Source organism: Pseudoclavibacter sp. RFBJ3, assembly GCF_002931375.1.
Lineage (GTDB): Bacteria > Actinomycetota > Actinomycetes > Actinomycetales > Microbacteriaceae > Pseudoclavibacter.
The window spans coordinates 55532-286217 of sequence record NZ_PSXZ01000004.1 but is presented as its reverse complement, the minus strand read 5'-3'; the positions used below and the strand labels follow the sequence as shown (position 1 = coordinate 286217).

Here is a 230686-nt window from a genome sequence, read left to right as displayed (position 1 = left end):
ATTTTGGGCCGAGAGGGCGGGGCGACGATTTCGCAGTGGGAACGCAGCGTCACCTGCTGTTCCCTCTGGACGGCCCGGAACTCAATCCTGAGCGCACTGGAGGCGCTGTTCCCACAGATACCCGAACGGCGAAACGCCGCCCAGCAGATCAGGGCCCCACGCGGGGTGAGGACGGCTGGGCCCGAGGCAAGCGCATGGTAGCTCGCTCGAATTTCGTTCCCCTAGACGCAGATGTTGAAGCTGATTCCGCTGATGGCTATGAACTGCCATCCACTCAATCCCCCGAAGCTTGTGTATCGCATACCGAGACCGTCGGTGCTGACCGATGCGAACTCGAAACGTTCTGCGAAGGGGCCGCCACTCGTGTCTGCGTTGCCGGATGCCCGCCGGAATGGGTCCTGATAGGTGCCGGCACCCGTCCCAGGATCACCGCTGATGGACGTTGTAAGGGTTGATGTCGCGCTCGGTGTGAGGCTAAATCCCACTGCATCGCGGTAGCTTGGTCGCCACGGCTGTGACCCGAGAGTTTCCAGGGCAGCGCTCACGTCATAAATAGTGATATTCATTTCGCTCACACTGATCGGAGCACCATTTCTCATCGCGGTGAAGCGAACATCCTGCCGTGGCGAGTTCCCTTGCGAGGTGCCTCGCTGATTGAGAACGATCGCTCCGAGAGGAGAAAAGTTATGGAAGACCACATCTAGGCCTTCCTGTTGGCCGTTCCATCCGGAACCACCAGTCGTGAAGTTGAAGTTCTGGCCCTGTTGTTCGGTGACGGTGTCCGGACCAGTCTCAGTCGCGACGCTCACCGTGACACCGGGCACGTTCGTCAGGAGAGTGACCGAATTTCCCGGCTGGTTGGACGGCACGAGAACCGCCTCGACTGCGCACGCCCCCTGCGAGGCCGATGACAGAGGCACCGCAACCGTTGCTGCGATCACCGGGACGCTCCACGCCGAAGCGGAGAGAACGCGTCGCCTAGTCGTGCCGAGTTCCCGACGTGTGTCCGAAGGTCGTACGGGAGTCATATGTGTTCCATTCTTTGTCGCGGTATTCTCGTGGCCGTCTCACTTCGTTGGCGAGTCCAGCCAGAAACAGGTTGCACTTTGACCTGGCCCCGAAGCGCGCTACTACGGGAGATTGCCGCATTTCGCGGCGAAGACGTCGCAATCCACGACCGTCCATGGCGTCAGGGCTCGACACATCAGTTCGATCGTTGATGACTGCGGGACGAATTGGCTCGCCAGGCGAAACGAGTGGAACTGCTCGCAGCGGCGTAAACTGAAGCTGCACACCCTCATCCACACGATTTGTCAACTGATCGGGTTCGTTGACGGCACGGCACTTCACGGCAAACTTGGCGACGGCTTAGAGGTTGGTTGGTTTTCTCGATCAAGAACAGATTTCGCAGAAGAAAGTTGCGCTTCGGAATCCCGCTACCACTCACGCAGATCTTCGAATCTGACTACCTCCGGAACGCATCGTGAGTTTGCGCTCACGACCGGAGCCGCGACGCTCGTGCTCCACCTTTCGAACGTAAGGGCGGAAGCGACGTCAATTTGAGGAAGTACCGAGACCCTTGGCAGGCACCAACGGTTCTTGCCTGTCGAAAAGGCGGCGGTCTCTCAGGAGGCACCTTTGTTCATGATCAATACGTCGCGAAGCTCGAAACGATAGCTCGTGCGGCCATCGACCCCTCCGAGGAGAGAACTGTCAGGCACCAACCGTGGTGCAGACCGACGTCAAGACTAGGTCTCGCAGCGTGCAGAAGGGCGGCGGGAATTGGAGCCGCTTCATGAACCCATCCCCTGGGGCAGAAGCGTTCGGGATCACGATCCGCCACCTCGAACCAGGAGTTGTCCGCAGCGGCTGTGGCCCGCGCGAGCCCCAGCGGAAGCCCACCAACGGTCGTGCGTTCACTGAGAATGGTCGCAAAGTTGCGCTTCTCCGCAGCCGAGGCCCCGTCCTTCCTGGTCGCCGAGTCCGGGGCTAACACCTCTGTGCCACACGTCAGATCTTCGATGGAGTACGGGCGGACGGCGGCGAGCGCGAAAAGAGCCCGGCACGACCTTCAGAACATCACTCGGCGACACGATCGGAGTGAGTCTGCCGAGTGTCCTGAGACGAGATGGCGTCGGGGCGCTTCTCTTCGCGACGCGCCTCCGTTGCGATAGCGCGCCTCATCGTGATTGCAGAAGCGAAGCCGCTGCGCAGCGCTACCTCTCGCGCCGAGAGACTCGGCTCTTCCCCCATCAAGGCCTCGGCGTTTTCGATCCTTCGTCGGCGCAGAACGCCGGCCACACTTGTCCCTCTGAGCCGCAGGCGCCGCTCCAGAACACGGCGTGTGAGTCCCGATTCACGGGCGATGCCGTCGACACCGAACCCCGCTACCTGGAACCGATTCTCGACGATGAGTTGAACGAGCGCCAACGTATCAGCGTCGCGAAGGTCTGCGACGTTCGTGGCCTCGACGATCAGCGCGTGTGCGGCCGCGCGCAGCAGAGCTCTCAGAGAATTAGCGGAGTGCGGATCTGGCGCCGGCGGCGCATTGACGGCAGTGTCGAGCAGGGTTCGAACGCTGTCCCGCACGATGCCACCATCAGAGTGGTACCAACGAGGGCGGAGGGGCTCGAGTTCTTTCACATCGAAGGAGAACATCACCCCGGCGATTTTGCGGTGGGTACTGAGAAAGACTGGTTCGCTTCCCGGCGGTACTATCGCGATCTGTGAGGGCTCGAGCCGCACGTGACGTTGCCCCGACCGAACGAGCAGCGTGCCTTGCTCCAGGAAGAGAATGAGGCTCCGCTCCCGAGCGGAAGCGCGCTCCCGCTTCCAAGTGACCTGTATCGGGGAGCTCTCCCCACTGATGACGAGATATCGATCAAACCGAAGGATCGAGGCATCAATCGCGACCGTGGGGGTTGAGGCAGTCAGATCGACCCCAGCCCTGAGCACGGTGTCGATCGACGGCGGCAGCGACCCGCTGACCTTGAACTGCTGCGTCAAGTAGCCCGGGAACGGACTCCAGCCGCCCTCATCATCGTACAAATCATGCGAGACGGACTTCACTGGCCCTCCAGACCGCCACAGGACACTACCTTTTGCCGAACGTCGCCGACGATGTAGTCGCCAGGGTACTTGCAGACATCGGTGAAGCGTACTGCCGATGCCGCGTGACCACCGTCAAGGGCCTCCAGGCCCTCGGAGAGCGGCCAACCCTCCAGGAATGCTCGCGCACTTCGCAGTGGTGAGGCCACCTGGACAACTCGGCCAGGAGGAGCTTCCCACAAGCGGAGAAGCCAGTGGAGACATTTGCATGGAAGTTGAGGGCGAGCGGATCGTGCGAATCCGACTCGGATGCCAACCGGCTGAAGATGTTTGAAGCTGCTTCATTCTCATGCCTGGCTGTCAACGGTATGCCATACCGTTCCTGCGTCGAGCAGAAAAACAACGCGAATGCCAGTGGTCGAGATTCACAGCGGGACCACCTTGGTGCACGACCGTGGGATTCGGACCGCACCGTGGCAGTCATCCGCGCAGGAGCCCGGCACTTCACAGCGCACTCCTTATCACCGGTTCTTCTCACTGCTCGCCCTCATCTCGGTTTTTCCCTAGCCTTTCCAGAGGAACGCGTCGCCCTTGGCGCTGGCCCGGGATGCACGCCCGACGCACCACCTCATCCCCGAACTACTGCGAGCAACTCTACGGAAATAGAAATTGCCACGGGACGTGTATCTCACGCTTCTCGGAGTGGCAGATCGAGCAATCCACGCGCGGGCAGAATCGCGTGGGCGCTGCTCCCGAAAGAAATAACAGCAAGGCCCTTGGCATTACCTTCGACAAAACCAAGTGCAATTCATACCTTCTGCGAGAGATTACCTGAGGTGCTCTGAACAGAGATACCGGGTGCAATGCGGCTATGAATGTGACGCCACCATGATATGTGCGTGGAAAACTCTAGATATGAAAGAACCAAATTGAGCACTCAGATCTCCAAAAACCCGACCAGAAGAACCGTCATTGCGGGGGCGGCCTGGGCGGCCCCAGTCATTAGCTTGGCGATCGCGACCCCACTCGCAGCTGCATCTCCTGGACGTTGTGGGAACTTGGCCTGGTCGTCCTCGTCATCAAGTTCGGCGAACACCAGAACTGCTACCGTCATCGCTGGTGGAAGTACGGCGGCAGTGACCATTACGCAGGCGACAATCGCGGGCTCTATGCAGGCCGGGAACTTCGCCCCATATACCGGCACCCCAGGACCAGTTGGTCCAATTGGCTCCTTGTTCCTCTACCAGGAGACGACAACTGCGAACGTTCCAGCCCGGCAGCGCCTGACCTTCACGAGCACGGTTCCGATTAAAAGCGTTGAGTTCGTTGTCAACGATCACACTCGATCCAACGCGTATCATGACGGCCTCATCCTCACCGGGTTCGGTTCCCAGTCAGCAACGTCCGTGGATACCAGAACTGGTGGCGTAACGATCGTCGGCAATGGAACCTCGGCAAACCCTTGGACGCTTTCTGGTGTCCAGACCGACAACGCGACCTCGCGGACAAGGGTTGCCGCCCAAAGCCCCACGGCATCGGTGAACACATTTACGTTCGAGTACATCAACGCTACGAACCCCGCCGTGGTTGGGGGAAGCGCGCAGTATATTTCGCTCTCCGACTTGCAAATATGCTTCTGAGCAGCTCATCATCTCTATCAACATCTGGCCTGCGGCTTTCTCTCTCTACGGATCGAGAAAGCCGCAGGCCAGTTTTGGCTTACGGGCTCTTCACCGAGGTGATCCCTTTTGCTGCCAGAACAACGAGAATCGGAGGGCAGGAGCTCCGACGCTGTCGCGTGTGTAGTTCGGCGTTTTGTCAGGTCGCTCCAATCAATGTTTGGACTCCTGAACCAAGGAATCCGCTCGGATCCTGCAAGCTCGGAGCCCCAGATCTCTTCCAGGTGTTCGGCTCGGCCTGAGTCCCTGCCCTATAGGCCTCCCATAAATCGCAGCTAGATGTATTGACCTGGGACGTTGTGAACGTTCGATGGTTTGAGGGAAGCGAAAACCTCCGTGGGGATGTGGGTTACCACACTCGCATCGCAACACGGAGGTTTTCGTGACCCACGCTAACGCACCCCTGACGCCGGAAGGGCGTCGCCGTCTCGTCGCCTTGGTCCTCGAGGAGGGATGGAGCATGCGCCGCGCCGCGGAACGAGTCCAGTGCTCCACCGCGACCGTCAAGAAATGGGTCGACCGGGCCTTAGCCGGCGAGGCGCTCGAGGATCGCTCCTCCCGCCCACGCAGCTCCCCGATCCAATGCCCGAAATGCACCGAGTCCTGCGCCGCCACCACATGCGTCTGCTGCGCCACCTCGATCAAGCAACGGGACTCCCCGCCCGGACATGCGCCCGGCCCGCTACGAGCGAGCCACTCGCGGCGAGCTGGTCCACGTCGACATCAAGAAGCTCGGCCGCATCCCGGCCGGCGGCGGGCATCGCAAACTCGGCCGACAAGCGGGAAACCGGAAGCGTCACCAATGCGTTGGATACGCCTACTTGCATCACGCCGTCGATGACTACTCGAGGCTCGCGTACTCAGAGATCCTCGAGATCGAACGCAAGGAAACCGCGGCCAGTTCCTGGACGCGCGCTCGGGCCTACTTCGCGGGCGTCGGGATCACTGTCACCGAGGTCATCACGGACAACGGATCCTGTTACCGATCCACCGCCTTTCGAGACACCCTGCAAGCCACGGACATCAAACATGGCCGGACTCGCGCTTACCGACCCACAACGAGCGGCAAAGTCGAGCCCTTCAACCGAACCCTCGCCAGCGAATGGGCCTACGCGCACACCTACGGCAGCGATGAAGCCAGAGCCGGGACCTACGACACCTGGCTCCATCACTACAACCACCACAGACCCCACACCGGAATCGGCGGCCAACGCCCCTCAGACCGCGTTCACAACCTCACGGGTCAATACAACCTAGAGCTCACCCTGGAGTGCTCTCCTCATGGTCGTCGGGGACGAGAAACCGCTCCGCTGAGCAACTTCGCCAGTCGGCATGTGCGGGTATTCCTGCGTGAGGGAACGTGCTCGCTCAGCTCGTCTGGCCCGCAGAATCATCGCCGGACTCGTGCCTACCGCGTGCAAGCGACGTTCCAGAACTCGCCGGGACAGTCCTGTCTCGCGGGCAATATCATCCACCGCGAAACCAACGACCTGATACCGGTTCTCCACGATGAGTTTGACCAGTTCAAGCGTGTCTGGTTCACGCAGCTGAGCCGTAGGTGTGGCTTCAACGACGAGAGCCTGCGCAGCGGCACGGAAAAGCGACCGCAAAGCGTTCGCTGAGTGAGGATTGGCTGAACTCGGGTACTGGACAGCTGCTTCGAGGAGACTCCGCACACTCTCCCACACGACACCACCGGAGGAGTGGTACCAGCGGACTCCCAACGGTTGCATCTCCGCTGCCGCAAACTGGAACATCAAGCCGGAGACCCTCTCGAGGGCCTGCACATGCACGGTCTCATCACCAGGGGGGATGATCACCACCTCGCCGCTTCCAACACGAATCCGCGTGCGCCCGGAGGAGACGAGGATCGTGCCCGTTTCGAGGAGGAATGCGAGCCCGCGGTTTTGGACGGAGTTGTGTTTTCGTCTCCACACAAGGTTGATCGCGGCACTTTCCCCTTGCACGACGAGATATTCGTCGAACCTGAGAGTTGACGCTGTGATCGTGACGACACTCGATGTGGTTGAGAGCTCGACACCAGCCCTGAGGACGCTATCTATCGTTGGTGGCAGGGGCCCTCGAACGCGAATCTTACGCGTGCGGTATCCCGGAAACAGGGGGCAGACACCGTCTTCTATCTTGTATGCACGAGCGACACGTTTCATCAGGATCCTATGCTCCTCGGTTCGTGAAATTGACAATCGGTCCGCGAATGTGACGTACCCAGCGCGTGGGCGCACGCCACGCCCGGAGGCCGCACGCGCGACCGCGCAGCCTACGATCTTGCGCGGGGCCAGGGACGCGAACACGAACCCGACTTCGAATCCCGCAAAGACGAGGAACCCACCCCAACCGAGCTCGCGACGACGAGCGCGTGCCTGGCCGACTCGAGCCAGTCGGGCAGTTTCGCCTGTGGGGCAAAAGAAGAACCCTCTTGCCCCACAGAGCTCGGACCAGTGGTCAGCGGACGGAGAACCTCCCCCGAGGTTTCCACCCAGGCACGTCTCCCCAGATCGTGCGCCAACCGGCCGGGTACTAGCCTGCCTTAGACGCACCGCCACGCGTGTTAACAACGTCGCATTGACGCCTAATGTCGAGAAATTGACGGAAAAACATGTCGTTCGTAACCCTATGTGGATCCACGCTCGCTTCGAGCCTTGTGCAATCAATGCAAGGAATCACTTTCTCTCACGATCTTGATCTCTGAGAGAAATTGACGCGTACCTCTGCGGCCTTGGCAGCCCAACGCTGATGCAGTCATTCAACACAGCGACCAAAACACCGCGAGCCGAGCCGACACGCATACTCAAGTCGTCCGAGAACCGCCCTCAGGCATCGTGCCGTGACCGCCGAGACATCCGTCGACAGAGCTGTGCTGCGTCAGCTCTCACGAACACTGTCATCCTGCGACTCGCACTCCTCGAGGAAGCGAGTGTCTGCCACTGTCCGATTATGCGCGAAAGCCTCCCGCGATGCGCCATGATACCTATCGTTCTGTCGGCACTTCGTAAGAGCGAATCGACGTGGACTATGGGCGGGGGCACGGAAGCACCAGAGCACCAGAGCGGTTGTATTGGGGTGGCAAGCGCCCAGATCGGCTTCGCCGGGCACGTTGACCGTTTCTTGGCGATGCGTGACTCGAAGAAGCCGTGTCGTCGAACGGTGAACGGGCCTGGGAACCGTGTGGGCGCCGGGACTTCGAGGCCGATAACTCTCTGAGGTGTCGAACGTGCGGCCTGGCTAGAAGGACCTGAACCTTTCACCCTCCTTCTGACTCTCGGCGGCGACTGCGCGCCTCATGGTTGCGGGGGATGCGAACCCGCTGCGGAGAGCAATTTCTCGAGCGGACAACCTCGGTCTCAATTGCATCAAGGCTTCTGCATTCTCGACGCGTCGAATGCGCAGAATCTTAGCGGCGCTCGTCCCGCCTGCCTGAAGTCGGCGTTCTAGGGCACGGCGAGAGATCCCGACATCGCTGGCGATCTCGTCAACAGAGAGTCCCGGAGTCTGAAAGCGGTTTCCACAATGAGCTTTACCACAGCGATCGTGTCCGCCTCGGCGGCACCGAAAACCTGTGTGGCGTCAGCAACCAGTGCCTGAGCGGAAGCCCGAAGAAGCGAGCGCAGAAGATTTGATGATTGTGGAGTCGGGAGCGGCGGAGCCTTCACAGCTGTATTCAGGAGGGCGAGGACACTCTGGCCGACGACGCCGCCATGGGAGAGGCCCCAACGCACGCGCAAGGGCTCGATCTCCATTGCTGCGAAGGAGAATATGACACCCGCTACAACCTGTTCTGACCGGAGAAAGACCGGGTCATCCCCCGGCGGCACGATTGCGACTTGTGAGGCTTGTACTCGGAAGCGCCGTTGGCTGGCTGAGACGGTGAGCGTTCCTTGCTCGAGCAAGAGAATCAGACCCCGCCCCTGCGCGGAGCCGCGCTCGCGCTTCCAGGTGAGATCGATGGGCGCACTCACGCCTCGAACCACGAGATACCGGTCGAAGCGCAGGATGGAAGCGTCGATCATCGCCGTGCGAGGGGCGACCGTGAGGGTGACACCGGCTGTGAGCACTGAATCGATAGACGGTGGAAGCGAGCCTCGAATGCGAAACCGCTGCGTTCGGTAGCCCGGAAAAGCACTCCAGCCGTCATTTTCATCGTAGTGGGCACGGGCAACGCGGTCCATGGGGCCTCCAGGTCGATTCGAATCACGGGTGCATCTGGCAGGTGACGTCACAGCCCGCGCGAGGTTGCGGACCGGATCGTGCACGGGCCTCTCGGTATGGAGCCGTGACTGGTTCGTATCTCGGCCCACACGACCGAAGGGGGACTCCTGCGGGCTTGCAGATGGGGGGCTGCTCTTCCGCCGGAGTCCGGGACGAGTGATTGGTTCATGGAACTCCCTCGAGCTCGGACCTAGGCGCAACTCCCCTGAGCACGCCACCAATCGGCTGGTGGCCACCAAGGTCTAGGCAACCGGTCGCGTTCGGAGCAACTGGTCCAGGTGACGCGGACGACGCGAAAACAGGCGGCAAGACGCCACCTTCTGCGCGCGACCCCCTCGGTACGCATACATCGGCCACTCGTTGGCTGCTCTCCGTACCGTCTCGCTTCATGGTCTCGGTCACCGTCGGTATCTGCGCGCGGACTTCAAACGCTCGAATCAGACTGTTCCAGAACTTGGCTTGGCCTGCTCGCTGTGCAATCGAAGACGAGCATGAGCACTCAGATCGAGTGTTCACGCGCCTGCCCTCGGAGCTGGCGTGAAGCAACGCGCCTCAGATCAGTCTGGCGTGGCTCGCTGGGACACTCGACCAGACGTGAGTGGCGGGATCGGGGGCGAAGAGGCCGGGCCAGCTTCATTGCGAACGACCTCGACTGAAGAGTCCACAACGAGTTCCGGAACTCGTTCGAGGGCGCGACGCATGGTGCTTACGGAACCGAATCCGGACGCCCGCGCGATGCGCTTCAGGTTCACGGTGTCGACGTCACCCGAGACCTCGAGTTCATCTAACGCCAACCGCGCTCGTCGAGCTCGAATGCGACGGAGCTGGGAAGCCGGGGTCAGGTTCGAGTTCTCATATGCCCGGTACAGGCTTGCCGGGGACACTCCAAGCTCACGAGAGAGCTTGGATACATCGAACGATACTTCGCTGGCGTGGGCCTCGATATGTTGCGACGCACGGCGAAGGAGCGACGTTGGTCGGCTGGTCTCAACCTCGTGACCGCGTGACCTTGACATACCCAGACGGAGGGCGCGCTCGGGTCGCATCGGGGCATCATCGGCCAGCACGCTGGCGAAGATGTCATGTATACCGGTGCGGAACCGGCTGAAGCCAGTCCCTTCAACGGTCGTCAGAGAGTTCAACGCGGAGTGTATGGCAGTTGTGAAGACTTCACGGTAAGCATTCGAGGCGCCGAAGAGCCCCGCGCGCGGTGACGGCGCCTGCCCATCTCGATCTCGAAGCTGACCCCATTGTGAGACGAAGAACAGAACGGCGACTGGTTCGCGCGCGGTGATCACCAGCGCATCGCCAAACAACTGAACGTACATCTGTCCCGGGCTCAGCTCGGCTAGTCCCCCTTTAGACCTCATCATCTGCGTGCCTTCGATGCCGTACACCGCGTGGAACATCCCCCCGTGGGCTTGGTCGCTGAAAGCCGACGTCAGCTGAACTGGCGTGTGCCAGATTCTCCCAATCGCGAAGGTGTCCGTCCTGATGAGATCGGCGACGATCTGCAGCCGTGGGCTGAGCGGCTCAGCTATCCAGCCGAGAGCTGAGAACCACTTGATCGCGGCATCTCCGTCGAGGACGACCTCCCGATTTACGGCATTCGCCGCTGGTACGAGACTGCTCGTGTCGTGCATGCTGCGCCTCCTATGACAGGTCATAGAGAGGCTATGCGCACAAGAACGAACGATCTGGGTCACGATGCGAGCATTGAAACGGAAAGCGACATCAGCAATGACATTTTGCGGCGGGCCCCGCTGTTCGGAACACAAAATGCCCGATCCAGCTGTCTGGGACAGGACTTCTCAACAACAGAACCAATCTCTCTCACCGACTCCATGCACTTGCGGCAAGGGCGCATCGGGAGCTTGACAACATGGGGTCGACCTCCTGTCAGCACGCTCTCGACCAAGATGCGCCTCCGGACGCTCTCGGCTTCCAGACCTCCGTCGCCTGTCGCTCAACAGGATGCGACGCGAGTTCAACCTTGAACGCAGAACTGCCACTGCAGCTCAATCTCCAGTTTGGTATTCCCCTCATCTGCGGTCGGGCGCGAGGTTGCGCTCAATGGCGAGCGGTCGTGCCAGCTGGTGCGCGACACGCGCTTCCATTGAGCTCGAGTGGTGGATAGCCGTCCTGAAACCGGTGCGGGCGCGTCTTCTTCGCGAGGAATCCTGAGCCCTTGTCTAGGACACCGGCATGTTCACGCGGCTTGGTCCTGGGCCGAGGTCGGCCGGCACTCAGATCCAGCTTGGTCGACCCGAAGTCGTTCGGATCAGCGCGGCCGAACGACGTGTTCCCTGATGCACGGACATTGCATCCGAGCACCGCGAGCCTCTTCAGCAAACACTCGCAACCCGCCAGTCGCACCAGGGCGCCGACGCGATGCGACCAGCGCAACCGTCTCCCTCGCCGATGAACGTGCATCCTCACACGATGAAGAGCTCACACCCTCCGAAGCTCGCTGGAGCTCTCCAAGATGCGCACCCCGGTCGTTGCCTCGGACACCACCGTCTCCCTGTCACCCGTTGTGTTCGGTCCGGCGACAGAAGGCCCAGTGGCTCACCAAGAAGCGCGACGCTCAACCAAGGGCTGGAACAGAAGGGGCTCGATGACTGGGTCCGCAGAGGTCTGCTGTACTCGAATGGCCTCGCGGCTGGCATCGACATCGACATCCGCACCACGTTGCGCGACCACCGAGGGATGAGCGAGGCCCATCTGAAACGCGCCGCGGAATGAGTTCCTCCTTGCGGGCAAGCTCATCCACACGTTTTGTCCGATAAGCCCCGAGAAAGGCCTCTGGAGCCGGACAGGCTGGGCCGGACGATCATGACACGCGCGAGCTCATCCACACGTTTTGTCCTATATGCCGCCGTAAGCCCCAGGACCACGAGTTGCCTGACAACGAAAGAACCCCAGCGCATGAAGCGCTGGGGTTCCGATTGCTCCCTGAGATGGACTCGAACCATCAACCTGCCGGTTAACAGCCGGCTGCTCTGCCAATTGAGCTATCAGGGATTGGCAACTCGAAGAGACTAGCAACACCTTCGCCCGAATGCGAAATCGAGCCGCTGGCGTGTCGCGCGCACCCCGAATCCGCCGTCCTCAGTAGCCCCGAACCGGATCCGCGATGCCCACGAACCGGCCAGTAGACACGAACGCCTCCACGTTGCGGCGCACACGCTCCTGGAGCAGCGGCTGCACCATCTCGGGCGTATCCGCCGCGTGCGGCGTGATGATGAGACGCGGCGTGGTCCACAGCGGGTGCCCGTCCGGCAGCGGCTCGGGCGAGGTGACGTCGAGACCGGCCCCAGCGATCCAGGACTCCTCGAGCGCCACCTGGAGCGCGTCAGGGTCGACCAGAGGCCCCCTGGCGATGTTCACGAGCACCGCGGTCTCCTTCATGGCACGCAGGCGCTGCTCGTTGATGAGGCCGCGCGTCTCATCGGTCGCAGCCGCGGCCACAATGACGACGTCAGCGTCAGGCAGCACCTCATCGAGCCTGTCTGCGGTCACGGTGCGAGTGGAACCCTCAACCGGCAGGTCGCGAGCCCGGACGATCGTCGTCGTCACGCGGAATGGCTCGAGCAGGTCGAGGAGCTCGAGCGCGATGCCGCCAGCACCGATGATGACGACGTGCCTGCCGTACAGCGAGGTGCCCGTCTTCTTCTCCCACGTGCGTGCGGAAAGGCGCCGAGGGAACTCGCGCAGCAGGCCGAGCGTCAGCGCAAGCGCATGCTCCGCGACGGGCTCGGCGTACGCACCCTTCGCCGAGGTGAAGAGCACCCCACGCTCGGCGTGCGGCTTCAGCTTGGCCGCGAAGTTGTCGATGCCAGCGAAGGGCAGCTGCACCCAGGTGACCTGCGGGTTCGCCTCGAGAGCGTCGATCAGCCCCTGCACCTTGGATGCGGACAGGTAGACGATCCCTCGCGTCTCCGGGCCGAGGTCCACGAGTCGTCCGCCGTTCGCGACGACCGCGTCAGTGAACGGGGCAGCATCGCCCTCGGGGAGCAGCGTCACTGCCCCGGATTCGGGGCGAGCATCCCCCTCGAGCAGGGTCGCCTCCTCAGCCAACCTCGCCGTGTGCTGAACCTGCGTGCTGCTCGCGCTCATCCGCTGCTACTCCTTCTCGGTGCCGTCTTCGTCAGTCTGAAAGCGGGCGAACTCCGCGCGCTGGGACACAAGCTGCTCGCGGGCGGTGCGCTGGGCATCCGCGCTCTGCTGCTCCACGTCGGGGTCGCCGAACAGGCCATCCGCAACGAGATCCATCGCGGCGAGCGTCTCGCGCTCGACGAGCCCTGGCAGGGGCGTCAGGGCGTACTCGCGCGCCTCCCGCATGCGCTTCAGGTAGGCGTGATGCGGATCGGCGAGGACCTCGTCGATGGTGCCGCGCGCAAGCACGAAGCCGCGGTCGAGCACCAGCACGTTCTTCGTCAGACGCTCGATCGCGCGGAGATCATGGCTGAGCAGGATCATCGTGCAGTTGCGGGCCACGTTGATGCGCTCGAGCAAGCTGAAGAGCGCCGGCCTCGCGATGATGTCGACGCCCTGCGCAGGCTCGTCGACGACAAGCACGCTCGGCTCCACGATGAGGGCCTGGGCGAACGCAACGCGCTGACGCTGGCCCCGCGACAGCTCGAACGGGAACTTGCCCAGCATGCCGAGCTCGAGGTCGACCGCGTCGATGAGCATGGCCGCAGCTCGCCCGAGACGCTTCCGGTCGAACGAGCGATCGCGCGACAGGATGGGCTCCGCGATGTTCTCGGCCACCGTCAGGTCGTTGCGCAGCTGGTCGCCGGAGTCCTGCGCGAGGTAGCCGATGTCCAGATCGATGCGCCGGCGGTCGAGCCGCGACGGGTGGCGCAGGTCCATGCCGACGACCTCGAGCGTGCCGCCCGTGATGAACGGCCACTCCCCCTTGCCGGGGCGGCGACGGCCGGACAGTATGCGCCCCAGGGCCGACTTGCCGGACCCGGCCGTGCCCACGACGCCCAGGATCTCACCGGGCTCGAGCTCGAACGAGATCCCGCTGACGGCTTCATGCTTTCGATTCGACCCGTGCTCGATGTAGGAGATCGACAGGTCGTCGGCGACGACGGCCCGTTGATGATCTGCGCTCGTTGCCATGCCTGGTCTCCCCTTTTGTTCTCCGAACCCGCCGGAACACCCGTCGCTCGGCCTTCGAGCAACGAGCCCACCGTGCGAGCCTAGCCTTCGCGCAGCTCGCGCTTCTGATTCTCGATCGACATGAGCTGCTCGTTCAGCGACCGGAAGCGCTCCGGCTCCGCACGCCCATCCGTTCGCTGCAGCGCCCCCAGCAGCTCCGCCTTCCTCCGCAGGAGGTCGCGCTCTACCAGCGATGCGCTCAGCGACCGGACATACAGGTCGATCTGCTCGTCCTTGCTCCCCGCGGGAATCGACGCCATGGCAAGCTCGGTCACGAGCGTCGTGAACGCCTGCGGCACTTCCTCCCCGATCCGCGTGATCCACTCCATCGAGCCCAGGGAGTCTCGGGTCGCGACGATGCCATCGCGCACCGTCGAGAGCGACGCGTTCGTGAAGCCCGCCGCCATGACCTGCTGGAAGCGCTCGTCGGAGAGCCGCCTCGGATGCTGCAGCACCGCCATCAGCGTGTCGCGCTCGAGGCGAGTGACGGGATCGTTCGGCAGGTCGCTCATGCGCACCGCGCGCACTGCACCGCCGCCGAAGTCGCTCGTGTCGGGCGGGAAGTCGTACCCCTCGCCGTCGGGGAACGGCGGCTCCTCCTCGAAGTGACCGGAGGACGGACCGCGTTGCCCGCCCGGTCGAGAACGCTGGTCGGGCACACGAGCCGGAGCCCGAGTCGCCGCCTGCCCGCGCGGCGCGTTCTTGCTGGCGCCCCTCGCCGCGCGCACGGCCTGCTCCACCTGCACGAGGTCGATCCCGAGCATTCCCGCAAGGCGCCTCGAGTAGCCGGGCCTCATCGCAGGGTCGCGGATGCCGGCGACCACCGGAGCCGCCTGCCGGAGGGCAGCGACCCTCCCCTCGACGGTGTCGAGATCGTGCCCGAGCAGCTGCTGCGAGATGACGAACTCGTACATCGGCATGGGATGGTCGATGAGCTCGCGCACGGCAGCATCACCCCGCGCGAGACGGAGATCGCAGGGGTCGAGCCCGTCGCGCGCCACGGCGACGAAGGTCTGTGCCACGAAGCGCTGCTCCTCCGCGAACGCCCGCATCGCGGCCTTCTTGCCGGCCTCGTCTGGGTCGAAGGTGAAGATCACCTGTCCGCCGGCGGATTCATCGTCCATGATCCTGCGCAGCACTTTGATGTGGTCGACGCCGAACGAGGTTCCGCACGTGGCGACCGCCGTCTGGACACCCGCGAGATGAGCGGCCATGACGTCGGTGTACCCCTCGACCACGACAACCCGGCGCTGCTTGGCGATCTCGCGCTTCGCGACGTCGAGCCCGTAGAGGACCTGCGCCTTGTGGTAGATCGGGGACTCGGGGGTGTTGAGGTACTTGGGCCCCTTGTCGTCGTCATAGAGCTTTCGCGCCCCGAACCCCACGGTCTGACCAGAGGTGTCGCGGATGGGCCACATGACCCGGCCGCGGAAGCGGTCGTAGCTCGAGCCGCGTTCGTTGGTCGAGAGCAGCCCCGACTCCTTCAGCTCCGGCGTCGTGAAGCCGAGGCCCGCGAGGTGCTTCGACAGGGAGTCCCACCCCTGCGGCGCGTACCCGACACCGAACATGGCCGCGGCACTCGGATCGAACCCCCGCCCGCCCAGGAACTCACGAGCGGCTTCCGCCCCGGGCGCCTGCAGCTGCTCGCGGTAGTAGGTCTCGGCGGCCGTGTGCGCCTGCAGCAGCCGGAGACGCTTCGAGTGGTCGGGTGCATGGCCGCCGTCCTCGTACGTGAGGGCGTACCCGAGGCGCCCCGCGAGGCGCTCGACGGCCTCGGAGAACGTGACGTGGTCCATCTTCTGCAGGAAGGTGAAGACGTCACCGGACTCCCCGCACCCGAAGCAGTGGTAGTAGCCGAGCTGCGGCCGCACGTGGAAGCTCGGCGTGCGCTCGTCGTGGAACGGGCAGAGCCCCTTCTTCGACCCGATCCCCGCGTTCTTGAGGGTGACATGGTCGCCGACGATCTCGGAGATGTCCGTGCGAGAGCGAACCTCCTCGATATCGCTCTTGCGGATCAGTGCCATGAAGCCACCCTAGACGGCACCTCCGACGCCGCAGCGAGCCGGTCGTGCCAGACGAGAGCGCCCTTGTCGGTGAGGTTCGCGACCTGGTCGACGACGACCCGCTTGCGTTCGGTGTCGTCACCGGCCGCCCGGAAATCGGCGGCGAACGCCGCGTCGAGGTGCTGGTCGCCGGTCTGCCAGAACATGTCCGACAGCTCGACCAGGATCTTCCGCTGGTGCTCGTAGATGGGCCGACGCGCATCCAGCGACATGACGAAGCCCGCGACGATGCCCTTGAGCAGCGCGATCTCGGCGCGGATCTCGCGTGGCACGACCAGCGAGGCGCGGTACCGGATGAGCGACTCCCCCGGTTGCGCGGCCCACGTGGCTGCCGTCGCGGCCTTCGCGAAGCGGCCGATGAGCTGCGACGTCAGGTTCTTGAGCCCCGCCTGCGCGACCCTCGACCCGTCGTACTCGCGCATCCAGTAGGGCTGCGCCTGCAGGCGAGTGAACGCCTCGTCGAGTTCCTCCTCGGAGAACTTCGACCCCGACCAGTCGGCGGCCGCGTACAGGATCGCCGGGCGGTTGGCGAGGTCGTCGAGTTCGGGAAGCGAGACGAACGACTCAACGATGGCGTCTTCGAGGTCGTGCACCGAGTAGGCGATGTCGTCGCTCAGGTCCATGACCTGTGCCTCGATGCTGGTTCGCCCCTCAGGCGCGCCCTGCCGCACCCAGTCGAAGACCGGGCGGTCGTCGGCGTACACGCCGAACTTTCCCGTGCCGCGCTCCGCCCCCGCCTCCCGAGTCCACGGGTACTTGCAGCTCGCATCGAGGCTCGCCCGAGTGAGGTTGAGTCCGTAGTGCCGACCGTCGGGGCCGAACACCTTCGGCTCGAGGCGGGCGACGATGCGGAGGGTCTGGGCGTTGCCCTCGAACCCGCCGATGTCCTGTGCCCACTCGTTGAGCGCCTTCTCGCCGTTGTGCCCGAACGGCGGATGCCCGAGGTCGTGGGCCAGGCACGCCGTGTCCACGATGTCGGGATCGAGTTCGAGCGTGCCGGCGATCTCGCGTCCCACCTGCGCGACCTCCAGGGAGTGCGTCAGCCGGTTGCGTGCAGCGTCGATACCGGCCGTCGGCGAGAGCACCTGCGTCTTGGCCGCCAGCCTGCGCAGCGCGCTCGAGTGGACGAGCCGCGCCCGGTCCCTGGCGAACGTCGAACGTCGACGATTCTCGTGGTGCTCGGGGAGGAAGCGCTCTCGATCGTGGTCACCGTAAGGACTCCGGTCGATCGGCTCAGGGGGAAGCGTCACCCTCAGCCTCCCGAGTGGGACAGCTCGGCGGCGGAGATATTCGCCTTCTGGTCCTCGTTGAGCTCGCGAGACTCGAGCCAGCGGTCCGGCAGCGACGGCCGCTTGGGCGTTCCCGCTCGCCCGCGAGGGCCCTCGGCGTCCTGTCCAGGGTAGGCCTGGTCGCGATCGAGCTGAGCCAGAAGGCCGTCGAGCTCCTCGAGCGTCGACATGAGCGCGAGACCGGAGCGCACATCGGAGCCCACCGGGTAGCCCTTCAGGTACCACGACATGTGCTTGCGCATCTCACGGCAGGCGCGGGCCTCTTCCTGGTGGAACTCCGCGAGGAGCTCGGTGTGTCGACGGATCGCGTCGCCCACCGCCCCGAGCGTCGGCTGGATGCGCGTCGAGTCGCCGCGGAAGGCAGCAGTGAGGTCGCCGAAGAGCCAGGGGCGCCCGAGGCAGCCGCGCCCGACCACGACGCCGTCGCATCCGGTCTGCTCCATCATCCGCAACGCGTCTTCGCCCGCCCAGATATCGCCGTTGCCCAGCACCGGGATGCTCGTGACGGTCTCCTTGAGCTTGCCGATGGCATCCCAGTCAGCCTGCCCCGAGTAGAACTGCGAGGCCGTGCGCCCGTGGAGTGCGACGGCTGCGACGCCAGCACCCTCCGCGATACGGCCGGCTTCCAGGTAGGTCAGGTGATCGTCGTCGATGCCCTTGCGCATCTTGATGGTGAGCGGGATGTCACCGGAGGCCTCCGCTGCCCCCTCGACGATGGCCCGGAAGAGGGAGGTCTTCCACGGCAGCGCGGCCCCGCCTCCACGCTTCGTGACCTTGGGAACCGGGCATCCGAAGTTGAGATCGATGTGGTCCGCTCGGTCCTCGGCCACGAGCATCGTGACGGCCTCGCGGACGGTCTTGGGGTCGACCCCGTAGAGCTGGATGCTCCTGACCTCTTCCGACTCGTGGTGCTCGATGAGGCGCATGGTCACCGGCGTCCGCTCGACGAGCGCGCGCGAGGTGATCATCTCGGAGACGTAGAGGCCCGCGCCGTACTCGCGGCAGAGGCGCCGGAAGGCGGAATTCGTGATGCCCGCCATGGGCGCGAGCACAACTGGGACGTCGAGAACCAGGGGGCCGATGCGCAGCGGCTTCGAGTCGAGTGCAGTCAAGGTCATAACCGATCAATTCTCGCAGGTCGAGGCGACTTTCGCACGCCAGCCCCGACACGCTCGAACAGGAGCCCCTCGTCGCCTCAGAAGACGATCCTCAGCTCGGGAGCAGGCTCAAACTTCAGCTCCATCGGACCGGCCGCCGTGGTCGAGACATCGAAGACCAGATGGACGCGGGTGGAGGCGGATGGGAGGAGCTGCTTCTCCTCCGCGGGACCGGCAGGCAGGTCCGTGCCGTAGGCGGTGGTCTCGTGGTCTGCGATCGACGTCTGCCCCGCAGCGTCTTCGAGTTCGAAGACGTCCGGCGCGAGGGAGATCGACTCGTCGCTCCCATTGCGGAGATCGACGTCGACGACGCAGAACTGGCCGGCGGCGCTCGCGCTGCCGCCCCGCCAATCGTGCCGCGGCAGGCCGCACTGGATCTCGGTTGCCGACAGCTGCACACCACCGACGCTCACCGTGCCGCGTGGGAGCAGCTCCGAGGCCTCGCCCCGCCACTCGGCGATCGCCGACGGTGCATACAGCGTGGCGGCTCCCCGGTCGGTAGCCCGGGCCGAGATGAACACGTAGCTGAGCACGGCGAGCAGGACAAGCCCAGCCGCGATGGTCAGGAGCGCAGGCCGCCGCGAGCGACCCGCCCGCGTTCTCGCGGACGGGCGCTCGCTGGTTCCCACGGCGTCCTGGTTCACTCGGGAGGCGCGATCAGGCTCCGAGCAGACGACCCGCGAGGTACGCCTCGAGCTGGTCCAGGGCGACTCGCTCCTGGGCCATCGAGTCGCGTTCGCGGACGGTCACGGCGTTGTCCTCGAGCGTGTCGAAGTCGACCGTCACGCAGAACGGCGTGCCGATCTCATCCTGGCGCCGGTACCGGCGGCCGATCTGGCCCGCGTCGTCGACGTCGATGTTCCAGTGCTTGCGGAGCTTGTCGCCCAGCTCGCGCGCGACGGGGCTGAGGCGTTCGTCACGGCTCAGCGGCAGCACCGCGACCTTGATGGGCGCGAGGCGAGGGTCGAGCCGCAGAACGGTGCGGATGTCGACGCCGCCCTTGGCATTCGGCGCCTCCTCCTCGACGTAGGAGTCGACGAGGAACGCCATCATGGATCGCGTCAGGCCGAAGCTCGGCTCGATCACGAATGGCGTGTAGCGCTCTCCCGAGGCCTGATCGAAGTAGTTGAGGCCGGTGCCGGACGCGGTCGAGTGCGACGTGAGGTCGTAGTCCGTGCGGTTCGCCACCCCCATGAGCTCACCCCAGCCGGTTCCCTTGAAGCCGAACTGGTACTCGAAGTCGATCGTTCCGGCCGAGTAGTGCGCGCGCTCCTCCTTGGGAACGTCGAAGCGCCGCATGTTGTCGGGGTTCAGCCCGAGGTCCGTGAACCAGTTCCAGCAGGCCTCGACCCAGTCCTCGAACCACTTCTGCGCCTCATCCGGGTGCACGAAGAACTCGATCTCCATCTGCTCGAACTCACGCGTGCGGAAGATGAAGTTCCCTGGCGTGATCTCGTTGCGGAACGCCTTTCCGACCTGGCCGATGCCGAAGGGAGGCTTCTTCCTCGACGTGGTGAGCACGTTGTTGAAGTTCACGAAGATGCCCTGGGCGGTCTCGGGACGCATGTAGTGCAGTCCCGCCTCGTTGTCGACGGGACCGAGGTAGGTCTTCACGAGGCCGGAGAACAGCTGGGGTTCGGTCCACTGCCCCTTGGTCCCGCAGTCAGGGCAGACGATGTCGGACATGCCTTCCGGCGCGCGGTTCTTCTTCGCCTCGAACGCCTCGATGAGGTGGTCCTGGCGGTGGCGCTTGTGGCAGCTCAGGCACTCGACCAGCGGGTCGGTGAAGGTCGCGACGTGGCCGGATGCCTCCCAGACCGCCTTGGGCAGGATGATCGAGGAGTCGAGTCCCACCATGTCAGCGCGGCCGCGGACGAACGTCTGCCACCACTGCTTCTTGATGTTCTCCTTGAGTTCGACGCCAAGGGGGCCGTAGTCCCAAGAGGCGCGAGTGCCTCCGTAGATCTCGCCCGCTTGGAAGACGAAGCCCCGCCGCTTCGCGAGAGCGATGACCTTGTCGAGCGTGGTTTGCGCCATTGAGAGAAACTCCTGCTGAGGTGTCGAAGGCGAACCCAGGGTCGTGTCCGCCGCAAGTCGTCAGTCTAGTCAAGCGCCAGGCTCGTCAGCGGCTCCATGCCGGAAGGCCGTCCACGAGGCGTTCTCCACAGATCCGCTTCTGCCGCGCTGCGCCCGCACGGTGGTCTGCAACGATGTCGCGAATCATCTGAACATTCGTATGGCGTTGTCCCCCAGGACGTCGCGCATCCGAAGGGCACCCTCTGTGACTCCCACATCATCGCCGACCAGCGCTGTCGACAAGAATCTGATCACCACCAGTGCTCTGCACGCCGGAGCCTGCGCCGTCGCCGCGCTCTTCAGCGGAGCCGGTCTGAGCTCCGCGCTGGCCCTCCTTCTCAGCGACCTCGCGCCGGGGAGTCAGCCGAGCGCCTCGAACGCGGCGTCGGGATTCGAGCTGCTCTGGCAATTCGTCCTCCTGCTCACGGCGCTCCCCTTCTCAGGCCAGCTCAGACTGGGCGTTGAGTCAGTCGGCGGCTTCGCCCTGACCGGCGACAGCGGCCTGACGCTCGGACTGTGGCCCCTCGCGTCGCTGGCGTTCGTCCTGGCAGTGAGCCTCGCGACTGCCTATGGCCTCGAGCGGCGCGGGGCGGATCGAGGCAGGCGCGGCAGACTCGGAGCAGCCGCAGTCTCAAGCGGCACGTTCGCGGTCCTCCTCCTCTGCGTCGCAGCACCCGGCCTGCGTCTCGACACGCCGGGCGCGGCTGCCACCGTCACCGCGCTGAGCCCGGCACTCGCGCCTGTGGCGTTCACGTCGATCTTCCTGAGCGGATGGCTCGGTCGTTCTCTTGCCGCACGAGGCCGTCCTGGTCGAGCACCTCAGACGCCGCTGCCCGGCTCGCGGTCCCGAGAGCTGGGGCTCCTCGGGGCGGAGCTCGGCATCTACACCGCGACGCTCGCAGTGGCCGGCTCGCTCCTCGGCATCATCGCGATGATCCTCGGCGTCGCACAGTCGGAGAGCCCGTTGACGTCGGTGCCGGTGCTCCTGGCCGCGGCACCGCACCTCGCCCTCACCACCCTGATCCTCGGGCACCTGGGTGCCATCGCCGTGAGCATCCCCTTCGGGCCGAGCACAGTCGCGTCGGTCTTCTCGCCTGAGCTCCCCTATGCGTGGCTCGCCCTCCTTCCGGTTGTCGCCGCGACGGTCGCGAGTGCCGTGCTCATCGGGGTCGGTCGGCCCGAGACACGCTTCCCGCAATGGTCGAGCCTCTGGCGCCTGCCTGCCGCAGCCCTGCTGGTCTGGACGATCCTCACGTCCATGCTCCTGCCGGTGGTGCTCACCGGATCGGCATCGGCACTCGGCTTCTCGCTCGGCGACCTCACGATCAGCGTCAGGCCCTCGTTCTGGACCCCCGCGCTCTTCGCGATCTGGGCGCTGGCAGTCGAGCTTCTCGCCTGGGCGCTGCCGCCTCGACTCAGGATCATCGCGCCGCGGCTCCATTCCCGTGCGGTCAGCCTGCTCGCGCGTCTCGACCGTGGGCGTGCGCCTGCTGCCGACGGATCGGAGACACGTCCGCCACTGATCGCCCAGCCCGCCGCATCCACCCCACCTGCGTGGACTGCTCGGCAGCTCGGGGCACCCGCGCGCCGGAGGCTGCGTCGCGCCGGCGCCGCCCTCGCCATCGCGGCGATCATCATCGCGGCAACCGCCACTGCGGTCACCGCAGTCAACGGCCACCGCGGCGCGATCGCGGAAGCCCGCCGCTACGTGCAGGCCATCGCCGACGGCAACGCGAGCCTGGCCGGCGAACTCGTCGACCCCAACATCGAGAGCGCTCAGCGACAGTATGTGAGCGACGAGATGCTCGCCGCCGCGACCGAGCGGATCACCGTCCTCGACATCGTCGAGCTCGAAGCCGCCACGACACCCGCCGCGGATGGCTGGCTGACTCCGTCGACGCCCGCAGCGGTGGGTTCAGGCCGCGAGACCAAGAACGTGCAGGTCACCTACAGGCTCGGCGGGACGACGGAGACGGCCGTGCTCGTCGCTGAACGCGTTGACAATGACTTCCTGGTGCTCGAGCACTGGCGGATCCTCACACCCTTGGTCTTCGCCTCGGCCGTCGGCACGAGTCATGCCATGGACCTCACGATCGGCGCCGTCACGGTGACCCCCGACCCCGTCGACTCTCGAACCTGGGAAGGCAGTCAGCCGGTGAGCTGGGTGCAGTTCGACGCTTACCCGGCGATCTACCCCGTCACGGGAACGATCTCCGAGTTCTACTCCACCTCGAACCAGCCGGTGCGTGTCGGCACCATCGCCGACGACCACGTCGCAAACCGCAACGTCGTCTACACGCCGACCGAGGCGTTGCAGTCCGCGGTGGAATCCGCGGTCACCGCCAAGATCGACGAGTGTGCCTCCTCGACGGCCGCGGCTCCCGTCGGATGCCCGTTCAGCACCTACGCCTCCGGCGCGAATCGAAGCGTGAACTGGAGCATCGCCACCTATCCGACCCTGACCGTCAGCGATACCTCCGACTCCTTCGAGATCGAGGGAGGTCTCGCCACGTACACCTCGGCAGGCGAGAGCGGGCGAACCACCAAGGGATCGGACACGATCTGGGAGCAGGGCACCTTCGCCATCGACGGGGAGAAGGTCACCGTCGAATTCCGCTGATCTCGCGGCGCGCCTGCCCTCGCCGTCTCAGCTGGCGTCGGTCGGGGCGGGGGCGTCGACGCGAGTCGGCGCATCCACGGCGCCACCGAACCTGCGCTCCCGGCCCGCGTAGCGCTCGATCGCCTCCCAGAGGTCGGTGCGAGAGAAATCCGGCCAGAGCGTGTTGAGGAAGCACATCTCCGCGTAGGCAGCCTGCCAGAGCAGGAAGTTGCTCGTCCGCTGCTCACCGCTCGATCGCACGAAGAGGTCGACATCCGGCATCTCCGGGTCGTAGAGGTACTTGGCGATGGTCTGCTCCGTGACGCGCTCTGGTCGCAGCCTCCCCTCGCGAACCTCTTCGGCGATGCGCTTCACGGCGTCGGCGATCTCGAGGCGCCCTCCGTAGTTCACGCACATCGTGAGCGTCATCCGAGTGTTGTCCTTCGTCAGGCGCTCGGCAAGCTGCAGGTCCTTGATGACCGACTTCCACAGGCGCGGCTCCCGCCCAGCCCAGCGGATGCGCACCCCCCACTCGTTCAGCTGGTCGCGCTGCCGATGGAGGACATCGCGGTTGAAGCCCATGAGGAAGCGCACCTCCTCGGGTGAGCGCTTCCAGTTCTCCGTGGAGAACGCGTAGGCGCTGAGGTGCTTCACCCCGACCTGGAGGGCGCCCGCGACGACGTCGAGGAGGGCAGCTTCCCCGGCTCGGTGGCCCTCGATCCGCGGCAGACCGCGCTGGTTGGCCCAGCGGCCGTTGCCGTCCATGACAATCGCCACGTGCGAGGGGACCTCGGACGCCTCGAACGCCGGCGGATAGACACCCGTCCAGTCGACCGGCTTGAACGTCTGCGCCTGCCTGCTCCGGCTCATGCCGTCTCCTCCGTGCCGGGCTCCGCGCCCGGGTCGTTGTCTGCGTTGATTGCCCCGCCGCCCGCGCTGCTCAGAGCGACCGCGGTCGCCGGCTCCAGGCGTCCGAGCAGGCGGTCGTGTTCGAGGACCTGCATCGATCTGAGCTTCTTGTCGAGATAGTGCTGCGAGTAGGCCGAGACGATTCCACTGGCACGTGCCCTGGCCGAGACCTCGATGCCGTCGAGCATCGCCCAATCGCCGGACAGCAGCGCGCGCACCGCCTGCACCGTGGCCTCGTCCACTCGCACGATCCCCGCTGGAGTGCATCGTTGGCACACGACTCCCCCGAGCTGCACGCTGAATCGCTCGTGCGGCCCCGGGGCCCCGCACCTCGCGCAGTCATCGAGCGCGGGGGCCCAGCCGGCGAGCGAGAGCGAGCGGAGCAGGTACGAGTCGAGGACGTCCTGGGACGCCCTCGCGCCGAGGGTGAGCGCCCGCAGGGCCCCGATGACCAGCGTGTACTGCTGGGGCGACGGCTCAGCCTCCGCCACTCGCTCGGCGGCCTCCACGATGACGGACGCGGCCGAATACCTGGAGTAGTCCTCGACCAGGTCCCGACCGTACGCGGCGAGCGTCACAGCCTGCGTGACGGTGTCCAGGTTGCGACCCGCGTAGCACTGCACGTCCACGACCATGAACGGCTCGAGCCGAGCGCCGAACTTCGACGACGTCCGACGAACCCCGCGGGCCACAGCCCGCACCTTTCCGCGTTCCTTGCCGAGCAGTGTGACGATGCGGTCGGCTTCGCCGAGGCGCTGGGTTCGAAGGACAACCGCCTCGTCACGATAGGTGGGCATCAACCCAGTATGGCCCTCCGAGCAGCGAGAGCCGGGAACCACGCGTGACTCGGCTCAGCACGGCGCTGTGGGAGCATTGAGACCATGGATTCGCCCGCCACGACGCTCCCCCTCTGGCTGGACCTCACGGCCATCGCCATCGGCGCGATCACCGCGGCCATGGTCGCGGAGCAGTTCCGCGACAAGAAGCTCGACTGGCTCGGCGTCGTCATCATCGGCATCACCGTGGGTCTCGGCGGCGGCATCATCCGCGATCTCCTCCTCGGCATCCGTCCGGTGAGCATGGAGACGGAGTGGTTCCTCTTCACAGCTGGGGCGGCGGCCCTCGGCGGGATGCTCCTGCAGCGACTGCTCAGACGCATGGACGGCCTGGTCTCGGTCCTCGACGCGGCGGCGCTCGGCTTCTTCTGCGCGGTCGGCACGCTCAAGGCCATGAACTTCGACCTCCCGATCCTGCCGACGCTGCTCGTGGGAACCGTGACCGCGGCCGGCGGAGGCGTGGTCCGCGACATGCTGCTCGGGATGCCGGTCGGCATCCTCTTCGTCGGCTCCCTCTACGCCGTGGCCGCGACGGCAGGCAGCGCAGCGTTCGTGCTGGCAGACGCGTTCGGCGTCTCCCAGATCATCGGCATCGTGATCTGCGTCGCGGTGACCTTCGCCGTGCGCATGGCCAGCGTCTGGTTCGGGCTCAGTCTGCCCGAGCAGATCGCGCTGAAGATGCCACGAATCCGGAGGTCGCCTCGGACGGGCAGGCCCGAGCGGGAGCTGCCCTTCACCGACCAGGAGATTCTCGAGGCGTCGGGCCTGCACGCCCCCGACACCCGACCGATCGACATCATCGAACAGAAACGGGCGAGCAACCCGAGCTCGGAGTGACCTCCGGCCGGGTGCCCGCCCGTTGAACGTGCCGGTCGCGCCTACGCGACCGTCGTCAGCTGAGCATCGAGCTCGGCTTCGGTCTCGCCGCGCAGCGCCCTGTTGACGCCGGACACGATGGCCTTGAGCGACGCCGTCGAGATGTCGCTGTCGATACCGACTCCCCAGAGGCGCACGCCCGCGACGTCCAGCTCGATGTAGGCCGCGGCGCGCGCGTCGCCACCCACGGACAGCGAGTGCTCGACGTAATCGAGCAGCTCGACCTGCAGGCCCTGTTGCCCGAGCAGCTTCATGAAGGCGTCGAGCGGCCCGTTGCCCTGCGAGGCGTGCTCGGCCACTCCCGACCCGTCGCGCAGCGAGACGCTCAGGTCGACGGCTCCGTCGAGCGCTGAGCTCGTCGCCGTGCGGAACAGCTCGAAACGACCCCACTTGTGCTGCTCGCTCTCCGCGGGCAGGTACTCGTCGTTGAAGATTCGCCAGATGGCGTCGGTCGAGACCTCGCCGCCCTCTGAGTCGGTCTTGTTCTGCACGACCCCGGAGAACTCGATCTGCAGACGTCGCGGCAGGTCGAGGTTGTGGTGCTCCTTGAGCAGGTAGGCGACTCCGCCCTTGCCGGACTGGGAGTTCACGCGGATGACGGCTTCGTAGCTCCGGCCGAGGTCGCGAGGGTCGACGGGCAGGTACGGGACTTCCCACGTGAGCTCGTCGACGGACACGCCGAGCGCGTCGGCCTTCGCGGCCATGGCCTCGAAGCCCTTCTTGATCGCGTCCTGGTGCGAGCCCGAGAAGGCCGTGTAGACAAGGTCGCCACCCCAGGGGGCGCGCTCCCCGACGGGCAGCTGCGTGCAGTACTCGACCGTGCGGCGGATGCCGTCGATGTCGGAGAAGTCGATCTGCGGGTCGATGCCCTGGGTGAACATGTTCACGCCGAGCGTGACCAGGTCGACGTTGCCCGTGCGCTCGCCGTTTCCGAAGAGGCAGCCCTCGATGCGGTCGGCGCCGGCGAGGTAGCCGAGTTCGGCGGCGGCCACACCCGTGCCGCGGTCGTTGTGGGGATGCAGGGAGAGCACGACGCTCTCTCGCCGCGTCAGGTTGCGATGCATCCACTCGATCGAGTCCGCGTAGATGTTCGGTGTGGACATCTCGACGGTCGCCGGCAGGTTGATGATGACGGGACGTTCGGGGCTCGCGTCGAAGCCCTCGATGACCTGGTTGCAGATGTCGACCGCGAAGTCGAGCTCCGTGCCCGTGTAGCTCTCTGGCGAGTACTCGTAGTAGATCTTCGTGTCGGGAACGATCGCCTCGGCTTCACGGCACAGACGGACACCCTCGAGGGCGATGTCGATGATGCCCTGGCGGTCCTTGCGGAACACGACCTCGCGCTGCAGGACGCTCGTCGAGTTGTACAGGTGCACGATCGCCTGCTTCGCGCCCTTCAGCGACTCGAAGGTGCGGGTGATCAGGTGGCCACGCGCCTGCGTGAGCACCTGGATCGTCACGTCGTCCGGGATGACGTTCTCTTCGATCAGCGAGCGGACGAAGTCGAAGTCGGTCTGGCTGGCCGAGGGGAACCCGACCTCGATCTCCTTGTACCCCATGCGGACCAGGAGGTCGAAGAGCGCGCGCTTGCGTTCCGGGGACATCGGGTCGATGAGCGCCTGGTTCCCGTCGCGCAGGTCGACGGCACACCAGCGCGGTGCGCGCTCGATGCGCTTGGAGGGCCAGGTGCGGTCGGGCAGATCGACGGCGATCTGCTCGTGGTGCGGGACGTAGCGGTGCGCTGGCATCGATGACGGCTGCTGCATGTTCTTCATTTTTAGCTCCGGATCACATCTTCTTGTCGTGCTAAGCCGACAGCAGACTCCGCGGCGAGGGGGCTTAGAGCGAAGCCTCGCCGCGGCAACGAAGAAGGAGGGTGCCGAACAGCATTGGCCCAGCGTAGCACCGAGGCGCGGAGTTCACCCGCGCGGTCAGTTGAGGCCGTGCTCGTAGGCGAAGACGACCAGCTGCACCCGGTCGCGGAGCCCGAGCTTCGCGAGCACCCGCGAGATGTGCGTCTTCACGGTGGCCTCGCTCAGGAACTCCTGTCGGGCGATCTCCCCGTTCGAGAGGCCGCGAGAGGCGAGCGCGAACATCTCTCGCTCGCGCTCGGTGAGCGTCGTGAACTGCTGCGGCACGGCGCGCGAAGCCGGAACGGCGGCCGAATAGCGCCTGATCAGGTCGGCGGTGGCCTGAGCGGCGAAGACCTCGGCACCTGTCGCCACGGTCCGGACCGCCGCGAGCAGGAACTCCGGATCGGCGTCCTTCAGCAGGAACCCGCTGGCGCCCGCCCCGACTGCCTTCGCGACCGCCTCGTCGAGGTCGAAGGTCGTGAGCACCAGGATGCGTGTTGACGACCCGCTCGCGACGATCTGCTTCGTCGACTCGAGGCCGTCCTGTCCCGGCATGCGCACATCCATGAGCATCACATCGGGCTTGAGCGCCTTCGCCAGCGAGACCGCCGCGACTCCGTCGCTCGCCTCGCCGATGAAGCGCATGTCCTCCTGGCTGTCGATGAGCATCCGGATTCCGCTGCGGAAGAGAGGCTGATCGTCGACGAGCGCGACGGTGATCTGGGAACTGGTCAAAATGTGTGCCTCTCGGTTGTGGAGCGAGTGCCGTCGCTGTCGAGCTCGGCCCCAGCGGCCCCCTGCGGCGAGGCTATGGGCAGCCAGGCGTGCACGCGAAACTGCGCACCAAGCCGTTCAGCCTGCACGTTACCGCCTGCGATGCCGACGCGCTCCGCCATGCCGACGAGTCCGTGCCCGCCCTCGCCTCTCGGGTGCGGGGGCTCCGCGACGGAGTTGAGGATCGTCGCCTCGAAGACCTGCCCCCAGCTCAGTCGCACGACGACGGGCCTCGCGGCATCGCCGTGCTTGAGCACGTTGGTCAACGACTCCTGCACCAAGCGGAACACAGCGCCCTGCGCCTGCGTGGTGAGGGTCCGAGGCTCGCCTCTCGTCTCCAGCTGCAGGTCGAGGCCGGCCGCGCGCATCCTGGAATACAGTGCGGGCAGTTCGTCGAGGCCAGGTTCCGGACCGGCCTCCTGGCTGTGCCGAAGCTGCCCGAGAAGGCCACGGACGTCGACGAGCGCGCTTCTGGCCGTCGAGGAGATCGTCCCGAGCGCCGCCTCCGCCGAATCGGGGTTGCTCTTCATCGCGTACCGCGCGCCGTCGGCCTGGGCGACGACCACGGCCAGGGAGTGCGCGACCACGTCGTGCATGTCTCTCGCGATCTGCGTTCGCTCCTGTTCAGCGGCCAGCTGCTCCTGCGCTCGGATGCGCTCGAGCTCCACGATCGCCGCCCGGTTCTTGACCTCCTGGGCCCGCAGATGCGCGCGGCGGAGGAGCCCTGCCAGCCAGGCCACGACTCCAGCCCCGACGAAGAGCAGCCAGATCAACGCCGCAGCGAACAGGAACGCGTCGCGGCTGCCCTCGACGTTCGTGGCGATGGACTCCCAGGTGAAGCTCGTCGGATTCCAGTGCGGGATGAGCGCCACGATGATCGTCGGTGCCACGACGCCGTAGACGGCGGAGCTGATGACAAGGGCACGGCTGCCATAGGCGACCGCGGCGTAGATGCTGAGGTAGATCGCGACATCCTGCGGATGCGGGCCGAACGCGAAGACCGACTTCAGCAGTGCCGCGAGCACGACGATCAGGAAGCTCGGCCATGGCGCGTAGCGCCGGATGATCATCGCGACCGTGAAGAGCACCCAGGAAGGCAGGAGCAGCCAGGTCAGCGTCGTGCCGTCCCCGGCGTCGTAGTCGAGGGGCAGGCCGAACGTGAGCGCGAAGAGGAGGCCGAGGATGATGTCGGTCACCCACTGCAGCCACGTCAGGCGGTAGGTGTGCGCCTTCCACAGCCCGCCGACTGCCGTGAAGAAGGACTCCCGCGGCTGTCCACCAGCCGCGAGAGCATCGACGGACCCCGGCTCAGAAGCCGAGGCGTCCGAGCTGCTTCGGGTCACGCTGCCACTCCTTCGCCACCTTCACGCGGATGGAGACGATGACACGCCCCTCGGTGATCTGCGAGATCTCACGCTGCGCCTGCTCGCGGATGCGCTTCAGCCGCTCGCCGCCGCGCCCGATGATGATGCCCTTCTGGCTGTCGCGCTCGACGACGATGTTGACGTACAGCTCGCGCGTGACGCCGTCGTCCCGCGTCACGATCTCCTCGACCGTGACCGCGATCGAGTGCGGGAGCTCGTCGTGCACACCCTCGAGCGCCGCCTCGCGAACGAGTTCCGCCGCACGCTGCTCGAACGACTCCTCGGTCTTCATGTCGCTCGGGTACAGGGGCTCGGACTCGGGGAGCAGCCCGAGGATGATGCCCGTGAGCGTGTCCAGCTGGATGTCCTCAGCTGCTGAGACGGGGATGATGTCATCCCATTCGCGGAGACCCTGGACGTCGACGAGGCGAGAGGCCAGGACGTCCCGGCTCACGGTCTCCGCCTTCGTCACGATGGCGATCTTGCGAGCCTTGGGGGCCTCATCCAGCTGCTCGTTGATGAAGCGATCGCCCGGGCCGACGGGCTCGTTGGCCGGCACGCAGAACCCGATGACATCCACTTCCGCGACCGTCGCGTGCACGACATCGTTGAGGCGCTCCCCCAGGAGCGTGCGCGGACGGTGCATGCCGGGGGTGTCGACGATGATGATCTGTCCGTCTTCGCGGTGGACGATGCCTCGCACGGCACGGCGAGTGGTCTGCGGCTTGTCGGAGATGATGGCGATCTTCTCGCCGACCAGCGCGTTCGTCAGAGTGGACTTGCCCACGTTCGGGCGACCGACGAAGGTCACGAATCCTGCTCGGTAGTTCGTCATGCTTCGATTCCTGACTCTTGAAGTGGTTCCAGGCGGCGCGCCAGGACAGTGAGAATGCGCTTGCGGGGTCCGACTCGCTCGGCGACGAGCTCGATGCCGTCGACCACCGCCCTGTCCCCTCGTTCGGGGATCTTGGACAGCGACTTCGCGAGCAGCCCGCCCACGGAGTCGACGTCGTCGAACTCGAGCTCGATGTCGAAGAGATCGCCGAGCTCCCCAGTCGCGAGGCGAGACGACACCCGGTATCGCCCATCGAGCAGCTTCCGCGGCTCGTCATTCGGTCGATCGTACTCGTCGCTGATCTCTCCCACGAGCTCCTCGATGAGATCCTCGAGGGTCACGAGGCCCGCTATGCCGCCGTACTCGTCGACAACCATGGCGAGGTGGGTCGCGGACGCCTGCATGCGGCGCAGCAGCAGGTCGGCGCGCAGCGACTCCGGGACGAAGTCGGCGGGCCGGGCGAGCTCGACCGCGGGGCTCGCCTCCGCCTCGTTCTGCAGCGAATGCCGCACCAGGTCCTTGAGGTAGAGGATCCCGAGGATGTCGTCGCTGTCCCGGCCGATGACCGGAGCACGGGAGATGCCGGTCTCGAGGAACTGCTCGAGCGCTTCCCGCACCCCGGCGTCGCCGTCGACCGTGACCATGTCCGTTCGGGCGACCATGACTTCCCGGACGAGCCGGTCGGAGAACTCGAAGACGGAGTGGATGAGCTCCCGGTCGCCGTGCTCGAGCACCTTGAGGTCTGCTGCCTCATCGACCATGTTGAGGAGCTCCTCCTCGCTCGAGACGGAGCCGAGGCGCTGCGGACGCCCAGGGGTCACGCGATCGCCGAGCACGACGAGCAGATCTGCGACCGGCCCGATCACGAGCCGGACTCCGCGCGCGATGGGGGCCGCGAAGGCCATCACCTGCTGGGGATGCGCCCGCGCGACGCTTCGCGGACTCGTGCCGGCGATGATGAACGAAACCAGGATCATGATGGCAACGGAGACGAGGAACGCCTGCCACCTGACGTCGAAAAGATCGGTCAGGATGAGCGTCACCAGGACGGCCGACATGCTCTCGAAGAGCACGCGTGCGAACGTCAGCGCGTTGCTGTGGGCACCGGGGTCGGCGGCGATCGCCTCGATCGAGCGCTTCGCGCGGCTCTCCGCGGCGAGGTGCTCGAGCTCCGGTTTGGAGAGACGCGCGATGACCGCTTCCGTCGCGGCGAGCAACCCGCTCATCGCTACCATCAGGACGATGGCGGCGACGAGCAGAGCCGCGGTCATCTGGCGCGCTTCCTCTCCTGAAGGTGGAAGCCGACGAGGAGATCGCGCTGGAGCCCGAACATCTGCTTCTCCTCCTCGGGCTCGGCATGGTCGAAGCCCAGCAGGTGCAGGACTCCGTGGGTCGTGAGCAGCAGGAGCTCGTCCATCATGCTGTGCCCGGCGGCCTTCGCCTGGTCGGTCGCGACCTGCGGGCAGAGCACGATGTCTCCGAGCAGTCCAGGAGGCGTCTGCCGATCGACGTTGCCTGGCCGAAGCTCGTCCATCGGGAAGCTGAGCACGTCGGTGGGGCCGGGTTCACCCATCCACTGCACGTGCAGCTCCTCCATGGGGCCGACCTCGACGAGCACGATCGCGAGCTCCGACTCGGCGTGCACGTGCAGCTGGTCGAGCGCGTACGCGGCGACGCGCTGCAGGGCGCCTTCGTCGACCTCGTAGCTGGCCTCGTTGTTGACCTCGATGCTCATCGGCTTGCGTTCCTGTCCTGGCGTCGGTGATCGTCCGCCTGCTTCTTCTGGTCGTACTCGGTGTAGGCGTCGACGATGCGGGCCACGAGGGTGTGCCTGACGACGTCGTCGCTCGTGAGGTGCGAGAAGTGCACCTCGTCGATGCCGCCGAGCACGTGGGTCACGAGCTTCAGTCCCGAGGCCCCCATGGGCAGGTCGAGCTGCGTGATGTCCCCCGTGACGACCATCTTCGATCCGAACCCGAGCCTCGTCAGGAACATCTTCATCTGCTCCGGCGTCGTGTTCTGCGCCTCGTCGAGCACCACGAAGGCGTCGTTGAGCGTGCGCCCGCGCATGTAGGCGAGCGGCGCGACCTCGATCGTCCCGCTCGCCATGAGCTTGACCACGACCTCAGGGTCGAGCATTTCGTTGAGCGCGTCGAAGAGCGGCCGCAGGTAGGGGTCGATCTTGTCGTTGAGGGTCCCTGGCAGGTAGCCGAGGCGCTCGCCGGCTTCGACGGCCGGGCGAGTCAGGATGATCCGCGTGACCTCCTTGCGCTGCAGGGCCTGCACGGCCTTCGCCATCGCGAGGTAGGTCTTGCCCGTTCCGGCGGGCCCGATGCCGAAGACGATCGTGTTGTCGTCGATCGCATCCACGTACTGCTTCTGGCCGAGTGTCTTCGGGCGGATGACCTTGCCACGGGACTGCACGATGGACTGGCCGAGCACGTCCGTTGGGGTCTCCTCGCCACGGTCGATGAGCCGCTGGGAGCGCTCGACCTGAGCTGGCTCGAGGTCGACGCCGCTGCGCGCCATCGCAGTGATCTCGCGCAGGAGCGCCTCGGCTGCGACGACGTCGTCTCGCTCGCCGCTGAAGGTGATCTCGTTCCCGCGCGCGAGCACGCGCACGCGGGGGTGCTCGCGCTCGACGGACTTGAGCAGCCGGTCGCCGGGCCCGAGGAGCCGCACCATGGCGACGCCTTCAACCGTGGTGGTCTGCTCCACGAAATCAGTCCAGGTGCCGGGCTCCCCGGGACCTTGGGACGGTGAATTGTCTTGACTAGGCAAGGGATCCTTCCGAGAGTCCTCCGCCGAGGACGTGGGCGTGTACGTGGAAGACGGTCTGACCTGCTGCCGCCCCCGAGTTGAAGATGAGCCGGAATTCGCTGTCGGTGTGCTGATCGGCGAGCCCCTGGGCGACCGCGATGACCTCGGCGAGCAGTGCCGGGTCGCCTGCCGCGAGCTGGGCGACGTTCGCGTACTCCTGGGTCTTGGGCACCACAAGAAGGTGCACGGGCGCCTTCGGGCTGATGTCCTTGAAGGCGATGACCCGCTCGGACTCGAACACGATGTCGGCTGGGATCTCGCGGTTGATGATGCGCGTGAAGATGGACGGCTCTGAACTCGACATGAGACCAGCCTACGACTCGGCACTCGCGCGGGACCGAGAGTCCCACGTGCCGCTCAGCGCCAGGATCGCCGCGATCGCGGCGGGAGCCGCACTCGAGGTTCGAAGAACGCCAGCGCCGAGGTGCACGCGCCTGGCGCCGGCAGCCTCGAAGGCCTCGAATTCGCTCTCGTCGATGCCGCCCTCTGGCCCGACGACGAGCGTCAGCCCGGAAGCGCCTGCCGGGACCTGCTCGACGAGGGCCTGGCGCAGCGAGGTGTCGCCGAGCGGGTCGAGGACCAGCATCGGCGCGTGACCGGCGAGCGTTGCGACCTCACCCGTCGAGTGCAGCGGGGCCACATCCGGGACCCACGCGGCGAGGCTCTGCTTGCTGGCCTCCCTGGCGATGGATGCCCACCGCTCACGGCCCTTCTCGGCCTTCTGGTCCCAGCGGCTCACGCTGCGCTTCGCCTGCCATGGCACGAACGCCGCGGCTCCGAGCTCCGTCGCGACCTGCACGGCGAGGTCGTCTCGCCCGCCCTTCGCGAGTGCCTGGACAACCGTGACACGCGGAGCCGACTGCGCCACTCGCCGCGCGGCGAGGACCGTGACGAGTGCGCGGTCGCGCTCACTCAGAGCGAGCTCGCCGTCGACCACGAAGCCGCGCCCGTCGCCGAGCTGCACACGTTCGCCCACTCGCATCCGCGCGACCGCCATGTGCTTGGCTTCCGCGCCGCGCACCTCGACGACGCCGCCGACGCGCAGCGCCTCGTCGAGGTCCTCGACGAGGTAGAGCCACGCCACGTCAGCGACCGAAACGGTCGCGGAGCTTCGAGAACATCCCCTGCTTCTCCCGCGCGAGGCGAGGGGCCTCGTGGCGATGACGGGCAGCGAACTCCTCGATCAGCTTGCGCGACCTGCCGTCGAGCTTCGCCGGGGTCACGACCTGGACGGCGATGTCGAGGTCGCCGCGATGCGTCGAGCGAAGCCGCGTGATGCCCCGACCTCGAACGGTCAGCACCTCACCCGACTGCACGCCCGCGGGGATCTGCAGGTCGACGTCGCCGTCGAGCGCACCGACCGTGGTCGAGGTGCCCAGGATCGCGTCGGCCATCGACACCTCGACGACGCACTGGAGGTCATCGCCGTCTCGCGAGAAGACCTCGTGCGGGCGCACGCGGATCTCGAGGTAGAGGTCGCCGTTCGCTCCCCCTGCTGGTCCGGCTTCGCCCCGACCGGGAAGGTGGATGCGCAGCCCGGAGTCCACACCGGACGGGATGTCGACCGGGATGCTCACGTTCGATCGGACGCGCCCCTGGCCGTGGCACGTGTCGCACGGGTGCTCGATGACTGTGCCGTAGCCGCGGCACTGCGCGCACGGCTGGTTCGTGACGACCATGCCGAGGATGGAGCGCACCTGTCGCTGCACGGACCCGGCCCCACCGCATGCCGAGCACGTCGTCGGCGAGGTCCCTGGCGCGCAGCAGGTGCCCTGGCAGTTCTCGCAGGCGATCGCCGTCGTGACCTCGAGGTCCCGGTGCGTGCCGAACATGACCTCGTCGAGGTCGAGTTCGACGCGCACGAGCGCGTCCTGGCCGCGTTCCGCGCGCGAGCGGGGTCCGCGGGAGCCCTGCTGGCCGAAGAAGGTCTCGAAGATGTCGCCGAAGCCGCCGAAGGACTGCCCATCTGGGCCGCCCTGGTCGTACTGCCGGCGCCGCTCGGGGTCGATGAGCGTGTCGTAGGCGTGCGTGACGGACTTGAAGCGCTCCGCGGCATCTTCGGACGGGTTGACGTCCGGGTGCAGCTGGCGTGCCAGCTTGCGGTAGGCCTTCTTGATCTCGTCCTGGGACGCCTCACGGCTCACGCCGAGCACGTCGTAGTGGTCTGCCAAGAGTGGCGACTCCTTCTTTGCATCTGTGTGTGTCACGCCTGCGTTGTCAGGCGCCGGGTGCATCCGCCGAGTGATCTGGCGGTGTGGGTCAGTCGTCCGAGTGCTGCTCGTCGAGCACCCGTGACAGGTAACTCGCAACCACTCGAACGGCCTGGATATTCCTCGGGTAGTCCATTCTCGTCGGCCCGACGACGCCGAGACGCGCGTCGCTCCCGGAGCTGCGGTAGCCGCTCGTCAAGATAGCCGTCTCGCCGAGGCCCAGGTCGACGTTCTCCTGGCCGATGCTGACCGAGTAGGCCTCGGGGCTGGAGTGGAGCTCGTCGAGCAGCCGCAGGAGGACCACCTGCTCCTCGATGGCCTCGAGGACGGGCAGGATGCTCGAGGGGAAGTCACGTTCGGTCCGGGCGAGGTTCGCGGTGCCCGCCATGACGAGGCGCTCCTGGCGGTGCGCCAGGACGAGCTCGAGCAGGTTGGCGATGACGGGCGCGAAGAGCTCCGCGTCTCGCTCCCCCATGATGCCGCTGACATCCCTGAGCTCCGTCGAAGCGCGCGCGACCGTCTTCCCGACGAGGCGGCCGGCCAGCCGGTCCCGGAGCACATGCAGCTGCTCGACGCTCACCTCGGCACGCAGATGCCCGATGCGCTGCTCGACGCGGCCCGAGTCGGTGATGAGGACCGTGAGGACGCGCATGCTCGACAGCAGGACGAACTCGACGTGCTGGATGGCGGCGTTCGCGAGCGAGGGGTACTGCGCGATCGCGACGGAGTTGGTGAGCTGCGCTAGCAGTCGCACCGACCGTCCGAGCACCTCGTCGACGTCGTCGCTGCCCTCGATGAACGTCTCGATCGCCCGACGCTGCGCCCCGGAGAGCGGCCTGAACTCGGCGAGCCGGTCGACGAAGAGTCGGTAGCCCTTGTCGGTCGGGATGCGCCCGGAGGACGTGTGCGGGGCGACGATGAGCTCGGCGTCTTCGAGCTGTGCCATGTCGTTGCGGATGGTGGCCGCGGAGACGCCGAAATCGTGACGGTCTGCGATCGACTTGGAGCCCACCGGCTCACGACTCGTGACGTAGTCGGTGACGATGACGCGGAGCACCTGCATGCTTCTGTCTGAAACCACGATGCTCCTCCCTCGACGAGCTGCTGCGAGTCGGACTGGCACTCCGAACCTGAGACTGCCAATCCTACCGCTTTCCGCTCGCGCCACCAGCAGGATGCCAGGCCCTCGGAGGGCACGCGCAGTAGCGTGGGCGAAACCGACGAGAGGAACCCCGTGTCAGATCAGAACGCACCGACCCCGCCGCCAGGACACCAGGATCAGCCTCGGCAGCCGCCATACGACCGGCCGGGACCCTACGGGCAGCAGCCACCGTACGGGCAGCAGGCTCCCCACGGTCAGCAGGTCCCGTACGGACAGCAGGCTCCCTACGGGCACCCGCAGGGCGGGCAGTACCAGCAGTCGGGCCCGCAGAATGGGACAGAACCGCCCCTGACCCGAGACGGCGACCGCCTCGTCGGAACCTTCGATCACCTGCTCAACATCGTCGCCCCGGCCGTCGGGCCGCTCATCCTCTGGCTCGTCACGCGGCGGAGGGGGCCTCTCGCCGACAGCGAGGGCCGGGAGGCGCTCAACTTCGGCATCACCGTTGCGATCGTGTACCTCGGCATCGGCGTCATCTCGCTGCTCTCGCTGATCGGCGGCCCGCTGGCGCTGATCGTCCCGCTCCTCTACCCGCTGCTCTGGGTTGCCGTCGTCGTCTACGCCATTCTCGGCGCGGTCCAGGCGAACAAGGGTCTCCCCTACCGGTACCCGGTCACCTTCCGGTTCGTGAGCTGAGCCGGCTCAGGCGGCGATTCGGCGCACGATCGCGTCTGCCATGAGCCGACCGCGGAGCGTCGGGACGAGCCTGCCCTTCAGCGCGGCCCTCCCGTCGACGAGCGACTCGGCGATGAGCTCGGCGACGACGCTGGAGTCGTCCAGCTCGGAGATCGCGAGGCCCTCCCGCAGACGCGAGCCGAGCATGATCCGCTCGAAGCGCTTCGTCTCCTCGTCGAGCACTTCGCGCCCCATGGCCGGGGTGATGCCCTCAGCAAGCCTCGATGCGTAGGCGCTCGGATGCTTGGCGTTCCACCAGCGCACGCCACCCACGTGGCTGTGCGCGCCTGGCCCGAATCCCCACCAGTCCGCATCTCGCCAGTAGGAGAGGTTGTGGCGAGACGCGTGCTTGCCGTCGAGCGACCAGTTGCTGACCTCGTACCACTCGAACCCGGCCGCTGAGAGTCGCTCATCTGCGAGCTCGTACATGTCGGCCTGCAGGTCGTCGTCCACAGCGGGCACCTCGCCGCGGCGGATCTGCCTGGCCAGCTTCGTGCCCTCCTCGATGATGAGCGCATACGCGCTCACGTGCAGCGGCTCCTGCGCCAGCGCCATGTCGAGCGATCGGCGCCAGTCGTCGATGGACTCGCCGGGAGTGCCGTAGATCAGGTCGAGGCTCGGCTCGAGCCCGACTCGCTTCGCTGCGGCGACCACGATAGGGATGCGTGCCGGATCGTGGGTGCGCTCGAGAACGCTGAGGACGTGCGGGACGGCGGACTGCATCCCGAAGCTGACTCGGGTCACTCCAGCAGCCCGGAGCTCGGCGAGCTCACGCTCGCCGACCGAGTCGGGGTTCGCCTCGACGGTGACCTCCGCGTCTGGGGCGAGGCCCCAGCGACTGCGCACTCCCTCGAGCATCGCCGCAAGGTCGCTGACGGGCAGGAGAGTCGGCGTTCCGCCACCGAAGAAGACGGTGGATACCTCGCGAGGGGCACCGCTCAGCACCCGCTCGGCGATCACCATCTCCTTCTCCACCTCGCCGGCATAGCTGGAACGCGAGACCCCTCCGAGCTCCTCCGCCGTGTAGGTGTTGAAGTCGCAGTAGCCGCACCGCACGCGGCAGAAGGGCACGTGGATGTAGACGCCGAAGTCTCGTGACTCGGCGCCGACCAGTGCCTGGCCGGGGAGCTCTCCGCTCGGCGGCACCGGCTCGCCGAGCGGCAGCGCGCTAGGCGCCAAGATGGCCGTTCGGCTGGGCCGTGTTCGGGGCGAGGTTCACGTGATGCACCCGCACAGCCTAGGCGCAATCAGGCGCGCGATCAGCCGAGCACGGCCCCGCGTTGCGCTCGCGCCCAACTGACACGACTACCTTCGAGGTCATGAGCACTCAGGCGACCTCCCCAAAGCACGTTCTCGTCTCCGGCGCATCCGGAATGATCGGCCACCGTCTCATCGAGGAACTGCACGCGCACGGCCACCGCGTCACGCGGCTCGTCAGGCGCGACCCGAAGGACGCCAGCGAGTTCCGGTGGAACCCCGCCCAGCGAACCCTGGACGCGAGGGTCCTCGACGGCGTGGATGCAGTCGTGAACCTCTCCGGGTCACCGCTCAGCAAGCTGCCGTGGACCTACAACGTGAAGAAGGAGATCCTTCGCTCCCGCGTCAACGCGACGCTCACGATCACCGGTGCCATGGCGGCCTCCTCCACGCCCCCGGCGCTCCTCATCAACGGTTCCGCGTCGGGCGCGTACGGCGACCGGCCGGGGCAGGTACTCGACGAGGACTCGGCACTGCCCGAGACCGACGAGTTCCTCCCGCGTGTCGTCGACCGCTGGGAGCGCGCGGCTCAGACAGCCCCGGACGGCACCAGGGTCGTCCTCGCCCGCACCGGTCTCGTCCTGGGGCGCGGCGGTGTCCTGACCGTCCTGAAGACCCTGGCAAGCGTCGGGTTGCTCTCGCAGCTGGGTGACGGCACGCAGCACTGGCCGTGGGTGAGCCTGCGCGACGAAGTGCGCGCGCTCCGCTTCCTGCTCGAGTCCGACGACGCGCAGGGGCCCTACAACCTGGTCGGCCCCACACCCGCGACCGCCGACGAGATCCAGCAGCAGCTGGCCGACGAGCTGGGGCGCCCCTACAAGCTCAAGGCGCCATCGACGCTCATCGATCTCACCCTCCAGAAGGCGGGCCGTGAGCTGTTCCTCGCCGACCAGCAGATCCGCCCGAAGCGCCTGCTCGACGCGGGCTTCACCTTCAAGGATCGCACCGCGGGTCAGGCCGTCGAGCTGGCCCTCAAGTCGCCGGAGTTCGAGCCAGAGCCTGGCGCCGGGGTCTGACCCTTCGAGCCGGGACGCTCACGCCCTGGCGCGAGCGGCCTTCTCGAGGCGGATGCCCTCGCGCAGAGAAGCCCTGGCTCGCTTTCGGTCCCCCGAGGCCGAGTACGCAAGACCGAGGCGCATCCACGTCCTCCAGTCTTCAGGAGCGGCCTCGACCTCGGACTTCCACCTCGGAAAGTCCTCGTCGGCCGCCTCACGGACGACGCGTCCGCTCGGTCGCTTGGGCAGGTCGTCCTCCGGCAGCTCGCCGGCGTCCGCCATACGTCCGAGCAGTCGTTCCGTCTGCATCCCGAAGAGCAGCTCACGGGCCACGAAGACGACCGCGAGGACCGGGAACACGATGAGTGCGGCACCCATCACCTTGGCGACGATATCGCCCGCGAACAGTGAGACCGCCATGCCCGAGACGAAGACGATGTAGAGCAGCAGCAGCAGGGTCACGGCGGCGACGCCGAGCTTCGTGGCCAGGTTGCTCTTCACGAGCGACCCGACAGTCCGTCGAGGCCGAGCACGCCGTCGAGCCCGACTGTCGTGCCCCGCGTCTCAACCGCATGCGTGATGGCGAGCTTGATGCCATGCACGTAGGCCTCCTGCGAGATCGTCTCGTGGCGAATCGTCAGCACTTCACCCTCTCCCCCGAAGATCACCTGCTGATCTGCCACGACTCCACGTAGCCGCAGACTGTGGATGGGCACGCCCGAGACGAGTTGCCCCCGAGCGTCCTGCTCGCTGTTCGCAGCGGCGAGTGGCCGTTCCCTCGAGGTCGCGATGCGCTCTGCGGTCCGCACAGCGGTCCCTGACGGCGAATCCACCTTCTTGTCATGGTGCGCTTCGACGATCTCGATCGATTCGAAGAAGCGCCCCGCGACACTCGCCAGCGCGGTGCCGAGCACCGAGCCCAGAGAGAAGTTCGGGACGAAGACGACGGCACGCTCCGGAGGCACGAGGCCAGAGATACCGGCGATCCGCTGCTCGTCCCAGCCGCTCGTGCCGACGACGACGTCGATGCCATGCTCGAGGGCGAAGGGAACCGCCGCCTCCGACGCCTCGAGCCGCGAGACGTCGATGAGCACGTCGGCGCCGAGCATCTCATCGAGTGAAGAAGAACTCGTCAGCCCCGCATGGAAGCGGAGCCCATCGGTCGTCTCGAGGATCCGTGTGATCAGTGTTCCCATGCGGCCAGAAGCGCCCAGCACGGCGACCTTTGTTTCCATGCCCACAAGCGTACGGCCATCGGCAGGCCGAGCAGACGACGCGGGAGGCTCCCGGCGGCAGGCCCGACGACCTCAGACGGCGATCGAGGTGCTGACTCCCGTGCGCAGTTCCGGCGTCAGGTGCGACAGGTCGTTGAAGAGCAGCAGCTCAGCCGGCTTCCTGGTCCGCACCCGGACCACCGTGAGACCGGTGTTCACGGAGTTGAGGCCGAGCCAGCGCCAGTCTGGGGCGTCGAGCACTCGGCGCACGAATTCGCCGATCACGAAGTTGTGGGTCACGAGCAGCGTGTGGCGGTCGTCGCGGCTCTTGCTGAAGAACGTGTCGTACGCGTCGTTCATCTGCGCCATGCCGGCGTCGACGACCTCGTCAGCGATGCCGCCGAAGAAGCTGTCGTACGTCGACGGCGCGCCGTCCTGTCCCGTGGGGATGCAGTCGAAGAGCAGCGTCGACTCGAGCGCGGCGGGACCGCTCGTGTACTGGTCGATCACCGCGCTCGTCTCGACAGCGCGATCCAGCGGCGACGTGTAGGACTCGCTGAGCGGGACGCCCGCGAGCCTGCGGCCGATCAGATGAGCCTGGGCCCGACCACGCTCCGACAGCGGGCCGTCGGTGATTCCGTGCTCGGCGTTCTCCTGCTCGCCATGCCTGACGAGGTAGAGGTAGTGCGACATCAGCGGCGCTCCAGTTCGGTCCTTGCTTCCGAGGAGAGCTTACCGACCGCAGACGCGACGAGCTCCCCACTGAACATGTCGGCCGCGACGGACTGCACCTCGTCGAGCGACACGGCTTCGACCCGCGAGAGCGCCGCCTCGAGGTCGTAGAAGCGACCCGTGTGGATCTCCGCGCGCCCGAGGCGAGACATGCGAGTGTCGGCGTCCTCGATCGCGAGAGCGGAGCCTCCGGCACTCGCGCTCTTCGCGTCGGCCAGCTCCGTCGCGGTGACCCCGTCCTGGACGAGCTTCTCCGCCTCCTGGCGCAGCACCCTGACCGTCTCCAGCACGTTGTCGGGAGCGCATCCCGCGTACATGCCCGTCACCCCCACATCGGAGTGGCTGCCGCCGAACGAGTACACGGAGTAGGCGAGCCCGCGCTTCTCGCGGATCTCCTGGAAGAGGCGGGACGACATGCCACCACCGAAGATCCGATGCATGAGGCCGAATGCCTCCCTGCGCGGGTCGAGCTGCGTGATTCCCTGGCCACCGATGACCAGGGCCAGCTGCTCGAGCGGGCGCTCGATGGCCGAGAGCGGTCCTGTCGGCACCGCGGAGCCCGGCTCGAGCGTCGTGGCCCTGCGGGAGACGGGGACGGCGCGTGCGTCGAGGTCCCACCCGCCGGCCCGGAGGTTGCGCTCGAGCTGCTCGCGGACGACGTCGTGGTTGACGGCCCCCGCGATGGTCACGACGAGCTCCTCCGGACGGTAGTGCTGGCGGTACGAGCTCCACACGGCGTCGCGGTCAGCGGCCCTGATCGAGGCCGGCGTGCCGCCGATGGGCCTCGCGAGCGGATGCGCACCGAGAAGCGTCTCGTAGAACCGCTCCCAGACCACGTCGTTCGGGTCGTCGTCCGCCATCGCGAGCTCCTCGATGATGACGCCGCGCTCGATCTCGAACTCCGCGGCGTCGATCACACTCGAGGTGATCATGTCGCTCAGGACTTCGACGGCCATCGGGAGGTCGGCATCGCGGACCTTCGCGTGGTAGAGCGTGTGCTCCTTCGCGGTCTGCGCGTTCACCTCTCCACCGACGCGCTCGAAGGCCGCAGATACCTCGAAGGCGGACCGTGTCGGCGTGCCCTTGAAGAGCAGATGCTCGAGGAAGTGCGTGGAACCGTACTCATGCGGGAGCTCGTCCCGGGAGCCGACCGGCACCCACAGGCCGATGCTGGTGCTCGCCGCGCCGACGACTTCCTCGGTCAGGAGGCGCACCCCGCTCGGCAGCACCGAACGTCGGAAGAGACCGCCGTTCGACACTCGTGCTTCGATCTCGGGAAGGTCAAGTGGCAGTTCAATGGCATCGCGCATAACCAGTCAAGCCTAGAGCGTGTTGACCGTCCCGGCGTCAGCCGCGAGACAACTCCCAGCGGCTCGAGACCTCGCGAGACGCCAAAGGGCCCCGCGCACGGATGCGCGGGGCCCTTCAGAGCAGAGGTGGGCTGAGCTACTCAGCGCCTGCCTCGAGAGCGACGCCCTCTTCAGCAGCTGCCTCCTCGAGCACGGGTGCGAGCGACAGCTTGCCGCGGTCGTCGACCTTCGTGATCTCGACGAGGATCTTCTGGCCGACGCCGAGCACGTCTTCGACGTTCTCGACGCGCTTGCCACCGGCGAGCTTGCGCACCTCGGAGATGTGCAGCAGGCCGTCCTTGCCCGGGAGCAGGGAGACGAAGGCACCGAAGGATGCGATCTTGACGACCGTTCCCAGGTACTGCTCGCCGACCTCAGGGTTCGTCGGGTTCGCGATGGCGTTGACCGCTGCACGAGCGGCCTCGGCGGACGGACCGTCGACAGCGCCGATGTACACGGTGCCGTCGTCCTCGATGGAGATGTCGGCTCCGGTGTCGTCCTGGATCTGGTTGATGACCTTGCCCTTTGGCCCGATCACCTCGCCGATCTTGTCGATCGGAACGCGGACCGAGATGATGCGCGGTGCCGTGGCAGCGAGCTCGTCCGGCGTGTCGATGACGGCATTGATGGCCTTGTCGAGGATCTGGATGCGAGCATCGCGAGCCTGCGTCAGGGCGCCATCGAGAACCGACGTCGGGATTCCGTCGAGCTTCGTGTCCAGCTGGATGGCCGTGACGAACTCCGCGGTACCGGCGACCTTGAAGTCCATGTCGCCGAGCGCGTCTTCTGCGCCGAGGATGTCGGTGAGCGCCGCGTAGCGCGTCTCGCCGTCGACCTCGTCGGACACGAGACCCATGGCGATGCCCGCGACAGGAGCGCGCAGCGGCACACCGGCGTTGAGCAGCGACAGGGTGGAGGCGCAGACGGAGCCCATCGACGTGGAGCCGTTGGAGCTGAGCGCTTCCGAGACCTGACGGATCGCGTAGGGGAACTCCTCGCGGCTCGGGAGAACCGGGACGATGGCGCGCTCGGCGAGGAAGCCGTGCCCGATCTCGCGACGCTTCGGCGAGCCGACGCGTCCGGTCTCACCCGTCGAGTACGGCGGGAAGTTGTAGTGGTGCAGGTAGCGCTTCGACGTGATCGGCGAGAGCGAGTCGATCTGCTGCTCGAGCTTGAGCATGTTCAGCGTGGTGACGCCGAGGATCTGCGTCTCGCCGCGCTGGAAGATCGCCGATCCGTGCACGCGTGGCACGACGTCGACCTCTGCATCGAGCTGACGGATGTCGGCGACGCCGCGACCGTCCATGCGCTTGCCCTCACGGAGGATGCGTCCGCGGACGACGTCCTTCGTGACGGTCTTGTAGGCGGCCGACACCTGACCGGCGACGGAGGCGTCGAGCTCTCCGCTTTCGATCTTCGCGGCGATCTGCTCCTTGACGCTGGCCTTGAGCGCGTCGTCAGCATCCTGGCGCTCGATCTTGCCGGCGATCTGGTACACGTCGACGAGTTCGTCGTGCGCGATGGCAGTGACCGCGTCGAGGGCCTCCTGCGTGTACGGGAGGAAGACCGGGTACTCGACGACGGGCTTCGCGGCCTGGTCTGCGAGCTCCTGCTGTGCCTTCACGAGCTGCGTGAGGAACGGCTTGGAAGCCTCGAGGCCCTGTGCGACGACAGCCTCGTCGGGCTTCTGCGCGCCGGCCTGGATGAGGCCCCACGCGTGCTCGGTGGCTTCGGCCTCGACCATCATGATGGCGATGTCCTCGGTGCCGTCGGCCTTCGTGACGAGACGGCCGGCGACCGTCAGGTCGAAGACGGCGTCGGCGAGCTGCTCGAACTTGGGGAACGCGACCCACTGGCCGTCGATGAGCGCGAGGCGGACACCGGCGATGGGGCCGGAGAACGGCACACCGCTGAGCTGCGAGGACAGCGAAGCCGCGTTGATCGCGAGGGCGTCGTAGAACTCACCAGGAGCGATCGAGAGCACCGTCACGACGACCTGGACCTCGTTGCGGAGGCCCTTGACGAACGAGGGGCGCAACGGCCGGTCGATGAGGCGGCAGACCAGGATGGCCTCCGTCGACGGGCGTCCCTCACGACGGAAGAACGATCCGGGGATCTTGCCGGCGGCGTAGCTGCGCTCTTCGACATCGATCGTGAGCGGGAAGAAGTCGAAGTTCTCCTTCGGGTTCTTCGAGATGCTCGTTGCCGACAGCAGCATCGTCTCGTCGTCGAGGTAGGCGACGGCAGAGCCCTGCGCCTGCTGGGCGAGACGCCCTGCTTCGAACCGGATCTTGCGCTGGCCGTGCTTGCCGTTGTCGAGAACGACTTCAGAGAACTTGATTTCGGGACCTTCCAAGAGGTCTCCTCCTTCTGCGTGTGTGCACGCGAAGGGCAAGCGCGACCGGGTCTTCCCGGGCTGATCGTCAGTAGAAGACCACCGCCGAATGAGCGCCTTGAGCGCATCGACAGGAACCCACCACCGAGGACCAGCTACTCGCCGCCCCGCGTGTCTTGAATGATTGCGCTGCTGACTCTACCAGCGGAGGGCGACGAGCAGCTGGAACCCGTGCGGCGAGTGCCGCACGGGCGCCCCTACTACTTGCGAGACGGGCGAGGGAGCTCCTTCACGAGAGGGAACTCCCCCGTCGGCTTCTCCCCCTCGTCGTAGAGCTTGCTCGGCGACCCGACGATCTTCTTGTCAGCAGCGTGCGCGATGCTCTCGTCCTTCGAGGGGTAGTCGAACCGGGAGAGGACGTAGCGCATGGCCTCGAGCCTCGCCCGCTTCTTGTCGTTCGACTTGACCACCGTCCACGGCGATTCGGCGGTGTCCGTGTAGAAGAACATCGCCTCCTTGGCTTCGCTGTACTCGTCCCACTTGTCGAGAGACGCGAGGTCGGTCGGGCTCAGCTTCCACTGGCGCACCGGGTCGTCGCGACGGGCCGCGAAGCGCGCGAGCTGCTCCGCCCGACCGACCGAGAACCAGAATTTGATGATGGTCGTGCCGGAGTTGACGAGCATGCGCTCGAACTCGGGAGCGGAACGCGTGAACTCGAGGTACTCGGTCGGGGTGCAGTACCCCATGACGCGCTCGACGCCCGCACGGTTGTACCAGGAGCGATCCAGCAGGACGATCTCGCCTCCAGAGGGCAGATGCTCGACGTATCGCTGGAAGTACCACTGCGTCTGCTCCTTCTCCGTCGGCTTCTCGAGCGCGACGGTGCGAGCACCGCGAGGGTTCAGGTGCTCCATGAAGCGCTTGATGGCGCCGCCCTTGCCTGCCGCGTCCCGGCCCTCGAAGATGATGACGACCTTCTGCCCCGTCTCCTTGATCCAGGTCTGGAGCTTCAGGAGCTCGATCTGCAGCGCGCGCTTCTGCTTCTCGTACTCCTTGCGCGGCAGCTTGGCGTCGTAGGGGTAGCCGTGGCGCCAGGCCTCGCCAAGCGGGTCCTCGTCGCGCAGCTCGGCGAGTTCGTCCACCTCCGGGGCCATGTCCGGAATGCCCGCCCGGTTGAGGCGGTACGCGGCCTGAGAGCCTGCGCCCTGCTTCCGAGCGCGACTCGTCGAGGTGGAGTCCGATGCGCCGGCCTCCACGCGGGCGTCATTGCCCGATTCCGAGGCCTTCGTCTGACCCTTGGCGTCTGCGTACGGCTTTGCTGGAGTTCGAGGGGCTGCCATGTCGCTCAGCCTAGCGCCGGGGCTTCCACGCCTGGGCCCCATGTGGACGACCAGGCGCCGCTGCACGCGAAAAGAGCCCCTGCCGATGGCAGGGGCTCTTCGCAGAAAGTGCTTAGCGGCGAAGGCCGAGTCGCTCGATGAGCGAACGGTAACGCGAGATGTCGACGTCGGCGAGGTAGCCGAGCAGACGACGACGCTGACCCACAAGCAGGAGGAGACCACGACGCGAGTGGTGGTCGTGCTTGTGCTCCTTGAGGTGCTCGGTGAGCTCCTTGATTCGCGTGGTGAGGATGGCAACCTGAACTTCAGGGGAACCAGTGTCACCCGGGTGCGTTGCGTACTCTTCGATGATGGCCTTCTTGCCCTCAGCGCTTAGTGCCATTGACAGACCCCCTTCTCTTTCGTTGCGCGGCGCTCGGCACACAATGTGCGAGCTCTCTTCATCCGCGGCCGTTTCACGGCAACCGAAAGAGCATAGCAGATCGGGAGGGGTCAGCTCACGCCCAGCAGGTCGATGATGAAGACCAGCGTCTTGCCGGAGAGCGGGTGCCCTCCGCCAGCGGCGCCGTAGGCGAGGTGCGGCGGGAGGACGAGCTTGCGGCGGCCGCCGACCTGCATGCCCGGGATGCCTTCCTGCCAGCCGCGCACAAGCGCCTTCAGCGGGAAGTTGACCGACTCGCCCCGGTTCCACGAGGAGTCGAACTCCTCGCCGGACTCGAACTCGACGCCGAGGTAGTGCACGTCGACCGTCGAGGACGGCTCCGCGACTGCCCCGTCGCCCACGATGATGTCCTCGATGACCAGCTCTGCTGGTGCCTCTCCACCCGGGAAGTCGACTTCTGGCTTGGTGCGATCAGTGTTTGTCATGCTCTACATCCAAGCGCCGGAGCCTGGACGAGTCCCGGATGACGCGCCGTGCGGCTGTGTCTGCGGCTGCATCTGCGGCTGCGCCTGTGCCTGGATCAGCTCGCCTCGGAGCTCCCCGAGATGCCGGAGCAGGAGCCGTTCGTCGAGCAGCTTGCTCGTGCGATTCGGGTCGAGGACGACCTGGTGCCGGACGCTCGCGAGACGCGTGGACTCGGTGATGAAGTCGCGCATGGCCTTGTCCGCGCGCTTCCCGGACCGGCGCGCCCAGGACCTCGCGCTCGATCGGCCGCGCATCGTGGAGAGCATCCTGATCTCGGCCTGCGAGTACCAGCCGACAGCCGCGTACTCGGACAGGCGCTCCACGATGATGCGGGCATCCTTCCGTCGCAGGAGGAGGATCGTCACGATCCAGGCGAGGAAGATCGGCACCATGACCAGCGCGAAGAACGCGATGAGCCCCAGGATGCCAGCAGACTGCTGCACGAGACCCGAGCCGACGTTCCAGAGCGCGTGAAGGGCCATTGCGGGGATGAGACCCAGTGCGAAGCCGCCGAGCGCCGAGCCCCAGCCACCGCGACGGGCGCCGATGCCCATTCCGATGCCGGTCAGCGAGACGCACATCGGGTGCAGCAGCGGCAGGGCGATACCGCGGATGAAGTACTGGGCGACGAAGCCCCCGACCCCTGCTTCCTGCCACATCGAGGAGAAGTAGAGGATGTTCTCCGTGAACGCGAAGCCCGCGCCGAGCAGAGCTCCGTAGACGAGGCCGTCCGTCGGTCCGTTGAAGTGACGACGCGCGACTGCGTAGATGACGACGAGGCCGAGGCCCTTCCAGATCTCCTCGCCGACGGGCGCCTCGACAGATGGGCCCCACCAGGCGGGCAGGGCTCCCGGAAGGAGGACCTCGCGGACCAGGCCCGTGAGCAGCGCGCCACCGACCGCGATGCCGCCTCCCCAGAACACGGCGCCGATGAGCAGGATGCGCGGCTCGGGCTCCCAGCGGTCGATGAGCCACACGACCATCCACACGACGAAGAGCGGGACGAGCGCGGCGAGCACGCTGCCGAGGAGCACGACGTCGCTGCTGCCGAGATACGCGAGGAACAGGACGACGGCGATGATGAGCGCGGCCAGGCACATGACGACGATCGTCGTGATGCGCATCGCCAGCTCACCCTTCGTGGGGGCCTGCGGGAGGACGAACTGGGGGTCGATCTGGCGCTGACCGGCTGGTGCGCCCCAACGCCCGTCCGCGTGCATGGGTCCGGTCACGAGGTGGCCACCCTGGGTCCGGCCGCGCCGAAGGCCGCGAGCTGCGAACGGTGCTCCTTGACGCGGTCGAGCATGCGCTTCTCCACGACTCTCCGATTCGGGTCTCGCTTGTTGACCCTGGCGTGCTCGCGGGCGAAGGCGAGCCTCGACGCGTCCTGGACGAAGCCGCGCATCGCGCGGTCGGCCTCGGGGCTCACGGACTTGGCCCACGCGAACGCCTGCTCGCGCGCGCTCCAGTCCCCGATCATCGCGACCTCCGATGTCGTGAACCATCCGGCATCCGCGTACTCGCCCAGACGGTCGACGATGATGAGGCGGTCACGGTCGTGCAGCTTGACGAGGAACCAGGCCAGCAGCAGGAAGATGGGCAGCTGCACGACGAGGTAGAAGATGAGCCAGCCGAACTGATTGCTCGGGTCGACTCCGAGCAGCGGGAGGATGAGCAGGCTTCCGCCGTTCCAGAAGGCATGAGCGAGGATCGCGATGACGAGCCCGCCGAGGCCCATGAGGATCGGCCGCCGCCAGCCGCCTCTGCGGGCTCCCCAGCCGATGGCCATGCCGGTGATGCCGGTGAAGAGTGCGTGCGCGAACGGCGAGAGGATGCCGCGCACGATGAACGTCGACGCGAAGCCCGAAGCCGATTCCGCGGCCTGGGAGAAGTAGATGATGTTCTCCGTGAAGGCGAAGCCTGCGCCGATGACGGCCGCGTAGCTGAAGCCGTCGAGCGGGCTGTCGAAGTGCCTCCGCGCGAAGATCAGGATGAGGAACAGGCCGACGGCCTTGATGGACTCCTCGGAGATCGGCGACTGGATCAGCACGGAGAACTTGCTCACGTCGCCCTCGGTTGCCAGGTACGAGCGGGCGACATCGAGCATCATGCCGCCGGTGACGAGGGTCCCGACGACCGAAGCCCCTGCACCCCAGAACAGTCCGAAGGCGAGCAGGATCCGCGGCTCGGGCTCCCAGCGGTCGAGCCACCAGACAGCCGTGAGGACGAGCCCGAGGGGCACGAGAGCGGGTATCGCCATCGTGAGCGCGGCGAAGCGCAGCTCGCTGAAGAGCCAGGCGACGACCCCGACGGAGAGCAGCACCGCGAAGCCCAGCAGAAGCAGCCAGGTGAGCCTGCCCCGAGTCAGCCTTCTGCGCCGCTTCGGCGCGACTGACGTGGCACTGCTCATCGATGGTCCTCCGTGCATTGGGGTGGCTGCCCGAAGCAGAGACATTCGGGCCTCGCGGCGCGCACGGGTCTCCCCGCCTCGTCGGCTCGCTGCGGTCAGCATAGCCAAGCGGACGCGGGTCAGGCGAACGACCAGTCGTCCGAGCTCAGCGCACGGTAGATTAGGAGCATGATGCGTCTCGGATTTCTTCTCGGTGCCACTGTCGGCTTCATCGCTGGGATCAGCACGAGTCGAGTGCACGCGGAAGAGGTCGCGAAAGACATCGGCGGCAGGTCGAAGGCCTTCGCGGAGCGGATGACGGTGTCCGCTGAAGACCTGCGCCGCCGCAGCGATACCCAGCTGGAGGACATGCGTCGGCGCGTCGACGAGCAGCTCGACGAGATGCGCAAGCGCGTCGACGATGGTTTCGACGACGTCAAGCGTCGGGTCGAGGAAGAAGTCGAGAAGAGCATCGAGTCACAGGTGCAGACGCTGGTGCGAGCCGGTCAGGCCCGCGAAGATGTCCTCGAGACGTTCGAGGACGACGACGCAGACGCCATGTTCTCCCCCGGTGACACGAGCTCGCCACGCCATGCTGCCGTCGAGGGCGAGTCGACGCCGGAGCAGGACCCCAAAGGCAAGCGCCCCGAGTAACCCGCTCTCGGTCATGCGCTGCGGCTCACGCGGCCCCGACCGACAGCGCAGGGAACGAAACGGCCCCTCCGGTGCACTGCACCGGAGGGGCCGTTCTGCTGTGGTGACGCCCGCTACGGGCGGACGCCGGCAGCGTTAGGAGAAGTCACGCAGATCGGCGCGGTCGAGGCTGTCCTCGAGAGCCGTGGCCTGCGCCTGCGTGATGATCGGGATGGCGCTCGTGACGGCCTGGATTCCGGAGAGCCGCTCGGGCGAGAGGATGCTCGTGACTTCCTCCCGGCTCAGGAGCCCGCGTTCGACGACCAGGTCGGCGATGGTCGACTTGGTGGTGAGGGCCTCCTTGGCGAGCTTCGACGCCTCCGAGTAGCCGATGTAGGGCGTGAGGGCCGTGACCACGCCGACGGAGCTGGAGACGCGGGACGCGAGCAGCTCCTCGTTGGCGGTGATGCCGTCGATGCAGTTCACGCGCAGGGTGCGCGCGGCGCGGCGGAGCCAGGCGGAGTTCTGCATGAGCGTGTGGAGCATGACGGGCTCGAACGCGTTGAGCTGCAGCTGCCCAGCCTCGGATGCCATGGAGACCGTGACATCCGCCCCCGCGATGACGAACGCGACCTGATTGACCGCCTCGGGGATGACCGGGTTGACCTTGCCGGGCATGATCGAGGAGCCAGCCTGCCGCGCCGGCAGGTTGATCTCGCCGAGGCCAGCCTGTGGGCCGGAGGACAGCAGCCGGAGGTCGTTGCAGATCTTCGACAGCTTCATCGCGGTGCGCTTGATGACGCTCGAGAGCGACATGAACACGCCGGTGTCGCTGGTGGCCTCGATGAGGTCGTGCGCCGTCTGCAGGTCGTTGTAGCCCGTGATCTTGCGGAGCTGGCGCATGACGGCGGACGCGTAGCTCGCCTCAGCCGTGATGCCGGTCCCGATCGCCGTCGCACCGAGGTTGAGCTCGAGCAGCAGCGGCAGCACGTCGCGGAGGCGCTGGATGTCCTCGCCGATGGTCGTGGAGAAGCCGCTGAACTCCTGGCCCAGCGTCATCGGCACGGCATCCTGGAGCTGCGTGCGGCCGATCTTCAGGATGTGCTTGAACTCGCTGCCCTTCACGCGGAACGCGTTCTGCAGCAGCGTGAACTCGTCGATGAGACGCTCGGTCGCGTGGACGAGCGCGACCTTGACCGCACTCGGGTACGTGTCGTTCGTGGACTGCGATCGGTTCACGTGGTCGTTCGGGGAGAGGAACTCGTAATCTCCGAACTCGCGACCGGCGAGCTCGAGCGCGCGGTTCGCGATGACCTCGTTGACATTCATGTTGGTGCTCGTCCCGGCACCGCCCTGGATGACGCCGACCACGAATTCCTCGTGCAGCTTGCCGTCGATGATGTCCTGGCACGCGCGATCGATGAGCCACGAGCGCTCCTGGTCGAGCACGCCGATCTCGAGGTTGGCGCGCGCTGCGGCCTGCTTGACCTGCGCGTAGGCGACGATGAAGTCCGGGTACACGCTGATCTGACGTCGACTGATCGAGAAGTTCTCCAGCGCGCGGGCGGTGTTCACACCCCAGTAGGCACCTGCGGGGATCCGCATCTCGCCGAGCGAGTCGCGTTCGACACGGAATTCCTGCGTTTCTGACATGACCTGATGGTCCTCCAACTTCGTCGTCTGAGTTTCCGCGCTGACCTCAGCCTACTGCCGACGCGCTCCTCGGATCGCCGCCTCGAGAAGACTCGCGAGCGCATCCACCTGGATGCTGTCAGCCGACAGCTCGCCAGCATCGATTCCCTCGAGGGCACGCAGGGCGAGGCCCTGCTTGTTGTCGATGAGCTCGGCGATGCGCGCGTCGATGGTCTGCGCCGCGACGATGCGCCATGCGGTGACCGGCTCTTCCTGGCCGATGCGGTGCACGCGGTCGATGGCCTGGGTCTGCTCCGCGGCAGTCCAGCTGAGCTCGGCGAGCACCACGTCGGACGCCGCCTGCAGGTTCAACCCGACTCCAGCGGCCAGGAGCGAGCAGACGACGACCTGCACGCTCGGGTCGTTCTGGAAGGCGTCGATCGCGGCCTGTCGCGCTGCCGGGGTCTGGTCGCCTCGGATGGAGACCGAGGAGATCTCGTTCTCCGCGAACGTCCGCTCCGCCGCATCCATGACCTCGATGTGCTTGGCGAAGAACACGACCTTGCCCGCAGAGCGAGCGATCTGGCCGGCGTACTCAGCCGCGAGCCGGGCCTTCGCCGCGCCGATGGTGCGGAGCATCGTGAAGATGCTGGCTCCCGTCGATGAGGCCTTCGACTCCTCGACCTCCTGGCGGGCGATCATGCGAACGCGATCCAGGTCGACGGCGCCGGGCTCGAGCCCGGCAGCGGCCGCCATCCGGCGGTACCGCTCGAGCAGACGCGAGACGAGCGCCGCCTCCGCTGCGCGAATGCTCCTGCCCTCATCCGAGTCGAGCTCGACGGGCATGTCCACGACGCGCTTCGCCGGAAGATCCGCGGCCACGTCGATCTTGCGCCTGCGGACGATCCCGAGATCGATGACCGCCTGCCGTGCCGCCGCCAGGAAGCCGGGATCGCTGGGCACGAGGCCCGTCTCGTCGAGACGGTCGAGCAAAAGCTGCGAGGGCCGGTCGCCTTCGAGCCAGCCGAGGAACTGCCAGATCGCCTTGAAGTCATCGACGTCGTTGATGAGCGGCGTTCCGGTGAGCGCCATGAGCAGCGGGTCGGCGCCGGGCACGCGAGCCCTGATGCTGTTCGCGAGCTGCATGACGAGCCGCGACCGCTGCGACTGCAGGTTCTTGATGAAGTGCGCCTCGTCGAGCACCATGCCCTTGAAGCCGAGCGACGTGAGCCAGCCGAGGTGGCGGTCGAGGATCTCGTAGTTGACGACGAAGACATCGGCGAAGGCGTCGATGCCCTGACCGTCTCCGGAGATGACCGTGACCCGACGGTTCGGGGTCCAGCGCTGGACCTCTCGCGCCCAGTTCGTCTTCACGACGTTCGGGACGACGCAGAGCAGCGGGTACGCCTCGGCGACCGACGCGGCGAGCAGCGCCTGCGCCGTCTTGCCGAGCCCGGGCTCGTCCGCGAGCAGGTAGGCCCGGTGCCCGTCGGCGACGCTCGCGAGCAGCCTCGCCTGGTGATCCATGAGCTCCTGGCCTGGAGGCGAGATGCGGTCCCAGCGGGGAGCAGGAGGCAGCTCCATCGATGCCGCGTTCCCGCCTGCGCCCGTCTCGAACGCGCGGAGGAGCGGGCCGAGGAGCTCCCAGTTGGACAGTCTCGAGTAGTGCGGAGCTGTGGAGTTGACGCTCGTGAGCACTGGCGCCAGGAACGGGTTCGATCGGGTCCGCGCCTTCACGGAGCCGGGAAGCACCTGTCGCTGCGCGATCTCCGGTGGCAGCTTCTCAGCCTGGGCCTCGGGCTCTGGCTGCTCGTCGACCACCATCTCGATGCCACCGGCAAAGAGCATCTGCTTGCGCAGCGCCTTCGCGGCTTCGCTGACCGGAGCGCCGGGCTCGAGGAGGCTGATGAGGGAGGTGTCGCGCGCAGCGGTCTTGGCGAGGATCGAGGCGAGGCCGTCGAGGCGCTTGAGCGCCTCTGCACGGTCGTGCTCGCTGAGCTCGCTGGTCTCCTTGGCCTTCGCGCGCTCCTCGCGCATCAGCAGCGCGATGACCTGGAACTTGGTGCGATTCGACGGCGAGACCTTGCCGCGCTGCGCCGAGGCCTCAACCTCCCGTGCCGCCTTCGCGAGCTGTGGGATGACGCCGGTGTTATCGACCGGCTTGCGGTTCCGCGGCGGCGTGTGAACGCCGGCGCGACCGCCGGCTTGGGCGCGTGTCCTACGAGACATGCCCCTCCTTATGCAACGTGGCAGGGATCGGGAAGTTGAGCCGGGCGGAGGTCGCAGCATCGGCGCCGAACGCGGCGACCGGCAGTGAGGCGGGCCTCGGCCCACTCGAGTGACGAGCTCCCGGATGTCATGCAGGTGACGAGGAGAGTTCAGATTCCCTCAGGCACCGGCGATCACAGTGTACGCCAGGCGACCCGCAGGTTTCGACTCGGGAACGACGTGTCGTTGCCCCGCATAGACTCCGCTCTGGTGCGATAATCGTCAGGTGCCTCAACGCCCCTTCCCAGATCCCGACCGGCCGTACTTCACGCCGTCGAAGCGGGTCGCAGGCGACTGGAGCGCTCACATCGCGACGACGCTCGACCGCACTGCAGCTCTCCTCGCCGGCCTGACCCCTGAGCAGTGGGACTCGCCGAGCAAGTGCGAGGGGTGGAGCGTCCGTGACGTCGCGGGGCACCTCACCTGGCGACTCGGCTCCCCCACCTCGACGCTCCTCCGCGACGCCTCCCGAGGCGTGCTGCGCAACGGGCTGCGCGTGGACTCCTACCTCGACGACGTCGCCAAGCGCGAGGGCGCGGCCCCGACCGACGAGCTCGTCGCTCGCATCCGTGCGATCGCCGCCGAGAAGGTGGTCTCGCCGAACCGCGCGGGAATCTCCGAGCTCACGGAAGCCGTCGTCCACACCTACGACATGACCGAGGCGCTTGGCCTGCGCATCCGTCTCAGCCCGCGGTCGACGAGCGCGGTCGCACTCGTCCGAACACGGGTTCCGCTGACCTCGGCGGCGTCGCTCGCCAAGCGCAACCGCCTCCGGGCCACGGACGCCCGCTGGCAGATCGGCGACAAGGGACCCGTGCTCGAGGCCACCGCCGCGCGCATCGTGCTGAGGCTCTTCGGTCGCGAGGTCACGCTCGACGAGCAGCCGAGTCAGACGACGTAGCTCCCGCCGAGCGTCTCGGCAGCTTCTTCGACGTCGAGGGCCATGCGGTCCTTCAGCGCTTCGATGCTGTCGAACTTCTCCATGCCTCGGATGCGTTCGACGAACTCGAGCTCTGCGACGAGTCCGTAGAGGTCGACGGTCTCGCCGATGAGGTGCGCCTCGACCTGCTTGCGAGGCACGCCGTCGAACGTGGGGTTGTTGCCGATGGAGATCGCGGCAGGGGCCTCGACGTCACCGCCGCGGAACCATCCCGCGTACACGCCGTCTGCGGGGATGAGCCCTTCGAGCTCCGGGGACAGGTTCGCCGTCGGGAACCCGAGCTCGCGGCCCCGCTTGGCGCCGTGTACGACTTCACCGACAAGCGAGTGATGGTGGCCGAGCACCTCGGCGGCCCCACGGACGTCACCGAGGGCGAGCAGTTCCCGAACCCAGGTCGATGAGGCACGTCGCTCGAGGTGCGAGCGCTCGTCCTCGGCCATCTCGTCGTCGGCGATGACGATCTCGAATCCGCTCGTCGCGGCCAGCTCACGCAGGAGATCGACGTCTCCTGCGCCCTTGGCGCCGAAGCGGAAGTCCTTGCCCACGACGATGAGGCGCATGTGCAGGGCGCCGACGAGCAGCTCTCGCACGAACGCCTCGGGGCTCATCCCGGCGAGCTCGTCGTCGAACGGCAGCACGAGGGTCGCGCTGAGGCCCGTCTTCTCGAGGAGCTCGATCTTCTGCGAGAGCGACGTGATCGGCTCGGGCTCGACGCCGGGCTTGATGAGCGAGAGCGGATGCCGGTCGAAGGTGACCGCGACCGGCTCGATTCCGCGCGCGGAGGCCTCTTCGACGAGCCGCGAGAGCAGCCATCTGTGGCCCCGGTGGACGCCGTCGAACTTGCCGACCGTCACAGCGCTCGGCGTCGGCTCCGCTGGCAGCTCGGCCAGGTCAGTGAACAGCCGCACGTTCCCTCTTTCGTCTCGATCGTCCCGTCTCGAGCCATGCGATGCCGAGGATCGGGAGCACAAGAGGAATATACGCGTAGCCGACCCCGAAGGCCGACCAGACGGTATCGGAGGGGAACAGTTCCGGGTGGAACTCGGTGAGCGAGCCGACCACGAGCACGCCGACGAGCTCGAACACGATCGTGCACCACGCGACGAGGTTCCACGCACGCCCGTGCCGCACGAGTGCGATGGTCGCGAGCAGGTAGACGAGGGCAGCCGCGGCTGACAGCGAGTAGGCGAGGGGCGCCTCGTCGAGCTTCGACAGCAGCTGGTAGGAGCTGCGTCCCATCGATGCGAGCGCCAGCACCGCGTAGACTACGACGAGCACACGACCAGGGCCGTGGGCGCCGCGATAGGCGTTCCCGGCAGCGTTCGATCCACGCGCGCGCATCACGACGCGACTCCGATGAACGGGCTGGCGCCGATCCAGATCTGGTGCATGCGGAACACCATGACGCCGATCGTGAGCGCCGCGACGCCCAGGATGATGGTCGACCACTTCGTGCGCTCCACCAGCCCCCAGAAGACGGCGGCCGGGGGGATGATCACGGCGACGACCCAGTACATCCAGAATTCGAGCGCGTCGCCGACTGGCTCGTTGCCGGTCGCAGGCGCGATGAGCGCCATCACGAACTGCACCACGAGCAGCAGCTCCACGAGTGCGACGGCGCCGACCGTGACGTCTCCCGGCTTGCGACCACTCGCGCCGGCGATGAGGCACAGGATGCCGGCCCCCGCGCTCACGAGGCAGAGGACCCACGTGAACCACTCGATCACGAGCCGGTTCCCGTCGGCATGTTGAACTCGGCCTTGAGCACGCCGGCGGATGCCCTGGCGATGCCGATGAGGCTGCCCTCCGGGTCGATGGCCGCCAGCAGGCCGTCTTCGGTGCCGTCCGCCGCTCGGAGCTTCTTGCCGTTGCGAAGATCCGCGGCCTGCTGACCGGTCGCCTCGAAGAGCGGGAAGCGCCGGAGGGCGGCCGACGCGGGACTCAGCAGTCGGAGCTCGAGGTCCTGGGCGTCCGGCGCGACCGCGTCGGCGATGCCGAAGTCGCCCACGCGAGAACGCCTGAGCGCGGTGAGATGCGCCCCCGTGCCGAGTGCGTCGCCGAGGTCCCGTGCGAGGGCGCGGATATAGGTGCCCGATGAGCAGGCGACCCGGACGTCGAGGTCGAGCACCGGCGTCTCTCCGGCAAGCCCGCTCCGCGAGGCCAGCAGCTCGAGCTCGGAGATCGTGACAGCTCGCGCGGCCAGCTTGACCTCCTCGCCGTCGCGCACCCGCTTGTACGCGCGGACCCCGTCGACCTTGATGGCACTGACAGATGACGGGATCTGACTGATCGGGCCTCGCAGGGCGGCCATGGCCGCCTCGATGCGCTCCGGCGTCACCGCTGCAACCGCACCTCCCGGTGCCGTCGCGGTGAGCTCGCCTTCGGCATCCTCGGTATTCGTCGACACGCCGAGACGAACCGTGGCGAAGTACTCTTTGTCGTCGCCGACGAAGTAGGTGAGCAGGCGGGTCGCTCCCCCGACGCCGAGGATCATGAGTCCGGATGCCATGGGATCGAGCGTGCCCGCGTGGCCGACCTTCCGCGTGCCGAGCGCCCGCCTGGTCATCGCGACGAGCGTGTGGCTGGTCGGGCCCTGCGGCTTGTCGAGGAGGAGGATGCCGTTCGGGCCAGGAGGTGGAGTCGTCATGTCCCCAACATTCTATGGTGCCCGTAGGCTCGTTCCCGGTCGTCGAGCGCGGTGACGACCGCAGGAAGCGACTGGTTCGGGACGGGCGAAGGAGAGAACGGGATGCGAGTGGCGGTCATCGGTGTCGGTGCTGTGGGCGGCGCACTGGCCCTCCTCCTGGACAGGGCGGGCCACGAGGTCGTCCTCACCTCGCGGCGGTCTCCGGTCGAGCCCGATTCTGCCGAGCAGGCGCATGCACGCCGTCTCGTGCTCCGGGGCGCCTTCGGGGAGCACAGCGCGACCTTCGAACAGGTCTCCGTTCTCCGCGGGGCATTCGACCTGGTGCTCGTCGCGGTCAAGGCGCAGGACACCAAGCACGCCGTCCAGCCCCACCTGTCGATGGTTGCGGCGACCACCACCGTGATCGTGCAGAACGGCCTCGACGGAGTGTCGACCCTCGAGCAGATGCTCTCCGTCGTGCCCGACGAACAGCGGTCGGGAATCGTCGTCGGGGGCCTCGCCACCTTCGCCGTCAACAGGCCGGCACCCGACGAGATCGAAGCCACCGCGACCGGACTGCTCATGCTCGGAGCGGCACCCCCCGAAGACACGCGAGAGCTGGCAGCGACCGCGCGATCGCTCGAGACCGCGGTCCACTGCGTCGTCACCGGAGACCTGCGCTCGGCGCAGTGGAGCAAGCTGCTCATCAACCAGGTCAACGCGGTCCCGGCCGTGACCGGCGCCAGCGTGCAGGAGACCGGCCTGGACGGCGATCTGTCGGCGGTCCTCGCCGCGAGCATCGGCGAGCTGCTCGCCGTGGCCGCAGCCGAGGGTGCGCACCTCGAGGCCCTCGGGCCGCTCGACGAGACGCTGGCGACGCTCGCTGCTTCAGTGCCGAAGGATGCCGAGGCCACCATCGCGCGCAACACCCGGCTCGCCGTGGAGCTCACCGCTGCGTTCGGCGCGACCCCCAACTACGCGTCGACGCTGCAGAGCATCCGACGCGGCGAGGCCACGGAGATCGACGCGCTCAACGGTGCCGTCGTCGCCCACGGGGTCGCGCAGGGCGTCCCCACCCCGGTGAACGCAGCGCTCACCTCGCTCGTCCACGGGAGAGAGCAGGGCCAACCGAGCCTCTCCCCCGCCGAGCTGCGGAGGACTGTCCTGACGTCGACGGTCAACGACTGGTTCGCCCGAGAACAGCGCGCCCTCGCGTGGCGGGCGCCGACGACCACCCCATGGGGAGTGCTCGTGAGTGAGACCATGCTGCAGCAGACGCAGGCCGCGCGCGTCGAACCCAAATGGCTCGACTTCATGGAGCGGTGGCCGACGCCGGGCGCGATGGCAGAGGCATCCGAGGCTGAGGTGCTGCGGTTCTGGGACCGGCTCGGCTACCCTCGGCGCGCGCTCTGGCTGCTCGCCTGCGCACGTGCCATCACGGCCGAGCACGCCGGCATGGTGCCGAGCACACGGGATGCGCTCCTCGCCCTGCCGGGGGTTGGCCCGTACACGGCTTCCGCCGTCATGTCCTTCGCCCACGGCGTTCCAGAACCGGTCGTCGACACGAACGTCCGACGAGTGCTGTCCCGCGCCTTCCTCGGCGAAGAGACCCCGTGGGGTCCGTCGGCCGTCCGAGACGCGGCGGAGATGTTGGCAGTCTCCCCGAGCGAGACGCAGGCCGCGAACCTCTGGAACGCCGCATCGATGGAACTCGGCGCCCTCGTCTGCACGGCCAAGCGCCCCAACTGCGAGGTGTGCCCGATCGTCGCCACCTGCGCTTGGTTCGCGGCCGGGCGGCCACCCTCCAGCGCAGTCAAGAAGCGGCAGGCGAAGTTCGCTGGCTCGGACCGCGAGATGCGCGGCCTCGTCCTCAGAGAACTCAGGGCCATCCCCGGCGGCGTGGAGATCGAGTTCCTCCGCAGCCACCTCGCCCCGGGAGGGCTCGATGAAGCCCGCTTCGAACGCGCCATCTCCTCACTGCAGAACGACGGTCTGATCGTGCGCAGAGCTGAGGCGCAGATAGCGCTCGCCGGCGACTGATCGTCCAGTCGCCGGCGAGCGCCCAAGCTGCGGAGCCGAGGCTCAGGACTCCTCTGGCTCGTCCTTCTTCTCGTAGGGGTCGGCGTCGCCGGCGTAGCTCGCTGTCTTCGCCTGCTGCGCCGACGCCACATCACGCTCGTGTGCCTCGCGGAGCAACGCGGCGATGGCGTCGGCGTTCTCGGGGATCGCGTCTGGAACGAACTCCAGGCTCGGCGTCAGGCGAGAGGTGATGTTCTTGCCCACCTCCGTGCGCAGCATGCCCGTCGCGCTCCGGAGCGCCGCCGCGGTGTCGCGGCGTTCCTTCAGGTCGCCGTAGACGGTGTAGAAGATGGTTGCGTGCTGGAGGTCCCCAGTGACGCGGACGTCGGTGATCGTGACGAACCCGAGTCTCGGGTCCTTCACGCCGCGCTCGAGCGTCTTCGCGACGATGACCTTGATGCGGTCTGCGAGTCGCAGTGCCCGTGAATGATCGACCATGATGGCTACTTTCTCGTGTGCTGGTGCAGAGCGTCAAATGCGTCTGCGGTGTCGATACTGCTCAGCAGCTGAAGACGGGGCCCCGGCCAATTGGCCAGGACCCCGCCCGCGAGTCCACGCTGAGACCAGCTCAGCGCAGCGACTCGGTCAAACAGCTAGACGCGAGGCTTCTCGACGAGCTCGGTCGTCTCGATCTCGTCACCGATCTGGATGTCGTTGTACTTGCCGAGGCCGATACCGCACTCGAAGTCCGTGCGGACCTCGGTGACGTCATCCTTGAATCGACGGAGCGAGTCGATCGCCAGGTTGTCCGCGATGACGATTCCGTCGCGGATGACGCGAGCCGTCGCGTTCCTGGTGATGGTTCCGCTGCGCACGATACATCCGGCGATGTTTCCGAACTTGGAGGAGCGGAACACCTCGCGGATCTCCGCGACACCCGACTGGACCTCTTCGAACTCGGGCTTGAGCATGCCCTTGAGCGAGTTCTCGATGTCCTCGAGTGCCCCGTAGATGACCGAGTAGAAGCGGACATCCACACCTTCACGAGCGGCGCGCTCGCGCGCCTTCGTGTCGGGGCGCACGTTGAAGCCGATGATGATGGCGTTGTCGACCGTGGCGAGGTTGACGTCGGACTCCGTGATGGCGCCGACACCGCGGTGGATGATGCGCAGCTGCACCGAGTCGTCCACATCGATCTTGAGCAGCGACTCCTCGAGTGCCTCGACGGCACCGGAGACGTCACCCTTGATGATGAGGTTGAGCGACTCGACCTTGCCCTCTTCGAGTGCACGGGTGAAGTCCTCGAGGCTGATGCGCTTGCGGGACTTCGCCAGGCTGGCGTTGCGCTCCACGGCTTCACGCTTCTCGGCGATCTGACGCGCGGTGCGGTCCTCTTCCGTGACGATGAAGGTATCGCCTGCACGAGGAACGCTCGAGAGGCCCTGCACCTGGACTGGGCGCGACGGCTCAGCTTCGGTGACGACCTGACCGTTCTCGTCGAGCATCGCCCGGACGCGACCGTAGGCCGTACCGGCCACGATCGGGTCTCCGACTCGGAGCGTTCCCGACTGGATGAGCACGGTCGCAACCGCACCGCGTCCCTTGTCGAGCTTCGCCTCGATCGCGATACCGCGCGCTTCCTTGTTGGGGTTGGCGCGCAGGTCGAGACCAGCATCTGCCGTCAGCAGAACGGCCTCGATGAGGCTGTCGATGTTGACGTTGTTGCGGGCCGAGACGTCGACGAACATCGTGTCGCCACCGAACTCCTCGGCGACGAGTCCGTACTCGGTCAGCTGTGCGCGGACCTTCGACGGGTTCGCGTCTTCCTTGTCGACCTTGTTCACTGCGACGACGATCGGCACGTTCGCGGCCTGGGCGTGGTTGAGCGCCTCGACCGTCTGCGGCATGATGCCGTCGTCAGCCGCGACCACGAGGATCGCGATGTCGGTGACCTGGGCACCACGGGCACGCATGGCCGTGAAGGCCTCGTGACCTGGCGTGTCGATGAACGTGATGGCGCGTTCGATGCCCTCATGCTCGTGCCAGACCTGGTAGGCACCGATGTGCTGCGTGATGCCGCCGGCTTCTCCGTCGACGACGTTCGCGTTGCGGATCGCGTCGAGGAGGCGCGTCTTTCCGTGGTCGACGTGACCCATGACGGTGACAACCGGCGGCCGGATCTCGAGGACGTCGTCGCCTTCGTCCTCGGCTTCCTGGTCGAGGTCGATCGAGAAGCCCTCGAGGAGCTCACGGTCTTCGTCTTCCGGGCTGACGATCTGGATGCGGTAGCCGAGTTCCTCACCGAGGACCTCGAACGTCGCCTCGTCGAGCGACTCCGTCGCCGTGGCCATCTCACCGAGGTGGAACAGCACGGTCACGAGGTCGCCGGGGCTGGCGTCGATCTTCTCAGCGAAGTCCGAGATGGAGGCGCCACGGCGCAGACGGATCGGCGTGCTGCCGTCTCCGCGACGGACCTTGACGCCGCCGACGCTCGGGGCTTCCCGCATCTCGAATTCTGCGCGCTTCGTCCGCTTGGACTTGCGTGCCTTCGACTTTCCGCCACCGCGACCGAACGCACCAGCGGTCGAGCCGCGACCGCGACCGCCACCTGGGCGACCGCCACCGCCACCTGGGCGTGGGGCGAAGCCGCCACCTGCACCGGGGGCGCCGCCTGGACGTCCACCGCCGGCGCCGCCGGCACCCGGACGGCCGCCTGGCCGACCTGCACCTGCTGGACGAGCTCCGGGGAGCACGCGGGGCTGGCCTGGGCGCGGAGCTGCCGGGCGGGGTCCGCCTGGGCTCGCCGGACGCGGTCCGCCTGCGCCACCGGGACGGGGTCCGCCGCCTGCTCCGCCACCTGGGCGCATGCCCTGGTTGGAAGCGAACGGGTTGTTGCCCGGACGCGATCGACCCATGCCCTGGCTCGAGGCGAAGGGGTTGTTGCCCGGACGCGGTCCGGGACGGGGACCACGGGGACGCGGGATCGAGGGGCTTGCGCCACCATCTGCCTGCGCCGGCTTCGCATCGCCGGGGGCAGCGGGACGCTGCGCGCTCGGCTTCGCCTCACCAGCGTCAGCCGCGGGTGCGGCCGGAGCCGCAGGAGCAGCTGCAGCGGCCGGCGCGGCGGGAGCCGCCGGTGCCGGTGCGGGAGCTGGCTCAGGCTTGCGCTTGGGCCCGGGGGTCGGTGCCGACGAGCCTGCGGGAGCGGCCTTCTTGGCCGGCTCGGCGGGGGCTGCCGGTGCCGAGGGAGCGGACGGTCCTGGCTTGCTGCCCGGACGAACGCTTGACGGGGTCGCTCCGCCGGGACGCGGAGCGCCCGGCTTCGAAGCCGCGGGAGCAGCAGCCTGAGGCTGCGCGCCGCCGGCGGCGTTGGACTTCAGTGCCTCGCGAAGGCGACGGGCCACGGGGGGCTCGACGCTCGACGAAGCGCTCTTAACGAACTCGCCCATGTCCTGAAGAGTCTTGAGGGCGGTCTTGGAATCGACGCCCATCTCGCTGGCGATTTCGTGTACGCGTGGTTTTGCCACTTTTCTCCTGTCTGGGGCCCGCCCAGATAGGAGCGGACCATTAAAAAAGTCGGATGTGCCTCATCGTGAGTCACTCATGAGTTGTCCATGGTCCGATCAGCCTTTTCTCGTGGTCGGAGCAGTGCGTTCGCCCTGCTCCAATGTGCTCGCGTGCCTGCTGAGCGCCTCGGTGTCCACCTTGCCTGTCTTGAAGGCCCGCAGGAATGCGCGCCGCTCAATCGCCAGCTTGGTGCACTCCGCGGTCGGATGGATCCAGGCTCCGCGCCCGGGGAGACTCGCCGAGATATCGACTTCGAGACTTCCCTGACGAAGCACAACCCTGAGGAGCTGACTTCGTTCTGAGCGCGAACGGCATCCAACGCACGTTCGTACAGACGACATACTACCCCTCTGCGCGCGCTTCGTCTCCGTCTTCGAGGATCGAGTCGGGCTGGATATCGATTCTCGCCCCCGTGAGCTTGGCAGCGAGGCGCGCATTCTGCCCCTCCTTGCCGATCGCGAGCGACAGCTGGAAGTCGGGAACGAGGGCACGAACTGCCTTCGTGGCGCGGTCGATCACGAACGCGCTCGACACCTTGGCCGGGCTGAGGGCACTCGCCACGAACGTCGGCAGGTCCTCGGAGTAGTCGACGATGTCGATCTTCTCCTCGCCGAGCTCGTTGGTCACGGCACGGACGCGGGCACCGAGCTCGCCGATGCAGGCCCCCTTGGGGTTGATCCCCTCCTGGGTGGCGCGCACGGCGATCTTCGTGCGGTGTCCGGCCTCGCGCGCCAGCGAGACGATCTCGACGACGCCGCTCGCGATCTCGGGCACCTCGAGCGCGAACAGCTTGCGCACGAGTGACGGGTGGGTTCGAGAAACCGTGATCTGCGGCCCCTTGCTGCCGCGCTCGACCTTGGTCACGAAGACGCGGAGGCGACGCCCGTGGGAGTAGTCCTCACCGGGCACCTGCTCCTCAGGCGGCAGGATGGCCTCGACCGTTCCCAGGTCGACGTGGATCATGCGGGGGTTCGGACCCTGCTGGATCACGCCAGCGACGATGTCGCCCTCACGCCCCCGGAACTCGCCGAGGACCTTGTCGTCGCCGATGTCGCGGATGCGCTGGTTGATGACCTGCTTGGCAGCGAACGCGGCCACTCGTCCGAAATCGTCGGCCGGAAGCTGCGCTTCTCCGATGATCTCGCCGTCGTCGTCCATCTCCGGCACGAAGACGTTGACCTCACCGCTCTTGCGGTCGAGGTGCACGCGGGTCGAGGCCGGCGGCACGTCCTGGCCGAGTTCCTGCGACACGTGCTTCTCGTACGCGGTCAGGATCGCCTGCTCGAGAATGCTGGCAAGCTCCTCGAATGGAATCTCACGCTCTCGCTCGAGAATCCTCAGGACAGCAAGGTCGATCTTCATGGCGCTCCCTCTATTCAGATGAAAGAACGAGTTTACCGCATGCTGGCGCACGGAGCTCCCCGTCGGGCACGCGGGATGGGGCGAGCGGAGGCCCCATCCCGCAGTGAGCTCAGTTGCCGCGCTTGGACAGCAGCAGTTCGAGCACGTCGTCCTTGGAGACCGCGTCGCGCTCGTTCGTCCGGCGGTTCCAGAGCTCGACCTGCCCGTCGACTGCGCCCTTGCCCGCGATGACGATCCACGGCACGCCGAGCAGCTCGGCGTCACCGAACTTCACGCCGGGCGAGACCTTCTTGCGATCGTCGTAGAGCACGTCGAGACCAGCGTCATCGAACGCGGCCGAGAGCTCCTCCGCCACGGCGAAGGGCTCCTCGTTGCGTCCCGTCGCGACGATCTGCACATCGAACGGAGCCACCTGCTCCGGCCAGATCAGGCCACGGTCGTCGTGGTTCGCCTCTGCGATGAGCGCGAGGTTGCGGGTCACTCCGATGCCATATGAGCCCATTGTCACGGTCGTGAGCTTGCCTTGCTCGTTGAGCACCTTGAGCCCGAGCGCCTCCGCGTACTTGCGGCCGAGCTGGAAGACGTGCCCGATCTCGGTGCCGCGTGCCGTCGTGATGGGGCCGCTGCCGTCGGGAGCCTGGTCGCCATCGCGCACCTCGGCTGCGCCGACCCGCGCATCGGCTGTGAAGTCGCGCCCGACGACCAGCGAGTGCACGTGCTTGCCCGCGATGTTCGCGCCGGTGATCCAGCTCGATCCCTCGGCGACCGTCTCGTCGAGGAAGTAGGCGAGGCCCGTGCTCGACTCCTCGCCGAGCACCGGCCCCTGGGCAGCCCACGGGCCGATGTAGCCGCGAACGAGACCGGGGTGCTTCGCGAAGTCCTCGGCTGTCGCGGCTTCCACCTCGGCCGGCTGCAGTGCGGTCTCGAGGCGCTTGAGGTCGAGCTCTCGATCACCGGGGATGCCGACGACGACGACGTCTCGGGTGCCATCCGTGTTCAGGCGCGCGATGACGACGTTCTTGAGCGTGTCCGCGGCGGTCCAGTCGCGGCCGTCGACCTTCGGCACGGTCTCGTTCGCATGCGCGACGAGCGTCGCGATGGTCGGCGTATCCGGCGAGTCGAAGACCGTGGCAGGGCCGGCGGAGCCCGCATCGATCGGCGCAGGGGTCGGCGCCGCGTAGGCCTCGACGTTGGCCGCGTAGCCGCCAGGCGAGCGCACGAAGGTGTCCTCCCCGACGGGTGTCGGGTGCAGGAACTCCTCGCTGCGCGAGCCGCCCATGGCGCCAGCGTTGGCCGCGACGATGACGTACTCGAGGCCGAGGCGGTCGAAGATGCGCTCGTAGGCATCCCGCTGCGCCTGGTAGCTCACGTCCAGCCCGGCATCGTCGATGTCGAACGAGTAGGCGTCCTTCATCGTGAACTCGCGGCCGCGCAGCAGGCCGGCGCGGGGCCGTGCCTCGTCGCGGTACTTGTCCTGGATCTGGTAGATCGCGAGGGGCAGATCCTTGTAGGACGAGTAGAGATCCTTGACCGCGAGGGTGAAGGCCTCCTCGTGGGTGGGCGCCAGCACGAGCGGTGCGCCCTTCCGGTCCTCGAGACGGAAGATGCCGTCGCCGAAGTCGTCGAGGCGCCCGGTGGCCTCGTAGAAGTCCGCGGGCAGGATCCCCGGGAAGTGGACCTCCTGGGCGCCGGCGGCTTCCATCTCCTCGCGGACGATCTGCTCGATGCGCCGCTTCACCTTCAGGCCGAGCGGCAGCCACGCGAAGACGCCAGGCGCCTGACGACGGATGTAGCCGGCGCGGACGAGGAGCCTGTGGCTTGCGACCTCGGCGTCGACGGGGTCTTCGCGGAGGGTGCGGACAAAGAGCTTGGAGAGGCGAGTAGTCACCCGGCCAATGCTAGTCGTGCGCGAGGCAGTGCGCTGTCTCGTGGATCGAGGCCATGGCCACGCCGAAAGCGGCGCGGCCATGCCTCACCACGGCTTGTCGTACGACGAGTCGCCTTCGGTCTCGCCACGCTCCTGGTCGAGCTCATCCTGCCGATCCTGCTGGTTCTGCTCCAGCTTCTCCTCGAGCTCGGTCATCTCGGGCGACTGCGTCGACTCCGGGGGCTCCTCCCCCTCGTTCGGCTCCTGCGCCTCGGACTGCTCCTGCAGCTTCTGCTGGATGCGCTCGGTCGACTCGGTCGTCGGAGGCTCGAACTCGGTGGAGGCGCAGCTCGGGTCACGCGCATCCACGACGGCAAGCGCCTCCTGCCAGAGGGCGACGGCGCCGGCCTTGTCGTCTGCCGCAAGCCGCGCGTCGCCCAGGCGTTCGATCGTGATCGCGAGGTTGGCGCGGATCGGGCACTGCTGAGGCGGCTCGGCCATCGGGAGCGCTGTCTCGAGCTCGCTCCGAGCCTCATCGAGCAGCCCCAGTTGCAGCATCGAGGTGCCCGTGTTGTATGGGGCCTTCCAGCCCTCGAGGATGTTGACGAACTTCTGCTGCTGCGCCGAGTTCATGCTGCCCTCGTAGTCGCCCTCCGAGTAGAGGGATACCGTCCGATCAGCGATCACCGACATGCTGATGAGCTTCGTCGCGAACGCGGCCGCGAGGAGCGCGAACGGGATGCTGAACACGATGAAGCGTCGACGGCGCTTCACGGCTCTGGCCGCGTCCGGAACCGCAGATCGCGGTGTCCTGGTGCGTCGACTCATGCGGAACCTCCCCTTGCCCTGCTCAGTTCGATGAAGTGGCGAATGGACTCCCAGACGTCCCGAAGCAGCAGGAGGAACGCCGCTGCCGCGAGCATCCAGTAGACCTCGAACGCCGTCTCCGCGCTCCCGCCCGTCTGCGTCACCCGGCTGCTGTCGATATCGGCGGCCACGACCTCGGTACCCGGTTCGCGGATCTCGAGCGGCACCACGAGATCGTCGGCGATGGTCTGCAGAGCTGCCGGGTCGATGACCGAGAGCGCCTGCTGGCCCTGCGCATCCACGATGTAGCTCGGCTCGCCGGTGTCCAGCGTGCCTGCGGTCTCCTTCATCGGACCACCCGCCTCCGTCCCGTAGCCGAGGACCGCGCCCCCGGCGAGATACCCGGCAAGCCCTCGGAAGGACTCCGGCTCGGTGTCGGCGGTCTGCTCGCCGTCGCCCAGGTAGTAGACGATGCGTGCCCGCTCGGGTTCAGCCTCAGCCGCGGCCTTGAGGACGTCCTCGACCAGCGGCTCCGCGATCGAGATGGAGCTGCCACGCGAGTACTGCGTCACCTCAGGACGAAGCGTCTGCACAAGCGAGTCGAGCGCCGTCGTATCCGCGGTGAACGGCAGTCGCTGCACGGCGGCGGCGTCGAAGGTGACCACCCCGAAGCGCGCGCCCTCGTGAGCCGCCGCGAGTGCCGAGATGTCCGCCTTCGCCCCGTCGAGCCTCGGCGCGCCGTCCCAGTCCTCAGCGACCATGCTCGCCGTCGTGTCGACGACGAACAGCACGTCCACGTCGCTCTCGAGGTTCGGCGCCGAGGCGCCCCCGATGCCCGGACGGAACGCCGCGAGCACGACGAGCGCGCACGCAGCGAGCCGGAGCGCCCAGTTGATTCGCCGACGTCGGTCTGCCGCCCGGACGAGCGCGAAGACGCAGAAGCCGAGCAGCGCCATACCGAGCAGGACCAGGACAAACGCGGGGAGGATCGGATTCCAGGTCATAGTCGGAGCCTCCAGGCGAGCACGACGTAGATGGACGCGAACACCAGCATGAGCATGAGCCACACATTCGGCCGGTCGGTGATGAGCAGCTGGGGCTGACCGACCATGAGCGAGGTCTGCTCGCTCGTGATCTGGTCGACGATGCCGGACACGCTCGCAGGATCGGTGAGCTTGAAATAGCTCCCGTCCGCCTGCAGGACCGTCGTCCGGAACTGGTCAGCGAACGCGTCCTCGAACTGGTTCGCGTCGAGCGCATAGATCGTGATGCCACGCGCCTCGGTGTACTCCGCCGCCTCTGGGAACGAGACGAGCGGATCCCCGTTGACGGCGTTGTCCGTCGCGAAGATGATCGACCGCGACCTGCCGTCATCGGCCGCCGGATCGAACTCGCCGAAGGTCATGGCACAGGACGCGAGTCCGTCTCCCACGAGCGACGCGCCGGCCGCACTCTGCGTGCCCTGGGCAAACGAGTACTCGGCGTTGGACCCGCCCGAGGCGGACTCCATCTCATCGCGGACCTGCTGCAGCTGCGTCTCGACGAAGGCATAGTCATCGGTCAGGGGGAAGAGCTGAACCGCGGTTGCATCCCACAGCATGAGCGACATCCGCTCCCCGTCGAAGCCGGGGAGCATCTCGAGGTACCGGTCGAGGACCTCGACGTCGTACTCCACCATCGAGCCCGAGATGTCGAGGCAGAGCACGATGTCCCTGTTGAACTTCTCCGGGGACTCGACGCGCTGGTAGACCCAGCGGCCCGCTGCGACGCTCGTGACCGCCAGGAGGATCGCGAGCACGACACCGACTGCGGTCATGAGGCTCGAGTACCGAGCCACCGCGCGACGATAGGCGGGGAGCCTCGTGAGACGCCGGGAGTTCGCGACCGGGATCGCGTTGGCCTGCCCTTTCCTCCGCATCCTCCACCAGGCGAGACCCGCGACGATCGCCGCGGCGGCGATCAGGGAGAGACTCAGCCACCACATCGCTACCGCCATGTCGCGATCACCTCCCGTGCCGCCGCCACGCCGGCCTCAGCACCGCTCGGATCGTGCGCCCCGAAGACCATCGGGTAATACTGGCCGACGGTGTGGGAGACACCGCGCAGCTCCGTGCGCCTGAGGTCGGTGAGCGTCATCTTGTCTGCCGGCACGGTCGAGACAGCTGCGACGAAGCCGCGGACCAGCACGCTCAGCTCGGCGTGGGCTCGGCGGGGCGTGAGTTCCCCCGCTGCCGCCCTCGAAGCCACCTCGTCCACACGCTCCAGGTACTCCTGCTGCAGCGCGCGCACGGGAGGCCTGGCCGGCGGGAGCACTGGCGCGGCCTTGGGCGGCCGAGGACGCGTCAGGTACACGACGAGGAAGTAGTAGGCGACGATGGCCGCGAGGATCAGGAACCCGAGCACCAGCCAGAACTGGGCGTAGTCGATGACGGGGATGACGGTCCCCTCTGGCGGTTGCACATCAGCGGCGAACATTCGCCCTCGCTTTCAGGAGAGCCAGGAGAACCGGAGCGACCTGCTGCTCGCTCGCGACCTCGGCGTAGGAGACCGCGTTCGCCTCGAACGTCTGCTCCATCTCGATGGTGCGCTTCTGCTCCGCGTACTCGAATTCTCGCTCGAGCAGCCGGTCGCCGCCGAAGAGACTCGGCATGGCCCAGTTGCCCTCGACGTCGAAGGCCAGCTCACCGCGCCTCCCTCGGAGGTGCGGCTCGGCATCCGTGATCTGCAGCCAGACGATCTCGTGCTGCGCAGCAAGGCGACGGACGAGGGCCGCTCGCTCGTCGTCCCAGTCGAACTCGTCGGCGATGACGACGAGGAGCGCCCGATGACGAACCGTGAGGCGGACCCGCTCGAGGATGGCGTTCATATCGCTCGTGGCCGTCCCGAGGCCCACGCCGTCGTAGACCGCGTGCAGCATCCGCTCGAGCGCCGACGACGTGCTGCGGAACGGCAGCTGCCTGATGCCGGCAGAGCTGCCCGTGACCAGCCCCACCTCGTCGCCGTGACGGATGGCGAGGTAGCCGAGGATGCCGAGGGCGGAGACGAGCACCTCGCGCTTCGGCTCGCCGCTCGCAGAGAGCGCGGCCATGTTGCGCCCGCCATCGACCGCGAAGAGCACCCGGTGCCGCCGCTCGGCGACGTAGCGCTTCACGAGCGGCTGACCGGTCCTCGCGCTCGCCTTCCAGTCGATGTCCTTGATCTCGTCACCCGGGACGTACTCCCGAAGATCATCGAAGTCCATGCTGCGGCCACACAAGTGCGACGAGTACTGACCGTCGAGCATGTGCAGCACGCGCCGTCGCGCGTGCAGGAACATCTTCGACTTGACCTTCGAGAGGAGGGGTCGCTCGCTTGCCATGGTCACGGAGTGCGGACAGCCCCGAGCACGGCGTCGATGATCTGCTCGACGCGCACACCCGTGGCATCCGCCTCGAAGCCCAGGATGATGCGGTGGCGGAGGATGCGGTGCGCAAGCCTGCGCACGTCTTCTGGGACCACATGGTCGCGCCCCTGCAGCAGCGCGACGGCTCGCGCGCCCTTGGCGAAGTTGATCGAAGCGCGTGGCGAGGCGCCGACCTCGACGAGGCGTGCGAGCTCCGGCGCGATGTACTCACCCGCGTGGCGCGTGACGTAGACGAGGCCGACGATGTACTCGGTGATCGCCTTGTCGACGTAGACGCGGGAAGTGAGGTCCTGCAGGCGAGTGACGTCCTGCAGATCGACAGCGGCGGGCTCGCCGTGCTCGAACACACCCTCAGCGATGCGCCTCAGGATCTCGGACTCCTCGGCGGGATTCGGGTACTCGAGCACATCCTTGAGCATGAACCGGTCGAGCTGCGCCTCTGGCAGGACGTAGGTTCCCTCCTGCTCGATCGGGTTCTGCGTCGCGATCACGAGGAACGGGTCTGGCAGCGGGTAGAGCGTGCCGCCGATGGTGGTCTGGCGTTCCTGCATGGCCTCGAGCATGGCCGACTGGGTCTTGGCGCTCGAGCGATTGATCTCGTCGAGGAGCACGAAGTTCGCGTGGACGGGCCCGAGCTGCGTCGAGAAGCGGTGCTCGGCCGCGTCGTAGATCTGGGTGCCGACGATGTCGGACGGGAGCAGGTCGGGGGTGCACTGGATGCGGCTGAAGGAACCGCGCACCGACTGCGCGAGCGTCTGCGCCGCCGTCGTCTTCGCGAGGCCGGGGACCGACTCCAGCAGCACGTGTCCGCCAGACATGAGCCCGACCAGCAGCGTCTCGCGGAGCTGCGTCTGGCCCACGACCTTGTGGGCGAAGGCCCGCGAGACGGCACCGATGGACCTGCCCGCTTCCTGGAGCTCCTGCTGGCTGAGCTTGAGCTGCTGACCGCCGACAATCGTCACGGATCCTTCTTCCTGCGGCGGGGTCTGCCTGCCGACTCTTGTGATCTCGCCTCGTGCACTTCAGTGTTTTCCAAGGGAAAGCGTAATGATCTCGCCCGGCCCCCGCGTTCAGCTCTCCGGAGGCTACTCGAACAGCCGGATCGGATTGACGATGTCAACGTAGATGAACAGCGCGCTCATCGCCATGAGGCACCCCGCGATGACCAAGGTCACCGGCAGGAGCTTTGCGGTGTCGAAGGGGCCGGGGTCTGGGCGTCCGAAGAGCTTCGCGAGGCGACGACGGATCCCGTCGATGAGCGCTGCGAGCACGTGACCGCCGTCGAGCGGCGGCAACGGAACCAGGTTGATGACGCCGAGCGCGATGTTGACGGATGCGACCAGCTGCACGATCGTCGCGACCCTGTCCACGACCGGGATGCTCGTCTCGGCGGCCACCTCGCCCGTGATGCGGCCGACTCCGACGACGCTCATGGGCCCGTTCGGGTCTCGTTCCGCGCCGCCGAATCCGGCGTTCCACATCTCGACGATGCGCTCCGGCATGGTGATGAGGAAGTTCCCGACGGCGCGCACGTTCGCCTCTGCCATCGTGAACGCGTAGAGCGGCGACTGACGAGTGCGCTCCTGCGTTGGAGTGATGCCGACGAACCCGACCTCCTCGGTCACGTAGGAGCCATCCGCGGCTTCGACGCGCGCGCCCGTCAGCTCGTCCAGCTCGTAGACGGTGTTCACTCGGGGAGTGAGCTCGAGCTGCAGCTGCTCGCCGGCTCGCTCGACGCCCAGCGAGATCGACGCGCCCGGACTCACTCGGATCGCGTCCTGCAGCACGTCCCAGCTGTCGGCAGGCACGCCGTCGACGCTCGTGATCGTGTCCCCGGGCATGAGCCCGGCCTCGAACGCTGGCGCGGGCGTCTCGCAGGGCTCGCCCTCGGCCGGCGCCACCGCACCGGCGGCGACGACGCACTCGTAGACCGAGCCGACCGTGGTCGACGGCTGGTAGAGACCGAACCCCGAGCACACGATCATGAACCCGAGGATCGCGATGACGAAGTTCATGGCGGGCCCGCCGACCATGATGACGATGCGCTTCCAGACGGGCAGAGACGCGTACGTGCGCCCCTCCTCCCCGGGTTCGACTCCCTCGGCGGAAGCCAGCCTGGCGTCGTCGATCATGCTCGACATGAACCCGGTGCCACCCGTGCGTGCGGCCTCGCCGGCCCTCGCTGGCGGGTACATGCCGATCATCGCGACGTAGCCGCCGAGCGGGATCGCCTTGACTCCATACTCCGTCTCGCCGCGTCGACGGGAGAACAGCGTCGGCCCGAAGCCGATCATGTACTGCGTGACCCGCACGCCGAAGCGCTTGGCTGGCACGAGATGGCCCACTTCGTGCAACGCGATCGACGCCGCGAGGCCGATGACTGCGGCCAGCACGCCGACGATGAAGAGCAAGACAGATTCCACGGAGGTCAAGCGTAGACCTGCTGAGCCGTCCTCTTGCTGTCGATCCGCCTTGGTCGCCGGGCCGGGGGCTGCCCTCGATGCGGGCCACGCACCCCGTAGGCTTGCCCGATCATGAGCCAAGCATCAACCCTGCCGGCTGAAGCCGCCGTCGAACTCGCCATCGTCACTCGGTCAGGCTTCGTGGAATCCAGGCACATCGGAGCCGCGGTGGTCACGAATGCGGATGCGACGCTCCGGGCCGAGCTCGGCGACGGGCACCAGCCTGTGTTCCCTCGATCGACCCTCAAGCTGTTCCAGGCGCAGACTGCCCTGGCGCTCGGCGCGCAGCTGACGGATGAGCAGACGGCGATCGCATGCGGGAGCCACTCGGGCTCCCCGGCTCACGTCGCGCACGTGCGCGAGATCCTCCATGCTTCGGGCCTCGACGACCGCGCGCTCGCCTGTCCGGCTTCTTGGCCGAGAGACCGCGCCTCGAGGGACGCCCTCGTTCGAGCGGGCGAGGCATCGGCGGCCGTGTACATGGAGTGCAGCGGCAAGCACGCCGCCATGCTGGCTGCCTGCGTGGCGCAGGGCTGGCCGGTCGAGGGCTACCTCGCCGCCGAGCATCCTCTGCAGCTCGCCATCAAGGACACGATCGAGCGGATGACCCGGGAACGCCCGAGCGCGGTGGGGATCGATGGCTGCGGCGCGCCGGTCTTCGCCGTGAGCCTCGTCGGGTTGGCGTCCGCCGCGAGCCGCCTCGCCACGTCGAGCGCAGCTTCTCCGTTCCCGCTGTTCAAGGCAGCCGCGTCGGTCTGGCGTTCGGTCCTCGCGAACGGCTGGCTCATCGAGGGTCACGAACGGCCGAACTCGATCGTCGTGTCGGAGTTGGGCGTCCTGGCGAAGTCCGGCGCCGAGGGTGTGCTCGTCATGGCCGCCCCCGACGGCACGGCAGTCGCCATGAAGATGCTCGACGGCTCAAACCGCGCCAGCACGCTCGTCGGCCTGCAGCTGCTCGTGGCGGCTGGGGCGGCCGATGTGACCCGTGTGCAGCAGCTGCTGCCGCGCCTCGGCCTCGAGGTCCTGGGTGGGGGCGTGCTCGTCGGCGAGATCATGGTGGGGTCGGCGGTCCCGACGAGTCTCTAGCCGGAGGGGCACTGGGCCCGTCCAGGCGTATATCTTCGTCAGTCCAGCGAATGCGGGTCATGTCACCGCTGCGACCTCGGAGGACGGCGCCCCGCCGGGCATCGAGGACCGGTGGCGGCAGCGGATCACCCCGCAGCAGCGTGCGATGCTCCCCCGTGCTCAGACCTGAGAGCAGGACCGGATGTTCCGCGGCCAGTCGCGACAGCAGCCCGAACTGCGCCTGCCACTCGTCGACGACGCCGAGCACGGCCCGCCTGTTCGCGGCATCCGCATTCGGCGCCTGCATCGGTCCGGCGCCAGGTGCGCGGTCACCCAGCCAGGCGTCGAGAGTCGTGCAGGCGAAGCCCCGTGCCTCGAGGATGCGGCGAAGGGGCTCGATACGGCGCGCAGCAACCAGCAGGTTCTCCGTGTCGGACAGCGCAAGGGCATCTCGAGGGTCTCCTGCGTGGTCGGAGTGCCCTCGAAGTGCGCGGAGGGGTCGAGTCGAACGCGCGACCTGGCAGGGAAGACCGTGCCAGTTCGCTCGCCCCGGTCCGGCATGGCTGCGGTGATCTGAGGGCTCTCCCCCTGCCATGACGTAGGCGGCGCGATCGCCGCCGACCAGACGCAGCGTCTGAGCTGCGGCAGCCACCAGCACCGAAGCATGACCCGTTGCTCTGCTCGCGGTGAACACGACGGCGGTGAACCCGGTGGCTGAGCGGCGAAGGAGCAGCGTCAATCGCTCGGCGAAGGCGGAGCGATACGGCTCGTCGACCTGCGACAGGAACAGGTCGACGTCATCGGCGAGGAGCAGCCCGTGGCGAGACGTGAGCTCGGGGCTCCAGAGCTGGTCCCAAGCCGTCTCGGGATCAACGCTGAGCACGACGACAGCCGGGGATTCGGCGCCGAGCTCGGTCCGTGCTGTCTCGGCGAGCATCGCAAGGCATCCGGTCTTGCCCGTGCGCGGCCCGCCGATGACCAGCATCGCCCCGAGCTCCGGAGAGAAGACGGCGGTCGGCTGACGTCGGAGCTCCGTGTCGTCCGCGATACCGAAAGCGAGGCCCCGTCCGCTGGGTTCATCGAGGATGCCGGACGCATCGAGGGTGCTGGGCTCCTCAAGTGCGCTGGCGGCGATCTCCGCCGGCAGGGCCGGGAGCCAGGGAGGCCGCGGGAGCGTCCCGCCGAGATGCGCCTCGCGCTCTGCGCAGGCTCGGATGCAGGCCGCGATCGTGTCCGGTGAGGATCGCTGCACCTGCACCCGTGCTGCCCCGTCTCCCGCCACGATGATCGCAACTCCAGGCGTCGATGCGGGGAGGTCGGCGGCGGCCCCGCTGCCGATGACGGCCGTGCTGTCGGCCTCGGCGATGACGCGCAGGCTGATGCGGATGCTGCAGTTCGCGAGCGTCGCGCCCCTGACCGCGGACGCTGGCTGCTGCGCGCAGAGGATGAGGTGGACGCCGAGGCTCCTCCCGCGCGCGGAGATGTCGGAGAACACCGCTTGGAGCTCGGCATCCGCGTCGACGAGCGCCTGGTACTCGTCGACGACGACGACGAGCCTGGCAAGGCTCGGCAGCTCGCCCACATGCTTCGCACCGGCAGCACGGAGAGCCCGCTCACGGAAGCGGATCTCGGCGCTCAGACTCGTTGCCGCCCGCCGCGCCTCGTGGTCGTCGAGGTCCGTGACCACGCCCACACAGTGCGGGAGGGCGGCGATCGGGTCGAAGGTCGCACCGCCCTTGAAATCGAAGCAGAGCACCTGCACGTCACGAGTGGACCTCGTGGCCGTCATCGCGAGGACCCAGGTGACCAGCAGCTCGCTCTTGCCGGACCCGGTCGTCCCGCCGACAACGGCGTGGGGTCCGGCCGCGACGAGGTCGACCTGGAACGCCACACCGTTGCGGGTGCCGATCTGCGCTGCCAGCGATGCGTGATGGGGCACCCTCCGGAGGCGAAGCGTCGAGGCTGCGGCGGCGGTATCACCGTCGGGGCCCTCGAAGAGCTGGCCGGACTCGCACGGCGCTCTTCGCTGGGCGAAGGCGCGCAGCTCCTCGACGGTGACCAGCTCCGGTCGCACCGTCAGAGACTGACCGTCAGCGAGCTCCACGCTCGCCCGAGTCGGGCTCAGCATCCGGATGCGGACCTCGCGGCGCGGTGTGCGCGGACGCGGTGAGGGGCCAGAGGCACTGGCGCGGGGGTCGAAGTCGGTGCCGAAGTCGAGGAGCATCCCGGGGCCGTGATCCGCCGCGAGGACAGGGCGCCAGTCCCCTCGGAGCCCTCTGATCTCGCCGTTCAATGCCTCCCCAACCGCGCCGGCGCCGATGGCGACGCGGCCGGCGGCACGCTGGAGCAGCAGCGCGCGACTGACCGCGAGCATCAGGTGCGGGTTGCCGGTGAGCCTGACCCTCTCGCTGTCGGCTAGGACGGGAGCGTCCTCGAGGACGAGGAACGGCTCGAGGCGCGCGTGCGCCTCGTCGGGCAGCTCGCGGAGCTCTCCCTGGATCTTGAACCGGGCGCGCACACACCCGAAGCCCAGGTTCAGCTGGGACTCCCGGGCAGCTGATCCACCCGAGATGAGCGCCCGAGCTCCAGGCGCGGAACGATGGAGTTCTCGGAGGTCGTGCCGAGCGAGCACCCGGGCCTCCCGCACGCAGACATCGAGTTCGCTCTCGAAGACCGCCTGAGCTCGCCCGTGCTCTGCTCGCGACTGACGTCTCGACTCCGCATAGCTGGCCACCGCCATCACTGGCCCGAGAAAAGCGAAGGCCAGCATCACGGGCGAGGACAGCAGCGCCCAGAGGACAAGCGCGACGACAACCGGTGCAAGAGCCATGAGCGCTGGAAAGACAACCGTGCGTTCACCGGGGACGATGGTGGGCAGGTGGACGACTCCGTCTGCCGGGGCGGATCGGTCGGCTGGTGCGAATCGGTCGGCTGGCGTGGTGCCGACCAGTCCGCTAGCCCTCACGCCAGGCCGCAGACCCGCCTTCGGTCTCGGTCTCGGTCTCGGTCTCGGTGAGCCAATCATGGACATCCGAGAGCCATGGTGGCAGCACGCAGCGCTCGACAAGCCAGACGACGCTCGCGGCCACACGGTCATCAGGGCGTCGACCAAGAGCACGCCGAGCAAAGGCCGCCCCGGCGCTCGCACGGCCCGAAGCCCATTCGAGCCAGGCGATCCCAGCGAGCAGACCCGGTTCATCGTCGAGGTCCACGAGTGCGCCGAGCTCGCGGAGGCAGGCGACAGCGGTGCGAACTCGTTCGCGCGAGAACGAAGGCAGCTGTGGCCCTGTGCTCTCCCCCGGCAGCAGGCTGGCCCAGATCGGCGCCAGCGACAGGAGCTCGTCTCGATCACCGAAGGCGACCGTCGTCAGCAGGAGCTCCGACGTCCGACGCCCGCGCAGCATGCAGAGCAGCCCTGCGAGCTGGGCGTCGCTCAGTCCGGAACGGCCGACCGCGGGCGTGAGCGCCGCGAGCCACCCCTGGCGCATCCCGGAGAAGTCGTCCTCGCCCTCGTGCACCTGGGCGTGCCGTTCGTCGGCCTCAGCGAACGCCCTCCTCCGTGCGGCGGGGGCTGATGCGATATCGGCGTGGATCGCCGGCTCTGCCGCCTCACGCCACGCATCCTGAGCGCCGAGCGCCCTCGGCCCGACATCACAGCAATCAGGATCATCGCAGCCGTACACGCCCCAGGCGTCCAACGCTCTGCAGAGGCAGAGGACGACCTCGATGCCAGCCCGGTCCCCGAACTCGACAAGCGCCTCTGCCAGCTCCGAGTGCGGCGGCGTCGGACCGCTGCCGAACGGGAGGTTCGGGCTGAAGACGAAGACCACGCGCTCGATGTTGCTGAGATATGCCAGGTGCCCGATCACGGCACTCGCGTACGGTGCTGCGTTGACCGCACGCGAGTTCGACAGACCGGGCAGGTCGAATCGCAGAACCACACCCCCTCGTCGGCCGCTGAGCGGGATGGCGACGAGCGATCCGATGGGCGAGTATCCCAGGAGCTTGGGGACCGCGTCGAGGATCTGCTTGGGCGTGCTGAGTCGAATCCGTTCCATAGGCAGAAGCTAGGCGCACGCCAGTCTGCCGCGATCTCCGAGACATCAGGCTGTGGAGAACGTCCCAAGTCGAGGCGCGGGGACACCGGAGTGACAAGAGCACGCCACGTGGAACCGAATCCACGTGGCGTGCTCGCTCAGACGACTGCGTGCGTATCAGTGCTGGGGCGGGTTCTGCTGTCCGTACGGCTGCTGGTTGCCCGGGTTCTGGCCGAGGGGCGGCTGCTGGGTCGGGGCCTGACCGTAGGGCTGCTGCGCGGGCGGCTGACCGTACCCCTGCTGGGTCGGAGCCTGACCATACGGCTGCTGGGCGGGCGGCTGACCGTACCCCTGCTGGGTCGGAGCCTGCCCATACGGCTGCTGGGCAGGAGCCTGACCGTACCCCTGCTGAGCAGGAGCCTGACCGTATGGCTGCTGGACGGGAGCGCCCTGCTGCGGGTAGCCGACGGCACCCTGAGGCTGGCCGTAGGCCTGCGAGCCGAGGTTCATGAGCGCGGGGTTCCAGCGGGAGCTGTCGAACCCGACGATGGCGAACCAGACGATGGGCAGGAAGATGTAGAGGACGACCCACGCGCCGCCCTTGCCGAAGCCCTGTCCGATTCGGTACGCCGCGATGGCGAGCAGCACCACCAGGGCGATGTTCACACCGGGAATGAAACCGACGAGCACCCACCATCCGGGGAAGCCCGCTGCTTCGACGAAGGTCCACTGGTTGTAGACGGGGACCCAGGCCTTCCAAGCCTCGATGCCCATCTTCGTGAACACCTTCGACATCAGCCACGAGGAGAGGGCGTAGGCGCCGAGGAGAATGACGAAGTAGAGCAGGATTCCTAGCGCGCCGATTCCTGCTGCGGTCTGATCGCCGTAGGAGAAGATTTCCATGGAGGAGTCACTTTCTGATATTCAGTCGACGTCTGCGTCGCGTGCTCGATGTGCACGCGAGTCAGCGTAGGCAGACTTGGTACAAAGTAGCGGCGTTTCGAGCCCCTTGTCGATGGGGAGACCTCCCCGGGGCCCGCAACCGCTCGCCTTGGCGAGCGAGGCGTGTCACCGTCAGAGGCCCTCGGGCACGATCAGGCGAGCGCATCCGGGCTCGGTGGGTTCAAGATCCCAGCCGGCATCACGACAGAAGTCAGCGAGTTCGTGGGCATCCCGAATCGTGTCGGCTCGTTTCGCCTGCTCGGCGGCGAGCATGATGAGACCGCGCGTGAAGAGGCCCTTGCCGCGTTTGTTGAAGTGGTTCAGCGAGCGAACCTCGCCGTCCGGAGTCTGGGAGACGACGTCGATGGTGACGTGTCGCTCGGCAGACTCCACCGGTCCGAGCGCTGAGTAGGCCTTCGAGCGCAGATCGATCACGAGCCCCTCGTGCTCGGCCAGCGCCCGAGCTGTCGCCTGAGCCCAGCGATTCGCTGGGGCGACCCCTCCGAGGCGCGACCCTGCGGACAGACGGTAGGCGGGGATGCCCTCTCCCCCGCCGACGAGCCCGAAGAGGGCCGAGTGAACGGCGACGTGGTGCGCGGCCCAGCCGAGCTGATGGTCACTCAGCGAGGAGACGTCGAGGGCGTCGTACAGGACGCCCGTGTAGCGCAGCAGCGCCGCCATACGGGGGCTGGAGCGCAGGCTTCTGTTGCGTTCCAGCTCCACCGCGGCCTGCTTCTCCGAGATCTTCAACACCCTGCGGGCGGCATCCGCGTCGTGGGAGAGCTGCTGCAGCTCGCTGGCGGCGGCCTCTCGCACGTTCGAGAAGGTCGCGGCCCAGCTCAGTCCGCCTGCTTCCGGTGTCTGCACCAGATCGTCGCCGAACGCAGCGTTGCCGCCGTCCCGTTTGGTTTCGGACGGCGGCAACAGCAGCAGGAGACGTTCGGTCACTCCCCGGAGACGAGTTCAGCCTCGCCGGCGACGACCGTGACGACGTCGCTGTTCACCGAGAGGAACCCGCCCTCAGCGTTGGCGACGATCTTCGATCCGTCGGTGGTCGTGATGCGAACCTGGCCGGACCCCAGGGACGCGAGCATGGGCTCGTGGCCGGAGAGGATTCCGATCTCGCCTTCGGAGGTGCGAGCAACGACCATGGTCGCGCCGCCTTCCCAGACGAGCTTGGTTGCTTCGACGACCTTGACGGTCAGTTCGCCTTTGCCTGCCATGACTATGCGTTGTCCTTCTGCATCTGCGCCCACTTCTCCTCGACGTCGTTGATACCACCGACGTTGAAGAAGGCCTGCTCGGCGACGTGGTCGAAGTCACCCTTGGCGATGGCGTCGAACGACTCGATGGTCTCCTTGAGGGGAACAGTGGAGCCCTCGACACCGGTGAACTTCTTCGCCATGTAGGTGTTCTGCGAGAGGAACTGCTGGATGCGACGGGCGCGGGAGACGGTGATCTTGTCTTCCTCGGAGAGCTCGTCGACACCGAGGATCGCGATGATCTCCTGCAGTTCCTTGTTCTTCTGGAGGATCTGCTTGACCTCGGTCGCGACCCGGTAGTGGTCGGCGCCCAGGTAGCGCGGGTCGAGAATGCGGCTCGTCGAGGTGAGCGGGTCGATGGCCGGGTAGAGGCCCTTCGACGCGATCTCTCGCGAGAGCTCCGTCGTCGCGTCGAGGTGGGCGAACGTCGTCGCGGGAGCCGGGTCGGTGTAGTCGTCGGCAGGCACGTAGATCGCCTGCAGGGACGTGATCGAGTGGCCACGCGTCGACGTGATGCGCTCCTGGAGCACACCCATCTCGTCGGCGAGGTTCGGCTGGTAGCCGACGGCGGACGGCATGCGGCCGAGCAGCGTCGAGACCTCGGAACCCGCCTGCGTGAAGCGGAAGATGTTGTCGATGAAGAGGAGCACGTCCTGCTTCTGCACGTCACGGAAGTACTCAGCCATGGTGAGGGCCGAGAGGGCGACGCGGAGTCGCGTTCCCGGCGGCTCGTCCATCTGGCCGAACACAAGCGCGGTCTTGTCGAAGACGCCTGCTTCTTCCATCTCGTAGATGAGGTCGTTGCCCTCACGGGTGCGCTCGCCGACACCGGCGAAGACCGAGACGCCGCCGTGGTCCTGCGCGACTCGCTGGATCATCTCCTGGATGAGGACGGTCTTGCCGACGCCGGCTCCACCGAAGAGACCGATCTTTCCACCCTGGACGTACGGGGTGAGGAGGTCGATGCTCTTGATGCCGGTCTCGAAGAGCTCGGTCTTGGACTCGAGCTGGTCGAAGGCCGGGGGCTCGCGGTGGATGGGCCAGCGCTCGGTGATCTCGTAGGGCTCTGAGAGCATCGTCTCGTTGAGCACTTCACCGGTGACGCTGAAGACCTTGCCCTTGGTGACGTCGCCGACGGGCACCGAGATCGGAGCTCCGGTGTCGCGAACTTCCTGGCCGCGGACGAGTCCGTCGGTGGGCTTGAGCGCGATGGCGCGGACGAGGTCGTCGCCCAGGTGCTGTGCGACCTCGAGCGTGAGCTTGAGCGACTGGTCGCCAAGGCTCACCTCGGTCTCGAGGGCGTGGTAGATGCCGGGGATGGCGTCATGCGGGAACTCGATGTCGACAACGGGACCCGTGACACGGGCGATCCGGCCGACACCGGCCGGAGCCGTCGTGTCTTCCCTGTCGGAGACGATGTGCGTCGTCATGTCTTGTCCTTTTCTTGCGTGTTCGCGCGGTTATGCGGTTGCGAGCGCGTCCGCGCCGCCCACGATCTCGGAAATCTGCTGCGTGATCTCTGCCTGGCGCGCGTTGTTCGCGAGCCTGGTGTAGTCGCGCACCAGGGTGTCTGCGTTGTCGGAAGCCGCGCTCATGGCGCGCTGGCGGGCAGCGTGCTCGGATGCGGCGGAGTGCAGCATGGCGTTGAAGAGGCGCGCCTGGATGTAGTCCGGAAGCAGTGCGTGAAGCACGGTCTCCGCATCCGGCTCGAACTCGTACAGCGGGAGCAGCGGGGCCTCGTCAGCTTCGGCGACGTCTTCGCTGTCGACGACCTCGAGCGGCAGGAGCCGGACGACGGTCGGCGTCTGCGTGACCATCGACTGGAACCGGTTGTAGACGTAGTGGATCTCCTCCACGCCACCCTCTTCGAACGGAATCGTGAACCGTTCGACGAGGGCTTCGCCCAGTTCCTTCGCGGTCTGGAAGACCGGAAGGTCGGTGGCACCCGTCCACTGCTTCTCGCTTGCACGCTTGCGGAAGGCGAAGTAGCCGACCGCCTTGCGCCCGACGAGGTAGTGGACAACTTCCTTGCCCTCGGCCTCGAGCGTGTTGGTGAGGCCCTCGGCCTCGCGCAGAACGCTCGAGGAGAAGGCTCCGTTGAGGCCTCGGTCGCTCGTGAAGACGACAACCGCGACGCGGCGGACCTCTTCGCGCTCGGTGACGAGGATGTGATCGATGTCCGTGTAGCTGGCGACTGCCGAGACTGCCTCGGTGATCGCCTGCGCGTACGGGTTCGACTCGGCCATGCGTTTCCGCGCCTTGGTGATGCGCGAAGTGGCGATCAGCTCCATGGCGCGGGTGACCTTCTTCATCGTCTGGGCAGACTTGATCTTCTGCCGGTAGACCCGAAGTTGTGCTCCCATGCTTCTCCTGTGCTCGTCGTCGAAGTCGTCGAGGGCGCCTAGCGGCGCTTCTTGACGATCTTCTCCTGCTCGATCTCGTCAGCGGCGACCTGTTCGGCGCTAGCGACGAGCGGAGTTCCGTCGTTCTTGAGGTACGTCTTCGAGAAGCCGTCGACGCCTTCGGCCATGGCCTTCAGCGTGTCGTCCTCGAGCTTTCCGCTGTCGCGGAGGCGGGCGAGGACGTCGGTGTTGCGCTCGAGGTACTCGAGGAGCTCGTTCTCGAAGCGCAGGATCTCGTCGACCGGCACGAGATCGAGCTTGCCGTTCGTTCCAGCCCAGATCGCGACGACCTGCTGCTCGACGGGGTACGGCGAGTACTGCGGCTGCTTGAGGAGCTCCGTGAGGCGCGCTCCACGTTCGAGCTGACGGCGCGTCGTCGCGTCGAGGTCCGACGCGAACATCGCGAAGGCCTGCTGCGAGCGGTACTGCGCGAGCTCGAGCTTGAGCGTTCCCGAGACCTTCTTGATGTGCTTCTGCTGGGCGTCGCCACCGACTCGCGAGACCGAGATTCCGACGTCGACCGCTGGACGCTGGTTCGCGTTGAAGAGGTCGGACTGGAGGAAGATCTGGCCGTCCGTGATCGAGATCACGTTGGTCGGGATGTACGCCGAGACGTCGTTCGCCTTGGTCTCGATGATCGGAAGCCCGGTCATGGAGCCGGCACCCATCGCATCGGAGAGCTTGGCGCAACGCTCGAGGAGGCGGGAGTGCAGGTAGAACACGTCACCTGGGTAGGCCTCGCGTCCCGGCGGGCGGCGCAGGAGGAGCGACACGGCGCGGTAGGCCTCGGCCTGCTTCGACAGGTCATCGAAGACGATCAGGACGTGCTTGCCCTCGTACATCCAGTGCTGGCCGATGGCCGAGCCCGTGTACGGGGCGAGGTACTTGAAGCCGGCGGGGTCCGAGGCGGGGGACGCCACGATCGTCGTGTACTCCATCGCGCCGGCGTCTTCCAGGGCGCCCTTGACGGAGGCGATGGTCGAGCCCTTCTGGCCGACGGCAACGTAGATGCAGCGAACCTGCTTGTTGACGTCTCCGGACTCCCAGTTGGCCTTCTGGTTGATGATCGCGTCGATCGCGATCGCCGTCTTGCCGGTCTGGCGGTCGCCGATGATGAGCTGACGCTGGCCACGGCCAACGGGGATCATCGCGTCGATGGCCTTGATGCCGGTCTCGAGCGGCTCGTGAACCGACTTGCGGTCCATGACGCCAGGCGCCTGGAGCTCCAGGGCGCGACGTCCGGACGTGGCGATCTCGCCGAGTCCGTCGATCGCGTTGCCGAGTGGGTCGACCACGCGGCCGAGGTAGCCCTCGCCGACGGGGACGGAGAGGACTTCGCCGGTGCGGCGGACTTCCATGCCTTCGACGATGCCCTGGAACTCGCCGAGGACGATGACGCCGATGCTGCTCTCGTCGAGGTTCTGTGCGAGACCGAGCGTTCCGTCTGCGAAGGTGATGAGCTCGTTGGCCATGACGCCAGGAAGACCCTCGACGTGCGCAATGCCGTCCGAGGCGTCAACCACGGTGCCGACCTCGGTCGCCGTGGCGCCTTCCGGACGGTATGAGGAAGCGAACTGCTGGAGAGCGTCGCGGATCTCATCCGGATTGATTGTGAGTTCTGACATGTTCTTCCCTTGTCGTCCGGGGCCTCGCCCCGAGAGTTTCAGTGCGTGAGGCTCAGGCGAGCTGCAGGCGGAGGTTGTTGAGTCGAGCGGCGACGCTGTCGTCGATCACGTCATCGCCAAGCTGCACGCGCAGGCCGCCGATGATCTTCGGGTCGATGATCGTCGTGACGGAGACGCGTCGGTTGAATCGACGTGTCAGACCGGCCTCGAGCTTCGCGAGCTGCTCGGGGGCGAGCGGACTTGCGACGGTGACCGTTGCGACGGAGCGACCTGCCTGGTCGGCGACCACTTCGCCTGCCCAGGTGAGGAGGCGACGAGTGCGGCGGCCGAGCGGGTTTCCCACGAGCTCTCGGAGGATCAGCAGGCTTGGCGCGCTGATCTTGCCCGCGAAGAGACGCTCGATGAGCTTCGCCTTCACGGCCGAGTCGCCGAGACGAGAGCCGAGGGTGAGCTCGAGCTCCGGGTTGGCGCTGATCGTGTCGGCGACCGTGGTGAGCTCGGCGGCGATAGCCGACTGCTCCCCTGCGGTCTGCGCCGTCGCACGGACTGCGAGTTCCTGCAGGCCGAGCGCGAACTCATGGTTGCTCGACCAGGTCTGGCTGACAGCGTCCTGAAGGAGCTGCAGCGCGCGCGGGCTCAGGTGAGAGCCGAAGACCCTCACCGCGAGCTCGCGCCTGGCGCTGACGTCGGCGGCCGGGTTCGACAGTGCAACGAGGAGGTGCTGGTTGGCACCCGCAGCGTTGACCGCGGCGAACACCTGCTCAGCATCCTGCAGCTCTGCCTGGCCCCAGCCGTCGACGCTGTTCTTGAGGGCTGCCAGTGCGTGTCTGGTCGCGCTTCCCATCAGCTGTGCGTTCCTGCCTTCTGGTCGTTGTCGAGCTCGCTCAGGAACCGGTCGACGTAGGCCGTCGAGCGGTTGTCCTCGCGCAGGCTCTCCCCGACGACGCCGGAGGCGAGGTCGAGTGCAAGCGTGCCGACCTCGGCGCGGAGCGAGACGATCGCCGTCTGGCGCTCCGCCTCGATCTGAGCCTTGGCGGAGGCGGTCATGCGGTCGAGCTCAGCCTGCGTCTCGGCCTTCTTCTGGACCTTGATCTGATCTGCGTCGACTCGAGCCTGCTCGCGGATCTCCGCAGCTTCGGTTCGTGCCGCAGCGAGAAGCTTCTCGTTCTCGTCACGCTTGGCAGCAGCCTCGGCCTGAGCGATCTCCGCCTTGCGGATGCCGCCCTCGATCTGCGCTTCGCGCTCGTCGAGAACCTTGCGGAGCGCCGGGATGGCGAACTTCCAGAAGAAGAATCCGAGCACAACGAAGACGACCGCCGACCAGACGATGTCATACGTAGCGGGAAGGAGGACGTTGCCCTCTTCCGCTGCGAGAGTCGACGTAACCGCCGACAGTGCGAAAGTGCTCATGTGCGGACCCGCTTACTGGAAGATGAAGAACGTTGCGACGCCGATGAAGGCGAGCAGCTCGGTGAAGGCGATACCGAGGAACATGGTGACCTGGAGGCGGCCAGCCATCTCGGGCTGACGTGCCATGGCCTCGACGGTCTTGCCGGCGACGATACCGATGCCGATGCCGGGGCCGATTGCAGAGAGGCCGTAGCCGACGGTAGCGATGTTGCCGGAGATCTCGGCGAGCGTGGTGGTTTCCACAGGGGTTTCCTTCCGTATGGGTGGTGAAGCAGGATGCTTCGCGTGAGTCAGGTGGGTCTTAGTGGCTCTTGGCAGCGGCCTGCTGGATGAAGACCGCGGTGAGGAGCGTGAACACGAAGGCCTGGAGGACCGCCGCGAGGATCTCGACGAGCGTCATCACGAAGCCGCCGAGGAGCGTGGGGATGCCGAACAGCATGTCGAGCGGGCCGCCTGGGCCCTGCATCGAGTAGGTGATGACGAAGAAGTTCGTCGCGCTGAACGTGAGGACGAGCAGCAGGTGGCCGACCATCATGTTGAGGAAGAGTCGCAGAGCGAGCGAGACCGGGCGCACGATGAAGATGTTGATGAACTCGATCGGCGTCAGCAGGATGTACATGGGCCACGGCACACCGCTCGGGAAGAGGGCGTTCTTGAAGAACGTGCCGGGGCCGGCTTCGCGGAAGCCCGCGTAGATGAAGGCGATGTACGAGACGACCGCCAGCACGAGCGGCATGCCGATGAGCGCGGTTCCGGCGATGTTCAGTCCGGGGATGATGCCCGTGATGTTCATCGCGAAGATGCCGAAGAACATCGCCGACAGCAGCGGCAGGTACTTGTGGCCGAGCTTCTCGCCGAGGATGCCGTCGGCGATCTGCGACTTGACGAAGCCGATGGCCATCTCGGCGAGGGACTGGCCCTTGCCCGGGATGACCTTCGGGCTGCGGAGGGCAAGCCAGAAGAGCAGCAGCAAGACGGCGATCGCGAGGAGTCGGACCAGGATGATGCGGTTCAGTTCGAACGGCGTGCCGGCGAACGCCACTGCCTCGAGGAAGAACTCGTGGTCAAGCGACGGCGGGTGGAAGATGCTGTTGTCCTCCGCGGCAGCGATGAAAACTGGCAGATTCAGGGCTGAGGCGAACAGAGCACTCTCCTGTCTCGGGGCGCAGCTGTCGTTGCTGCGCTTCGATGAGTTCGGGCGGGTGCACACACGGGAAGGACCCCTTCTCGGCGCACCTGGATCAGCCTATCAAGAAATCCCCAGGCAGGAGTGCACTTCTGGCCTCCAGGCGGAACTTTTCTACTATTTGTCGTCGCCGGGCAGTCGAACGTCGCTGACGTTCCCCATGCGGCCGCGCACGACGCAGACGACATCGACGACCACGGTCGCGATGACGGCGACGACCAGGCACAACCAGAGGGTGAAGAGGTGCACGATCGGCAGGTCCCTGATGAGGAACAGCGCGCCGAGGAAGACGATGAACTTGAGGATCCAGGCGCCGAGGATCGTCGCCATGAAGAAGATCTGATCGAGGTGCGAGGCGAGGATCACGGAGACGACCGTGATGCCGGTGAAGAGGAGCGTGATGGCAGCGGCGAAGAGCGCGCTCCAGAGTCCGTTGATGCCGACCGCGAGGAAGCCGATGGCGCCGCCGAGGACCGCGACGGCGATCGCGACGACGACGGACCACTTCAGGATGCTCTTGAAGATCGGCACAGAGGTGGGGGTCGTGGAGGAGTTCATGCGTCCATTCCGGATTCGGGTGCTGCTTTGAGCAGCGAGGCGTTTGCTTCAGCCAGCTCGTCGTGGGGACTCTCTCCCGGCGCTTTCTGCGCCCGACGCTCGAGAGCCTTCCGTCGGCTGATCGGTGCCATGGTGGCGAGTGTGCAGGCGACGAAGCCGACGACGACGAAGCCGATGACGACGCCGATGGGGATCGAGATGAGATCGGCCGCGAATGCCATGAGCGCGCCAACGGACACGACCGCGGTCCAGGAGTAGAACACGACGACCGCCCATCGCTGGGAGTGGCCCATGTCGAGCAGCCTGTGGTGGAGATGCTTGCGGTCGGCCGTGAAGGGAGACTTGCCCGCCCTCATCCGCCGGAAGACGGCGAGAGAGAAGTCGAGCAGCGGGACGATCAGAACGGCGAACGGGATGATCATGGGCAGGAAGGCCGGCCAGAGCTCCGTCCGGCTGATGGTCTGCGGGTCAACCTCGCCGGTCACGGCAACCGCGCTGGCAGCCATGAGGAGGCCGACGAGGAGCGCACCCCCGTCCCCCATGAACATCTTGGAGGGGTACCAGTTCAGCACGAGGAAGCCGAGGCAGATGCCGATGACGATGGCGGAGAGCAGCGCCCCCATCGTGAAGCGGCCGGTCTGGCCCGCGAACTCGCTGAGCACGTAGCTGTAGACGAGGAAGACGCCGTTGGCGATGATCGCCACACCTGCCACGAGGCCATCGAGGCCATCGATGAAGTTCACCGCGTTCATGACGAGGACGACGGCGAGCACGGTGATGGCGATCGACATCCACTGCGAGCCGACCGTGATGCCGCCGATCGGCAGCGATGTGATGGCGACTCCCTGCCAGGCGAGGAGGATGGCTGCGAGGATCTGCCCCGCGAGCTTCGTCATCCAGTCCAGATCGATGAAGTCGTCGATGACCCCGATGAGGACGATGAGGGATGCGGCCCCGACGAGTGCCCAGATGCGCCCCGGCTGCTCGAAGACGAGGGAGAAGAAGGGGATCTGGGATGCCGCCGCCAGTGCGAGCAGCATGCCGACGAACATCGCGACACCGCCGAGGCGCGGCTTCGGGGTCGTGTGGACGTCGCGCTCGCGCACCGGCGGATACCACTCGAAGCGCATGGCGAGTCGCCAGACCACGTAGACGAGCACGAGCGTGACCAGCGCTGTGCCGACGACGAGGGCGAGATAGATCCGCACGCTAGGACTCGTGCCCCGCTGCCGGCTCTGCTCGCGAGCGGCTCTCCTCGGCAGACTCGGAGTCGGGCGAGCTGAGCGCGACGGTCTCCCCGCTCGGGTCGCCGGCGGGTTCGACGGCGTCGACCGGTGCCAGCTTGTCGCCGAGCACCTCCTCGATGAGTGCCCGGGAGAGAGACCCCTGCCGAACGATGCGCGCTGGCTCGCCCCGCGTGAGCGGCGTCGCATCCACGATCGTCGATGCCTCTCCCCCGGCAGGGCCGCCGTCGAGGAAGACTCCAACGGCATCCCCGAGCGCTGCCAGCGCTTCCTCTGCTGTCGTGGCCGCCGGCTCACCGTGCTTGTTCGCGCTCGAGACCGCGAGCGGCCCCGTCTCCTTCAGGAGTTCGCGAGCGAGCCTGCTGTCGGGGATGCGCAGGGCGACGGTGCCGTTCGTGTCGCCGAGGTCCCACTGCAGCGATCCGCGGGCCTGCAGGATGACGGTCAACGGCCCTGGCGCGAAGCGCTCGAAGAGCTGACGGGCGAGGGGATGCACGTTCTCAGCGAGCGCGTCGAGCGTCTCGTGGTTCGCGACGAGCACCGGCGGCGGCGTCGCCCTGGTGCGCCCCTTGGCGTCGAGGAGACGCTGGACCGCTTGCGCCGAGAAGGCGTCTGCGGCTATGCCGTAGACCGTGTCGGTCGGCATGACGATGACCTCGCCGCTCGCGATGGCCGTGCGTGCCGCACGGACCGCTGCCAGGAGGTCGAGTGAGTCTGTGGTGGCGTAGATCTGTCCCATTCTTCGTCACATGATAGCCGGGCGGCCGGAGTCATCCTCGTTCGACGCGGAGCGGACGGCAGATGTGATGCGGTCGCGGCCGGTGAGGTCTCTGGCGGTCGCTGCGCTGCGGAAGCCCGCGCTGCCGAAGATCTCGCGAATCTCTGCACCATGGGTGTCCTCGTGCTCGACGACGAGGACGCCCTCTGGTCGGAGGGCACTGGCAGACCAGGTCGCGAGCTTCCGGATGAAGTCGAGGCCGTCCCGGCCCGAGTAGAGCGCCACCTCGGGGTCGTGGTGCCAGACCTCCCTGCTCTCCGGGCGGTTCGCCGCCGGTACGTAAGGAGGGTTGGAGACCACGAGGTCGAGCGACCCCGACGGTAGCGCCGCGAACATGCGGGCGGCGTCCCCGAAGAACGTGGCCACCGCCCCCTCGCCATAGCTCGCGACGTTGGACCGCAGCCAGGGCCAGGCGGCACTGGATCGCTCGATCGCCGTCATCCTGATGCCTCCGTGGAGGCGAGCCACGCCGAGCGCGACGGCCCCGGTGCCGGACCCGACGTCGACGCCCGTGAGCCCCGCCGGTGTCGGCCCTGCGCGGCCGAGGAGTTCGACCGCAGCCGTGACCAGCGATTCCGTCTCCGGGCGCGGGACGAACGCCCCGGGTCCCACCGCCAGCTCCATGTCGATGAACGGAGCCCGTCCGGTGACATGCTGGAGCGGTTCGCGACGCGCACGACGCGACGCCGCCTTCGTCACGGCCTGAGCGTCCCCCTCGGACACCTCGCGACCGAGAAGCGAACGCATCTGCACCTCGCCGCGGGGAACGCGCAGCACCGCTGCGAGGAGGATGTCCGTCTCGGTGCGTTCGTCCGCGATACCGGCCGCCTTCAGCTGTTCGCGAACCCGCTTCCGCAGCTCGTCCATGTGCAAGATCATGGGTAGAGTCTTCCGCACATCGACTCGCGGCGTCATCCACAGCATTCGCGAGGGAGATGATTGGGACGATTGCCGCGGGCGGACGCAGCCAGCGACTCCCACGAAGTTCACACAGCATCCCAGAAGGGCACGAAGTGACTGGAAAGATCTACAACGACATCACCGAGGTCGTCGGCCGCACCCCGCTCGTCAAGCTCGGCCGCATCAACGACACCGGCGCGAACATCCTCGCCAAGCTCGAGTTCTTCGGTCCTGGCTCCTCCGTCAAGGACCGCCTGGGCCTTGGCATCATCCGCGCAGCTGAGCAGAGTGGCGAGCTGCAGCCCGGTGGGACGATCGTCGAGGGCACGTCGGGCAACACGGGTATCGCGCTCGCCATGCTCGGCGCCTCCCGTGGCTACCGCGTCATCCTGGCGATGCCCGAGACCATGTCCATCGAGCGCCGCCAGCTCCTGAAGGCCTTCGGCGCGGAGCTCGTGCTCACGCCAGGCCCAGAGGGCATGCGCGGAGCCGTCGCACGCGCCAAGGAGATCGTCGCCGAGACGCCTGGCGCGATCCTAGCCCGACAGTTCGAGAACGAAGCCAACGTGCAGATCCACCGCGAGACGACGGCGGAGGAGATCTGGGCGGACACCGACGGCGAGGTCGACATCTTCGTCGCCGGTGTCGGCACGGGCGGCACCATCTCCGGTGTCGGGCAGGTGCTCAAGGAGCGCAAGCCCGACGTCAAGATCGTGGCCGTCGAGCCCAAGGACTCGCCGCTCCTCACGGAGGGCAAGGCCGGGCCGCACAAGATCCAGGGCCTCGGCGCGAACTTCGTTCCCGATGTGCTCGACCGTGACGTCATCGACGAGGTGCTCGACGCAACACTCGAGGACAGCATCCGCGTCTCCCGCGCACTGACCTCGACCGAGGGCATCTTCAGCGGCATCTCGAGCGGAGCGAACCTCTGGGCCGCTCTCGAGATCGGAAGGCGTCCGGAGAACGCTGGGAAGAACATCGTCGTCATCATCTGCGACACCGGCGAGCGCTACCTCTCGACGGTGCTCTTCGACGACCTGCGCGACTAGCGAGTGGCAACGGCAGCACCTCGTCGAACGCCGGCACCGCATGGTGTCGGCGTTTGGCGTCGGGTCAGGGAGGACATCGCGGCGACGCGGAAGAACGACCCGGCGGCCCGCTCGAAGCTCGAGATCGTCGTCAACTACTCGGGACTCCACGCCCTGTGGCTGCACCGCGCGGCCCACACGCTCTGGATGCGCCCTGGCACGAAACTGCTCGCGCGCACGCTCTCGCAGTTCAATCGCTTCGCGACCGGTGTCGAGATCCATCCCGGTGCCCGGATCGGCCGCAGAGTCGTGATCGACCACGGCATGGGCATCGTCATCGGCGAGACGGCGATCGTGGGGGACGATGTCCTCATCTACCACGGCGTCACGCTCGGAGGCACGTCGGGTCATCGCGTCAAGCGGCACCCAACGGTCGGAAGCCGCGTCCTGATCGGAGCCGGGGCGAAGCTCCTCGGCAACATCACGGTGGGCGACGACTCGCGAGTGGGTGCGAACGCGGTCGTCACGCGCGACGCACCGCCCAACTCCGTGCTGACGGGCGTTCCGGCGCGCATCCGCCAGCGGACCTCCGCCGAACAGGATCTGGTCGGATACTACGAGATCTAAAAGATCTCAAAGGTCTGACCAGCAACCACGGGTGAAGCGGGCCGCGGAGGCCCTCGCAAAAAAGAAGGCTCCGCGCTGCAGACGACGGGACAGAAAGACAGAAAGAAAGACCGCGAGACGGCGACCAGCAGATCTGCTGGTCGCCGTCTCGCGTTGCGGTGGTGCGTCTAGTCGTCGTTGCCGGAGAGCGCCGCGAGCCGGGCTTCCTCGTCGGCAGCGATGGCCGACTGGATGACCGGGCCGAGGGCCCCGTTCATCACGTGGTCGAGGTTGTACGACTTGTACCCCGTCCGGTGATCCGCGATGCGATTCTCCGGGAAGTTGTACGTGCGGATGCGCTCGGAGCGATCCATGGTGCGGATCTGGCCGGAGCGGGCTTCCGACTCAGCCGCGGCGATCTGCTCCTGCTGGTGAGCGAGCAGCCTCGCGAGCAGCACTCGCATGCCGGCGGCGCGGTTCTGGATCTGGCTCTTCTCGTTCTGCATCGACACGACGATGCCGGTCGGGATGTGCGTGATGCGCACCGCCGAGTCCGTCGTGTTCACCGACTGGCCGCCAGGGCCTGAGGAGCGGAAGACGTCGATCTTGAGGTCGTTCGGGCTGACCTCGATCTCCTCGGGCTCATCGACCTCGGGGAAGACGAGCACGCCCGTCGTCGAGGTGTGGATGCGGCCCTGCGACTCGGTCGCCGGCACCCGCTGGACGCGGTGCACGCCACCCTCGTACTTGAGGCTGGCCCACACACCGAGTGCCGGGTCGTTCGCATTGCCCTTGATGGCGACCTGGACGTCCTTGAAGCCGCCGAGGTCGCTCTCCGTCGAGGAGATGATCTCGGTCTTCCAGCCGCGCTGCTCCGCGTAGTGCGAGTACATGCGGAGGAGGTCGGCGGCGAAGAGCGCCGATTCCTCGCCGCCCTCACCGCCCTTGATCTCCATGATGACGTCGCGTCCATCGTCGGGGTCACGCGGGATGAGGAGGCGGCGGAGCTTCTCCTGCGCGACGCGCAGGTTCTCCTCCAGCACGGGAACCTCTTCCGCGAACGACTCGTCTTCCTTCGCGAGCTCTCGCGCCGCCTCGAGGTCGTCCTCGAGCTCGGCCCTCGAGGCGTCCGCCGCGAGGATCTGCGCGAGCTGAGCGTAGCGCCTGTTGACCTTCTTGGCGCGCGCCGGGTTGGCGTGCAGCTCGGGGTCGGCGAGCTGCTCCTGCAGGTCTTCGTGCTCGGCGCGAAGCTGCCGAACGGAGTCGGCCATCTCGTGTCTGGCCACGACTACGCCTTGGCTGCGCGGATGGGCTGCTTCGCGACGGAAGCGAGGAACTCTGCGTTGGTGGTCGTGCTGGCGACTCGTGCCAGGACGGCTTCGAGCGACAGGAGCGCGTTGCCTCCCGTGAGCCCACGGCGGATGCTCCAGGTCGCTTCGACTTCCTGCGGCGTGAGCAGCTGCTCCTCGCGGAGCGTCTGCGAGTGCGAGATGTCGATGGCCGGGAAGACGCGCTTGTCGGCGATGTCGCGCGAGAGGCGAAGCTCCATGTTCCCGGTTCCCGCGAACGACTCGAGGATGGTGTCCTCGGTCTTGGAGCCGGTGCCGATCATCGCCGTGGCGAGGATCGTGAGCGATCCACCGTTCTCGACGTTCTTGGCGGAGCCGAAGAAGCGTCGAACGGGGGTGAGCGCGGATGCGTCGACGCCGCCGGGCAGGATGCGTCCGGATGCGGGTGCCGCGAGGTTGTAGGCGCGGCACAGCTGGGTGACGCCGTCGAGCAGCACGACGACGTCGTGGCCGAGCTCGACGAGGCGCTTGGCTCGCTCGATGGCGAGTTCCGCGACGGTCGTCTGGTCGTCGGCCGGGAGGTCGAAGGTGGCCGCGACGACCTCGCCCTGGATGGTGCGCTGCATGTGCGTCACCTCTTCGGGACGCTCGTCGATGAGGACGACCATGAGGTGCACGTCTGGGCTGTTCTTCGCGACGGCAGCTGCGACCTGCTCGAGGACGATCGATTTGCCCGACTTGGGCGGGGCGACGATGAGGCCGCGTGTGCCCTTGCCGATGGGCGCGAAGAGGTCCATGAGTCGAGTCGCGACGCGATCTTCGCTCGTCTCGAGACGGAGACGCTCCTGCGGGTAGAGCGCGGTCAGCGAGTCGAAGTCGGGACGCTGGCGCGGCTCCTCCGGCGACTGGCCGTTGATGGCGTCGAACCGGACGATCGCGTTGAACTTCTGGCGGCCGTGCTGGTTCTCGCCCTCGCGCGGCTGGCGGATGGCGCCGACGACGGCGTCGCCCTTGCGGAGCTGGTACTTCTTGACCTGCGCGAGCGACACGTAGACGTCGTTGGGTCCCGGGAGGTAGCCGCTGGTGCGGACGAAGGCGTAGTTGTCGAGGACGTCGAGGATGCCGGCGATGGGCAGGAGGACGTCGTCGGCTGCGATCTCCGGCTCGGTGTCCTCAGCGCCTCCGCGTCCGCGCTTGCGGTCGCGGTAGCGTCCGCCGCGGCTGCGGCGCTGCTCGTCGGTCTCGTCGTCGGACGGAGCGTCCTGGGCTTGCGGGGTCTCGGGACGGCCCTGTGCCTGCTCGCCGCCGCGTCCGCGAGAGCGTCCGCGCTGGCGGCGTCCGCCCTGCTGCTCGTCGTCCTGCGCGTCGCCGCTCTGCTCTGCTGGCGCCTCATCCTGCTTGGCGGCCGGCTCAGCGTTGTCCGTGCCCTGCTCGTTGTCGGCTCCGCGACCACGGCGTCCACGACCGCGACCGCGCTTGCGCTGGCCGGCGCGGCCCTGGTCCTCGTCGCGTGCGTCGTCCTGCTCTGAGGCTTCGCCGCGGGCGGGCGGGAGGACGAGGTCGTCGAGGGACAGCTCGGGGACGCTCGGGGCCGAGGACTGCTCGGCCTCGGAGACCTCGGATGCCGGCGCCTCGGTGCGGTCGTTCGCCGTGCGGTCGTCCTCGGTGACGGCCGGTGTCTCGTCGACGACGAAGGTCGGCGCTTCGGCCTCGGGGGCGGAAGGCTCGACGGGTGCCGAGTGCTCCTCAACCGCTTCGGCCGGAGCCTCTGCGGCGACCGTCTCGGGCTCGGCGCTCGAGCGTGCGGCCTCGATGGCCTCGATGAGTGCTCCCTTCCGCAGGCTGCGTGCGCCGCGGATCTGGAGTCCGGCGGCAAGCGCCTGGAGGTCGGCGACCTTCATCGAGGTGAGCGGGGCTTCCTGCCCCGCAGTTGGTGTTGTGTCAGTCATCTGCTGTGAGTCCTTACCTCTACCGCGTTCTGCGGTGTTCAGATCGAGCGAGCGGGACTTCTCACACACTCTGAACCACATCGACAGAAATCGAGGGGGGTGCGTACTCCGCTGCTCGGAGAGTTGAAGCTGTCGCGCTGTGCCTACACCGAGAGTGTGGCCGCGTCGCCCGACAGCACCTCAACTGTAGCACCGAGGAAATCAACGGCGGGCATGATGGCGTTCCACTTCGTCTGCGTGTTGGCCTCGGCGACGGCGGCCGCCTGCAGGCGCTGCTCGGGGCTGGAGCACAGCACGAGGACGCTCGGGCCCGCACCGGAGACCACGGCGGGCAGCCCCGCGGCGCGCAGCTCGGCGACGAGGCCGCTCGTGAAGGGCATCGCGGATGCGCGGTAGCTCTGGTGGAGCCGGTCCTCCGTCGCCTCGAAGAGCAGCTCCGGGCTCTGCACGAGTGCGGCGACGAGCAGCGCCGAGCGGGAGAGGTTGAAGATCGCGTCGGCATGGGGGACGCTCTCCGGCTGGAGGCTCCTGGCGAGCTTCGTCGACATCGTCTCCGTCGGGATGAGCACGATGGGCGAGACGCCGCGGTGCACGAGCAGCTGCTTGGAGCGCGGGCCGTTCTCGCCCACCCAGGCGATCGTGAGGCTGCCGAAGAGGCAGGGCGCGACGTTGTCGGGGTGTCCCTCGAGCTCGGTGGCGAAGCGCAGCAGCGTGTCCGCGTCGACATCGACGTCGTTCGACACGAGCGCGGCAGCCGCCATGACGCCGGAGACGATGGCGGCGCCGGATGAGCCCATGCCTCGCCCGTGCGGGATCGTGTTGACGGCGCTGATGCGCAGCCCGGGCAGCTCGTAGCCCAGTCCGTTCAGCGTGTGCTCGATGGACTGCACCACGAGGTGCGAGGCGTCGCGGGGCACGCTGTCCGCTCCCACTCCCTGGACCTCGATCTCGAGCACGCCGCTCGGCGCGCTCTCGACGACAAGCGTGTCGTACACGGCAAGCGCGAGTCCGAGGGTATCGAAGCCCGGACCGAGATTGGCGCTCGTCGCGGGGACCTTGACTTCGACGCGACGCGCCTGTTCGACCTGCTTCATGCTGCGACTCCTAGGCAGAGGACTGTTGCGATTGGATTGATATCGATGGGCATGACGGCCGACGGGGTGCCGTCGGCGGCGTCGAACCGCCCTGCGTTAGAGCGCGCCCTCGACACGGAGCACCCCGGAGACCCGCCGTGATGCCTCGTGCTCGGCGAGCGCCTGCGCAAGCGCTGAGAGCGCTCGCTCGGTCGCCGAGTGCGTGCCGATGACGAGCGTGGCGCCCCGCTCGGCCTCGCCGGTCGATGGTGCGCCGGAACCAGCCGTCGCATCGCCCGAGTCGGCGCTGCGCTGCTCGAGCGTCGAGACGGAAACGCCGAAGTCGCTGAAGACCTTCGCGATCTCGGCGAGCACGCCTGGACGGTCGTGCACCTCGAGGATGATCTGGTAGCGCGTGGTGATCTCGCCGACGTCGAGGACGGGCAGGTCGGCGTGCGTCGACTCGCCGAGGCCAGGGCCACCGTTGACGCGTCGACGGGCGGAGGAGACGAGGTCGCCGAGCACGGCGGACGCGGTCTCCACTCCCCCGGCGCCGGCGCCGTAGAACATGAGGTCGCCGGCTGCCTGCGCCTGCACGAAGACGGCGTTGTTGCCGCCGTGCACCGACGCGAGCGGGTGCTGCGCGTCGACGAGCGCGGGGTACACGCGCGCTGAGATGCCCTCGACTCCGTCGGCGGTCGTGACGCGCTCGCAGATCGCGAGGAGCTTCACGACGAAGCCCGCCGCCTTGGCGCGCTCGATCTGCTCGATCGTGATCTCGGTGATGCCCTCGCGGTGCACGAGCTCGACGGGGACCTCGGTGTGGAAGGCGATGGAGGCGAGGATCGCCGCCTTCTGCTGGGCGTCGTAGCCGCCGATGTCGGCCGTCGGGTCGGCTTCCGCGTAACCGAGGTCGGTGGCGATGCGCAGCGCTTCCTCGAGCGAGTCGCCGCGTGTGTGCATCCGGTCGAGGATGAAGTTCGTCGTGCCGTTCACGATGCCGAGGATGCGCTCGACCCGGTCGCCCGCGAGGCTGTCGCGCAGGGGGCGGATGATCGGGATGGCGCCGGCGACGGCGGCCTCGTAGGTGAGCTGAGCGCCGACGCGCCTTGCCTGGTCGAAGAGCTCGGGGCCATGCGCCGCGACGAGCGCCTTGTTCGCCGTCACGACGTCGGCACCCGTCGACAGCGCCAGGGAGATGAGGCCCTTCGCCGGGTCGATACCGCCCATGAGCTCGATGACGATGTCGGAGCCGAGGATGAGCCGCTCCGCGTCGTCGGTGAAGAGCTCCTTCGGCAGATCCACGTCGCGCTTCGCATCGACGTTGCGGACGGCGATACCGGTCAGCAGCAGCGGAGCGCCGACACGAGCGGCGAGCTCGTCGGCGTTCTCGATCAGGATGCGGGCGACCTGCGACCCGACGGATCCCGCGCCGAGCAGGGCGACTCGGATGGGTCGGTTCTGGTTCATCGGTTCTCCTCGGTTACGGGCGCTCATCGGTCACGGCAGCTGGGAGTCCCGCGTCTCTGGCAAGCAGATCGGCCACGGACTCCGCACGGATCAGCGTGCGCGCCTCGCCGTCGCGAACCGCGACGACGGCCGGTCGGCCGATCATGTTGTAGTTGCTCGAGAGCGACCAGCAGTATGCGCCGGTCGCTGGCACGGCGACGAGGTCGCCAGGGGCGACATCGCTCGGAAGATAGTCTGCCAGAACGACGATGTCGCCGGACTCGCAGTGTTTTCCAACGACACGAACGAGCGCTGCGTCGGCCGCGGAGGCCCGCGAAGCCAGGCGAACGCTGTACTCGGCCTCGTAGAGGGCCGCCCTGACGTTGTCGCTCATGCCGCCGTCGACGGAGACGTAGAGGCGCTCGGCATTGCCGCCCTCGTCGAGCGGGACTCGAACGGTCTTCGTCGTCCCGACCTCGTACAAGGCGGTCCCGGCGGGGCCGATGATGGTCCGCCCCGGTTCGAAGGCCATGTTCGGCACTGCGACGCCGAGCCTCGAGCAGGCCGCGGCCACGTGGGAGGCGATGTGGGAGGCCATCGTGCGAATGTCGGTGGGCGTCTCGCGCGGCAGGTAGGCGATGCCGTAGCCGCCCCCGAGGTTCAGCTCTGGAACCGGTCCCCCTTCGAGGAGGCGAGCGTGGACTTCGACGAGGCGGTCGGCGGCCTCGCCGAACCCATCGGCGTCGAAGATCTGCGAGCCGATGTGCGAGTGCAGGCCGAGGAACTCCAGGGACTCGTGCTCGCGGATGCGCGCGACGAACGCATCCACCTCGTCGAGGGGGATGCCGAACTTCTGGTCCTCGCGGCTCGTGGCGAGGAACTCGTGTGTCGAGGCGTGCACACCGGAGTTGACGCGCAGCCTCACGGGCTGCCGAACGCCCGCGGCCAGGGCGGCCACCGCGACGCGGTCGAGCTCCTGGGCGCTGTCGAGCACGATCGCCCCGATACCGGCGCCGACGGCGATGCCGATCTCGCGCGTCGACTTGTTGTTGCCGTGGAAGCCGATGCGTGCGGGTGGTGCGCCCGCGGCGATCGCGAGGGCGAGCTCGCCTTCGCTGCAGACGTCGATGGCGCAGCCCGCCTCGAGCATCCAGCGGACGACGTCGGCGCTCAGGAACGCCTTGCCCGCGTAGTAGACCTTGGCGGTGACGCCGAGGGGCTCGAAGGCGTCGGCGAAGGCGGCGACGGTCTCCGCTGCACGCGCGCGGGCGTCGACCTCGTCGACGACGTAGAGCGGCGTCGCGAACCGCTCCGCAAGCGCTCGGACGTCCATGCCCGCGATCTCGATCGCGCCGTCAACTGCTCGGGCGGCGTTCCTCGACCAGACGTGGGAGTCGAGCTCGTTGAGATCCGACGGAACATCGAGGTCGGCAGGCGCCAGGGGGCTGGCAGCCGTCTGGCGGGCGGCGTGGGGTTCGTGGAGAGCTTCAGGCACCAGAGCATGCTATCTGCTGGCCCCTCGCCGGAACAGGCGAGAGGCCCAAGCGCGCACGCAGCCGGACTACAGGCAGTCGGCCACCGCGGGCAGCTCGCTCAGCTGCGCGCCGTCGACCTTCCACGAGAACGAGATCGCGTCGCTGGAGACGGTCGCCTCGGTGACCTGCGCCTCGAGCTCCGAGTCCGCACAGGTCGGCACCTCGACCTTCTCGTTCGAGCCGAACGGGATGCTGGTCCCGAAGAGCGTCATGCTGCTGTCGCTCGTCACGAAGAGCTTGCCGTCCGTCGCCTCGTAGCCGAGCTCGGACTCGACCTTCACCTGCCACTCGCCGGTGCCGCTGATGGCCTCGATGTTGATCACGTTGTCGCCGTAGCTGATGGTCGTGTCGTAGGAGTCGGTGTTGATCTCGCTCTCCTCGCCCTGGAGCGCGGCAGGAACGCCGTCGAGGACGTCGGTCGAGACGACGAGATCGACCGTGGTCGAGTCCACGGGACCTTCGAGCGACGCGTCGATGCCCGTGAGGTCGATGCCCACGGTGATGTCGCCGTCGCCCTGCGACGTCATGGTGGCGTGCTCGATCTTGCCGGTGAGGAGCTGCGCGAGGACGCTGAAGCCATCCACCGTGACGGCGTACTCGCTCGGGGCCGCCGCCTCGCCGTAGTTGTCGATGACGATCTTCCCCGCCTGCTCCTCGAGTGCGCTCGTGACGTTCCCCCGGGCCACGGCCTCGCCCACGACGAGACCACCGGCGATCACGACGACACCGACGCCCGTCCAGAGCCACCATTGCGCGTACCAGGGCCGAGGCCTCTTGCCCTGCGGGGGCTGGCCGCCCTGCCACGGACCCGGCTGCTGACCGTGCGGCGGCTGACCGCCCGACTGCGCGTACTGCTGTGGCGCGCCGCCGTGCTGCGGCTGGCCGAACTGCAGCGGCCGCTGCTGCTGGCCGTAGCCCGGTCCTTGCGGCTGCTGTCCGTAGCCAGGCTGCTGCGAGGGCTGCGGGTACCCGGAGCCCTGGCCGTACGGGGGCTGCTGCTGGGGTGCTTGGCCGTGTCCGGGCTGGTGCGGCTGGCCGGGCTGCTGTCCGTACCCGGGCTGCGACGCCTGCTCACCGTATCCGGGATGCTGGCCCTGCCCCGGCTGCTGACCGAAGCCCTGTCCGTTCGGCGGCATGCTCATCTCAGTTCTCCAGTTCTTCGGCGGCCGGCCGACGTCGCGCGGAGTGCGATCCGTCGAGCGCGTCGGGGCGGCCTCGTCGGCACGGACCCCATCGTCGCAGCTCGAAACTAGTCGCGACAGGTGGAGAACTCCCCGGAATCCGGGATCTCGGCGGAGAGTGCGATGTTCCTCGCCTCGACGCCGACCGTGAGCATCCCCTCCGCGATGCGCAGCTCGGACACGTGCAGACCGGCGGGGAGGTAGTCGGCGGTGCAGATCGGCACCGCGAACTCCGCGATGTCAGGGAGCGCCTGCGTGAGGGCCTGGCCGAACGCCGTCCCTGACACCTCGACGTCCGTCGGATCGATGATCACCTCGCCATCGACGAGGCGCAGCTGCGCGTCGACGGTGAGCGTGCCCGTGAGGCCCAGGATGGAGACCGTCGAGCGGTAGGACAGCTCGTCGTCGCCGAGCTCCAGCGACGCATCGGTTCCGGGGAGCGCGGCAACGCCCTCGAGGGTCGCCTCCGGCACGTTGAGCGTGCCCGTGAGCATCTCGGTCCGCATCCCGTCGAAGATGTGCACGCCGTACGCGTCCACGGTCGCCGCCAGGTTCAGGCCGTAGGCGGTGAGCTCATCCGCTGACACCGTGACGTGGCTCGCCCGACCGGTGGCGAGCTGCCACAGCGTCGAGAAGCCGTGCACGTGCGCGCTGACCTCGCCGTCCACCCCGGGCGGGAGCGTGTCCTGCACCTGCTGGGCGATGCGATCCTGCGCGACGAGGCGAACCCCGACGTCGAGGCCGACCAGCAGCAGCAGGGCGCCGAGCAGCCAGAGCGAGGCCTTGACCCAGCTGCGTGCACGCGACGTCCGCAGGAGCTGGATGCGCTCCTCCGGCGGACCGAGCGCGGTCACGTCCGACTACATCCGCTCGGGAGCCGAGACGCCGAGCATGGTGAGTGCCGAGCGCAGGACCGTGCTCGTGGCGTCGTTCAGCCACAGGCGGGTGCGGTGGAGGTCGGTGATCTCGTCGTCCCCACGCGGGATGACACGGCAGCTGTCGTACCAGCGGTGGTAGAGGCCAGCGAGCTCCTCCGCGAAGCGCGCGACGCGGTGCGGCTCGCGCAGCTCGGCGGCGGCCGCGACGACGCGCGGGAAGTCCTGCAGCGCCCCGAGGAGCGCCGACTCGGACTCGTGGTCGAGCAGCGACGGCTCGAAGACCGAGCGGTCGACGCCGGACTCGGCGGCGTTGCGTCCGACCGCGCAGGTCCGGGCGTGCGCGTACTGCACGTAGTAGACGGGGTTGTCGTTGGTGCGCTGCGCGAGGACGTCGAGGTCGATGTCGAGCGTCGAGTTCGCCGAGGAGCGCACGAGCGCGTAGCGGCCCGCGTCGACGCCGACGGCGTCGACGAGGTCGTCGAGCGTCACGATCGTGCCGGCGCGCTTCGACATGCGCACGGGCTCGCCGTCCTTCACGAGATTCACCATCTGGCCGATGAGGATCTGCAGGTTGACGCCCGGCTGGTCGCCGAACGCCGCGACCATCGCCATCATGCGCGCGACGTAGCCGTGGTGGTCGGCGCCGAGCATGATGATGCACTGGTCGAAGCCACGCTCGCGCTTGTCGAGGTAGTAGCCGATATCGCCGGCCATGTAGGTCGGGCTGCCGTTGGATCGAACGACGACGCGGTCCTTGTCGTCGCCGAACTCGGTGGTGCGCAGCCACTGCGCACCGTCCTGCTCGAAGATCTGGCCCTGTTCGCGGAGGCGCTCGATGGCCCGCGAGACCGCACCGGACTCGTGCACCGAATCCTCGTGGAAGAACACGTCGAAGTCGACGCCGAAGTCGTGCAGCTTCTGCTTGATCTCGCCGAACATCTGCTCGACGCCCTTGGAGCGGAAGACCTCCTGCTGGGCCTCCCGGTCGAGCTCGGCGATGCCGTCACCGTAGGCCGCGGCAACCTGCCCGGCGATGTCGCTGATGTAGGCACCGCCGTAGCCGTCCTCCGGAGTGCCCTCGCCGAGGTACGCCGCGAGGAGCGACCGCGCGAAGCGGTCGATCTGCGCCCCGTGGTCGTTGAAGTAGTACTCGCGCGTCACGTCGGCACCTGCCGCCGTGAGGACGCGGGCCAGGGAGTCGCCGACGGCCGCCCAGCGGACACCGCCCATGTGGATGGGGCCCGTCGGGTTGGCGGAGACGAACTCGAGGTTGAGCTTGACGCCGGCGAGCGAGTCGCCATTGCCGTAGGCCGATCCGGCGTCGACGATCACCTTGGCGAGCGCGCCCGCCGTGGCCGTGTCGAGGGTGATGTTGATGAAGCCGGGTCCCGCGACATCTGCACTCGCCACCTGCGGGTCGAGGATCAGCTGCTCGACGATGCCGGTGGCCAGCTCACGCGGGTTGGTGCCGACGCGCTTCGCGAGGCGCATCGCGATGTTCGATGCCCAGTCGCCGTGGTCGCGGTTGCGCGGCCGTTCGAGAACGATGTCCGTCTCGGGGACGGTGATGCCCTCAGCGCCCTCGAGGGGCGCGAGCGCGGCGTTGACAGCGGTGGTGAGTGCCGTGACGAGAGCTGGAGAAGTCATAGGCCTCCCATCCTAGAGCCGCTCGAGGGCCGTCGGCGGCGCTTGCCCGCGCCACCGTCAGCCCAGCTGCACCCGCTCGGTCCAGTCCTCGAGGATGACCTCGCTCGAGGTCGCGTCGACGTGCAGCTTGGACAGGCGGAGGTTCGCGATCGTGTTGCTCAGGAACGCCGTGTCTGCGGCATCCCGACCGCTCGCGATGCGCTGCATGAGGCGGCGCGGCGCGAGGTGCGTCGAGTCGACGACGTACCAGGCTCCGTCGACCAGCACCTCGACGACGGCGTGGAAGTCCATGGGCACGAGCCCCGGCGCGTACACGGAGACGAGGCGCGCCGGGAGGTCGTTGGCGCGCAGGAACGCGATCGTCAGGTGAGCGAAGTCGCGGCAGACGCCCTGGCGCTTCAGGAAGGTGTCGCGCGCGCCGTCGGTCGGGGCGCTCGAGCCAGGCACGTAGCTGATGTTCCTGGAGACCCAGTCGACGACCGCGTCGACGAGCTCGAAGCCCTGCTTGCCGCGGAACATCGACCGTGCGGTCGGTCCGAGGAGGTCCGACTCCGCGTAGCGGGACGGACGGCGGAACTGGATGAGGTCCAGCTCCTCCGGCTCGTTCGGCTGCGCGCGGTCGAGCACCGTCGCGGAGTAGCGCATCTCGATGTGCTTCGCGGAGGTCGTCACGCGGTGCAGCCGGCACTCGGAGCGGTCGATGGATTCGATGACGTCGAGGGGCACGCCGTCACCCGTGATCGTGAACGACTCGCTCTCGAGGTTCGCCAGAGTGTGGGCAGCGATCGAGAACACGAGGTCGGCTTCCCCGTCGAGTTCGAGGTCAATGGCAGATTCGATCTTTCGCATCACCAGCGGATTGTGTCACGCTCCCGTGGCCATCCCCCACAGCCGCGCGCGGCGGCGAGCAGTGGCGTTCGGGCACCCTCGCGCCCTGTTAGTATTGGCTCCGCGTTGCTGAAAGCTCAGTTCCGCATCCGCCTCCGTAGCTCAGTGGATAGAGCACCGGTTTCCGGTACCGAAGGTCGCAGGTTCGACTCCTGTCGGGGGCACATCTCGATGTCTGGTGACATCGCAAGGGCCCGGCGCTGCTCAGCAGCACCGGGCCCTTCCGCGTCCGCAGCGTGCGGACGCTCCTGCTCACACGCTGGGATCCGCCCGCCGACGCGCAGCACACGTGTCCGAGAGGACATTGACACTCTCGGCGCCCCACCGCTACGGTCGGCAGTACCTCGACGAGGGGAGGCAAGGATGCCCACCTACACGTATCGGTGCGAGAGCGCGCACCGCTTCGACGAGGTGCACACCATGCACTCGGTACCGGAGAGATCCGTGTGCCCAGAGTGCGGGCAAGACGCGAGGCGCCGCCCGGCTGCCCCGCATCTCTCCGTCGCAGGCTCTTCCGCCTACGGCCTCATCGATGCCGCCTCGAGATCCGCGCATGAGCCGGACGTCGTGACCTCGCTCCCCGGAGCTCCTCGGAGACCCGGCGGCGGCATCACTCGCAACCCACTCCACGCGAAGCTGCCGCGACACTGACGTCGCGGGGCTCGCACCGACCGAGGCTGCCGCCACGCAAGAGACGGCGAATCGGTCACAGACGAAAGGACCGAGCCATGCCAGACGTGCTGTTTCCACTCGACTCGACGAAGAAGTTCGAGGACCAGGAGAAGATCGGCCACAACAGGTGGCATCCGGAGATTCCGCCGGTCGCGACGGTGAAGCCCGGCGACGAGTTCCGCGTCGACTGCCGGGAGTGGTTCGACGGGGCGATCGTCAACGACGACTCCGCAGAGGACATCCTGAACGCGCCGCTGCTGACGGTGCACAAGCTGAGCGGGCCGTTCCGGATCGAGGGTGCGAAACCTGGCGACCTCCTCATCGTCGACATCCTCGACGTCGGCCCGATTCCTCAGGAGAAGGGTCCGCTCGCAGGCCAGGGGTGGGGCTACACGGGAATTTTCGCGAAGGAGAACGGCGGAGGGTTCCTCACCGATCAGTTCCCGGACGCCTACAAGGCGATCTGGGATTTCAGCGGCCAGACGGCGACGTCCCGTCACGTGCCCGGGGTGTCCTTCACGGGCCTCATCCACCCGGGCCTCATGGGGACGGCTCCGTCGGCGGAGCTGCTGGCGAAGTGGAACGCGCGTGAGGGAAAGCTCATCGCGACCGACCCAGGCAGGGTGCCGCCACTCGCGCTGCCGCCGGAGCCGCAGTTCGCCGTGCTCGGCTCGCTCCCGGATTCCGAGTTCGATCGTGTCGCCGGCGAGGCCGCCAGGACGGCTCCCCCGCGCGAGAACGGCGGCAACCAGGACATCAAGAACCTCTCGAAGGGCACCCGCATCTTCTACCCCGTCTTCGTCGACGGCGCGAACCTGTCGATGGGCGACCTGCACTTCTCCCAGGGCGATGGGGAGATCACCTTCTGCGGCGCCATCGAGATGGGCGGCTTCATGGATGTGCGCGTCGACCTGATCAAGGGAGGCATGGAGACGTACGGCGTCTCGGAGAACGCCATCTTCATGCCGGGCAATGTGGAGCCCAACTACAGCGAGTGGATCGCGTTCTCCGGCACGTCGGTCACGCTCGACGGGGAGCAGCGCTACCTCGACTCCCATCTGTCTTACCAGCGGGCGTGCCTGCACGCGATCGACTACCTCACGAAGTTCGGCTACGCACCGGAGCAGGCCTACCTGCTCCTTGGCTCGGCCCCCATCGAGGGTCGACTCTCCGGCGTCGTCGACATCCCGAACTCGTGCTCCACCGTCTACCTCCCCACGGCGATCTTCGATTTCGACGTGCGCCCGTCGGCGAACGGCCCGCACCAGATCGACCCCGGCATGGGGGCGCCGAGGGCGGTCGCCTCCTAGTCGAGGGGTGAGGCCCGCGAGGCCGGCGGGTGGGCGCGTGTGGCGCGCCTGCCCGCTGGCCTCTACAATCTCGTGTGCCTTCCGAGACCCCAGACGAGACGCCCACGGCGACGCCAGAAGAGACCGACGGCGCGGAATTCGCGCCAGAGCGCATCGCCGAGGCCGACCTCGCGACGACCCTGCGCGTGCTCGAGCAGCTCTCCGCCTACGACCGCGAGGACCCGGACTTCATCACGGTCCGTCGGGCGACGGCGCAGTTCTTCAAGGACGTGAAGCGCGTCGGGCGCGCCGCGAAGCGCCAGCGCATCGCCGACGCCGACAAGGCCGTCGTCGCCGCGACCGCCACGGGCGCACCGGACCGCATCGACGACGAGACCCGCGGCATCCCGATCTCGACGTCGACGACCGCCCCGACGGCCGGCGAGCTGCTCAAGCCACGCGCCTGCTACATCTGCAAGCAGCCGTACACGGTGGTCGACGCCTTCTACCACCAGCTCTGCCCAGAATGCGCCGCCTTCAGCCACTCGAAGCGCGATGCGCGCGCCGACCTGACCGGCAAGCGGGCCCTGCTCACGGGCGGTCGAGCGAAGATCGGGATGTACATCGCGCTGCGGCTGCTCCGCGACGGCGCCCACACGACGATCACGACGCGCTTCCCGCGCGACGCCGTCCGCCGGTTCTCGGCCCTGCCTGACTCGCCGGAGTGGATCGACCGGCTCAAGATCGTCGGCATCGACCTCCGTGATCCCGCACAGGTCATGGGCCTCGCCGACTCCGTCACGGCCGCTGGCCCGCTGGACATCCTCATCAACAATGCCGCCCAGACGGTGCGCCGCTCCCCCGGCTCCTACGCGCCGCTCGTCGAGGCGGAGCTCGCGCCGCTGCCGGACGGGCCGCTTCCCGAGCTCGTGACCTTCGGGCACACGAACGACGCGCACCCGCTCGCCCTGGCGGAGTCGGTCGCCGCGCACCCGATCCTGTCCTCGGCGGCGGGACGCACGGCCGAGGAGCTGACCGCAGACGCCATGACTGCCGGCTCCTCGTCGCTCGAGCGGCTCGCGGCTGGCACCGCCATCGACGCGGGCGGCCTGCTCCCGGACGAGCTGCACATCAACTCGTGGACGCAGCACGTCGACGAGGTCGAGCCCCTCGAGATGCTCGAAGTGCAGCTCGCGAACATGACGGCACCGTTCCTGCTCGTGAGCAGGCTCCGTGGCGCGCTCAAGGCGTCCTCGGCGCGCCGCACCTACATCGTCAACGTCTCCGCGATGGAGGGGGTCTTCGGACGCGGCTACAAGGGCCCGGGCCACCCCCACACGAACATGGCGAAGGCGGCCCTGAACATGCTCACGCGCACCAGCGCTCGGGAGATGTTCGAGAGCGACCGCATCCTCATGACCGCCGTCGACACCGGCTGGATCACGGATGAGCGGCCCCATTTCACGAAGATCCGCCTCGCCGAGGAGGGATTCCACGCCCCCCTCGACCTCGTCGACGGTGCGGCCCGCGTCTACGACCCGATCGTGCGCGGCGAGTCGGGCGAGGATCTCTTCGGAGTGTTCCTCAAGGACTACAAGCCCGGCTCCTGGTAGTGGGAGCGCGAGCTCGCCGGATCAGAAGATCTGGCCGACGGGCTCGCGCTTCTCGCTCTGGAAGGCGTCTTCCGTGCGTCCTGCGGCCCAGTAGCCGGAGAGGGAGAGCTGCGAGCGCTCGACGCCACGGGCGGAGAAGATCTTCCTGAGTCGCTTCATCTGCTCGCGCTCGCCGTGTGCGAAGACCTGCACGAGCCCATCAGGGAACGCCAGGTCCTCGACGGCTGCCGCGATCAGCTGCTGGTCGAACCCGCCATGCTCGCCTCGGTGGAGCCACTGGACGCTGACCCCCGTCGGGGCCGCGAGCTCGATGTGGTCCTCCTCCCCGGCTACCTCCACGAGGACCGCGCCCTTCGCGTCCTCGGGGAGCGCTTCGAGGGTTCGGGCGATCGCCGGGAGTGCGGACTCGTCACCGCAGATGAGATGCCAGTCGCTCTCGGGGAGCGGCGAGTAGGCACCGTGCGGTGTCGTGGCCACGATGACGTCGCCCGGCTTCGCGTCGCGAGCCCACGGGCCGGCGACACCTGCGTCGCCATGGACGACGAAGTCGACGGAGACCGTGCCGCTCGCGCGGTCGATCCCGCGAACCGTGTAGGTGCGCCGGACGGGGACCTGCTCGGTGGGAAGCGTCGCGCGGAGCTCTTGGAGATCGAACGGCAGCTCGAGCTGGCCGACGCCTCCGCCGAAGTGCAGCTTCAGGTAGGTGTCGGCGTGCTCGAGGTCGAAGTCGTCGAGGTCTGCCCCGAGGAAGTGGACCCGGACCAGCGAGCGACTGAGCCGCTCGGTGCGCGCCACACTCAGGCGGACGGTGGGTCCCCGCTTGCGGGGCTTCTGGGTAACGACGTCTGTCACGGTTATGGGCTCCTCGTTCGGGGTGAGTTAGGCCAGCCTAACAAGCCCTCCTGAGGCGCGCCTGTCGCTCAGCGCTGCGCGAGCCCCTCGGCGCCGGACTCTGTCTCGTAGCTGCCGAGCGCCTCCGCGAGCTGCTCGAGGAAGACATCCACCTCCTGAGCGGAGTAGCCGCGCTCGTAGACGCGGGACGTGAACTTGACGGCCTCGACCTCGTGGGACCTGACGATCTGCGCCTGCTCCCGCAGGCCCCTCTCGTACGCCTCGAGCGCGGCGGCGGCTTGGTCGAGGAACTGGTCGACCTCTCGGACGTCGTAGCATCCGTCGAACTTCAGCGCGTTGAAACGCTTGGTGCGTACATCTTCACTTCGCACGTTGAACCTCCGGTGTCTCATGTGAAAACCGGACAAGGAGTGCTTGTCCGGTGCGCGACAATTCTACGGAACTCCATGTGGAATCACACATCGACGCCGGATCGTCACCAAGCGCTCACCTGCGACAGACGCTGTTCGCCGCCTGTTCACTCGTGGCGTCACCACGCGCACAACAATCACGTTCTTCACGGCTACACCCCGCTAGCGTTACGGAGAAGGCCGATGACCGGCCAGAAAGGGGTCTCCGTGCGTCGTGCGCTCGCTCTGCTCGGCATCGCTGCCGCAGCACTCCTCGGAACGAGTGCGCCAGCATCCGCCGAGGTCTCTCCGATCACTTCCTCCGGCTCCTCCACCGCCATAGCCCCGGCCGAGAGCCCCGGCTCGCCGCAGGGCCACATCTTCGACCCGAATGGGCTCGTCACCGGCGACACCGCGGACATCGAGCAGGCGATCTCGACACTCGAGGCCGAGACCGACTACACGATGTACTTCGCGATCGTCGATCGCTTCTCCACCCCGAGCTCTGGGTTCGACTGGGCCAGCGAGTTCGCTTCGGCCAACGACCTCGGCTCCGAGGCCGTCATCCTGTACGTCGGTGTCGACCAGCTCGACTTCGGACTCAACACCGACAGCGCGTTCCCCCTGGGCGACGGTGCGCTGCGCGACATCGAGACGCAGTCGATCGCCCCGAACCTCGACTCCGGGCAGTACGGTCAGGCCGCTATCTCGGCGGCGGACTCGATCCGCCAGGAGCTCACCGGTGCTGGCACGACCAGCGGCGGCGCGGGTGGCGGCGAACTCGTGACGGGTGCCGCCGTCGGCACGATCTTCCTCTTCGTTGGCGGGTTCATCGTCGTGGTCGCCCTCATCATCCTCTTCGTCGTGCTCAGCGCTCGTCGCAAGAAGAAGAAGGGACAGCAGGCGACGGAGGCCGAGCAGAAGGCGCAACTCCAGCAGCTCGCGCAGCGCGCGGCCGGCGAGCTCGTCAGGGTCGACAACCTGGTGAACTCCGCCGACCAGGAGGTCAGCTTCGCCGAGGCGCAGTTCGGACCCGAGCCGGTTGCCGAGTACCGGGCAGCGGTGGCGGATGCCCGCGAGCAGCTGCGTCGTGCGTTCGGCGTCCAGGGCCAGTACCTCGACACCGAACCAGAGCCGCTGCCAGCCCAGATGCAGATGAACGAGGCCATCCTCGGTTTCGTGAACCTGGCAGAGCAGCGCGTCGCCGAACAGGCAGCGCGCTTCGAGAAGCTCCGGGACATGGAGCGCAACGCGCCAGAGCTACTTAGGCAGGTCCGCGGCGAACTCGATCGACTCGAAGGACAGATGCAGGGCGCCGAGTCCCAGCTGACGGCGCTCCGCGCCCGCTACAGCCCGCAGGCGCTCTCCACGGTCGACGACTCGACCAGCCACGCTCGCGAGCTGCTTGCGCTCGCGCGCACCGAGACGCAGAACGCAGATAGCGGTCTCCGCGAAGGACGGACGGGGCCAGCCGCCGTCGATATCGGCGACGCGCAGCTCGCGCTCTCGCAGGTGACCTCGGTTCTGGGCTCCATCGGCGCCGCCGCCAGCGACCTCGAGAACGCGGAGCAGCTCATCCGCCAGGAGATCGGCGAGCTGGAGGCCGGTCTCGCGCGCAGCACCCAGCTCGTCCAGCAGGCGTCGCTGCAGCCGGATGTCGCCGCCGCCGCCGCTGCCGCGCAGGCCACCGCCCAGGAGGCGATCGCCAGGGCCCGCTCCGGCAGCGCCTCGGCCGCAGATCCGCTCAGGACGCTCGGAGGCCTCAGGGAGGCGGACGAGGCCCTCGACGCAGCGATCGCGTCGCTCCTCCAGGAGCACGAGCGCCTGGCGGGGCTGCGCAGACAGCTCGACGTCGCCCTCGCCCAGGCTCGCTCCGCCGTCACGGGCGGACTCCAGTTCATCGACGCACGTCGAGGTGCAGTAGAGAGCGAGCCGCGCGCGCGAATCCAGCAGGCGGAGACCGAGCTCCGCACGGCGGAGCAGCTCGCGGCCACCCAGCCTGAAGAGGCGATGCAGCGCGCCAAGAGCGCCATCAGCCTCGCCGAGCGGGCCACAGAGCAGGCGAGAAGCCAGGTGCAGATGCAGCGCAGCGGCTACGAGCAGAGCTGGGGTGTGTCCTCGGGTTCGAACTCCAACAGCAGCTTCAACTCCGGCCTCCTTGGCGGCATCCTCGGCGGTCTCATCAGCAACAGCGGCTCCTCCAGCCGAAGCTCCTGGGGCGGCGGCAGCTCGTGGGGCGGCGGCTCTGGCCGCCGATCGAGCGGCGGCTCGTCGGGCTTCCGCTCATCTGGCGGCTTCCGCTCCTCGGGAGGGGGCTTCCGCTCCTCGGGCGGCGGCAGAAGGCGCTGACGCGCACCCAGCGCGGAGACAGCGCTCCACGATCACTCCGACACATCACGGCCATTCATCACGGATCACCAGCGAAAAGGAAGCACTCGATGTCCAACAAGCAGTCCATCTTCGGACGAATCAGCCAGCTCGTCCGCGCCAACATCAACTCGCTCATCGACAACGCGGAAGACCCGCAGCTCATGATCGACCAGCTCATCCGCGACTTCAGCTCGAACATCAAGGAGGCGGAGGCGGCGATCGCGCAGACCATCGGCCAGCTTCGCATGCTCGAGGACGACTACCGGGAAGACGTCCAGGCCGCGTCCGAATGGGGCAACAAGGCCCTCGCCGCCAGCCGCAAGGCCGACGAGCTGCGCGCGGCGAACGACGAGGTCGACGCGCAGAAGTTCGACAACCTCGCGAAGGTGGCCCTGTCGCGCCAGATCGAGTCCGAGACGGAAGCTCGCACGGCCGAGCCGCAGATCCGCACCCAGACGCAGGTCGTCGAGCAGCTCAAGGGCGGCCTCGACGGCATGCGCGAGAAGCTCCGCCAGCTCGGCACGAAGCGCGACCAGCTCGCGGCCCGCGCCAAGACGGCCGAGGCGCAGCAGAAGGTCAACGAGGCCCTCGGCAGCATCAACGTGATGGACCCGACCAGCGACCTGGGTCGCTTCGAGGAGAAGGTCCGCCGGCAGGAGGCGCTCGTGCGCGGCCAGCAGGAGCTGCAGACCTCGAGCCTCGACTCGCAGTTCAACCAGCTCGAGGACCTCGGCAAGCTGACCGAGGTCGAGGCCCGGCTCGCCGCGCTCAAGCAGGGCCAGCGCGCACCTGCCGCCATCGACGCGCCGGAGCAGAGCTTCTAAGCCTCCCAGCGCAAGCGTTCGCCGCTGGGACCCGTCTCACACGGTCGGGTCTCAGCGGCGTCCTCCTTTCCAGCCGCCAACGCACCAGCGAACGTAGGTCCTCACCCATGAACCTCTTGAAGAGCGTGTTCCTCGATTCGCCGCTGTCACGGCTCGGCTACCACGCGGCGACGGCCGTCGGACTCGCGGTCGGCGTGCCGCTCTCCACGGGCCGCGTCGAGAACCACGACGGGCTCATCGTCTGCAGTGGCCTGCCCAAGTGGGCGTTCCGCCGGGGCGGGACGTGCGTCGGCCGGGTGTACCTCACTCGCGACACCGTCGGCGAACGGGTGTTCCGCCACGAGCGCGTGCACGTCGAGCAGTGGAAGCGCTACGGCTTCCTGTTCCCGCCGCTCTACTGGCTCGCCGGCTTCGACCCGCTCAAGAACCGCTTCGAGATCGAGGCGGGACTCGAGGACGGCAACTACATCCCGGCCCGCCGACGCCCCGCATCGAAGAGCTGAGCAGCCTCAGGGACGCGCCGCGCCATCCCAGGCGGGCGGGTACCTGCTCGGCCAGTCGATCTCACGCTCGAGCTGCAGCGACAGCCGAAGGAGCGTCGCCTCGTCGCCCGGCCGACCGATGGCCTGCACCCCCGCCGGCAGGCCGCTCGCGAACCCGACGGGCATGGTGATGGCAGGCAGCCCGGTGACGTTCACGTAGGACGTGTACGGCGTGTACTGGCACTGCTGCTCGAAATTCCGCTCCCCGTCCCCCGCGTCGAACCAGCCGAGCGGCCGAGGCGTCATCGCGAGCGTCGGGGTCAGGACGACGTCGACGTCCGAGTACTGGCGGATGATCGAGCGCTCGAACTCGGCGAGCGACGCGAGCGAGGCAGCCAGCTCCGCGGCACCCTTCGTCCGTCCGACGCCGACGAGCCACCGCGTGAGGGGCTCCAGCGCCTCCAGTGCGGCACCCTCTAGTGGGATCGTCGACGCGCCGGCCTGCCACACCGTTCGGAACGCGTCGAAGTACTCGGGCGCGTCCGTCGGCGTGACCGGAACGAGCTCGTGTCCGAGTCGCGAGAGCTGCTCCTTGGCGACCTCGAAGACCGTGGCAACCTCGTCGTCGAGCGCGATCTCGTACTCCGTGGACCACGGCGACCAGCAGTTGACGCCGATCCGCAGCTTCTGAAGGGGTGCGTCCAGGGCGTCGAGGTAGGAACGCTCCCCCGCCGGTGCCGTGAGGGCGCTCCGGTCGGCCTGGCTGCCGTCCCCGCGCCGGGCGATCATCCCGTCGAGCAGGAGCGCGGCATCCGCCGTGCTCCTCGCGATGGGGCCCGAGACGGGGAGCCCCGCAAGGGAGCCGACGCCCGACCCATCCGGTACTCGGCCCCGGCTCGGCTTGAGACCGACCAGACCGCAGGCGGAAGCCGGGATGCGGATGGACCCGCCACCGTCCGACCCCGGCGCGAACGGAATGAGGCCGGCTGCGACAGCCGCCGCCGCGCCTCCCGAGGAGCCGCCGGCCCCGAGCCCGGCACCCCACGGGGTGACCGCCGGCGGGGCCACGGCGTTCTCGGTGTAGGCGGGGAGACCGAACTCGGGCGTGTTCGTCTTCCCCAGGCTGATGCCGCCGGCGGCGTCCATGGTCTCGACCAGTGGCGAGCTCTCCTCCGGCACGTACCCGGCGAAGGCACGCGAGCCGAAGGAGGTCGGCACGTCGGCGCGCGGTTCGAGGTCCTTGTCGGCGAAGGGCATCCCCCAGAGCGGAGCCTTATGCCGGTCTCCGCGGCGAAATGCGGACGAGGGGTCCCGCTCGAGCGCTCGAGCTCGCTCCAATGCGCGGTCCGCGGTGACCGTGATGAAGGCTCCGGATGCACCCCCGTCCGCGTCCAGACGTGCCAGGTAGGCGCTCGTGAGCGCCACCGGCGAGAGCTCGCCGCTCGCGAGCAGCTGCCTCTGCCTGACGGCGCCGAGGGTGTGCAGCTCTTGACTCATGATGTGCCTCTCTGATGCTCGTGTCGGTGGCGCTCGGTCTGGCGCACCTAGAACAGGGGTGGCTGCGTGGCGCCCTGGGGCGTCTCGACGACCCGCCAGTCAACCGGATCCGCACCCTGCTGCCGCAGCAGCTCGTTGGTCCGCGAGAACGGACGGGAGCCGAAGAAGCCGCGGGAGGCGGAGAGCGGGCTCGGGTGGGCGCTCACGAGGGTCGGGGTCTCGCCGAGCAGCGGGGCGAGGGCCTGCGCGTCCTTGCCCCAGAGGATGGCAACGAGCGGACGCTGGCGGGCCACCAGGGCCTCGATCGCCAGATCCGTGACCGACTGCCAGCCGAACGCGCGGTGCGAGCCCGCCGTGCCGGCGCCGACCGTCAGGACACGGTTCAGGAGCAGGACTCCCTGCTCGCTCCACCGCGAGAGATCGCCGGTGGTGGCCGCTTCGATGCCCAGGTCGTCGTGCAGCTCCCGGTAGATGTTCGCGAGGCTTCGAGGGAGCGGCCGGACGTGGCGATCGGTCGCGAAGGACAGGCCGATGGGATGCCCGGGAGTCGGATACGGGTCCTGGCCCACGATCAGGACCCGGACGTCGTCGAGTGGGGCCTCGAATGCCCTGAGGATGTGCTCAGGAGCAGGCAGGAAGCCGCGGCCGGCATCCTCCTCCAGCTTCAGCCGCTCCGCGATCTCGTCCAGGCGGCCGGCAGCAGGCTCGAGCGCCCGAGCCCACCCCGGGTCGAGCCGATGCAGATCGCTGAGCCCGCGCAACTCCGTCATTCCGAGGCTCGGCTGGAGGAGACCGTGACGCCGCCCTCCCCCGCGGTCAGCTGCCAGACGCTCCCAGACCCGAGGATCTCCAGCGCGCCCTCTCCGACCTTGAGGACGGTGTCCTCGTCGACGGCGAGGATGCGCTCCGCGAGTCCCGCTTCGATGCTCGCAGCGCACAGCGCGACGAGACCCCACTGAGCGGCGTGCGCCTCGATGGTCAGATCGACCAGCCCGAGGCCGGCCTCGAACGTCACCTCGTCGAGTCCCTCGCCGGATTCCTCCGGGGCGACGGGCACGCCGCCGATGCGCCACCCGCCGATGATGGCCTCGTCCGCGGCGATGGCGGCGCCGGCCGAGTAGCCGAGGTAGGAGACGCCCTCCGCCACCAGGCGGCGGATGTCGGTCGCGAGCGGCGCCAGGGCGGCGAGGTACGCGGGGGTGTGGCCCCCGCAGACCAGGATGCCGTGGGCCGTCGAGAAGCTGGCGAGATCGATCTCGTCGAGCGGTTCACCGCTCGCCGTGCTCCGGGCGAGCACGGGAGTCGCCAGGACGCCAGGGTCGACCGATCGGAGTCGGTCCGCGAACCAGTCCGCGACGGGCTCGGGGTTCTCCCCGACCGCGATGACCGCGATGACGGGCGTCGCTCCGGCGGCGCGGCTTCGAGCCTCGCCCGCGAGCTGGGCGAGCGCGAGCTCGACCCCTGAACCGTCTCCGCCGCCTACCAGGAAGATGCTCACTCGCCGGCCTCCTTCGTGGCGCCCTTCATGACGAGGGGGCCGCGGTGCAGCTGGAACTGCTCCCGCTGCGCCACCGGACGCACGACGAGCTCGTCGACGTTGACGTGACCGGGAAGCTGGAGCGCCAGCTGGATCGTCGCCGCGATGTCCTCCGCGGTGAGCGGATGATCGACGCCCTCGTAGAGCTTGTCGGCCGAGGCCCCGTCGCCCCGCATCCGCTTGAGCGTGAACTCCTCCGTGTGCACCATCCCAGGCGCGATGTCGATGACCCGGATGGGCTCACCGCCGAGCTCGAGGCGCAGCACCCCGATCATCGCCGCCTCCGCGGCCTTCGTCGCGACGTAGCCGCCACCGCCCTGGTAGATGACGCGCCCGGCCGTGGAGGTGACCGTGACGATGTCCGCGTGTGGGAACTCGTCCGTGCTGCTCGCGGCGGATGCACGCAGCAGCGGCAGGAACGCCGTGATGACGCGCTTCGTGCCGAGGACGTTGAGCTCGAACATCAGCTGCCAGTCGGCGATGCTGCTCTCCTCGACGCTCTCGGTGCCGAACGCTCCCCCGGCGACGTTGACCAGGGCCTCGACCTCTCCGAGCCGGCTCGCGGTGTCTCGGAGCTCGGCCACGAAGGCGTCATCGGTGATGTCCCCCGCCAGCACCTCCGCGCCGGTCTCGGCGGCGAGCTCCTCGAGCCGGTCGGCACGGCGGGCAGTCGCGAGCACCACTCTGCCCTCTGCGCGCAACGACCTGACCGTCGACCGGCCAATCCCGCTGCTCGCTCCCGTCACTACGACAACACGCGTTCTCTGTTCTTCAGGCATGCCTCCATCGTGGCATGCGGCCGCGCGCCGCGCCTGGCACGCGTGACGATTTGTGTCCCGCGCCGTTGCCCGCGCCAGCGCCCACTGCCACACTCGGTGCCACCCGACTGTCCAGTCGGGTCGCGGCCGACACGGAGGCTACCCATGACCCAGAGCTTCGAGACCAGGCAGATCCACGCAGGCTCTGCCCCCGACCCCACGACCAACGCGGTCGTCACCCCGATCTACCAGACGACCTCGTACGTGTTCGACGACGCACAGCACGCGGCCGATCTCTTCTCCCTCGCGCGCGCCGGGAACATCTACACGCGCATCACGAACCCCACGACCGCGGTGCTCGAGGCGCGCATCGCCGACCTCGAAGGCGGCAGCGGGGCGCTCGCGCTCGCATCCGGCCAGGCGGCGGAGACGTTCGCGATCCTGAACATCGCGGGAGCCGGCGACCACATCGTGTCCTCGACGTCCATCTACGGCGGCACGTTCAACCTCTTCAAGTACACGTTCGCGAAGCTCGGCATCGACGTCACCTTCGTCGAGGACCAGAACAACCCAGACGCCTGGCGGGCAGCGGCGAAGGACAACACGAAGCTGTTCTTCGGCGAGACGATCGGCAACCCTGCCGTCAACATCCTCGACATCGAGACGGTCGCCACGGTCGCCCACGAGGTCGGCGTGCCCCTCATCGTCGACAACACCATCGCCACCCCCTTCCTCATCCGGCCCTTCGAGCACGGGGCCGACATCGTCGTCCACTCCGCGACGAAGTTCCTCGGCGGCCACGGCGCCGTGATCGGCGGCGTCATCGTCGACGGCGGCACCTTCCCCTGGGATGAGCACAAGGACCGCTTCCCTGGCCTGTCCGAGCCCGACCCGAGCTACGACGGCCTCAGCTACACGGGTGCCCTCGGCAACGCCAACGCGTTCCACACCAAGGCCCGCGTGCAGCTGCTGCGCGACATCGGTGCGTCCATCGCACCCGCTTCGTCCTGGCAGATCCTGCAGGGCGTCGAGACGCTGAGCCTCCGCATGGAGCGCCACGTCTCCAACGCGACCGCGATCGCGTCGTGGCTCCAGGGCCACGCCGAGGTGCAGAACGTCAACTACGCGGGCCTCGAGACGAGCCCCTGGAATGCCCTGGCGAAGCGCTACGCACCGAACGGCGCAGGTGCCATCCTGTCGTTCGAGCTCCGCGGCGGCGTCGAAGCTGGCCGCAAGCTCGTCGAGCGCGTGCAGCTCTTCAGCCACCTCGCGAACATCGGCGACGTGCGCAGCCTCATCGTCCACCCGCCGTCGACGACGCACTCGCAGCTCACCCCAGAGCAGCTCCTCGCATCCGGCATCAACCCCGGACTCGTGCGCCTCTCGGTCGGCCTCGAGAACGTCGACGACCTCATCGCGGACCTCTCGCAGGCCCTCGACTCGCTTCGCGCCTAGGCGCGGGGTAGCCGCTAGCCTGGCGCTGATGGACTGGACAGATCACGGCATCTCGCCGCCGAGCGGCAGAATTCCGAACGACGAATTGCGGGCGGTCTCGCTGAGGCCGCCCGCCTCGGGCGCGTGGCGCGACGGCGACGACGTCGGCCACCGCCAGTTCGCCTGGCTCGGGGCGTTCAGCCCCGAGCACGGCGGCGAGCTCCCGCTCATCCGGATCGCCTACGAGACGTGGGGCACGCTCAACGCCGACCGCTCGAACGCGATCCTCGTGCTCCACGCGCTCACCGGCGACTCGCACGTGGAGGGGCCGCTCGGGCCCGGGCATCCGACCGCAGGCTGGTGGCCGGGCATCGTCGGTCCCGGGGCCCCTCTCGACACGGACCGCTACTTCGTGATCGCCCCCAACATGCTCGGCGGCTGCCAGGGCTCGACGGGACCCGCGAGCCTCGATGCTCGCGGGAACGCGTACGGATCCTCCTTCCCGGTGCTCACGATCCGCGACCAGGTGCGAGCGCAGGCGCTGCTCGCGGACGAACTCGGCATCGCCTCGTTCGCCGCCGTCATCGGCGGCTCCATGGGCGGCATGCACGCGCTCGAGTGGGGCATCATGTACCCCGACCGCACGCAGCGGCTCGTCGTGATGAGCGCACCTGCGGCGTCCGACGCGCAGACCATCGCGCAGAACACCCTGCAGATCGACGCCATCAGGCTCGATCCGAACTTCAACGGCGGCGACTACGCGGACGAGCCCGCCGGCTTCGGACCGCACCGCGGCCTCGCCCTCGCGCGGCGCCTCGCCATGCTCAACTACCGGTCGGGCACCGAGCTCGACGACCGCTTCGGACGCAGCTGGCAGTCCAACCTCAGCCCGGAGCAGGACGAAGGGCGCTACGCCGTCGAGTCCTACCTCGACTTCCACGGCAACCGCTTCACGCGTCGCTTCGACGCCAACAGCTACATCACGCTGCTGACGGCCATGAGCTCGCACAACGTCGGCCGCGACCGCGGAGGCCTCGATGCCGCGCTCGCGCGCGTCACCGCATCCACCATGGTCATCGGCATCTCGACGGACGTGCTCTTCCCGCCCGAGACGCAGCACCGCATCGCCGCGGGCGTGCAGAACAGCTACTCAGGCGACAGAGCCGTCACGATCAGGTCGAACTTCGGCCACGACGGGTTCCTGCTCGAGATCCACCACGTCGGCGACGCCATCCGCTCCATGCTCGCGAACGGCTGAGCTGGCGGGGGTGCGAGCCGCCGAGCTGCCGCTCGGAGCCCGGCGCACAGCTCGCCTGCTGCGCGGCCACATCGCCCAGAGCGCCCAGACGAGCAGCACGACCAGCAGCCCGTTGCGACCCGCGAGGAGCGCGACGCCGGCGGAGTGGGCATCGGTCACGAAGTTGTAGTTGCCTGGATAGATGATCTGCGTGAGCCAGGCGATGCAGAGGGCGATGCCGGCGGGCAGCGCGAAGCGCCTGACGTCGACGATGAGCCCGAACACGATGACCGGCGCGAGCCACGTGATGAACTGCGGCGAGCCGACCTTGTTGAAGACGATGAACGAGAGCACGAGCGCGAGCGACAAGGCCGGGAACAGGCGCGTGAACGGCATGCCACGACGCTTGGAGACAAGTGCGAGCAGCACCACGCCGAGCACGGCCACGCCAAGCACCGGCGTGAGCAGAGCGCTCACGAACTCCGTGCCGGGACCGTCGACCTGGAAGGTCAGGATCTCCATCGAGTAGTAGGCGTCGTAGCCAGGCACCTGCATCGACGCGAGCCACATCGGCACGGTCGCGGCGACCGCCTCGACCTGCAGCCCCCGCCCCGTCTGCTCGGTCACGAAGGAGAATACGTTCGACCCGCCACCGAGCGCGAGGGCCGGGATGAGCACGGCAGCGCACACGACGACGGCACCAGCAACGAGCCAGAGTCGGTGGCGCAGCACGATGAAGGCCGCCGCGAACACGGCAGCTGGCCAGATCTTGAGCCATGCGCCGAACGTGAGCAGGGCACCCGCGATCTCGGGACGACGCCGAAGCGCCAGCAGCGCGAGGATCGCGATCGGCACGCTCACCGCATCGATGCGGCCGAGCGCCACCGGTCCGAGCAGGGCCATGAGCACGAGCCACCACCAGGCGGCGATCTGCCGGAGCCTGGCGTCGCGAGACGAGGGGCGCCACAGCGTCAGCGCCGCGAACGCCACGGCGTTGCCGGCCGCGACCACCAGCAGCCAGCCCAGGCCGTAGTTCGCCTGCCCTCCGACCGCGTCTGCCACCAGCATCGGCAGGAGCGAGGGCAGCGGGTACACGAACGTCGTATCGATACCGGGCACCTGCCCGAGCTGGGCTTGGTCGACCCACCCGCGGTAGACCTGGAACACGTCGCCCATGGGGTTCGAGAGCGAGTAGAGGTTCACGAGGATCAGCACGTAGTGGACGCCCGCGAAGGCAAGCCAGAGCGTCACGATCGAGAGAGGGCCCGGCCAGTGACGGGCGATCCACGACGAAGTCATGCGGGACAAGCTACCCCAGGTCAGGCGCGCAGCTTGGACGCCACGAGCGCTCCGACGAGGCGCGGCAACGCAGCAGTCGCGTCGCTCGCCCTGATCGGCGCACCAGGACCGAACCTCGTGAGCTCGTCGATGGGGGCAAGCAGCGCGGAAGCCGCCTCCGGGTTTCCCGCGTTCAGCTGCGACGCGAGCCAGCCAGCTCGCGCATGCAGCCATACGGCCGCTGCCGCGAGGTGCTGGGGCTCCGGCTGCTCGGCCACGTCGCGCTTCGAGGCGACGGCGCTCAGCGCACCCATAGCACCGGCCAGCACATCACCGGTCCCCGCCGTGGCGAGCCAGGCTCCAGGAGCATCCACGACGATCGTCGGACCGTCCCCCGCGATGTAGGTGCGGTGCCCCTTGAGCACGAGCGTGCAGCCGAGACGATCCGTCACGAGGCGGACCGCCTGTTCCGGCTCCTTGATGACGTCGGTGGCATGCACCTCGGTGTCCTCGAGCTTCGTGATCAGGGCGGCGAGCTCGGCCGCATGGGGCGTCAGGATGCATCGGCGCACGTGGTGGCCTCCCAGCACGCGCTTGGCGATCTGCCCGAGCGCGCCGGAATCGGCGATGACCGTGGCGTCGAGCTCCCGAGCACGATCGAGCGCTTCCCGCGCCTCGCTGGTGCGCCGCACGTCCTTCGGATCCACTCCGGACCCGACGACAAGCGCATCGAACGACGCAAGATCGGCGACGACCTCCGGACTCTGCCACAGCACCGCCTTGGTCTCCGCCTCGCCCCCGGCGTAGCGCACCATCCCGATCCCGGTCGCGAGGGCGGCCCTCGTCCCCAGGACGGCGGCGCCCGGGTAGTGCGTGGAGCCCGTCACGAACGCCGTGACACCCCGGCGGTACTTGTGGTCGTCCTCGCGCGGCGCGAAGACGCTGGCCGCGGCATCCTGAGCATCGAATTCCCTCACCCGGCCATACTGGTCGCTCTTCGACGACACGCCAAGTCGCCACCGCGCTCCGGCGAGGAGACCGGCGATCAGTGGCGAGCAGTCGCGTCCCGGATCTCGCCGACGAGCTCCTCGATGATGTCCTCGAGGAACAGCACGCCGAGCGTGTTGCCCTCTCGATCGAGGACCCGCGCCAGGTGGCTCCCAGTGCGCCGCATCGTGGCGAGCGCGTCCTCGAGGTCGGCCTCGTCGTGCATCGAGTCGAGCGAGCGGATGCGCTTGACCGGGATGGGCTGGTCGAACTCGTCCGGCTTGTCGAGGTCGAGCACGTCCTTCAGGTGCACGTAGCCGGAGAATTCACCTTCCTCGTCCAGGATGATGTAGCGCGAGTAACCGTGCTCGGAGACCGCGCGCTGCAGCATCTCCGGCGTCGCCTCCGGCGGCAGCACCACGAGCTGCTCGCCCGGGATCGCAACCGCCGCGACCTTCTTCGCCGTGAACTCGAAGGTGTTCGAGAGCGTGCCGGCACGATCCATGAGCACACCCTCGCGCTTGGACTGCTCGACGATGCCCGCGACCTCGTCGAAGGTGAAGGCACTCGTCGTCTCGGCCTTCGGCTCGACGCCGAACAGGCGCAGCGTCGTGTTGGCGATGCCGTTCAGCGCCCAGATGACCGGTGCGAAGAGCCGCGAGAAGAACACGAGCGGCGGGGCGAGCAGGAGCGCCGCGCGGTCCGGGACCGAGAAGGAGATGTTCTTCGGAACCATCTCGCCGAGCACGACGTGCAGGTACGAGACGACGATGAGCGCGATGACGAAGGCGATCGTCGAGATCATCTCCTCGCTGAGCCCCGTCGCGGAGAGCGGGATCTCGAGCAGGTGATGCAGCGCCGGCTCCGAGACGTTGAGGATCAGCAGCGAGCAGACGGTGATGCCGAGCTGGCTCGTCGCGAGCATGCCGGTCGCGTGCTCCATCGCGTAGAGCGTCTGCTGGGCGGCCTTGCTGCCGCGTTCGGCTCTGGGCTCGATCTGCGATCGCTTCGCCGAGATGACCGCGAACTCCGCGCCGACGAAGAAGGCGTTCGCGGCGAGGAGCACCACGAGCCAGGCGAGTCCAGACCAGTACTCAGTCACGGTTCTCCTTCTCGGCGTGCTTGTCGGCGAGGCGCTGCATGAGCGCCTCCCTCGACTCGTACGACTCGTTCGGCGTGAACGCGACGCGATCGACCCGCCGACCCTCCATCCGCTCGACGCGGAACGTGCCGACGGGAACCTGCACCTCGTCGCCGACCGCGGGGATGCGCTCGAGCGCGTTCATCATGAAGCCAGCGACGGTCTCGAAGGGCCCGTCGTCGTCGAGCTCGATGTTCAGGCGGTCCCGTACCTCGTCCGGCCGGAGCATCCCGTCGAATGTGGTGCGGCCCTTGGCTCGCACGACGTCGAGATGCGCTCGGTCGTGCTCGTCGACGAGCTCGCCGACGATCTCCTCCACGAGATCCTCGAGAGTGACGACCCCGTTCGTGCCGCCGTACTCGTCGAGGACGACGGCGAGCTGGAAGCCGCCGGAGCGGAGCTCGGCGAGCAGAGCGTCGAGCCCCAGCGTCTCCGGCACGAGCAGCGCATCCGTCTTGATCGCGCCGACCGGCACGGAACGGCGGCGATCGAGCGGCAGCGAGACGGCATTCTTCAGGTGGGCCACGCCGACGATCTCGTCGATGTCCTCACCGGTCACCGGGAATCGGGAATGGCCCGTCGACTTCGCGAGGTCGATGAGGTCCTGGACCGGCGCGTCGACCGCGATGGACTGCACACGCGGCCTGGGCGTCATGACGTCCGCCGCGATGTGGTCGGAGAACCGCAGCGTGCGGCTCAAGAGCACCGCCCGCTCGCCCTCGAGCAGTCCGACGAGCGCGGAGCGGCGGACGAGGCTCGAGAGCTCCTCCGCCGTGCGGGCGCCGGAGAGCTCCTCCTTGGGCTCGATGCCGAGGGCCCGGATGAGGCCATTGGCGCTTCCGTTGAGCACCGCGACGGCGGGGCGGAAGACGGTTGTGAACGCGACCTGCAGCGGGATGAGGAACTTCGCCGTCGCACGCGGCACGGCCAGCGCGAAGTTCTTCGGGATCAGCTCCCCCATGACCATCGAGAGCCCCGTGGCGATCACGATCGCGAGCACGGCGCCGACGGGGCGCACGGCGTCCTCCGGCAGCCCAACGGCGCCGAGCGGCGACGAGAGCAGCGACGAGATGGCCGGCTCCATCGTGTAGCCGGTGAGGAGGGTCGTCAGCGTGATCCCGAGCTGCGCGCTCGAGAGGTGCGTCGACGTGTGCTTGAGCGCGTTGATGGTCGGGGTGAGGCGCTTCTCCCCGCGTTCCCGACGCTTCTCGAGGTCGTTGCGGTCGAGGTTGACGAGCGCGAACTCCGACCCGACGAAGACGCCGGTCCCCACCGTCAGGAGGACGCCGATGCCGAGCATGACCCACTCGTTCACGAACCCTCATCCCTCGATACGGGGATGCTTCGGGGATGCCGAGCCGGAGAGGAGGAGGCGCTCAACGCAGGCAGAGCTGCGGCGCGTGAGGGTGCGGATCGCGGAGGATGGTCATCGTCCATAGTTGCCACGAAGTATAGCGAAGACCACCCTCACGCGACCGCGACTACCAGGACACCGGGAGGGCCTTGCCCTCTTCGTAGCCGGCGGCCGACTGGATGCCGACCTTCGCGCGCTGGCGGAACTCGGGCAGCGAGTCGGCGCCCGCGTAGGTGAAGGACGAGCGAACGCCCGTCGTGATCATGTCGATCAGGTCATCGAGACCTGGACGCTTCGGGTCGAGCATGATCTTCGAGGACGAGATCCCTTCCGCGAAGAGCAGCTTGCGGGCGCGCTCGTAGGGCTCGAGGTCACCGAACCGAGCCTCGACGGCCTTGGTCGACGCCATGCCGAACGACTCCTTGAACCAGTTGCCCGACTCGTCCGTCCGCACCGTGCCAGGCGCTTCGACGGTGCCGGCGAACCACGAGCCGATCATGACGGCGGAGCCTCCCGCGGCGAGCGCGAGCGCGACGTCGCGCGGGTAGCGCACTCCGCCATCCGCCCACACGCGTGCCCCGAGCGCGTGCGCCGTCTCCGAGGTCTCCAGCACGGCCGAGAACTGCGGACGACCCACGGCCGTCATCATGCGGGTCGTGCACATCGCACCCGGTCCGACGCCGACCTTGATAATGCTCGCCCCGGCCGACACGAGGTCGTGGACTCCGCTTCCGCTCACCACGTTCCCGGCGACGATGGGAACACCGAGCTCCGCGCCGCGGACCGCCTCGATGGCACGCAGCATGCTCCCCTGGTGGCCGTGTGCCGTGTCGAGCACGAGGACGTCGGCACCGGCTTCCACGAGCGCCCGAGCACGCTCGAGCGCGTTGCGCGACACGCCGACGGCGACCGCGACACGCAGGCGTCCCTGCGAATCGAGCGCAGGGCGGTAGATCGTGCTGCGGAGGGCACCGCCCGAGGTGACCGTCGCGATCTCGCCGGCCTCGGTCCGGACGGGGGCGAAGTTCGACCCGGTCTCGGCGAACGAGTTGAAGACCGCGCGCGAGTCGCGCGCGAGCGAGACGGGGATCTCATCGACGAAGTGGTGGCTGAGGTCGGCGAGCACGGCGTCGCTCGGGACACGCGCGAGGGTCGAGGCCTGCAGGACTCCCAGCACATCTCCGGTGGGCCCAAGCACCGAGACGCCGAAGCCGGCCACCGGAGGCACGAGCTCGAGCACGTCGCCGACCGTCGCCTCGCCCTTCGCCGTGAACGGAGTGTCCAGCACCGGATCCTGCGACTTCACCCAGCGGATGGCGGCTTGCAGCTCCTCGAGCGACATGTCCTGGGGAAGGACTCCGAGCCCGCCGCGGCGCGCGATTGCGGCTGCCATGCGGGGCCCGGTGACCGCGTTCATGTTCGAGGCGACCAGCGGGATCGTCATGCCGGTCCCGTCGTCCGGAGCGAGCGAGACGTTGAGTCTCGAGCCCACGTCGGAACGACTCGGGATGAGGAACACATCGGAGTAGGTGAGCTCGTGGTGAGGGGCAGGACCAGAGAAGTGCATGGCCTCCAGATTACGTTGCGGAGCCCCCTCCTCACCCCACTTTCGCGCAGAGCGCTCGCCAAGGGCGTTAGGCTTGTCACTCGATGGGGTCGCCGCCCAGATTCGGCGCGTCCCGCATCACTAGACGAACGCGAGACGAACTCAGGTGGCGAGTCATTTGACCAGTGCGGGTACAGACGAAGCAAAGTCCGATTTCGGAGCCAATGACTGGCTCGTCGAGGAGATGTACGAGAAGTACGTCAAGGACCCGAAGAGCGTAGACGAGGCCTGGTGGCCCACGCTCGAGCAGTACGCGAAGCAGCAGGGCGCTGCTCCCGCGAAGACGGCGCCCGCGGCTCAGCCCGCCAAGGCAGCTCCGGCTCCTGCGGCCGAGGCGAAGAAGCCAGCCGCCGACGGTGAGGCTCGCAAGCAGGCGAAGACGACTGCCGCAGCCCCTCAGGAGAAGCTCATCCCAGCGGATGCACCCGCCGCTGACAAGGAGAAGGCGCCGTCGCGCGAGAACATCGTGTCGCCGCTCAAGGGCATGGCGAAGGCCATCGCCAAGAACATGGACATCTCCCTGCAGGTGCCGACGGCCACGAGCTACCGCGAGATCCCCGCGAAGCTCATGATCGACAACCGCATCGTGATCAACAACCACCTCCGGCGAACCCGCGGTGGCAAGGTCTCGTTCACGCACCTCATCGGCTGGGCGCTCGTGAAGGCGCTCATCAAGTTCCCCAGCATGAACGTCTACTACGACGAGATCGACGGCAAGCCATCCGCCATCGAGCCAGCGCACGTCAACCTCGGCATCGCGATCGACGTGCCGAAGCCGGACGGAACCCGCGCCCTGGTCGTGCCGAGCATCAAGCAGGCCGAGACCCTCAACTTCCGCGAGTTCCTCGGAGCGTACGAGGAGCTCATCAAGCGCGGACGCCAGAACAAGCTCAGCGGAGACGACTACGCGGGCACCACCATCTCGCTCACGAACCCGGGCGGCATGGGAACCCTCCAGTCCGTCCCGAGGCTCATGAAGGGGCAGGGCGCCATCATCGGTGCCGGCGCCCTCGACTACCCGGCCCCCTACCAGGGCATGGCGCAGCACGTCCTCGACGACCTCGCCATCTCGAAGCGCCTCACCATCTCGAGCACCTACGACCACCGCGTCATCCAGGGCGCCGGCTCCGGCGAGTTCCTCAAGATCGTGCACGAGCACCTCACGGGCAAGCACAACTTCTACGAGGAGATCTTCGCCTCCCTGCGCATCCCGTACAAGCCCGTCGTGTGGTCGCAGGACGTGCACGTCGACCTCGCCGCGTCCATCAACAAGACGGCGCGCGTGCAGCAGCTCATCAACATGTACCGCGTCCGCGGCCACATGATGGCGGACATCGACCCGCTGCAGTACGTGCAGCGCACGCATCCCGACCTCGAGATCGAGAATCACGGACTCACGTTCTGGGACCTCGAGCGCGAGTTCGTCGCGGACGGCTTCGGCGGCAGCCAGCGGATGCTCAAGCTCCGCGACATCCTCGGCATCCTGCGCGACTCCTACTGCCGCACGATCGGCATCGAGTACATGCACATCCAGGACCCGGAGCAGCGCGCCTGGTTCCAGGACGAGCTTGAGCACCCGTACACGAAGCCCACGCACGAAGAGCAGATGCGCATCCTCAACAAGCTCAACGAGGCTGAGGCGTTCGAGACCTTCCTGCAGACGAAGTACGTCGGCCAGAAGCGCTTCTCCCTCGAGGGATCCGAGTCGGTCATCTCCCTGCTCGACACGATCATCCAGGGTGCAGCGGAGGAGGACCTCGACGAGGTCGCCATCGGCATGGCCCACCGCGGTCGCCTCAACGTCCTCACGAACATCGCGGGGAAGACCTACGGGCAGATCTTCCGCGAGTTCGAGGGCGTGCAGTCCAGCTCCGGACGCGGCAACTCCGGCGACGTGAAGTACCACCTCGGCATCGAGGGAACCTTCACGGCGGCATCCGGCGCGACCATCCCCGTCTACCTCGCCGCCAACCCCTCGCACCTCGAGGCGGTGAACGGCGTGCTCGAGGGCATCGTGCGCGGCAAGATCGACCGCAAGTCCGACGGCCGAGACGCCGTGCTGCCGATCCTCATCCACGGTGACGCGGCGATGGCCGGCCAGGGTGTCGTCTACGAGACGATGCAGATGTCGCAGCTCCGCGCCTACCGCACGGGCGGCACGATCCACGTGAACATCAACAACCAGGTCGGCTTCACGACCACCCCGCGCGACGCCCGTTCGTCGATGTACTCGACCGACGTCGCGAAGGCCATCTCGGCTCCCGTCTTCCACGTGAACGGCGACGACCCCGAATCGGTGGCTCGCGTCGCCGAGCTCGCGTTCGCCTACCGCCAGCGCTTCAAGCGCGATGTCGTCATCGACCTCATCTCGTACCGTCGCCGTGGCCACAACGAGGGCGACGACCCGTCGATGACGCAGCCCCTCATGTACAACCTCATCGAGGCGAAGCGCTCGGTCCGCAAGCTCTACGCGGAAGCCCTCGTCGGCCGTGGCGACATCACGCAGGACGAGTTCGACGCGGCGCAGAAGGACTTCCACGACCGCCTCGAGCGCGCCTTCGCGGAGACCCACCAGGCGCAGACGCAGTCGACGCCCATCTCCGCGGCCGAGCTCTCGGCCGTCGGCTCTCGCGAGGAGAACCACCGCTCCGAGCCGGACTCGACCGCCGTCGCACGCGAGGTCGTCGAGATCATCGGCGACGCGCACGGGAACCCGCCAGAGGGCTTCTCGGTGCACACGAAGCTCAAGGCGGTGCTCTCCAAGCGGGAGCAGATGAGCCGAGACGGTGGCATCGACTGGGCATTCGGCGAGCTCCTCGCGCTCGGCTCGCTCCTCATGGAGGGCACGCCGGTGCGCATGTCGGGCCAGGACTCGCGCCGCGGCACGTTCGTGCAGCGCCACGCGCTCTTCCACGATCGCCTCAACGGCCAGAACTGGCTGCCGCTGTCGAACCTCAGCGACAACCAGGCACCGATCTCCATCTACGACTCGTTCCTCAGCGAGTACGCGGTGCTGGGTTTCGAGTACGGCTACTCGGTCGAGCGACCTGACGCGCTCGTGCTCTGGGAAGCGCAGTTCGGTGACTTCGTCAACGGCGCGCAGACCATCATCGACGAGTTCATCTCGGCGTCCGAGCAGAAGTGGAACCAGCGCTCGAGCGTCGTGCTGCTGCTCCCACACGGCTACGAGGGCCAGGGCCCCGACCACTCGTCGGCGCGCATCGAGCGCTTCCTGACGCTCGCCGCGGAAGAGAACATGACGGTCGCGATGCCGTCCACGCCGGCGTCGCACTTCCACCTGCTGCGCCGCCAGGCGTACGCGCGTCCCCGCAAGCCACTCGTGATCTTCACGCCGAAGTCGATGCTGCGTCTCCGCAGCGCCGTCTCGCCGGTCGAGGACTTCACGAACGGCTCGTTCCGCCCCGTCCTCGATGACGAGCGGATCACGGACAAGGCGGCTGTGCGCCGCGTCGTGCTGCACGCGGGCAAGCTGCACTACGACCTGCGTGCGGAGCTCGACAAGCGCGAGGACACGAGCGTCGCGCTCGTGCGTCTCGAGCAGTTCTACCCGATGCCAGGTGAAGAGATCAACCGCCTCCTCGCCGAGTACCCGAACGCGGAGATCGTCTACGCGCAGGACGAGCCGGAGAACCAGGGAGCGTGGCCGTTCATCCGCACGCACCTCGCCCCCATGCTCGAAGGACGCACGATCCGAGCCGTCACACGACCGGAGTCCTCTGCACCTTCCGTGGGCACCATGAAGGCTCACCAGCGCCAGCAGGCTGAGCTCATCGAGGGCGTTCTCGCCGACTAGGCTTCGCGCCTCGTCTGCACGACGAAGACGCCCGCTCCGAGCAATCGGGCGGGCGTCTTCGTCGTGTGCGTGCGCGTGTGCGGCTAACGACCGGTCAGGAGCGCCACGGCGTCGTCGAGGTACGCGGCGAGCGCGCTCGAGCTGCCGGCGCCGAGACCCGCCTGGGCGCCGGGCACGGCACCCCAGTGCAGCACGACCTCGCCGCCGACGACCTCCAGCCCAGGGTGCACGTCGACACCCAGGCCGTCGGAGAGCTGGATCGGCGTCGCCCCGTAGTTGACGGTCTCGCCCACCTCGAAACCCGAGCGCAGCGCGGCCAGCTGGACGCGTCGACGCTCGGCGGCGAGGGCTGACTGCTCGCTGTAGTGGTCGGGCTGCTTGGCGACGCGAATGACCGAACCGACCCGGTACAGCCCGCCTTGGTCGTCCAGCAGCAGCTCGCGCAGCCGCCACACGCTGGAGACACGTCGCATGACGGGCCCGCGACGGATCCCGAGCACCGGACGGCGCTCGACGAGCTCGCCGAGCGTCTCACGCCTGGCAGCCCGCGCGCCCAGTTCGGCTGCCACTTCGCCGACGCGCTGCGACAGAGCGCGCCAGGCGTGATGGTTCGGGTCTGCAGTCATCGGCCGCGCGGGCGTCTCGGTGCTGCCCGGCTCAGTTCGCGACGGGCGTGCCGTGCGAGCGCTGGATGCTGCGGAGCTGGTCGAGCACGTGCATCCGCAGTTCCTCCGGGGCGCGCTCCTTGCAGGCTCGCTGTACGACCTCCATGAGCGAACGATTCACGTGCAGCTCGCTCTCGCAGTCCTTGCAGTGCTCGAGGTGCTCGCGAATGTCGCTCGCATCCGTACTGGCGAGCTCGTTGCGCAGGTACTCCTCGAGGGCGTCCTTCGCTTTCTCGCAGCCGCAATCGGTCATTTCTTGCTCCCTGTTTCCTGCTCGTCCCCGTCCAAGGGCGGAATGATGCCGTTCTCCCTCGCGTAGCCGGTGAGGCGATCGCGAAGCAGACGCCTGCCGCGGTGGAGCCGCGACATGACGGTGCCGACGGGGGTCTTCATGATGTCTGCGATCTCCTTGTAGGAGAAGCCCTCCACATCCGCGAGGAAGACCGCGAGGCGGAAGTCCTCCGGGATCGCCTGGAGGGCGTCCTTCACCGTCGAATCGGGAAGGTGGTCGATCGCCTCGGCCTCAGCCGACCGCGACGACGTCTGCGCGGTCGCCGACTCGGCGCCGCCCAACTGCCAGTCCTCGAGGTCTTCCAACGCATTCGCGTACGGTTCCCGCTGCTTCTTGCGGTACGAGTTGATGAAGAGGTTCGTGAGGATTCGGTACAGCCACGCCTTGAGGTTCGTGCCCTGCTCGAAGCGAGCGAACGCGACGAAGGCCTTCACGAAGGTCTCCTGCACGAGATCCTGCGCATCCGCGGGGTTCCGAGTCATGCGCATGGCCGCCGCGTACAACTGGTCGATGTACTGCAGCGCCTGCTCCTCGAACAGCTGTCGGAGTTCGTCCTGGTCTGGGGTCGCCTGAGGCGACTTCTGCTCACTCATTACGCGTGAGTGTACTGCCGTGCGCCGCTCAGCGGCTTGACGCCTCGGCGGCGCGAGCGTTGTCGGCAAGGGCTGCCCTCCTCTTCGATGTCAGGTGGAAACGCATTTCCGGGTGGTGCGCGCGTGTGTGGCGGTATCGTTGTCAACCAATGGAGATCTTTGGCTATTCCGGACCACGCTTCGACCTGTACCGAGATGACGAGGGCAGCGAGCCGCTGACCCTCGGCGACGGTCCGTGGGAGGCTCCGACGGCGACTTCGCCGATCGACGCGCGCCTGCAGATCCCCGGGTCGAAGAGCCTCACGAATCGCGAGCTCGTGCTCTCGGCGCTTGCGGAGGGGCCCTCGAAGCTCCGGCACCCGCTCTGGGCCAGAGACACGGAGCTCATGATCGACGCGCTTCGGCAGCTCGGCACCCAGATCACCGAGGTGCCCGGCGACGGGCGGTTCGGGAACGATCTCGAGATCACGCCCGGTGAGCTCGAAGGCGGCGTCTCGATCGACTGCGGTCTCGCGGGCACGGTCATGCGGTTCGTTCCCCCGCTCGCATCCCTCGCGCTCGGCCCGGTGGCCTTCGACGGCGACGAGGCCGCACGCCGACGCCCGATGAAGGGCACGGTCGATGCGCTCAAGGCGCTCGGCGTGGAAGTGCGCGACGACGGCCGGGGCGGCCTGCCCTTCTCGCTGTACGGCACCGGCGAGGTCGCCGGCGGCGAGATCACGATCGACGCGGGAGCCTCCAGCCAGTTCGTCTCCGGGCTGCTCATGGCTGGCGCGCGCTTCACGGACGGGCTCACGCTCATCCACTCCGGCGATCGGGTTCCGAGCCAGCCGCATATCGACATGACGCTGGCGGCGCTGCGCGAGCGCGGCGTCGACATCGACGACTCGACCCCCGGCACCTGGCGGGCCGAGCCCGGCGCCATCGACGGACGCGAGCTGACGATCGAGCCGGACCTCTCCAACGCGGAGCCGTTCCTGATCGCCGCGATCGTCGCGGGCGGCAGCGTCTCGATCGAGGACTGGCCGGAGTCGACCACGCAGGTCGGTTCGCACCTCCAGCATCTCCTCCCCCTGTTCGGCGCGAACATCTCGGTCGAGGACGGCGTGCTCACCTGCACGGTCGAGCGCGGCATCGCCGAGGGAGCCGAGGTGCCAGGTGTCGACCTGGATCTCTCCGAGGCCGGTGAGCTCGCCCCGAACCTGGCAGCGCTGTGCGGGCTGTGCACGACCACGAGCCGCATCACGGGAATCGCGCACCTCCGCGGTCACGAGACCGACCGCGTCGCGGCCATCGCGGCGGAGCTGCGCGGCATCGGCTGCGAGGTCACAGAGCTCGAAGACGGACTCGAGATCGTTCCCGGAGCGCGCACGGCGCACGAATGGCGAAGCTACGAGGACCACCGCATGGCCACGTCGGGTGCCATCGTCGGTCTCGCCATCGTGGGAGTCACGGTCGACGACATCCACGCGACGAACAAGACCCTGCCCCAATTCGTGCAGCTCTGGCAGGACATGCTCGACCAGGGCACGCACGGCGACCCGGATGAGGGCGAGGACGACGGCAGCGTCGACCTCGCGGCCTTCGCCATCTGACCGTGTCCCGCTCACTCGGCGACGCGTTCGACGCCTACGGCGACTGGGACGAGGAGGACATCCGTGTCCGCCCGAACCCCAAGGCGAACAAGCCCAGGTCCAAGCAGCGCCCGAAGCACAGCGATGCGGTGACGGGGCGCGTCGTCACCGTCGACCGTGGCCGCTACACGGTGCTCCTCGACGAGGGGACACCAGAGGAACGCACGGTCACCGCCGCGAAGGCGCGAGAGATCGGCCGCACGGCGATCGTGACGGGCGACCTCGTCGACCTCGTCGGCGACACGACCGGTGACACCGGCAGCCTCTCCCGCATCGTCCGCATCTGCGAGCGCAAGACGCTGCTCCGACGCAGCGCCGACGACACCGATCAGGTCGAGCGCGTCATCGTCGCGAACGCCGATCAGATGCTCATCGTCGCCGCGACGGCCCAGCCCGAGCCGCGGCCTCGACTCATCGACCGCTACCTCGTCGCTGCGCTCGACGCCGGCATCCAACCGCTCCTCGTGCTGACGAAGACCGACGTGGCGCCTGCGGATGAGCTCCGTGCGCTCGTCGAGCCCCTCGGCGTGAAGGTCTTCGAGTCTCGCCCCGGCGGTGAGCCCATCGAGGAGCTCCGCGCCGCCCTCAGCGGGCACACGACCGTGGCCGTCGGCCACTCGGGCGTCGGCAAGTCGACCCTCGTCAACGCGCTCGTCCCCGGCACCCTTCGCGAGACGGGTGTCGTGAACGCGGTCACCGGTCGTGGTCGTCACACGTCCTCCTCCACGCTCGCCGTCCGCGTCGAGGACTCGGACGGCCGCACCGGCTGGATCATCGACACCCCGGGCGTCCGCTCCTTCGGCCTCGGACACGTGAACCGCGACAACGTGCTGCAGGGCTTCACCGAGCTCTCCGCGATCGCCGAGGAATGCCCTCGAGGCTGCACGCACCGGGCCGACGCCCCGGACTGCGCGCTCGACGACGCCGTGCGCGACGGGGAGCTCGACGAGGCGGGAATCGCCAGGCTCGACTCCTTGCGACGCCTGTTCCTCTCCCTCGATCAGGCAGCGGACACCGCCTACTGATCACCGGGCTGGCCTAGGCTGAGCTGGTGGCCACCGAACTCCTGCACCCGCTCTCCTCCGACCTTCGCCTCGCGAGAGAGCTCGCCGACATCGCCGACGCGATCTCGATGAAGCACTTCAACTCGCGCTCGCTCGGGGTGTACGAGAAAGAGGACCGCACGCCGGTGACAGATGCGGACCGCGCTGTCGAGCAGGCGCTGCGCTCGCGTCTCGCGGAGACGCGTCCAAGCGACGCCATCCTAGGCGAGGAGTACGGCTCGCACGGCACCTCCCGCCGACAGTGGATCATCGACCCGATCGACGGCACGGCGAACTTCATGCGCGGCATCCCGATCTGGGCGACGCTCATCTCCCTCGTCATCGATGGCGTCCCCGAGGTGGGCGTCGTCTCGGCACCTGGCCTCAACCGCCGGTGGTGGGGCGCGACAGGCCAGGGCGCGTATCTCGATGACGACCTCAGCGACAGCGACGTCGCGACGGACCGGCGCATCCAGGTGAGCGCCGTCGACGAGCTCGAACGCGCCTCGATCAGCTACAACAGCCTCAAGGGCTGGGACGAAGCGGGGCGTTCAGCGCAGCTGCTGGAGTTCAGCCGTGCCGTGTGGCGCACGCGCGCGGTCGGCGAGGTCTGGTCGTACATGCTGGTCGCCGAAGGCGCGATGGAGGTCGCCGGCGAGTTCGATCTCCAGCCGTACGACATGGCCGCGATCGTGCCGATCGTCGTGGAAGCCGGCGGCACGTTCACGAGCATGGATGGCGAGGAGGGGCCGTGGCATGGGAGCGCCCTCGCCACGAACGGGCTCCTGCACGAGCAGGCGCTCAAGGCGCTCGCCGCGCGCTGACCTCAGCCCGGGTCCTGGCCCGCGCGGGTCACTCCCCCGCTGGCTGGGCGCGCTGGCGTCTGCGGTGGCCGGCGAGGTCGACGATGGCGACCACGAGCGTGATGCAGGACAGCCCGATGACGACGATGAGCCCGCCCGCGACGGACGCCTTGTACGCCTCCTGCACCACGGGCGAGCTCGTGTCCGGGCCCGTTCCCGCGACCTGCAGTGCCGCGACGCCAGCGAAGAAGACGGAGCTGCCGATCGCGAGCCCCATCGCGTTCCCGAGGCGCTGACCGACCTGCGCGAACGAGCCTGCGATGCCGGCCTGCTCGACGGGAACGTGCAGCAGCATCCGCATCTGGTTCGCCCCCATGACGAGCCCCGCCCCCGCTCCGGAGATGATGAGGGCGGCGCTCACCAGGTACGGCGAGAGCTCCGGCTCCGCCAGTTGGGTGACGACGAGCACCACCGCGTAGCCCACCGCGAAGAGGGCGACGCCGACAGCGACGAGCGTCGCGCCGTGGTGGAACGTCCACTTGCCCGACACCGCGGCGACCACGGCGGACGTGAGGGCGTATGGCACCGAGACTGCTCCGACCAGCACGGCCGGATGTCCGAGTCCCTGCTGGAGGAACAGCGTCACGAGCAGGAAGCCGACCGGCATGGCCGCGAAGAAGAGCGTCGTGATGAGCACCCCGTACCGGTACGAGGGCGTACGGAAGAGCGCGAAGTCGACGACGGGGGTCTTGCCGAGACGGAGATAGCGCCGTTCCCAGAGGATGAAGCCGACGAAGAGGGCGACCGCCGGTGCGATCAGCCACCACCGAGCGGGGTTGTCGGTGTCGCGTCCCGAGGTGAGGACGAAGGGCAGCATCGTCGTAAGCACGGCCAGGCCCAGAAGAGCGACGCCGAAGAGGTCGAGAGTCTGGCCTCGAGCCACCTCCTGCTTCGAGGGCAGGAGACGCCAGGCGAAAGGGAGCACGATGAGAGCGAGTGGGACGTTCATCGCGAAGGTCCAGCGCCAGCCCGCCTCTTCCCCGAGGAGGCCGATGAGCAGCCCGCCGATGGTCGGCCCGAACGCCGTGCCGAGGCCCACGATGGCGCCGAAGATGCCGAAGGCCCTGCCGCGCTCCTGCCCTGTGAAGAGCTGCTGGATGAGTCCGAGCACCTGGGGCATGAGGATGCCGGCCGCGAATCCCTGCAGGATGCGCCCGCCGATGAGCATCTCCGTCGTGACGCTCAGCGCGCACACGAGCGAGGCGAGTCCGAAGGCGACGAGGCCGATGAGGAACAGGCGCTTGCGGTTCCAGAGGTCGCCGAGCCTGCCCGAGGGGACGAGGAGGATGCCGAACGCGAGGACGTAGCCGGCCACGATGAGCTGCACGTCGGACGAGGCTGCCCCGAGGGTGTGCTCGATCGGCCCGAGGGTCACGTTGACCTTGGCGAGGTCCAGGATCGTGAGGACCGCGACCGCCGCGCACACGGCGAAGGCTGGCCAGCGCGATGCTTCCTGCGTGGATGGCGACGACGCGGACGACGGTGAGGTCGCGCCGAGCTGTTCGTCTGACCGCTGCTTGGGGGAAGTCGCGTCTCGTGGCATATGGAGCACATGCTACGCCGCTCTCCGGAACCGCACGGGCCGCTTCGCCTGGCCTGGGCCTCAGTGGTGATCTTCGGGAATGCGGCAATAGACTGGTCCAGTCGCGACTCCGGGAGCGGCATGGAGCTCTGGACCACGTACACCCCCACGAGGAGCAACGATGCGAACCGCCGCCGTACGAAGCGCCGCAGGCGCGTCCCTTGGGCTCAGCGCCCTCCTCCTGCTCAGCGGATGCACGCTGGTCACGACCCTCGCGGGTGGCGGCTCGGACCCGGTGGTGACGACGTCGTCCACCACAAAGGCGACGGAGTCGTCGACGACCACGCCGACGGAGAGCGAGACCGCCACGCCAACGCCGACGGCGGTCGCAGGGACGATGACCGGCATCGAAGATCTTCAGGTGGGCGACTGCTTCGACCTCGAGTCCGGCGCCGACGACGCCGAGCTGTTCCCGAACTGCGACTCGCTGCACACCTTCGAGGCGTACCACACGGAAGACATGCAGGGTGGTGCTGACTTCCCGGGCGATGCCGCGGTGGATACGGCGCTCCAGGACATCTGTTCGGCCGCCTTCACCGGCTTCATCGGCGCCGAGCCCTTCCTGACGAGCTGGAACTACACGGGCATAGTGCCGAGCGCGGAGTCGTGGGGTGGCGGCGACCGCGAGGTCCTCTGCATCGTGACTCCCGTGGACGGCCGGCCGACGGCTGGCACGGCAGCGGGCTCAGCCAGCTAGCCTGGGAGCGTGGCTCACCGACTCCCTGCAACGCTCCTGACCGCGCTCCTCGCGGGAGCCGCGCTGACGGCCTGCACGGCTTCGCCAGATGCTCCCCGGATGGTACCGATCACGGAGCTGTCTGCCGGTGACTGCTTCTCGTCGAATGCGGAGCAGACGGTCGCCACGATCGCTGGGTCCTGCGACACCCCGCATCTCTACCAGGTGCTGTCCATCGCGCCCTCGGAGCTGGGCGAGGGCTTCCCCGGTGAGGAGGCTCTGACCGCCGAGGCCGACGCGCAGTGCGCCGCAGATTTTGCTGGACTCGGCTCCAATGCCACGGCGGGGCTAACCGCCCTGCACCTCGTCCCGAGCGAGGCGAGCTGGGCCGAGGGAGACCGCGACCTCGCCTGTCTGGTCGCGAGCAGCGATGGCGCAGAGCTGACCGGCTCGCAGGTGCCAGCGGGGAGCTAGCTCCTCCGCTCGGTTGGCTGTGGACAAGCGCGGCTGGGTGTCGGAGGCTCCGGGTACCGTTCTCGACACAGCAGGTTCTCGATCAGTGCCGTTCGCGTCCGTCCCGGTTCGCGGAGATTGCAGGATTCCGCGTCCGGAGAGGAAAGACCCATGCCAGCATCCACCCAGCCGACCGCAGCGCTCCCCTCGGCGAGTGCCTCGACAGAGCTCGTGATCGGCGAAGATGGGCTGGCCCGCCCGCCCTGGGCGAGCCAGGATCAGCTGCTGATGGACTACTACGACACGGAGTGGGGCATGCCCATCGCCGACGAGCGAGGCGTGTTCGAACGGCTGTGCCTGGAGATCTTCCAATCCGGGCTCTCGTGGCGGCTCATCCTGCAGCGTCGTCCACTTCTCCGCGCCGCATTCAGCGGCTTCGACGTCGATGCCGTCGCCGAGTTCGGTGACGACGACCTCGAGCGGCTGATGCTCGACGCGGGTGTCATCCGCAACCGCCTGAAGATCTCGCCGATCATCAAGAACGCGCGGGCGACGATCGCCCTTCGCGAGAGCGAACCGCTGCACGAGCTGATCTGGAGCGCGAAGCCGCAGGCCACGCCGAGGCCCACGACCGTTGCCGAGGTCCCGAGCAGCAGCGAGGAGTCGAAGTGGCTGACGAAGCAGCTCAAAGCGCGCGGCTTCAGCTTCGTCGGACCGACCAACCTCTTCGCGCTCATGGAAGCCATCGGCGTCGTGGACACGCACCTGGTCGGCAGCCACAGGCGCGGCAGCTCCGGGGTGTGGCCGGAGAGCTGAGCGGCGTCACCCGCAGAGACAACAGTGCCCCGGCTGCCGAGTCGATGACCTGGCAGTCGGGGCGTTGCTCATGACGTGGGTTTCGTGGAGATGGGGGGAATCGAACCCCCGTCCACAACTACGAAACCGCGGCTTCTCCGGGTGCAGTCTGTCTACTGTTCTACTTGGCTCCGATCATGGGGACAGACACCTTGATCGACGAGCCCAGTTCCAGTGCAAGTCCCGTGGTGCCCTGAAACACAACACCACAGCAAGTTCCCTTAATGACGCCAGCTACCGGAGCGGGAACTCCCCCGGGCTGACGGACTATCGGACTCGCTTAAGCAGCGAGGGCGAAGTCGGTGCGCTTAGCGTTAGCACCTATGTTTTGCGAGGGGCGTTTACGAGATAACCCCGCATCCTCGACCCGCTTCACGCCGATTCACCAGTCATGTCGAAACCGATCATCCCCGTGAGCCGAGTCTCCTCGGCGGCGTTCCACGTCATGAGCACTGTTGAGTTGCAGCTGCCAGAAGAACTGGCAGCTCCTAAACATACGTCAAGTCGGCCGAGAAATCCACGTCTTCGGCTGCTCAGGGCAAGCCTGAAGGCGATTCCCGGGAGGACCAGTAACCTGAACCCCATGAGCGGCAATGACTTTGAAGGATTCGGGCGCCCGAATTGGCAGAAGCCCGAGAATGGCGACGAACACGCCCCGGAGTCTGGGGGCGAGTCTCAGGAGACGCAGGCGGGTGAACCACCGCAGCAGGACCTGCCAGAGGTGACCGAGCAGTCCGGGAACGCCGACGCGGTGTCCGGGCACGAGGGTTTCGGCGCGCACTTCGGCCGTCCCGCTGAGCAGCAGCCCGACGCGCCTGCTCCGGATGCGACCGGGTACGAGGCCCCCGCTGCCCCAACCTGGCCGCAGTCCCCAGAGCAGGACGTGCCGTCTGCACCCGTGACCCCTGTCGCGGATTCCTCGCACGAAGAGACGTCCCCGCCCGAGCAGAACAGCACCGAGGTCCTCGGCTTCGGCGAGGGGAACCAGACGGCGGTTCTCGGACGCGGCGACAGCAACCAGACGGAGATCCTCGACTCTGGAGCGCCTGCCGCACCGAGCTGGGACCAGTCCCCCGCCCAGGACCAGGGTGCTTGGAACGACCAGGGCGCAGCGGCTCCCGGCGCAGCGTGGGACCAGCAGGCGTCAGCTCCTGCCTGGGGGCAGTCTGCCCCAGAGGCGCAGGACGCACCGACAACGCAGACACCAGCCTGGAACGCCCCCGCCGGCCAGGACGGCCAGGGGCAGGGCCCGGGTCAGGGCGGCTTCGACGCCCCGGCGTACGGCGACCAGAACCTCCCGCCCGCCTACGGTGGCGGGAATGAGGCACCGGCCTACGGCTCCACCGCGTCGGCCGCGGCAGCGCCCGCCTTCGGCGCGGCCTACGGCGCACAGCAGCAGGCCGGCGCGTGGAACGGCACGCCGGACAACCAGACCCCAGCCCCCTACGCGCCGGGTCAAGCACCCGGCCAGGCTGTCGGCGCGCCAGCGTTCGGCGACAACGGAGGCGGCGGCTTCCAGGGCGGCGGCCCCGGTGGCCCGAACGACTTCGGCAACGGCGCTCAGCGGAAGAAGCCCTGGTTCCGGAAGCCAGCCATCCTCATTCCGGCGATCATCGGAGTCGTCGTCCTCGTGGGCGCGGCCGTGGCGATCCCCGTCACCATTCACAACAACAACGTGAACCGCGGCGACGAGCTGGCGGCGGCGTTCCAGACCGATCTCGACGCGCACTACGCCGACTGGACGACCGAGAACCTCGACCTCGCCTCGAACGTCACGATCTCCGCATCGCTCGGCGAGAACACCGACTTCTTCTCGCAGTCCGCGGCGCAGATGTCCGACTTCTCGACCCGCTGCGGAAACGTGGCGACAGCCGAGACGACCATCACCGACCTCGCGAGCTCGACCGTGCCCGCGCTCACGGTCGAAGAGGGCGCAGACGCCTCCGAGGCGTACAAGGAGGCGCAGACCGAGAGCGATGGGCTGAGCGAGCGACGCGACATCGTCGCGAACTTCGCCGACACGGCCAGTGCCGACGTCGCCGCCCTGCAGCAGTTCTGCGAGGCGTTCCCGAAGTACAACTCGATCTACAACACGTTCGGAACGCAGCTCGCGGCGCTGTCCAGCACCGTCTTCACGATCCCGGACGGCCAGAACATCGACCTCGGGAACAACCTGTACTACCCGTGCAACGTGTCGACGGGCTGCCCCGACTACAGCGACCCGAACATCGGCACCAAGATCGCCGATTCCATCAAGTCGACCTACGTCGACTTCTACCGCGGCATCGCCGACCTAGCCGCGTCCGACTGCTTCCTCGACGAGCTCAGCGACGTGTGCACGAGCTACAGCACGGAATTCGGCAAGGCAGCGGATGCGGCGCAGGCGGCTTCCGACTCGTACCGCTCGGAGACGCTCAGCCTCACCGTCGGCGCAGTTCCCTTCGCGAACTCCGCACCGCTGTTCACGGCGATGTTCGACTCGTTCGATGCGGCGGATGCGGCCGTGCAGACGGCGTGGTGGAGCGCTGATCCCTCCTCCAACGGGCAGAGCGATCGGGGCTGGCAGTCGCGCAGCCTGAAGACGCTCCTCTCGGCGCACGAGAGCTCGATCGCGACGCTCGTCGAGAGCGTGCGCTGACCTCCTGAAGCGCGGACAGCGATGCGGCCCCCGATCCACTGGATCGGGGGCCGCATCGCTGTTGCCGCTCCTCGTTCGAGGAGCGTCAGGGGTCACTCCCCCATGTACTTGCGGGAGGCCACTGCCCTGTCGGCCTCGCGCTTGTCCTGACGCTCGCGGAGGGCGTGGCGCTTGTCGAACTCGCGCTTGCCCTTGGCGACGGCGAGTTCGACCTTGGCCCGGCCGTTCAGGAAGTACAGCGTGAGCGGGACGAGCGTGTACCCGCCCTCCTTGGTCTTCATCGCGAGCTTGCGGATCTGCTCCTTGTGCAGCAGGAGCTTGCGCTTGCGGCGCGGGGCGTGGTTGTTCCAGGTGCCCTCGAGGTACTCGGGGATGTGCACGGCGTCGAGCCACGCCTCACCGCGATCGATGTACGCGTATCCATCGACGAGGGAAGCGCGCCCCTGACGCAGCGACTTCACCTCGGTCCCGTTGAGCACGATGCCCGCTTCGAGGGTGTCCTCGATCAGATAGTCGTGCCTGGCTCGACGGTTCGTCGCGACAGGCTTTGTCCCTTGCTCCTTTGGCATGGCCTCTTCCTCTCTCGACGGCAGACGATGGACAGCCCGCTATCTTACGACACGGGCTGTCCATCGGTCTACTCTGCGGGTTTCGTGCGGGTCAGACCTTGAGGTACTTGTTGATCGCGATGCGCGCCGACGCCCAGGCGAGCAGCACGCTCACCACGAGCAGCACGGGGAGCGCAAGCAGCGCCTCCGGGACTCCGATGAGCGAGACGAAGGGCAGCTGGCGTCCAAGGTAGCCCTGCACGAAGAAGTGGGCGATGGCGAGCGTCGCCCCCGACGCGAGGACCGCGCCGATGAGGGCGGCCACGATTCCCTCGAGGATGAACGGCGCCTGGATGTAGCGGTTCGAGGCGCCGACGAGACGCATGATGCCGATCTCGCGGCGGCGACTGATGGCGGAGAGGCGGATCGTGGTCGCGATGAGCAGGGCGGCCGCGACGAGCATGACGACGGCGATGCCGATGGCGGAGAGGCTCGCGACGTTGAGCAGCTCGAAGATGCTCTCGAGGTACTGCCGCTGGTCGGTGACCGCTTCGACTCCGTCGTAGCCCTCGAGCTGCTGGATGATGATGTCGGCCTGGTCGGGGTCGGTCAGCGTGATGAGGAAGCTCTCGGAGAGGTACTCGGGCTCGACGAAGGAGACGATCGGGTCACCGGCGAACTGCTGCTGGAAGTTCGCGTAGGCCTGGTCCTGGTCCTCGAAGACGTACTCGTTGATGTACGGCGTGAGCACGGCACCCTGGAGGGCCGCTTCGACGGCCTCGCGCTGCGACTCGCTGGCCTGCCCACCGGCGCAGTTGGGGGCGCTCGAGACGGAGGAGCACAGGTCGACCGAGACCTGGGCGCGGTCGTACCAGAACGACTTCATGCTGCTGATCTGCTGCTGCATGAGGATTCCGGCGCCGACGAACGTCAGGGAGACGAAGGTGACGAGCACGACGGAGATGACCATGCTCGAGTTGCGGCGCAGTCCCTGCCACATCTCGGCGAATACGCGGCCGATCATTTGACGTCTCCAGTGTTCTTCGTGGTCGATTGGCCGGCGACGCGCGAGGCAATCGAGTCGGCGATGGATGTGGGTGCCTGAGATTCGACTGCGGCTTCGTCGTCCTGCTCAAGCTGGTTGGCGGCTGCCGTCTCGGCTTCGGTGAGGGGGACGATCCCGGGCTGGTAGACGCCGTCTGACTCGTCGCGCATGATGATGCCGCCGTCGAGCTCGATGACGCGTCGGCGTTCCTCGTCGACGATGGACACGTCGTGGGTGGCCATGACGACGGTCGTGCCGTTGGCGTTGATGCGCGCGAGGAGGCGCATGATGCCGCGGCTCGTGACGGGGTCGAGGTTTCCGGTCGGCTCGTCCGCGAGGAGGATGTCCGGCTTGTTGACGACGGCGCGCGCGATCGCGACTCGCTGCTGTTCCCCGCCGGAGAGCTCGTGCGGGAACCGGTTGGCCTTGTCGCCGAGGCCGACGGTCTTGAGGACGTCGGGGACCGCCTTCGCGACGTGCCCACGCGACTTGCCGAGCGCTTCGAGCGCGTAGGCGACGTTCTCGAAGACGGTCTTCCCTGCGAGGAGGCGGAAGTCCTGGAACACCATGCCGATGCTGCGCCGGTAGTACGGCACCTTGCGGTTGGAGATGCGGCGCAGGTCCTGGCCGAGCACGTGCACCTGGCCTCGGCTGGGTGCGTCTTCTCGGAGGATGAGGCGGAGGACGCTGGACTTGCCGGAGCCCGAGGGGCCGACGAGGAACACGAACTCGCCGCGCAGCACCTCGAAGGTGATGTCGTCGAGTGCGGGGGCGGCGGTGCCAGGGTAGACCTTGGCGACGTTATCGAATCTGATCATGGCGCTAACAGGGTAGGCACCGGACTGGCGTCAGCCCGGCGCGACATGCAGAAGTGGTCAGACGCGATGGTCAGCTACCCGAGCTAGGCGGCGTCGGCCTCTCCGCGCTTGCGCCAGCGGATGCCGGCGGCGATGAAGGCGTCGATGTCGCCGTCGAAGACCTTATCGGTGTTGCCGGTCTCATGCTGGCTGCGGAGGTCCTTCACCATCTTGTAGGGGGCGAGGACGTAGGACCGCATCTGGTCTCCCCAGCTGGCGGTGATGTTGCCAGCGAGCTCCTTCTTCTGTGCGTTCTCCTCCTCGCGGCGGAGCAGGAGGAGGCGCGACTGGAGGACGCGGAGCGCGGCGGCGCGGTTCTGGATCTGGCTCTTCTCGTTCTGGCAGCTCACGACGATGCCGGTCGGCAGGTGCGTGATGCGGACGGCGGAGTCGGTCGTGTTGACGGACTGGCCACCGGGGCCGGACGAGCGGAACACATCCACGCGCATGTCGTTGTCTGGGATCTCGATCGACTCGGTCTGCTCGATGAGCGGCACCACCTCGACGGCGGCGAAGCTCGTCTCGCGGCTGCCTGCGGAGTTGAAGGGGCTCATGCGCACGAGGCGATGCGTGCCGGCCTCGACGGAGAGCGTGCCGAAGGCGTACGGGCTGTCGATCTCGATGGTGGCCGACTTGATGCCCGCCTGCTCTGCGTAGCTCGTGTCGAGGACGGAGACCTTGTAGCTGTGCTGCTCCGCCCAGCGCAGGTACATGCGAAGCAGCATCTCTGCGAAGTCGGAGGCGTCGACGCCGCCGGCGCCGGCGCGGATGGTGATGACGGCCGGGCGGGGGTCGAACTCGCCGTCAAGGAGGGTCTGCACTTCGAGGTTGCCGATGACCTTGGTGATCGACTTGAGCTCGGCTCGAGCTTCCTCGGCCGTGTCCTCGTCTTCCATCTCGACGGCCATCTGCGCGAGCACTTCGAGGTCGTCGAGGCGCTGCTCGATCTCGTCGAGACGCTTGAGGTCCGACTGGGCGTGGCTGAGGGCGGAGGTGACCTTCTGCGCGTTGTCCGTGTCGTTCCAAAGGTCGGGGACGGACGCTTCGGCCTCGAGCTCCACCACCTTCGCGCGGAGCTTGTCGGGGTTGAGCACGGCGCTGATGTCTCCGAAGGTGCTGCGCAGGGCAGTGATCTCCGAGGCGAGGTCAAGGTTGATCATGATCCCCCAAGACTAGCCGTCGGGGCTGGGCGGTGCTGGCCGGCGCGCATCGTGTCAGCTCAGCACGACTCTTGCGTCGCTGGAGACGGTGATCCGAAGTCCTGTCGGGAGGAGCGCGTGGGCGAGGGGTGGCGACCATGCGCCGGTGATGACGATGTGCGCGGTGACACCGTCGGGTGCAGTCGCGGAGTCCAGCGTGATGCTGTCGGCGCGCGCCGCGGAGAGGTCCTCGAGGGTCGCGAGGGCGCGGTCTTCCACGCGGGTCTGGCTGAGGACCGGTTGGAGTTCCCCGTCGCTGAAGACCACGTCGGCGGCGGAGAAGCTCTCGGAGGCGGAGAGCGCGACGGCGTCGGCGATCGTGAGGAGGCGCTTGCGCTCGATGGACAGCGAAGTGGCCGCGACGAGCACGTAGGCCGCGGTGAGCCCGATCATGAGGAAGACGAGGATGAGCGGGAGCACGCTGCCGCGCTCCCCGCGCGTCCATCGCAGGCCCGCTCGTGCTCGCGCGCGCATCCCGCTCACGTGGACAGGCCGAAGCGCGTGACGGCGAACGAGGAGGTCGCGCTCGTGGGGACCGAGATCGGCGTCGCCGAGTCGGTGAGGCTGGATGCGAACGGCAGCGGCACGGCGATCGTGACGGTGACCGCGAGCACCGAGCCGGTGGCGGTGCAGCTGGGGTCCGGGCCGCGGCACTCCACCGTCTGCTCGACGAGCTTCGCGTCGAATCCGTGGTCGGCGGTCGCAAGTGCGATCGTGGCCTCGGCAAGGGCCTGGGTGTCGGCTGCGGCGGGGTCCGCTGCGAGCAGTCTCGCCGCGTTGCGTGCCGCAGACTCGGCGGCGATGCTCGCACCCTGGAGCGAGGACAGCGTCAGCATGAGGTAGGCGAGCGGCACGATGAGCAGCGTGCCGAGCGTCAGGAATTCGAGGGAGGCCGAGCCCCGATCGTCACTCAGTCTCGAGCGTCTCGGTCGGCGCATGTCCGGTCACCTCCAGCGCGTCGGGGAGGCCGATCAGGCCGATCAGCGGCAGTGGTGAGCGCACGGTGACCGCGATGGTCGGTGATCCGTCGGTCTCGGTTGCCGTGGCCGTCACGTCCTGGGCGTAGCCGGCACCGATGGCGACCGTGATGAGGTCTGCCGCTCGGGTCTCCCCCGCTTCCAGGCCGCCTCCGAAGAGCCCGGCGTGCCTCGCGCCTTCCCCCGCGGCGTCCAGGAGCGTCGTGCGAACGTGCAGGGCGAAGCCCACCTGCAGGACGGTGAGCGTGAGGAGGAGGAGCATCGCCGACACCATGACCCATTCGGCGACTGCCGAACCGGTCTCGTCGCGCATCACGCCGCGCGGGTGGGGGCGGCTAGTTGAAGTCACTGACGCGGGTGATGGCGTTCTGGAAGACGTCGACGAGGAGGTCGCCGGCGACGGTCCAGAGGAGGATCACCAAACCCGCAGACATGATCGTGATGAGGACCCAACCGGGGACGTCGCCGCGTTCGGAGCTGGCTCGGTTTCGGAGTGCGTGCAGGAACTGCATGGTGTGCCTTTCGGGTGGCGGTCAGAAGCTCGTGCGGAGCACGAAGACGGCGGGGTAGAGGGCGAACAGGATGGTCGTGGGGAGGATGAGGAAGATGAGCGGAACGAGCATCTGCACTTCCTTCCGGCCAGCGGATTCCAGGAGGTCGCGTTTGCCGAGTTCCCGTGCGTCGCTCGCTTGCGCGCGGAGCACTTCGACGAGCGGCGCCCCACGTTCGAGTGCGGAGATCATGTGCTCGACGCAGCGGTCGAGCGGCAGGTAGCGGACGCCCCTGGTCATCTCGTGGAGCGCATCGGACAGCGAGACGCCGGTGTTGACGTGGTGGACGACTCGCGCGAACTCCTTCGCGAGCTCGCCGGTGCTCACGCTGGCGACGCGCTTCAGGCTGTCGAAGATGCCCTCACCTGCCGAGAGGCTGAGGGAGAGGAACTCGACGACGGTGGGGAACTCGCTGGCGATGCGTCGGTGACGGCGCTGCGCGGCGCGGCCGAGGGCCCGGTCTCGGAGGAAGATGCCGACACAGCCGAGGAGGAGAGGCAGGAGGATCTGGGCGAGGACCGGGATTCCGCGGGTCGCGCCGAGCAAGAGGCCGACACTCAGGCCCAGGCCAGCCGCAACGAGTCCCCAGGTGAGCTGTTCGGCTCGGAACCGTTCGAGCTGCGTCGTGGAGCCCGATTGGCGCAGCTGCGCAGTGATGCGGTCGCTGCCGCCGAGCACTTCATCGAGGAGGGCTCTGCCTCTCGCGGCGAATGGAGCGGCGAGTGTTCCGAGGATAGGGAGCGGGTCGCTCGCGGTCTTCTGCACGTCGGCTCGCGCCGCCGCCGAGATGTCCAAGAGGTGCGGGGCGAGACGCTCCGCGAGGTTCGGCTTGGAGAGACGCGGGACGGCGGCGAGCAGTGTCCAGAGGCCGATTCCGAGGCCGAGGCCGCAGAGCACGGCCCAGCCGAGAGTCTCGTTCATGCGAACCACCTGCGGTCGTCTTTGAGCTTCGCGATGCGGAGCATGAGCAGGTAGGCGGCCACGGTCACGCCCAGGCCGATGAGGATCACGATCGCGCCCTCGAAGCTGTTGAAGGCGCTCGCCGCCTCGGGCCTGGTTCCCAGCATGAGCAGGACGATCCAGGGTGCGGCCGAGCCGAGCTTGGCGGCGTTCATGACCCAGGACTGCTTGGCCTCGACTTCGTGGCGCACGGCCTGCTCTTCTCGCAGGTAGCTGCCGAGGCTCTTGAGCACCGTGGGGAGTTCTGATCCGCCGACGTCTCTGGACATGCGAAGCGTCTCGAGGATGCGGTCTGCGGTCGGGTCGGCGAGTCGCTCCTTCAGCTCGTCGAGAGCCACCCGGAAGCTGCCCGTCAGGCGGTACTGGCGGGTATAGGCGGCGAAGTCCTCTCGCAGCACCGCCGGCCCCGATTCGGCCAGCCCCGCGACCCCCTCGGGCAGGGCCACCCCGGAACGGATGGACGCCACCAGGTGATCGACCACGTCCGGCCACACGAGCCGGTTCCGGTTCCGCCGCTGCACGGACCGCACCCGCACGATCGTGACCGGGGCCGCCGAGCCACCGACAAGAGCGATGAGGGCAACAGCAACCACCCCCGTGAGAGCGAGCGCCACGGCACCCAACGCGAGCCCGAGCGCGAAGGCAGCACCCGCGAACACGCCGATGGGCACCCGCTCGAACCCGGCCCGCCTGAGATCCGCCTCGAAGTCGGCAACCTTGGACAGGCGTCGGTCGCGTCGCTCGCTGCTCTGCGGCCACAGCCTCGCGCTCACGACGCTCGAGACTCCCGCCCCCATCACCAGCGCCAGCAGAACGGTCACAGGGACCGCCGGAGGACACGCGCCGCATCCAAGCCGTGCGCCTCGAACTTCGCGGTTCGCGGCGGAGGGGATCCGGTCGATTCGAGTTGCGCGCGTCCACGGTTGAAGAGGGTGGCCGCCTCGATGACCTGACCGGTCACCGTACCGGTCGGGGCGAGGATCTCCCCCACGTGTCGTGTTCCCGATGCGGTCATCTCGAGGTGCACGACGAGGTCGATGCAGCTGGCCACGGTGGGCACCACGAACGCGCTGTCGATGTTGCGTCCCGCAAGGAGCGGCAAGGTGGAGAGCTTGACGAGCGCATCCCTCGCGGTGTTCGCGTGGATGCTGGAGATTCCGGGCATTCCGCTGTTGAGGGCGATCAGGAGGTCGAGGCTCTCCGCTTCCCGCACTTCGCCGACCACGAGCCAGTCGGGTCTCATGCGCAGGGCTTCCTTGATGAGGCGGCGCAACGTGATCTCACCGGTGCCCTCGAGGCTCGCCTGTCGGCATTGCAGCGCGACGACGTCGCGGGCGACGAGATCGAGTTCGAAGGTCTCCTCGACGGTGACGATGCGTTCTTCGCTGCGCACCGAGGAGAGGAGCGCGTTGATCATGGTGGTCTTGCCGGTGTGGGTCGCGCCCGAGACGAGGATGTTGCAGCCGGCGAGGACCGCGAGCTGCAAGAACTCCGCCGCCTGCGCGGTCAGCGCCTCCCGCTCGACGAGGTGGGAGAGGTCTCGGATGCGGCGCGAGAACTTGCGGATATTCACGGACGGATAGCGCCTGGTCACCTCGGGCACGGCCACGTGCAGCCGCTCGCCGTTCGGGAGCGAGGCATCCACGAATGGCGAGGACAGGTCGACTCGCCTGCCGCTCGACTGGAGCATCCGCTCGATGAGATCGCGCAGGTCAGTCTCCGGGACGACCGTCGACGTGAGCTCGGGCACCCCGCCTCGAGCGATGAAGACCCGGCTGGGTGCGTTGATCCAGATCTCCTCGATCTCCGGATCGTCGAGGTAGGGCTGAAGCGCACCGAAGCCGGTCACCCGGGCCAGCACCTCACGTGTCGTGGACTCCTCATCGTGGACCAACGGCAGCGACGAGCCCAGCGCTTCCTCCGCGTACCCCCGCACCTCCTCGCGCGCGATGTCGGCTGCCCGCGCGCGATCGCCCCCAAGGTCGATGCCCTCCAACAGGACACGACGACGGATTCGGTCAGTGATAGTGCTTACCGCGATGCTCACGGCGACAGCATGCCCAAGACTCGAAAACGCCGCAGGAGTTATCCACAGGCCTTGCGCGTCGCGGCTTCTCGGCGCTGCAGCGCCGCCATAGACTGGCCTCAGCACACGGGTTCGCTCGTGCTTGCGGGAGTGGTGAAATTGGCAGACACGCAGGATTTAGGTTCCTGTGCTTTCGAGCGTGCGGGTTCAAGTCCCGCCTTCCGCACTGTCCTTGATCTCGGTTCCCTGCGTCCAGCTGCCCGCCTGCGTGCGAGCGCGACTCAGGCGCTTGAAGCTCCTCCGACTCGACAGTCTGTCTGTTCCGGCGCTCCCGACCAACGGGTACGGTTCCAGTATCAGCACTGAGAAGGAGCATCGACGATGACCGAATTCAACGAAGCAGACCTGCAGCAGAAAGCCAAAGATCACCTCTGGATGCACTTCTCGCGCCAGTCCGTGATGGAAGACGGCGCCGGGGTGCCGATCATCGTCAAGGGCGACGGGCACCACATCTGGGATTCGAAGGGCAACAAGTACTTCGACGGCCTCTCCGGCCTCTTCGTCGTCAACGCTGGCCACGGCCGCCAGCGCCTCGCCGAGACCGCCGCCAAGCAGGCCGCGGAGCTCGCGTTCTTCCCCATCTGGTCGTACGCCCACCCGAACGCCATCGAACTCGCCGACCGCCTCGCCGACTACGCGCCAGGCGACCTCAACCGCGTCTTCTTCTCCACGGGCGGCGGCGAAGCCGTCGAGACCGCCTTCAAGCTCGCCAAGTACTACTGGAAGCTGCAGGGACAGCCCACCAAGCACAAGGTCATCTCCCGCTCGGTGGCCTACCACGGCACGCCGCAGGGCGCCCTCGCCATCACGGGCATCCCCGCGATGAAGGCGATGTTCGAACCGCTCACCCCCGGCGGCTTCCGCGTGCCGAACACGAACTTCTACCGCGCTCCCGAGCACGGCGACAACCTCGTCGAGTTCGGCCAGTGGGCCGCGAACCGCATCGAGGAGATGATCCTCTTCGAAGGACCAGAGACCGTCGCGGCGGTGTTCCTCGAGCCTGTCCAGAACTCCGGCGGCTGCTTCACGCCTCCCCCCGGCTACTTCCAGCGCGTGCGCGAGATCTGCACGAAGTACGACGTGCTGCTCGTCGCCGACGAGGTGATCACCGGATTCGGCCGCATCGGCGACATGTTCGCATCCACCACGTACGACATCCAGCCCGACATGATCACCTGCGCCAAGGGCATGACCAGCGGCTACTCCCCGATCGGCGCCACCATCGTGAGCGACCGCATCTACGAGCCTTTCAAGCACGGCCAGACGTCGTTCTCGCACGGCTACACCTTCGGCGGGCACCCCGTCTCCGCCGCCGTCGCCCTCGAGAACCTGAACATCTTCGAGGAGGAACGCCTCACGCAGAACGTCAAGGAGAACTCGCCGCACTTCCGCGCGGCTCTCGAGAAGCTCCTCGACATCCCCATCGTCGGCGACGTCCGCGGCGACGGGTACTTCTTCGGCATCGAGCTCGTCAAGGACAAGGACACCCGCGAGACCTTCAACGACGAGGAATCCGAGCGCCTCCTGCGCGGCTTCCTCTCCAAGGCACTCTTCGACGCGGGCCTCTACTGCCGCGCCGACGACCGAGGCGACCCCGTCATCCAGCTCGCCCCGCCCCTCACCATCGGGCAGGCAGAATTCGACGAGATCGAGCAGACACTGCGCGGCGTGCTCACCGAGGCCAGCTCACTCCTCTAACGCGGTCGGCTCGAGGCTCCGCACGCCAAGTCTCGCCCCGCTCCTCAACCTCGGGATGGCTTTCACGCTTCCGGATGGGTTGCTTTCCATCCGGAAGCGAGGAACCCATCCCGAAGCCGTTCGCTGGGCGGAAAGACCACGGTCGTCGGCGGGGAGCTCAGGGCGTGATGCACGTGCGAGTCCGGCACGCGGACGCGGTCGCGTGATGGACCCGGGACGCGAAAAACTCAGCCTCGCGGGATGGCTTTCGCGCTTCCGGATGGGTTGCTTTCCATCCGGAAACGAGGAACCCATCCCGAAGCGGTTCGCGGGGCTACAGGCCGAGGGCCGCGCGCAGCTTCGGCGCGAGCGCGTCGAACGCGCGGCGGCGGTGGCTCGAGGCGTCCTTCTCGGCGTCCGTGAGGTCAGCGGCTGAGCCTTCGGCGCCGTCGGGCTGGAAGATGGGGTCGTAGCCGAACCCGTGGTCCCCGCTCCGCTGCTCGAGGATGCGGCCGGGCCACACGCCGAGCACGGCCTCGCTCAGCTCCTCGCCCGTCGCCGAGGCAGACGCCGGCACGACCAGCGCGGCTGCCGCGACGAACTGCGCCGCGCGGTTCGGATGCGACACGTCGCTCAGCTGCCACAGCAGCAGCTCGAGGTTCTCCTTCGCGTCCTTCGCGGGCCCCGACCAGCGGGCGGAGAAGATGCCGGGCGAGCCGCCGAGCACGTCCACCGAGATGCCCGAATCGTCGGCCAGCGCCGGGAGCCCCGTGTGCTCTGCCGCGGCGCGTGCCTTGAGGAGCGCGTTGCTCTCGAAGCTGAGACCGGTCTCGCGCGGCTCGGGGCCGTCGTAGGCGACGAGCTCGATGCCGTCGAGCTGCGCGCCCAGGATGCGTCGCAGCTCGATCAGCTTGTGCGCGTTGTGGGAGGCGAGGACAACCCGGACCGGCTCGCTCATGCCTTGAGCGCCTCGTTCTGCAGCTCCGTGAGCGTCGCCGTGCCCGCGAGGGCGATATCGAGGAGACGGTCGAGCTCCTCGCGGTCGAACGGCGCGCCCTCGGCGGTGCCCTGCACCTCGATGAGCTTGCCGTCGCCCGTCGCGACGACGTTCATGTCCGTGCCGGCGCGGACGTCCTCGACGTAGGCCAGGTCGAGCAGCGGGACGCCGTCGACAATGCCCACCGAGATCGCGGCAACCGAGCGCGTCAGCACGTTCGCCTTCGCCGGCACGTGCTTGTTGGCCTTCGCCCACTCGATCGACTGGGCCAGCGCCACGTAGGCGCCCGTGATCGCGGCGGTGCGCGTGCCGCCGTCGGCCTGCAGCACGTCGCAGTCGATGACGATCGTGTTCTCGCCGAGCGCCGACATGTCGACGGCCGCGCGCAGCGAGCGGCCGACGAGGCGGGAGATCTCGTGCGTGCGGCCGCCGATCTTGCCCTTCACGGACTCACGGCTGTTGCGGTCGTTCGTGGCGCGCGGGAGCATCGCGTACTCGGCCGTGACCCATCCCTTGCCCTGCCCCTTGAGCCAGCGTGGCACGCCGGGCGTGAACGAGGCGGTGCACAGCACCTTCGTCTTCCCGAACGAGATGAGGGCAGAGCCCTCGGCTTGCTCGCTCCAGCCCTTCTCGATCGTCACGGGGCGAAGCTGGTCGTGGGTGCGGCCGTCTGCGCGTGCTTCGGTCATTGGTCCCTCCAAGGGGTCGGATGCGGTGCTGGAAATCGGGGCGCGGCTCGTCAGGTGCGGCGCATCGACGGCGGCAGGTTGATGGCCTCCGTCATGAGTCGCTCCACGTGGCGCACGTCGGGGCCGAGGAAGCGACCGGCGAGGTTCACGAACGCCTCCGTGTTCTCGCCCGTCGCCCGGTAGGAGTACTGCGGGGCTCGCCCGCTGGCGTTGAGGAGGCCGTTCGAGGCGAGCACGCGGTACACGTCCTGCGCCGTCTCCACGTCGCTCGAGACGAGGCGGACGTCCGGGCCGAGCACGTAGCCGAGCACGCCCTTCAGGAACGGATAGTGCGTGCAGCCGAGGACGACGGTGTCGACGCCGGCCGCCTTGATGGGCGCCAGATACTCCTCGGCGTGCTGCACCAGCTCTGGGCTCGTCGTGTCGCCTCGCTCCACGTACTCCACGAACAGCGGGCAGGCCTGCGAGAAGATCTCGAGGTGGGGGGCCGCCGCGAAAGCGTCGTCGTACGCACGTGACGACAGGGTCGCCTCGGTGCAGAGCACCCCGATGCGGTTGTTGTGCGTCGCGCTCACGGCAGCTCGCACGGCCGGCGCGATGACCTCCACGACCGGCACGTCGTAGCGTTCACGCGCATCCCGCAGCACCGCGGCAGACGCGGTGTTGCAGGCGATGACGAGCATCTTGACGTCCTGCTCGACGAGCTCGTCGAGGACCGCGAGCGACAGACGCCTGACGTCGGCGATCGGCTTCGGGCCATACGGCGTGTGCTCGGTGTCTCCGACGTAGAGAAGCGACTCCCCCGGCAGCTGCGCCCGGATCTCCCTCGCGACCGTCAGCCCGCCGACACCAGAGTCAAATACGCCGATCGGTGCCTCGCTCATGAGTGCCGAGTCTACTCCCAGGCATCAGTTGGGGCGGATGCGCACGCCGAGCACCCTTGCGCGCCCCGCGGCTGCGCCTAGGCTGGGGCGGTGACTTCCGAACGGCCGTCTACCGGCTTCCTCACCGACCAGTACGAGTTCACGATGATCGATGCCGCGGTCAACGCCGGCACCGCCGATCGTGACAGCGTCTTCGAGCTCTTCGGGAGGCGCCTGCCGAGCGGGCGCCGCTACGGAGTCGTGGCGGGAGTCGGGCGCGCGCTCGAGCTGCTGCGCGAATTCCGCTTCGGGGACGCCGAGCTGGCGCACCTCCGCGAGCACTCGATCGTCTCCCCCAAGACCCTCGACTGGCTCGCGGACTACCGCTTCTCTGGCACCATCCGCGGCTACCGCGAGGGCGAGATCTACTTCCCCGGCTCCCCCATCCTCGAGGTTCGCTCGACCTTCGCCGAGGGCGTCATCCTCGAGACGCTCCTGCTGAGCATCTACAACTACGACTGCGCGGTCGCCTCCGCCGCCGCGCGCATGGTCTCCGTCGCCCGAGGCCGACCGCTTGCCGAGATGGGCTCGCGCCGCACCGGTGAGCGCTCGGCGGTCGCGGCGGCCCGCGCCGCCTACATCGCCGGATTCAAGGCCACGAGCAACCTGGAGGCCGGACGCAGCTGGGGTGTGCCGACGATGGGAACCGCCGCGCACTCGTTCACCCTGCTGCACGACTCCGAGCGCGAGGCGTTCGCCTCGCAGGTCGCCACCCTCGGTGCCGGCACGACGCTGCTCGTCGACACGTACGACGTTCGCGAGGGCGTGCGCCTCGCGGTCGAGGTCGCCGGCCGAGAGCTGGGCGGCGTGCGCCTCGACTCCGGCGACCTGCCGACGCTCGTCGCGGAGGTGCGCGCGCAGCTCGACGAGCTCGGCAACACCGCGACCAGCATCACGGTCACGAACGACCTCGACGAGTTCGCCATCGCGGGACTCGGTGCGAGCCCCGTCGACTCGTTCGGCGTCGGCACGAGCGTCGTCACTGGCTCGGGCTCCGTCGCCTCCGGCATGGTCTACAAGCTCGTCGCCCGCCGCGGCGAGGACGGCGAGTGGGTGTCGGTCGCCAAGCGTTCCACGGGCAAGGTCAGCGTGGGCGGCGAGAAGTTCCCCGTCCGCCGCCGCGACGAGCACGGGATCGCCGAGGCCGAGGTCGTCGGCATCGGCGCTCCCCCCGTCTCCGACAAGAGCGACCGCTCGCTGCTCGTCGACCTCGTCGTCGACGGTGTCATCAACGAGGAGTACACGGGCCAGGCTGGCGTGCAGAGCGCCCGAGAGCACCACCGCACCGCCATCGACGAGCTGCCGATCGGCGCGCTCCGCCTCCACGCGGGCGAGGCCGCCCTCCCGACGGTCTTCGTCGAGCAGGACGGCCGCGAGACCGTCTGGGTCTGACAGCCCCACCCGGCGCCTCGACGCCGGACAGCACAACGGCCGCGAACCCATCTCGGGTTCGCGGCCGTCGCGCGTGCGGGTGAGCCTCGTGCATCCGGTGGATGCGCGGCTCAGCCCTTCATCTTGTCGTACACCGCCTTGCAGTTCGGGCAGACGGGGAAGCGGTCGGGGTTGCTGTTCGGCAGCCACTTCTTGCCGCATAGCGCGCGCACCGGCTTGCCCGTCACCGCCGACTCGAGGATCTTCTCCTTGCGCACGTAGTGCGAGAACTTGTCGTGGTCGCCCGGGTCGTCGGTCTGCTCCTCGTTGAGGAGCTGCTCGAGCTCGCGATCGAGGATCGCCGTGCCGCCGCCGGTCTCGTCTGGCCCGCCGGGGCCCGTTGGGGTGCTGGAGAACGTCATGCCGATCATCTTAGAACGCAAACCGCGGGCCCTACCGGATGGCTACGCGCTCTGCGCGAACGCCATGATCTCGCTGGAGCGGCGCTCGAACTGCCTGGCGCCCGCGTTTAAGCCCACGATGAGGACGATGAGCCCCACCACGACACCCCAGCCGAGGGCGACGAAGTTCCACCAGGACTCGCCGCCGTTGAGGGCGACGAGGCCCGCGTAGACGGACGGGCCCATGAGGAGGATCGCGATGAAGCCGGTCGTGGGGTGCCAGAACACGCCGGATCCCCAAGACCGCACGGGCTGGCTGAACGGCGAGTCGCCCGGTCGCGCCACCGGATACGGGTGCAGCACGCTGCCGATGCTCGAGAAGCCCGTCGCCGCGAAGAGCAAGCCGAGCGACAGGCCGACGAGGGCGAGGATCGTGCCCCACTCGCCCACGATGAGCCAGGTCACGAGTGCGCCGAGAACGACGACCACCGTGCCGAAGACGAGCGTCGGGAGGGCGCGACCGAAGCGGTCGGAGAGCCCGGACATGCCGCTCGTCACGTGCATCCACACCGCAGAGCCGTCGAAGGCGAGGTCGTTGTGGAGGGTCCACCCGATGAAGAACGCCAGCAGCGGCAAGGGAAGGAGCGCCAGGTGCCGCGGCTCTACGCCGACGACCGCCAGCGGGATCAGGGCGAGCAGCGGGATGAGGATGATCGACACGTTGACGACGACGTACCGCGGGTCGCGCATCCAGTACGTGACCGTCCGCGCCGCAACGACAAGCGCAGGCGAGCGGCCGAAGGCGCCGAACGCGCCGAGATCGACGAGCTCGGTCTCGTCGCCGCCGAGCGCAGCGGAGGCGACTCGGCCGGCGACGACCTGCCAGAGCACGAGCAGCACGACGAGCGTGACCGCACCGATGCCGAGCTGCCCGAAGGCGAGCTGCAGGTCTCCGCCTGTCGCACTCGCCGCTGCCGCCCACGGGGCCGCGATGGGAGAGAGCGAGAGCACCTCGAGCGCGGCGCTGACGGCTTCGTGCTCACCCAGCTGCCAGTCGACGGACACCGCGACGAACACGATGGGCGACGCGAGGAGCAGGAGCACGAGGACAAGCGCTGCGCGGGCGTCGCTCACGAGCCGCCTGGCCCGCAGGTCCTCACCGACGAGGCCAGCGAGGCGCGACAGCACGACGAGCGTCGCGAGGACCAGCGCGGCGCCGACGATGGCGACGAGCAGGCCTGTCGAGTCGCCGGTCCAGAGCAGGAGCCCTGCCAGCAGGACGATCGTGATCGCGAACGACGGCACGCTGACGAACGCCGTGCCGAGCGCCAGCCAGGCCGACCGCCGGGGCGAGAAGCCCATGACGGCGAGCGAGCGCGGATCGATCGCGGCGATCGGCGTCACGAACACGCTCACGAGCCCGGTCGCGATGGTCACGAGCGAGCCAGCGATGATGGCCCCCTCGCGTTTCGCCTCGATGTCGGAGTCGAGCAGCGACAGGACCGCGAACAGGGCGAAGACGGCGGCGAGGATCGACAGCAGGAGCGTGCCGATCCATGCCCCCCGATGCTGCGAGTCGCGCCGAGCGCCGTTGCGGATCGACTGCAGCTTCAGTTGAAGGAGATGTCCAGCCAATCGAGCCCCTCCATCTGTGGCGTGCCGCGCACGAGGTCGCGGAAGCGTTCTTCGAGTGTGATGCTGCCGCGCACTTCGCTCACCGTGCCGGAAGCGAGGAGCTCGCCACGAACGATGACGGCGACGTGGTCGCAGACGCGCTGCACGAGGTCCATGCTGTGGCTCGAGAGCAGCACCGTTCCCCCGCGCTGCACGTACTCGAGCAGGATGTCGATGAGCTGCCCCGCCGACACCGGGTCGATCGTGTCGAACGGCTCGTCGAGCACCAGCAGCTCCGGCGAGTGGATGAGGGCTGCGGCGAGCGAGATCTTCTTCGTCATGCCCGCCGAGTAGTCGACGACGAGGCGGTTGGCGGCCGATTCGAGCTCGAAGGCGTGCACCAGCGATTCAGTTCGCGACCGCGAGTCCGTGGGCGAGAGGCCGCGCAGGAGTCCCGAGTAGTAGAGGAGCTGTCCGCCCGTGAGCTGGTCGAAGAGACGCAGCCGGTCCGGGAGGATGCCGATGTGGGGATGCGCGGCCTTCGGGTTCTTCCACACGTCGAGGCCGAGCACCTCGACGGTGCCGCTCGTCGGCTTGAGCAGCCCCGTCGCCATCGACAGGGTCGTCGTCTTGCCGGCACCGTTCGGTCCGACGATGCCCGTGAAGGAGCCACGACGGACTTCGAAGGTGACGTCGTTAACGGCGACGTCCGCACCGAAGCGCTTCGTGAGGCCGGTGACGGACAGCACGGTGTCGCCGAGTTCACGGTCGGGTGCCTCGGTGACACGCGTGACGGGCGTCATCGTCGAGAGGCCCTCTGCCGTCGCGGCACCCAGCACCGGGTTCCTGACGGCAGCGGGAAGGCCGGACTCCTGCGCCGCGGCCTCCTCCTCTGCAAGCGATGAAGCGGTCACGCTGTCGTCGACGACGATCGCCTCGACCATGATCGCCTGGGGTCGACTCGCGTCGCCCTCCGGTACGTCTGGGCTGGCAGCACTCTCGTTCACATCGTCGGCGGCGCCATCGCCGACGTCTGAGCTCTTCGAAGACATCGCTCAACCGTACCAACGATCCGGCGTGCCACGCCGCCCCTGCGACTCCAAGCTCCCCCCAGGCGTGTCCTCATACACTGCTCGCGTCGCCATGCGCTCCGCGCTCGGCCGTGCCATCACGAGGAGGTCCAGTGTCAGATTCCAGCACTCCGCGCGTCAACGAAGGTGCCGACGCGGCGAGCTACGCCCCGTTGCCCCCGCGCGACGAGCAGCAGGCTGCGGCAGCCGGAGAGCAGGACAAGATCTGGCTCGACCGGCTCATGGCCATCCAGCGCCCGATCGTGCTGCGACAGATCCGCATCCTCCGCGGAAAGTACCCGGATGCGACCCCGAGCGAGCTCATCAAGAAGATCGAGCAGCAGTACCTCAACGCGACGACCGTGAGCGGGGGCGCAGCTGGCGCCGCCGCGATGGTGCCGGGCGTCGGCACGGCGGCGTCCCTCGCCGTGACGGGCGTCGAGACCGCCGGCTTCCTCGAGATGACCTCCCTCTTCGGTCAGGCGGTCGCCGAGATCCACGGACTCCCCATCTCCGACCCCGTGCGCGCGCGGACCCTCATCCAGTCCCTCATGCTCGGCAAGGCCAGCAAGAACCTCATCCAGCAGTTCGCAGGTCAGGCCTTCGGCAAGGGCCCGGCGAAGCAGGTGTTCTGGGGCGAGATCGTGACGAAGCGGCTCCCGCGCGCGATGGTCGGCGAGCTGTCCGGGCGCATCCAGTCGATGTTCCTCAAGCGCTTCGTCGTTCGCCAGTCGGCGAGCACGGTCGGGCGGCTCGTGCCGTTCGGCATCGGCGCCGTCATCGGGGGTGCCGGCAACCGGATACTCAGCAACGAGGTCGTGCGCACGTCCCGCGAGGCGTTCGGTGTGGCCCCCGCGAGCTTCCCCATCGAGCTGCACCCGCAGTTCGCCAGCTCCAAGCCGGACGACGGCGACGACCACAAGGCGCTGACGCGCGGGCCGTTCAGCTTCTTCCGGGTGCCGCTCGCGCTCACGCGTGGCAAGGGCAAGGAGACCGACGGGGTCTCCTAGGGAGTCCGCCTAGGCCGCCGCGTCGAGGGACACCTCGACCTCGATCACCTCGCCCTGGCGGACGACGGTGAGCGTGGCCACCTCACCCGCTTCGTAGACGCGGACGTGCGCGATGAGGTCGTTGGCGTTCGACACGGGGACCGTGCCGATGTACGTGACGATGTCTCCCCTGCTGAGGCCCGCGATCGAGGCGGCGCCGTTCTCCACGACGCTGTCGACGTAGGCGCCCACGATGCTCTGGCTGCTCGTCGCGACGGTCGCCGCGTTGCGCACCGTCGCCCCCAGCGCGCCGTGCGACGGCGTCTGCCCGGCCGCGAGCTGCGCGGCGATCTGGACGGCGTAGTTCGCGGGCAGCGCGAAGCCGAGGCCGATGCTGCCGCTCGAGGCGGCCTGCCCCTGGCCACCGGACTTGGTGCCCGCGATCGCCACGTTGATGCCGATGACCTCGCCGTTCGCGTTCAGCATGGCACCGCCCGAGTTGCCCGGGTTGATGGCGGCGTCCGTCTGGATGACGGGAAGCTGGACGATGCTCTTGCCCGGATCGGTGGTGGAGCTGAGGGGCGAATCGGTGGCGGCGTTCTCGTCGACCGTCGGCGGCACCGCGGCCGACGCGATCTCGATGCTGCGGTTGACCGCGGACACCACACCCGTCGTCGCGGTGCCGGCGAGCCCGAGCGGAGCCCCGAGCACGATCGTGGACTGGCCGACCACGATCTGGTCGGAGTCGGCGAAGGAGGCGGGCTGGAGTCCGCTGGCGTCGGTCAGCCGCAGCACGGCGACGTCGGCGAGCACGTCCAAGCCGACCCGAGTGGTCGTGAAGACACGGCCGTCGCTGGTGGTCGCCGTGATCTGCGCATCCGAGACCGTGCCGTCGAGCGTCACGACGTGGGCGTTGGTGATGACCAGGCCGTCGCCCGAGTAGATGACGCCAGACCCCGTCTCGGTGCGGGTGGGCGTGGAGACCGTGAGCGTGACCACGCTCGGGGCCGCCCCGACGATCGCCGCGCTGGCCTCTCCCGGCAGCGGGGCGGTCGGCTCGCTCGGGGAGCCGAGCGGCTGCGTGAGACGCTGGGCGTCCTGGTTGGGCTGGTTGAGCACATTCGCCGTGATGAGTGCCCCGCTCAGCCCGCCGACGACCGCCGCGACCACCGCGATGCCCGCGACGACGAGGAGGCCGGTGCGCCGGCTGACCACGGGCGCATCGTCGTGGATGGAGTGCAGGTGGGCCCCGGCTCGGTGGCGGCCGTGCTCCTCGGCCCGCGCAGCGCTCGACTGGGTCTGCGCGCTGTTCGCGTCGGCGCCCGCAGCGGGTGATGAGTCGAGCATGAGGATCCTGACGTTCTCGATGCGTCGGGGCGCATCCGTGGCGCAAGTCTAGGGAGCGGACGGAGCGATCGCTCTGGTTTCGGCGGCACGTCGCGGTTCGAGATTCGATCGTGACTCGGCCGGTGACAGACTGGATGCATGCGCAGAGACGGACCATGGCTCCGGGCGGCCCAGGGGGCTGGCCTCCTCTCCCCGAGTGGCGAACTGCAGGGCACGGTCTTCGGCGAGATGACCGAGCTCGCCCGCACCACGGGATCGGTGAATCTAGGGCAGGGCTTCCCGGACTACGCCGGACCGCGGGAGCTGCTGGATGCGGCGATCGAGGCGATCGCGCGCGGCGAGAACCAGTACCCGCCGCCCCGGGGGACTGCAGATCTGCGCGCCGCGATCGCCGAGCACCAGCAGCGGTTCCGCGGCGTCGCGCTCGACCCCGACCGGGAAGTCCTCGTCACGGTCGGCGCCACCGAGGCACTCGCCGCGACGGTGCTCGGGCTCGTCGAGCCTGGCGAGGACATCGTGGTCCTCGAACCCCACTACGACGCGTATGGGGCGCTCGCTCGGCTCGCCGATGCCCGCCTCGTGACCGTCCCGCTCAGGTGGCCCGCGTTCCGGCCAGATCACGATGAGCTGCGGCGCGCGGTCTCCGACCGGACCCGCCTCATCATCGTCAACACGCCGCACAACCCGACGGGTGCCGTGCTCCCCCGCGAGACGCTCCAGCTCATCGTGGACCTCGCCGCGCGCCACGACGCGATCATCGTCACCGACGAGGTCTACGAGCACCTCGTCTTCGACGGGGCGCATGTCGCCATCGCCAGCCTCCCGGGGGCGGCGTCGCGCACGCTCAGCATCGGCTCGGCAGGCAAGACCTTCAGCGTGACCGGCTGGAAAGTCGGCTGGGTCACCGGGCCCGCCGCCCTCATCGAGGCCGTGCTCGCGGTGAAGCAGTACCTCAGCTACGTCGGCAGCGGGCCGTTCCAGCCAGCCGTCGCTGTCGGGCTGAGACTCCCGGAGCGTCGTTTCGACGAGGAACGCCAGCGCCTCCGGGCCAAGCGCGACCTGCTCGTGACCGCGCTGCGCAGCCGCGGCCTGGAGACGGCGACTCCGGCATCCGGCTACTTCGCGATCGCCGACGCGGCGAGCATCGGGTACACGGATGCGACCGAGCTGTGCCGGCGGCTGCCGCGCGAGATCGGGGTGGTCGGCATCCCCGTCGCCGCGCTGTGCACCCCGGAGCGGCAGGGCGACTACCGCTCGCTGGTCCGCTTCGCGTTCTGCAAGAGCGACGAGGTGCTCGATGAGGGCATGCGCAGGCTCGACCGGCTGGGCGAGCTCAGCCGGTAGCGGCTCAGTCCGTCGGCGCTGCCTCGACCGGCACGACCCGGTACCTCCGGAGCTCGAGCGCCGGGTTCTGCTCGCGAACCGAGTCGAGCACCTCGAGCGACACCCAGCCGATGGAGAGCCCAGCCTCGATGCCCCCGCCCGCGATCGTCGCACCCCTGGGGTCGATGACGGCGCTGTGACCGACGCCGATGGGGGCTGGATGGTCGGCCGCGGCGAAGTAGACCGTGTTCTCGATGGCGCGGGCCGCGAGCAGGGTCGTCCAGTGATGCTCTTTCAACGGTCCGCGCACCCATTCCGCGGGGATCGCGATGAGCTCGGCCCCCGCATCCACGAGGGTCCTCGAGACCTCGGGGAACCGAAGGTCGTAGCAGGTCTGCAACCCGACCCGGACGCCGCCGACCAGGAATGTCTGCGGCGCGGCCGTGTCACCGGCCACGACCCAGTCGCTCTCCTTCGCCCCGAACGCGTCGTAGAGGTGCACCTTGCGGTACTGGGCGACGACCTCGCCCGTGGCGTCGACGGCGACCAGCGTGTTGGCGAAGCGCTGCGGGTCCTCCGACGTCGCCACGAGCCCCGCGACGATCGTCACGCCGTGCTCTGCCGCAAGCGAGCGCATGAGCGAGACGAAGGGCCCATCGAGGTCCTGCGCGTTCCGCACGAGCTCCGGCCCGAGCTCCGGCAGGAAGAAGCTCGCGTACTCGGGCACGACGACCAGCTGGGCCCCGCGGTCCGCCGCGAGAGCGACGTTCTCGCGCAGCAGCCGCTCGTTCTCCGCGAGATCCGAGCCCGGGGCGTACTGGGCGACGGCGACGGCGAGCGGAGACCGCTTGGCCGCGCCGCCGCGTGCACTGGCGGTCGCATCGAGGGGGGCAGGCGCGTCGAGTGGCATGACGCGAGCCTACGTCGAGCGCCGGGACGCGGGAAACTCTTCACCAAGGTGTCATCCGCGACGCACCGGCCTCAGCTTGTCTGGGCGCTCGGTCACGAGTACCTTCATTCTGCGAGCGGTGCGCTCGCAGTCACGAGGAGTCGCCCCATGCCTACCTACGCCGTGCTCTTGAAATACGAGGTCGTCTCGGCGCTCGTCATCGAAGCCGAATCCGAAGACGAAGCGGCGAAGATCGCCAACGAGTTCGAGTCGGAGGCACACGACGCCGTCGAGGACACCGACGACGTCCGCGTCTCCTCCCGCCTGTGGGGCGACGGCACCCTCGAGGTGCAGTCCGCCTCCGACGACGAAGCCGCAGAAGACCTCCTCGACGAGTGGATCGACGAGATCGAGAGCGAGCTCGAGGACTCCGACGAGGACGACGACCTCGACGAGGTCGAAGCAGAGCTCGACCCGGCCGGCGATGACGAGGTCGACGACTTCGACATCACCTCCGACGACGAAGACAGCGCAGCCAAGAAGGCCTAGCCTCAGCTGCACGGAAGAGGGGCCGGATGCATCGCATCCGGCCCCTCTTCTTCGCTTGAACGCGCGGTCCGCGGCCGGCCGCTGTCCAACTTCGGTGCGATATTCGGCCGATGGCGCCGGAACCGCGGCCTTCGACGCCGTTCTGCACTGATGTTGGACAGCCGCGCCCCGCTACACGCGGGCGATCGCCGAGATGTCCTCCTCGAACTCGCGCTCGACCTCACTCGACACGGTCGTGCGCGTCGAGGAGATGGCGGCGAGGAAGTCGTCCGTGGTGGGGCCGAGCGGCACCACGTCGCCGGAGTTGCGCGCGGCGACGGCACGCTCGAGCGCGACCTGCGAAGCACGGCGCGCGGCGAACTCGATGTCGGCGGGCGAGTATCCGCTCGTCTGCTCGACCAGCGCGGGCACGTCGACGGAGTCGCTCACCGACTCGGGCACGTACCGCTCCCAGATCGCACGACGCGCGGCGGCATCCGGCAGCCCGATGGGGATGACGTAGTCGAAGCGGCCGTGACGCAGGAACGCCTGGTCCAGGGCGCGGATGAAGTTGGTGGCGCAGATGAGGAGTCGCCCTGGCTTCTCCCGGAAGGCTGGGATGATCTTCAGGAGCTCGTTGGTGACGCCCTGCGTGGGCGACGGCGGCTCCCCGCCTCGGTGCGACGCGATCTCCTCGACCTCGTCGATGAAGACGACGGCATGCTCGAGCGACTCGACCTGCTCGAACGTCTCGCGCAGCTCGCCGGCGAGGCCACGCGGCGACGCCGACAGGCGGGACGGGAAGACCTCGACGAACGGCCAGCCGAGACGGGAGGCGATGCCCTTCGCGAAGGTCGTCTTGCCCGTGCCCGGAGGGCCGAAGAGCACGATCGCGCGAGGCGGCACGACGCCGTACTCCTCGGCGAGGTCGGGGTCGCTGAGCGGCAGCACGAGTCGTCGCTCGAGCACGTCCTTCTCGTGCTGCATGCCGCCGATCGCGTCCCAGCGGTCGGAGGGCAGGATGCGGCCGCCGAGCTCGCGAAGGGCCACCATCTCCTGCTGCTTGACGCGGATCTCCCGTTCGAAGTAGCGCAGGTGGCGTTTGTCGGCGAACCCTGCCTTCGTGAGCGCCCCCACCTGCGTCTGCTCGTCAGGAACGAGGATCGTGAGCTTCTGCAGCCCGTGCTGCGCCATCCGCTGCTCGAGGGAGGCGAGCAGGGCCCCGCCGATTCCGCGGCGGCGCCATTCGTCGTCGGTCCCGAAGAACACGATCCAGCCCTGGTCGTGGGCCGCACGCGCAACCGCGACGCCGACGATCTTCTCGCCCGCGACCGCGACGACGGCGGTGTCCTTGCGGGTCGAGGCGATGACCTCGCTGAGGCCGTACACGGGCTCCGTGCCGGAGCGGCGGTGCTGCTCCCAGAGACGGAGCAGCGCGTCCATGTCCGTCGGCTGGAAATCGCGGATGCGCCAGGTGCTCATCGTGTCGCCTCCTGTCTGACTCCCGCGAGCGCGGCGAGTGCGCGGCGGTTGGCTTCCGGCGAGCCGATGGTGATGCGGATGCCTTCGCCGGGGAAGGCTCGGGCGAGCACGCCGGAGCGGGTGAGTGCGGCGTCGATGTGCTCGGTGTCGTCGCCGAGCCTGAGCCAGACGAAGTTCGCCTGGGATTCGCCCACGTTCCAGCCCTGGGCCCGGAGCTCGTCGGTGACGCGGGCGCGTTCGCTGACGATGTCGTCGATTCGCTCGCCGAGCTCGGCTTCGGCGTCGAGGGAGGCGAGGGCGGCGGTCTGGGCGAGGGCGGAGACCGCGAAGGGCACGGAGACCTTGCGGAGGTTGGCTGCGACGTCTGCCTGGGCGACGGCGTAGCCGATGCGGAGTCCTGCGAGGCCGTAGGCCTTGGAGAAGGTGTGCAGGACGGCGACGTTGGGGAACTCCCGGTAGAGGTCGATGCCGATGGCGGTCTCCGCGTCGCGGTTGAAGTGCTCGTAGGCCTCGTCGATGACGACGAGCACGTCGCTGGGGACGCGCGTGATGAATGCACGGACCTCGGCGTGGGTGAGGGTCGCTCCCGTGGGGTTGTTGGGGTTGCAGACGAAGATGATCGCGGTGCGGTCGGTGATGGCGTCGACCATGGCGTCGAGGTCGTGGCGCTCGTCGGCGGTGAGGGGCACCTGCACCGGCGTCGCTCCTGCGCCGATCGCGATGATCGGGTACGCCTCGAAGCTGCGCCAGGCGAACATGACCTCGTCGCCTTGTCCCGCGCTGGCTTGGACGAGCTGTGTGGCCACCTCGACGGAGCCTGCTCCGAAGACGATGTTCTCGGGTTCGACGCCCTGGAGCGTCGCGACGCGCGAGGTGAGTTCCGGTGCCGCCATGGACGGGTAGAGGTGGATGCGCTCGAGCTCTTCGGCAACGGCCGCGCGCACGGAGGCGAGCGGCGGGAACGGGTTCTCGTTGGAGGAGAGCTTGACGACGTCGCTGGTGCTCGGCATGGCACCCTGCTTGTAGGCGGGGATGCTGTCGAGGGCGCTGCGCTGCTTGACCATGCACTGAGCGTACAGAGAATCCGAAGCTTGCAGCGCGCCGTGGGCTGCGCTGTCGTAGCGTTGGGCCATGTGCGGTCGCTATGTCACCCCAGCAGTCGAGCACGTCGAGGCGCTCTTCGATATCGAGGCCCTCGGCGCTGATCTGCCGGAGCCGTCGTTCAACACTCCCCCGACCGACCCGGTCCCCGTGGTGGTGGAGCCCGAGCCCAAGGGCGGTGGGGCCGCGGTTCGCCGCGTCGAGCGTGCGAGGTGGGGGCTGCTGCCGCCGTTCGCGAAGGATCCGAGCTTCTCGTCGAAGGCGTTCAATGCGCGCATCGAGACGGTGCTGGAGAAGCCGACGTTCCGTGGGCCGGTGAAGCAGCGGCGAGCGATCGTGCCTGCTGTCGGCTACTACGAGTGGCGCAAGAAGGCAGACGGCACGAAGTCCGGGTCGAAGACACCGTTCTTCATCCACCCGGAGCACGACGACGAGCTCATCGCGTTCGCTGGCCTGTACTCCTGGTGGGCGGACCCCACGAAGCCCGGCGATGATCCGTCCAGGTGGCTGCTGACGACGACGATCCTGACGCGGGGGTCGACGGGTGAGCTGGCGAGCATCCACGACCGCATGCCGCTCATGCTGCCGCGCGCGCTCTGGGATGCGTGGCTCGACCAGTCGGTGGTGGGCACGCAGGGGCTGCTCGACGAGGCGAGCCAGGCGGGTGTCGAGCTGGCGTCGACGCTCGCCATGCACGAGGTCGGCCCCGAGGTGGGTCGGGTGTCGAGCACGGGGCCGCAGCTGATGGCCCCCGTCAGCACGCCGGGGTAGTCAGCGAGGAGTCAGGAGCCGGTGCCGCGGGCGGCTCGGCGCGCGGTGGACGCCGCGAGGTGGGTGCGCACTGCCGCTGCGGCAGCGACGGGGTCGGCGAGGCGGATGGCGTCGGCGATAGCCCGGTGCTCGGCGAGGACTGCGGCAGCCTCGGCCGCGTTGCGGTCCACGTCGGAGATGCGCGCTGGAGGCAGGATGATGGCGCGCGCGCCCATCCGGTCGAGGGCTGTCAGGAAGTAGCGGTTGCCGGACGCGGCGGCGATCGCACGGTGGAAGGCGAAGTCCGCGTCGACGGTCTCGCTCGGCAGGCTCGCCTTCGCGAGGGAGGCGAGGGCCGCGTCGATCTCGGCGATCTCCTGCGCTGACGGGGAGCGGGCCGCGAGCGCGGCGGCCTCGACCTCCACGGCGATTCGGAAGGCATGGAGCTCTGCGCGCTCCGCTTCGGAGTGCGCGCCCAGCCAGTCGTCGCCCGTCGTCGCGACGGGAGGGGTGAGGGCGTAGCTTCCCGATCCCACACGCGTGCGCACGAGGCCGCGCGACTGCAGGCGGTGCAGCGCTTCGCGGACGACGCTCCGGCTCGCCCCGAACTCCTCGACGAGGCCGCCCTCGCTCGGCAGCCGGTCGCCGGGGGCGATGCTTCCCTCGACGATGCGGTCGGCCAGGACCTTGGCGATCTCCTCGGCGCGCGTCATGCTCATGCACACATCGTGCCATCCCTCGCCCGGGCGTCGCGCGGGGCGGGCGGGGGCCTCGGGGAGGAAGCTCCTTGGGGCGCAGTCTGCGACGGTGCGCGTCCGACGCGCGTCAGTCAGCGCTGAGCCGCAGGGTCGGCACCCGGAGGATGCCGGAGCGCACCCCGTCCCGCCTTCGGCTCGCATCCTGCACTCGGAACCTGACGCCGTTCGCGGCTCGCGCCGCGGGGCTCGTCCCATCGATCGCCCGCGCCGCGGCCCCTCGAACCCCGAGCGAGGAGACCGTCACCGTGATCGTGTGGCGCCCCTCGGCGAGCCGTCCGAGCTGGACGGAGTAGGGCGCCCGCCAGACGCTCCCCACGGGCAGGCCGTCCACCTCGACGCTTGCAGCCGCGCCGACAGGCGGGTCAGCCGGGAGCGCGAAGGAGTTCTCCCGACGCTCGGCCCTGACCTCGGGCACGCTGGCGTCGCCGAAGTCGAGGGCAGCGGAGGCGGGGCGCTCGAGCTCCACCGTCATCTCGTACACCAGCTGCTCGTCGTCGTGGGCGACTTCCGGGTCGTCCTCCCACGTGTGGGGCAGCGTGACGGGCCGACGTCCGCTGGATGTGCGCACGAACCAGCCTGCCGCGAGGGGCTCCTCGTGGCCGTGGCCCAGCACCGGGTCGGTCGTCTCCAGCTCGTCGACGCCCACCGGCCCCTCTCCCTGAGTCTGACCGACGAGCACGGCCTCGTAGGACCCGAGGCGCACGGTACGGCTGGCGTCGTCCCGCACCACCGCTCGTCTCCGCCCGGAGACGGCGTCCCACACGGTGAGCGTGCTGTCGTCGCAGGCTCTCAGCACGACGTCGGCCGAACGCTCCCCGGTGTTCACCAGCAGGGAGATGCGCGAGCCCTCGAGCTGGCGGGTCGTGACCCCGACGGTGTCCGGTGCGCTCGTCGCGAGCGGCGGGACCGTCCCGTGCACGGCGGCGCGGATCTCTGCCCGCCGCTCCTGGCCGCGGGACGCCGAGAGGTGGACCACGCGAACACCCGCCGACGACAGGAGCTGCGCCGCGGCGGCGGAGAGCGCGCAGCCCGCCGGCACGAGCAGCACCTCGAAGCGGTCTGCGCCGCCGACCTCGAGGAGCGCGTCGTCGACGAGGTCGTAGTCGAGGCCGGTGGTGCGCACCGCCGAGACGAACTCGTCGTCCACGTAGCGACGAGTCTGCCGCCACAGGTCGAACGGACGCTCCCCCTTGGCGCTCGCCAGCAGCTCGGCCACCGGATGGTAGATGGCGACCTGCGCGATCCGCTCGCCCAGCTGGAGGACGGCGCTCACGCGAGCGAGCCCAGAGAACAGCTCACGCGCGACCGGCCACCACGGGTTCCTCGAGTCGAGAGCACCGGACGCGTAGAACACCGGCTGTCCGTGACCGAGCGCTCCCCCGAGCGGCCAGCCGTGGCCGACGAGGAGGTTGACGCCACTCAGCAGATGCTCGTAGGCCTCCCCCAGCAGGTCGGCCGGCCCCGCCCGGAACGACGGGGAATGCACCCAGGTCCACGTCTCCGAGGACACGGGCGACCTGCCGTAGGCGCCGGCCGCGGAGACCGCCCACGCGTTCTTCGTCCATCGCCGCCATCCCCACCCCTCGCCCTCGATGAGATCCACGTCGCGATAGCTGCTCATGAGCATGGGCGGCTCCCCGTAGCACTGCGCGCGGAAGAGCAGGCCGTGTCCGTGCGCCCAGTCTCCGAACGCCTGCACGAAGTGCTCCTCGAACAGCTCCCTGAGCGTCGTCATGACGTCGGTGCGCACCCGAGCCGTGCCGTCGCCGTCGATCTCCAGCCGCCAGAGCTCCGGGAGCAGGTCGTAGCCCCGTCGAGCGAGGAACTCCCGAGGAAGCTCCGTCGTCCAATCGGACTCGTACACCTCGAAGCTGTCGCAGAACCCCGCGTGCACACGCGTGGCCCCCGCCGCGGCCAGGAGCGGCGTCGCGACCGCCTCCAGGTGCGCCTGCACGGCGACCGCCGAGTAGTGGTCGAGCACCAGCCCCTCAGCACCTCGGGGCGCGCGCTTCACGTTCTGGCCGGTGAGGCGAGAGACCGCGACCAGGAGAACTCTCGGCCCGCCGCCCAGGGCCGGAATGTGGATGCGCTCCCCGCATTCGGCGAGCACCCACTCGGCGGGCAGCTCCTGGATGGAGCCGGCGCCCACATAGGCACTCACCAGCGCATCGCCGTCGAACGAGGGCCGGAAGACGAGCTCGGTCGCGCCGGGTGCGAGCTCGATTCGCTCCCAGTGGAGCCCCCGAGCTGCCGTCGACGCGTCGATGTGCGGCCCACCGAACGGCCATCCCGCGCCGAGCGTGAGATCGAAGCGCAGCCCTCGCCGCCGCGCCCCTCGCGCGGCGAAGCCCACGAGCGCGAGGAACTCCGGATCGCCGAAACGCAACCCGCCCTCATCCACCGGGTACACGAATGCGAGCTCGACCCCGCCGATCCCAGCGGCCAGCATGGCGTCCAGGTCGGCGTCGATCGCCGCCTCGCTCACGTGCGTCGAGAACCACCACCAGCGCATGAGCGGTGCCGCGTGACCGGTCTCGCCCCGGAGCACCTGCACGACCTCCTGCATCGTGCCGCTCATCCCCGCACCTCGAGGCGCGCCCGGTCCGCGGATGCGCTCTGCTCGGCGGCGGCGTCCGCCTCCTCCTGGTCGATGACGGTCGTGCGCTGGCGCGCGAACACCACGAAGGCGAGGACCACCGCGACGAGGCAGGAGCCAGCGAGGAACCCGAAGAGCGCCCCAGGGCCGGTCGCCAGGACGACCGGAGTGACGAGCACGAGCGCTGACGAGCCGAATCGCGCGATGGCGATGATCGCGCCCTGCGCTGAGGAACGCAGCAGCGTCGGGAACGACTCCTGGGTCCAGATCTTCATGATGCCCTCCCCAGCGAACACGGTGCCGATGAGCCACAGGAACATCATGATGTTCAGCGTCGACTCGGTCACGCCGAAGACGAGCGGAACGCACATGGCCGTGATCGTGCAGATCGCGCCTCCCACGAACCAGCTCATGCGCCACCGTGTCCCGACGACCCGCATGAACAGGAGGACGAGGATCGCGCCGAGGAACATGGTGATGAGCTTCACCGTCGAGTAGACCTGGACCGTGGAGTCGGCCACCTCCGTGTACATGTAGGCCCCGTACTGGCTCACCGTGTTCGAACCGAGGTTCATGAGCGTGTAGAAGACGGCGAGCACGATGAAGTACTTCGCGAAAGGCGCCCTGAGGAGCGTCTTCAGCGTGCTCCACCCGAGCGCCGCATCCGAGCGGCTCGTTGCACCCGCCTTCTCCGCCTCGCGCTGCTCGAGCCACAGCGTCGACTCCGGAACCGCGAACCTCGCGACGAGCGTCAGCAGGGTGACCACGAGGATGTGCCCGAACAGGATCTGCGCCCCGAGCTGGCCCATGCTGCCGACGATGGTCGCGAGCCCGAGCGCGACCATGCTGCCGATCTTCCAGAGGAAGTGGGTGAAGCCGATCATGCTGCTGCGCAGTCCGGACTTGGCCATCTCCGAGATCGTCGCGAGGGAGACCGGCAGGTCAGCGCCCGCGCCGAGCCCGACGAGGATCATGCCGGCGAGCAGCCCTGGGAACACCTCGACGAACACCAGCAGCGCCGAACCCGCGGCGATCATGACCATGGTCGCGATGAAGACCGCCTTGCGTCCGAGCAGATCGCCGAGGCGCCCGCCGAAGAGGGCGCCGATGGCAACCGAGAACGTGAGCGCCGAGGACAGCACCCCGATGATCTCCGGGGTCAGGGCCAGGGTGTCCTTGAGGAGCACCAGGGCCGTCCCGCTCGAGGTCATCGCGGCGGCGTCGATATAGGACGCCATTCCCGAGATGAGTGCGATCCACCACATCTTGCGGGTGGACATTGGCTTCTTGGACATGTTCGAGGACCTCTCTGTCAGTATCGCCGACGACATCGTCGGCAAGCGCGCGGCTCAGGCCGCGCAGTCGAACTCATGGCCTCGACGACGCGCGCCGAGGAAGTGGTGGTGGTGTCCGCTCAGGCGGTCAGGCGGTCAGGCGGTCAGGCGGTCAGGCGGTCAGCGTGACGCTCTCGGTCGTCCAGGCGCGGGCCTGCTCGCTGAAGGTGAAGCCGAGCCCTGGGCGGTCGGGGACGAGCATCCGTCCGTCGCACGTCTCGAGGCGCTCCTCGAAGAGGGGGTCGAGCCAGTCGAAGTGCTCGACCCACGGCTCACGCGGGTAGCACGCGGCGAGGTGCAGGTGGATCTCCATCGCGAAGTGCGGGGCGAGGTCGAGGCCCGCCTCGTCGGCGAGGGTCATGAGGCGCAGGAAGTTCGTGATCCCGCCGATGCGGGGCGCATCCGGCTGGATGATGTCGCAGGCCCTCGCGGCGATGAGCTGCCGGTGCTCGGCGACCGACGCGAGCATCTCCCCCGTCGCGATCGGGGTGTCGAGCGCGCGTGCGAGGTCGGCGTGCCCTTCGGCGTCGTAGGCGTCGAGTGGCTCCTCGATCCAGGCGAGGTCGAGCTCCTCGAAGCGCCGCCCCATGCGCAGCGCGGTCGCGCGGTCCCACTGCTGGTTCGCGTCGACCATGAGCGGCACGCTCGCGCCGATGTGCTCGCGGACGGCGCGGACTCGGCGGAGGTCCTCGGCGGTGTCCGGCAGCCCGACCTTGACCTTGATCCCGCCGATGCCCTCCGCGATCGACTGCGTCGCACGCTCGCGGACCTCGTCGAGGGACGCGTTCAGGAACCCGCCTGACGTGTTGTACGTCCGGACCGAGTCCCGGTGCGCGCCGAGCAGCTTCGAGAGGGGCAGGCCGGCTCGCTTCGCCTTGAGGTCGTAGAGCGCGATATCGAGTGCCGCGAGCGCCTGGGTCGCGACGCCGGAGCGGCCGACGGATGCTCCGGCCCAGAGCAGCTTCGAGTACAGCTTCTGGATGTCGTTCGGGTCCTCGCCGAGCGCGGCCTCGGCGACCTCGCGGGCGTGGGCGTACTGGGCGGCGCCGCCGGCGCGCTTCGAGTAGCTGAAGCCGTGGCCGGAGAAGCCCTGCGCTGTCTGGATCTCGGCGATGAGGAAGACGACCTCCGTCATGGGCTTCTGCCTCCCCGTGAAGACCTTCGCGTCGGAGATCGGAGTGGCCAGCGGGAGGCGGAGCGTGGACAGCTCGATCGAGCGGATGGAGTCTGCCGAGCGGGTGGCGTCTGGGGTGTGAGTCATAGTCCTTCGTCCTTGAGGGTGACGTTCTTCGCGAAAGCTATCAGACAGATTTGGAATCTGTCTAGCTTGAACTCCCGCACCTTCATCCTGTGACTGAGGCTTGCGGTTGCCACTGTCGGTGGTGCGATTTACGCTGGATGCACGTTCGAATACAGATTCGAAGGAGCGAAGGGGGAGCCCATGCCGACCGTCATCGACGACACCATCGAGGTCGCCATCAGCGGCGACGGGCAGCCGACCTCCTTCGTGTGGCAGCGCTTCCTCTACACCGTCACCGGCCAGCCGCAGGCCTACTTCCGCAGACTCCCGCCGTGGTGGCACGGAGACTCCTCCCCCACGCGCATCGACCAGGAGCTGTGGCGCGTCACCGCCGTTCGAGACAGCCCCCGTGAGCAGCACGGGGAGCACCTGTACGACCTCTGTCGCGCCCCAGGCGGCTGGCGACTCGCCCTGAGCTGGGAGTGACGACGCGATGAGCTTCCCGCACCTGCACGTCTCGTCGGGCTTCAGCGCGCACTATGCGGTCTCCCCTCCCGAGGTGCTGGCCCAGGCCGCCGCCGAGCGAGACCTCGACACGCTCGCACTCACCGACCGCGACGGCATCTCCGGTGCGGTCAAGCACCTCCTCGCATGCCGGACCGCGAACCTTCGGGCTGTCCTCGGCAGCGAGCTCGCCGTGCACGACGAGCGAGGCGAGCCCCTCGGCCGGGTCGTCGTGCTCGCAGCCGGCGGTGACGGCGGTTCCGGGTACGCGGCGCTCTGCCGGGCCGTCTCAGCCGCCCACGAGACCACCGCGAGCGCCGCCACGCGCATCCACGAGCCGAGCATCCCCCTCGCCCGCCTGGCCGAGCTCGCCTGCACCGACGAGGGGGCGACGAGACTCACCGTCCTGCTCGGCCCGACGAGCGACGTCGGCACGGCGGCCTCAGCTACCCAGCTGGGTCTGGCCAGAGAGCGTCTGCGTGCTTGGCGGCACGGGCTCCCGCGCGCCTCGCTCGTCGTCGAGATCGTCTGCCATCTCGCCGAGCCTGGCACCCCGGGGTCGGTCACGGCCGCGACGCGGATGCTGGGCCTCGCAACAGAGTTCGGGCTGCGGGCAGTGCTCACCAACGCCGTGCGCTACGCCTCCCCCGAGGAGGCGGCGACGGTCGACATCGCCGATGCCGTGCGGGCGAGGCGTGCGCTCGACGACATCGAGCTGGCGCCGACGGCGCAGGCCTGGCTCAAGCCGGCGAACCTCATGCGGCAGGTCGCGCGCATGGTGGCGGATGCCGGCGGGCACGCAGCCTCGGCCGCCGATGACCTCCTCGCCCAGACGAGGCTGCTCGCCGAGAGCTGCGTCATCGACCCGGAGCGAGATGCGGGTATCGGCACCCCGCGCATGCCGGAGGTCACCCGCTTCGGCATCCACGGCGACCCATTCGAGGTGCTCAGGGCGAAGGCGGAAGCCGCAATCCCCGCGCGCTACCCGGGTGCATCCGCCGCCCACGAGCGGGAGCTGCAGGACCGTCTCGCCCACGAGCTCAGGACGGTGCGGAAGCTGGGCTTCGCCCCCTACTTCCTCACCGTCTCGCACGTCGTCGAGCTCATCAAGGAGATGGGGGTCCGCGTGCAGGCCAGAGGCTCAGGTGTCGGATCGCTGCTCAACTACCTCCTGTACACGAGCCACGTCGAGCCCGTCTCCCTCGGGCTCATCTGGGAGCGCTTCCTCTCCGATGAGCGACGCACGCTCCCCGACATCGACCTCGATGTGGAGAGCGCAGAGCGCCACCGCGTCTACCACCGCATCTTCGACGAGTTCGGCGGGCAGCGGGTCACCCTCATGTCGATGGTCAACACCTACGGGTCGAGGGGTGCAGTCCGCGACGCTGGCCTCGCCCTCGGGCTCGCCGACGGCGAAGTCGACCGCATCGCCAAGGAGCTGTGGCGCTTCTCCGCGAAGCGCTTCAGGCAGGCCCTCGCCGAGAAGCCCGAGCTTCGCGAGTTCGCGGAGGAGGTGCGTCGCTCACGGCAGCTCGAGGTGCTCGTCGAGGCGACGGAGCGGCTCGACTCCCTGCCGAGGCACATCTCCGTGCACCCGTGCGGGGTCATCCTCTCCGACGTCTCGCTCCTCGACCGCACTCCCGTGCAGCTGTCGGGGATCGGCCTGCCCATGAGCCAGTTCGACAAGCACGACATGGACCCGATGGGGCTCATCAAGCTCGACATCCTCGGGGTGCGCATGCAGAGCGCCATGGCCCACGCCGTGAAGGAGCTGAAGCGCACCCGCGGTGAGGAACTCGACCTCGATGCGCTTCCCCTCGACGACGAGGCGACCTACGAGACCATCCGCTCGACGAAGACCCTCGGCATCTTCCAGGTCGAGAGCCCGGGACAGATGGAGCTCGTCGGCAAGCTGCAGCCAGAGGTGTTCAACGACCTCGTCATCGACATCTCCCTGTTCCGCCCTGGCCCCATGCAGAACAACATGCCCCTCCACTTCCTCAGGGCCCGCCACGGGGAGGTGATGCCCGACTACATCCATCCGAGGCTCAAGCCGATCCTGCTCGAGACGAAAGGCGTCGTCGTCTTCCACGAGCAGGTCATGCGCATCTTCGACGAGCTCACGGGGTGCGGCCTCGAGCTCGCCGACGTGTACCGACGCTGGCTCGCGAAGCCCGAGCTCGTGCCGCGCATCGAGGAGCTCGTGCGCGGCAGGGCCGCAGAGCGTGGGTTCCCGCCAGAGATCATCGACCGGTCATGGAAGGTGCTCGCCGGCTTCGGCAGCTTCGGCTTCGCGAAAGCCCACGGCGCTGCGTTCGCCCTGCCCACCTTCCAGAGCGCCTGGCTCAAGACCCATCGAGCCGCGCACTTCTGGGCGGGCCTCCTCACCCACGACCCCGGCATGTGGGGCAAGGACCTCATCATCGCCGAGGCGAGGCATCTGGGCATCCCGCTCCTCCCGATCGACGTGCAGCGCTCAGGCCTCGAGTACACGGTCGAGCCGCTCCCGGATGGACGCGACGGGGTTCGCATGTCCCTCGCGGATGTGCGCGGCATGTCATCGGCGGAACGCGACAGGGTCGCCGAGCACCAGCCGTTCGACTCGCTCGCCGACTTCCGCGCTCGTGTCCGACCACGCCGGAGCACGCTCGACTCCCTCGCCAGAGTGGGGGCACTCGACGTGTTCATCGACTACGAGCCGCGCAGGCGGCACGAGCTGCTCGCGTTCATCCGCTCGCTCACGAGCACGCCGACGCGAGTACCGGAGCACCAGCAGGCGTTCGCGTTCCCCCTGCCCATCCCGGAGCTTCGCGGGGTGACCACCATGGACCTGCACGGGAAGACGCAGACCGACCTGGAGCTGCAGGAGCTCGGCCTCGGCGTGAGCCGGCACCAGATGGAGCGCTTCTTCCCGCTCTTCCGTCAGCTCGGAGTCACTCCAGCGAGCTCGCTCATGGACCTGCCAGGCGGCACCGACGTGCTCATCGCGGGGGTGCGGCGTGCCACGAACACCCCGCCCATGCGTGGCGGGCGGCGCACGGTGTTCGTCTCCCTCGACGACAGCACCGGACTCTCGCAGATCGTGTTCTTCCACGACGCGCAGGAGCGTGCAGGCAACCGGGTGTTCCGCACGCACTACATGCTGGCGCGGGGGAAGACTCGCCGATCGGGCGCCAAGGGCATCTCCGTGACGGGCGACATGGCGTGGGACCTCCTCGAGGTCGCACAGCTCATGTCCGCATCCGGTGCCGCGGGAACCGCTCAGACGAGGTCGAGCGCCGTGGTCCTCGAGTCGTCCGAACGGGATATCTCCGCCAGCCCGAGGCGCCTCGCGAGCGCGTAGGACGCCTCGTTCTCCAGGTCCATGACCGCGAGCACGCGCTTCACGCCGACATAGTCGCGCAGGTACTCGACCAGCGCATCCGCCGCCTCGGTGGCGAAGCCCTGCCCCGCGCATCCCGGATGCATGATCCAGCCGAGCTCCGCAGAGCGGTGCTCGGGCTCGACGTCGCGCAGGTGCACCGACACGTCCCCGATGAGCTTGCCGTCGTGCTCGACGGCCAGGGCCATGAAGTCGCCCGTCTGCCAGAGACGCGTGTGCGTCGTGCGGCGGCTCAGGTGCTCGGTCGCCTCCGTCAGGTCGCGCTGCTTCCAGTGCAGGTAGCGGACGACCTCGGCGTCGGACACGATCTCGTGCCAGGCCTCCGCGTCACGCACGTCGTGGGGGCGGAGCACCAGACGCTCCGTGAACAGCTGGGGCGCGTCGAACGGACGCTCGGTGCGGGGGCCGCGGAGGAAACGGGGCCGATGGAAGAGGCCACCCTGCAAGTCCTTCTTGACTCCCGGCGCACGGCTCCCGAGGTCGGGCTGCTGGATTCGCTGGAGTGTCATGCGTCGCAGGTTACGAACTCCTCTCATGCCCCGCGTGAGAGAAGATTTGAGCTTTCTATGAGGAGCAGCGAACACCCCGCCACGACGCCGTTCCCATGACACGATGATGGAATGCCCGATTCCGCCGCCGCTGACCCGATCATCGAGCCCGGTCGCCGTCGGGCGGTCCTCGCGCAGCTCCCCCGACTCCACCGCCCAGATGGCACCCCCATCCGCGTGCTGCTCGTCGACGACGAAGAGACCCTGACGAACCTCGTCAGCCTCGCCCTCTCCTACGAGGGGTGGCAGGTCGACGTCGCCAACAACGGCCGGGATGCGCTCGCGAAGTTCACCGCCGAGCGGCCGGACGTCGTCGTGCTCGACATCATGCTCCCGGACATCGACGGCCTCAGCATTCTCAGGAACCTCCGAGGTCAGGGACACGCCACACCGGTGCTCTTCCTCACCGCGAAGGACTCCATCGACGACCGCATCATCGGGCTCACCGCTGGCGGCGACGACTACATGACGAAGCCCTTCAGCCTCGAGGAGCTCGTCGCCAGACTGCGCGGCCTCATCCAGCGCGCCGGTGAGGCGGTCGCCGACGACGCCTCCCAGCTGCGGGTCGGCGACCTCTTCCTCGACGAGAGCAGCTACGAGGTGCGCCGCGGCAGCGACCCCGTCGCGCTCACTACCACCGAGTTCGAGCTGCTGCGCTACTTCATGCGCAACCCGAAGCGGGTCCTCAGCAGGGCCCAGATCCTCGACCGCGTCTGGAACTACGACTTCGCCGGCAAGGCGAGCATCGTCGACCTGTACGTGTCCTACCTGCGCAAGAAGATCGACGCCGGCCGCACCCCCATGATCCACACGGTGCGCGGTGTCGGCTACGTCATCAGGCCAGCAGAATGAGGCCGTGGACGCTGCGCGCGCGCATCATCGTCGGCGTCACCCTCGTCGTCGCCTTCGTGATGAGCGCGATCGGCATCATGAACGTCGTCGCCCTCAACTCCGCCATCACGAGCGTCGTCAACACGCAGCTCGCCGCCTCCATGTCGGTGCTGGAGAACTCCGTCGACAAGTACCGCGTCGACGTCCCGGGCACGCATCCGCACCCCTCGAAGATGGGCGACTCGGCGGCGCCGAAGGTCAAGCCCCTCATCAACTTCGTCGGCCACGCGCCGGGCACCATCATCGCCCTCGCCCACGACGGCGAGATCATCGACTCCGCATCGTTCAGCGAGACCTCCGCGGTCGAATGCGACCAGACCATCAAGAACGAGCTCACGGCACTGGTCCAGTCGCCCGGCTTCGCGACCCAGCACTCGCTGCTCGAGACGATCAAGCTCGATGACGCCGCCGGCGACTTCCGCGTCATGATCCACGAGTGGGACGGCGACCCGAGCTACGCCCTCATCTCCGCCGTCTCCCTCGACACCGCCCGTGACGCGACCTTCAACCAGACCGTCCTCACGCTCGTGCTCTCCTCGCTCGGGATCGGCCTCATCGTCCTCCTCGTCGCGCTCGTCATGCGAGTCGCCATGCGTCCCCTGTCGCGCGTGGTCACGGCCGCCGAGAACGTCGCGCAGATGCCCCTCGCCTCTGGCGAGGTCGGCCTCCGCAAGGCCGTGAAGCTCGACGACATCGACCCTCGCACCGAGGTCGGCAAGGTGAGCGAGGCCCTCGACAAGCTCCTCGCGCACGTCGACGAGGCCTTCGCCGTGCGCACCGCGGCGGACCAGCGGATGCGTCGCTTCGTCACGGACGCGAGCCACGAGCTGCGGACGCCGCTCGCCGCGATCCAGGGGTACGCGGAGCTCACCCGGCAGGATTCGGCGTCGCTGCCCGACACCACCGAGCGGTCTCTCGCACGCATCGAGTCCGAGGCGACTCGCATGAGCTCGCTGGTCAACGACCTCCTCCTGCTCGCCCGCCTCGACGAGGGGCAGGACCTGCAGTTCGACACCGTCGACCTGTCCGAGCTCGTCATCAACGCCGTCAGCGACGCGCAGGCGAGCGACGCCGACCGCCACTGGAGCGCGACCGTGCCGCCCAGCGAGGTCTCGGTGCTCGGCGACTGGGAGCGCCTCCACCAGATCGTCGTGAACCTGCTCTCGAATGCCAGCCTGCACACCCCGAAGGGCACGCACGTCAACGTCTCCGTGCGCTACGAGCTCGCAGCCGCGTCGGCGACGGGACGTGAGGCGGTCCTCATCGTTCGCGACGACGGGCCGGGCATCCCCCAGACGCTCCGCCAGGATCTCTTCTCGCGGTTCGCCCGCGGCGACTCCGCCAGGACCCGCGCGTCCGGCAGCACTGGCCTCGGACTCGCGATCGTGAAGTCCATCGTCGAGGCGCACGGCGGACAGATCGCCGCCGAGTCCGAGGACGGCGCCGCCTTCATCGTGCGGATCCCCGCGGCCAAGGCCTGGGACTAGCCCGCCACCTCACGAGACACGGGAACTGCGCCCTCTCCGCTGCCTGGCGGCCTCGGCGGGTACGCGAGCGTGACCATCACCACGGAGATGATCATGAGCAGGAACCACGAGAGGAGCTTCGTGATCGACACGAGCTCCCAGCCGTGCTCCTGATTCGGGTACACCCACGCACCGACGAAGGTGCCGATGTTCTCGGCGAACCAGATGAACAGGGCGACGAGCAGGAACGCCACGAGCAACGGCATCCGGAGCGTCCTCCGGAACACGCGGAAGTGCATCCACGTGCGGCCCCACAGCACGGCCACGAACACCAGGAGCACGTACCGGAAGTCGTAGGCGTAGTGGTGCGTGAAGAAGTTCACGTAGATGGCGACGGCCGCGACCACGGTGAGCCAGATGCGCGGGTACCTGGAGAACCGCAGGTCGAAGAGCCGGTAGACGCGGCACATGTACGAGCCGACCGCCGCGTACATGAAGCCCGTGTAGAGCGGCACGGGGCCGATGTGCAGCACTCCCCCGGACGCGTAGCTCCACGAGCCGACGCTCGTCTTGAACAGCTCCATTCCCGTGCCGACGATGTGGAAGGCGAGGATGACCAGCAGCTCGCGGCCGGTCTCGAGCCTGGCCACGACCATGAAGATCTGGATTGCGACGGCGGCGATGACGAGGGCATCGTTGCGTGCCAGCAGCGCATCGTCCGGATACCAGAGTCTCGCGGCGATGATCACGACGAGCATGAGCGCCCCGAAGATGCACGCCCAGGCCTGCTTGAGCCCGAAGACCAGGAACTCGACGAGGCCGGCCCTGAGGCCGTGTGCGGGGGCACGCTCGAGGAGGCGCCCCGCGACGTCGTCGATGCGCTGCTCGAGGCTCGTGAATCTGGCCACCTGGAACCGCCGCTCTCCTCCAGCGCCAACGATCGGCGCACGTCGAATGGCCGACACTAGCGGCACCTGTCCGCGAGGCCCCTGAGGCTGGCCCTGGCGCCCGGGAACCCCCGCGTCGACGGGGACGGGGACGGGGACGGGGAAGAGATCGATCCGCAGAGACCGGGATCCCGGGCCGATCACTGGACGCCTCCTCGCGCGGTGGCGCGGAATGCGAAAGGCCCGCTTCCTCGAAAGGAAGCGGGCCTCGTGCCGCAGTTACATTTTGCTCTTTCGAGCAATCCCAACTTATGCGGATCTGGTTGCGGGGGCAGGATTTGAACCTACGACCTCCGGGTTATGAGCCCGGCGAGCTACCGAACTGCTCCACCCCGCGGCACAAGAGAAAACATTACCAGCGGTCATAGCGTCGTGCAACTCAGGCCCCCACTTCCCCGGAAAACCCGGCGTGTCGGGGGCATGAGGCACCTGCCGCAGGCTCCTCCCCGGGCCGGCATCAGGGCCAAATCTCCTCGATTTCGCGCGAATTCCCGCTGCGGAGTCCGCCATGAGACGCATCCCGGGCGCGTCGCGCCCCGAGCGAGGACCACGCGCTCGCGACGCAGCCCAACCCCGCATCCCAGCCCCGCGACCAACTCGCCGGGCACAAGGTTGTGGCATGAGGCCGTCAGCGGCCGCCCGAACAGCACTTACCCACAACTCCAGCCTCGGGACGCCGGGGAGCGCGGGCACGAGGGCACGCGAGCACGCGGGCACGCAGGCACGCGAGCACGCGGGCACGCAGGCACGAGAGCACGCGGGCACGCGGGCACGTGAGCACGCGGGAGCACCAGCACGCGGGAGCGGGAGCGTGCGCAGGCGCGGACGTCCGGGCACGCAGACGCCGACGGGCGCCACCCTCGAAAGGGTGACGCCCGTCGGCGTGTGCAGCTCGGCGCCTACGTGGTCGGCGTCGGCTCCGGGGAATCACTCGGCGTCACCGACGTGCCGGACACCTGGCTGTCCGCATCACGGGCACGGTTCAGCGCCTCGGTGAGCCGCTGGTCGGCCTCGGCGGCCGCAACGAGGTCGTTGTTCGCGTACGCGGCCGTCCGATCCTCAAGGGCCTTCTCGGCGTCCGCCAGCGCGGTCGAGAGCTGCTCCTGAGGAGTTCCCGTGCCGCCGCCCGAGGGCGGAGTCGTCGCGGTCGGTGCCGGCGTCGCGGTCGTGTCGTCAGGGACCGAGTCGACGGGCAGGTCGTCGGTAACCTCGACGCCGCCGTCACCTGCATCAGCACCGGCGTCGCCGCCGAAGAGCTCATCGAGCGCCTCGTCGAGCGTCGGCTGGAACGCGATCTTGTCGCCGAATGCGACGAGCACGCGCCTCAGCAGCGGGTAGCTGGTCTCACCGGTCGACTCGACGTAGACAGGCTGCACGTACAGGAACCCTTCGCCGACCGGCACCGTGAGGAGGTTTCCTCGCAGCACCTGCGTCTGACCGCCTCGCTCAAGCAGGTTCAGCTGGTTGGCGACCGTCTCGTTCGAGTTGAAGATGTTCTGCACCTGGCCAGGGCCATTGACGTTGTCGTTCTCGACTCGCAGCAGAGTTATCTTCCCGTACGTATCCGCGACGGTTCCGTCCGTGGATCCCGCGTTGGAGTTGGCGGCGAGATACCCCCTCAGCACGTTCCTCGACTGCGCGTTCGCGTTTGTCAACGGGATGTAGGTGGAGTAGATCGAGAACGCCGACTCCTGACCCGGGAGCTGCATCGTCAGGTAGTACGGAGGCTGTGACGCTTCTCCCCCGGTGGGGTTCTGCGGCAGCTGCCAGGCGTTCGTCTGGTTGTAGAACGTGCTCGCGTCGGTCACGTGGTACCTGGCGAACATCTCGCGCTGCACCTTGAACATGTCCGTGGGGTACCGGATGTGGCTGAGCAGCTCACCCGACATCTCCGACACGTTCTTGAGCGTCGACGGGAAGACCTTCTGCCACGTCTGCAGGATCGGGTCGGTCTCGTCGAACGCGTAGAGCGTGACGCTTCCGTCGTACGCGTCCACGGTCGCCTTCACCGAGTTGCGCATGTAGTTGATGACCTCTGGCGGCAGCGACGACGCTGGGGTGTCCGCGTCCTCGAGCAGGTTCTGCAGGCCGGCGAGCTCGGAGTATGGGTACTTGTTGCTCGTCGTGTAGCCGTCAACGATCCAGGTGAGGCGTCCGTCCACGACCGAAGGGTACGGATCGGAGTCGATCGTCAGGTACGGGGCAGCGGCCTGCACGCGCTCGGCAGGGTCGCGGTCGTAGAGGATCTGCGACTCGTCGTTGACGTACTCGGAGAGCAGGATCTGCTCGGACTGGAACTTGATCGCGTACACGAGGCGGTTGAAGAAGTTCCCGAGGTCGGGGCCGCCCTCACCGGTGAACGTGTTGTACGTCTGCGTTGCGCCGTCGGCGCCGGAGACGTGGTCGAACTCGGCGGGCTGGGAGCCTTCCGGGGCGCCGACGATGGAGTACTCGGGCGAGGACTGCCCGAAGTACACGCGCGGCTCGAAATCGCCGAGTGCGCCTTCGCTGGGCATGCCGCCCTCGATGAAGAGGGGCTGACCGTCGGGTCCACGCTGGTTGCCGTACGCCGTGACGAGGCCGTAGCCGTGCGTGTAGACGATGGTGTTGTTGACCCAGGACTGCGCGTCAGCGCCAAGACCGGCGATGTTGATGTCGCGGACGGAGCCGACGGCGTCCTGAACCTGGCCGTCGATCTCGTAGCGGTCGACGTGGAGGCGGTCAGGGAACTGGTAGTACGCACGCTCCTGCTCGAACTGCGCGAAGGTCGGCGAGACGAGCGATGGGTCGAGGATACGGATGTTCGCCGTGGTGTCGGCGTCGTTCCGGAGCTGCCCCTGGCTGACCGTCGTCTCTGCGGCGTAGTTGATCTCCTCGATCTGATCGAGCCCATAGGCACTTCGAGTCGCATCGATGTTGTTCTGGATGTACGGGGTCTCGAGTGCCTGCTCGCTCGGTCCGACCTGGAACTGCTGGACGATCCACGGGTACACCATGCCGACGACGAGGCCGACGATGACGAGCAGGGCCGTGCCGACGAGCGGCAGACGCCAGCGACCGATGGCCGCGGCGATGAAGAAGAGGACGGCCACGACGATCGCGGCTCCGGCCAGGATGCCCTGGCCGGGGATGGTCGCGTTCGCCTCGGTGTAGAGCACACCCGTCCAGCGACCGGAGAGCGTGTTGAGCGCGGCGTATCGGTCGAGCCAGAAGCTGACCGCCTGCACGAGCATGTAGAGACCCGCGAGGATCGCGATGTGCGTGCGGGCGCTCTTGGAGATGACGACCTCGCGACCGGTCACGCGGATTCCGCCGTACAGGTACAGCGTTGCCGCGGTCAGGATCAGCGAGAGGAGCACGACGGCGCTCACGAACGCGACGACGCCTCGGAAGAACGGCAGCTGGAAGATGTAGAACGAGACGTCCAGGTTGAAGACCGGGTCGGTCTCGCCGAACGGAGTGGAGTTCATCCACATCAGCACGGTCTGCCAGGAGGCGATGAGCGCGACGCCGGCGAAGAGGCCGAAGATAGCGGGGACGAAGATCATCGCACCGCGACGGATCGGCTCGATGACCTGCTGGTAGCGGTCGAGCTGCTCGTTGAGCTTGGCGTAGACCGGACGCGCACGGTAGGCGATCTGCAGGTTGGCGTAGAGGGGAACGCCCATGCCGACGAGTCCGATGGCGAACATGATCGCCCCGGCACCCCACTCGGTGAGGAGGACCTCGAGGACGCCGAGCTGGTCGTACCAGAGCACGTCCGCGTATCGGCCAGCGAACCAGAAGAAGACGACGAGGAGCGCCACGACGATCAGCAGTGTGATCGTGAGCGGTCCCATCCGACGTCGGCTGGCGGGTTTCGGACTCTGGGGCTGTTGAGCTGCAGTGCTTGTCACGTCGTACCTGTCATTGCCTGGAGGGGCCGTTTGTTTTCCGAGAAAGGGGAACTAGAGGAGTTTATCTGGCAACTGCCTGGCAAAACTGAGACTGGCGTGGGTCATGAGCCGAGAACCGATTCGCAGGTGCGCAGCGCGCCGGTGTCTCCGCCGTCCCCGACCGTCTGGATGACCTGCTCCGCCTCGTTCAGCGAGGACACGGCGTAGACCGGGATGTCACCGGGGATGCCCCCGTCCAGGACGTCCTGGCAGTTGTCCGCTGGCGCGAGGAAGAGGTCAGCGCCGACCTCCACGGCGGCGTAGAGCTTCTGCGTGATGCCGCCGATGCTGCCGACCGTGCCATCGGGCGACATCGTGCCGGTGCCCGCGATGTGCAGGCCCTGTGTGAGGTCGCCGTCGACGAGCTTGTCGGATACGGCGAGCGCGAAGATGAGCCCCGCGCTCGGTCCGCCGACGTTGCCGAGTTCGATGTCGACATCGATCGGGAACTCGTGCTGGGTGGCGACCGTGACTCCGAGCAGCGGCCGCTCCTCCCCCTCGACGAGTCCCGGGCGTGGCGTGATCGAGAACGTCTTGCTCTCGCCGGCCCGATCCACGACGACGTCGACCGGTCCGAGACTGTCGAGGTCGCCCCCGGATGCCTCGGCCACGGCCGCTGGCAGGCCCTCCGTCGAGTCGACCGGGATCCCACTGACGGATTTCACGATGTCCCCGGGCTCGAGCATGCCCGCCGCAGCCCCGTCCTCCCCGACCGAGACGACCGCCAGCGCAGTTCCGACGTCGTACCCCTCGTTGATGAGCGCTGCGGCGATCGCATCGGCCTCAGAACCCTGCATGAGCGCGGCGTTCTGCGCATCGCGCTGCTCGCCGGTCTCCGCGTCGGCGTAGTACGCCTCGACGGGGAGGACGTCGTTGGATGGCGTCACAAGAGCGATGAAGACCTCGAACCAGTTGGGCAGGTTCTCCGGCCGGCCCCCGACGTTCACGGTCATGACGTCGAGCTGCCCGTCAGACGGCTCGAACGTGTCGGCCCCGCCGATCGTGATGACCTCGACCTGCGTCGTGTCCTCCTGCGAGGCCTGCACCGTGCCGAGCGCGTCGAAGACGGGGCCGGGAGAGCGCACGACGTACGGCGCCGGACTGAAGCCGAGGGCGACGAGCAGGAGCATCCCGATGGAGAGGAAGACGAGTCCGACGCGCGCCCGCCTCGAGCCCTCCTCGCTGCGGCGGCGGTTCGCCTCGTGCGCCCTGGCAAACGCCTCTGACTGCTCGCGAACTCGGGCATCCCCCTCTGAGGAGGGTTCGGAGAAGAAGGTCACTGCGCTCGTTTCGATGTCCTGCGGCTATTGTTCGCCCGTGGCGCAAGGCACTCGGCGCATACGCAGTCACGGCGACCCTTCCTTGGAGGGGCCACGAGCTAGCGTAGATCCAAGCGCTGGGAGGTGCGGAATGAGTGATGCACAGGGACCGATTCCCGACGACGGATCCGAAGACGAGCTGCGCAAGCTGCTCCGCGAGCTGCTGAGCGGGCAGGGTGGCTTCGACCCCGCCAAGCTGGCGGGAGTCGCTGGGCTCCCGAACGACCCTGCCGCGGTGCAGGCGCTGCTGGCGCAGCTGCAGGCGGCCGTCGCGAACCCGGGCAACGGACTGGACTGGCAGGTCGCACGCGACCAGGCCCGTCGGGTCGCGCAGCCCAAGAACCGCGAGATCAGCTCCGAGGAGGCCGCCCGATTCGACCAGGCCTTCCGCGTCGCGCAGCTGTGGCTCAGCGAGGCGACCCAGCTCGGGGAGCTCAGCGAGTCGCCAGCGACGCTCACCCGACTCGAGTGGATCACCGGCTCCATCCAGTTCTGGACCTCGCTCTCCGAGCCCGTTGCGACGAGCATCGCCGACGCCCTCATGAACGTGCTCACCGAGCAGACCCCGCCGGAGATGGCGCAGCTGCTCGGCCAGTCGTCCTCGATGATGCGCGGCATCGGCGGCGCGATGTTCGCCGTGCAGCTCGGCCAGGTCGTCGGCAACCTCGCTGAGGAGGTCGTCGCCGGAGGCGACATCGGCGTGCCGGTGCTCGACCACAGCCGTCCCTCGCTCCTGCCGCAGAACATCGACGACTTCGCCGAGGGTCTCGACGTCGACCGCGAGCAGGTCGAGCTCTACCTCGCCGTCCGCGAGACAGCCCACGCGAGGCTCTTCCAGCACGCCAAGTGGCTGCGCCTGCACCTCATCTCCTCGATCACGGAGTTCGCGAGAGGGGTGAGCATCGACGTCTCCCGTATGGAGGAGCTCGCGCAGACGCTCGACCCGAGCGACCCGGACGGGATCAGGGCTGCGCTCTCCGAGGGCGCCTTCATCCCGCCCCGCACGGAGCAGCAGGAGGCGGCACTCGCCCGCCTCGAGACCATGCTCGCCCTCATCGAGGGCTGGGTCGACGTCGTCACGGAAGACGCGACAGCGCGGCTGCCGAAGTCGGTCGCACTCGCGGAGACCGTGCGGCGCCGGCGCGCCGTGGGCGGCCCCGCCGAGCGCGCCTTCGCCTCGCTCGTCGGGCTTGAGCTCCGTCCACGCCGCCTCCGCGAGGCCGCCGCCATGTGGCGCGCAGTCTCGGAAGCGCACGGAGCGGCCGCCCGTGACGAGCTCTGGGCCCACTTCGACGCTCTCCCGACGAGCGAGGACATCGACCACCCCGAGGCACTCGTCACGAGGCTCGGATTCGGCGAGCTCCCCGCCGACGAGTACGACGAGGCGCTGACGAAGTTCCTCGACGACCCCTCGGCGTTCGGCGACGCACCGGAGGGTGGCGACACGCCAACGAGCTGATCTCGCGCCTCCGGCAGACCGCAGCCACCGGTCATGGCTGCGGTCCCGGTCCTGGCTCGGCCTCGGCCTCGTCCGACGTGGGCTGTGGAGAACTCCTGCGGGGCTTTGAGCGTTCCAGCAGGATCTCTGCATGGAACTGCGATTGCCACCTGGCGTGCCCCTCGTGTGGCGCTCCCCCACCGAGCTGCAACTGGGCGGCGTGAACGCTCGTGCGGTCATCCGCGACCCGAGCGCGGCGACTGAGCGGCTCATCGAGTCGCTGCGGAGCGGCGGCACGCTCGCGCAGTTCCACGAGCGGGGCGCACGACTCGGACTGAACGGCGACGAGATCGAGGCGTTGCTCGGGCGCGTGCGGGCGCTCCTCGAACCGGTACCCGTCTCGCCGCGCCGGAGGTCCGGGGCAGCCGCACCTCGCGGCAAGGCGCGACCACCCGTCATCCTCGTGCGCGGCACGATCGCCGGCGATGACCTCGCCGGGCACGTCGCGGCGCTCGGCTGCACGGTGCGAAGCGCGCGCGGCGACTACCAGCCCCCGAGACCCGCCGAGATCGGCCTCGTCGTCGACTGCGGAGACTACGTTCTCCCGCCTCGGCGGTACACGCCGCTCATGGCCTGGGATGTGCCGCACCTCGCCGTCGTCGCGGGCGACCTCGACGCGAGCATCGGTCCATTCGTCGTGCCCGGCCGCACCCCCTGCCAGCGCTGCGAGGACCTGAACCGACTGGACGCCGATCGCGCCTGGGCTGCCATCGCCACCCAGCTCGCGCTCACGACGCGTGCCCAGCTCCCGCGCCTCACGAGGGAGGTCGTTCGCAGCCTGGTCGTCGACACGGTGTCGTCGTGGCTTCGCGACGGAACCGCCTCGCGCTATTGCGGTCCGGAGGTCCTGACGATCGACTCGCTCACCGGCGAGGTCCGCCGAACGCCCCGTTCGTTCCACGACGAATGCGGGTGCCGAGCTCTGCCAGGAAGCGAGAAGCCGGCCGCTCCGCGTCGCGCCGACCGCCGTACTGCGCGTGCGTCAGACGCAGACGCTTCCGCGCGCGCGTGACGGCGACGTACAGGAGCCTGCGCTCCTCGTCGAGCTCATCCTGCGTCTCCGCGTACCAGATCGGCAGCAGCCCCTCGCTGACGCCGACGATGGTCACGCTGTCCCATTCGAGGCCCTTCGCGGCGTGGATGCTCGAGAGGGTCACCGCTCGCAGCTCCGGCTCGTACTGCATCTTCGCGCGCTGCTGCAGCTCCGCCGAGAACTCGGCGAGCTTCGTGCCGTGCGGCTGGGCGTCGGCGAGGCGGAGCAGCGCATCCCAGGAGTTCCAGCGGTCGCGCAGGGCGCCGGAATCGGCGGGAGGCTCGTGGGTCCAGCCAAGATCGCGGAGCACGTCGCTCACTGCCTGGAACAACGGCCCCGTGGTCTCCTGCATGACGGCGGCACGTAGGGCGCTGAGCGCCTGGCGCACCTCGGGCTGGTCGAAGAAGCGCCGCTGGCCGATGGCCGAGTAGGCGATGCCCGAGTCCTGGAGAGCACGCTCGATGGCGGCGGCCTGCACGTTCGTCCGGTACAGCACGGCGATGCTCTCGATGGGGATGCCGCCTCGCAGATCCTCGCCGATCCGGTGGACGACACCGCGAGCCTCGTCGTCGTCGTCGTGGAACTGCAGCACCTCGGGCAGGGGCTCGCGCCTGGGCGTCTCGGCCGCCGGCTCGAGCGTGAGCGCGTACGGCACATGCCTGGCGACCTCGTTCGCGACGCCGATGATGGCGGACGAGGAGCGGTAGTTGTCCTCGAGGCGCACGACCCGCGCATCCGGATACCGCTCAGGGAACCCCGTCAGGAAGGAACTCGAGGCGCCGGCGAACGAGTAGATCGTCTGGGCCGCGTCGCCGACGACGCACAGCTCACGACGCGCACCCAGCCACAGCTGCAGCAGCCGCTGCTGCAGCGGCGAGACGTCCTGGTACTCGTCCACGACGAAGAACCGGTACTGCTCGCGCACACGCTGCGTGACCCACGGTTCGAGCTCGAGCATGCCGACGGTGGCCAGCAGCACATCCTCGAAGTCCATCTGCCGACGCTCGTCCTTGATGTCCTCGTAGGCCTGCAGCAGGCCGAGAGCCGCGTCGTCGCTGACCCCCTTCGGCAGCGATCGCGACGACCGCAGCTGGATGGCGTACTCCTCGAGGGACAGCTCACGCACCTTGCGCCACTCGATCTCGGTCGCCATGTCGCGCACGCCGGCAGGATCGAGCCGCAGACCGATGCGCTCCGCGGACTCGGCGATGAGCCTGCCCTTGCCCTTGACGATGGCCGGGGCGGGGCCGCCGACCGTGTGCGGCCAGAAGAAGCCGAGCTGGCTGAGCGCCGCCGCATGGAAGGTGCGTGCCGCGACGCCGGATGCTCCCAGATCTCGGAGTCGCCCACGCAGCTCCCCCGCCGCCTTCGCCGTGAAGGTCAGGGCGAGCACCCGCGAGGGGTCGTACACCCCGGCGCGGATGCCGTACGCGATGCGGTGCGTGATCGTCCGCGTCTTGCCCGTCCCGGCCCCTGCCAGGATGCAGACGGGGCCGACAAGAGCGAGCGCCGCCTCCCGCTGGGCATCGTTGAGCGACGCCAGCAGGCTCACATCCGCCGTCGACGACTGCGCGAGGCTGTCCGCGTCAGTCGAGGTGACCACTGAGCCAGGCGTCGATGATCGCGCGGGCGATGGAAGTGGGACCGGGCAGGCGATCTTCGATGGCCCTGACCTCGTCCCGGGTGAACCACCCCAGCTCGACGATCTCGTCGTTGTCGGGCTCGACGGTGGCCGGATCCTGGTCCGGGTGGAGCTTCGCCGTGAAGCCGACCATGATGCTCGCGGGGAACGGCCAGGGCTGCGAGCCCAAGTACCTCGGCTCGACGACGTGCGCCCGCGCCTCCTCGTAGATCTCCCGCGCGACCGCGGCCTCGAACGACTCCCCCGGTTCGACGAAGCCCGCCAGGAGGGAGAAGCGGCGTGGGTTCCACCTCACGTTCGCGCCGAGCAGGATCCGATCTTCACGATCGAGCACCGCGGCGATGATGGCGGCATCCGTGCGGGGGAAGCTCACGTGCTTTTCGCCCTCGGCCTGCCTGACCCAGCCGGCGAGGCCGGCGCTCGTGGCCGAGCCCGTGCGTGGCGAGAAGGCGTGCGAGTCGTGCCAGTTCGTGATGGCGAGAGCCTCGGTGAACAGTCCGCAGTGCACCGCCCCGAGATGAGCGGCGGTCTCCATGAGCCCGGCCCACAGTCGGGCATCCGGTTCGATCGTCGCCGCGAGTGCGTCGTCGACGCTGACCGAGACGACCGAGGTGCCGCGCGGCAGGTCTTCGTCGTCGGCGAGCGTCCTGCCCAGGTACACGGCGTCGGCGACAACCGGCGCGAGGAGCGTCGCGCGCTCGCTGGTCGCGGACAGCAGCTCGAGCTTGGGGCCGTCACCCGCCGACCGCATGAGCGCCTTGCCGCCGTTCAGGACGAGCACACGGGTGGCGCCATCAGCGAAGAGCGACTGCACGAGACCGGGTTCGCTGCGGCGCTCGTGGTCGCGATCGGTCTGCTGCTGGGCAAGAGGGAGACGAGACATGAAGTGATTCATAGGCGGATTCATCCTAGGTCGCCTCGAGGCCGTGCGGGCGTGGCACGCACTCAGGCTTCGCCGTGCCTCCTAACCTGGAGCCATGGCTGAGCTCTCGCTGGAACTCGCGGCACTTGCAGTGGCCGCTGTACCCGACCTCGATGTGGCTGCGGCCCTCGAGCACACGTTCGGGGCGCACGGTGACTTCGACGCCGCCCTGCTGACCCTCGCCGACGGCGAGACCGTCATCGCGCGCCGCCCGACCTCGTCGGCTGCGGCACAGGAGCAGCTCGCCGACGTCCGTGCGCTCGCCGTGCTGACGCCTGGGATGCGCAGCAGGCTCCCCTTCCAGGTCTCGGAAGTCCTCGGTCACCTCGCCGAGAAGCGCGAGCGCGTCGCGGTCTACACGTACCTTCGAGGCATTCCGGCCGACCGCGAGCCCCTCGAGCCCGGGACGCTGTTCCTCGTGAGCCTCGGACGCGCCATCGCGTCCGTCCATTCCCTCCCCAAGGGGCCAGTCGAGGCTGCAGGGATGCCGACGCTCACCGCCTCGGAGGCCAGGCAGGCCGCCGCCCAGACGATCGCGCGAGCGAAAGAGACCGGGCGTCTGCCCGTCACCCTCGATCGCCGCTGGAGCGCGGCCATCGACGACGATTCGCTCTGGCAGTTCCAGCCGACGGTCATCCACGGGGCGCTCGGCCTGTCCTCGATCATCACCGACGGCAACCAGGTGAGGGGGGTGCTCGGCTGGAGCGACCTCCGCGTCGGTGACCCCGCTCGAGACCTGCACTGGATCTCGTCGCTGGACGGGGCGATCGCGAGGGGCATCCTCGACGAGTACACGGACGAGGCGCCGGGAACGGTGGACCGGCAGCTGCGGCAGCGGGCCCTCCTCTACGCGGAGCTGGAGCTCGCTCGCTGGCTGCTGCACGGGGTCGAGGCCGGTGACGCGGACATCATCTCGGACGCCGAGGGGATGCTCGACTCGCTCGTCGACCGCATCCACCGGGCCCCCGCGCAGCCGCTGGTGCACGAGACGCTGCCCGTGCTCGACATCGCCGAGGTGCAGGAGCTGCTTAAGGAAGCCGCCGGAAGGCGTCCGGCTCATCAGCCCGACGCGCACGACACCGGGAGCGGCGTGCTCCCCGGTCTGGTGCACGAGTCGCCGTCCGGTGCCCCCTCGGGCGTGCATCCGGATGACAGTCCGGACGTCGACGTGGATCACGCCGCCGAGGATGACCTCGACGACGACACCCCGCCGAACGACTTCATGCGGACGGACTCGCTGCGCTGAGGGCTGCCTCGGCTTCCGCCAGCAGCCGTTCGAGCTCTGCTCGCCCGGTGACCTCAGGGACTCGGATCTCCTCGCCCTCTCGGACGTAGACGAGCACGGCGTCGATGCGCTCGGGCGGCACCCCCGTGTGCTCGGAGTAGGCCAGCGTGTAGAGCGCGAGCTGCAGCTGGCGCTCCCAGCGTGCGCTGTCGCCGCTCGGAACCCTGCCCGTCTTCCAGTCGACGACCTCGATGCGTCCCTCGTGTTCGAAGACCGCGTCGATCTTGCAGACGACGGTCCGATCGCCGAGTCGGAACTCGATCGTCTGCTCCACGAGGACGGGGGTCCGGTGCGGCCATGGGGTCTCGAGGAACGCCTCCTGGAGGCGTTCGAGCTCAGCGAAGTCGGCGTTCGAGGCATCGGCGAGGCTGCTCAGCGCGCCGTCTTCCGTGCCGAAGATCTCCGCCATGCCGAGGAGGTCCCCTCCCGCGTTGGGGGCCGCGTAGTGGGCCTCGACCCAGGCGTGGAACATGGTGCCGATGCGGGTCTGCCTGAAGGGCTTCTGCGGCATCGGCCGGCGCAGCTGAGCCGCGATCTCCGCCGGGTCGGTGACGAGGTCCTTGAACTTCGATGCGGCGAAGCGCGCAGGGAGCTCGACGCTCATCACGGTGCTGCGCTCGGCGCGTTCGCGGAGCAGCAGCTCGATGCGCCTCGCGAGCGCTCCGCCTGGTGCGGCCTGGGTGTCCCGGGCGTGGGAGACGGCCTGTGCGAGCTCGGTCACCCGCTCGTGACGCTCCGGGCTGAAGGGGGCATGGGGCCAGGCGACGCTGTCGGCGGCGAGTGATGCCGGCGCCGCGTCGAGGGTGTTCTCCGGTGGGGCGTCGATGATGCCGGCTTCGGCCAGCTCGTCGACGAACACCGAGACCGTGCGGGCGGTCTTGTGGATGGCGCTCCAGTACGAGCCGGCGATGAGCAGCTCGTGCCGGGCGCGGGTGTAGGCGACGTAGGCGAGTCGGCGTTCCTCGTCGTCGTTGCGCTCCTTGATGCGCTCCTTGAGGTCGACCATCAGGTCGGCGAGTTCCTTCTGCGTCTCCGCGTCTCGCCACGGGAGCTCCGGACGGTCGTGCGCGTCGAGGAGGAGCTCGTAGGGGATGACGCCGCGTCGGATCCAGCCGAGCCCGTCTCTCGAGGTGCTCGGCATCTCCCCCTCCACGCTGCGGGGAACTGCGACGAAGTCCCATTCGAGCCCCTTGGAGCCGTGGATGCTCAGCAGCTGGACCACGCCGGGCTCGGCCTGCTCCTGCACCGGCGCGAGCGAGTCGTCGCCTGCGGCGATCTCCACCCAGTCGAGGAACGCGCCGAGGTCGGCATCCGGTTCGGCGGAGGAGAATGCGGCCGCCGCTTCGGCGAAAGCGTCGAGGTTGCCGACTCTTGCGATGTTGCCGGGGTTCGCGGTGACCTCGAGATCGAGGCCCATGAGCGCGATCGTGGCGTCGACGAAGCTCGTGATGGGGAGTCCTGAGTTCCGGCGGAGCTCGGCGATCAGCTCGCTGACGGCAGGGATGCGCTGTCGCGCGCCGGGGCTGAGACCGGCCAGCCAGGTGTCGGGCTCGGTTCGGCGAGCTTCCGAGGCGATCCGGGACGCGAGGAAGTCGAGGGCCTCCTGCAGGGGCACCTCGTCGTCGCCCGTCGCGAGCTCGCGTTTGCTTGCCCGCACCTCGTCAGCCAGAGACGCCATGGTGACGTCGCGGTTGGCGAGGCTGCGCGAGACGTCGTGGATCGCCTTGACGTCGGCGAGGCCGAACTGGAATCTCGCGCCGACGAGCAGGCGGATGAGCTCGTTGCCTGCGGTTGAGTCGTGCGCGACGCGCATGGCGCAGCGGAGGTCGACGACCTCCGGGGCCGAGAGTAGCCCGCCGAGACCGATGACCCGGTTGGGCACGCCCGCGCGCGTCAGCGCTGCGGAGAAGAGCGGGAGGAGCTTCCGCGCGCGCAGGAGCACGGCGCCGGACGGCGGTCTGGCATCGACGTGGGTGTCGCCGTCGACGACGATCCGCTCTCGCATCCAGGTCGCGACGGCGGCCGCCTCGTCGTCGAGCGTCTCGGGGAAGGCAAGCGAGACCCGCCCCTCGCCTGCCCCTGGCCGGGTGCCGAGCTGCGTGACACCGGAGTCGTTGGCCTCCGGCAGCCGTGAGGCGACCTGGTTCGCCGAGTCGAGGATCCTGGCGTCGTTGCGCCAGGAGATCGAGAGCTGGAACGTGGGTTCCTCATCGGGCGGCACGATGCGAGACCTGAAGTCGCCATGGAATCGACGCATGTTGCCCGGGCTGGCTCCACGCCAGCCGTAGATGGACTGCTTGGGGTCGCCGACGGCGAGCACGGGGTGGTCGCCGAAGATCGTGCCGAGCAGACGCGTCTGGCCGACGCTCGTGTCCTGGTACTCGTCGAGGATGACGAAGCGGTGCCTGGCCCGCAGCTCCTCGACGACGGCCGGCGTGCTCGAGCAGATCTCTGCCGCGAAGGTGACCTGGTCGGAGAACTCGATGAGCCCCCGCTTGCGCTTCTCGAGCTGGTAGCGCTCAGCCAGCCCGACGAAGATCGGCAGCTCATCCAGGGTCGCCACGGCGTCGACCACCGGCTTCAACGGCGTGTTCGCCGTGCCCCGACCGGGGAGCTCGGCAACCCTCCGGAATTCCTCGACGAAGGACTCGCAGGCCGCGGCAGAGAGCTGGTTGTCGCGCATGGCACGTGCGACGCCGAGAGCGAGGCTCGTGATGGCTCCGAGCTGCAGGTCGAGCGAGCTGAGCCTGGTGTCGTCGCTTGCCAGCACGACACTGCGCATGAGCGCGAAGGCGGTCATCTCGTCGACGATGCGGGCATCCGGCTCCTGCCCGATGAGCAGCGCGTTCTCGGAGAACACCCGGTTGGCGAACGAGTTGTAGGTCGAGACCTCCGGGGACGCGAACTCGTCTCCTCCGACGAGCCCCTCGCTGCGGAGCCGGGCGAGGGCGAGCTGCACGCGTTCGCGGAGTTCTCCTGCGGCCTTCCGAGTGAACGTGAGGCCGAGGATCTCGGTGGGATGCACGCCCTGCGCAGCGACGAGCCAGATGATGCGCTGCACCATGGTCTGCGTCTTGCCGCTTCCGGCACCTGCCATGACGAGGCTCGGAACCGGGGGCGCCTCGATGACGAGACGCTGCTCGGGCGTCGGCTCGAGCATGCGGGACGGATCGTTGTCGGCGAGCGCCAAAGCGATGTCGCCGTGGGTAACGGCTCCCATGGGCCAGGTGTGCGTCATTCGGTGACCTCCGATGCGGCGTGCAGCGCGCACGCTCGTCCGCCACCGAACGAGCCGAGGCAGTGCGACTCGAGGTGGGCCTGGTAGTGGGCGTCTGCGAGCTCATCCGAGCTGGAGCCGGACCCGAGGGGCTCCGGGATGCCGATCATGCCGAGGGCGACCGAGCGGACTCGTTCGAAGAACTCGGCCGTGGCCTCGTCGTCGAACGGCTGCTGCGTGCGTTCGCTCCACTCGAGCTTCTTCGTGGGCTTCGCCAGGAAGACGAGCTTGGCCTCGTGCACCGGTGCCGCCGGAATCTGCGTTCCACGGTCGCTGCGCGGAGGGAGTTCGACGGCTTGGACAGGACGCTCGACGGGGTCGCTCACGGCGCCCGAGGTGAGCGCGATCTGGTACGCGGCGAGCTGCGCGTTGGACGACATGGAGTCGTTCGACGGCATGGATCTGCCGGTCTTGAAGTCGACGACGTCGACCGAGCCAGCCGCCGTGCTCTCGATGCGGTCGATCTTGCCGCGCAGGGTGATCTTGGCGGTGTCCTCGCCTTCGACCCGGACTTCGACGGAGAAGGCTCGCTCGGCGCCGAGGAGCGTCCCTCCCCCGAGCGAGACCCGGTGCAGGTAGGCGGAGAGGTTCCGCACGAGCTCGTCGACCTTGGCTCGAACCGCGGTCTCCTGCCAGGGGGCGTCGAAATCGCTCGACCGCAGCCTCGCCTGCGCGAATGCTGTGCGGGCTTCGAGGTCTGGGAACTCGAATTCGGCCGCAGCGTGCACGATGTTGCCGACGTTCATGCTCTCGCTTGTGCTCCCGCCCCCGTGGGAGCTGACGAACCAGTTGACGCCGCAGTCCTCGAAGCTCTCGATGTTGGATGGAGAGACGGGGATGTTCGCCTCTGGGTCGCTCGGGTCGTGCAGTGGCTTGCCCGTGGTGGACCCCGCGAGGCCGTACCACTCGGAGGGCGCCGCGCCGGGCACCCCCTCCTGCGCGAGCGTTGCGAGGCCAGCGGCCGCTGACCGGTCGACGCCTTCCAGCATCGCCGTGCGACGCAGCTCCCCCACGATCGCGCGGAGCGTCAGCGCGCCCTCGGCGGCGGTCTCGGCTGCCGCGGGGATTACTGGCCAGGTGCGGGGTGTGAGCAGGAAGAACGGGGAGGGCGCGCTGTCCTCGCTCTCCTCGGCCGTCAGGAGGAGCCACTCGGAGGACCTGGAGACGGCCTGCGCGAACATCCGTCGCTCGTCGTGCAGCACCTCGAGTCGACGGTCGACGAGGTCGCGGGTCGTGTCGATGCCCCGTTCGAGCTCCGCGAGCTGTCCGGCGCCGAGGAGTGAATCGCGAAGACGGAGGTTGGGCCAGACGCCGTCGGAGAGGCCTGCGACGACGACGACCCTGAACTCCCGCCCGAGCACAGCCGCCGGCGTGGTGACGGTCACCGTGCCACCGTGCGTGCGGCTTGCCAGCGAGTCCGCCGTGACCTCGCTTCCCGTCCACTGCTCGAGGAAGTCGCGGATGCTGGCGTCAGGCTGCCGCTCCACGAATCTCTTGCCGACGTCGAAGAGCGTGACGAGTGCGTCGAGGTGCGCGCTGAGCTGCTCGGCGCGGGGCCCGGAGCCGAGCGCCAGCTCGCGCCAGGATTTGGCGAGGCCGAGACGCTCCCACACGGCGAAGAGCACCTCGTCGGCTGCGATGCTGCGCTGCTGCCCGTTCGCGGCCGCGATCTCACCTGACACCGTGCGCAGGAGGGCCCCCAGCTGCTGGAGGGCGCGCGTGGCGCTTCGGCCGGTTGCAGAACCGCCAGTCGCGAGCAGGCGCTCGAACGTCGCGGAGGCGGGGGCATCCGGGTCGGTCAGGAGGCGCAGCCCTGCGACGCGGGAGACGGCTTCGACGAGGAGATCGTCGGCCGGCCGGTTCCCACCGGCCGCGATCTCGTCGAGGCGCAGTGCGCGCCGGACCCGCCGCAGCTGCACGGGGTCGATCGCGAAGACCGGCGAGGCGGCGAGCTCCGAGATCGCCTCCGCCGTGAGCTCCTGAGCACCGCTGGCGATGGCGGCGAGTCGGACGACGGCCTGCACGGCGCGGTCGCTTGCCGCAGGGAGCGCCTGAGAGGAACTCGTGGGCACCTCGAGCTTCGCGAGCTGACGACGAAGCGACTCGATGCTCCCGCCTCGACGCGTGATGACGGCCATCTCGTCCCACGGCACGCCGTGCAGCAGGTGCAGTTCACGGAGGTAGTCGGCGATGCCCCGGCACTCGGCAGCGGACGATGGGGCCGAGAGACGAGCCACCGCCGGAGGGGCGGACTCCGGCGGCCCGCCGACTCGGGGTGTCTCGGCTGCCCGGTGCCGCAGCTCCCGCTGCACGCCGATGCCCTCGGTGACCCCCCGCACGAATGCACGGAGCTCGGCGCCGCCACGGTGGGCCGTGCCGAGCACGAGCCTCAGCGGCTCTTCGAGCGAGCCGCGTGTCTCTCCCCGCCAGTCGGCAGCCAGTTCGGGACGCGAACCGCGGAACCCTCCCGTGGTGATGTCGGGGTCGCCGAAGGCGACGACGCGCACCCCGCGCAGCGCGAAGGCGGCGAGCAGCCGCCTTCCCGACTCGGTGAACTCCTGGACGTCGTCGACGAGGAGCAGCTTGAGCTCGGAGAAGGCGTCGAGCCGCTCAGCCGCGTGGACGATGCTGACGGCCTCGAGCACGATGCCAGGCGTGTCGAACGCATTCGGCTTCGCCTGCGCGATGCTCTCGCGGAATTGGCGGGCCAAGGCCGATGCTCCCGACCACACGGGTCTCAGGTGCGCGAGTTCCTCGAGTCGCTCGGGGGTCACGTCGTACTCGGACATCGCCGCCAGGAGGTCGCGGACCTCTGCTCGGAAGCCGCGGAGGCCGATGGTCTCGACGCTCACGGGCGGCGCCCACTCGATGGGTTCCGCGTGCAGCTGCTCGTGGCCGGTCGCGGAACGCGCCTCGAGATCGCTCTGGATGAGCTCCGCGAGGATCGTGTCCTCATCGGCCCCCGTGAAGAGCTGCGGCGCCTGCAGGCCCTGCCTGGCGCGGTCCGCGCGCACGATCTCGAACGCGACGGACTCGGGCGTGCGCGCCATCGCCCCGGGAGTGCTGACCGAGAGCCGTTCGCCGATGACCTCCCGGAGCCGCGCGGCACTGCGGCGGTCTGGCGTCAGCGCGAGCACCTCGGCGGTGGAGAGCCCGTCCGAGAGAACTCGCTTCGCGAGCAGTTCGACGAGGGTCGTCGTCTTGCCGGAGCCCGGCGCGCCGACGACGCTGACATGCGAGCGCATCGAGGCCTCGAGCACAGCCCGCTGTGCGGCGTCGAGGGGCACGGCGTCGAATGCGGCGCTTGAAGTCATGCAGTCACGGTATCTCGGGCCACCGACATCGACGGTTGCGCACGGGATGTCACGGCGCGATGGGCGCGCTGTTGCGCCCACGGCGAAAGGCGCCGTCAATGTGCGCGCGCCAGGCAGGCTGCCGGTAGCCTTGCCAGACACCCGTTCGCATTCGAAAGGCGCCAAGTGGAAGTTCGCATCGGCATCAAGCACGCCCCACGAGAGCTCTCGTTCGAGACCGACCTCACCAAGGATGACTTCGAGCGCATCATCGAAGAGGCAGTCGCGAAGGACGCAGCGATCGTGAAGCTGCACGACTCGAAGTCACGCTCGTACCTCGTCTCCACCCAGAGCATCCTCTACGTGGAGCTCTCGGGCGACCAGGCCCGTCGCGTCGGCTTCATCGCCTAGCCTCGGCCATGGAACTCATGTTCGCGGGCCTCGCGGGGATCCTCCTCGGCATCGCCGTGCAGTTCGCGGCACCGCACCGATCGACGCGTGGCCCCGTGCTGCTCCCGGCGCTCGGCGGCATCGTCGCCCTCGTCGTCTGGCAGGCGCTGACGTGGCTCCAGACCTCCGCCCCGTGGCTCGCCTACGACGGCGGCTGGATCTGGGTCATCACCCTCGCGGTCGCGGCGATCGCCACGGTGTCCGTCGGGTGGTCGCTCAGCAGCCGTCGCCAGCATGACGACGACGATCTCCTGCACCGGCTGAGCCACCTCGGCCGCGCGCAGAGCGCCTAGCCACGCGAGCGCACTCGGCTCGAACACCCCGAAGGCCCCCGCCACTCGGAACGCTCATCGGAGCGGTCGAGGACGGGGGCCTTCGTCGTGGGCTGCGGACGCGGCGGTACCGCCGCGCGCTTCCTGGATCGCGAGCTCCTAGGCCGCGAGCCCGAGCGTGTTCATGCGGCGCGAGTGGCCGGCGTAGAGCACCGAGGCCAGCTTCTCGAGCTGCGCTTCCCCGTCGGGGATCAAGGCGTCTCCGCTCGAGCCGAGGGGAACGTCGAGCGCGAGCCGGATCGCGAGCACCGTGTCTCCGACGATGCGCCGTCCCCACATCGCCAGGCGGTCGCCGAGACCGTCCTCGAAGTGGATCGCTGCGTCGATGACGGGAACCAGCTGGTCGCGCTCCTCGTCGGTGAGGAACACCGGCGCAAGCGCGGCCCGGTAGCTCTCGCCGCCGTACTCGGCGACCTCTCCGAAGAAGTCGCGGAAGAAGCCGGACGAGAGATGGCAGCTGAGGAGCCGCTGCGCCCAGTCGTGGCCGAGGACACGCTCTGGATAGCCGGCGAAGTGCGTGGCCGCATCGCCGATGCGCGCGATCGCGTCGGGAGCCGCGGCGGCTTCCGCCCCGCCCAGCAGGGCCCTGTGGCGTTCGAGCGCCGCGTTCGCCGCAGCGCCGATGTGCTGCTTGTTGGCAAGGGCGGGGGCTTCATTCACGATGGCAGAAAGCTCTTGGAAGAGGAGCAGCTCGAGGTAGGCTGCGCGCGCCACGAGCACGTCGGCGGGAACCAGCAGGTCGCCGAGCGACGTCGCTGGCCTCGGCGCGGATGCTGGGGCTGCGTCGTCCTGGGATCGGTCTCCGCCGCGCCTTCCGAATACTGGCTTCACACGCTCATCCTATGTGCCAGAGAAGTTCCCTTCGTCGCAGGTCCGTGCAGACCGTTTCAGGGCGAACAACGGATGCGCGGGCGTGCTGAGGACCGAATTCAAGGTATTCGCTAGACTGTGGCGATGCCGCGACCGCGGCCGTTCGGCGCCCTTCGACTTCCCGGGCGCATCCCACAATTGCAGACAGGGCGTTTCACTCGTGAAGTTCTCCGACCTTTCCATCGATGCCGACATCGTCTCGGCGCTCGAGGGACACGGCATCACCGAGCCGTTCCCCATTCAGGAGCAGACGATTCCTCTCGCGCTCAGCGGGCAGGACATCATCGGCCAGGCCAAGACGGGCACTGGCAAGACCTTCGGCTTCGGCCTCCCGCTCATCCAGCGACTCGGCCTCGACCCGGCTCACGGCGTCCAGGCGCTTGTCGTCGTGCCAACGCGCGAACTCGCCGTCCAGGTCTACGAAGACCTGCAGATCGCCGTCACCGGGCGCAGCACCACCGTCGTCCCGATCTACGGCGGCAAGGCCTACGAGGGCCAGATCGAGCAGCTCAAGGCCGGCGCTCAGATCGTCGTCGGCACGCCTGGCCGCCTCCTCGACCTCGCGCAGCAGCGCATGCTCAACCTCTCCAACGTGCGTGAGATGGTGCTCGACGAGGCCGACAAGATGCTCGACCTCGGCTTCCTCTCCGACATCGAGCGCCTCTTCGCGCAGACGCCGGCGACCCGCCACACCATGCTCTTCTCGGCGACGATGCCCGGCCCGATCGTCGCGCTGGCCCGTCGCTTCATGACGAAGCCGATCCACATCCGCGCGACTGACCCGGATGAGGGCATCACGCAGGCGAACATCGAGCACGTCATCTACCGCGCTCACCCGCTCGACAAGGACGAGATGATCGCCCGCATCCTGCAGGCCGAGGGTCGCGGCAAGACCGTCATCTTCACGCGCACCAAGCGCGCAGCTGCGAAGCTCATGGAGGAGCTCACCGACCGTGGGTTCAAGGCGGCAGCTGTGCACGGCGACCTCAACCAGGAGCAGCGCGAGCGTGCCATGGCCGCGTTCAAGGCCGGCAAGAAGGACGTGCTCATCGCGACCGACGTCGCAGCCCGTGGCATCGATGTCGACGATGTCTCGCACGTCATCAACCACACCATCCCGGAAGACGAGAAGGCCTACCTCCACCGAGTCGGTCGCACGGGGCGCGCCGGCAACACGGGCATCGCCGTGACCTTCATCGACTGGGACGACCTGCACAAGTGGGCGCTCATCTCGAAGGCACTCGAGCTCGGTGCAGAAGAGCCCGTCGAGACGTACTCGTCCTCGCCGCACTTCTACGCCGACATGCGCATCCCCGAGGGCACGAAGGGACGCATCGCTGCGCCGAAGCGCGAGGTGCAGTCGCCCGGCAGCCGTCACACCGGAGAACGCAGCGGAGAACGCGGCGACCGTGGCTCCAGCTCACGAGGCTCCGCCGATCGTCCGGCGCGCTCGCGCTCGCGTCGCCGCAGCGACGACGCAGCTGCGGCTCCGGCCGAGACCGCGCCGCGCACGGAGTCGACGGCCGCCGGCGAGCAGCCTGCTGGCGAGGCCGGGGCAGAGCGTCCGGCTCGGCGCCGTCGCCGCCGTCGTGGCGGGTCCGGCAGCGAGTCCGGCGCCCCGCGCCAGGAGTCCCAGGCCAGCGAGTAGCGTTCGAGGCACGAACCGCGCAACGGCGCCGAGCATCCGCTCGGCGCCGTTTGCCGTCTCGCACGGAGGGTCGTCGTGGCCGGCCGGCGGAAGGCGAGTCGGCGGCTACAGCCGCAGCCCCGCGCCGCGCACGGGTTCACTCCCCGTGGCCTGCTCGATGATGCGCCGCAGCTGCCCGAGCTCGGTCGTGTTCTCTCCGAGCCGGTTGGGCTTTCCGGTCCCGTGGTAGTCGCTGGAGCCGGTGACGATCAGATCGTGCCGAGCGGCGACCTCGAGGAGGATAGCTCTGCTCGCTGCGTCGTTCTCGCGGTGCCCGACCTCGAGGCCGCCGAGGCCCGCCTCGATCAGGCCCTCGAGGGTCTCCGTGTCCATGCCGCGACTCCCCCTCGATCCCGGGTGCGCGAGGACGGGGACGCCGCCCGCTCGGCGAATGAGCTTGACCGCGTCGAAGGGGCTCGGGGCGTAGTGCGCCACGTAGTAGCCGCCGCGCCAGTGGAGGATCGTCTCGAAGGCGGCGACTCGGCTCTCGACGAGGCCCTTCGCGACCAGCGCGTCGGCGATGTGCGGCCGACCCACCGTCGCGCCAGGCTCCGTGACGGCGAGGACGTCGTCCCAGCTGAGGTCGTGGTCACCGCCGATCATCTGCACCATGCGCTCGGCTCGCGAGACACGCGACTCGCGGACCTGCTGCATCTCGGCGAGCATGACCTCGTCTGCGGGATCGATGAGGTAGCCGAGCACGTGCACGCTGGCGTGGTTGAGCTGCGAGGAGAACTCGATGCCCGGGATGAAGGTGATGCCCACGTCAAGCGCGGCGGCTCGGGCCAGCGCCCAGCCTGCCGTCGTGTCGTGGTCGGTGAGCGCGACTGCCTCGAGGCCGGCTCTCGCCGCCTGCCGGATGACCTCCCCTGGCGCCTCGGTCCCGTCGGAGACCACCGAGTGGGTGTGGAGGTCGATGCCTGGCTTGTCGAAGGTGGTCATGCTCCGATCAAAGCACAGGGCTCGGATGGGCAATCGCCATGCGCCTCCCAGCCTCCCCTGTCGACGCGGACTACGCTGGGGCGGTCATGCCGAGTACCTCACCACCACGCAGAAGATCCTCGATCGCCGGTTACCGGGCGGCGGGGCTCGTCCTCGGGCTCATCGCGCTCGCGGCGGCGGTCGTGCTCGGCTGGCCCCAGCTCCTGGACCTGCAGCGGTCGCCGCTCGTGGCCCAGGCGATCTCGTTCAGGCTTCCCGTGGCGATCGGCGCGACGGCGATCATGCTGCTGCTCCTCATCCCGGTCCTGGCTTCCCGCAAGGCACGTGCGGTGCTCGGGATGACGACCCTCGTCATCGCGATCTTCGTCGCGTCGACGGCGGCGGTGCTCGTCGACCGAGGTCTCGGCTCCCCCGTCGCGGGGAGCGATTCGCCGGAGAGCATCAACATCCTCAGCTGGAACACCCGCGGCGATGCGCCCGGATCTCCTTCGATCGCCGAGCTGGCCGTCGAGGTCGGCGCCGATGTCGTGGTGCTGCCCGAGACGACGGAGGAGCTCGGCGTGGAGATCGCGGCCCAGATGTCCGAGGCGGGTTCCCCGATGTGGGTGCACACGCACACGGTCGACGAGGACTACAAGGCGACCTCCACGACGCTGCTCATCTCCCCTGACCTCGGCGACTACGAGGTCGTGACCGATCGGGGCGACACGAGCACGCTGCCGACCGTCATCGCGGTGCCCGTGGATGGCGACGGGCCGACGATCATCGCGGCGCATCCGGTCTCCCCGACTCCCGGCAACATGAACGCGTGGAACGCCGACCTCGAGTGGCTCGCCCAGCAGTGCTCGAGCAACACGATCATGGCGGGCGACTTCAACTCGACCCTCGATCACCTCTCCGGCCTCGGGGTCGACGATTCGAGCCAGCTCGGTGCCTGCGCTGACGCAGCGCTCGCGACCGGCAATGGGTCCGTCGGCACGTGGACGGCAGGTGTGCCGCCGCTGCTGGGCGCGAACATCGACCGCGTCATGGCGACGAGCGAGTGGAGCGTCACGGGCTTCGAGGTCCTGCTCTCCCGTGACACGGCGGGCAGCGACCACCGTCCCGTCTTCGCGCAGCTGACACCGTCCTCCTCGGGCTGAGCCTGTCCGCTCTCGTGGTTCGGTCCCGCTGACCGCGCCACCCAGTTTTCCGCGCGAGAATGTGGGGGTGACTACTTCCGACCGCGCCAGCACACTGTCCGCCACAGCCTCCCCCGCCGTCGCCCCAGCGACCGATGAGGCTGCCGAGACCGCAGGAGGCGTCGAGCCCGGCGAAGCGCCAGCGAGCGAGAACGAGAACCGCAGCACGACTCCGAAGAGCGACGCCTTCCGCGCGCAGATCATGCGCGGCTGGGCAGACCGAGACGAGCCCCTTCCGAAGGCTCGGGTCTCCGTCCCGACTGCCGCCGGCCACCGCGAGGCGATCTCGGCCCGGCACCGCGGGGCGCGACTCGTCGTGCCTGCGGGAAGCCTCAAGCAGCGCTCCAATGACACCGACTACCGCTTCCGCGCTCACTCGGCCTTCTCGCAGCTGACCGGATGGGGTTCCGACGCGGAGCCCGGGGCCGTCCTGGTCCTCGATCCGGTCGACGACGGCCACGAGGCCACGGTGTACTTCCGGGAGCGTGCCGGCCGCGACAGCGATGAGTTCTACGCGAACTCCGAGATCGGCGAGTTCTGGATCGGGCCGCGCCCGTCGCTCGCGCAGACCGCAGCCCACCTCGACGTCGCCGCCCGCGATCTCAGCGAGTTCTCCGAGCTCGGCCTCGTGACGGACGCCCGCACCCTGGTGCTCCGAGAGGCGGACCCGGACCTGACGGGGCGCGTCGACGAGGCTCGGCGCACCATGTCGCTGCCTGACGCCGAGTTCGACGCCCTGCTCGCAGAGGACGCCCTCCTCGCTCAGGACCTCAGCGAGCTGCGGCTCGTGAAGGACTCCTACGAGGTCGCTCAGATGCGCGAGGCCGTCGCCGCGACCGCGGCCGGGTTCGACGACATCGTCGGCTCCCTGGCGAGGGCAGCTCAGCACCCACGTGGCGAGCGCATCGTCGAAGGCGTCTTCCAGGCGAGAGCCCGCCTCGAGGGCAACGACGTGGGCTACGACACGATCGCCGCCTCGGGCAGCCACGCGTGCATCCTGCACTGGACGAAGAACTCAGGAGCCGTGAACGCGGGCGAGCTGATCCTGGTGGATGCAGGTGTCGAGGTCGACTCGCTCTTCACCGCGGACATCACCCGCACGATCCCCGTCGCGGGTCGCTTCTCCGAAGAGCAGCGCCTGGTCTACGAGATCGTGCTCGAGGCCGCTGACGCGGCGCTGGCGATCGTCCGCCCCGGCATCACCTTCCGCACCATCCACGACACCGCGATGGAGGTCATCGCGGCGCGCACGCAGGAGCTGGGGATGCCGCTGGGCGTCGAGGGCAGCGACCCCGCAGAGCAGCTCTACCGCCGCTACATGGTGCACGGCACGAGCCACCACCTCGGCATCGACGTGCACGACTGCGCGAAGGCGCGGCGTGAGCTCTACCTGGACGGCGTGCTCGAGGCCGGCATGGTCTTCACGATCGAGCCGGGACTCTACCTGCAGCCAGACGACCTGACCGTGCCAGAGCAGCTCAGGGGCATCGGCGTGCGTATCGAGGACGACATCCTCGTGACCGCCGACGGAGCGGAGAACCTCTCGCGCGGCATCCCGCGCACCGTCGACGAGGTCGAGGCCTGGTTCGCGAGTCGCAACTCCGACTAGCTCAGGTCCGAGCCGCCCGGGTCAGGACTGCGCGCTCGGCCCGGAGCGGTCCTCCGCGGCCTGCTTGGCTCGCCGCTCGCGCTCGAGGCGTCGCATCTCCGCCTGCGCCTCCGAGTAGGTGCGACGGGGTGCCGCCGGCTCCTGCGCCTCGGGAGTCGGCGCCGCCTGACCGGCCGGTGCCGGCTCGGCACCGGGGGTGTGCGCGGCGGCGGAAGCCTGCTGAGGCGCCTCAGGGGCGAGCGGCGCGGGACGTGCAGCGACGGCGGGCTCGCCTCGCGCCTGCTGGGCTGGCGTGACGCCGACGGCCCCCTGCGGCGTTCCGACGAGGCCACGCGCCTTCGCCGCGTGTTCACGGGGAACGACGACGTCGAAGTGGGTCGCGACGACCTGCATGACCGACGTGAACTGCCGGCGCTGCGGGTTGAGCGCGTAGCCGATGACGCTCCAGATCACGGAGAAGCCGATCGCGACCGGGAGGATCGCGATGAGCGTCTCGAAGCCGACCCCCGGCGTGATGATGAGCACGAGGAGCCCGACGAAGAGGCCGAGCATCACGCCCGTGCCGACGGCGCCGAGCGCCGCCTTGCCGAACGACATGCGGCCCGTGACGCGCTCGACGGTGCGCAGGTGGCTGCCCAGGATGGAGACGGTCGAGACCGGGAAGTCCTGCTTCGCGAGGCCGTCCACGACGGCGCGAGCAGCCTCGTAGCTGTCGAGGCTGGCGATCACGTCTCCCTCGGGAACCTTGGGGAACCGGCTGCGGGCGCCACGTGTCGTCGTGCCTGGGGTTGTCATGCCCCCATTCTCTCAGCACGTGCCTTGGAATGGCGGCGGACCGGTCACATGTTCGCTGTTGGCTGGCGAGCCGCCCGCGGCGACTACCATTGGCCCGTGAGCGTCTCCAAGGTCTTTACAGCGCGTCTTTCCGCGTGCCCCGTCTTCGACGAAGACGGCGACCGGATCGGCAAGGTCCGCGATGTCATCGTCGAGTACCGCGCGGCACACTCCCCGCGCGTCAACGGGCTCGTCGTCGAGACGAAGAGCAAGCGCCTGATCTTCATCCCCATCCGCCAGGTGGAGTCGATCGGGTCAGGTCAGATCGTCGTGAGCGGCGAGATCGACTCTCGGCCCTTCGTGCAGCACGGGCAGGAGGTGCGTGTCCTCGCGGACCTCGCCGACCGCGCCGTCACGTTCAACGACGGCACGGCATCCGGGACCATCGAGGACGTGCAGATCGAGGAGGACGCGCAGGGGAACTGGAGCGTCGGCCAGCTCTTCGTGCGCCTGCCCCGCAAGAGCAAGCAGCTGTTCGGGACGGGGCCAACCCGTTTCGCGCCATGGGGAGAAGTCACTCCTGAGCTCACGATCGGCGAGCAGCAGGCGGCGACGCAGTTCCTGACCGCGCACTCGGACATGAAGCCGAGCGACTTCGCCACCGCGCTCCTCGACCTGCCGGATGCACGCCTCAAGGAGGTCGTCAGCATGCTGCCGGACGAGCGGCTGGCGGACGTGCTCGAGGAGATGCGCGAGTCCGACCAGGTCACGATCATCGAGTGGCTCGACGAGGAGCACGCGGCCGACGTGCTCGACCGCATGCAGCCAGACGACGCCGCCGACCTCGTCGCGAAGCTCGACGCGGTCAAGAGCGAGGCGCTCCTGCAGCGCATGGACCCGGAGGAGGCCGAAGAGGTTCGCATGCTCCTCGAGTTCGCCCCCGACACCGCCGGCGGCCTGATGACGACGGACCCGGTGATCCTGCCCGGCGACGCGACGGTCGCCGAGGCGCTGGTGCTCATCCGCCGCAAGGACCTCCCCGCGGCGCTCGCGACGAGCGTCTTCGTGACCCTCTCCCCCTACGAGCCGCCAACGGGCCGTTACCTGGGCCTCGTCCACTTCCAACGGCTCCTCAGATATCCCCCGCACGAGCGACTCGACACGATCCTGGACCGCGAGATGGAGCCTGCTCCCACGACGATGCGCGACGCCGAGGTGGCGCGTGTCCTCGCGAGCTACGACCTCGTCGCGCTTCCCGTCATCGACGACGCGCACCGCCTCGTCGGCGTCGTGACCATCGACGACGTCCTCGACCACCTCCTGCCGGAGGACTGGCGTCAGGTCGACGCCGAGGGCGAGGTCGTCCCCAGTCGCGTCTCGCAGCGCGTCGGCACCAAGCGCGTCGTCACCGCCCCAGCCAACTCTCCAGCAGCCCGGAGGACTCATGGCACGTCGTGAAGACGATCTCGAGCGCCCCAAGGTGAAGGGCCTGCATCTCCGACGCCCTCGGCCGAAGCCGCGGCGAGACTCCCGCGACCCGCGCGATTCGCGCGGGGATGACTCGGAGAACCGCGACCACGACCGGAGCGACGCATTCGGCCGGGGAATGGAGGCGTTCGCGCGTGCCATGGGCACGCCGGCCTTCCTCGTGGGCCTCTCGCTCTTCGTCGTGTTCTGGGTGGTGTGGAACTCGATGGCCCCCATCGAGCTGCGCTTCGACTCCGCTGACCTCGGCTTCATCGCCTTGACCCTCATGCTGTCGCTGCAGGCCTCCTACGCTGCCCCCATGCTGCTGCTCGCGCAGAACCGACAGGACGACCGCGACCGGGTGCAGATCGCCCAGGACCGGCAGCGAGCGGAGCGCAACTCCGCCGACCTCGAGTACCTGGCGCGCGAGATCGTGGCCCTCCGAGTGCTCACGAAGGACCTGGCGTCGAAGGACTTCATCCGTGCCGAGCTGCGTGCCCTGCTGGAGGACATCGAGGACCTCGACGACCCAGACGAAGAAGGCTCCGAGACCATCTCGCGCGAGCAGCAGCGGGTGAGCGACTCGGCGAGGCGCCGCGCAGAGGCGATCCGAGACAGGAAGCGCGCAGCCAAGTCGGCAGAAGAGTCGGTGTGAGCGACGTGACGACGGCCGACGGCATCTGGAGCGCGCTCGCTGGCGTCAACGACCCCGAGCTTCGCCGACCGGTCACCGAGCTCGGGATGATCGAGCGCGTCGACGAGCGCCCAGACGGGTCCTTCGAGGTCGAGCTGCGGCTCACGATCGTCGGGTGCCCGGCGGCGCGTCAGATCGAGCGGGAGGTGCGCTCCGCGATCGAGTCGGTCGTCGACGACACCGGATACGATCTCGAGATCGGCGTCATGACGCGCGAGCAGCGGACGGCCCTCACGGAACGGCTGCGGGGCTCCCGCGCTGGCCGCGTGCATCCCTTCGGTCGCGACTCGCTGACGCGCGTCATCGCCGTCACGAGCGGCAAGGGGGGCGTCGGCAAGTCCACGGTCACCGCGAACCTCGCCGCCGCCTTCGCACGGCGCGGACTCAACGTCGGCCTCATCGACGCCGACGTCCACGGCTACTCCATCCCCGGCCTCTTCGGGCTGGGGCACGACGTGGCGCCGACGCGCATCGGGGACATGATCGTGCCCCCTGAGTCGCACGGCGTGAAGCTCATCTCGATCGGCATGTTCCTCGGCGACGATGCTCAGGTCGTCGCGTGGCGCGGCCCGATGCTGCATCGAACGATCGAGCAGTTCCTCACCGACGTCTACTTCGGGGACCTCGACGTGCTGCTGCTCGACCTGCCCCCTGGCACCGGCGATATCGCGATCTCGCTCGGCCAGCTTCTCCCGAGCGCCGAGGTCGTCGTCGTCACGACTCCGCAGGCGGCTGCCGCCGACGTCGCCTGGCGCTCCGGGGCGCTGGCCAGGAAGACCGGACAGCGGGTCGTCGGCGTCATCGAGACGATGTCGCCGTTCGCCTCGCCGGACGGGGGCCGCGTCGCGCTCTTCGGCGAGGGCGGAGGGCTGGCCGTCGCAGAGCGCCTCAGCGCGGAGGGCGACGCGGTCGCCTTGCTCGCCGAGGTGCCGGTGAGCCAGACGCTCCGCGAGTCTGGCGACGCCGGCACTCCCCTGCTGCGGGCCGAGCCGACGGAACCTGCGGGCGAGGCGCTCCAGCGCGCGGCGGACGCCCTGCTCGCTCAGCCTCGTGGACTCAGCGGTCGAAGGCTCCCAGTCTCGCTCGTCTAGGCTCCAGAGCTCGTCCGTCTCCTGGTCGAGTGGCCGGTGCCTCGGCGTCTCGGATGGGACTCAGATCAGGTGGCTTCGGCGTCGAACGGCACGGGACCGACGATCGATGCGGACGGCTGTGCGCTCGAAGCCCAGCTCGGTCGCGAGGCGCTCCCGGGCGCGGCGGCGGCCGCGGCTGCTCCGGCTGCGAGAGTCGCGGCGCTCGCAGCGGCAGACGCAGAAGCGCCATTCACGGGGGCAGGCTGGGGCGCAGCGGGCTCATCCTCGGCGAGAAGCGCGTCGCGGATGATGCGGCGAGGGTCGTACTGGCGAGGATCGAGCTTGCGCCAGTCGACATCGGCGAAATCGTCGCCCATCTCCTCTTTCATGCGCGACTTCGCGTTCGTGGACGCGCCACGAAGCCACTTGACCGCATCAGCGAGACGCTCGGCAGCTTTCGGGAGCTTGTCGGGACCGATGATGAAGGCCGCGATAATGCCGATCAACAGCAACTTCTCAAACGTCAGCCCAAACACCGTCCCATCATAGGGTCTGCGATGCGCCGACACCTCACCCCGGGAGACCAGAACCCGGATGCGGGAATCGGACTCCGGGACCTCGCCCGCCGCTAGTCTTGAAGAATGTCTGAACTGGAGCTCAGCTCGCGCTACATCAACGAGCGAATCGTGGACGATGCCCTCGTCCGGGATGCTCGTCAGCTGACGCTCGAGCTGGGACTGCCGCTCCCCTCTGCCGCAACCGCGGCTCACCTGACGTTCCTCGCGGCCGCGACGGGAGCCGCCACGATCATCGAGATCGGGACCGGGGCGGGGGTGCTCACGCACGCGGTCTGGCGCGGGGCGCCGAGCTCGACGATCACCTGCATCGACGCCGAGCCCGAGTACCTCGGGCACGCGCGGCGTCTGCTGATCTCGGCGGGGGCGCGGGGCGCGAGCCTCCGCTTCATCACGGGTCACCCACAGGACGTGCTGCCTCGGATGACCGAGGGCGGCTACGACCTGGTCGTCATCGGAGGCGACATCGCGCACATCGGCGCGCATCTGCAACATGGGCTGCGCCTCATCCGCCCCGGCGGCACGATCGTCGCCCTCGGCGCGCTCAACGGCGGGAAGGTCGCTTCACCGGCCCGACGCGACGCGCTGACGAGTGGCCTGCGCGCTCTCTACTCCGAGTTCGATCTCCAGGAGGATCTGCGCCTGGCTCTGCTGCCGCTCGACGGTGGCATCCTCCAGCTCACGAAGCTGCGCTGAGCGCGGCACGCTGCACGCCAAGGCGCTGGATGCAGACACGAGAAACGAAGAAGAAGGGCGCCGACCATGGTGGTCGACGCCCTTCTCTCCGTGCGAATCGGCTATTCGCCGACGACTGCGCTCAGCGCGTCGCGAAGCTCGCGGGCCTCGTCGTCGTTGACGGACACCACGAGGCGCCCGCCACCCTCTAGGGGTACACGAACGATGATCAGCCGTGTTTCGCGGATGGCTTCCATAGGTCCGTCACCAGTACGCGGTTTCATCGCGGCCATAATTGCGCCTCCAAGATTTGTGCAGTGTCTCCCTAGTATCCCAAATTCGCGGACCGAGTGTGCATTCGGCCCTCCGGAATGCGCAAAGTCGTGGATCAAATTCGGTCCGACTTGCGAGGAAACGGCGAGGGGAACGGCCAGAACCGAGGTGTAGCGTCGAATTTCGTTGGCGTCGATGGCGCCTTCTGTCCTGGCCAGATGATCGAAAGGACCTCACGTGGCTGAATACACGCTTCCCGACCTCCCCTACGACTACGCGGCACTCGAGCCCCACATCTCGGCACGCATCATGGAGCTGCATCACGACAAGCACCACGCGACCTACGTGAAGGGCGCCAACACGGCACTCGAGCAGATCGCCGAGGCGCGCGACAGCGGCAACCTCGCGAACATCAACAAGCTCGAGAAGGACCTCGCCTTCAACCTGGGCGGACACGTCAACCACAGCGTCTTCTGGACCAACCTCTCGCCGGAAGGAGGGGAGCCCGCTGGTGGCATCAAGGATGCGATCGACGAGCAGTTCGGCGGTCTCGAGAAGTTCCAGGCGCAGTTCACCGCCGTGGCGCTCGGCGTGCAGGGCTCCGGCTGGGCCGTGCTCGGCTACGACCAGACGGGTGGCAACCTCACCACGTTCCAGCTCTTCGACCAGCAGGGCAACATCCCGTTCGGGGTCACCCCGCTGCTGCAGCTCGATGTGTGGGAGCACGCCTACTACCTCGACTACCAGAACGTTCGGGCCGACTACATCAAGGCCTTCTGGAACATCGTGAACTGGGAGAACGTGGGCCAGCGCCTCGACGCGGCACGCGGCTGACGCGACCCCAGCGCTCAGCACAGACGGCGATCGCCGCATCCGATGACGGATGCGGCGATCGCTGCGTGTGGGGGCCGGACCGGCTACGCGGGGGTCCAGTCGCCCTCCACGGTGTACCAGCAGACGTAGAGCCACAGGAGCTGCCCGACGAGCATGAGCACGACGACACTCACCCGGTAGAGCGGTGATTTGGGGATCGCGACGGCGCCGAGGATCGGGAACATCGGCATGAGCAGCCGGAACGTGCTCGACTGGGGGAAGAACACGGCGAAGAGGTATGTGAAGTAGCTGAAGAGCCAGATGCGGATCTCGATGCCGAGCCTGCGCATGATCGGAAGCGCGATGGCGCCGACCACGACGATGACGAAGAGCACCACGATGATCGCCCCGATCGGCTGGCCGAACCAGAACGTCGAGCCGTGGAACCACCCCGTGAACGGCTCCAGCTCGATGGGCCCCGTGTAGTGGATGCGCCAGGCGAGCTCCGTGTCGATGTACGCGGATGGGACTCCGGTCACGGCCCAGGCGATGAGCAGCCAGCCGAAGCCCGCGACCGCGGAGAGCAGCCCGGCGGCCATGACCTTGATGACCTCAGGGCGTGGGAACGCCTCGCGACCCTTGGCGTGCATCCACCAGCGTGCGAGGAAGTAGAGCCCCAGCGTCATGGCCCATGCGAGCCCAGTCGGGCGTGTGAACGAGGCGAGCACGATGACGGGAAGCATGACCAGCCACTGGCGCTTGATGAGCAGGTACAGCAGCAGCGCGACGAAGAAGCTCTGCGCGCTCTCCGCATAGCCGAGCTGGAGCAGGGGGCTCGTCGGAGCGATGCAGAAGAGCAGCGTCGCGAACGCGGTGGTGCTCTTGTCGACCACGAGCGCGAGGGTGCGGTTGAAGACCCAGGCCGCCGCGAACCCGAACGCCGTCGCGACGAGCACGGACGCCACTTCCCACGGCAGCGTCGTCGCCACCATGAGCCCACGGACCAGGACCGGGTAGAGCGGCATGAAGGCCCACGCGTTCTCGGTGACCTGCCCCTCGTCGTTTCGGGGCAGCTCGCTCGAATAGCCGAACGGCCCACCGGTTCCGATGCGCTCGAACCAGGCCGAGTCCCACAGGTTCGAGAAGGTCCACAGGTCGGGTTTCGCCGGCGACTGCCATGTCTCCTGCTGCTGGGATGCGAAGGCCAGCAGGAAGACGGTCGTCACGACCCGCGTTCCGAAGAAGATGATGGCGACCTGCGCCAGGGCCGGGAGACGGCTCCAGTAGTACGAGAAGTACGTCGGCCTGGTGTCCGCGGCGATCGTGAACTCCTCGCGGCCCGTCCTCGCTAGCGTGAGGTCAGCCATGTCCGCAGCCCCTCCTCGACTCGCGTGATCTCGGAGAGGAGCACACGTTCGTCGTCGGCGTGCGCCTTGAGCGGGTCGCCAGGGCCGTAGTTCACCGCTGGGATGCCGAGCGCCGAGAACCTGGCCACGTCCGTCCACCCGTACTTGGGCTTCGCCTCGGCGCCGACCGCTTCGAGGAATCCGCGCGCCAGAGGGGCGTCGAGTCCCGGCCTGGCTGCGGGAGAGCGGTCGACGAAGTCGAGCTCGAAGTCACCGAACCACGCTCTCAGCTTCGCCTCGGCTTCATCGAGTGTCTTGTCCGGGGCGAAGCGGTAGTTGACGTGCACGACGCACTCGTCGGGGATCACGTTGCCGGCGACCCCGCCAGAGATGCGGACGGCATTGAGTCCTTCCCGGTACTCGAGGCCCTCGACGGGCACTGTCGCCGGCTCGAACGCCGCGAGCCGCTCGAGGATGGGCGCCGCCTTGTGGATGGCGTTCTCCCCCACCCACGCGCGTGCCGAGTGGGCGCGCTTCCCCCTGGTCCGGATGTCGACGCGGATGGTGCCGTTGCAGCCGCCCTCGACCTCGCCCTTGGTGGGTTCGCCCAGGATCGCGAAGTCGGCGGCCAGGAGCTCCGGCCGGGCATCCGCGAGCAACCCCAGCCCGTTCAGATCGGACGCGACCTCCTCGTTGTCGTACCAGATCCAGGTCACGTCGACGGCGGGCTCCACGAGCTCGGCTGCGAGCCTCAGCTGCACGGCGACGCCAGCCTTCATGTCGACCGTGCCACGCCCCCAGAGGTACTCCCCAGACGGCGTATCCGGCACATCTGCCGCGGCCTGCTCGGGAGAGAGGACCTCGAGCCGCGTCGGGAGGTTCTCGTTGATCGGCACGGTGTCGATGTGCCCCGCGATCGCGACCCGCTGAGCGCGCCCGAGCGAGGTGCGCGCCACGATGGTGTTGCCGAGCCGCTGCACCTCGAGATGCGCGAACGGCGCCAGCGCGGCCTCGATGGCGTCGGCGATCGTCGCCTCGTCTCCGGAGACAGAGGGAATGTCACACAGCAGGCGCGTGAGCTCGGTGGAGGGTCGCGTCAGGTCGAGGGCGTCGCCACTCGCGAAGGAAGACATGGGTTCAAGCCTAAGTGCTCGGCAAGAGCACAGCGCGGTGCCCGCGCGGGCCCTTCCCTGGGTAGCCTGGAGCGCATGACCAACGATGCACCCACCTCCCACGACCAGCGGACAGCTTGGGGCGACGGCCTCGCCACGATCACGAACGACGGACAGGTGCTCGATGCCTGGTTCCCGACCCCCGCGCTCGGCCCACTGCCAGAGGGCCGCGACCCGCACATCTCTCCCGCCAGCTTCGCGGCGCTCTCCTACGACGACGAGCGTCGCCAGGTGCAGGTCAGCCCGGTCACCGTGACGGTGCGGCTCGATGAGCCCGTCGAGAGCGTCGTCGACGCCTACCTCCGCCTGCACCTCCTGAGCCACCTCATCGTCGAGCCGAACAGCATCAACCTCGATGGCATCTTCGGCCACCTGCCGACCAACGCCTGGACCAACGTCGGCCCCATGCGACCCGACCTCGCCGCCTCGTCGCGCGCGATCCTCCAGCGCGAGGGCATCCAGGTCTACGCGATCGACAAGTTCCCACGCCTCCTCGACTACGTGATGCCGGCGGACGTGCGCATCGCCGACGGCGGACGGGTCCGTCTCGGCGCGCACCTGGCACCAGGCACGGTTGTCATGCACGAGGGCTTCGTGAATTTCAACGCCGGCACCCTCGGCCGCTCGATGGTGGAAGGGCGCGTCTCGCAGGGCGTGGTCCTCGGAGCAGGCAGCGACATCGGCGGCGGAGCGTCCATCATGGGCACGCTCTCCGGTGGCGGCAAGGAGCGCATCCGCATCGGCGAGCGCGCCCTGCTCGGCGCGAACTCCGGGATCGGCATCTCGCTGGGCGACGACTCGATCGTCGAGGCCGGCCTCTACGTGACCGCCGGAACCAAGGTCTCGCTCATCGGCCAGAGCGACCCCGATGGCCAGATCGGCGAGCCGCAGTCGGTCAAGGCGTCGGCGCTCTCCGGTGTGCCGAACCTGCTGTTCCGACGGAACTCGGTCAATGGCGCGGTCGAGGCCCTGGCGCGGACCGGGGCTGGCATCCAGCTCAACGACGCCCTGCACGCCTGACCCCAACGCCTTCGGGCTGGCCCTGTGGTCAGCAGCCCGGAGACAGAACAACACTCCCCGCTGGCCACCTGTCGTGCGGCTCGAGCGGGGAGTGTCTTGTTCGATCAGCGTAGAACGCGTGCCGTCGCAGCGGAACCCCTCACAGGGGATTCCAGGCTGCGGCGGCACGCGTCACCTGCGCGGGTCTGACGTCAGAGCAGCTGGAAGCCGCGGTTCTCCGGGTAGTGGCGCTCGGCCTCACCCGTGTAGAGCTGCTGCGGGCGCCCGATCTTGGTCTTGGCATCCGCGTTCGCCTCACGCCAGTGCGCGAGCCAGCCGGGGAGGCGCCCGATGGCGAACAGCACCGTGAACATGCGCGTCGGGAAGCCCATCGCCTTGTAGATGAGGCCCGTGTAGAAGTCGACGTTCGGGTACAGGCTTCGCTCTTTGAAGTAGTCGTCGTTCAAGGCGACCTGCTCGAGCTGCGTCGCGAGCTCCAGAAGCGGGTCGTTGACGCCGAGCGCGGCGAGCACCTCGTCCGCGGACTCCTTGACGAGCTTCGCACGGGGGTCGTAGCTCTTGTACACCCGGTGGCCGAAGCCCATGAGGCGCACGCCGTCTTCCTTGTTCTTGACCCGCTCGACGAAGCGGTCGACGCCCTCGCCGGATTCCTGGATCTGCGCGAGCATCTTGAGGACGGCCTCGTTGGCGCCACCGTGCAGCGGGCCGTTGAGGGCGCTGATGCCAGCGGAGATCGAGGAGTACATGTTCGCCTCGGTTGAGCCGACGAGACGCACCGTCGAGGTCGACGCGTTCTGCTCGTGGTCGGCGTGCAGGATGAGGAGGCGCTCGAGCGCCTTCGAGAGCACGGGGTTGACCTCGTAGGGCTCCGCGAGGTTGCCGAAGTTGAGCTTCAGGAAGTTGTCGACGAAGTCGAGCGAGTTGTCCGGGTACAGGAACGCCTGGCCGATGCTCTTCTTGTGCGCGTAGGCGGCGATGACCGGGATCTTCGCGAGGAGGCGGATGGTCGACTGCTCGACCATCTCGGGGTTGTGGACGTCGAGGGAATCCTCGTAGTACGTCGAGAGCGCGTTGACGGCGCTCGACAGCACGGACATCGGGTGCGCGTGCGGCGGCAGTGCCGTGAAGAAGCGCTTGAGGTCCTCGTGGAGGAGCGTGTGGTGGCGGATGCGGTCGGTGAAGTTCTCGTACTCCGACTCGGTCGGCAGCTGGCCGTAGAGCAGCAGGTACGCGACCTCGAGGAAGCTCGACTTGGAGGCGAGCTCCTCGATCGGATACCCGCGGTAGCGGAGGATGCCGTTGGCACCATCGATGTACGTGATCGCCGACTTTGTCGACGAGGTGTTGACGAAGCCCTGGTCGAGCGTGGTGTACCCGGTCTGCTTCATGAACGTCGAGATGTCGACCGCGTCAGCGCCTTCGGTAGCGCGCAGAACGGGGAACTCAGCTGTCCTGTCGCCGATCCTGAAGGTGGCTGAGTCCGCCTCATTCCGGTGGGCCTCAGCCTGCTTGTGCTGTTCAGTCACAGATCCTCCTCGAGCGGGTGGGGGATGCTCCCCGGCGAGCACGCAGAACGCGCAGTGTTCTCATAGCCTAATCGGTCGACGAGGTGACTATGCGAATCCACAATGAAACTCGCGATGTGCTGTTCGATACCTACTGAGCTTGCACGGAATGGTCAGGACTGGCCGCGATGAGGCGCCGCGCGGCCTCGTCGATGTGCGCATCCGTGGCCGTGAGGGAGACTCGGACGTGCCGCCCGCCGGCCTCGCCGTAGAAGACCCCGGGCCCCGCGATGATGCCGAGCTCTGCGAGCTCCTCGATCGTTGCCCAGGAGTCGTCGCCCTTGGTGCCCCACAGGTAGAGGCCCGCCTCGCTGTGCTCGATGCGCAGCCCCCACGCCTGGAGCGCGGGAAGGAGCACCTCTCGGCGACGGAGGTAGCGGTTGTACTGCTCGACGGCATGCTCGTCGTCGCCGAGCGCAGCCACGACGGCCGCCTGCACCGGGGCCGGGACGATGAGCCCCGCGTGCTTGCGTGCCGTGAGCAGGCGCGAGATGAGCTGCGCGTCACCCGCGACGTAGGCCGCCCGGTAGCCCGCCAGATTCGACCGCTTCGAGAGGGACGAGCACGCGAGGATGTTGCTGAGATCTCCACCCGTGACCCGCTCGTCGAGGATGCTCGGGATGCGCTCCCCCGACCAGTCCCCCCAGCCGAGTTCCGCGTAGCACTCGTCGTTGACGATGACGGCGCCCAGCTCGCGAGCACGGGCGACGGCTGCCGCGAGCTCCTCGACGCCGAGCACTCGGCCGTCGGGGTTGCCTGGGCTGTTGAGCCAGATGAGCTTCGTCGATTCCGGCCAGGCCGCGGGGTCGTCGCCCGCGAAGCCCTCGGCTCCGGCGAAGACCGCGCCGATCTCGTACGTCGGGTAGGCCCGGGCAGGGTAGACGACCGTGTCGCCCTCGCCGAGTCGCAGGAAGAAGGCCGTCGTCGCGACGAACTCCTTCGAGCCGACCGTGAGCATCGTGTTCGAGCGCAGCAGGCCGCTCACGCCACGGCACCGCGCGAACCAGGCGACGACGGCGTCCCTGGCTTCCGGTGTGCCGATCGTGGTCGGGTAGGAGTGCGCGTCTGCGTGCTCCCGCAGCGCCGCGCGAACGATCTCAGGCGTCGGGTCGACGGGAGAGCCGATCGAGAGGTCGAGGGCACCATCCGGGTGCGCGTTCGCCTGGTCGATGTAGGGCGTCAGCTGGTCCCAGGGGTAGTCGGGCAGCTCGCCGAGCGTCACGCGCCCTCTCCCTGCGGTTCGAGCGCCGCGATGACCGGGTGGTCGTGGTGGATGACGCCGACCTTCGCCGCTCCCCCTGGCGAGCCGATCTCGGAGAAGAAGTCGACGTTCGCGGTGTAGTACTCGCTCCACTCCTCGGGCAGGTCGTCCTCGTAGTAGATGGCCTCGACGGGGCAGACGGGTTCGCAGGCACCGCAGTCGACGCATTCGTCGGGGTGGATGTAGAGCATCCGATCGCCCTCGTAGATGCAGTCGACGGGGCACTCATCGATGCAGGCCCGGTCCTTCACGTCGACACAGGGAAGGGCGATGACGTAGGTCACTGAGGTGACTCCTCCTAGCTCGGTTGCGATCTCTCATCGTACTCGCCGCCGCCGGTCGCCGTTCGCGATCGGCGGCTCGGCAGGGCGGGCCAGAACGCGCAGCCCGCCGCGACGAGGGACGCAAGGGCGAGCCAGGCGAGGCCGACCACGTCACCGACCACGACGACGCTCGAGCCCGGATTCCAGACGCCGAGGCCGACGACCGCGGCGATGACCCCGACAGCGAACCCGGTGCTCATCCACCGATCGACGAGGTACAGGCGCAGGCCGATGCCGAGGCACAGGATGCAGGCGAGGCCGAGCACGATGCCCACCCAGAGCGTCGTCTCGAAGAGCTCGACGCGGCCACGGTGGAGGAACGTGGTCACGGTGCCGACGATGAGGCCGAAAAGCGCGTAGAGCAGCGCCCCGAGGATGCGTTCCCCGGTTCGCTGCTCTGCGGCAGGCTGTTCGATGACTTCCGTCATACGACCTTACTGTTCACGTGTTGCCGTGCGAGGGCGCACGCGCAACTACTGCTTCTTGGCGCGCGAGGTGGCACGCGCACGCGCGTTGCCGTCGAGGAGCAGCTTGCGGATGCGGATCTTCTCGGGCGTGACCTCGACGCACTCGTCCTCGCGGGCGAACTCGAGGCACTCCTCGAGCGTGAGCTGGCGAGAAGGCGTCATCGACTCGAACGTGTCCGCGTTGGCGGAACGCATGTTCGTGAGCTTCTTCTCCTTGGTCACGTTGACGTCCATGTCGTCGGCGCGCGAGTTCTCGCCGATGACCATGCCCTCGTAGACCTCTTCGGTCGGCTGCACGAAGAACGACATGCGCTCCTGAAGTGCGATCATCGCGAACGGCGTCGCGACTCCGGCGCGGTCGGCGACGATCGAGCCCGACGTGCGGGTCGTGATCTGGCCGGCCCAGGGCTCGTAGCCGTGCGAGATGGCGTTCGCGATGCCGGTTCCACGCGTGCTCGTCATGAACTCGCTGCGGAAGCCGATGAGGCCTCGCGACGGGATGACGAATTCCATGCGAACCCAGCCCGTGCCGTGGTTCGACATCGACTCCATGCGGCCCTTGCGCGCGGCGAGCAGCTGCGTGATGGCACCGAGGTGCTCCTCCGGCGAGTCGATCGTGAGGTGCTCGAACGGCTCGTGCGTCTTGCCGTCGACGATCTTCGTGACCACCTGCGGCTTGCCGGCCGTGAGCTCGAAGCCCTCGCGGCGCATGTTCTCGATGAGGACCGAGAGCGCGAGCTCGCCACGGCCCTGGACTTCCCAGGCGTCCGGGCGTCCGATGTCGAGGACGCGGATCGAGACGTTGCCGATGAGCTCGCGGTCGAGGCGGTCCTTGACCATGCGCGAGGTGAGCTTGTGGCCCTTGACCTTGCCCATGATGGGCGAGGTGTTCGTGCCGATCGTCATCGAGATGGCGGGCTCGTCGACCGTGATGCCGGGAAGCGGACGGATGTCCTCCGGGTCGGCGATCGTCTCGCCGATCATGATCTCGGGGATGCCGGCGACGGCGACGATGTCACCGGGGCCAGCGGAGTCGGTGGGGACGCGGTCGAGCGCCTTCGTCTCGAGGAGCTCCGTGATGCGCACGTTGTGCACCGAGCCGTCGTTCTTCACCCAGGCCACGTTCTGGCCCTTCTTGAGCGTGCCGTTGAAGACGCGCAGCAGAGCGAGACGGCCGAGGAACGGGGAGCTGTCCAGGTTCGTCACGTGCGCCTGCAGCGGCGCCTCCGGGTCGAAGGCCGGCGGCTGGATGTGCTTGAGGATCGTCTCGAAGAGCGGTTCGAGGTCGTCGTTGTCCGGCAGCTCGCCGTCGGCGGGCTGGTTGTGCGAAGCGGCACCAGCGCGGCCCGAGGCGTAGAGGACGGGCAGGTCGAGGAGCGCGTCGATGTCGAGATCGGGCGCCTCATCGGCCATGTCGGAGGCGAGACCGAGAAGCAGGTCCTGGCTCTCGGCGACGACCTCGTCGATGCGCGCGTCCGGACGGTCGGTCTTGTTGACGCACAGGATGACCGGGAGGTTCGCGGCGAGCGCCTTGCGGAGCACGAAGCGAGTCTGCGGGAGGGGTCCCTCGGAGGCGTCGACGAGGAGGACGACACCGTCGACCATGGACAGGCCGCGCTCGACCTCGCCACCGAAGTCGGCGTGGCCAGGGGTGTCGATCACGTTGATCGTGATCGGGCCATCCGTGGCGTGCTTCCCCTTGTAGGAGATCGCCGTGTTCTTGGCGAGGATGGTGATGCCCTTTTCACGCTCGAGGTCGTTCGAGTCCATGACTCGGGCTTCGGTCGAGTTGCTGTCGTGCTCGCCAAACGAGCCCGTCTGCTTCAGCATGGCGTCGACGAGGGTCGTCTTGCCGTGGTCGACGTGCGCCACGATGGCGACGTTACGGAGTTCAGAACGGTGGGCGACAGGCACAGCAGTCATTCAAGGGTGCTTTCATTTGAGAAAAGGGCAGTTCATCCTACGTCACGGAGGACACGCCTCCCGACCAGCGTGAGATCGCCCCCACGCTGGCCGAAGTTTCTATCGAGTCACTGGCCGGATTCCCGCTCCTCCGCCTCGGCGCGCAGGATGTCCTCCTGCTGCGCCGAAGGAGCATCCGAGGCCACGATGTCGTCGCCGAGGACCTCGGCCGTGACCGCGCCCTCGGTTGCGCGCTTGAGCGCGGCCCGCTCGGCTCGGCGGATCGCCTGCTCGTCAGGGTCCGGCACCGGCACGGCGGCGACGAGGCGCTGCGTGTACGGGTCTTGCGGAGCACGGAGGATCTGGTCCGTCGGCCCCTGCTCCACGATCTTGCCGTGGTTCATGACGATGACCCGGTTCGCCAGCTGGTCGACGACGGCCAGGTCGTGCGTCACGAACAGCACGGCGAACTGCAGCCGCTGCTGGATCTCGACGAGCAGCTCGAGCACGCGCTTCTGCACCGACACGTCCAGGGCGGAGGTGGGCTCATCGGCCACGAGGAGCTTCGGCTCGAGCGCCAGGGCGCGGGCGATGCCGATGCGCTGACGCTGTCCACCGGACAGCTCGTTCGGGTAGCGGTTGCGGAACGAGCGGGGAAGCTCGACCTGGTCGAGCAGCTCGCCGACTCTGGCCTCGATCTCCGCCTTCGTCAGCTTCTTCTCGAGGATGAGCGGCTCCGCGATCGACTGCCCGACGGGCCACCTCGGGTTGAGCGACGAGCCCGGGTCCTGGAAGACGATGCCGATATCGCGGCGCACCTTCGCGAGGTCGTGCCTCGAGACCCCGTTCAGCTCGACGCCGTTGAGCTTCATCGAGCCGGCGGCGACCGGCAGCAGCCCGACGACCGCGCGAGCAACCGTGGTCTTCCCCGATCCCGACTCTCCGACGACGCTCACGATCTCGCCCGGGTAGATCTCGAAGGTCGCGTCCTCGACGGCCTTGAACGCGGGGACGCGGCCCTGCTTCGGGTACTCGATGTCGGCGTTCTGCACGACGAGCGCCGGCTCGCCCGTGAACTCGCGCGCATCCAGCCCGCTCGCCGCTCCGGTGCCCAGGTGCGGAACCGCGTCGAGCAGCGTCTTGGTGTAGGCGTGCTGCGGGTTCTTGAAGATCTCTCGCACGGTGCCGCGCTCGACGATCTCGCCGCCCTTCATCACGATGACGTTGTCGGCGATGTCGGCGACCACGCCCATGTCGTGCGTGATGATGACGATCGCCGAGTTGAGGCGCTCGTGCAGCGACCGCATGAGCTCGAGGATCTCGGCCTGGATCGTCACGTCGAGGGCCGTCGTCGGCTCGTCGGCGATGAGGAGGTCCGGGTCGCAGCTGAGCGACTGCGCGATCATGGCGCGCTGCCGCTGCCCGCCGGAGAGCTGGTGCGGGTACGAGTCGAACGCCTTCGCCGGGTTGGGCATCTCGACGAGACGAAGGAGCTCGAGCGCGCGCTCCCTGGCGGCGTTCGGCGTCATCGTGGGGTTGTGGATGCGCAGCGCCTCGGAGATCTGGAACCCGATCGTCAGCACCGGGTTGAGCGCCGTCATGGGCTCCTGGAAGATCACCGCGATGTCGTTGCCTCGAGCGCGGCGCAGCGTCGACTGCGGCGCCCCGATGAGCTCGGTGCCGTTGAGCTTCGCGCTGCCGGAGGTGCGCCCGTTCTTCGGGAGGAGGTCGAGGAGCGTCATGGACGACACGGACTTGCCGGAACCCGACTCGCCGACGATGGCGAGCACCTCGCCCGGCCGGACCACGTAGTTGATGTCCTTCGCGGCGGTGACCCAGTCGCCGCCGACCCAGAACTCGACGCTCAGATCCTGGACCTCGAGGATCGGCGTCGTGTCGTCTTTGCGTGAAGTCGTGCTCATGAGCGTGCCTCCCGGTGGGCTGCGGTTGCAGCGCGTGCTGTCTGGGGTGTGGGCCGTGCGGCCTCTGCGAGAATGGGCGGGTGTCCGAGCGAACCGTTCTCCGCCCCCGTATGGGTCTTGTCGTCTACGGCGTCATCGCCGCGATGGCGCTCGTCGCCGTCATCTCCGTGATGATCACTCCGGGAGCCGAGCGGCACCTGCTCTCGGTGCTGCCGCTGCCCATCCTGGCCCTCGGCCTCGGATGGATCACCCTGGTGAGCCCGAGCGTCGTCTTCACGGACGATGCGCTCGAGGTGAACAACCCGCTCAAGAAGACGGTCGTGCCCTACGGGCAGATCGAGCTCGTCGAGACGACGCGCGGCTTCACCGTCACGACGCCGGAGGGCAAGGTCAGCGCGTGGGCTGCTCCCCCGCCCGACCGACTCAGCGCTGAGCGCATGGACCCGCGCGATCCGCTCCTGTGGAAGGACCCGCGCCGGCTCACGGACGAGTCCCAGAGCATCCGCACGAGCGCGGCCCCCGGAACCTACTCCGGCGACGCTGCCGTGAACCTCACGCATCGCCGGGCTCAGCAGCAGCGAGACGCTGGAACGCCGATCGGTCCGGTCGTGCGCACCCAGAACGTGCTGAACACGGTGGTGCTCATCACGACGGTGCTCGTGGTCGGCGCGCTCATCGCCATCTAGCCCGGCGAGGACCAGGCGAGGGGCGCGCTCTGCGAGGAGGTGCGTCACGCATCCGCCTTGCTTGCGTCACCCGTGCTCGTGTCGCCCTTGGTGGGGCGGCCGTCGCGCGACGTGAGCGTGCGCCACATGCGCGACCAGGTGCCGTTGCCGGGGATCTTGCGCTGGCGCGGGTCGAACGCGTCGCGCAGTCCGTCGCCGATGAAGTTGATGCACAGCGCGATGGCGACGATGAAGGCGCCCGGGAACCAGAACAGCCACGGGCGAGTGGCGAACGCACCCTGGTATTCCTGCACGATCTGGCCGAGCGAGACGTCTGGCGGCTGGATGCCGAACCCCAGGAACGACAGGTTGGCCTCGAGGATGATCGCCGCGCTCATGAGCAGGGTCGTGGAGACGATGACCACGCCGAGGGCGTTCGGCAGGATGTGGCGGAAGATGATGCGGCGTCCCGATGCACCGGCGACCCGCGCGGCGTCGACGAACTCGCGCTCTCGGAGCGTGAGGAACTCTCCGCGCACGAGGCGGGCGAGCGACATCCAGCCGACGAGACCCAGCACGACGGCGAGCGAGACGGCACCGTAGGCCCGGAGGACCTCGTTCTGGCCGGCGAGCTGGCCGAGGACGGCCGCGAAGACGAGCGTCGGGATGACGAGGAAGAGGTCGGTGACGCGCATGAGCACGTTGTCGACCCATCCGCGGTAGTAGCCCGCGATGCCGCCGACGATGATGCCGATGACCGCGGCGAGGATGCCGTAGATGAACATGACCGTGAGCGACTGCTGCGTTCCGCGCATGACGCGGGCGAAGATGTCGCGGCCGATCTCGTCTTGACCGAACGGGTGCGAGCCCCAGTCGAACAGGCTCACGAAGGTCGGGTTGCCGCCGTTCTCGATGGGGGCGATGGAGTTCCAGTCGTAGGCCCACCAGCCGGGGACCTGGATCTGCGTGAACCTGCCCTCGGAGAAGTCCCACCACGGCACGACGATGCCGACGGAGGTGAAGACGAGCAGCACGATGACCAGGAGGACGGCGGTCGAGACCATCGCTCCCGTGTGGCGCACGAACCGGCGCCAGACGATCTGGCCCTGGCTCAGGCCGATGGTCTCTCGCTGCTCGATGGTCAGCTCGTCCCCGGGGCCGTGCGGCTGGGGTGAGGTGATCTCAGTGAAGTTCGGAGTCGTCATAGCTCAGCCCTCTCTCAGCTCAGGCGGATTCGCGGGTCGAGGACGGAGTACAGGATGTCGGCGATCAGGTTGAAGATCACCGTGAGGGCGGCGGTCACGAGGACGTAGCCCATGAGCGGGTTGAGGTCGACGTTGCGCAGCGACTCCGAGAAGATCGAGCCCATCGCCCTCCAGCCGAAGATCTGCTCGGTCACGATCGCGCCGGAGATGATGGCTCCGACGTCGGCCGCGACGATCGTGGTGATCGGGATGAGCGAGTTGCGCAGTGCGTGGCGCATGACCACCGTGCGCTCCGGCAGGCCCTTCGCGCGAGCGGTCCGGACGTAGTCCTGGTTCATGATCTCGAGCAGGCTCGAGCGGGAGTACCGGCTGTAGCTCGCGATGGAGATGACCATGATCGCGATGGTCGGCAGCAGCAGGTGCGTGAAGCCGTCGAGCATCTGCAGCCAGATGGACGGGTCGGAGCCGAGCTGCGGGCTGGATGCGCCGACCGTCGCGATCGGTCGCCCGCCGGTCTGGTCGTAGTAGCCGGACCAGGTCTGCATGACGCGGTCGATGACGAGCAGCAGCGAGACGACGAAGCCGACGATCGCCGCATTGCCTGCGACGTTGCGCTTGTCGAGGCCGCCGAAGAACTTGCCGGCGAAGTAGGCGATGGCGGTGAAGGCGACGATGAGGACGATCGGGAACCAGGCGCCGATCTCGTTCGTCATCGCGAACTGCAGCGGGTACCAGAGCGCTCCCCCGACGACCGCGACCGCACCGGTGACGATGAGGTTGCGGCGGTGCGAGAGGCCGACGGTCAGCGCCGCGGTGATGAGCACCGTCGCGAGCCCGAGGAAGATGATCAGCACCGTGCCGAGGCCCGGGTTCCGGAACCAGTCGAGCAGTTCCATCCCGAACAGGATCGCGATGCTGCCGGCGGTGCCGGCGCCGAACACGATGGCTCGCGTCTTTGCGGGCCCCCCGATGATCGACATGAAGATGAAGCCGATGACCACGCCGATGAGCAGCAGCATCGGTATCGGTATCTGCGGGGCCTGCAGGAAGTCGTTGAAGCCGATGGCCATGTACTGCTTCAGCAGCACGGCGACGAAGAAGATCGGCAGCGAGTACGTGAGGAACGACAGGAACGTCACCGTGTAGTCGTAGCCCGAGTACTGGCGCAGAGCGGTCGTCACGCCGACGGCGACGCCGATCACGACGGCGATGAGCGTCGCGGCGGTGACGAGCTGCAGGGTCTGGCCGACCGCCGAGGCGATGAGCGGTCCAACGTCCTGGCCGACGATGTTGACGCCCATGGAGAAGTTGTTGCCGAGGAAGCCGAACAGTCCGTTCGGGTCGTCGAAGGTCGGGATGAAGAACCCGAGGATGCCGCCGAGCCAGAGGAAGAAGCGGGCTGGGGCGGGCACATCCAGTTGCAGGAGCTCCACGCGCGCGGCGATGAGCTGCTCCTTGTTGGGAGCCGTGGACTCCAAGATGTCCGCGAGCGGGTCCTTCGAGATCGCGACGAGGTTGTACACGATGAAGAGCGCGCCAAGCAGGATGAAGATCGACACGAAGAGGCGTCGGAGGGTGAATCTCAGCACAGAGGTGTCCTGTTCTGGAGGAGGCATTCGGCCGGGGTGTGGCCGCGAACAGACGAGGCGGGAGTCCCGCAGTCGAGAAGACTACGGTACTCCCGCCGTCGCTTGGTCTGACCGCGCGGCGGTCAGCGCGTCGAGAGCTCGACGCTGGTGTGACTACTCAGCGGCTTCCACGGGTGCCCACTCCCAGGCGTTCCAGAAGTACTGCGGGGAGAGGAATCCGGGCTTGACGTTCGCAACCTGGTCGCTCCAGGCGACCACGCCGGGGAACTGGAAGATCGGCACGGACCAGGACTTGTCCATGATGATCTTCTCGGCGTCGACGAGCTTGCCCTGAGCCTCAGCCGGGTCGAGGGTGACCTCGACGTCCTTGAGGATCTGGTCCAGCTCGGGGTCGCTCCAGCCGTAGTAGTTGTTGATGCCGCCCGTGATGTAGTTCGGGGACGGCTCGCCGACACCGAGACCCTCGGACTGCCATCCGAAGAGGGCCGCGTCGTAGGCGTCGGTCTGCGTCGTGAGCACGGTGGACCAGTCCTCGGCGCTCGCGTCGACGATCGTGAAGCCGGCCTTCTCAGCCGAGGCCTTGATGAGCTGCAGCTCCTGCTGGCGGCGCGGGTTCGACGATGCCGTCATGAAGCGGACGGACGGGTTGGCAACGCCTGCCTGCGCGAGGAGGCCCTTGGCCTCTTCGATTGCCGCGTCGTCGCCCGAGTAGCGGTCGACGCCGCTGGCGGCGACGGATTCCTCGTAGCCGTCGGCTCCGGGGAGGAACACGAGCGAGTCGCGGGTGGTCGCATCCGGTGCGATCGGCGTGATGAGCTTCTCGACGATCTCCTGGCGCGGGATCGTGAGCAGGAAGGCCTCGCGGATCTGCTGGGCCTTGGCCTCGTCGCCGCCGTAGGTTGCGGGGTCGAAGACGCCGCCGTTGGCGACCTGGAGGTCGACGTGCTCGTAGGTGCCCTCGAGCGAGGACTCCCACTCGATGCCCTCGGTGGCCTCGAGCTGCTGCAGGAGGTCGGTCGTCGGCTGGCCGGAGACGATCTGGACTTCACCGTTCTGGAGCGCCTGCACCTGTGCCTGCGGGTCCGGGATGAAGCGGATCGTGATGGTCTCGTAGTGCGGCAGCGGGCCCCACGTGTAGTCCTCGCGGGCCGTGAGCGTCACGTACTGGTTCTCGACGAGATCCGTGATCGTGTACGGGCCGTTGGAGAGCGTCTTCTGCGGCTCCTCGGGCATCGAGGTGTAGTCGTAGCCCGTGCGGTACTCGGACGCGACCTTGCCGAGGAAAGCGGTGTCGTTGTCGTTGACGGCCGTGATGAAGGCATCCTTGGCGGCCTGCGCGTCGTCGTACTCACCCGGGTAGGCGAGCTGGACGGTGCCGTGCGCCGAGATCGCCGTCGTGTCCGGCGCGAACATGGTCTTCCAGTCGGCGTACGGCTGGTCGTAGACGACCGTGAACGACTTGTTGTCGTCGGCCAGCGTCGGAACTGCCGAGGCGAGGTCGAGCTGGAGGCCGGGAGCCGGGTCGGTTCCCCAGTAGACGCCAGCGTCTGCGGCCGCGTCGATCGCGTCCTGGTTGGTGACGTTGCCCTCGTCGTCGTACTCGGCCTCTGGGACCTCGCCGGCGGAGCGGTGCGTCGTGTTGGCAGCCCAGGTGAGGAGCAGGTCGGCGCCGTCGAACGGCGTCCCGTCGCTCCAGGTCACCGCGTCGTTGACCGTGTACTTGATGGTGAGCGGGTCGCTCGAGACCTCCTCGACCGTGCCGAACTCGGTGTTCTCCACGAGCTCAGGGGTCGGGTCGTAGTCGATGAAGCCGTCCGACGTGACGTGGACGATGTTGGCGTTCGCCGCGGCGTTGTTGGCCGAGGTGTTGACGTTGAACGCGAAGAACGGGTCGTTCCAGGCAACCGTGATGGCGGAGCCACCGACGATCTCCGGATCGCGGTTCGGGGCGGAGCAGCCAGCGAGCACCAACGCGCTTGTGGCGACGATGGCTCCCGTGGCGATAACTCGTGATGTCCTCATAGGACCTCCTTGGGGAAAACATGGGGCTGTGAGCGTCGAAGATCCACGGACTCTGTGAATTCTCGACAAATACCCGTTGAACCTACGCCCCTGCGCGCGCGCCCTCTTGCCAATTCAGAAGATTGTTACGCACACGAAACGGGTCTTGTTCATCTCACACAAGCCCGTCAGCGTTCGTAGACTGCCGACATGTCACATTCGCGCATTGACGTCACGGTCAGTGAAGGTGCGCCCTTCCTGGACCGTTCCGCGCGCATCCGCACGCGCTGGGAGATCTGGCTCGTCCTCGCGTTGGCGATCCTCCCGTCCAGCCTCTACGCCATCATCTCGCTCGCCGAGCGGGCCACCCGCGACACGGCCCTCGCCGACCAGACCACCACGCTGAACGCCTCCCGCGACGCCAGGCCGCTCTTCGACGCGCTCCTGCAGCTCATGAGCGTCGCCACCGACCTCGTCCCCGTGGCGCTCGTGATCTGGCTGCTCTGGACCCCCACGGTCTCCGGCTTCCGGAGGCTCGGTCTGGATGCACGCCAGCCGGTCCGCGACGTGGGCCATGGTCTCCTGCTCGCCGCCTGCATCGGCGTCCCCGGAATCTTGTTCTACCTGGCGACGCGGGCCCTCGGCCTCACGCTCTCGGTCGAGGCGAGCGCCCAGGAGATCACCTGGTGGACCGTGATCCTGCTGCTGCTCGCCGCGCTGCGAGCGGCACTGCTCGAGGAGGTCGTCGTCGTCGGCTATCTCGTGACGAGAGTGCGTGAACTCGGGTGGGCGACGTGGCAGATCATCGTCGCCTCGTCGCTGCTGCGCGGTTCCTACCACCTGTACCAGGGGCCGGGAATGGCCATCGGGAACGTCGCCATGGGCGCGCTGTTCTCGTGGTGGTTCCTGCGCAGAGGGCGCGTGGGCGGGCTCGTGGTCGCCCATTTCATCCTCGATGCCGTCTCGTTCCTCGGCTACCCCTTGGCGGCGGCACTCCTCCCCCAGCTCTTCACCTGAGCCCGCGGTTGGAGCGATTCGCAGGCATCCCCTGCGTCCCCTCGTCAGAGCGCGAGGGGCGTCACTGCATGAGGTTGACGTAGCGGAACGTCTGCTCGCCGTACTCCCAGACGACGTCGAACTTCTTCTTGGGCACGTCGAAGACGAGGTAGCCGGACTCCGTGCCGACCCCGTACTCGCGCTGCTCCACCGAGCCGTCCATGCAGTCCTCGGCGATGGAACCGCCGAGACGCGACTCGGAGTTCTGCTCGAGGAGCTGCAGGTCGTTCAACCCGAAGACGGGCCCGTAGCCCCCGCCGTCATGCTCTGCCCCCAACGCGCCGTAGCCTTCGACCTGCAGCTGGATGGCTACGTAGCTCCCCTTCGCCTTCGGCGCGTCCGCAGCGAGGCATTTCACGCCGAAGGAGACCCCCGTCACCGTGAAGCGGCCGACGGGCTCTCCGCTCGCGCCGAGGACGGTCGCCCACTGCCCACGGGTGAAGCGCAGCTCGCCGTCGACCGGCCTGGGGTTCTCGTTCTCGGCCACGCGCGGCGCCGCCACGACCTGCACGTTCACGGGGCTCGAAGTGGCCGTGGGAACCGGCGTCGCCCCCGGGGTGGCGATCACGTCGACCGCCTCAGCCGGGCCGGGAGAGGGCTCGGGCCACGCCGGCGAGCAGGCGGAGAGCAGCAGCAGGATGCCGAGCGCCCCGACCAGGAGGACGCCCCGACCCCGCCGGGACCGCCAGCGGTCGACGCGCCTCATGGACATCACTCAGATCTGGCCGAGGAGGCCGCGATCCTCGCCGCCAGCGGCGAGGCGAGCAGCTCCTCGAGCAGCACCAGACGACCACTCGCATCCGTCATCGGGACACGCCAGTTCGGGTACTCGTCGGCCGTGCCCGGCTGGTTCACGCCGCGGCGGTCACCGGCAAGATCGGAGACCCCGACCCCGAAGAGCTGCGCCGAGGAGGCCGCCAGGTACTCGTGGAGCGCGACGACGAGATCCGCGTTGGAGGGCTCCTCCCCCACCAGACCCGCCGACCGGAGGCGGTCCACGACCTTCGAGATCGTCTCGGTCTCCTCGGCCCTCGCCTCTTCGACGGAGCCCTCGAGGAGGCCGAGGCGCTCGCGAACGTCAAGGTGCTCGAGGGCCAGGAACCCGGCCGTCGGCGGTAGATCATGTGTCGTCACCGTCGCCAGGCAGGCGCGCCGGTAGTCCTCGGCGGCGAGTGGGACACCGTCCTCTTCCCATTCGAACCAGAGCACCGAGGCGCCGAGCATGCCCCGCTCGGCCAGTGCATCCCGAGCCTCGGGCGGCACCGTGCCGAGGTCCTCGCCGATCACGACGGCGCCGGCGCGCTCGGCCTCGAGCGCGAGGATGCCGAGCATGGCCTCCGCGTCGGTGCGCACGAAGCAGCCGTCCTTCGCGGTGTTCCCCTCCGGGATCCACCAGAGGCGGAAGAAGCCAAGGATGTGGTCGATGCGGACGGCGCCCGCGTTGCGGA

Annotated in this window: 198 protein-coding genes, 4 tRNA genes, 1 other RNA gene and 1 pseudogene (1 of these 204 only partly in view); 55 read left to right on the top strand and 149 right to left on the bottom strand. The window is 68.1% G+C overall.

Features of this window, described 5'->3' with window-relative positions:
* Window positions 1-221: 221 nt before the first annotated feature.
* Window positions 222-941 carry a hypothetical protein gene (locus tag C5E07_RS19130; RefSeq protein WP_146080514.1) on the bottom strand — a complete coding sequence of 240 codons (720 nt, stop codon included), beginning with the start codon at window positions 939-941 and terminating at the stop codon, window positions 222-224.
* 1138 nt (window positions 942-2079) lie between these two features.
* A complete protein-coding gene (locus tag C5E07_RS05140; protein ID WP_104298666.1) occupies window positions 2080-3069 on the bottom strand; it encodes a helix-turn-helix domain-containing protein in 990 nt (329 codons plus the stop codon).
* Between the two features lie 1115 nt (window positions 3070-4184).
* On the opposite strand from C5E07_RS05140, the gene C5E07_RS19125 reads away from it, so the two are divergent.
* Window positions 4185-4688 carry a hypothetical protein gene (locus C5E07_RS19125; RefSeq protein ID WP_146081445.1) on the top strand — a complete coding sequence of 168 codons (504 nt, stop codon included), beginning with the start codon at window positions 4185-4187 and terminating at the stop codon, window positions 4686-4688.
* A gap of 421 nt (window positions 4689-5109) precedes the next feature.
* A pseudogene (locus C5E07_RS05130) lies at window positions 5110-5977 on the top strand (DDE-type integrase/transposase/recombinase); the annotation flags it as partial.
* Window positions 5978-5980: 3 nt separating this feature from the next.
* Here the strand turns inward: C5E07_RS05130 and C5E07_RS19970 are convergent.
* The 12 genes from C5E07_RS19970 to C5E07_RS05070 all read right to left on the bottom strand — a co-directional run bounded on the left by C5E07_RS19970 (window position 5981) and on the right by C5E07_RS05070 (window position 20672).
* Window positions 5981-6460, bottom strand: a complete 480-nt coding sequence (locus tag C5E07_RS19970; protein WP_374953194.1) for a helix-turn-helix domain-containing protein — start codon at window positions 6458-6460, stop codon at window positions 5981-5983.
* Between the two features lie 1510 nt (window positions 6461-7970).
* A complete protein-coding gene (locus C5E07_RS19965) occupies window positions 7971-8195 on the bottom strand; it encodes a helix-turn-helix domain-containing protein (protein ID WP_374953193.1) in 225 nt (74 codons plus the stop codon).
* Window positions 8177-8914 carry a hypothetical protein gene (locus tag C5E07_RS05115; protein WP_146080511.1) on the bottom strand — a complete coding sequence of 246 codons (738 nt, stop codon included), beginning with the start codon at window positions 8912-8914 and terminating at the stop codon, window positions 8177-8179. Before C5E07_RS05115 ends, C5E07_RS19965 begins: the two co-directional genes overlap by 19 nt.
* Before the next feature lie 597 nt (window positions 8915-9511).
* A complete protein-coding gene (locus tag C5E07_RS05110) occupies window positions 9512-10597 on the bottom strand; it encodes a helix-turn-helix domain-containing protein (RefSeq protein WP_104298662.1) in 1086 nt (361 codons plus the stop codon).
* A gap of 1308 nt (window positions 10598-11905) precedes the next feature.
* Window positions 11906-11978, bottom strand: a tRNA-Asn gene (locus tag C5E07_RS05105).
* 87 nt (window positions 11979-12065) lie between these two features.
* Window positions 12066-13073 carry an NAD(P)-dependent oxidoreductase gene (locus C5E07_RS05100; protein ID WP_181057808.1) on the bottom strand — a complete coding sequence of 336 codons (1008 nt, stop codon included), beginning with the start codon at window positions 13071-13073 and terminating at the stop codon, window positions 12066-12068.
* A 6-nt stretch (window positions 13074-13079) separates the two neighbouring features.
* Window positions 13080-14087: an ATP-binding cassette domain-containing protein gene (locus C5E07_RS05095; RefSeq protein ID WP_104298661.1), complete on the bottom strand. Its 1008-nt coding sequence runs from the start codon at window positions 14085-14087 to the stop codon at window positions 13080-13082.
* Between the two features lie 80 nt (window positions 14088-14167).
* The gene (gene dnaG, locus C5E07_RS05090; RefSeq protein ID WP_104298660.1) at window positions 14168-16150 is read right to left on the bottom strand and encodes a DNA primase; all 1983 of its coding nucleotides are present in this window, start codon (window positions 16148-16150) and stop codon (window positions 14168-14170) included.
* Entirely contained in the window at window positions 16141-17439 is a 1299-nt protein-coding gene (locus tag C5E07_RS05085) for a deoxyguanosinetriphosphate triphosphohydrolase (protein WP_258063778.1), read from the bottom strand. Before C5E07_RS05085 ends, dnaG begins: the two co-directional genes overlap by 10 nt.
* Before the next feature lie 2 nt (window positions 17440-17441).
* Window positions 17442-18596 carry a tRNA dihydrouridine synthase DusB gene (dusB, locus tag C5E07_RS05080; RefSeq protein WP_104241436.1) on the bottom strand — a complete coding sequence of 385 codons (1155 nt, stop codon included), beginning with the start codon at window positions 18594-18596 and terminating at the stop codon, window positions 17442-17444.
* A 77-nt stretch (window positions 18597-18673) separates the two neighbouring features.
* Entirely contained in the window at window positions 18674-19264 is a 591-nt protein-coding gene (locus C5E07_RS05075) for a DUF4352 domain-containing protein (RefSeq protein ID WP_181057806.1), read from the bottom strand.
* 28 nt (window positions 19265-19292) lie between these two features.
* Window positions 19293-20672 (bottom strand): glycine--tRNA ligase, encoded by a 1380-nt coding sequence (locus C5E07_RS05070; protein ID WP_104298658.1) that lies wholly within the window; start codon window positions 20670-20672, stop codon window positions 19293-19295.
* Window positions 20673-20916: 244 nt separating this feature from the next.
* On the opposite strand from C5E07_RS05070, the gene C5E07_RS05065 reads away from it, so the two are divergent.
* The gene (locus C5E07_RS05065; protein WP_104298657.1) at window positions 20917-23331 is read left to right on the top strand and encodes a hypothetical protein; all 2415 of its coding nucleotides are present in this window, start codon (window positions 20917-20919) and stop codon (window positions 23329-23331) included.
* Between the two features lie 27 nt (window positions 23332-23358).
* On the opposite strand, the gene C5E07_RS05060 is transcribed toward C5E07_RS05065, so the two are convergent.
* Both C5E07_RS05060 and recO read right to left on the bottom strand, forming a co-directional pair.
* Window positions 23359-24180 carry an isoprenyl transferase gene (locus C5E07_RS05060; protein WP_104298656.1) on the bottom strand — a complete coding sequence of 274 codons (822 nt, stop codon included), beginning with the start codon at window positions 24178-24180 and terminating at the stop codon, window positions 23359-23361.
* Window positions 24177-25016 carry a DNA repair protein RecO gene (gene recO, locus C5E07_RS05055; RefSeq protein WP_104298655.1) on the bottom strand — a complete coding sequence of 280 codons (840 nt, stop codon included), beginning with the start codon at window positions 25014-25016 and terminating at the stop codon, window positions 24177-24179. Before recO ends, C5E07_RS05060 begins: the two co-directional genes overlap by 4 nt.
* 84 nt (window positions 25017-25100) lie before the next feature.
* Here recO and C5E07_RS05050 point away from each other — a divergent pair, with 84 nt between their 5' ends.
* Complete coding sequence (locus C5E07_RS05050; RefSeq protein WP_104241442.1) at window positions 25101-25892, top strand: trimeric intracellular cation channel family protein; 792 nt, start codon at window positions 25101-25103, stop codon at window positions 25890-25892.
* Between the two features lie 41 nt (window positions 25893-25933).
* Here C5E07_RS05050 and leuA read toward each other — a convergent pair whose 3' ends face one another.
* The 11 genes from leuA to hrcA form a co-directional block, all read right to left on the bottom strand.
* Window positions 25934-27706 carry a 2-isopropylmalate synthase gene (leuA, locus tag C5E07_RS05045; RefSeq protein ID WP_104298654.1) on the bottom strand — a complete coding sequence of 591 codons (1773 nt, stop codon included), beginning with the start codon at window positions 27704-27706 and terminating at the stop codon, window positions 25934-25936.
* Between the two features lie 156 nt (window positions 27707-27862).
* Entirely contained in the window at window positions 27863-28519 is a 657-nt protein-coding gene (locus C5E07_RS05040; protein ID WP_104241444.1) for a response regulator transcription factor, read from the bottom strand.
* Window positions 28516-29901: a sensor histidine kinase gene (locus C5E07_RS05035; RefSeq protein ID WP_104298653.1), complete on the bottom strand. Its 1386-nt coding sequence runs from the start codon at window positions 29899-29901 to the stop codon at window positions 28516-28518. The genes C5E07_RS05040 and C5E07_RS05035 overlap by 4 nt, the downstream gene beginning before the upstream one ends.
* Complete coding sequence (gene era, locus C5E07_RS05030) at window positions 29867-30757, bottom strand: GTPase Era (protein WP_104241446.1); 891 nt, start codon at window positions 30755-30757, stop codon at window positions 29867-29869. Before era ends, C5E07_RS05035 begins: the two co-directional genes overlap by 35 nt.
* On the bottom strand, window positions 30754-32028 hold the full coding sequence (locus tag C5E07_RS05025; RefSeq protein ID WP_104298652.1) for a hemolysin family protein: 1275 nt from the start codon (window positions 32026-32028) through the stop codon (window positions 30754-30756). The genes era and C5E07_RS05025 overlap by 4 nt, the downstream gene beginning before the upstream one ends.
* A complete protein-coding gene (ybeY, locus tag C5E07_RS05020) occupies window positions 32025-32492 on the bottom strand; it encodes an rRNA maturation RNase YbeY (protein ID WP_104241448.1) in 468 nt (155 codons plus the stop codon). The genes C5E07_RS05025 and ybeY overlap by 4 nt, the downstream gene beginning before the upstream one ends.
* The gene (locus C5E07_RS05015) at window positions 32489-33442 is read right to left on the bottom strand and encodes a PhoH family protein (RefSeq protein WP_104242093.1); all 954 of its coding nucleotides are present in this window, start codon (window positions 33440-33442) and stop codon (window positions 32489-32491) included. The genes ybeY and C5E07_RS05015 overlap by 4 nt, the downstream gene beginning before the upstream one ends.
* A gap of 88 nt (window positions 33443-33530) precedes the next feature.
* The gene (locus C5E07_RS05010) at window positions 33531-33881 is read right to left on the bottom strand and encodes a histidine triad nucleotide-binding protein (protein WP_104241449.1); all 351 of its coding nucleotides are present in this window, start codon (window positions 33879-33881) and stop codon (window positions 33531-33533) included.
* Between the two features lie 9 nt (window positions 33882-33890).
* Window positions 33891-34661: a 16S rRNA (uracil(1498)-N(3))-methyltransferase gene (locus C5E07_RS05005; RefSeq protein ID WP_104298651.1), complete on the bottom strand. Its 771-nt coding sequence runs from the start codon at window positions 34659-34661 to the stop codon at window positions 33891-33893.
* 1 nt (window position 34662) lies between these two features.
* Window positions 34663-35748, bottom strand: coding sequence for a molecular chaperone DnaJ (gene dnaJ / locus C5E07_RS05000; RefSeq protein ID WP_104241451.1), 1086 nt, complete (start codon window positions 35746-35748; stop codon window positions 34663-34665).
* Between the two features lie 88 nt (window positions 35749-35836).
* Window positions 35837-36868, bottom strand: coding sequence for a heat-inducible transcriptional repressor HrcA (hrcA, locus tag C5E07_RS04995; RefSeq protein ID WP_104241452.1), 1032 nt, complete (start codon window positions 36866-36868; stop codon window positions 35837-35839).
* Window positions 36869-37021: 153 nt separating this feature from the next.
* On the opposite strand from hrcA, the gene C5E07_RS04990 reads away from it, so the two are divergent.
* Window positions 37022-37585 (top strand): DUF4870 domain-containing protein, encoded by a 564-nt coding sequence (locus C5E07_RS04990; protein WP_104328135.1) that lies wholly within the window; start codon window positions 37022-37024, stop codon window positions 37583-37585.
* 6 nt (window positions 37586-37591) lie between these two features.
* On the opposite strand, the gene hemW is transcribed toward C5E07_RS04990, so the two are convergent.
* Window positions 37592-38803, bottom strand: a complete 1212-nt coding sequence (gene hemW / locus C5E07_RS04985) for a radical SAM family heme chaperone HemW (RefSeq protein WP_104298649.1) — start codon at window positions 38801-38803, stop codon at window positions 37592-37594.
* Window positions 38804-38943: 140 nt separating this feature from the next.
* Here hemW and C5E07_RS04980 point away from each other — a divergent pair, with 140 nt between their 5' ends.
* Complete coding sequence (locus C5E07_RS04980; RefSeq protein ID WP_104298648.1) at window positions 38944-39897, top strand: TIGR01777 family oxidoreductase; 954 nt, start codon at window positions 38944-38946, stop codon at window positions 39895-39897.
* An 18-nt stretch (window positions 39898-39915) separates the two neighbouring features.
* Here C5E07_RS04980 and C5E07_RS04975 read toward each other — a convergent pair whose 3' ends face one another.
* From C5E07_RS04975 to C5E07_RS04930, 10 genes are all read right to left on the bottom strand, one after another.
* Window positions 39916-40377 (bottom strand): hypothetical protein, encoded by a 462-nt coding sequence (locus tag C5E07_RS04975; protein WP_258063132.1) that lies wholly within the window; start codon window positions 40375-40377, stop codon window positions 39916-39918.
* Window positions 40374-41111, bottom strand: a complete 738-nt coding sequence (gene dapB / locus C5E07_RS04970) for a 4-hydroxy-tetrahydrodipicolinate reductase (RefSeq protein WP_104298647.1) — start codon at window positions 41109-41111, stop codon at window positions 40374-40376. The genes C5E07_RS04975 and dapB overlap by 4 nt, the downstream gene beginning before the upstream one ends.
* Before the next feature lie 72 nt (window positions 41112-41183).
* Window positions 41184-41783: a histidine phosphatase family protein gene (locus C5E07_RS04965; RefSeq protein WP_104241457.1), complete on the bottom strand. Its 600-nt coding sequence runs from the start codon at window positions 41781-41783 to the stop codon at window positions 41184-41186.
* Entirely contained in the window at window positions 41783-43132 is a 1350-nt protein-coding gene (locus C5E07_RS04960) for a pitrilysin family protein (RefSeq protein ID WP_104241458.1), read from the bottom strand. Before C5E07_RS04960 ends, C5E07_RS04965 begins: the two co-directional genes overlap by 1 nt.
* A 136-nt stretch (window positions 43133-43268) precedes the next feature.
* On the bottom strand, window positions 43269-45527 hold the full coding sequence (locus C5E07_RS04955; protein ID WP_104298646.1) for a polyribonucleotide nucleotidyltransferase: 2259 nt from the start codon (window positions 45525-45527) through the stop codon (window positions 43269-43271).
* 239 nt (window positions 45528-45766) lie between these two features.
* Window positions 45767-46846, bottom strand: coding sequence for a polyphosphate kinase 2 (gene ppk2, locus C5E07_RS04950; RefSeq protein WP_104298645.1), 1080 nt, complete (start codon window positions 46844-46846; stop codon window positions 45767-45769).
* 112 nt (window positions 46847-46958) lie between these two features.
* The gene (gene rpsO / locus C5E07_RS04945) at window positions 46959-47228 is read right to left on the bottom strand and encodes a 30S ribosomal protein S15 (RefSeq protein ID WP_104241461.1); all 270 of its coding nucleotides are present in this window, start codon (window positions 47226-47228) and stop codon (window positions 46959-46961) included.
* A 110-nt stretch (window positions 47229-47338) separates the two neighbouring features.
* A complete protein-coding gene (locus C5E07_RS04940; RefSeq protein WP_068480291.1) occupies window positions 47339-47713 on the bottom strand; it encodes an FKBP-type peptidyl-prolyl cis-trans isomerase in 375 nt (124 codons plus the stop codon).
* A 3-nt stretch (window positions 47714-47716) separates the two neighbouring features.
* A complete protein-coding gene (locus C5E07_RS04935; protein WP_181057804.1) occupies window positions 47717-48985 on the bottom strand; it encodes a PrsW family intramembrane metalloprotease in 1269 nt (422 codons plus the stop codon).
* Window positions 48982-50163, bottom strand: coding sequence for a PrsW family intramembrane metalloprotease (locus C5E07_RS04930; protein WP_160072139.1), 1182 nt, complete (start codon window positions 50161-50163; stop codon window positions 48982-48984). Before C5E07_RS04930 ends, C5E07_RS04935 begins: the two co-directional genes overlap by 4 nt.
* A 168-nt stretch (window positions 50164-50331) precedes the next feature.
* Between C5E07_RS04930 and C5E07_RS04925 the strand changes: the two genes are divergently transcribed.
* On the top strand, window positions 50332-50796 hold the full coding sequence (locus C5E07_RS04925) for a hypothetical protein (RefSeq protein ID WP_104298643.1): 465 nt from the start codon (window positions 50332-50334) through the stop codon (window positions 50794-50796).
* A 135-nt stretch (window positions 50797-50931) separates the two neighbouring features.
* Here C5E07_RS04925 and C5E07_RS04920 read toward each other — a convergent pair whose 3' ends face one another.
* The gene (locus C5E07_RS04920) at window positions 50932-52428 is read right to left on the bottom strand and encodes an aspartate ammonia-lyase (protein WP_104241465.1); all 1497 of its coding nucleotides are present in this window, start codon (window positions 52426-52428) and stop codon (window positions 50932-50934) included.
* A gap of 51 nt (window positions 52429-52479) precedes the next feature.
* Window positions 52480-54636: a DEAD/DEAH box helicase gene (locus C5E07_RS04915; protein WP_104298642.1), complete on the bottom strand. Its 2157-nt coding sequence runs from the start codon at window positions 54634-54636 to the stop codon at window positions 52480-52482.
* Between the two features lie 265 nt (window positions 54637-54901).
* On the opposite strand from C5E07_RS04915, the gene C5E07_RS04910 reads away from it, so the two are divergent.
* Window positions 54902-55576, top strand: coding sequence for a maleylpyruvate isomerase family mycothiol-dependent enzyme (locus C5E07_RS04910; RefSeq protein ID WP_104298641.1), 675 nt, complete (start codon window positions 54902-54904; stop codon window positions 55574-55576).
* Here the strand turns inward: C5E07_RS04910 and C5E07_RS04905 are convergent.
* The 4 genes from C5E07_RS04905 to truB are packed head-to-tail and all read right to left on the bottom strand — an operon-like array spanning window position 55564 to window position 58262.
* On the bottom strand, window positions 55564-56523 hold the full coding sequence (locus C5E07_RS04905; protein WP_104241468.1) for a bifunctional riboflavin kinase/FAD synthetase: 960 nt from the start codon (window positions 56521-56523) through the stop codon (window positions 55564-55566). The genes C5E07_RS04910 and C5E07_RS04905 overlap by 13 nt on opposite strands.
* On the bottom strand, window positions 56507-56956 hold the full coding sequence (locus tag C5E07_RS04900; RefSeq protein ID WP_104298640.1) for a hypothetical protein: 450 nt from the start codon (window positions 56954-56956) through the stop codon (window positions 56507-56509). Before C5E07_RS04900 ends, C5E07_RS04905 begins: the two co-directional genes overlap by 17 nt.
* Complete coding sequence (locus C5E07_RS04895) at window positions 56956-57342, bottom strand: hypothetical protein (protein ID WP_104298639.1); 387 nt, start codon at window positions 57340-57342, stop codon at window positions 56956-56958. Before C5E07_RS04895 ends, C5E07_RS04900 begins: the two co-directional genes overlap by 1 nt.
* Window positions 57339-58262 carry a tRNA pseudouridine(55) synthase TruB gene (gene truB, locus C5E07_RS04890; protein WP_104298638.1) on the bottom strand — a complete coding sequence of 308 codons (924 nt, stop codon included), beginning with the start codon at window positions 58260-58262 and terminating at the stop codon, window positions 57339-57341. Before truB ends, C5E07_RS04895 begins: the two co-directional genes overlap by 4 nt.
* A 51-nt stretch (window positions 58263-58313) precedes the next feature.
* On the opposite strand from truB, the gene C5E07_RS04885 reads away from it, so the two are divergent.
* Complete coding sequence (locus C5E07_RS04885) at window positions 58314-60281, top strand: 2-dehydropantoate 2-reductase (protein WP_104298637.1); 1968 nt, start codon at window positions 58314-58316, stop codon at window positions 60279-60281.
* A gap of 42 nt (window positions 60282-60323) precedes the next feature.
* Here the strand turns inward: C5E07_RS04885 and rbfA are convergent, their stop codons facing one another.
* The 12 genes from rbfA to C5E07_RS04825 all read right to left on the bottom strand — a co-directional run bounded on the left by rbfA (window position 60324) and on the right by C5E07_RS04825 (window position 73689).
* Complete coding sequence (rbfA, locus tag C5E07_RS04880) at window positions 60324-60758, bottom strand: 30S ribosome-binding factor RbfA (protein WP_104241473.1); 435 nt, start codon at window positions 60756-60758, stop codon at window positions 60324-60326.
* A gap of 155 nt (window positions 60759-60913) precedes the next feature.
* Complete coding sequence (gene infB / locus C5E07_RS04875) at window positions 60914-63787, bottom strand: translation initiation factor IF-2 (protein WP_104298636.1); 2874 nt, start codon at window positions 63785-63787, stop codon at window positions 60914-60916.
* A gap of 96 nt (window positions 63788-63883) precedes the next feature.
* Window positions 63884-64168, bottom strand: coding sequence for a YlxR family protein (locus tag C5E07_RS04870; protein WP_104241475.1), 285 nt, complete (start codon window positions 64166-64168; stop codon window positions 63884-63886).
* Between the two features lies 1 nt (window position 64169).
* Window positions 64170-65189 (bottom strand): transcription termination factor NusA, encoded by a 1020-nt coding sequence (gene nusA, locus C5E07_RS04865; protein ID WP_104241476.1) that lies wholly within the window; start codon window positions 65187-65189, stop codon window positions 64170-64172.
* A 109-nt stretch (window positions 65190-65298) separates the two neighbouring features.
* A complete protein-coding gene (locus tag C5E07_RS04860; protein WP_181057802.1) occupies window positions 65299-67077 on the bottom strand; it encodes a proline--tRNA ligase in 1779 nt (592 codons plus the stop codon).
* Window positions 67078-67161: 84 nt separating this feature from the next.
* Window positions 67162-67884 carry a tetratricopeptide repeat protein gene (locus C5E07_RS04855; protein ID WP_146080509.1) on the bottom strand — a complete coding sequence of 241 codons (723 nt, stop codon included), beginning with the start codon at window positions 67882-67884 and terminating at the stop codon, window positions 67162-67164.
* Complete coding sequence (locus C5E07_RS04850; protein ID WP_104298633.1) at window positions 67881-68867, bottom strand: VWA domain-containing protein; 987 nt, start codon at window positions 68865-68867, stop codon at window positions 67881-67883. The genes C5E07_RS04855 and C5E07_RS04850 overlap by 4 nt, the downstream gene beginning before the upstream one ends.
* The gene (locus C5E07_RS04845; RefSeq protein WP_146080508.1) at window positions 68864-69859 is read right to left on the bottom strand and encodes a VWA domain-containing protein; all 996 of its coding nucleotides are present in this window, start codon (window positions 69857-69859) and stop codon (window positions 68864-68866) included. The genes C5E07_RS04850 and C5E07_RS04845 overlap by 4 nt, the downstream gene beginning before the upstream one ends.
* Entirely contained in the window at window positions 69850-70338 is a 489-nt protein-coding gene (locus tag C5E07_RS04840; protein ID WP_104241481.1) for a hypothetical protein, read from the bottom strand. The genes C5E07_RS04845 and C5E07_RS04840 overlap by 10 nt, the downstream gene beginning before the upstream one ends.
* Entirely contained in the window at window positions 70325-71221 is an 897-nt protein-coding gene (locus tag C5E07_RS04835) for a DUF58 domain-containing protein (RefSeq protein WP_104298632.1), read from the bottom strand. Before C5E07_RS04835 ends, C5E07_RS04840 begins: the two co-directional genes overlap by 14 nt.
* Window positions 71222-71223: 2 nt before the next feature.
* Window positions 71224-72228, bottom strand: coding sequence for an AAA family ATPase (locus C5E07_RS04830; RefSeq protein ID WP_374953188.1), 1005 nt, complete (start codon window positions 72226-72228; stop codon window positions 71224-71226).
* A 123-nt stretch (window positions 72229-72351) separates the two neighbouring features.
* Window positions 72352-73689, bottom strand: a complete 1338-nt coding sequence (locus tag C5E07_RS04825) for an RIP metalloprotease (RefSeq protein ID WP_104241483.1) — start codon at window positions 73687-73689, stop codon at window positions 72352-72354.
* A gap of 111 nt (window positions 73690-73800) precedes the next feature.
* On the opposite strand from C5E07_RS04825, the gene C5E07_RS04820 reads away from it, so the two are divergent.
* Window positions 73801-74814 (top strand): asparaginase, encoded by a 1014-nt coding sequence (locus C5E07_RS04820; RefSeq protein WP_104241484.1) that lies wholly within the window; start codon window positions 73801-73803, stop codon window positions 74812-74814.
* Here the strand turns inward: C5E07_RS04820 and C5E07_RS04815 are convergent.
* From C5E07_RS04815 to prmC, 16 genes are all read right to left on the bottom strand, one after another.
* The gene (locus C5E07_RS04815) at window positions 74780-77623 is read right to left on the bottom strand and encodes an FtsK/SpoIIIE domain-containing protein (RefSeq protein ID WP_181057800.1); all 2844 of its coding nucleotides are present in this window, start codon (window positions 77621-77623) and stop codon (window positions 74780-74782) included. The two genes, C5E07_RS04820 and C5E07_RS04815, sit on opposite strands and share 35 nt — an antisense overlap.
* Before the next feature lie 124 nt (window positions 77624-77747).
* On the bottom strand, window positions 77748-78851 hold the full coding sequence (locus C5E07_RS04810; RefSeq protein ID WP_104298630.1) for a DUF4192 family protein: 1104 nt from the start codon (window positions 78849-78851) through the stop codon (window positions 77748-77750).
* A 156-nt stretch (window positions 78852-79007) separates the two neighbouring features.
* Complete coding sequence (locus C5E07_RS19420) at window positions 79008-79733, bottom strand: DUF5684 domain-containing protein (RefSeq protein ID WP_181057798.1); 726 nt, start codon at window positions 79731-79733, stop codon at window positions 79008-79010.
* A 171-nt stretch (window positions 79734-79904) separates the two neighbouring features.
* Complete coding sequence (locus C5E07_RS04800; RefSeq protein ID WP_104298629.1) at window positions 79905-80720, bottom strand: YaaA family protein; 816 nt, start codon at window positions 80718-80720, stop codon at window positions 79905-79907.
* The gene (locus C5E07_RS04795) at window positions 80717-80995 is read right to left on the bottom strand and encodes a F0F1 ATP synthase subunit epsilon (protein ID WP_104241488.1); all 279 of its coding nucleotides are present in this window, start codon (window positions 80993-80995) and stop codon (window positions 80717-80719) included. Before C5E07_RS04795 ends, C5E07_RS04800 begins: the two co-directional genes overlap by 4 nt.
* A gap of 2 nt (window positions 80996-80997) precedes the next feature.
* Window positions 80998-82464 carry a F0F1 ATP synthase subunit beta gene (gene atpD / locus C5E07_RS04790; protein ID WP_104241489.1) on the bottom strand — a complete coding sequence of 489 codons (1467 nt, stop codon included), beginning with the start codon at window positions 82462-82464 and terminating at the stop codon, window positions 80998-81000.
* 30 nt (window positions 82465-82494) lie between these two features.
* Complete coding sequence (locus C5E07_RS04785; RefSeq protein ID WP_104241490.1) at window positions 82495-83397, bottom strand: F0F1 ATP synthase subunit gamma; 903 nt, start codon at window positions 83395-83397, stop codon at window positions 82495-82497.
* Between the two features lie 38 nt (window positions 83398-83435).
* On the bottom strand, window positions 83436-85061 hold the full coding sequence (gene atpA, locus C5E07_RS04780; RefSeq protein WP_104241491.1) for a F0F1 ATP synthase subunit alpha: 1626 nt from the start codon (window positions 85059-85061) through the stop codon (window positions 83436-83438).
* A 52-nt stretch (window positions 85062-85113) separates the two neighbouring features.
* Complete coding sequence (locus C5E07_RS04775; protein ID WP_104241492.1) at window positions 85114-85905, bottom strand: F0F1 ATP synthase subunit delta; 792 nt, start codon at window positions 85903-85905, stop codon at window positions 85114-85116.
* A complete protein-coding gene (locus C5E07_RS04770; protein WP_104241493.1) occupies window positions 85905-86471 on the bottom strand; it encodes a F0F1 ATP synthase subunit B in 567 nt (188 codons plus the stop codon). Before C5E07_RS04770 ends, C5E07_RS04775 begins: the two co-directional genes overlap by 1 nt.
* Window positions 86472-86483: 12 nt before the next feature.
* Window positions 86484-86714, bottom strand: a complete 231-nt coding sequence (gene atpE / locus C5E07_RS04765; RefSeq protein WP_104241494.1) for an ATP synthase F0 subunit C — start codon at window positions 86712-86714, stop codon at window positions 86484-86486.
* 58 nt (window positions 86715-86772) lie between these two features.
* Window positions 86773-87600, bottom strand: a complete 828-nt coding sequence (gene atpB / locus C5E07_RS04760; RefSeq protein ID WP_104242099.1) for a F0F1 ATP synthase subunit A — start codon at window positions 87598-87600, stop codon at window positions 86773-86775.
* A gap of 174 nt (window positions 87601-87774) precedes the next feature.
* Entirely contained in the window at window positions 87775-88215 is a 441-nt protein-coding gene (locus tag C5E07_RS04755) for a hypothetical protein (RefSeq protein WP_104241495.1), read from the bottom strand.
* The gene (locus tag C5E07_RS04750) at window positions 88212-89423 is read right to left on the bottom strand and encodes an MraY family glycosyltransferase (RefSeq protein WP_104298628.1); all 1212 of its coding nucleotides are present in this window, start codon (window positions 89421-89423) and stop codon (window positions 88212-88214) included. Before C5E07_RS04750 ends, C5E07_RS04755 begins: the two co-directional genes overlap by 4 nt.
* A gap of 1 nt (window position 89424) precedes the next feature.
* Window positions 89425-90198, bottom strand: coding sequence for an L-threonylcarbamoyladenylate synthase (locus tag C5E07_RS04745; RefSeq protein ID WP_104298627.1), 774 nt, complete (start codon window positions 90196-90198; stop codon window positions 89425-89427).
* A gap of 6 nt (window positions 90199-90204) precedes the next feature.
* Window positions 90205-91116: a peptide chain release factor N(5)-glutamine methyltransferase gene (gene prmC, locus C5E07_RS04740; protein WP_181057796.1), complete on the bottom strand. Its 912-nt coding sequence runs from the start codon at window positions 91114-91116 to the stop codon at window positions 90205-90207.
* Between the two features lie 134 nt (window positions 91117-91250).
* Between prmC and cysK the strand changes: the two genes are divergently transcribed.
* Complete coding sequence (gene cysK, locus C5E07_RS04735) at window positions 91251-92186, top strand: cysteine synthase A (RefSeq protein ID WP_258063133.1); 936 nt, start codon at window positions 91251-91253, stop codon at window positions 92184-92186.
* A gap of 3 nt (window positions 92187-92189) precedes the next feature.
* On the top strand, window positions 92190-92792 hold the full coding sequence (gene cysE / locus C5E07_RS04730; protein ID WP_104241500.1) for a serine O-acetyltransferase: 603 nt from the start codon (window positions 92190-92192) through the stop codon (window positions 92790-92792).
* A 167-nt stretch (window positions 92793-92959) separates the two neighbouring features.
* On the opposite strand, the gene prfA is transcribed toward cysE, so the two are convergent.
* The 9 genes from prfA to C5E07_RS04685 all read right to left on the bottom strand — a co-directional run bounded on the left by prfA (window position 92960) and on the right by C5E07_RS04685 (window position 104621).
* A complete protein-coding gene (prfA, locus tag C5E07_RS04725) occupies window positions 92960-94042 on the bottom strand; it encodes a peptide chain release factor 1 (protein WP_104241501.1) in 1083 nt (360 codons plus the stop codon).
* A 17-nt stretch (window positions 94043-94059) separates the two neighbouring features.
* On the bottom strand, window positions 94060-96009 hold the full coding sequence (gene rho / locus C5E07_RS04720) for a transcription termination factor Rho (protein WP_104298625.1): 1950 nt from the start codon (window positions 96007-96009) through the stop codon (window positions 94060-94062).
* A 143-nt stretch (window positions 96010-96152) separates the two neighbouring features.
* Window positions 96153-97103 (bottom strand): homoserine kinase, encoded by a 951-nt coding sequence (gene thrB, locus C5E07_RS04715; protein ID WP_104241503.1) that lies wholly within the window; start codon window positions 97101-97103, stop codon window positions 96153-96155.
* A 96-nt stretch (window positions 97104-97199) separates the two neighbouring features.
* Window positions 97200-98552: a homoserine dehydrogenase gene (locus C5E07_RS04710; protein WP_104241504.1), complete on the bottom strand. Its 1353-nt coding sequence runs from the start codon at window positions 98550-98552 to the stop codon at window positions 97200-97202.
* 13 nt (window positions 98553-98565) lie between these two features.
* Window positions 98566-100026 carry a diaminopimelate decarboxylase gene (lysA, locus tag C5E07_RS04705; protein WP_104298624.1) on the bottom strand — a complete coding sequence of 487 codons (1461 nt, stop codon included), beginning with the start codon at window positions 100024-100026 and terminating at the stop codon, window positions 98566-98568.
* A 66-nt stretch (window positions 100027-100092) separates the two neighbouring features.
* Window positions 100093-101208 (bottom strand): LmeA family phospholipid-binding protein, encoded by a 1116-nt coding sequence (locus C5E07_RS04700; protein WP_104298623.1) that lies wholly within the window; start codon window positions 101206-101208, stop codon window positions 100093-100095.
* Window positions 101209-101315: 107 nt separating this feature from the next.
* Window positions 101316-102101, bottom strand: a complete 786-nt coding sequence (locus C5E07_RS04695; RefSeq protein ID WP_104298622.1) for a DUF2993 domain-containing protein — start codon at window positions 102099-102101, stop codon at window positions 101316-101318.
* 6 nt (window positions 102102-102107) lie between these two features.
* Window positions 102108-103772 (bottom strand): arginine--tRNA ligase, encoded by a 1665-nt coding sequence (argS, locus tag C5E07_RS04690; RefSeq protein ID WP_104298621.1) that lies wholly within the window; start codon window positions 103770-103772, stop codon window positions 102108-102110.
* A gap of 57 nt (window positions 103773-103829) precedes the next feature.
* Window positions 103830-104621 carry a transglutaminase family protein gene (locus C5E07_RS04685; RefSeq protein ID WP_181057844.1) on the bottom strand — a complete coding sequence of 264 codons (792 nt, stop codon included), beginning with the start codon at window positions 104619-104621 and terminating at the stop codon, window positions 103830-103832.
* A gap of 130 nt (window positions 104622-104751) precedes the next feature.
* Here C5E07_RS04685 and C5E07_RS04680 point away from each other — a divergent pair.
* From C5E07_RS04680 to C5E07_RS04665, 4 genes are all read left to right on the top strand, one after another.
* A tRNA-Arg gene (locus C5E07_RS04680) sits at window positions 104752-104824 on the top strand.
* A gap of 7 nt (window positions 104825-104831) precedes the next feature.
* A complete protein-coding gene (locus C5E07_RS19960; protein ID WP_104241510.1) occupies window positions 104832-105311 on the top strand; it encodes an FmdB family zinc ribbon protein in 480 nt (159 codons plus the stop codon).
* A 77-nt stretch (window positions 105312-105388) separates the two neighbouring features.
* Window positions 105389-106642, top strand: a complete 1254-nt coding sequence (gene fmdA / locus C5E07_RS04670) for a formamidase (RefSeq protein ID WP_104298620.1) — start codon at window positions 105389-105391, stop codon at window positions 106640-106642.
* Between the two features lie 152 nt (window positions 106643-106794).
* A complete protein-coding gene (locus C5E07_RS04665) occupies window positions 106795-108234 on the top strand; it encodes an SDR family NAD(P)-dependent oxidoreductase (protein ID WP_104298803.1) in 1440 nt (479 codons plus the stop codon).
* Window positions 108235-108255: 21 nt separating this feature from the next.
* Here C5E07_RS04665 and C5E07_RS04660 read toward each other — a convergent pair whose 3' ends face one another.
* Window positions 108256-109086 carry a siderophore-interacting protein gene (locus tag C5E07_RS04660; protein ID WP_104298619.1) on the bottom strand — a complete coding sequence of 277 codons (831 nt, stop codon included), beginning with the start codon at window positions 109084-109086 and terminating at the stop codon, window positions 108256-108258.
* A 68-nt stretch (window positions 109087-109154) separates the two neighbouring features.
* Window positions 109155-109457, bottom strand: a complete 303-nt coding sequence (locus C5E07_RS04655; protein ID WP_181057794.1) for a DivIVA domain-containing protein — start codon at window positions 109455-109457, stop codon at window positions 109155-109157.
* A 222-nt stretch (window positions 109458-109679) separates the two neighbouring features.
* Between C5E07_RS04655 and C5E07_RS04650 the strand changes: the two genes are divergently transcribed.
* From C5E07_RS04650 to C5E07_RS04640, 3 genes are all read left to right on the top strand, one after another.
* On the top strand, window positions 109680-111824 hold the full coding sequence (locus C5E07_RS04650) for a TPM domain-containing protein (protein ID WP_181057793.1): 2145 nt from the start codon (window positions 109680-109682) through the stop codon (window positions 111822-111824).
* Window positions 111825-111913: 89 nt separating this feature from the next.
* Window positions 111914-112669, top strand: coding sequence for a PspA/IM30 family protein (locus C5E07_RS04645; protein ID WP_104298616.1), 756 nt, complete (start codon window positions 111914-111916; stop codon window positions 112667-112669).
* Window positions 112670-112776: 107 nt separating this feature from the next.
* On the top strand, window positions 112777-113172 hold the full coding sequence (locus C5E07_RS04640) for a Fe-S oxidoreductase (RefSeq protein ID WP_104298615.1): 396 nt from the start codon (window positions 112777-112779) through the stop codon (window positions 113170-113172).
* A 6-nt stretch (window positions 113173-113178) separates the two neighbouring features.
* Here C5E07_RS04640 and C5E07_RS04635 read toward each other — a convergent pair whose 3' ends face one another.
* Genes C5E07_RS04635 through C5E07_RS04620 form a run of 4 tightly spaced genes read right to left on the bottom strand, consistent with a single transcriptional unit; the run spans window position 113179 to window position 116964 of the window.
* A complete protein-coding gene (locus tag C5E07_RS04635; RefSeq protein WP_104298614.1) occupies window positions 113179-114648 on the bottom strand; it encodes an amidase in 1470 nt (489 codons plus the stop codon).
* 47 nt (window positions 114649-114695) lie between these two features.
* Entirely contained in the window at window positions 114696-115418 is a 723-nt protein-coding gene (locus tag C5E07_RS04630; RefSeq protein WP_104298613.1) for a uracil-DNA glycosylase, read from the bottom strand.
* Window positions 115415-116146, bottom strand: a complete 732-nt coding sequence (locus tag C5E07_RS04625; RefSeq protein ID WP_104298612.1) for a Type 1 glutamine amidotransferase-like domain-containing protein — start codon at window positions 116144-116146, stop codon at window positions 115415-115417. Before C5E07_RS04625 ends, C5E07_RS04630 begins: the two co-directional genes overlap by 4 nt.
* Window positions 116143-116964, bottom strand: a complete 822-nt coding sequence (locus tag C5E07_RS04620; RefSeq protein ID WP_104298611.1) for an SDR family oxidoreductase — start codon at window positions 116962-116964, stop codon at window positions 116143-116145. Before C5E07_RS04620 ends, C5E07_RS04625 begins: the two co-directional genes overlap by 4 nt.
* A 144-nt stretch (window positions 116965-117108) precedes the next feature.
* Between C5E07_RS04620 and C5E07_RS04615 the strand changes: the two genes are divergently transcribed.
* Both C5E07_RS04615 and C5E07_RS04610 read left to right on the top strand, forming a co-directional pair.
* The gene (locus C5E07_RS04615; RefSeq protein ID WP_104298610.1) at window positions 117109-118398 is read left to right on the top strand and encodes a bifunctional o-acetylhomoserine/o-acetylserine sulfhydrylase; all 1290 of its coding nucleotides are present in this window, start codon (window positions 117109-117111) and stop codon (window positions 118396-118398) included.
* Window positions 118399-118426: 28 nt separating this feature from the next.
* A complete protein-coding gene (locus C5E07_RS04610) occupies window positions 118427-119635 on the top strand; it encodes a homoserine O-acetyltransferase (protein WP_104298609.1) in 1209 nt (402 codons plus the stop codon).
* Here the strand turns inward: C5E07_RS04610 and C5E07_RS04605 are convergent.
* The 5 genes from C5E07_RS04605 to C5E07_RS04585 form a co-directional block, all read right to left on the bottom strand.
* On the bottom strand, window positions 119528-120913 hold the full coding sequence (locus C5E07_RS04605; protein WP_181057792.1) for a glycosyltransferase 87 family protein: 1386 nt from the start codon (window positions 120911-120913) through the stop codon (window positions 119528-119530). The two genes, C5E07_RS04610 and C5E07_RS04605, sit on opposite strands and share 108 nt — an antisense overlap.
* 20 nt (window positions 120914-120933) lie before the next feature.
* On the bottom strand, window positions 120934-121869 hold the full coding sequence (locus C5E07_RS04600; protein ID WP_181057791.1) for an ADP/ATP-dependent (S)-NAD(P)H-hydrate dehydratase: 936 nt from the start codon (window positions 121867-121869) through the stop codon (window positions 120934-120936).
* Between the two features lie 68 nt (window positions 121870-121937).
* Entirely contained in the window at window positions 121938-122981 is a 1044-nt protein-coding gene (locus C5E07_RS04595; protein ID WP_104298606.1) for a hemolysin family protein, read from the bottom strand.
* Window positions 122974-124320, bottom strand: coding sequence for a hemolysin family protein (locus tag C5E07_RS04590; RefSeq protein ID WP_104298605.1), 1347 nt, complete (start codon window positions 124318-124320; stop codon window positions 122974-122976). The genes C5E07_RS04595 and C5E07_RS04590 overlap by 8 nt, the downstream gene beginning before the upstream one ends.
* A 181-nt stretch (window positions 124321-124501) precedes the next feature.
* The gene (locus C5E07_RS04585; RefSeq protein WP_104298604.1) at window positions 124502-125941 is read right to left on the bottom strand and encodes a GuaB1 family IMP dehydrogenase-related protein; all 1440 of its coding nucleotides are present in this window, start codon (window positions 125939-125941) and stop codon (window positions 124502-124504) included.
* 145 nt (window positions 125942-126086) lie between these two features.
* Between C5E07_RS04585 and C5E07_RS04580 the strand changes: the two genes are divergently transcribed.
* On the top strand, window positions 126087-129794 hold the full coding sequence (locus C5E07_RS04580) for a multifunctional oxoglutarate decarboxylase/oxoglutarate dehydrogenase thiamine pyrophosphate-binding subunit/dihydrolipoyllysine-residue succinyltransferase subunit (protein WP_104241527.1): 3708 nt from the start codon (window positions 126087-126089) through the stop codon (window positions 129792-129794).
* An 83-nt stretch (window positions 129795-129877) separates the two neighbouring features.
* Here the strand turns inward: C5E07_RS04580 and C5E07_RS04575 are convergent, their stop codons facing one another.
* From C5E07_RS04575 to C5E07_RS04565, 3 genes are read right to left on the bottom strand one after another with little or no spacing between them, the layout of a single operon-like run.
* Entirely contained in the window at window positions 129878-130420 is a 543-nt protein-coding gene (locus C5E07_RS04575) for a hypothetical protein (RefSeq protein ID WP_104298603.1), read from the bottom strand.
* Between the two features lie 31 nt (window positions 130421-130451).
* Window positions 130452-130712, bottom strand: a complete 261-nt coding sequence (locus C5E07_RS04570) for a zf-HC2 domain-containing protein (RefSeq protein WP_104241529.1) — start codon at window positions 130710-130712, stop codon at window positions 130452-130454.
* Window positions 130709-131344 (bottom strand): sigma-70 family RNA polymerase sigma factor, encoded by a 636-nt coding sequence (locus C5E07_RS04565; RefSeq protein ID WP_104241530.1) that lies wholly within the window; start codon window positions 131342-131344, stop codon window positions 130709-130711. The genes C5E07_RS04570 and C5E07_RS04565 overlap by 4 nt, the downstream gene beginning before the upstream one ends.
* A gap of 149 nt (window positions 131345-131493) precedes the next feature.
* On the opposite strand from C5E07_RS04565, the gene aroA reads away from it, so the two are divergent.
* From aroA to C5E07_RS04550, 3 genes are read left to right on the top strand one after another with little or no spacing between them, the layout of a single operon-like run.
* Window positions 131494-132939, top strand: coding sequence for a 3-phosphoshikimate 1-carboxyvinyltransferase (aroA, locus tag C5E07_RS04560; RefSeq protein ID WP_104298602.1), 1446 nt, complete (start codon window positions 131494-131496; stop codon window positions 132937-132939).
* Window positions 132940-132941: 2 nt separating this feature from the next.
* Window positions 132942-134003, top strand: coding sequence for a ribosome small subunit-dependent GTPase A (gene rsgA / locus C5E07_RS04555; RefSeq protein WP_104298601.1), 1062 nt, complete (start codon window positions 132942-132944; stop codon window positions 134001-134003).
* Between the two features lie 26 nt (window positions 134004-134029).
* On the top strand, window positions 134030-134845 hold the full coding sequence (locus C5E07_RS04550) for an inositol monophosphatase family protein (RefSeq protein ID WP_104298600.1): 816 nt from the start codon (window positions 134030-134032) through the stop codon (window positions 134843-134845).
* Between the two features lie 28 nt (window positions 134846-134873).
* Here the strand turns inward: C5E07_RS04550 and C5E07_RS04545 are convergent, their stop codons facing one another.
* On the bottom strand, window positions 134874-136427 hold the full coding sequence (locus tag C5E07_RS04545) for an MFS transporter (RefSeq protein ID WP_104298599.1): 1554 nt from the start codon (window positions 136425-136427) through the stop codon (window positions 134874-134876).
* Window positions 136428-136587: 160 nt separating this feature from the next.
* Between C5E07_RS04545 and C5E07_RS04540 the strand changes: the two genes are divergently transcribed.
* The 3 genes from C5E07_RS04540 to C5E07_RS04530 all read left to right on the top strand — a co-directional run bounded on the left by C5E07_RS04540 (window position 136588) and on the right by C5E07_RS04530 (window position 138411).
* Window positions 136588-137163, top strand: coding sequence for a septum formation family protein (locus C5E07_RS04540; RefSeq protein WP_104298598.1), 576 nt, complete (start codon window positions 136588-136590; stop codon window positions 137161-137163).
* 9 nt (window positions 137164-137172) lie between these two features.
* The gene (locus C5E07_RS04535; RefSeq protein WP_146080506.1) at window positions 137173-137616 is read left to right on the top strand and encodes a septum formation family protein; all 444 of its coding nucleotides are present in this window, start codon (window positions 137173-137175) and stop codon (window positions 137614-137616) included.
* Window positions 137617-137766: 150 nt separating this feature from the next.
* On the top strand, window positions 137767-138411 hold the full coding sequence (locus tag C5E07_RS04530; protein WP_104298596.1) for a DNA-3-methyladenine glycosylase I: 645 nt from the start codon (window positions 137767-137769) through the stop codon (window positions 138409-138411).
* An 82-nt stretch (window positions 138412-138493) separates the two neighbouring features.
* Here the strand turns inward: C5E07_RS04530 and ssrA are convergent.
* Window positions 138494-138862, bottom strand: a transfer-messenger RNA (tmRNA) gene (gene ssrA / locus C5E07_RS04525).
* 171 nt (window positions 138863-139033) lie between these two features.
* On the opposite strand from ssrA, the gene C5E07_RS04520 reads away from it, so the two are divergent.
* Complete coding sequence (locus C5E07_RS04520) at window positions 139034-141088, top strand: hypothetical protein (RefSeq protein WP_104298595.1); 2055 nt, start codon at window positions 139034-139036, stop codon at window positions 141086-141088.
* Between the two features lie 92 nt (window positions 141089-141180).
* Here the strand turns inward: C5E07_RS04520 and smpB are convergent, their stop codons facing one another.
* The 11 genes from smpB to C5E07_RS04470 form a co-directional block, all read right to left on the bottom strand.
* A complete protein-coding gene (gene smpB / locus C5E07_RS04515) occupies window positions 141181-141657 on the bottom strand; it encodes an SsrA-binding protein SmpB (RefSeq protein WP_104241539.1) in 477 nt (158 codons plus the stop codon).
* 91 nt (window positions 141658-141748) lie between these two features.
* Window positions 141749-142660, bottom strand: coding sequence for a permease-like cell division protein FtsX (ftsX, locus tag C5E07_RS04510; RefSeq protein ID WP_104241540.1), 912 nt, complete (start codon window positions 142658-142660; stop codon window positions 141749-141751).
* Complete coding sequence (ftsE, locus tag C5E07_RS04505) at window positions 142657-143499, bottom strand: cell division ATP-binding protein FtsE (protein ID WP_104298594.1); 843 nt, start codon at window positions 143497-143499, stop codon at window positions 142657-142659. The genes ftsX and ftsE overlap by 4 nt, the downstream gene beginning before the upstream one ends.
* A gap of 83 nt (window positions 143500-143582) precedes the next feature.
* Window positions 143583-144698 (bottom strand): peptide chain release factor 2, encoded by a 1116-nt coding sequence (gene prfB, locus C5E07_RS04500; RefSeq protein ID WP_104241542.1) that lies wholly within the window; start codon window positions 144696-144698, stop codon window positions 143583-143585.
* 54 nt (window positions 144699-144752) lie between these two features.
* Window positions 144753-145157: a hypothetical protein gene (locus C5E07_RS04495; protein ID WP_146080505.1), complete on the bottom strand. Its 405-nt coding sequence runs from the start codon at window positions 145155-145157 to the stop codon at window positions 144753-144755.
* Between the two features lie 59 nt (window positions 145158-145216).
* The gene (locus C5E07_RS04490; RefSeq protein ID WP_104328136.1) at window positions 145217-145675 is read right to left on the bottom strand and encodes a pilus assembly protein TadE; all 459 of its coding nucleotides are present in this window, start codon (window positions 145673-145675) and stop codon (window positions 145217-145219) included.
* On the bottom strand, window positions 145644-146027 hold the full coding sequence (locus C5E07_RS04485) for a TadE/TadG family type IV pilus assembly protein (protein WP_104298591.1): 384 nt from the start codon (window positions 146025-146027) through the stop codon (window positions 145644-145646). Before C5E07_RS04485 ends, C5E07_RS04490 begins: the two co-directional genes overlap by 32 nt.
* A gap of 22 nt (window positions 146028-146049) precedes the next feature.
* On the bottom strand, window positions 146050-146226 hold the full coding sequence (locus C5E07_RS19410) for a hypothetical protein (protein WP_181057789.1): 177 nt from the start codon (window positions 146224-146226) through the stop codon (window positions 146050-146052).
* Window positions 146227-146247: 21 nt separating this feature from the next.
* The gene (locus C5E07_RS04480) at window positions 146248-147186 is read right to left on the bottom strand and encodes a type II secretion system F family protein (protein ID WP_104298590.1); all 939 of its coding nucleotides are present in this window, start codon (window positions 147184-147186) and stop codon (window positions 146248-146250) included.
* Entirely contained in the window at window positions 147183-148046 is an 864-nt protein-coding gene (locus C5E07_RS04475) for a type II secretion system F family protein (protein WP_104298589.1), read from the bottom strand. Before C5E07_RS04475 ends, C5E07_RS04480 begins: the two co-directional genes overlap by 4 nt.
* Window positions 148043-149272, bottom strand: a complete 1230-nt coding sequence (locus tag C5E07_RS04470) for a CpaF family protein (protein ID WP_104298588.1) — start codon at window positions 149270-149272, stop codon at window positions 148043-148045. Before C5E07_RS04470 ends, C5E07_RS04475 begins: the two co-directional genes overlap by 4 nt.
* A 123-nt stretch (window positions 149273-149395) precedes the next feature.
* Here C5E07_RS04470 and C5E07_RS04465 point away from each other — a divergent pair.
* Window positions 149396-149477, top strand: a tRNA-Leu gene (locus C5E07_RS04465).
* A gap of 155 nt (window positions 149478-149632) precedes the next feature.
* The gene (locus tag C5E07_RS04460) at window positions 149633-151009 is read left to right on the top strand and encodes an aspartate aminotransferase family protein (RefSeq protein WP_104298587.1); all 1377 of its coding nucleotides are present in this window, start codon (window positions 149633-149635) and stop codon (window positions 151007-151009) included.
* A gap of 313 nt (window positions 151010-151322) precedes the next feature.
* Here the strand turns inward: C5E07_RS04460 and rdgB are convergent, their stop codons facing one another.
* The 3 genes from rdgB to murI are packed head-to-tail and all read right to left on the bottom strand — an operon-like array spanning window position 151323 to window position 153558.
* On the bottom strand, window positions 151323-151946 hold the full coding sequence (gene rdgB, locus C5E07_RS04455; protein WP_104298586.1) for an RdgB/HAM1 family non-canonical purine NTP pyrophosphatase: 624 nt from the start codon (window positions 151944-151946) through the stop codon (window positions 151323-151325).
* The gene (gene rph / locus C5E07_RS04450) at window positions 151943-152674 is read right to left on the bottom strand and encodes a ribonuclease PH (protein ID WP_104241552.1); all 732 of its coding nucleotides are present in this window, start codon (window positions 152672-152674) and stop codon (window positions 151943-151945) included. The genes rdgB and rph overlap by 4 nt, the downstream gene beginning before the upstream one ends.
* Before the next feature lie 50 nt (window positions 152675-152724).
* Window positions 152725-153558 (bottom strand): glutamate racemase, encoded by an 834-nt coding sequence (gene murI / locus C5E07_RS04445; RefSeq protein WP_104298585.1) that lies wholly within the window; start codon window positions 153556-153558, stop codon window positions 152725-152727.
* 90 nt (window positions 153559-153648) lie between these two features.
* Here murI and C5E07_RS04440 point away from each other — a divergent pair, with 90 nt between their 5' ends.
* Entirely contained in the window at window positions 153649-154989 is a 1341-nt protein-coding gene (locus C5E07_RS04440) for a nicotinate phosphoribosyltransferase (RefSeq protein ID WP_104298584.1), read from the top strand.
* A gap of 110 nt (window positions 154990-155099) precedes the next feature.
* Here C5E07_RS04440 and C5E07_RS04435 read toward each other — a convergent pair whose 3' ends face one another.
* The 3 genes from C5E07_RS04435 to C5E07_RS04425 are packed head-to-tail and all read right to left on the bottom strand — an operon-like array spanning window position 155100 to window position 158035.
* Complete coding sequence (locus tag C5E07_RS04435; protein WP_104242105.1) at window positions 155100-155390, bottom strand: DUF3039 domain-containing protein; 291 nt, start codon at window positions 155388-155390, stop codon at window positions 155100-155102.
* A gap of 42 nt (window positions 155391-155432) precedes the next feature.
* Entirely contained in the window at window positions 155433-157004 is a 1572-nt protein-coding gene (locus C5E07_RS04430; RefSeq protein ID WP_104298583.1) for a hypothetical protein, read from the bottom strand.
* On the bottom strand, window positions 156980-158035 hold the full coding sequence (locus C5E07_RS04425) for an ABC transporter ATP-binding protein (protein WP_308471350.1): 1056 nt from the start codon (window positions 158033-158035) through the stop codon (window positions 156980-156982). Before C5E07_RS04425 ends, C5E07_RS04430 begins: the two co-directional genes overlap by 25 nt.
* Window positions 158036-158166: 131 nt before the next feature.
* Between C5E07_RS04425 and C5E07_RS04420 the strand changes: the two genes are divergently transcribed.
* Entirely contained in the window at window positions 158167-159063 is an 897-nt protein-coding gene (locus C5E07_RS04420; RefSeq protein ID WP_104241556.1) for a hypothetical protein, read from the top strand.
* Window positions 159064-159072: 9 nt separating this feature from the next.
* Here C5E07_RS04420 and C5E07_RS04415 read toward each other — a convergent pair whose 3' ends face one another.
* Window positions 159073-160389, bottom strand: a complete 1317-nt coding sequence (locus C5E07_RS04415) for a S1C family serine protease (RefSeq protein WP_104298582.1) — start codon at window positions 160387-160389, stop codon at window positions 159073-159075.
* Window positions 160390-160527: 138 nt separating this feature from the next.
* Here C5E07_RS04415 and C5E07_RS04410 point away from each other — a divergent pair, with 138 nt between their 5' ends.
* Entirely contained in the window at window positions 160528-161733 is a 1206-nt protein-coding gene (locus tag C5E07_RS04410; RefSeq protein WP_104298581.1) for an aminotransferase class I/II-fold pyridoxal phosphate-dependent enzyme, read from the top strand.
* A gap of 4 nt (window positions 161734-161737) precedes the next feature.
* Here C5E07_RS04410 and C5E07_RS04405 read toward each other — a convergent pair whose 3' ends face one another.
* Window positions 161738-162622 carry a carbon-nitrogen hydrolase family protein gene (locus C5E07_RS04405; RefSeq protein WP_104298580.1) on the bottom strand — a complete coding sequence of 295 codons (885 nt, stop codon included), beginning with the start codon at window positions 162620-162622 and terminating at the stop codon, window positions 161738-161740.
* A gap of 147 nt (window positions 162623-162769) precedes the next feature.
* Between C5E07_RS04405 and C5E07_RS04400 the strand changes: the two genes are divergently transcribed.
* Window positions 162770-163150: a hypothetical protein gene (locus C5E07_RS04400; RefSeq protein ID WP_104298579.1), complete on the top strand. Its 381-nt coding sequence runs from the start codon at window positions 162770-162772 to the stop codon at window positions 163148-163150.
* Between the two features lie 171 nt (window positions 163151-163321).
* Here C5E07_RS04400 and C5E07_RS04395 read toward each other — a convergent pair whose 3' ends face one another.
* On the bottom strand, window positions 163322-164611 hold the full coding sequence (locus tag C5E07_RS04395) for an ATP-binding protein (RefSeq protein ID WP_104298578.1): 1290 nt from the start codon (window positions 164609-164611) through the stop codon (window positions 163322-163324).
* Window positions 164608-165675, bottom strand: coding sequence for a histidinol-phosphate transaminase (gene hisC / locus C5E07_RS04390; protein WP_104298577.1), 1068 nt, complete (start codon window positions 165673-165675; stop codon window positions 164608-164610). Before hisC ends, C5E07_RS04395 begins: the two co-directional genes overlap by 4 nt.
* 67 nt (window positions 165676-165742) lie before the next feature.
* Between hisC and C5E07_RS04385 the strand changes: the two genes are divergently transcribed.
* Window positions 165743-166483 (top strand): SOS response-associated peptidase, encoded by a 741-nt coding sequence (locus tag C5E07_RS04385; RefSeq protein ID WP_104241563.1) that lies wholly within the window; start codon window positions 165743-165745, stop codon window positions 166481-166483.
* Between the two features lie 11 nt (window positions 166484-166494).
* Here the strand turns inward: C5E07_RS04385 and C5E07_RS04380 are convergent, their stop codons facing one another.
* From C5E07_RS04380 to C5E07_RS04365, 4 genes are all read right to left on the bottom strand, one after another.
* The gene (locus C5E07_RS04380) at window positions 166495-167181 is read right to left on the bottom strand and encodes a FadR/GntR family transcriptional regulator (RefSeq protein WP_104298576.1); all 687 of its coding nucleotides are present in this window, start codon (window positions 167179-167181) and stop codon (window positions 166495-166497) included.
* A 106-nt stretch (window positions 167182-167287) separates the two neighbouring features.
* Window positions 167288-169798: a glycosyl hydrolase gene (locus tag C5E07_RS04375; RefSeq protein ID WP_104298575.1), complete on the bottom strand. Its 2511-nt coding sequence runs from the start codon at window positions 169796-169798 to the stop codon at window positions 167288-167290.
* Window positions 169795-171111 carry an MFS transporter gene (locus C5E07_RS04370; protein WP_181057787.1) on the bottom strand — a complete coding sequence of 439 codons (1317 nt, stop codon included), beginning with the start codon at window positions 171109-171111 and terminating at the stop codon, window positions 169795-169797. Before C5E07_RS04370 ends, C5E07_RS04375 begins: the two co-directional genes overlap by 4 nt.
* A gap of 151 nt (window positions 171112-171262) precedes the next feature.
* Window positions 171263-172411 (bottom strand): mandelate racemase/muconate lactonizing enzyme family protein, encoded by a 1149-nt coding sequence (locus tag C5E07_RS04365; RefSeq protein WP_104298573.1) that lies wholly within the window; start codon window positions 172409-172411, stop codon window positions 171263-171265.
* A gap of 180 nt (window positions 172412-172591) precedes the next feature.
* Between C5E07_RS04365 and C5E07_RS04360 the strand changes: the two genes are divergently transcribed.
* Window positions 172592-172876 carry a hypothetical protein gene (locus C5E07_RS04360; protein WP_104298572.1) on the top strand — a complete coding sequence of 95 codons (285 nt, stop codon included), beginning with the start codon at window positions 172592-172594 and terminating at the stop codon, window positions 172874-172876.
* 7 nt (window positions 172877-172883) lie between these two features.
* A complete protein-coding gene (gene dnaE, locus C5E07_RS04355; protein ID WP_104298571.1) occupies window positions 172884-176237 on the top strand; it encodes a DNA polymerase III subunit alpha in 3354 nt (1117 codons plus the stop codon).
* Here the strand turns inward: dnaE and C5E07_RS04350 are convergent.
* On the bottom strand, window positions 176156-176785 hold the full coding sequence (locus C5E07_RS04350) for a GNAT family N-acetyltransferase (protein WP_160072300.1): 630 nt from the start codon (window positions 176783-176785) through the stop codon (window positions 176156-176158). The genes dnaE and C5E07_RS04350 overlap by 82 nt on opposite strands.
* 111 nt (window positions 176786-176896) lie before the next feature.
* On the opposite strand from C5E07_RS04350, the gene C5E07_RS04345 reads away from it, so the two are divergent.
* Together C5E07_RS04345 and C5E07_RS04340 are read left to right on the top strand one after the other, a co-directional pair.
* Window positions 176897-177676, top strand: a complete 780-nt coding sequence (locus tag C5E07_RS04345; protein WP_104298569.1) for a response regulator transcription factor — start codon at window positions 176897-176899, stop codon at window positions 177674-177676.
* Window positions 177673-179202, top strand: a complete 1530-nt coding sequence (locus tag C5E07_RS04340; protein WP_104298568.1) for a cell wall metabolism sensor histidine kinase WalK — start codon at window positions 177673-177675, stop codon at window positions 179200-179202. Before C5E07_RS04345 ends, C5E07_RS04340 begins: the two co-directional genes overlap by 4 nt.
* Here the strand turns inward: C5E07_RS04340 and C5E07_RS04335 are convergent.
* The 4 genes from C5E07_RS04335 to C5E07_RS04320 all read right to left on the bottom strand — a co-directional run bounded on the left by C5E07_RS04335 (window position 179199) and on the right by C5E07_RS04320 (window position 185343).
* Window positions 179199-180089, bottom strand: coding sequence for a DUF817 domain-containing protein (locus C5E07_RS04335; RefSeq protein WP_104298567.1), 891 nt, complete (start codon window positions 180087-180089; stop codon window positions 179199-179201). The genes C5E07_RS04340 and C5E07_RS04335 overlap by 4 nt on opposite strands.
* A gap of 299 nt (window positions 180090-180388) precedes the next feature.
* Window positions 180389-180465: transfer RNA gene (locus C5E07_RS04330), tRNA-Met, on the bottom strand.
* A 562-nt stretch (window positions 180466-181027) separates the two neighbouring features.
* Window positions 181028-183967: a UPF0182 family protein gene (locus C5E07_RS04325; RefSeq protein WP_181057785.1), complete on the bottom strand. Its 2940-nt coding sequence runs from the start codon at window positions 183965-183967 to the stop codon at window positions 181028-181030.
* A 158-nt stretch (window positions 183968-184125) separates the two neighbouring features.
* Window positions 184126-185343: a PDZ domain-containing protein gene (locus tag C5E07_RS04320; protein ID WP_104298566.1), complete on the bottom strand. Its 1218-nt coding sequence runs from the start codon at window positions 185341-185343 to the stop codon at window positions 184126-184128.
* 130 nt (window positions 185344-185473) lie between these two features.
* On the opposite strand from C5E07_RS04320, the gene C5E07_RS04315 reads away from it, so the two are divergent.
* Window positions 185474-186841 (top strand): zinc-dependent metalloprotease, encoded by a 1368-nt coding sequence (locus C5E07_RS04315; protein ID WP_104298565.1) that lies wholly within the window; start codon window positions 185474-185476, stop codon window positions 186839-186841.
* Between the two features lie 902 nt (window positions 186842-187743).
* Here C5E07_RS04315 and C5E07_RS04310 read toward each other — a convergent pair.
* The gene (locus C5E07_RS04310; protein WP_258063136.1) at window positions 187744-189516 is read right to left on the bottom strand and encodes an ATP-dependent helicase; all 1773 of its coding nucleotides are present in this window, start codon (window positions 189514-189516) and stop codon (window positions 187744-187746) included.
* Window positions 189500-190438, bottom strand: coding sequence for an NAD(+) diphosphatase (gene nudC / locus C5E07_RS04305; protein WP_258063777.1), 939 nt, complete (start codon window positions 190436-190438; stop codon window positions 189500-189502). The genes C5E07_RS04310 and nudC overlap by 17 nt, the downstream gene beginning before the upstream one ends.
* 94 nt (window positions 190439-190532) lie before the next feature.
* On the opposite strand from nudC, the gene C5E07_RS04300 reads away from it, so the two are divergent.
* A complete protein-coding gene (locus C5E07_RS04300; RefSeq protein ID WP_104298563.1) occupies window positions 190533-191723 on the top strand; it encodes a phosphotransferase in 1191 nt (396 codons plus the stop codon).
* On the opposite strand, the gene C5E07_RS04295 is transcribed toward C5E07_RS04300, so the two are convergent.
* Both C5E07_RS04295 and C5E07_RS04290 read right to left on the bottom strand, forming a co-directional pair.
* A complete protein-coding gene (locus C5E07_RS04295; RefSeq protein ID WP_104298562.1) occupies window positions 191698-195000 on the bottom strand; it encodes an ATP-dependent DNA helicase in 3303 nt (1100 codons plus the stop codon). The genes C5E07_RS04300 and C5E07_RS04295 overlap by 26 nt on opposite strands.
* Entirely contained in the window at window positions 194997-198353 is a 3357-nt protein-coding gene (locus C5E07_RS04290) for a UrvD/REP family ATP-dependent DNA helicase (protein WP_104298561.1), read from the bottom strand. Before C5E07_RS04290 ends, C5E07_RS04295 begins: the two co-directional genes overlap by 4 nt.
* Before the next feature lie 165 nt (window positions 198354-198518).
* On the opposite strand from C5E07_RS04290, the gene C5E07_RS04285 reads away from it, so the two are divergent.
* The gene (locus C5E07_RS04285) at window positions 198519-198743 is read left to right on the top strand and encodes a DUF3107 domain-containing protein (RefSeq protein ID WP_104241588.1); all 225 of its coding nucleotides are present in this window, start codon (window positions 198519-198521) and stop codon (window positions 198741-198743) included.
* Window positions 198744-198751: 8 nt separating this feature from the next.
* Window positions 198752-199075 (top strand): hypothetical protein, encoded by a 324-nt coding sequence (locus C5E07_RS04280; RefSeq protein ID WP_146080504.1) that lies wholly within the window; start codon window positions 198752-198754, stop codon window positions 199073-199075.
* A gap of 138 nt (window positions 199076-199213) precedes the next feature.
* Here C5E07_RS04280 and C5E07_RS04275 read toward each other — a convergent pair whose 3' ends face one another.
* Complete coding sequence (locus tag C5E07_RS04275) at window positions 199214-199945, bottom strand: ferritin-like fold-containing protein (RefSeq protein ID WP_104241590.1); 732 nt, start codon at window positions 199943-199945, stop codon at window positions 199214-199216.
* Between the two features lie 199 nt (window positions 199946-200144).
* Between C5E07_RS04275 and C5E07_RS04270 the strand changes: the two genes are divergently transcribed.
* Complete coding sequence (locus tag C5E07_RS04270) at window positions 200145-201632, top strand: DEAD/DEAH box helicase (protein ID WP_104298560.1); 1488 nt, start codon at window positions 200145-200147, stop codon at window positions 201630-201632.
* Between the two features lie 105 nt (window positions 201633-201737).
* Here the strand turns inward: C5E07_RS04270 and C5E07_RS04265 are convergent, their stop codons facing one another.
* Window positions 201738-202613: a PHP domain-containing protein gene (locus C5E07_RS04265; protein WP_104298559.1), complete on the bottom strand. Its 876-nt coding sequence runs from the start codon at window positions 202611-202613 to the stop codon at window positions 201738-201740.
* Between the two features lie 86 nt (window positions 202614-202699).
* Between C5E07_RS04265 and C5E07_RS04260 the strand changes: the two genes are divergently transcribed.
* Window positions 202700-203755, top strand: a complete 1056-nt coding sequence (locus tag C5E07_RS04260) for an endonuclease/exonuclease/phosphatase family protein (RefSeq protein WP_104242113.1) — start codon at window positions 202700-202702, stop codon at window positions 203753-203755.
* A 67-nt stretch (window positions 203756-203822) separates the two neighbouring features.
* Complete coding sequence (locus C5E07_RS04255) at window positions 203823-205403, top strand: aminopeptidase P family protein (RefSeq protein WP_374953187.1); 1581 nt, start codon at window positions 203823-203825, stop codon at window positions 205401-205403.
* A 21-nt stretch (window positions 205404-205424) separates the two neighbouring features.
* On the opposite strand, the gene C5E07_RS04250 is transcribed toward C5E07_RS04255, so the two are convergent.
* Window positions 205425-206198, bottom strand: coding sequence for a general stress protein (locus tag C5E07_RS04250; protein WP_146080503.1), 774 nt, complete (start codon window positions 206196-206198; stop codon window positions 205425-205427).
* 96 nt (window positions 206199-206294) lie between these two features.
* Here C5E07_RS04250 and C5E07_RS04245 point away from each other — a divergent pair, with 96 nt between their 5' ends.
* The 3 genes from C5E07_RS04245 to C5E07_RS04235 are packed head-to-tail and all read left to right on the top strand — an operon-like array spanning window position 206295 to window position 209429.
* Window positions 206295-207635 (top strand): magnesium transporter MgtE N-terminal domain-containing protein, encoded by a 1341-nt coding sequence (locus C5E07_RS04245; protein WP_104242117.1) that lies wholly within the window; start codon window positions 206295-206297, stop codon window positions 207633-207635.
* The gene (locus tag C5E07_RS04240) at window positions 207622-208299 is read left to right on the top strand and encodes a DUF1003 domain-containing protein (protein WP_104241594.1); all 678 of its coding nucleotides are present in this window, start codon (window positions 207622-207624) and stop codon (window positions 208297-208299) included. The genes C5E07_RS04245 and C5E07_RS04240 overlap by 14 nt, the downstream gene beginning before the upstream one ends.
* A 5-nt stretch (window positions 208300-208304) precedes the next feature.
* Window positions 208305-209429, top strand: coding sequence for an Mrp/NBP35 family ATP-binding protein (locus tag C5E07_RS04235; protein WP_104298800.1), 1125 nt, complete (start codon window positions 208305-208307; stop codon window positions 209427-209429).
* A 65-nt stretch (window positions 209430-209494) separates the two neighbouring features.
* Here C5E07_RS04235 and C5E07_RS04230 read toward each other — a convergent pair whose 3' ends face one another.
* Entirely contained in the window at window positions 209495-209914 is a 420-nt protein-coding gene (locus tag C5E07_RS04230) for a Sec-independent protein translocase TatB (RefSeq protein ID WP_374953186.1), read from the bottom strand.
* Window positions 209915-210049: 135 nt separating this feature from the next.
* Between C5E07_RS04230 and C5E07_RS04225 the strand changes: the two genes are divergently transcribed.
* Window positions 210050-210679 (top strand): O-methyltransferase, encoded by a 630-nt coding sequence (locus C5E07_RS04225; protein WP_104298557.1) that lies wholly within the window; start codon window positions 210050-210052, stop codon window positions 210677-210679.
* 101 nt (window positions 210680-210780) lie between these two features.
* Here C5E07_RS04225 and C5E07_RS04220 read toward each other — a convergent pair whose 3' ends face one another.
* Window positions 210781-210951: a DUF3117 domain-containing protein gene (locus C5E07_RS04220; protein ID WP_082775374.1), complete on the bottom strand. Its 171-nt coding sequence runs from the start codon at window positions 210949-210951 to the stop codon at window positions 210781-210783.
* Window positions 210952-211168: 217 nt separating this feature from the next.
* Between C5E07_RS04220 and C5E07_RS04215 the strand changes: the two genes are divergently transcribed.
* Window positions 211169-211765: a superoxide dismutase gene (locus C5E07_RS04215; protein WP_104298556.1), complete on the top strand. Its 597-nt coding sequence runs from the start codon at window positions 211169-211171 to the stop codon at window positions 211763-211765.
* 83 nt (window positions 211766-211848) lie between these two features.
* Here the strand turns inward: C5E07_RS04215 and C5E07_RS04210 are convergent, their stop codons facing one another.
* Together C5E07_RS04210 and dapE are read right to left on the bottom strand one after the other, a co-directional pair.
* The gene (locus tag C5E07_RS04210) at window positions 211849-213111 is read right to left on the bottom strand and encodes a hypothetical protein (protein WP_104298555.1); all 1263 of its coding nucleotides are present in this window, start codon (window positions 213109-213111) and stop codon (window positions 211849-211851) included.
* Window positions 213093-214223, bottom strand: a complete 1131-nt coding sequence (dapE, locus tag C5E07_RS04205) for a succinyl-diaminopimelate desuccinylase (protein ID WP_104298554.1) — start codon at window positions 214221-214223, stop codon at window positions 213093-213095. Before dapE ends, C5E07_RS04210 begins: the two co-directional genes overlap by 19 nt.
* A 75-nt stretch (window positions 214224-214298) precedes the next feature.
* Here dapE and dapD point away from each other — a divergent pair, with 75 nt between their 5' ends.
* Window positions 214299-215282, top strand: coding sequence for a 2,3,4,5-tetrahydropyridine-2,6-dicarboxylate N-succinyltransferase (gene dapD, locus C5E07_RS04200; RefSeq protein ID WP_104241600.1), 984 nt, complete (start codon window positions 214299-214301; stop codon window positions 215280-215282).
* A gap of 191 nt (window positions 215283-215473) precedes the next feature.
* Here dapD and C5E07_RS04195 read toward each other — a convergent pair whose 3' ends face one another.
* From C5E07_RS04195 to C5E07_RS04170, 6 genes are all read right to left on the bottom strand, one after another.
* The gene (locus C5E07_RS04195) at window positions 215474-216808 is read right to left on the bottom strand and encodes a citrate synthase (protein ID WP_104241601.1); all 1335 of its coding nucleotides are present in this window, start codon (window positions 216806-216808) and stop codon (window positions 215474-215476) included.
* A 130-nt stretch (window positions 216809-216938) separates the two neighbouring features.
* The gene (gene dapC, locus C5E07_RS04190; protein ID WP_104241602.1) at window positions 216939-218069 is read right to left on the bottom strand and encodes a succinyldiaminopimelate transaminase; all 1131 of its coding nucleotides are present in this window, start codon (window positions 218067-218069) and stop codon (window positions 216939-216941) included.
* On the bottom strand, window positions 218066-218392 hold the full coding sequence (gene fdxA / locus C5E07_RS19710; protein ID WP_104241603.1) for a ferredoxin: 327 nt from the start codon (window positions 218390-218392) through the stop codon (window positions 218066-218068). The genes dapC and fdxA overlap by 4 nt, the downstream gene beginning before the upstream one ends.
* Window positions 218393-218406: 14 nt before the next feature.
* Window positions 218407-218859 (bottom strand): hypothetical protein, encoded by a 453-nt coding sequence (locus tag C5E07_RS19405; protein ID WP_181057780.1) that lies wholly within the window; start codon window positions 218857-218859, stop codon window positions 218407-218409.
* A gap of 45 nt (window positions 218860-218904) precedes the next feature.
* The gene (gene typA, locus C5E07_RS04175; protein WP_104298553.1) at window positions 218905-220821 is read right to left on the bottom strand and encodes a translational GTPase TypA; all 1917 of its coding nucleotides are present in this window, start codon (window positions 220819-220821) and stop codon (window positions 218905-218907) included.
* A 107-nt stretch (window positions 220822-220928) separates the two neighbouring features.
* Window positions 220929-222722: an ABC transporter ATP-binding protein gene (locus C5E07_RS04170; RefSeq protein WP_104298552.1), complete on the bottom strand. Its 1794-nt coding sequence runs from the start codon at window positions 222720-222722 to the stop codon at window positions 220929-220931.
* 80 nt (window positions 222723-222802) lie between these two features.
* Here C5E07_RS04170 and C5E07_RS04165 point away from each other — a divergent pair, with 80 nt between their 5' ends.
* Complete coding sequence (locus tag C5E07_RS04165; RefSeq protein WP_146080502.1) at window positions 222803-223408, top strand: hypothetical protein; 606 nt, start codon at window positions 222803-222805, stop codon at window positions 223406-223408.
* 44 nt (window positions 223409-223452) lie between these two features.
* Here the strand turns inward: C5E07_RS04165 and C5E07_RS04160 are convergent, their stop codons facing one another.
* The 3 genes from C5E07_RS04160 to C5E07_RS04150 form a co-directional block, all read right to left on the bottom strand.
* Window positions 223453-224592: an ABC transporter permease gene (locus C5E07_RS04160; protein WP_104298551.1), complete on the bottom strand. Its 1140-nt coding sequence runs from the start codon at window positions 224590-224592 to the stop codon at window positions 223453-223455.
* Between the two features lie 14 nt (window positions 224593-224606).
* Window positions 224607-226181 (bottom strand): ABC transporter permease, encoded by a 1575-nt coding sequence (locus C5E07_RS04155; RefSeq protein ID WP_104241609.1) that lies wholly within the window; start codon window positions 226179-226181, stop codon window positions 224607-224609.
* Between the two features lie 153 nt (window positions 226182-226334).
* Window positions 226335-228203: an ABC transporter family substrate-binding protein gene (locus C5E07_RS04150; RefSeq protein ID WP_104298550.1), complete on the bottom strand. Its 1869-nt coding sequence runs from the start codon at window positions 228201-228203 to the stop codon at window positions 226335-226337.
* 189 nt (window positions 228204-228392) lie between these two features.
* Here C5E07_RS04150 and C5E07_RS04145 point away from each other — a divergent pair, with 189 nt between their 5' ends.
* Complete coding sequence (locus C5E07_RS04145) at window positions 228393-229199, top strand: CPBP family intramembrane glutamic endopeptidase (RefSeq protein ID WP_104298549.1); 807 nt, start codon at window positions 228393-228395, stop codon at window positions 229197-229199.
* 61 nt (window positions 229200-229260) lie between these two features.
* Here the strand turns inward: C5E07_RS04145 and C5E07_RS04140 are convergent, their stop codons facing one another.
* Window positions 229261-229944: a hypothetical protein gene (locus C5E07_RS04140; RefSeq protein ID WP_146080501.1), complete on the bottom strand. Its 684-nt coding sequence runs from the start codon at window positions 229942-229944 to the stop codon at window positions 229261-229263.
* A gap of 5 nt (window positions 229945-229949) precedes the next feature.
* On the bottom strand, window positions 229950-230686 hold the final stretch of the coding sequence (gene malQ / locus C5E07_RS04135) for a 4-alpha-glucanotransferase (protein WP_104298547.1). It continues 1402 nt past the right edge of the window; only the last 737 of its 2139 coding nucleotides appear in the window; its start codon lies off the right edge, out of view; the stop codon is at window positions 229950-229952.

What these genes read in the sequence shown, in the direction of transcription:
- C5E07_RS04545 (WP_104298599.1), bottom strand. Translation starts at nt 136,427, where the DNA reads ATGCCACGAGACGCGACTTCCCCCAAGCAGCGGTCAGACGAACAGCTC.
- C5E07_RS04250 (WP_146080503.1), bottom strand. Translation starts at nt 206,198, where the DNA reads ATGACAACCCCAGGCACGACGACACGTGGCGCCCGCAGCCGGTTCCCC.
- prfB (WP_104241542.1), bottom strand. Translation starts at nt 144,698, where the DNA reads ATGATCAACCTTGACCTCGCCTCGGAGATCACTGCCCTGCGCAGCACC.
- C5E07_RS05025 (WP_104298652.1), bottom strand. Translation starts at nt 32,028, where the DNA reads ATGACCGCGGCTCTGCTCGTCGCCGCCATCGTCCTGATGGTAGCGATG.
- C5E07_RS04300 (WP_104298563.1), top strand. Translation starts at nt 190,533, where the DNA reads ATGGCTGAGCTCTCGCTGGAACTCGCGGCACTTGCAGTGGCCGCTGTA.
- C5E07_RS04915 (WP_104298642.1), bottom strand. Translation starts at nt 54,636, where the DNA reads ATGTCTCGTAGGACACGCGCCCAAGCCGGCGGTCGCGCCGGCGTTCAC.
- C5E07_RS04380 (WP_104298576.1), bottom strand. Translation starts at nt 167,181, where the DNA reads ATGAGCATGACGCGCGCCGAGGAGATCGCCAAGGTCCTGGCCGACCGC.
- C5E07_RS04620 (WP_104298611.1), bottom strand. Translation starts at nt 116,964, where the DNA reads ATGCCTGAAGAACAGAGAACGCGTGTTGTCGTAGTGACGGGAGCGAGC.
- C5E07_RS05115 (WP_146080511.1), bottom strand. Translation starts at nt 8,914, where the DNA reads ATGGACCGCGTTGCCCGTGCCCACTACGATGAAAATGACGGCTGGAGT.
- C5E07_RS04490 (WP_104328136.1), bottom strand. Translation starts at nt 145,675, where the DNA reads ATGCGCCGACCGAGACGCTCGAGACTGAGTGACGATCGGGGCTCGGCC.
- C5E07_RS04565 (WP_104241530.1), bottom strand. Translation starts at nt 131,344, where the DNA reads ATGAGTGAGCAGAAGTCGCCTCAGGCGACCCCAGACCAGGACGAACTC.
- C5E07_RS04570 (WP_104241529.1), bottom strand. Translation starts at nt 130,712, where the DNA reads ATGACCGATTGCGGCTGCGAGAAAGCGAAGGACGCCCTCGAGGAGTAC.
- C5E07_RS04925 (WP_104298643.1), top strand. Translation starts at nt 50,332, where the DNA reads ATGATGCGTCTCGGATTTCTTCTCGGTGCCACTGTCGGCTTCATCGCT.
- C5E07_RS04685 (WP_181057844.1), bottom strand. Translation starts at nt 104,621, where the DNA reads ATGCGAAAGATCGAATCTGCCATTGACCTCGAACTCGACGGGGAAGCC.
- C5E07_RS04345 (WP_104298569.1), top strand. Translation starts at nt 176,897, where the DNA reads ATGCCCGATTCCGCCGCCGCTGACCCGATCATCGAGCCCGGTCGCCGT.
- C5E07_RS04530 (WP_104298596.1), top strand. Translation starts at nt 137,767, where the DNA reads ATGCCAGCATCCACCCAGCCGACCGCAGCGCTCCCCTCGGCGAGTGCC.
- C5E07_RS04605 (WP_181057792.1), bottom strand. Translation starts at nt 120,913, where the DNA reads ATGACTTCGTCGTGGATCGCCCGTCACTGGCCGGGCCCTCTCTCGATC.
- C5E07_RS04710 (WP_104241504.1), bottom strand. Translation starts at nt 98,552, where the DNA reads ATGAACCAGAACCGACCCATCCGAGTCGCCCTGCTCGGCGCGGGATCC.
- C5E07_RS04960 (WP_104241458.1), bottom strand. Translation starts at nt 43,132, where the DNA reads ATGCGCGATGCCATTGAACTGCCACTTGACCTTCCCGAGATCGAAGCA.
- atpA (WP_104241491.1), bottom strand. Translation starts at nt 85,061, where the DNA reads ATGTCAGAACTCACAATCAATCCGGATGAGATCCGCGACGCTCTCCAG.
- C5E07_RS04415 (WP_104298582.1), bottom strand. Translation starts at nt 160,389, where the DNA reads ATGCTCGACTCATCACCCGCTGCGGGCGCCGACGCGAACAGCGCGCAG.
- C5E07_RS04615 (WP_104298610.1), top strand. Translation starts at nt 117,109, where the DNA reads ATGACCCAGAGCTTCGAGACCAGGCAGATCCACGCAGGCTCTGCCCCC.
- dnaE (WP_104298571.1), top strand. Translation starts at nt 172,884, where the DNA reads ATGAGCTTCCCGCACCTGCACGTCTCGTCGGGCTTCAGCGCGCACTAT.
- C5E07_RS04325 (WP_181057785.1), bottom strand. Translation starts at nt 183,967, where the DNA reads ATGGGACCGCTCACGATCACACTGCTGATCGTCGTGGCGCTCCTCGTC.
- C5E07_RS04775 (WP_104241492.1), bottom strand. Translation starts at nt 85,905, where the DNA reads ATGGGAAGCGCGACCAGACACGCACTGGCAGCCCTCAAGAACAGCGTC.
- C5E07_RS04855 (WP_146080509.1), bottom strand. Translation starts at nt 67,884, where the DNA reads ATGAGTCGACGCACCAGGACACCGCGATCTGCGGTTCCGGACGCGGCC.
- C5E07_RS04375 (WP_104298575.1), bottom strand. Translation starts at nt 169,798, where the DNA reads ATGAGCGGCACGATGCAGGAGGTCGTGCAGGTGCTCCGGGGCGAGACC.
- dnaG (WP_104298660.1), bottom strand. Translation starts at nt 16,150, where the DNA reads ATGGCACTGATCCGCAAGAGCGATATCGAGGAGGTTCGCTCTCGCACG.
- C5E07_RS04650 (WP_181057793.1), top strand. Translation starts at nt 109,680, where the DNA reads ATGACCGGCCAGAAAGGGGTCTCCGTGCGTCGTGCGCTCGCTCTGCTC.
- C5E07_RS19410 (WP_181057789.1), bottom strand. Translation starts at nt 146,226, where the DNA reads ATGCAGTTCCTGCACGCACTCCGAAACCGAGCCAGCTCCGAACGCGGC.
- C5E07_RS04160 (WP_104298551.1), bottom strand. Translation starts at nt 224,592, where the DNA reads ATGACGACTCCGAACTTCACTGAGATCACCTCACCCCAGCCGCACGGC.
- truB (WP_104298638.1), bottom strand. Translation starts at nt 58,262, where the DNA reads ATGACGACTCCACCTCCTGGCCCGAACGGCATCCTCCTCCTCGACAAG.
- aroA (WP_104298602.1), top strand. Translation starts at nt 131,494, where the DNA reads ATGGAGATCTTTGGCTATTCCGGACCACGCTTCGACCTGTACCGAGAT.
- C5E07_RS04835 (WP_104298632.1), bottom strand. Translation starts at nt 71,221, where the DNA reads ATGGCAAGCGAGCGACCCCTCCTCTCGAAGGTCAAGTCGAAGATGTTC.
- C5E07_RS05100 (WP_181057808.1), bottom strand. Translation starts at nt 13,073, where the DNA reads ATGAGCGCGAGCAGCACGCAGGTTCAGCACACGGCGAGGTTGGCTGAG.
- C5E07_RS04425 (WP_308471350.1), bottom strand. Translation starts at nt 158,035, where the DNA reads ATGTCTTCGAAGAGCTCAGACGTCGGCGATGGCGCCGCCGACGATGTG.
- C5E07_RS04280 (WP_146080504.1), top strand. Translation starts at nt 198,752, where the DNA reads ATGGAACTCATGTTCGCGGGCCTCGCGGGGATCCTCCTCGGCATCGCC.
- C5E07_RS04815 (WP_181057800.1), bottom strand. Translation starts at nt 77,623, where the DNA reads ATGGCTCTTGCACCGGTTGTCGTCGCGCTTGTCCTCTGGGCGCTGCTG.
- C5E07_RS04635 (WP_104298614.1), bottom strand. Translation starts at nt 114,648, where the DNA reads ATGAGTCAAGAGCTGCACACCCTCGGCGCCGTCAGGCAGAGGCAGCTG.
- C5E07_RS04845 (WP_146080508.1), bottom strand. Translation starts at nt 69,859, where the DNA reads ATGGCGGTAGCGATGTGGTGGCTGAGTCTCTCCCTGATCGCCGCCGCG.
- C5E07_RS04840 (WP_104241481.1), bottom strand. Translation starts at nt 70,338, where the DNA reads ATGTTCGCCGCTGATGTGCAACCGCCAGAGGGGACCGTCATCCCCGTC.
- rph (WP_104241552.1), bottom strand. Translation starts at nt 152,674, where the DNA reads ATGACCGAAGCACGCGCAGACGGCCGCACCCACGACCAGCTTCGCCCC.
- C5E07_RS04395 (WP_104298578.1), bottom strand. Translation starts at nt 164,611, where the DNA reads ATGAGCACCTGGCGCATCCGCGATTTCCAGCCGACGGACATGGACGCG.
- C5E07_RS04290 (WP_104298561.1), bottom strand. Translation starts at nt 198,353, where the DNA reads ATGACTTCAAGCGCCGCATTCGACGCCGTGCCCCTCGACGCCGCACAG.
- C5E07_RS04820 (WP_104241484.1), top strand. Translation starts at nt 73,801, where the DNA reads ATGAGCCAAGCATCAACCCTGCCGGCTGAAGCCGCCGTCGAACTCGCC.
- C5E07_RS04930 (WP_160072139.1), bottom strand. Translation starts at nt 50,163, where the DNA reads ATGAGCAGTGCCACGTCAGTCGCGCCGAAGCGGCGCAGAAGGCTGACT.
- C5E07_RS04980 (WP_104298648.1), top strand. Translation starts at nt 38,944, where the DNA reads ATGAGCACTCAGGCGACCTCCCCAAAGCACGTTCTCGTCTCCGGCGCA.
- C5E07_RS04630 (WP_104298613.1), bottom strand. Translation starts at nt 115,418, where the DNA reads ATGACGGAGTTGCGCGGGCTCAGCGATCTGCATCGGCTCGACCCGGGG.
- C5E07_RS04585 (WP_104298604.1), bottom strand. Translation starts at nt 125,941, where the DNA reads ATGCACTTCTCTGGTCCTGCCCCTCACCACGAGCTCACCTACTCCGAT.
- C5E07_RS04405 (WP_104298580.1), bottom strand. Translation starts at nt 162,622, where the DNA reads ATGCCACTCGACGCGCCTGCCCCCCTCGATGCGACCGCCAGTGCACGC.
- era (WP_104241446.1), bottom strand. Translation starts at nt 30,757, where the DNA reads ATGACGAACTACCGAGCAGGATTCGTGACCTTCGTCGGTCGCCCGAAC.
- C5E07_RS04435 (WP_104242105.1), bottom strand. Translation starts at nt 155,390, where the DNA reads ATGACGTTCTCCAGCACCCCAACGGGCCCCGGCGGGCCAGACGAGACC.
- C5E07_RS04240 (WP_104241594.1), top strand. Translation starts at nt 207,622, where the DNA reads ATGGCACGTCGTGAAGACGATCTCGAGCGCCCCAAGGTGAAGGGCCTG.
- C5E07_RS04590 (WP_104298605.1), bottom strand. Translation starts at nt 124,320, where the DNA reads ATGCTCGGCATCGGCGTCCTCCTGACGGTGGGGACCGGCGTCTTCGTC.
- C5E07_RS04150 (WP_104298550.1), bottom strand. Translation starts at nt 228,203, where the DNA reads ATGAGGACATCACGAGTTATCGCCACGGGAGCCATCGTCGCCACAAGC.
- C5E07_RS19405 (WP_181057780.1), bottom strand. Translation starts at nt 218,859, where the DNA reads ATGACGGAAGTCATCGAACAGCCTGCCGCAGAGCAGCGAACCGGGGAA.
- C5E07_RS04575 (WP_104298603.1), bottom strand. Translation starts at nt 130,420, where the DNA reads ATGACTGCAGACCCGAACCATCACGCCTGGCGCGCTCTGTCGCAGCGC.
- C5E07_RS04220 (WP_082775374.1), bottom strand. Translation starts at nt 210,951, where the DNA reads ATGGCCGCGATGAAACCGCGTACTGGTGACGGACCTATGGAAGCCATC.
- C5E07_RS04745 (WP_104298627.1), bottom strand. Translation starts at nt 90,198, where the DNA reads ATGGGACAGATCTACGCCACCACAGACTCACTCGACCTCCTGGCAGCG.
- typA (WP_104298553.1), bottom strand. Translation starts at nt 220,821, where the DNA reads ATGACTGCTGTGCCTGTCGCCCACCGTTCTGAACTCCGTAACGTCGCC.
- C5E07_RS05050 (WP_104241442.1), top strand. Translation starts at nt 25,101, where the DNA reads ATGGATTCGCCCGCCACGACGCTCCCCCTCTGGCTGGACCTCACGGCC.
- C5E07_RS04645 (WP_104298616.1), top strand. Translation starts at nt 111,914, where the DNA reads ATGTCCAACAAGCAGTCCATCTTCGGACGAATCAGCCAGCTCGTCCGC.
- dapB (WP_104298647.1), bottom strand. Translation starts at nt 41,111, where the DNA reads ATGGAAACAAAGGTCGCCGTGCTGGGCGCTTCTGGCCGCATGGGAACA.
- dapE (WP_104298554.1), bottom strand. Translation starts at nt 214,223, where the DNA reads ATGTCTTCCTTCGCGAGTGGCGACGCCCTCGACCTGACGCGACCCTCC.
- C5E07_RS04965 (WP_104241457.1), bottom strand. Translation starts at nt 41,783, where the DNA reads ATGTCGCACTACCTCTACCTCGTCAGGCATGGCGAGCAGGAGAACGCC.
- prmC (WP_181057796.1), bottom strand. Translation starts at nt 91,116, where the DNA reads ATGATCTTGCACATGGACGAGCTGCGGAAGCGGGTTCGCGAACAGCTG.
- C5E07_RS04810 (WP_104298630.1), bottom strand. Translation starts at nt 78,851, where the DNA reads ATGGAACGGATTCGACTCAGCACGCCCAAGCAGATCCTCGACGCGGTC.
- rdgB (WP_104298586.1), bottom strand. Translation starts at nt 151,946, where the DNA reads ATGAGCGAGCCGGTCCGGGTTGTCCTCGCCTCCCACAACGCGCACAAG.
- C5E07_RS04350 (WP_160072300.1), bottom strand. Translation starts at nt 176,785, where the DNA reads ATGACACTCCAGCGAATCCAGCAGCCCGACCTCGGGAGCCGTGCGCCG.
- nusA (WP_104241476.1), bottom strand. Translation starts at nt 65,189, where the DNA reads ATGAAGATCGACCTTGCTGTCCTGAGGATTCTCGAGCGAGAGCGTGAG.
- C5E07_RS04520 (WP_104298595.1), top strand. Translation starts at nt 139,034, where the DNA reads ATGAGCGGCAATGACTTTGAAGGATTCGGGCGCCCGAATTGGCAGAAG.
- C5E07_RS04340 (WP_104298568.1), top strand. Translation starts at nt 177,673, where the DNA reads ATGAGGCCGTGGACGCTGCGCGCGCGCATCATCGTCGGCGTCACCCTC.
- C5E07_RS04225 (WP_104298557.1), top strand. Translation starts at nt 210,050, where the DNA reads ATGTCTGAACTGGAGCTCAGCTCGCGCTACATCAACGAGCGAATCGTG.
- C5E07_RS04700 (WP_104298623.1), bottom strand. Translation starts at nt 101,208, where the DNA reads ATGAGCATGCCGCCGAACGGACAGGGCTTCGGTCAGCAGCCGGGGCAG.
- C5E07_RS04410 (WP_104298581.1), top strand. Translation starts at nt 160,528, where the DNA reads ATGCGCAGAGACGGACCATGGCTCCGGGCGGCCCAGGGGGCTGGCCTC.
- C5E07_RS04900 (WP_104298640.1), bottom strand. Translation starts at nt 56,956, where the DNA reads ATGCGCGCGCGTGGATCGAACGCTGCCGGGAACGCCTATCGCGGCGCC.
- C5E07_RS04385 (WP_104241563.1), top strand. Translation starts at nt 165,743, where the DNA reads ATGTGCGGTCGCTATGTCACCCCAGCAGTCGAGCACGTCGAGGCGCTC.
- C5E07_RS04785 (WP_104241490.1), bottom strand. Translation starts at nt 83,397, where the DNA reads ATGGGAGCACAACTTCGGGTCTACCGGCAGAAGATCAAGTCTGCCCAG.
- dusB (WP_104241436.1), bottom strand. Translation starts at nt 18,596, where the DNA reads ATGACCTTGACTGCACTCGACTCGAAGCCGCTGCGCATCGGCCCCCTG.
- fmdA (WP_104298620.1), top strand. Translation starts at nt 105,389, where the DNA reads ATGCCAGACGTGCTGTTTCCACTCGACTCGACGAAGAAGTTCGAGGAC.
- C5E07_RS04210 (WP_104298555.1), bottom strand. Translation starts at nt 213,111, where the DNA reads ATGGCTGACCTCACGCTAGCGAGGACGGGCCGCGAGGAGTTCACGATC.
- C5E07_RS04295 (WP_104298562.1), bottom strand. Translation starts at nt 195,000, where the DNA reads ATGACGCACACCTGGCCCATGGGAGCCGTTACCCACGGCGACATCGCT.
- C5E07_RS04540 (WP_104298598.1), top strand. Translation starts at nt 136,588, where the DNA reads ATGCGAACCGCCGCCGTACGAAGCGCCGCAGGCGCGTCCCTTGGGCTC.
- dapD (WP_104241600.1), top strand. Translation starts at nt 214,299, where the DNA reads ATGACCAACGATGCACCCACCTCCCACGACCAGCGGACAGCTTGGGGC.
- C5E07_RS04140 (WP_146080501.1), bottom strand. Translation starts at nt 229,944, where the DNA reads ATGAGGCGCGTCGACCGCTGGCGGTCCCGGCGGGGTCGGGGCGTCCTC.
- smpB (WP_104241539.1), bottom strand. Translation starts at nt 141,657, where the DNA reads ATGCCAAAGGAGCAAGGGACAAAGCCTGTCGCGACGAACCGTCGAGCC.
- C5E07_RS04170 (WP_104298552.1), bottom strand. Translation starts at nt 222,722, where the DNA reads ATGAGCACGACTTCACGCAAAGACGACACGACGCCGATCCTCGAGGTC.
- ftsE (WP_104298594.1), bottom strand. Translation starts at nt 143,499, where the DNA reads ATGATCAGATTCGATAACGTCGCCAAGGTCTACCCTGGCACCGCCGCC.
- C5E07_RS04755 (WP_104241495.1), bottom strand. Translation starts at nt 88,215, where the DNA reads ATGAACTCCTCCACGACCCCCACCTCTGTGCCGATCTTCAAGAGCATC.
- C5E07_RS19420 (WP_181057798.1), bottom strand. Translation starts at nt 79,733, where the DNA reads ATGGAAATCTTCTCCTACGGCGATCAGACCGCAGCAGGAATCGGCGCG.
- rho (WP_104298625.1), bottom strand. Translation starts at nt 96,009, where the DNA reads ATGACTGACACAACACCAACTGCGGGGCAGGAAGCCCCGCTCACCTCG.
- thrB (WP_104241503.1), bottom strand. Translation starts at nt 97,103, where the DNA reads ATGAAGCAGGTCGAACAGGCGCGTCGCGTCGAAGTCAAGGTCCCCGCG.
- C5E07_RS04850 (WP_104298633.1), bottom strand. Translation starts at nt 68,867, where the DNA reads ATGACCTGGAATCCGATCCTCCCCGCGTTTGTCCTGGTCCTGCTCGGT.
- C5E07_RS19960 (WP_104241510.1), top strand. Translation starts at nt 104,832, where the DNA reads ATGTCTGGTGACATCGCAAGGGCCCGGCGCTGCTCAGCAGCACCGGGC.
- rpsO (WP_104241461.1), bottom strand. Translation starts at nt 47,228, where the DNA reads ATGGCACTAAGCGCTGAGGGCAAGAAGGCCATCATCGAAGAGTACGCA.
- C5E07_RS04145 (WP_104298549.1), top strand. Translation starts at nt 228,393, where the DNA reads ATGTCACATTCGCGCATTGACGTCACGGTCAGTGAAGGTGCGCCCTTC.
- C5E07_RS04770 (WP_104241493.1), bottom strand. Translation starts at nt 86,471, where the DNA reads ATGAGCACTTTCGCACTGTCGGCGGTTACGTCGACTCTCGCAGCGGAA.
- C5E07_RS05070 (WP_104298658.1), bottom strand. Translation starts at nt 20,672, where the DNA reads ATGGCGCAAACCACGCTCGACAAGGTCATCGCTCTCGCGAAGCGGCGG.
- ppk2 (WP_104298645.1), bottom strand. Translation starts at nt 46,846, where the DNA reads ATGGCAGCCCCTCGAACTCCAGCAAAGCCGTACGCAGACGCCAAGGGT.
- C5E07_RS04920 (WP_104241465.1), bottom strand. Translation starts at nt 52,428, where the DNA reads ATGTCAGAAACGCAGGAATTCCGTGTCGAACGCGACTCGCTCGGCGAG.
- C5E07_RS04485 (WP_104298591.1), bottom strand. Translation starts at nt 146,027, where the DNA reads ATGCGCGACGAGACCGGTTCGGCAGTCGCCGAATGGGTCATGGTGTCG.
- C5E07_RS04315 (WP_104298565.1), top strand. Translation starts at nt 185,474, where the DNA reads ATGAGTGATGCACAGGGACCGATTCCCGACGACGGATCCGAAGACGAG.
- leuA (WP_104298654.1), bottom strand. Translation starts at nt 27,706, where the DNA reads ATGAAGAACATGCAGCAGCCGTCATCGATGCCAGCGCACCGCTACGTC.
- C5E07_RS04400 (WP_104298579.1), top strand. Translation starts at nt 162,770, where the DNA reads ATGCCTACCTACGCCGTGCTCTTGAAATACGAGGTCGTCTCGGCGCTC.
- C5E07_RS05015 (WP_104242093.1), bottom strand. Translation starts at nt 33,442, where the DNA reads ATGGTGCGGCTCCTCGGGCCCGGCGACCGGCTGCTCAAGTCCGTCGAG.
- C5E07_RS04365 (WP_104298573.1), bottom strand. Translation starts at nt 172,411, where the DNA reads ATGACTCACACCCCAGACGCCACCCGCTCGGCAGACTCCATCCGCTCG.
- C5E07_RS04460 (WP_104298587.1), top strand. Translation starts at nt 149,633, where the DNA reads ATGACCGAATTCAACGAAGCAGACCTGCAGCAGAAAGCCAAAGATCAC.
- atpD (WP_104241489.1), bottom strand. Translation starts at nt 82,464, where the DNA reads ATGACGACGCACATCGTCTCCGACAGGGAAGACACGACGGCTCCGGCC.
- recO (WP_104298655.1), bottom strand. Translation starts at nt 25,016, where the DNA reads ATGCCCACCTATCGTGACGAGGCGGTTGTCCTTCGAACCCAGCGCCTC.
- C5E07_RS04260 (WP_104242113.1), top strand. Translation starts at nt 202,700, where the DNA reads ATGCCGAGTACCTCACCACCACGCAGAAGATCCTCGATCGCCGGTTAC.
- C5E07_RS04370 (WP_181057787.1), bottom strand. Translation starts at nt 171,111, where the DNA reads ATGTCCAAGAAGCCAATGTCCACCCGCAAGATGTGGTGGATCGCACTC.
- C5E07_RS04610 (WP_104298609.1), top strand. Translation starts at nt 118,427, where the DNA reads ATGGACTGGACAGATCACGGCATCTCGCCGCCGAGCGGCAGAATTCCG.
- C5E07_RS04265 (WP_104298559.1), bottom strand. Translation starts at nt 202,613, where the DNA reads ATGACCACCTTCGACAAGCCAGGCATCGACCTCCACACCCACTCGGTG.
- rbfA (WP_104241473.1), bottom strand. Translation starts at nt 60,758, where the DNA reads ATGGTCGATCATTCACGGGCACTGCGACTCGCAGACCGCATCAAGGTC.
- C5E07_RS05010 (WP_104241449.1), bottom strand. Translation starts at nt 33,881, where the DNA reads ATGTCGAGTTCAGAGCCGTCCATCTTCACGCGCATCATCAACCGCGAG.
- C5E07_RS04795 (WP_104241488.1), bottom strand. Translation starts at nt 80,995, where the DNA reads ATGGCAGGCAAAGGCGAACTGACCGTCAAGGTCGTCGAAGCAACCAAG.
- murI (WP_104298585.1), bottom strand. Translation starts at nt 153,558, where the DNA reads ATGAGCGAGGCACCGATCGGCGTATTTGACTCTGGTGTCGGCGGGCTG.
- C5E07_RS04360 (WP_104298572.1), top strand. Translation starts at nt 172,592, where the DNA reads ATGCCGACCGTCATCGACGACACCATCGAGGTCGCCATCAGCGGCGAC.
- ybeY (WP_104241448.1), bottom strand. Translation starts at nt 32,492, where the DNA reads ATGAGCATCGAGGTCAACAACGAGGCCAGCTACGAGGTCGACGAAGGC.
- prfA (WP_104241501.1), bottom strand. Translation starts at nt 94,042, where the DNA reads ATGGCCGACTCCGTTCGGCAGCTTCGCGCCGAGCACGAAGACCTGCAG.
- C5E07_RS05060 (WP_104298656.1), bottom strand. Translation starts at nt 24,180, where the DNA reads ATGAGCCGGAGCAGGCAGGCGCAGACGTTCAAGCCGGTCGACTGGACG.
- C5E07_RS04480 (WP_104298590.1), bottom strand. Translation starts at nt 147,186, where the DNA reads ATGAACGAGACTCTCGGCTGGGCCGTGCTCTGCGGCCTCGGCCTCGGA.
- C5E07_RS05095 (WP_104298661.1), bottom strand. Translation starts at nt 14,087, where the DNA reads ATGGCAACGAGCGCAGATCATCAACGGGCCGTCGTCGCCGACGACCTG.
- C5E07_RS19970 (WP_374953194.1), bottom strand. Translation starts at nt 6,460, where the DNA reads ATGCAACCGTTGGGAGTCCGCTGGTACCACTCCTCCGGTGGTGTCGTG.
- C5E07_RS04870 (WP_104241475.1), bottom strand. Translation starts at nt 64,168, where the DNA reads ATGTCGTCTGTACGAACGTGCGTTGGATGCCGTTCGCGCTCAGAACGA.
- C5E07_RS04940 (WP_068480291.1), bottom strand. Translation starts at nt 47,713, where the DNA reads ATGACAAACACTGATCGCACCAAGCCAGAAGTCGACTTCCCGGGTGGA.
- argS (WP_104298621.1), bottom strand. Translation starts at nt 103,772, where the DNA reads ATGACTTCTCCAGCTCTCGTCACGGCACTCACCACCGCTGTCAACGCC.
- nudC (WP_258063777.1), bottom strand. Translation starts at nt 190,438, where the DNA reads ATGTCTCGTCTCCCTCTTGCCCAGCAGCAGACCGATCGCGACCACGAG.
- hisC (WP_104298577.1), bottom strand. Translation starts at nt 165,675, where the DNA reads ATGGTCAAGCAGCGCAGCGCCCTCGACAGCATCCCCGCCTACAAGCAG.
- ftsX (WP_104241540.1), bottom strand. Translation starts at nt 142,660, where the DNA reads ATGATCGGCCGCGTATTCGCCGAGATGTGGCAGGGACTGCGCCGCAAC.
- C5E07_RS04640 (WP_104298615.1), top strand. Translation starts at nt 112,777, where the DNA reads ATGAACCTCTTGAAGAGCGTGTTCCTCGATTCGCCGCTGTCACGGCTC.
- C5E07_RS05110 (WP_104298662.1), bottom strand. Translation starts at nt 10,597, where the DNA reads ATGCACGACACGAGCAGTCTCGTACCAGCGGCGAATGCCGTAAATCGG.